Origin of the sequence: Flavobacterium sp. (genome assembly GCF_024710485.1) — a bacterium.
Lineage (GTDB): Bacteria > Bacteroidota > Bacteroidia > Flavobacteriales > Flavobacteriaceae > Flavobacterium.
The window spans coordinates 1-230,686 of the sequence record NZ_JANJUQ010000007.1 but is presented as its reverse complement, the minus strand read 5'-3'; the positions used below and the strand labels follow the sequence as shown (position 1 = coordinate 230,686).

The following is a 230,686-nucleotide window of genomic DNA, read 5'->3' as shown; positions in this document are numbered from 1 at the left end:
ATTTTTCCTGAAGCTTCAGGTTGACGAGCAATAGCATCCATTGCTGAACCACCAATTTTACCGATACCTAAACCAGCACCAATAACGATTAAACCTGCTCCTACGATAGTTGGAATTTGCATAATGTATATATATTTAATTAAACATTCAATTTATTAATACGCCAACGCGCCATCTGGCTACTCGCACAAAATGTCCGGTGGACATTTTTTAATGATGCTCGTCCCCGTGGTGATGTTCCTCATTGGCTGCACCAAAATAAAGTGCTGATAACATGGTAAAAATGTAGGCTTGTAAAGCTGCTACTAAAATTTCCAACAATGATAAGGCAAAAGCCAAAACGAAAGACAAACTGCTTCCGATCCAGTTTTTGAAGATAAACATCAAACCGATGATGCTCATCAAAACTACGTGACCTGCTACAATATTTGCATAAAGACGAATCATTAACGAGAACGGCTTAATGATAGTTCCCAATAATTCGATTGGTGCCAAAACCAATTTCATTGGCGCAGGTACACCCGGCATCCAAAAAATGTGACCCCAATAATTTTTATTAGCAGTAAAGGTAGTGATTAAATAAGTTATCAAAGCTAAACCTGCTGTGATGGCAATGTTTCCGGTTACGTTTACTCCCAGCGGTGTTAAACCAAATAGGTTCAGGAACCAAACGAAGAAGAAAATCGTTAACAAATAACTCATGTATTTTTTGTAGTTCTTTCCAATATTAGGAATAGCGATATCATCTCTGATGTAAAGAATAATTGGCTCAAAGAAACGTCCTGCTCCTTTAGCAATACCGCCGTTTTTAGCGTATGATTTTGCTAAACCGGTAAATAGGAAGAACATTATGATAGAAACCACCAACATCATAAACACGTTTTTAGTGATGGAAAAATCCAATGGTTTTTCGTTGGTTGCGTGGTGTTTCTCGTCAAGGGTTACTTCACCTTCTGCTCCGGATACTTTGTAAATTTTTCCGTGAAATAGTCGGTAGTAGTTTCCATTGCTTTCGGCAGTACTTTCACCGTGGTGAAAAGCAGAGGAAGAAAATAATTGCAAGCCGTTATCCCATAAAATTACCGGTAATGGAAAACCAATGTGGTGTTCTACTTTGGCATCATCTTCGTAAGAAAACAAATGGAAGTCATACGAATCCTGCAAGTGATGGTTGATAAACTCTTTAATCTCGGTTTTTAAATCTTTCGATTCTCCTTCATGGCTTGCTGCAGCTGTTTCGGTAGCAGCCGGATTTTGGGCAACGGCAGTTGAATCGCTTTCAGTATTTGCAACGGTAACTAATGGCAAAAATGCTACTAAAGCTGCAACTATAAAATGGAGTGGTTTTTTTGAAATCACCATATCTGATTTTATCTAAGATTTTATTTCTTCAAATTTGGCGCAAAAGTACAATTTTAATTAATATGAAAAAGTATAAGTTTTGTTTTTTTGATTGAACTATCAATTTTTATCTGATTTATTACTTATTATTTAAAATTCTGATGGTTAGAAGTGTTTCTATTGTCAAAAAACAAATAAAAATAATAAAGAAGTTGGTCTTTTCGATTGAAACTTCTCGAGTGGTTACAGCCAAAATAGGTCGGAATAAAAAATACGCCACTCCCATTTTTACAGAAGTTGTAATTAAGAAAGTATAGCCGACATAATCCAAATTTTTAGCCCTTACGAGCAACAACACACTCATAATGACCAAAGAAAAAACAAAAAAGAGCGCGTACAAAGAAGCTACTGAATAAACCCATTGCGACGATTCGGCCTCTGGCACATAATTTTCTGTCCAGAAATAATGAATGATAAAAGCAACAATCGAAAATAAAAAAAGAGGAACTAAGGTCTTTACAAACCTGCTTACATTAGGAGTTTTAGTCATTTTTATTGATTTCTTTCAGTTGGCGATTGATGTTGTAAAAGGCCACGGCAACGCCAATAATCACGAGGATTTTAACATACCAATTTTTGGGGTTGGGATATTTTTCATCGAGCCAATCTCCCAAAGTGGCAAAAAGAAAAATGATGATTCCCATTTGAATGGGAATATTAATCAGAACCAACCATTTGTTAGGCGCTTTGTTCTTCTTTGGTTGGTCCATGATGCGGAAGATTTTTTACGTTGGGTTTCATCACGCAGGAAGCGCTGAATTCGGCACCCGGTTCTACCGAAAGTTTTCCGCAAACTACTTCACCTTTTATATGGGATTTGGATTTTACGTTCAGTATTTCCAAAACTTGTATTTTTCCTTCAAAATGACCTTCTATATCAGCGTTTTTACAAATGATATCGCCTTTAACGCTGCCGGCAGGTCCAATTACTATTTTACCTTTCGATTGAAAATTGCCAATCAAATGGCCGTCTAACCGAAAGTCTGCCGGAGAATTGATGTCGCCGGTAATGGTGGTGCCTTCTACGATACGGTTGGTTTTACCCAATAAATCGGTGTATGATTTCGGACTTTTCTCAAACATGACTATCCTTTTTTACCCGGATTTCCCATCTGTGGTGCCGGCGGTAAACCAAATTCGCCGTCTTTACTCTCAATGCTGGTTGATGGTTTCACAGGAGCGTTATTCTTTTGTTTATCTTGAACTTCTTTCTTAGGCTGATCCTGAATTTGAACTGGTTTTTGTTCTTGTTGAACAACCGGTTTCTCGTAGGTTCCGTCCCAATTAGGTTGGGTTGGTGTTGCTGTTAAATTTCCGGCTAAGAACTCATCTATATTTTTCTTAATCTGAACAATCGTATAATTCTCGGCCGAGATTATAATCGGTGTTTCTTGTACCTTGTAATCTTTGTAGTCTTTCAAAATGGCAGTGATACCATCGGCTAAATCTTTGGAATTCAACCCGTGAATTACTATAAAATTATCGGTCATTGTGTAAATATCCAAAGAAACATTCAGCTTTTCTAAACCTCTTTCTTTGATAAATTTAGCGATTTTTTCACGTAATATTTTAGTGCTTTTGTCTTCAAAATCTTTGGTAGCGTACAAAATTTTCCAGTTCTTGGAATCTAAACTCGAAAGTTGTAAAGCCTGAAGCTTTGGTAAATCGACAGAAATCATTCGCTCGGCTCTTTTCCCTTCTTCGCTGTTCGGGTAGTTAAGGGCCACGAAGTTTAGTGCTTTCCGATATTCTTCTAAACCGGATAATTTCCCGATTAAATTGGCTTTCAACAATTCTAATTTCGGTACAATTTCATCACCGGTAAAACGATCGATTGCTTCGTTAATTTCGGCTAATACAGTTTTGTACTCATGATTCAGATACCTTTCATACAGGTTTTCATAAACTGATTTTGGCGAACCGCCTTCTTCCGCCAATTGACTACTCGAGTTGGCTAAAATTTGCGCATATCTGGATTCTGGGTAAAGCGATATGATGCGAGATTTCATGGCTTCTGCCTTCGTTTTATCAATCAACTCATACACCTTGTACAAATGATACATGGACGGCAAAACCAAACGTTCTTCAGGATTATTTTTTAGCAATTGCTCTAGCTTATCGGCAGACAATTGGTATTCCTTGAATTTTTCTTTGTAGATGATTCCCAATTGGTAATAAGCAAAGTTTCGCTCTTTGCTCAAACTGTCAATCAAAACGGCATCAGTTGGCACTTGTTTGATATAAAAATCGGGGGTAAAGCGTTCGTCTGTTTTGGCAATGTCTTTGGTTTCTTCAGCTAACTCTTCCTCTTTACTTTCGTTTTCTTTACCTTTCAAACTTCCGGTTGCAGCCGAGTTTCTCCAATTGTCCTGCAAGGTAACTTTTCCCCATTTTTTCTGGAATTCCTTTTGGCCAAAAGCTACTGTTGTCGGATTGTAAAAATAAAAGGAACTTTGATTGCCTTTATTTGACTTAGGAGATTCAGCACCGCCGGATTTACCATTGTCCTCTGTAACATTTCCGGAATTCCGTTCTTGATTTTCTTTGATTTGCGCTTCTTTTTCAGCCAACTTCATCGCGGCAGCTTCTTCTTTCTTGATTTTCTCAATGTACTTCTCAAAGTAAGCAACTCTTTCTTCGTTAGACATTTTATACAAAGAAATAATACTGTCATTAGTTTGAGCAATGCCTTCGTATTTGATGACATCGTCTAAGTTTTCTCGCTTCTTTTTGATAAGATTGAATTCGCGCGTTCTGGGTTTTAAATTAACCAAAGTGCTGTCGAAATACTTTCCTGCCGTGGCATATTTAGCAGAATCAAAGTAAATATCTGCCAAATTTCTGTAGTTAGAAGCGGCCAAATACGTGTCTGTTCCCTTTTTCTTGAGCGAGATATTGTAATGCTTTTTGGCCTGTGGAATATTTTGGTTTTTGTCGTAAAACAACGCTACTTGGTGATGCAATACATCCAAATACGGTCGGTTTTCACGATCTTCAATTAAATCGTTGAATTTTTTCAGAAAAGCAATCGTATCGCCTTTAATGTAATCAAACTGTCCGGCTTGTTTGGCATGCGCCTGAATCACATATTGACGCGCCGCTTTACGATTCATATCAATCACTTCTTGGTATTTGGCAAAAGCACTGTCTTTGTAGCCTAAGCTTTCATACAATTGTCCCAGAATAAAACGGTAGCGGGCTTTTTCTTCGTTGGATTTCGTGAATTCGGTAGCCAACTTAATTTTGGCTATAGCGCTGTCTTTTTGCTCCAAGTTCAGAAAGGCTTGCGCCAATGCAGCATTTGCATCAGCAAAAATTTGGTCTTTGAATTTGATTTCTTTGAGTAATTTGGTCAGGTTGTTAACGGCTATCGCATCGTTCTCCAAACGCATATTGGTTTTTTCACGCCAAATCTTTACCTCGTAAATTTTATCGCTCTTTGGATATTTGTACAACACATAGTTGAAGGCTTCCAAAGCCGGAACGAAACGTTGTTCGTAATATCTCGATTTACCTAACAACAAATGCGCTTCATCCATTTGAGGGTTTTTTTCCGACCCTTGGATGTACATCGAATGTTTTTGGATGGCTTTAGTGGCTTTTTCCTCAGCTCTCTGAAAATTGGCGTTTCGGTTATCGCCGGGTAACATTTTATCTTCGGTGATTTGCATTCTTTCGATAGGAAGCAGCTCCCAGAAGTTGTCTTTATTTTGCAGCTTTACATCTTCAATCCCTTTATCCAAAGCCAATTGACCGTTGTATAAAATGTTATACTCGGTACTTAAAGCGTGAGAGTTACGGGAAAGGAATGTGTTTTTTTTGGTAGAACAAGCTATCAAAAAAAGAAACAATCCTGTATAGAGAAGATATTTAAGCGTATTGGTTTTCAAGGCGAAACGTATTTTTAGTATAACGTCAAATTGTTATAAATTGTATAACTAACTGGTAAAAATACGTTTCTTTTTGATATGGCAAAAAAATTACACCGCAAAAAACGCTTCCAATTCTTTCAAGGTTTCCGGCGAGGTTTGAATGTCTTTCACCACTTCGCCTAAATGCAAGGCTACAATTCGGTTACAAACCTCAACCGTGTGCGCCAAATCGTGACTCGAAACCAAAATAGTTCGGTTAGGATCATCGGCTAATTCTTTGATGATTTTTTTCAAGCGATTAACGGTCGTCGGATCTAAATTGGCAAAAGGCTCGTCCAAAATAACTACTTCAGGATCACCTATTAAAGCTGCAATAATCCCGACTTTTTTCATGTTTCCTTTCGATAAATCTCGAAGGTATTTTTTGCTGTTAAGGATTTCGCCATTGAAAAACTCTTCGTGTTTGGCCAACAAGGCATCCACATCGGCTTTGTTTTGACCGCGTAAATCTCCGATGAAATAAAAATATTCTTCAGCTGTTAAGTAACCTATTAAAAAACTTTCATCTATAAACGCGGCAGTAAAAGGTTTCCAGGCTTCGCTGGTATTGACTTGAATCCCATTGGTCACAATTTTTCCGGTACTGGGTTGGATTAAGTCGAGTAACAAACTGAAAAATGTAGTTTTTCCGGCTCCGTTGTTGCCCACTAATCCGAAGCTTTGTCCTTTGGGAATTTCCAAATGTTCAATGTTTAACACGCGAACACCGTTGGTATATTTTTTTGAAAGGTTAGTAACTTGTATCATGTTTCTTGTAATTTAGTAGTTATGGATTAGTTTTTTTGTTTGTAGGCCGCAATGGTGGCGTACTTCTCAGATTTATAAATCTTTTCAATTTTGTCGAAAACATAGTTGCGGAAGGCAAAGCCTAAAATACCGGCTGCAGCCACAAAAACCAAACCTGCGTTAGGCGAAATCAAATAGTACCCAACAGTATACAATCCCATCGGTACCAACATTTTAGGCAAAGAAATCAACATGGTTTTCACGTTGAACGCTTGCTTGTCGCCGAAAGCTTGTTTGGAAGTGGTTAAGTCGATTGGTGTTTTGACAAAGGCGCCGCCCAACATCACCAAATGCGAATTCACTCCGATGTTAAAAATGGCACCGGCCACAATAATCAAATAAGTGTGCAATCCGAAATACAAATAGAAAGAGGCAATCAAGGTTGAAATTACCGTACCGATTACCATGAGCCACCATTTAGAACTGATGTATTCACGGTACTGAATATTTTGACTCATCATGAGTTGGTAATACGCACTGTCCCAACTCGGCACAAACTGCCCGAAAGTGAATAAAAATCCACCCGAAACAAAAATTCCGGCAAAAACCTTCATCCATGGATTGTCATACGCTTCTATCGATTGGGTAAAAAACAATAACCCATAAAAAATAAAGATGAAGCTCATAATCAAAGTCGTTCTCGAACGTTTGTTGCGTTTGAGTAATCGAATATCGTTTTTGAGGAAAGTCCCCAAAGTGCCGAACTGATCCAACCAGGTGAAATTTTCGGTTTTAGCTACTTCGCTTTTTTTGGCCAAACCATCGTCAAGATTCAGGCGATTCTTAAAAAAATTATAAGCGCTGTAATAAACAAGGGCAACCAAAAATACCGGAATCAAAAACCAATAATTAGTGTCATACATGTTTTGAAAGAACGGTTGACTGTAAACCGTAATATCAAAAACATGGTAATATTGAGAAGAAGCCAAAGCGGCTAAAAGTAACAATACAATGTAAAAAACGGTATTTTTACTGTTGACTAAAATATTCAAGAAATTATTAGTGTAAATCAACGCCATCAAGGCCAAATGCCATAGTATGACTTGGTATCCATAGCCTTTATACAACAAGACTGCAGTGAACGGTACAAAGAAAAAAGCGTGTAAAATATTGAAAAACGAAATGGTTGTCTTACCCAAGGAATAATGCACAATCGTGCTTCGTTTAATAGGCAGAATCAAGAGCGGTTTGATATTGGTTACCGGCATTTTTTGTAAAAAATAACGAATCACCAAATCGAACAATACATAGTAAATCATGAATTTGTTGATGGCGGCCAGTGGTTCCATTCCTTCGTCTTCCAGAATAAAGAAGACGGCGGTACCCAAAATAGCAAAACAGGCAATAAAATACAACGCTCCCAATCCCATGATAATTTTCAGCGCGAGATTGGTCCCAAAAGAAGCCGAACGGACAAAAGATTTCCATTCGAGCCTGATAAAATGTTTGAACATGTTATTTGGTTTAAGGTTTGTGAGTTAGTTTCTAAAGATAGAAAAAAGTTACAAATTAGTTGACTAATTCGTACTCAGGATAAGTCTCTTTCAAAAAAGTTTCGGCCCTTGTCGGAATTAAGACCAGCACAATATATTCAGCTAAAGCCATAATAATCAACAGAAAGCTAACCAATAGCAAAGCCCAATCATTGTAATTGTCTCCTTTAATGTGAAGAGCGATTTGAATCGGCAAATTCATCAATCCCGTGAAGGAACCATAACCAAAAATGATTTCTTTGAGCAACCATTTCTTCCCGGTTTTACGGTGATTCTTTTTATTCTTTCTGGACAACCAAAAAATCCCGACAAAAAAGGAAACGACCAAAACCACAAAAGTCATTTGAACAATAAAAACATCTTGTTGGAACAGCTTTAAAGCGTAAAAAATGATGCCTACTGCTGCTAACGTTCCTATAATTTTAGGCAAGCGGAAAAAAGTTTTGAGTTCCTTCCAAACCAATTGATTGTACTTTTTTTGCAGGGTTGCTTGGCGTTTTTCCACCACGTCCATAAACCCGAAAACACCGAATTTTTTGAATTCGATTCGCAGTGCTTCCTCAAAAGATAGTTTCGGGTTTTGCTCCCATTGTGCTTCTATAGCATTAGCCAAATGGTCGACCAACTCGGTTTGCAAATCGTAGTATTCTACATAATGCTGGCGCGTAAAAGCATAAAGCTTTTCGATTTGTTCGGCGGTGAGTTTCATGATTTCAGATAACTGATTTGTTGTCGATTAAATTTTATGAGTTCTTGTATAAAATAAGAAACATATCCAAAAAACAGGAAGCTAAAAATAGTGAGTGTTATTACTGATGGAGGCGCTTTTTCAAAAACGGGGAAGAAAAAAAGTTGCCCGAAGTAGATTAAAACTAATAGCTGAGACACTTTTTCAACTTTATAAAATTGCTTTCTAAGTTGATACTTCATATAAACCTGCTGAAAAATTGCAGCCGTAAATACCAACGCGAAAAACAAATTATTAATGGTAAAGTCTTCAGAAAAATATTGATTAACATCGAGGTTTTTAAAAACAACGTAGAACAGAACTCCGAAAATCAACATAAGGGGCTTTCCTAGAAAAAGAAGAAACTGAACTATAGTTGATAACGAAAAACTCCAGCGATGTTTATTACTTTTCAGAATATCTTTTTTATTAACCAGCATATACTGTTTGAAGGCGTTATAAAAATCAAGCTGTTCCGAAACCATTTTATCTTCTACTCCAGACGCAATATGATCTACCATTTCCTGCCGAATGTCAACATAAATAACATTGTTACTTAGAAGATAAGTGTCAATAAACAAGATTTCGTCCTTACTTAGTTTCATATTGTATCTAATTTAGGTTGTACTAAAGCTTGCATGTTTCTGATAAAATCATCCAACTCTGCCAATCGGTTCACGGTTTCGGCAGTACCTTTTTCGGTGAGTTTGTAGTATTTGCGTAGGCGATTGTCAACATTTTCAATTTCTACTTCGAGTACGCCGTCGGCTTCCAGTTTGTGTAAAGCCGGATACAGTGCGCCTTCGGTGATTTTCAATTCACCTTGCGTAATCTCTTTTACTTTTTGGGTGATTTCATACCCGTACATTCTGCCGTTTTCTTCCAAAAGCTTCATAACTATGGTAGTCAGACTGCCTTTGTACAATTGTGAATTTTTCATTGAACTGAATTTACACTAACAAATATACCTAAGTTTTTTATATACATAAAAATCTTAGGTATAAATTATTTTTTTCTCAAAAGTGATTCGTTCGCTACCTTTGTAAAAAATAAAAACTCATGTCCACTTTCTATAAACTACACATTAAAGAGGTAAAACGCGAAACGCCAAGCGCTATTTCCGTTGCTTTTACCATTCCGGCCGAATTACAATCGGCTTACCAATTTACCGCCGGGCAATACGTGAACTTAAAATTAACCCTTGACGGTCAGGAAGTTCGACGGGCTTATTCTGTATGTTCTTCGCCGAACAGCGGTGAATTGCGCATTGCTATAAAATCGGTTAAAAACGGACACTTTTCAAAGTTTGCCAACGAGCATTTGAAAGTAGGCGATCTTTTGGAAGTCGGTCAACCCGAAGGAAGATTTACTTTTGAACCTTCTTTCACCAATCAAAAAAACTATGCGGCTTTTGCGGCCGGTAGCGGGATTACACCGGTAATGTCTATATTGAAATCGGTTTTGGAAGGCGAACCCAACAGTTCATTTGTATTGGTTTACGGGAATAAAACACCGGAGGAAACCATCTTTCACGATGAATTACACGACTTACAACTGAAATATGTCGGTCGCTTTTTTGTTCATTTTGTGTACAGTCAGACTAAAGTAGACAACGAACTTTTTGGTCGTATTGACAAATCAACCGTTAACTTCGTACTGCACAACAAACACAAAGAAAAAACGTTCGATAAGTTTTATTTATGCGGTCCGGAAGAAATGATTAACTTGGTTTCTGGGGTTTTGAAAGAACACAATGTGGCCGAGAAAAACATCAAATTTGAATTGTTTTCTACGTCATCCGCAGCAGACAATTCGGCTGTTACTTCTCAAGAAGGTCACACTAAAATCACGGTTTTGGTAGATGATGAAGAAACCACTTTCGAGATGTCGCAAAAGCAAACCCTATTGGAAGCCGCTTTGAAACAGGGCATTGATGCGCCTTACTCTTGTCAGGGCGGTATTTGCAGTTCTTGTTTGGCAAGAATTACTAATGGTGCTGCTGTGATGAAAAAGAATTCGATTTTAACCGATAGTGAAGTGGCCGAAGGATTGATTTTAACTTGTCAAGCGCATCCGACTACTACTGAAATTTACGTGGATTTTGACGACGTGTAGTCTTTAAAACTCAAACAACAATCACTTTTAAATTCCAATTTTGTTTAGGCAAGATTGGAATTTATTTTTGCCACCACATCATCCACAGAAATGGTTCGCATAACGTCTTCATAGCCCTGAACTGTTTTATTTCCGTAGACTGAAGTTGGCAAAAGCGGATATTTAGTCCTGTCGGCAGTCAAACAATTTTCGTATGGCTGATTGAACGGTTTGAATCCGGCATACGGATGTGTGGCGCCCCAAAGTGTAACGACTTTAACACCCAACATAGCGGCAATATGCGCATTACCGGAATCCATAGACAGCATTACATCGAGATTGGAAATTAACTGCAACTCTTGTAAAAATTTTACTTTTCCGGCCACCACTATTACATTGTTTTTGTCAGCGGCTAAGGTATGCAGCAGTTCGGTTTCTTTCTTGCCACCGCCGAATAGTAAAATCTTGTGAGTGGTGTTATTGGCTAGTTCATCAATCACTTTTTGCATTAAATCGAGCGGATAAACCTTGCTCTCGTATTGGGCAAAAGGGGCGATTCCAATCCAATGAAGATTATTTTTCTCTCCGAAAATTTTCAAGATTTCATCCGGAAGTTTGGCTTTATCCGGAAAAACAGGATTCATCAAGTCGATGTAGAAACCTAAATTTTTGAATGTTTCTACATGGCGTTCCACCATCGATTTTACGGGTTCAAAGATTTTATTTTCAGCACGGGTTAAGGCTTTTTTTTCAGCTCTGCCCTTGTCGGTATACGCTACTTTTTTGCCGCCTAACGCAAATAGATTTCTAAGTACTATAGAGCGCAATACGTTGTGTAAATCGGCTATGGCATCAATATTTAGCTTCTTTAAATCAGCATATAATTTAAACAAACCCATAGTACCTTTGTGTCTGCCGTTAAGATCGACTGCAAAGAAACTTACATTCGGAATTTCATCGAAGAAAGGCTGGAAAAACGGACGGGAAACCACCGTGATTTTAACGCCTTGATGTTGCCGAACAAAAGCACGGAGAACAGGAACAGTCATCGCAACATCACCCATGGCAGACAATCGGATGACGGCTATATGTTGGATTTTGTCTGACAATTAAATGAGATTAACTTATCATTTCGACGAAAGAGAAATCACATAATCGATATAGCGTGATGAAATTCGTCCTACGTCGAAATGACAATAAGGGTTATTTTTTATTTTGGTATAACACCGGATTCAATTCTTCGTCGTTGTACATTTTCATTTGTTTGTATACTTTCATGTATTTGTTGCCGTTTTCAATATCGGTCAACAAGTCATTGATAGACACAAACATGTCATTTTTCTGATCCAGCAATACGTTTAACTTTTCCTGACACTTGGCTCTGTGTTCTTCACTGGCTTCAGCGCGGTTAGCTTCTTCGCTCATGTGGTAAATTTTTAAAGCTAAAATCGACAAACGGTCTATAGCCCAAGCCGGACTTTCCGTATTGATTTTGGCTCCAGGTTTTACTGATACATCTTTGTATTTCTGTAAAAAGTAACTGTCGATATATTCAACCATATCAGTACGAACTTGGTTGGAGGCATCGATTTTTCTTTTTAAATCCAAAGCCGCAATCGGGTCAATATTGGGATCGCGAATGATGTCTTCATAATGCCATTGAACGGTATCTACCCAATTTTTTGCATACAATAAATACTCTATACTTCCTTTGGCGTAAGGGTTTAAAGTAGGTTGGTAAACATCATCGATGATGTGATAATCTTTGATACTCTGTTCGAAAATTGGGAAAGCAAATTGTGAAAACATAATTCAGATTCTATTTTATTTCATAGTAATTGACCAAAAGGTCACAGGTACAAAGATAGTTTTTTATACTTTTACCTCAACAAAATTTAAGTCGTCCATGCATATTCATTACATTTCTGAGCAAAATAGTATCCTCAATCATTTCTTGGCCCAAATTCGAGATGTTGCGATTCAAAAAGACAGTATGCGATTTCGAAAAAATATAGAACGTATCGGAGAAATCATGGCTTATGAATTGAGTAAAACACTTGAATACAAAAACATTGATGTTCAAACGCCGCTAGGCATCAAACACACCACTACCATCGCCGATCATGTGGTTTTGTGTTCTATCCTTCGAGCCGGACTGGCTTTACATACCGGATTTATGAACATTTTTGACAATGCGGAAAACGGATTTGTTTCGGCTTATCGCCATCATTATGACAACGATGATAAGTTTGAAATTTTAGTAGAATACCAAGCGGCGCCATCTTTTGAAGATAAAAACCTTATCTTAATTGATCCGATGCTGGCCACCGGACAATCCATCGTGGCCGTTTTACACAAATTGCATTTGGAACAAAAACCTAAAGAAATTCACATTGCAGTAGTTATTGCAGCTCCGGAGGGAATTGCCTACTTGGAAGAAAATCTACCTGAAAATTGTCACTTGTGGGTCGCAGCTTTGGATGATCGACTGAATGAGAAAAACTACATTATTCCCGGATTGGGCGATGCCGGAGATTTGGCCTATGGCAGCAAACTATAATTGGGCAAAAAAGGCAATAAAACTCCCGACGATTAATAACAACAGTACGATTTCCTGATACATCTTGTTTTGGGAGTATTCGATATTGTTAGTAGTCATTACCGCCAGAGGGAAAAAAGTAAACAACAACATCGCATTGTTTTTTTCAGGCGAAAACAAAAAAACCACACTGCCAATTAAAAATCCGAAAACCATTTTCTTGTATGAAGCTTGTAAAATCAACGGTCTGTTGGTTAACGTAAAAATCATAGATAGCAGGAAATACAAAGAAACAACTACATAAAAAGACAAGGCTGCATTTTGGTAATTATGGGTAAAATAATCCAACTCGAAATTCATTTGGGCTTGTTTTACTATATGATTCAACCACGACTGGTCTATCAATAAAGCCAAAAATAAAAACACTACTGCTGTAGCTACCAAGGCTACAAATGGTAGGAGCCAGTTTCTATAGTCACGTGAAACATGGAAAACAATAGAAATATAGACCAATAGCACAAAAAGAATACACCAAAAATGGAATAATGAAGCGATAAAAATCCAAATAGAAGCGTCAAATATTTTCTCTTTTGGTGCTTTTAAAGTTTGAAGTGAAATTAATCTTCGCATGGCCAACAGCAAAAAGAAATTGGCAAATAACAGATTGGTATGACTAAAAACGGAAGGAAAAAGCAGCAAAAACAACAAGAAAAACAATATGGTATAACTGCTGTCTTTGGTGAGACCATTTTTCTTGACTATAAAGTTAACCAAGAAGAAGCACACCAATAAAATAATGATTAACAACGCATTAGAAGAACTTCCAGCGGCATTGACAGACTGGCTCAACAAGCTGTTTTGGTAGATAAAGAAAGTCGCGGTAAGCAAAAGAAACACCAAGACATAATTAACGATGCTCGATTTTTTAAAAATGCTTGTAATCATGAGGATATTTTATACATTTGTGGTGTAAATATAACATTTTATACAATGAAAGCATTTTTCGAAGCTATTCAGACTTTATTTGTAGACTTTCTATTCAAACCTTTCGATTGGTTACGCGATTTAGAATTGAGCAATTGGTGGTTAGCGAATATTATCAGTTGGGTTTTAATCATTGTTTGTTGCAAGTACATCGTGTACTGGTGCAAAGAGTTGAAAAAACACCAAGAAAACAACGAAGAAAACCAAGATACAACGGCTCACTCTTTCTTAAGCTAAGTCAAAGCCGATATCTTTCCTGAAATACATCTTATCAAAATGTAACTTGTTTATGTTTTGGTAAGATTTTTTTATGGCTTCTTGGTAAGTATCTCCGAAAGAAGTCACCGCTAAAACCCTTCCGCCATTGGTTACCACCTGACCATTTTCTAACTTAGTTCCGGCGTGAAACACTATCGAATCCGAAATACTTTCAATACCCGAAATAGTAAATCCTTTATCGTACTCTTCGGGATAACCGCCCGAAACTACCATAATCGTAGTAGCGCTACGCGAATCAATGATCAAGTTAACTTCATCCAGTTTTTGTTCGGCAACCGCCTGAAATAAAGTCACCAAATCCGATTGGATTCTCGGCATCACCACTTCGGTTTCCGGATCGCCCATTCTTACATTGTACTCAATTACCATGGGTTCTCCTTTGACAATAATCAAACCGATAAACACAAATCCTTTGTACTCGATACCGTCTTTTTGTAAACCGGCAACGGTAGGTTTCACAATGCGAGTTTCGATTTTTTCCATCAACACTTCATCCGCAAACGGCACCGGTGAAACAGCACCCATTCCTCCGGTATTCAATCCGGTATCGCCTTCTCCTATTCGCTTATAATCTTTGGCCGTTGGCAATAGTTTGTAATTCTTACCGTCGGTTAACACGAAACAACTCAACTCAATACCATCTAAAAATTCTTCGATAACTACTTTGGAACTCGCAGCGCCAAACTTGGCATTGACCAACATATTGCGCAATTCGGTTTGAGCTTCTTGTAAATCATTCAAAATTAAAACACCTTTACCGGCAGCTAATCCGTCGGCTTTTAATACATAAGGCGGTTGTAAAGTGGTTAAAAATTGACAGCCTTGCTCTACGGTTTCGGCGGTAAAGCTGGCATATGCAGCTGTCGGGATTTTGTGTTTGACCAAAAACTCTTTGGCAAATTCTTTACTGCCCTCAAGTTGCGCCCCTAATTTGGAAGGACCAATTACCGGAACGTGGCTGATTTGAGGATCATTTTTAAAAAAGTCATAAACCCCTTGTACCAAAGGATCTTCCGGCCCTACTACTACCATATTTATGTTTTCGCTCAGCACTAATACTTTAAGTGCTTCAAAATCTGTTGGACTTACCACAACATTAGTTGCAATGGCAGCAGTACCGGCATTTCCGGGTGCTACAAAAAGTTTTTGACAAGACGGACTTTGTAATAATTTATAGGCTAATGCATGTTCCCTTCCTCCGGAACCCAGTAGTAAAATAGTCATAATGTGTTGTTTGTAGTTGTTCCGCAAAAGTAGTTTGTTTTGATTGGAGTTTAAAGATAATCTTTTAAAAAAAATTGTGGTTTGAAGTAATTAGGGTTTGGTTTTCTTATTTTTGAAAAAAATAGATTTGATTGTTTTCTAAAATCATTCCGAAGAGTTAAAATGGACGTTTACAATACAATTTTAAAAAGGATTATTCTCCCGATAAGTGAGTTCATTTTTGGCATTCCTTTGACAAAAGAATTGAAAAAACTGGATGATTTTACCCGATTGTCTGAAACAGAAATAGCCGCATTACAACAACAAAAACTTTCGTTATTATTGAAGCATGCTGTTGGTCGTTCCGAGTATTATAAAAAGCTGAACATCAACATTGATAATAATAACCCTATCGAAAGCTTAAAAAAGTTTCCAATCTTAACAAAGCCTGTTTTAAAAAAAAATACAGAATCTATTTTAACGGAACCTAAAAAAAATCTTTTAAAAAACGGAAGCAGCGGTTCGACAGGAGAGCAAACCATTATTTATTGGAATAAAAAAGAGCAAACCATTAATAGAGCAACCCAATTATTGTGGTGGAAATGGGCAAATTATGAGCTTGGTGATAAATTGATTCAAACCGGAATTAACCCGAAAAGACTTGGATTGAAGAAATATAAAGATTTCTTTTTCAGAACAAAATATGTTCAAGCTTTCTCTCACAATGAAGTTGATGTTAAGAATGTACTGAAGGGACTAAAGGATGATAAAGATTATGTTTTGGCCGGATATGCCTCTTCCCTTTATGTGATGGCAAAAATTGCTCAAGAAAACAATATAAAAGTTAAATTTAAATCAGCTATTTCTTGGGGCGATAAACTTTTTGATTACTATAAAAAAACCATTCTAGACACTTTTGGGTGCAAAACGTATGAAACATATGGTTCGGGGGAAGGCTTTATGATTGGCGCTCAGAAAGATTTAGATTGTATGTATCTGATGGCCACTAATGTTTTTGTAGAAATAGTAGACGAAAACGGAAATGAAGTTGAAGACGGAGAAATCGGGAATGTAATTGTAACAAACCTGAATGGTTACGCAATGCCTTTAATTCGCTATAAAATAGGAGACCTTGGTATAAAAATGGCTCGGAATAATTATCCAACCCATAGAGAATTGCAATTGCCTATAATCCAAAAAATTATCGGTCGAGATACTGATATTGTAAAAACACCTTCCGGAAATTTTTTAGTAGTACATTCTTTTACCGGTATTTTTGAACATATTCCGGAAATTAAACAGTTTTGTGTCATTCAAAAGGAGTTATCAGGAATTGAAATTCAGTATATTACAGACAAAGGTTTCAATAATGATATTCTGGAAAGCATCAAAGTTCAAATACTGAAAAGTTTGAATGAACCATTTGAAATAAAATTTGAAGAGGTAAAAGAAATTAGGCCAACAAAGTCCGGAAAACCTCAATTAATTGTTTCACATTTGACAAACAAATTATGAAAATAACAATCGTTGCAGGTGCAAGGCCAAATTTTATCAAAATTGCTCCCATCATTAAAGCCATTGAGAAAAAGCAAAGTGAAGGTGTGGAAATCACGTATCGTTTGGTGCATACCGGTCAACATTACGATAAAAACCTAAGTGATACTTTTTTTGAAGAGCTCAACATTCCGCACCCGAATGCCAATTTAGAAGTAAAAAGCGGCACTCAAGCTGAGCAAACCGGGGCTATTATGGTTGCTTTTGAAAAAGAATTGCAGCAACATCCCTGTGATTTAGTATTGGTTGTTGGCGATGTCAATTCGACTATGGCTTGTGCTATTGTGGCCAAAAAAAGCAACATCAAGGTTACTCACGTGGAAGCCGGAATTCGTTCGGGCGACATGACGATGCCGGAAGAAATTAACCGCATTGTAACCGACAGCATCACCGATTACTTTTTCACTACCTCAACCACAGCTTCAGAAAACTTATTGAAATACGGTGCTAATCCTAATGATATTCATTTTGTAGGCAATGTGATGATTGACACTTTAGCCCAAAACTTAAACCGCTTTTCCGCTCCTGTATTTTGGGAAGAATTCAAATTAGAGAAGGGCAATTATATTGTTTTAACGTTGCATCGCCCGGCCAATGTAGATGAAGCGCAGTCTTTACTGAGCTTATTGCAAGGCATAGATGCTTTGGCCGGTGAGAAGAAAATAATTTTCCCGGTACATCCGCGCACCAAAGCTATTTTAGGCGATAGGTCGCTCGAACTGAAGAACACCCTAATGGTGGAACCACAAGGCTATTTGAATTTTATGTTTTTGGTGAAAAACAGCTTTGCCGTGATAACTGATTCCGGAGGTATTTCGGAGGAAACTACAGTTTTAGGCATTCCGTGTTTCACCATGCGCAACAATACTGAAAGACCTGAAACCCAAACCATCGGGACCAATACGTTGGTTGGCACTTCCATAGAAAACTTAGAAAAACTGTTCAGTGCCTTTTTAAAAAATGGCCCGAAACCGGCTGGAATACCGGAACTCTGGGACGGAAAAGCATCGGAACGCATTGTTGAAATCCTGTTGCAAAAGTAATGGAGGAAATTCTAATTATATCCAATTATTATCCACCCGAAAAAGGGGCTGCCGCGAATAGAATCGAACAATTGGCGCTGAAATTACAGCAAAACAATTACAAAGTTTCCGTTGTTTGTCCGCTAGGAAATTATCCGAAAGGCGAACTTTTTCCGGAATACCAAGGCAAATTTTCGGTAACGGAACATCGGGATAATGTCACGGTGAAAAGGCTTTGGATTTATCCGAGTGTGAGTAAAAATCTTTTGGTTCGCATACTTTCTGTATTATCTTTTTCATTGTGTTTATTTGGCTATTTATTATTTCGTAAAACGCCGAAAAAAGTGATAGTCCAATCGCCTCCTTTGTTACTATCGTTTCTGTCGGTGTTCGTTTTATCGTTTAAAAACAAAAAAATCATTCTCAATATATCCGACTTATGGCCTTTGGCTGCCATAGAACTCCAAGCGGTAAAAGCCGGTTCTTTTTCGCATAAAGTTTCTTTGTTTATGGAACGTTTCATTTACAAAAAAGCAACGGTTATTATTGGGCAATCGGAGGAAATCCTAACGCATGTTAAAACGCTCTTCCCCGAAAAAAAAGCCTTTCTGTACCGCAACTTTCCGGATCATAAAGCCAATTCGTTAGCATTGAAAACGGTGGAAAATGAACCGATAAAATTATTTTTTGCCGGACTTTTAGGTATTGCCCAGGGCGTTTTTGAACTCTGTCAGCAAATCGATTTAAACGATTTGAATATCGAATTGCATTTGTTTGGCGACGGAGCCGAAAAAACCGCTATAGAATCGCTTATTGCTGAGGGGAAAAACCCTAAAATAATATACCACGGTATGCTGGATCGGAAAGCATTGCACGAAACATTGACAAGCTATGACATTGCTTTAGTACCTTTGAAAACCCGAATTTACGGTTCCGTTCCTTCTAAGATTTTTGAATATACCTCTTTGGGATTTCCGGTGTTGTATTTTGGCGGCGGAGAAGGCGAAGCCATAGTGGCACAAAACCAATTGGGTTGGGTAGCTTCAGTGGGTAATTTTGAAGAATTGAATCGACAATTAGCTGCGATTTCCCAGCTCAGTAAATCGGATTTGGCAGCCCTAAAACAAAAGGTTTTCGAGAGATCGATTAACACTTTTGACTTGGATGCTCAAATAAAAAATTTGATTGACAAAGAGGTGTTCTAGTAAGCCTTGTCTTCTCCTTTAAAGATATTGATGACTGTTTGCAGAATGATTTTTAAGTCCATTATCATCGACCAATTTTCGATGTAAAACACATCCAATTTGATTCGGTTAATCATGTCTTCTTCGGTTTCAATTTCGCCACGGAAACCTTTTACCTGAGCCAATCCGGTAATCCCTGGTTTAACATAATGGCGTACCATGTATTTTTTGATTTTACTGGCATAAGCTTTGTTTTGCGACCAAAGATGCGGTCTCGGACCAACCACCGACATATCGCCTAAAAGCACATTGAAAAACTGTGGCAATTCATCAACACTCGTTTTACGCATGAACTTTCCTATTCGCGTAACGCGTGGATCATTTTTAGACGCTTCTTTTTCGGTATGTCCGTTCACCTGCATAGAGCGAAACTTGTAACAAAAAAATTCTTGCTCGTCCAAGCCCGGTCGTCCTTGTTTAAAAAATACCGGTCCTTTGGATTCGAGTTTGATTAAAACTGCCAGTATAGGAATCAACCAAGACAAAAGAAATACAATGACAAAGAGAGAAAAAACGATGTCAAATGCTCTTTTAATCCCTTTGATATAAGGATTATGGAGTTGGGTTTTTTGAAGTGATAAAACCGGAAACAATTCATAATAATCAATTTTCAGGTTTTTAGAAAATATTTCTTTGGTGTCGGGTATGAATTTGATTGCCTTTTTATTCTCATCGGCAAACTCCACCAAGTCTTTTAATTTCTCGTTGGAGATTTCATTCAAAGAACAATAAATTTCATCTATTTTATTGTCGATGACGAATTTCTTGATTTCTTCTACTTTTCCTTTAATTTCAGGATTTTGCTTTTTATCTGAAAAATAGCCGTAAAATCGGTAGCCGTAATCTTTTCTGTTTTCAAAAACTTCTTTTAATCGAATAGCTTCTGTCGTATAGCCTATGATAACTGCATTTCTGAAATTACTGCCGGTTACTATACGATATCTTTTTAAGTAAAAAAACAGGAAGTACTTGAATGCGACGATGATAACAAAACTAAAAATCACGAATATCGCTATGGCTCTACCACTGAAAATAGCTGTTTTGGCAAAAGGGAAAAACGCAATCACAACGAGTAAAAAAATGCTAAACTGTTTGACAAGTTTAGTGATGATTTCTACCGGTGTGGTAAATCGGAAGACCTCATAATAACGGACAATCAGCGCAATGAACAACCAAGTAACTGTTTGATACGTCAAGTAATACCACTGGTTTAGGTTTAACTCTCTGAAAAAGTATAAACTTAAAGTAGTAATCACCATCAAATCAAACAATACGCTGATGGGTCTGATGTACTTAGAATATCTTCCTGTTTGCTGTGCCGTCATTCGATACTAATGGATATATCCCTTAAAATCTTTATGCTCTTCTTTTAAAAGTTCTTCGTTTGAGAGCGATTTGAAATATTCGTAAGTCAGCTTCATTCCTTCTTCCCGCTTTACTTTGGCTTCCCAACCTAAAATTTCTTTGGCTTTGGTAGTATCGGGTTGGCGTTGTAATGGGTCGTTGATAGGCAGCGGATGGTAAACCACTTTTTGATTGGTGCCGGTTAATTTGATAATCTCATCGGCAAAATCTTTAATGCTGATTTCGTCCGGATTACCAATATTTACCGGATAAGGATAATCCGAGTGCAACAAACGGAAAATACCTTCCACCTGATCTGTAACATAGCAGAAGGAACGGGTTTGACTTCCGTCACCAAAAATGGTCAAATCTTCTCCACGCAATGCCTGACCGATAAAAGCCGGGATTACTCGACCATCGTTCAGTCGCATTCTCGGACCGTAAGTATTGAATATACGAACTATACGGGTTTCCAGTCCGTGGAAAGTATGATAGGCCATAGTTATAGATTCCTGGAAACGCTTGGCTTCATCATAAACACCTCTCGGACCGATTGTATTTACATTGCCGTAGTAATCTTCTGTTTGCGGATGAACCAATGGATCGCCATAAACTTCAGAAGTTGAAGCAATTAAAATTCTAGCCTTTTTTACTCTGGCCAAACCTAAAAGGTTATGGGTTCCTAACGAGCCTACTTTTAAGGTTTGAATAGGAATTTTTAAATAATCAATAGGACTTGCCGGGGAAGCAAAATGTAAAATATAATCTAATTTCCCGGGAACATGAACAAACTTAGTTACATCGTGGTGGTAAAACTCAAAGTTTTTGTCTTTAAAAAGATGTTCGATGTTTTTTAAATCTCCTGTGATTAAGTTATCCATTCCAATCACAAAGTATCCTTCGGCAATAAAACGGTCACACAGATGAGAGCCTAAAAAACCGGCGGCTCCGGTAATTAATATTCTTTTCATATCAGTTGGTCAGGTTTGGGTTTCTTGAGAGAAACTCCGGAATTAAAAAGACAATAGAATAAAGTGAAAAACACCACACCTCTTTGTCGCCACAAAAATGATTCGGTCAAAAATAAACTTATCATTAGAATTGCGAAAACAAAATGGACAAAATCTTTGGAATTGTATGCGTTTTTAACGTTAATCACCAACATTAATAACAATAAGATAAAACCGATAAAACCCAATTCGGCAAAATTTTGAACGTATTGATTGTGGAAGTTCTTACTTTGATAACCCTCAGTGCTGTCATTTCCCATAAATAAATTGTACCGTTGGGCTTTTTCTTGGATTTTAGGGTAAGATGCGTTGAGTCCGAATCCCGTCAAAAAAACCGCTTCTTCTCGAATTAATTCGGTAAATATTCGGAATTGGTACACTCGGAAAGCCGTTCCCGGAAAATAATCGTTAGGCGTAAATGTCGGATTGGTCCAAGCTTCTTTGATGCTGACATAATGCACACCTTGCGGTACGCCTTCGATTACATTAGCACTTAAACTCTTGTTAGTATTGGTTTGAAACTCTACCTGAAAACGATGTTTGATTCTTCCCATGGAAAAAATAAGCCCAACCAATAAACCAAAAACAAATAGGTTTCTCAATCGCAATTGGTGAGCGGATTTGGAGAAAAACAACAGGTAAATGGCACTCAATGCTACTACTACCAGTACAATGTTTTTAGAAGACAACAATAGAATGAATCCGAACAGAAAAGCGGCAAAAAAAGAATCCCACTTGGTTTTTGAGGTTTTGGTAAAGAAATAGAAAAAAGCAACTGCTACAAAAACAGAAACATGGATAGCGTTGAGTAGTTTTGGCACCAAACCGTAATCGTCTTGATTGGTACCATGGTAAAAAAACGCGCGAGTATCCTGGGTTAAAAAATAGCGTTTGGCAGCTCTGCACAAAAACACAAACGCCAACAAGAGGATTGAATAACTATAGGTTGAAATGATTTTATTTTTTTGATCAACTGTAAAGTTTTTCATCAATAAAAAACCTAAAGGAATGATGAGTAGCGATATTTCCTTTGGTAATGCTTTTAATGAGCTATCCTTATCAATAGACCAAATACAGGAAAGCGCCATTAGTACAAATAACAATATTGGGAGCAATATTGAAAACTGGAGTTTAAGATGGGATTTATTAAAACCGATAAAGGTAAAAATGAGAAAAACTCCCATAGCCACATTGTTTACAGCATACAGTAACGGTATGGTAACCAGCAATAAAAGGGTTGGAAAGAAAGAACTATTGTTTTGGTTTTCTTTTTTCAGATTTTGCCAAACAGTCTTCAAAGAGTTGTAGATATTCCCCATTTATTTTTTCCCAATTAAATTCGTTGACGATAGCGTCATAATTGTTTTGAACTAATTGCAAGTTATCATTTTTTTTGATAGTATGGAGAATATTTTTGACCTCCTGAGCGGTAGAAAAGTAGTAGCTGTTGTTGGCTAAAATGCCTTTGTTGAAATCGTTGTTGTGGGCAATCACCAAAGCTCTTGATGCCATAGCTTCTAAAAGTGACGGATTGGTTCCTCCAACCGAATGGCCATGAAAATACAAGTTTGAAAAATAACGCAAATTGTTAAGGTGTTCCAGATTGTAAATTCCGCCCAAAAACCTGATATTCGAGTGTGACTTGAATTTATTTTTAAGGTATTCCCCGTATTTCGTTTCATGTTTCCCAATGACCAATATGGGCGTTTTATCCTCGTTCATGGCCACGCCCTCCAAAACCATGTCTAAATTATTTTCAGGTTCAAAGCGCGCCATAATCATATTATATTGCTCTTTTGTCACCCCATAGTTTTTTAAGATTGATTCGTCGGGATTATCAAACGGATAAGCACCATAGGCTATGTACGTAGATGATTTTTGGTATTTGGTATCCAAAAAATTCTGAATTCCAATGGAATCAGACACCAAAAAATCACTGCTGTTAGCTGCCAGTCTTTCAGCAAATTTTAAAAACTGTTGTACCGGCTTGGAGTATTTGGTACGCTTCCACTCCAATCCATCCATATTGGTGATGATAATGGAGTTTTTGGGCAGGAGAAAATACCAAATTGAATTACTGGTATATCCCAACTGCAGTATAATGTCGAAATCTCTTTTACGAGAATCCATGATACAATTATAATCGTAGACAAACTGACCAAAAGTACCCAGCTTGTATTCGGGATCATATTGGTGAATGATGTTTACGCCGTGAAAAGATTTTTCCTGAAACGGATGATTGTGAGAATTATAGCAATACACTTCGTGTCCCTTTTGAACCAAATACACCGAAAAAAATTCAGCGAACTGTTCAAAACCGCCGTAATAATTGGGTACACCGCGGGTTCCTAGTATGGCTATTTTCATGCTGTTTTTACTACAGTTTAATGGGTATGTCATTTTTGCAAACGTAATAAATTGATTTGACTTGAACCCGAGATTCGTCTAAAAAGTTTAGCATTGTATTTTCAATTTTAATAAAACGCTTGTTGTGTAGTTTTGACGCTTGAAAATATAGATTTAATTGCTAGTTTTACGGTCTACTAAATTCCTTCTTTTTAATGAAAAAAGTCTTGTTTCTTTTTGGAACCCGTCCTGAAGCCATAAAAATGGCACCTCTTATTGCGGCGTTTTCTTGCGATGCTGATTTTGAAGTTAAGGTAGGTGTTACGGCACAACATCGCGAAATGTTGGATCAGGTTTTGTCTTTTTTTGAAATTAAGGTAGATTATGATTTAAATTTGATGAAACCCAATCAAACACTTCACGAATTGACTGCTGATTTGATTGCTAAAATTACTTCAGATATCTTATTAAAAGAACACTTTGATTTGGTTTTCGTTCAAGGCGATACCACTACCGTTTTAGCCGGTGCTTTAGCTTCTTTTTATCAAAAAATAAAAATTGTTCATATTGAAGCCGGTTTGAGAAGTGGTGATATGTTGTCCCCATTTCCTGAGGAAATGAACCGTGTTTTAACGTCACGCATTACTTCGTTTCATTTTTGCCCTACTGAAGCCGCTTCAGAAAATTTGACAAAAGAAAATATTAATGACAATGTCTTCGTGGTTGGGAATACTGTGATAGATGCTTTGCTAATGGGATTACAAAAAATAGATGCCGACAAAGAACAGGAGCTTCTTTCAAAATTTGATTTCATCGATTTTTCAAAAAAAATCATTTTGGTCACCTGCCATCGCAGAGAAAATTTTGGAAAACCTTTTGAAGAAATCTGCGAAGCTTTGTTGAACATTGCAACTTCATTTGAAAATCTGGCAGAAATTGTGTATCCGGTACATCTAAATCCGAACATAAAAGAAGTTGCTAAAAGCCAACTGATTGCCGACAATATCAAACTAATTTGGCCTTTAGATTATCCGGAACTAATTTGGATGATGAACAAAAGTAACATCATTATTACTGATTCCGGAGGCATACAAGAAGAAGCGCCAAGTTTAGGTAAACCTGTTTTAGTTTTAAGAGAAGTTACGGAAAGAATGGAAGGTGTTCATTCCGGAACAGCGGTGTTAGTAGGCTCGAATAAAGCTAAAATTATCTTAGAAACCCAAAAACTATTAGAAAATCCATCCTATTATTCACAAATTGCCACGGCTTCTAATCCTTATGGAGACGGAACCACCAGCCAAAAAATCAAAGAGATAATCAGCCGTTTTTAACAGCTCTTTTCTATTGAAAATAAAAAAAATTCAAGCTTTGTTTGGTTTTGAGCAGGTTGTTAAACCTTAAGGTGTTAACGATTCGAGAGACTATTAAAAATAGCTTCAAATTGGTCGATGTGTTTCTTTAGAGAAAATTCAGAATGCACACGTCCACACCCTTTTATTCCGAATGATTTTCTTTTATTTTCATCGCTTATCAAAACACTAAGTGCCTCTGCTAACTTTTCCGGGTTTCGAGGCTCAAATAACAACCCTGTTTCATTAGGCAATACAATCTCTGTCAAACCTCCGTGATTTGCTGCAATTACAGGCTTTTTGGAAAGCATTGCTTCAATGGCTACCATGCCGAAAGGTTCCGGCTCTGTTGACGGTACCACCGCTATATCAATAGAGTCCCAAAACTTCCAAATAGCTTCTTGAAAAGGAATGATAACCACTCTTTCCGTTAAAGCAAATTCGATTATTTTATTCTGCAATTCGATTTCAAAAATTTCTTGATTGGGCGGTGCAGAACCGATGAAAACCAATTTAATGTTAGGATACTTATGGGCAATTTTTTGAAAGGCTTCCAAAAGCAACTGTTGGCCTTTCCAACTGTTGATTCTTCCCACCAGGGCTATTACCAAGTCATCGGAACCAACTTTAAAATAATTTTTTCGGATTGAAGCAACTTCTTCCAAACTGGTATCCAGCTTTTGGGTAACATCCAAACCATTACAAATCGCATGCGATTTTTGGGCTAGTTTTTTGTTATTCTTAATCCAAAAATCCATAGTGGTTTTGGAATCATATACCGCTACATGATTGCAATCCAACGACAACAATTTCACAAATCCTTTATAGAATATGGCCGGTTGGGCAATGATTTCCTGAACATGCCAAAGGTGTTTGATGTGATGCTTTCGGGCAAAAATTAAACCTATCAATGAAGCTAGTGTATGAGAATATACAATGTCAAATCGGTGCTTTTTGTGTAATGCATTCAATATTTTTAATCCGTTTCGGTATTCTCTGAAGAAATTTAAAATCCCTTTAGGAGTGAACATCTTTCGGTAGAGTTTTAAAACCGGTGCAATGATGACTTCTATACCGTTTTTTTCAAACTCTCTTTTTAAAGGTCCGTCAAAAGGAAGAATTACGACCGACTTGTATTGCTTTTTATCCAAACCGGATATAAACATTAAAATGGTTTTATCGGAACCGTAAAGTTCGGCCGATTGGTGTATAAAGAGAATGCTTTTCATTGATGGTTTATTTTCGCCCTATAGGCAATTAAAAAGCCTATGAGTATTGATTTGGTTTCGGTTAAATTATAAAACCCTAAAAACACCCAATTGGATACAAAAAGGAAAACTCCGGTCCCTAAAAATAGTAAATTGATATTTCTGACTATGGGAAGGTCGGATTTGGATTTCCTAAAGAAATAAATAATAGTAAAAAGATAAATAAAAATACCCAGTAACCCCGATTTCAAAAAAACAATCATGAAGCCGTTGTGAAGAATTGAGATGTATCTGAGGTTCATATCACCCAACCAAACTTCTTGTTTCAAATCGATTTGAGAGCCTATTCCCTTACCGAAAATGGTTGGGATTGCACCTTCTCTGGTTACTTGACGTACCGTTAAAATATTCTCATAAGAACGATAGTTGTCATTAAAATCTTTATAATCTTCTCGGTTAATTTTCGTTTTAAAAGGCTCCATAGGCGCCACTTTGATTTTATAGAGAAATCCTTCAAATCCTTCAGCGCCTCTTCGTGGATTAGTGGAAACAACTATCAAATATCCTACTACTGAAGTAATAAGAATACTGCTGATAATGACCAAAGATTTTTTATTGATTACAAAATAACCCTTGACAGCCAGGTAGAGTATGATAAATTGTATAAAATTGGTTCGCGCCAAATACATAAACGCAGAAAAACCTACTAAAACCGTCAGTATTCTAAGTGTTTTTTTGGAATAATCAAGTTGAAAATCTTTGTGAAATAATAATATTATAAACGTATAAATTTCATAATCACTGAAATAGCCTGAATAAAATCTTAAGTCTGCGACTGTTCTGACACCTTCTATAAAAATGGCATTCAGAATAACTAAAATGTGACATCCCGCAATAAAAGCACCTGTTTTAACAATTAATCTAAAGGCATTTTGTAAATTTTTGCCACACAATTGGTAGCCTAAAAAGAATCCAATTATTGGTTTACACAGATATGTTATGTCTCTGATGACTAAGTATTTTTGATAGTCATAATTAAACGAAACTATTATCGCAATCAGTAAAATTAAAATATAAGGTATGACCAATTTAAATAGAGAAATGGAGTATTTTCTCTGAATGGTAATGATAAAGGCCAAACTCCATACCGATATGGTTGATTCAAAATTATCCAAATAAGGTACTACAATACACAGTATAAACAGGAATTGATAAAACCAATTATTGGGTATGGCTATTTTCATCAGGCTAAGGTTTTGATTACTTTAGCGGGTATTCCTCCTATAACAACATTGTCCGGATAACTTCCGTTTACCACTGCTCCGGCAGCCACCACAGAATTATTGCCAACACTGCAGCCGTCTAAAAAAGTGACTTTTGCGCCAACCCAAATATTATTCCCTAACTTGATTCCTTTTGATGTGGTACCTTGCTCTCGAATGAGTTTGGAAGCATCACCGAAATTGTGATTTTCGGAATGAAAAGAAACATAGGAACCCATAATCACATCATTGCCTATTTCAATCCCGCCCGGTGCGCCGAAATGGGTAAAATCGCCTACGGCTGAATTATTTCCCATAACCAAACCTTTTCCGAATTTTGAAAAATGACTGGTGGACAGCAATTTTGAGTAAGATCCTATTTTCACACAATCTCCCAAGACAATTTTTTCAGAAGCAAATCCGTCAAGCTCACAATAGCTCCCAATAGTAACGTTGCTGCCAAAAACTATATTGCGTGAATTCAAAATTTTTGTGTTGCATCCAATGAATACTTTTTTGCCGGTTTTTAAAAAGCCTCTGACCAACATTATCATTCGATTGTATAGCGTTACATAAATCAATCGGGTTGGGATTCGGTCGTCAATTTGGTAGCTTTTTCCGGAATTGGCCAGCATTTTTTGGAAAAATCTTTTAATCATCTAAGCGCAATTTTACTATCAGCTTCAAAAATACAATAGTTTTTAACTTGTGCGAAGAAATACATTGTTTTTAATTGTTTTATAGAAAACGAATGAAGTAATAATTTCGGTGATTATCAAAGCTACCAAAACCCCTAAAACATGGTACACCGGAGTAATCAGTACGATAATTAACAAACTTAACAGTGTTATAATCATGGTAATTTTAACATATTGTGTTTGCTTATTCGATCCTAAAACCAATTGCTTTAACGGAATGGTAATACCTTGTAGTATAGGAATAAAAATTGCGATTTTTAACAGATTGCTAAGCGTTGTGATTTCTTTCGGATTAAAATAGGACACAATTTCAACCGAGAAAATTAGGATTCCTATCATGCATAAAACAATAAAAAGCAGGTTCAGTCCGTTGTAAAGTTTCCAAAAATGAAGCGCTTCTTCTTTGCTTTTGTCTAATAAATAACATACTCTGGGATAAACAAAATTAAAGAACAGTAAAATATAGGTTTTAAAAATCACAATAATTTGGTCGATAATTTTATACTGTCCGGCCATTGCATTTCCGCCGAAAAAACTAATTAACACTATAGGAGAATACATTTGAAGCGAAACAAAAATCTGGGAAGAAAAGAGCGAGAAGTTGTCTTTAATCATTTGAATTACTGCAGCCTTTTTTACCTTCGAAAACGAGAAGGAATGGTGTGTTACAACATAAAACCACACGATTCCGTAGGCGACAATCATTCCGATTCCCCAAATCAAATTGCTGTAAACGTAATCTTCTGGTTTATGGATAAAAAGAAAAACGCCAAGTAGGTAAATTACTTTTGACAAGATGTTGAGTAGGGTTATCCACTTGAAATTTTCAACGCCTTGTAAAAACCAGGTTGGGTTAATATACTGACCTATAACCATTGACAAACTAAAAAAGAAAAGTGTTTTTTCTTCGCTGAAATAGGGAATAAACCAAAAAACCAAACTGAATAACGCGAGCATTAATACCAGTAACACCAATTTTGCAGTGTAGGTTGTGATAAAAATGCGCTCTAATTCGGCCTGGTTTTCCCTATTGACCGAAATGTCTTTTACCCCTACAATTTCGGAACCGTAATCCACAAAAACCATGATGAAAAAGGCCAAGGCCATACCTACGCCTATTTTTCCGTAGCCTTCTTCACCACAAATGGAAACAATATAAGGAATAACCAACAACGGCGTAATTAAATTAAACCCTTGCCCAAAACCGTAGGTAATTAGGTTTTTGAGATTTTTGTTTTTAAACAAATATGTCGCTATTCCTTTAAACATTCTTCACTTGAATAAATGTAAATGTAGTCAAATAAAAAATGCTACAAATTTGTTCATTCGTAGCATTTCAATAGTATTTAGCTAAACCTATTTCACTAATTTATCTATCTCCTGAGAAAGTGTCTCATGCGGATATAAAATTGGTGGTGAATTCTGATCTAGTTTAATTCGTTTTAAAGTAGATGTCTTTTTATCTAAAATTGTACTTTCTTGATTCGGATAGAAATAATAATAAATCAAAGAGTCTTTTGCCTCAAAAGATTTTTCGTAATAATTCATCTTAAACTTTTTCAATACAATTTCAGTTTGTTCTTTATTGACATCATGACCAAAATCAACTCTTAAATTGGTTGGAATTACATCATCTGGCAAACTGAAAACCACCTCTTGAGGTTTATCGCTCCCTTTGTATGGGTACCAAAGTGATTTTTCTTCTGTGAAGTTTATAGAACCATCTTCTGTGTAATAAAGATGAAAATTATCGTCTTTGATAGCTAATAATTCAAATGAAACTTTAAATTTTGTGTCAACATTTTTAACCTCTTCACTTGTGTTATCTTCTACTTTTTTCTCTTCCTTGCAAGAAAAAAAACTTACTGTTAGCAACACAAAAAGGATAAGACTTTTAGTTTTCATATTTAATGTTTTTTTGCAAATATAAAATTTATATATAAAACGTTGTTTATGTTATCAATCAATATTGACTTTTTTATCAGTAATTACCAATCCTTTTGATTTATTTTGGTCATCAAAAAGTAAAACTCCTAACTTATAGATTCCTTTTCTGAATTCAGATTTGTCAATCTCTGCTGAAAATCCTGAATTATCAATATTAAATTTACTTTTGAAGTAAGTTGTAACATCTTTTCTTGTGCTGTTTTGGATGTTTAAAATGGTATAATTATTTTGCTCATCAAACGCAAGTACATAAATCCGAGTTGTTAATGCATCTTGGTTTTCAAGATAAGCCCAACCGTTAAAGGTAATTTTATCAGCAGTGATATTAAAACTTTCAAAAGAAAAATTCATTTTGTCGCCGTTTACGGTTTTTAAAGGAAAAAATGATGTAATATCAACATTAGGTTTATAATCTTTCTTTAAAATATAATGTTTTGTCCAACAGTCATAAAAATCGCTATTCAAATCAACCACAAAGTTTGCATTCAAAAAATCGAGGGTGGCTTGTGAAGGATTATAGGTTCTTTGATGTCCATCAGCATACCAAAAAGATGTTGTTTGTTCCTTACCGCTAATCATTTCGGCTACATAATTATCTAAATTATTTTCTATTAAAATTGTTTTTTCTTCATTCTTATTAAAGAAATAAGGAAAATACCAAGCCAAACTGCTCACAACTTTTTCGTCTGACTTTTTGTTCTTCTGTATGAACAAACTCAACTCTCTGAATTGTGTTTTGTAGGTACTAGTGTAAAATCGCTTGACGATAACTACATCTATTAATGAAAAAACAATTATTAAACTAATAATACCTAATTTAACAACACTATTTCGAATGTAAAAGATTCCCATTGAAATCAAAATAATTATTGCCGGAAGTAAGTTTATAAAATAACGGGTAATTAACATGGGTAAATTGACAAAGGACAATACTAGTGGAATTAGCAGGGTAACCATTATCCATGTAATCAATATAAAAAAACTAAAATTTAGCTCATTTTTATCAGGATTTATAGTGTAGCTTTCTTCATTAGTGCTTTCAAATAATCGAACCAAACAATAAAATAATACGGTAACTACAAAGAACAAAACAATTTCTGATTGACCGAAAAACTCTTTAAACATTTGGGTATACACATCTACTCCAGGGATTGGAATCCAAATAGATGTCCTTTCTGAAGCTGCAAAAAATAATTTCAAACTTGGTAAAAAAAGAACAAGTGTTATTAATCCAGAAATAAACGAAAACAAAAAAAATTTCTTTGAGTCTGTTTTAAATGGCCTTAGAATAAAAAATAACAAAATTAAATATTCTGCAAAGAGGGCAAATAATGCAAAAAAATGAGTGTAAATCATTAAACCCGCAAAAACACCATGTAGAACAGCCGCTTTATAAGATGGCTTTTTAATAAATTTAGCCAAGTACAAAAATGATAAAGTAGTGGTTAAAAACAACATGGAATACATTCTTCCATCTTGTGAATGATACAAATGAAAATAATTTACACTTAAAAGCAAGGCACTAACAATGCCAACCTGTTTATTCATCAATTCTTTTCCAAGAAAATAAATAGATATTAATCCTCCAACACCAATCAGTGCCGAAAAACATCTCAAAACAAATGTTGTGTACCCAAAAACTGTGAATGATATCTTTACCAGAATAAAATACAGTGGCGGATGTGGCTCAGTAATCATCATCAATTGATACATCTCACGGAAACTTAAAGTAGGATTTGCTTCATTAATAGTGTGAATCTCATCCAACCAAACGCTTTGAAAATCAATATTGTAGATTCTCAATGCTGTAGCAAAAAATAAGATTGATACAAACCACTTATTATTTTTTATCCAATTTAGTAGCTTCATTTTACTTATGTTTTTTCCAAGTATATAAAATTGATACTCCGAACGGGAAACTTATGTTTTTATTGATAAATTTCGTTTCAAGATGCATAATGGCAAACAAAACATTGTTTAATAATCCGGGTTTAAAGGCTTCAAAATCACTGCCTGATCCGGCTCTTTTTTCTCCGGTTTTAAACAAATTGCTCAATTTTCTGAACGCATAAATCGGAGGAAATAAAAAAGTGTTGAAATAAGAGGAAAAAATCATCTTACCATCGTTCCCAGTTAAAAACAACTTCTTGATTTCGGGTAATTTATACCTTCTGAAATGGTGATTAATCACATCGTGATGACTCCATAAACTCATGTAAGCAGGCACTGTAATAAAAACAACACCATTCTTTTTTACTACTCTTTTCATTTCCGTCACTGCTAATTGATCGTTTTCTACGTGCTCGATAACATCAAAAGCGCAAACCAAATCGAAGGAAGTTTCGGCAAAAGGAAGTTCGGTAATGGAGCCGTTTATAATTTCAAGACCTGTTTTTTGGGAGGCAAATTCGCAACAAAATTTATCATACTCTACAGAAGTAACTTTGCCAAATTGGGATAAATACTCTGAACTTCTTCCGGGGCCGCAACCTATATTAAGAATGTTTAAATTCTTATCAGAAAGTTGCTCTTTCTGAATTAATCGTCTGATATAATTGGATATTATTCTCTCTCTAGCTACAAACCACCAGTGATTTCGCTCCAAATCGTAATATTCTTTGTAGTATTCGTGATTCATAAATCTAAGATTCCTTGCTCAAGTTACTGTCTTCTTTTCTGATTATTTTATCAATAATAAATAATGGTCTGTTTCTTACTTGGTTATATATGCGTAAAACATATTCGCCAATAATCCCTAAAGAGATTAACTGAACACCACTAAATAAAATGATAGCCAATATTGTTGCGGTAAATCCGTGCGGAACGTCATTGTAATAAAACTTTCTATAAAGATTATAAGCAAAGTAAATTAAGGAAAAAATGACCGTTAAAAATCCCAATTTAGCAATGAACCTTACGGGAAAGTCACTAAAATTAAAAATACCATTAAAGGCCAATTCAAAGAGTTTTGACCAACTGTATTTGGTTTCTCCGGCTTGTCTTTCGTCTCGGTCGTATTCATAACCAATTTGCTTGAAACCAATCCACGCCCTCATACCTCTGATATATCGGCTTTTTTCGGGCATATCGTTCAAATTATCTACTACTCTTCGGCTAATCATGGAGAAATCACCGCTATCGATAGGAATATTAAAATTAGATATTTTTTTCTGTAAGCGATAATACAAATTGTAGGCTTTCTTTTTTAGGAAGCTTTCTTTTCGATTTTTTCGGACAGCATAAATTACATCATATCCGCCAAGTAACAATGAGTAAAAATCGGTTATTAATTCTGGTGGATCTTGTAAATCACCATCAATTATCATAGCACCTCTTTTTCCTCTTACATTCGCCAATCCGGCACTAACCGCCAATTGATGACCATAATTTCTTGAAAGTAATACTCCGGTAAAACGATGGTCTTCTTTGCAAATCGTTTCTATCAATTCCGCAGTTTTGTCGCTACTCCCATCGTTAACCAAAATAACCTCACAGCTAAATTGGGTAGAAGAAATAACATTCTGAAGTCTTTGAATCAATTGATTAAAAACCTGTTCCTCATTATACAAAGGAACAATAATGGATATATCGATACTATTTTCGCTCATCTTTCAAACTAGTTTCCCAGTTGTTAATTTTCAAACTAAAAGCCTTTTTAATCTTCGTTTTATCCAACACGCTGTAACTTGGTCTTTTAGCCGGCGTGGGAAAACTAGAAGTGGGAATCGACAGTAAATTTATACTTATCTTGTTGATTTCAAATATTTTTTCAGCAAAATCATACCAAGAACACTGACCTTCATTACTAAAGTTATAAATGCCGTAGTTATCAATTGCCGGTTGTTGTTGGTTGTTTTTGATGATTTGAACCAAAGCCTCAGCCAAATCAACAGCATTAGTAGGAGTGCCAATTTGGTCGTTTACTACCGAAATGGTTTCTCTTTCCGAAGCCAAACGCAACATGGTTTTCATAAAATTATGCCCGAATGGCGAATACACCCAAGAGGTTCTAACAATATAATGCTTCTTCCAGGTTTGTTGAACGGCTACTTCGCCTTCCAATTTGGTTTTTCCGTAAACTCCGGTCGGATTGGGTTGGTCTTCTTCGGTGTAAGGTAATTTTCGGGTACCGTCAAAAACAAAATCAGTTGAAATGTGTATCAAAACGGTATTCAGTTTTTTACAAACCTCAGCTATGTTTCCGGCGCCAATAACATTAATCGAGTAGGCTTTCTCAGACTCGGTTTCCGCTTTATCAACAGCCGTGTAAGCTGCTGTATTGATACAATATTGCGGTTGGTATTGTTCGAAAATAGCGTTACAATTGGCCCTATCGGTTATGTCTAATTCAGAAGAAGAACAAAAAACAAACTGAAACTCCTTATGTTTGGGCGCTATAAATTGCAAAGCTTGTCCTAACTGACCCGAACTTCCTGTAACCAGTACTACCATACTTTTTTGGCGTTTTGCAACAAAGGTTGAATTTTATCTTTTTCGGAGATAATCATCTCTTGGGAAGGGAATCCCCAATCTATACCCACTAACGGGTCGTTATAAAGTAGGCCTCCTTCGCTTTCCTTATTATAAAAATTGTCGCATTTGTAGAAGAAAGTTGCCGTACTACTCAAAACTAAAAAACCATGAGCAAAACCGCGTGGTATAAAGAATTGCCTCTGATTCTCACCGGATAAAACAACGGATTCATACTGTCCGAACGTTGGGGAATCCGGTCTAATATCTACCGCAACATCTAACACTTCTCCTTGTAAAACCCTTACCAATTTGGCTTGGGCGTGTGCTCCGGTTTGGTAATGCAGACCACGCAAAACACCTTTGGAAGAATACGATTGGTTGTCTTGTACAAAATGAATGTGCTTCCCTATGCCATTTTGGAAAGTCTGCTCGTTAAAGCTTTCCATGAAATACCCTCGCTCATCTAAAATAATTTTAGGTTCGAGAATAAAACATCCTTCCAACTTTGTAGGTATAAAATTCATTAAATCAAACTTAACAAGTGAGTACCGTAACCGCTTTTTAACAACGGTTGGGCTAATTTTTTCAATTGTTCGGCATCAATGAAACCCATTTTGTATGCGGCTTCTTCAATGGCACCTATTTTTAATCCTTGTCTTTCTTCAATCACCTGAACAAACTGACCGGCTTGCATTAAAGAATTGAAAGTACCGGTGTCTAGCCAAGCAGTTCCCCTATCAAGAATGCTGACTTTTAATTTTCCTCTTCTAAGGTATTCTTTATTAACATCGGTGATTTCCAATTCACCACGGTGACTCGGTTTGATGTTCGAGGCTATTTCTACCACATCGTTATCGTAAAAATATATGCCCGGAACAGCGTAATTGGATTTGGGTTGTTGCGGTTTCTCTTCAATGGAAATTACATTGCCGTTTTCATCAAAGTCAACTACGCCATAACGCTCTGGATCGTGAACATGATAAGCATAAATAATGCCTCCGTCGGGGTTGTTATTGGCTAAAAGTAAATCAGATAAACCAGTACCGTAAAAAATATTGTCGCCCAGAACTAAAGCCACTTTATCATTTCCGATGAATTCTTTTCCTATAATAAATGCCTCGGCTAATCCGTTAGGATGCTCTTGTACAGCATATTCAAACCGGCAACCCAAACTGCTTCCGTCGCCCAATAATTGTTGGAACAACGGCAAATCGTGCGGTGTAGAGATGATAAGAATTTCTCTGATACCGGACCACATCAAGGTCGATAACGGATAATAAATCATCGGCTTGTCATAAATCGGCATCAATTGTTTGCTGACAGCCAAAGTCAACGGGTGCAAACGGGTTCCGGATCCACCGGCTAAAATAATTCCCTTCATAAATTATGCATTGAATTTGGCCAACTTTCTTTTGTAATAGGATCTAAAATAGTTCACTATAACAAAAAGGGAAATAAAAAGCACTGGTAAAAACAGTTTCATTTTTCCGTTTACCATTTTAGTATTTTTAACGTTAAGAGTCACACTGTTTTCTTTGATAATTTTATCCAAACTAACTAAATCCAATCGGTGTCTTCCTTGTTCATTTACCAAAACATCTTTTGTTTTTATTACTTCATCCAATTGGGAATTTTCGTTGTAATAAACCAGTTTATCGCTTTTTTGTGAGCCATTAACGGTGGTGTTAAAAGTGTTTAAAAAACCGTTGATTTGACCAATAATTGAATCATTTTCAATCATTTTTATCTTAACGTTGTTCACATACTCCTTCTGAATCAATTGGTAATAATTAGAATCATTCAAATAATCCAAGATGGGTTTTACGGTTCCTTCATTTGAGGCTAGGTCAAGTGTAGAAAACTTGATCAGGTGATACGGATAATTTTTACTGGTAACCGATTCATTGATGACTTTTTTAATGTCGCCGTCTTCCGACATCAATCGGATTAAATCAAAATTTTGGGTTTTATTCTCAACGAATTTATAAACATCGATAATAGGAGAAACTTCGATTCCTTTGAGTTTTTTGGGGTTTTTCAATCCCACTGTTTCTTTAAGGAAAACCGTATCGCCTTCTTTGATTTTTGAATTAATTAATTCTATCTTGGAGTACATGTAATCGGTAGAACCAAAGTTTGGCATAACAATCATCTGATTGTCATAAACTTTAATGCTTTTATCAAGATAAAAACCTAATCCGGCACCGGCTATGAAGAGAATTCCAACCCAAACAATATTTCTTTTGAGAAATAAAATTCCACGGAATAGGCTATTGGAAATACTTTCGAAAAAACCTCCTATCTTCCTGGAGATTTGAGATAAATCGAGCTCTTGATTATCAGTGTTTTGAGGTGTTGCACTCATGTGAATTATTTTACGTTAAAAATTTGTTCCAATATTTTGATGGTAATCAGGTAAGTAGGTTTAACTCCGGTGGTTCCCAATCCGCCAGAAGCCAAAGTACTTCCGGTTTCTAAAGGATTATCCGAAGCGTAATATGCATAACGAACCTTTACATTAGGGTTGATGCTTTTACGAATTTTGGAAGCCGACTGTATTGCTTTTTGATAATAAGCACCTTCCATTTCTAAGCCGATAGCACCCCATGTCGATTCGTGGAAAAACTTCAATAAGTCTTTGTTTTGCAAAGAAGTTCCTAAAACAGTAACCATTGGCCCGGCAAAAACAGGAATATCATTGCCTTCAAACATTTTGGCGGTCAACTCATTCTCAAACGGATAATTATCGGCCGTACCTTCATTGATGTGCGCATTCGGAATCATGATGTCGCCTTTTCCACCTTGTAAAATCCCGGCTTTACCCATAATCGAAACCGATTCTACATTCAAGAAAATCTGATTTTTTCCTTTTTTGTAAGGCTTCAACAACTCGTCTATGGTTTCGTAAGCTTGCTCACCAAATGCATAATCCATTACAATGATAACCGGCTTCTCCTTGCTTAGTTTGGCTTGAGGAAATCCAGATTTAGACCAATCGATTTTATCGGTATCAAAAAGTTGTACATCAATGTTGGTTCCCGAAGTATCCGGCAAAGAAATCATGCCTTGTTTCAGGGCGAATTCCTCTACTTTACTTCTCAAATCCTTATTGCCCGAAGCACTCAAATCCTCATAAATTTGGTATTCCGATTTGCCTTTGTATTTAGCACCTAAAACGCCTTGAGCAAAAATGGAATTCATAACCGAGTGCATATTGGCACTGATAATATGAATAGGTCGATCAAGTAAATTATTTTGGTTTAAAACTTCTTTGATGTTGTTGGCCCAAATTTCACCGTGAATGTGATGGCCTAAGCGCTCTCTTAAAATCGGACTAAACGTGATGGTTCTTTTGTTGTTATCTAATACTTCTTCAATGGCTAATTTTCCTAACCAGTAAATTACGTGTAAAAAACGATCCGGTTTTTCGGCCGTACCAAAGGCATCGTATATGTCTAAAACTTCCGCAAAAGTTCTGCCTAAAACATTAGCAGCATGGGAAATGGCTTTTTCTTTGTCGACTTGATTCAGCTTTTTGGTTTGCAAAGCAGCATGTTCTAATTTTTGCCAATCACGAGAAATTCGGCCTTCATCGTCAATCAACACTCGATCTTTGATTTTGTGTGATTCGATAAAGATGAAAGTCAAGTGTGTCAAAATATCGTAAATATCAGAGCGCCCGCGGGTAATTTCCACGTTCATTTGTTCATCGTCGATGCGGTAGCAATTTCTTCTTCTCTTGGGCGGAATAATCGGCTTAAAATGCGATTTGGAATAGCCTTCATCTGAAGTCAAGTTGATGTAACGACATTCTTCAATCCCTATCGGAAGTCGCTCAATAACATACAACAAACCGTTAAGTTCCACTTTTTCTTCGGCTATACTGCCGTAAATTTCGGGGCGAAGCGCTAATAAGGCTTCTCTTAATGTGTCTCCTGAAACACCCATTGGTTTGTAAAAACCTCTGTTAAATAAATGTCTCATGGTAATGTACAGTCGCTCGATAGCTGCCGAGGACTCTTGCGCTCTGGAGCGCGAAATGTTTTTAATTTCTTTCATTAATTTATCTTTTCTAACCCGCAAATATAGGGTTTTTGTCTTTAATTAGTCAGCGTTAAATGGATGGCTGGTTCGTAAACCTTGATTTTCCCCGAAACATCATCGGTTTGTTTGCTCCATTTACCACCCGAAAACGTGAATAAAAAATCCCTTTCCACATAATTGTACAGCATCAACGGATAATAAGTTTTTTGCATTTGGACTTCCTTAGTCACAGGATTAATCACGGTTTTTTCCTTTTTATTTTTTTCAATCATGAGTTTTTCAAAACCTACAAAAAGTCCGTTTTTAGGCATTACCAATCCAAAATCACTCAAGTCTATTTTGTTGATTTTGGTCCCGTTTTTTACTGTAACAATTAAAGGCTTTTGCAACAACTCTTCGCCCGGATAGCCGTTGGCGTCGACTTTATAAAAATGAAGTTTTACAGTCGCATCTTCTATTCTACTATCGGTGTAAACAGTTACTCTTTTGAGGTAAGGTGTTTTCTTATATTCGGCTTGGTAAGGGAAAAATTTCACGTCTATTCTCGGACCGTTATCAAAAGCTTGAGCGACGGAGTTTTCGGTTAGACCAATAACGTTTTGTTTACTTCCGATGCTGTTGGAAATGACTACTTCCTCCAAATCAAAGGCTTTCGGATTCAGGAATACTTGGTTGACCTGGGCAGCTTTTAGTGTTTTTGTTTCGTAACCCAAAGCCGAAAAAATTAAGTTTTTGGTATTAGCCACCGCTATTGAAAAAGTCCCGTCTTCTTCTGAAGTAGTCGCCACATTTTCATTTTCCACCCAAATATTGGCATACGGAATCGGTTGGCCTGAGATACTATCTTTTACTACGCCTCGAATTTGAGCAACGGCCAAAAACGGCAGAAAAATTAAAAGTAGAAAGTTTGTTTTCATCTTAATTCGTAATGGTAATATTAACGGCCGGTAACAAGTATTTATTGTGGTATTTTTTCATTAGCAGGTTTTCGTAACTGTTGGGTTTGTTCAGTAACACTTTGGATGATTTTGTCCATTGATTCTGTCTTTCTTTAAACCAAGCGTTGGCATCCTCAAACGGAGTGAGTAATAGTTCTGGCTGATAAGTAAGTCCTTGGTGTGTCTTTTTTTCACCGTTTTTGTCTTTGTAATTGTAAGTGATATAATGCTTGTTTTCCTCGATCTTCAGTTTTTCAAAAACAATGAAAAAGCCGTTCTCTGGAATCCTTACTAGTTGCTCCGACAAATCAATCAGGTTTTTTCTGCTGCCTTTTTTCACTGCTACTATCATTTCCTCGGTAAGTTTTTCTTCGCCCGGAGAACCATCGGGTTGGCAATTAACGAGGTAAATTTTTATCTTGGCGTTGTCTGTTTCTGAATCCGTTCGGAACTTAATTTCTTTAAGATACGGATAAAAAGTTCTGTCCTTTTCAGCCAAATCAAAATAGACCGCATGTATAAAATAGTTTTGATGGTATCTGAAACCTCCGGATTGGTAATATCCCAGCTCTTTTTGCTGACTCTCTTTGGGTTTGCCAAGCACAATTTCTGAAAGCGGAATGGCAATAGCAATCAACACTACCCGAGTTGTTTCATTGGCTTTTACAGTTTTTGAGGCGTAACCTAAAGCAGAAAAAAGCAAGTCTTGTTCCGGTGTTTTTACTTCCAGAATAAAAGTGCCGTCGGCTTCAGTGGTAGCGGCTAAATTACCATTGGCGAACCAAATATTCACATACGGAATAGGTTTATTATTTTCATCTACTACAACGCCTTTGGTAATTTGGGCAGAAAGTGATATTGAAAATAAAATAAAAAATAAGATTGTTTTCATCAGTTCGTTAGTATCAAATTTATGGCCGGCAAGATTACAGTATTAAACCAAGGTTTATCGTTACTATTCTCATTGACGAATATTTTGTTTCGAACCCATTTCCCTTTTGAATAACTGAAAGAGTGCTCAACTTTTGAATAATTCACAACCAAGCAGGGTGCGTAACTAATAGATTTTACAATTTCTTTCGAATCGTATGATTTGTATTCAAAGAAAAATTTGTTTTCTTCAATTATCAACCATTCCAAACCAATTACGACTCCTTTTTCGGGAAATTTTAAATTGAATTTTGAGATATCAATACTATTTTTTCTCATTCCTTTTTTGACCGTTACCATTAAATCCTCGCTAAGCAAATCATTCGTTGGAATGCTATCGTTGAATTCGAATATTCTGATCTTTAACTTCGCATTTTTAATATCGCTATCAGAATAAAAGACAATTTTTTTTAAGAACGGCGTTTTTTTATAAAGAGTATCGAATTCAAATAATTTACCGTATATCCAAGGCTTGTCTCCCGATAACTGTCGGTGGTGTATCCTTTCGGCATTGCCAATTTCGAGTTCTTTATCTTGCTTTCTCTTCGTAATTATTATTTCATCCAACTTAAATACAGCTGTTTTTAAAACAACTTTTTCTTCATTTTGGATTGAAATTATTTTGGATTGAAATCCAACGGCCGAAAAAACAAGTCTTTTCCCTTCCGAAGCGTTAATAGTAAAAAAACCATTGTCGTTAGAAGTAGTGCCGACATTTTCGTTTTCAATCCAAATATTCACATAAGGAATCGGTTGGTTGTTTTCGTCTACTACAACACCTTTAACTTGAGCGGAAAGCTGGAAAAAACACAATAGGAAAAAGAGCGATTTCATTTAATTGGATAGTTTGATTTTTAAAGCAATTTCAATATTTCCATTTCCGGCAGAACGAGGACTTCCATCGCGGTTTAATATCATAAGTGTTTTGTCTCCGGGGTAAAACCCTTTAATTGATGGCTCATATCTAAATCTTTTTTGACTTTCCTTTTCCCCTTCAATGATATAATTATATTCATATTTGTTTTGTTCCAATTTCAAATATTCGAATCCAATCATAATTCCTTCTTCCGGAATTTTAATGTTGTATTTTGCTAAGTCAACTATGTTGTTCTTCTCCCCTTTTTTAATGGATACTAAAATATCTTCTTCAACCTCATCTCCTATTGGTAAACCCTCATTATTAACATTGAAAATTCTAATCCTCAACAAAGCATTCTTCAGTTTTGAATTGGTAACAAATTCAATTGATTCTATAAAAGGATGTGCTTTTATTTTCTCATTGTATCTGATGAATTTGGCCCAAACATGAACATTATCTTGTCCGGTGTTGGTGACTCCTGAATTTAATTTTATACCTGAAAAATCGCCAATGACTATTTCCTGAGTTCCTTTTCGTTTTTCGATAACCACTTCATTTAATGCCAGTGTTTTTGGGTACAATACAACCGATTTTACATTTGTTGCCGACACAATTCTAGTCTCATAACCCAATGCCGAGAAGCAAATTCTCTTTGTTTCCGAAACCGGTAAAGTGAAGGTTCCGTCTTCTTCTGAAGTAGTGCCGATATTTTCATTTTCAACCCAAATATTCACATACGGAATCGGTTGGTTGTTTTCGTCTACAACAACGCCTTTAACTTCGTTCCGTTCGGCTTCGCGTCGGGTTACTTGGCCAATAACCAAGTTCAGATTAAAAATTAAGAGGGTAAGTAAGCCGATTCTTTTCATGCCTTTAGTTTGTTTTTAGCCCTGATGCCAAAATTGTTTGAGCTCGTAACGCCGTTACAGCGAGTTTTGGTAGCAGGAATAAGGTTTAGCAATAGCCCAAGCGGTTCGCTCCTACTTAACAAAAAAGTCGGCTATTTTGCGGTCGTTCGCTAAGCGCGGCAGTTTGTTCTGGCCGCCGAGTTTACCGATAGATTTCATGTACTCTTGGAAACCGTTTTTGGCGACTTTGGAAATCACCACCGTTCGCAACACTTTGCCATCAATTAAATCGTCGTAATAGGTATTTTGTTTGCGCATGGCTTGATCGATTTTGAGCGCAAAGTCTTCTAAATTTTCGGGTTCGTTCTCGAATTCAATCAACCATTCGTGATACGGCAATCCTTGGTTGGGTGTGATTTGCGGCGCGACGGTAAATTCGTTCACACGTACATTGGTGCCTTCCATGGCTTCCTGCAGTGCACTTTCGACTTCTTTACCAATCACGTGTTCGCCAAAGGCCGAAATGTAATGTTTAATACGACCTGAAACGATAATGCGATACGGTTGTAAACTCGTAAACTGAACGGTATCGCCGATGTTATACGCCCAAAGTCCGGCATTGGTAGAAAGCAGCAAAACGTAGTTCACGCCAAGCTCGACTTCACCGATAGTATAGCGACGTGGATTTTCGGTGAAAAATTCCTCGGCTTTGACAAATTCGTAAAAGATACCCGAGTTGAGCAACAACAACATGCCTTTTTCTTTTTGGGAATCTTGGTAAGCGAAAAAGCCTTCGGATGCCGGAAACAGTTCTATGGCATCGACTTTCCGACCGATTAAATTCTCGAATTTGGCGCGGTACGGTTCGTAATTCACGCCGCCGTATATGAACAAATTGAAATTTTTAAAAATCTCACCAACAGGTTTGTTGCCTTTTTGTTGCAGCTTTTCGAAATACATTTGCACCCAAGACGGAATCCCGGAAATCACGGTCATGTTTTCGTTGAAGGTTTCTTCAACTATCGCGTCGACCTTGGTTTCCCAATCTTCGATGCAGTTGGTTTCCCAGCTCGGCATGCGGTTTTTTTGGAGGTATTTCGGAACAAAATGTGCTACAATTCCCGAGAGTCGGCCGAGTTTGATGCCGTTTTTTTCTTCTAAAATCGGGCTGCCTTGGAGGAAAATCATTTTGCCGTTCACAAAGTCGGCTTTACCGGTTTCACGGATGTAACTCAAAATAGCATTTCGAGCGGCTTCGATATGATAAGGCATCGACTCTTTGGTGAGCGGAATGTATTTCGCACCCGAAGTTGTTCCGGATGTTTTAGCAAAATAAATGGGTTTGCCTTTCCAGAGTATATTTTCTTCACCTTTGACTACACGATCCACATAAGGGCGAAGTTGTTCGTAATCCCGAATCGGCACTTTGGCGGCAAAATCCTGAAACGTTTTGATATTGGCAAAATCGTGGTCTTTCCCGAACTGGGTGTGTTGGGCTTGTGTAATTAAATCACGGAACACTTTTTCCTGGGTTTCCAACGGTTTAGTCGCCCAAGCTTGGACTTTGTTGTGAATGTATTGTGCAAATAATTTCGCGGCGAAGGATTTAATGGACATCTTATTCGAAGGCTATAAAAATAGTTGGATCAATAGGGTAACCGTCTTTCCACAATTCGAAATGCAAATGCACGCCGGTAGATTCTTGTCCGGTCGAACCGGCTAAAGCAATTACCTCGCCTGATTTCACGTTCTCTCCTTGTTCTTTGGTGAGTGAAGCGGCGTGTTTGTAAACCGAAATGAATCCGTTATTGTGGCGAACGATGATTACATTTCCGTTGGTTGGTGTCCAATCGGCAAAAATGACGTTTCCGCTTAATACAGACTTAATAGGCGTATTCTTAGCCAAAGCGACATCTACGGCATAATGCTTTTCTTTCGGATTGAACTTTTCGGTAATCATTCCTTTGGCCGGCGGAAATAAGACCACGCCTGCTTTCGGTTTGGCCATTTCGAACAGGTTGTATTTGTCTTCGCGAGCCACTTGTTCACGAAGCAATAAATCGGCTTTGGTAGGTTGTAAATCTTCTTCGGAGATTGGCTCAAGATTAGTAGCTGTAATGGAGTCTTTACTAAATTTGGCCACATCTAAATCGCCCGTCAATATCTTTTTGATTGAAGCGATGTAAGCTTCGTTTTTTTTTAGGGCTTGTGACAAAGAATCGGATTTTAAGGCTAATTCGGTCGCGTCTTTTTTGAGTTTCGTTGAAGCATACCCAGGAATGTACTCGCGCAAAGGTGTAAAAGCGATGATATACGTAGTGACAAAAATAATCAATAACGCGCCTATGGTTGCCACTACGAATACATTCATTAGCGTCAACCGCAAAGAGAACACTTCTTCAAAAGTATCGTCATTCAGAATAACCAAACGGTTTTTCGTGAATAGTTTCTTCTTGATGATTTTACGTTTTTGTCTTTTCTCAGACATGATGAATGATTATACTACAAATATAGAAATTATATCTGCTAACGATTTCATAAACTTTGCTGTTCTTTCATTATAAATAAACGCAGCTATTGATTTATTTTCTACCTTTGTTGAATATTTAATCTAAATAGATAAATCATGAATTTTTTAATGATATTTTTAGGAGAAATCGGGATGCCTCAGATTTTGTTGATTCTTGCGATTGTTTTATTGCTTTTTGGCGGTAAAAAAATTCCGGAATTGATGAAAGGTTTAGGTAGTGGCGTTAAAGAATTTAAAAAAGCTGCCAAAGACGATTCTGCTGCTCCGGCAAAAAAAGAGGAAGAGACAAAAGAATAATTTAACAACAACTATATGACCTTTTTAACCATATTTTTAGGTACTATCGAATTCCCACAAATGATGTTGATTTTGGCGGTTGTTTTATTGCTTTTCGGCGGTAAAAAAATCCCGGAATTAATGAAAGGTTTAGGAAGCGGTGTGAAAGAATTTAAGAAAGCTGCCAAAGACGATACCGTTGCACCAACTACAACGGTAAAAGAGGAAGAAGCTAAACAATAAATTCGGGCTCCACATCTAGGTAAAAATAAAAATCCCAAATTCAATGTTAGTGAATTTAGGATTTTTTTTGTTTTTTAAAAAATCATCGTGAGTTGAATGCGTTTTCGGTCTTCGTCTACCTCAACCACTTTCACTTGCACGTGTTGGTGTAATTTGACTACTTCATTTACATCAGAAACATAACCTTCTTTTAGTTGGGAAATGTGTACCAAACCACTTTCTTTGATTCCGATGTCGACAAAACAACCAAAAGCGGTAATGTTGTTCACTATACCCGGTAAAATCATGCCGGAACGCAAATCTTTAATCGTTTTGACATTCGGGTCGAATTCGAAAATTTTGGCGGCTTTTCTCGGGTCGAGACCGGGTTTTTCGAGTTCTTTTACAATGTCTTTGATGGCTAATATTCCGATGTCGTTGGTAATGTAATTTTCGGGTTTGATTAAAGCTATTTTATCTTTTTTACCGATCAACTCGGCGGTTTTCAGACCTAAATCTTTCGCCATTTTTTCTACTACCGGATAAGCTTCGGGATGCACGGCGGAGTTATCCAACGGATTTTTGCCGTCTTTAATTCGGATGAAAGCCGCGGCTTGTTGGAACGCTTTATCACCTAAACGCGGTACTTTTTTGAGTTGTTTTCGGTCTTCGAACGGACCATTTTCTGAACGATAGGCAACAATGTTTTCCGCCATTTTTTCGCCAATTCCGGAAACGTAACTCAGCAATGACTTACTGGCGGTGTTGATGTTAATACCAACCGAATTCACGCAGCGAACCACTACGGTATCGAGTTCCTCTTTGAGTTTGGTTTGGTCTACATCATGTTGGTATTGACCAACGCCTATCGATTTCGGGTCGATTTTCACCAACTCGGCCAAAGGATCCGAAAGACGTCTTCCGATAGATACCGAACCACGAACGGTAACGTCGAAATTCGGGAATTCGTCTCGGGCAATTTTGCTGGCGGAGTAAACGGAAGCGCCGGCTTCGGAAACCACAAAAACTTGAACCGGCTTATCAAAAGTAATTTTTTTGATGAAGAATTCTGTCTCTCGACTGGCGGTTCCGTTCCCGATAGAAATGGCTTCAATGTTATAGGCGTTGACCATCGATTTGATTTTTTTCATCGCCATAGCCGTTTCATTTTGCGGCTGGTGCGGATAAATGGTTTCGTTGTAGAGCAAGTCGCCTTTTTCATCCAAACAAACCACTTTACAACCGCTGCGGTAACCCGGATCGATGGCTAAAATTCGTTTTTCTCCTAATGGCGGTGCTAACAGCAACTGGCTCAAATTACCGGCAAATACTTCGATGGCTTTGCTGTCGGCTTTGGCTTTGGCTTCTTGTAAGGTTTCGTTGGCAATGGCCGGTTCGAGCAAACGTTTGTAGCTGTCTTTTATGGCCAAACGAAGTTGCTCTGCTGTTTCTCTGTTGTTTTTAATGGTATTGTTTTCGATGAATTCGATGGCTTCTTCTTTAGAATCTAAACCTACGTTGAGTTTGACAAACCCTTCAGCTTCGGCACGCAACATGGCTAATAAACGATGTGATGGTGCTTTGGCAATAGGCTCCGACCAATCGAAATACTGAGAAAATTTTTGGGCAGCTTCCTCGTCCTTTTTAGTTTTAACGACTTTGGTTTCGACCACTGCTTTTCTTTGGAACATTCTACGAAGATTCTTTCTGATGTAGCTGTTTTCATTGATCCATTCCGCTATGATGTCGCGTGCACCTTGTAACGCTTCGTCTTCATTAGGCACTTTAGCGTTTAGATATTTAGAGGCGATAAATTCAATATCATCGGAATTTTGCGCCATGATGATTTTAGCCAGTGGTTCCAAGCCGTTTTCACGCGCTACATCGGCACGAGTTTTTTTCTTCTTTTTATAGGGCAAATACCAATCTTCTATTTCCTGTAAATCGAAGCTGTTTTCAATCTTAATTTTTAAATCCGAAGTCAATTGTCCTTGTTCTTCGATTGATTTTAAGATGCTTTCTTTACGCTTGTTGATATCGTCAAACTGTTTGGATAATTTGGCGATTTGCTCAATTACAGTTTCGTCTAAATTCCCGGTTTGGTCTTTGCGATAACGTGAAATAAATGGAATGGTGCAATCTTCAGAAAGTAATTTTAAAGTAGCTTCGATACTTTTGGGCGATGCGGAAATGTGGTTTTGAATAAATTGTATGTTGGTCATTTTTGTATTTTTGGACTAAATCAATGCAATGATAAAATATTTTTTCCTGCGAATTTTGCTGTTGGTGCTATTTTGTTTGGGCAGTATCTTTTTCTTCCTTGATTTTGAGGAGTTTTATCTTGCCTATGCTTTGAGTATTTACATGGGGTTATTTTTGTGGTCGGTTTTTTTGTTGAGTGAAAGTTATTTGTTTCACCGAAAATCGCTGACACTAAAGCGAAATTTAAACCTTTTGGTCGGTATTCCGGTTTTTGTTTTTATAGTGGGAAGCTTTATCCTTTTTTGGAAAGCTCTTCATCTTTAATCTCAATTTTTCGAAAAGCCTTTCCTATATTTTCTATGACATCCGAAATCAGCATACTTTCCTCACTTTGGGTTTCCAAGGTAATATCAGCAGCTAATCCGTGGAAGAAAACTCCCAAACAAGCGGCTTGTAAAGGTTCATAGCCTTGTGCTAAAAAAGAAGTAATCATTCCGGTTAACGCGTCGCCAGAACCGCCTTTTGCTAAGCCTGAATTTCCGGTAGTGTTTTGAAAATGTTGGTTACCGTTCGTAATGAAAGTTTGGCTGCTTTTTAAAACGATGATCAGATTCAATTCGGTTGCTTTTTGGATGGCTGTTTGTTGTCTCTCGTTGTTATGAGCGTGCTGACCAAACATGTAATCGAATTCTTTTTCGTGTGGTGTTAAGATGGAATTGGGAAGAATTTTAGAAAATAGTTTCGAATTATTGGCTAAAATGGTCAGTGCATCAGCATCTAAAACCATCGGCAATTTGGTATTTTCTAAAAGTGTAACCAATTTTCTTTCCGCCGACTTATCGATTCCTAAACCCGGGCCGATACCGAAAGCCGTAAACTTTTCCAATGAAAGGTTTCCTTCTCTAAACGCAATCATGACCTCCGGAATCGCAGCAAAAATCGCTTGACGTTCTTTTTTAGGAATGTTTAAGGTAACCAAACCTGCGCCGCTTCTTAAACAAGCTTTGGCGGCAATAATAGCTGCACCCATTTTTGATTTACTACCGGCTATGAGTAAAGCATGGCCGTGATGACCTTTATGAGCCTCCGGATTTCGCTTTTTAAAAAAAGTTTGAATAGTATGTAAATCGAGAGTCTTCATCAATCCTGAACGATGAAATGTTTGGGATCTTCTTTTTTAAATTCAGGCTGAATATTGATATGATTGATGTTAAATTGGTGAAACAACACTTGTTCTACTTCATGTAAAAGCTCGTTGAATTCGCTCATTCTAATATCTTCAGAACAATCTAAATGCGCTTCGAGGTGCAATTCTTCGTCATTAAGATGCCAAACATGGATGTGGTGTAATTTTTTAACACCCGGAATTTTATGCACTTCGCGAACCAATTCTTTAATATCTATAAAATCAGGTGTAAATAACATTAACATTTTGGTGGATTCTACTAACAATTGTACACCAACCACAATTAAATAAACCGCAATAATAATAGTCATCAAACTATCTACCCAAAACCAATCGTAAAATTTCATTAATAATCCGCCAACCAATACAGCTACCGACGCCATCATATCGGTTAACAAATGCAAATAAGCCGATTTCATATTGAGATTGTGCTCAGCATCTTTTCGTAGAAAAATAACAGAAACACCATTGACTATTATGCCTAACAAAGCCAACCAAATTACTAAACCTGACTCTATAGGATGCGGGTTTACAAATCGTTCAACAGCTCCGTAAATTAAGATTAAGGCAACAATAACTAAAGTGGAAGCATTGACAAATGCAGCTATTAATTCGGCTCTTTTATAACCGAAAGTATTGTTGATAGATGCTTTTCTTCTGGATAATTTGTGGGCAATATAACTAAAAACCAAGGAAAGTACATCAGAAAAATTGTGTAAGGCATCGGAGATTAGCGCTAAACTACCCGAGATAATTCCACCCACAATTTGAGCTATGGTAATCAATAAATTCAAAACAATGGAAATCATTAAATTACTTCCTTTGACTTCGTGTTTGTGTATGTGAATTTCGCTCATGGCTAATTATTGGTGTGGGCGTAAATTTGAAATCCTAACTGTAAATAAGCATAGCCTATCGGAAGATTAAGTGACATTAAAAACAAAGTGGTCATTATTGATTTTTTCTCTTTTTTATTTTTGAACAAAAGCCTTATCAACGATGCAGAAACTATAGTGTTCAGAAGAAAAAAAGAAATAATAAAGAACAAGCTAATAAAAATCATTCCACTAAAAGCCGTTAAATAATAAAGTATAACAATTAAGCTTCCTGTTAAAAAAGTGACTAGTGCCGTTTTCCGACCAAAATTATTATACTCTATTACGGTTTTCGGATACATAAAGTTTACTGACAAGCTATTTTATTGACCCTGTTAGCGTGTCTTCCACCTTCAAAATCAGTATTTAAAAAGGTTTCCACCATGTCAACCGCTTGTTGAATAGAAGTGTAACGTGCCGGGATACTAATAATATTAGCATCATTATGTTGACGAGCCAAAGCAGCAATTTCTTTAGTCCAACACAAAGCCGAGCGTATACCCTGGTGTTTGTTAACCGTCATATTAATCCCATTTCCAGAACCGCAAATTACGATACCGAAATCGGCTTTACCGGTTTCAACATCATTTGCTACAGGATGACCAAAATCAGGATAATCCACACTGTCAAAAGTGTCGGTTCCATGGTTTACTAATTGGTAACCATTTTGTTCTAAATAAGCTACAATCGCTTTTTTATAATCCGGTCCGGCGTGATCGTTTCCGATAGAGATTTTCATAGAGTATGTTGTGTTATGGGTTGCACAAATTTACGGAAACTATTGATTGAATGTTTACTTAATTGTAACTGATTGATTTTTAAAAAGTAAGCAAAACACTATTTTAAGATAATTATATAACTAATTGAAAATCATTAGATAAATTTCAATATAAATGTTAAAATTATACGATGTTAATAGCATTTTGCAAATCATTGATAATCAGTTAACTTTAAATTAACACCAATTGTTAACAACTTTGGATAGAAAATCAGAAGTTTTTGGCGCTTGTATTTCTTTTTTTTTAATCCAAAATTGGATTGGAAAAATCAAATTTAGTTTTGGCTTTTTTTAGAAAAATTATAAGCAAAAAAAAGTAGGTTTTCAACAATTATCAACAACTAAACTTATTAAAAAAAGTTGTGTATTTTTGACTGTTAACAACTGTTAATAAAAACTAAATTTTAATTCATTTTAAGGCTTTTAGATTATAAAGTTGTTGTTAATTTCTCTGTATAAATCGGTATAACTTTTTAAAAAAATAAAATAACTAAAAGTTATGCGTGAAATTAACAAGCTATAATAACCATCATAAATTTTAAATTTTTAAAAATTCATTTTTCTTGTTTTTAGTACTTGTTGAAAACTTCCAAGATTTATACAATTTTCAAATGATTATTTAGGTCGTTTAAAATACTCTGTACTTTTTCTATATCGTTGGGATGTACTTTTAATCGAATACCGCCGTAGGCCAAAGTCGCTAGAGGATCAATAGCTATTAAGTTTTCGTTATGGAATAAATACGGAATACCTTCGCGATCTAAAACCGATTTCAATACGGTGATTTCATGGACGAAGTTGAAAGTGGCTATGGTTACAAATTCAGTCATTTTGTACGTTTTGCTAAAGGTAGTGAATGTTAGATTTATATTAAAACTCATAACTTATAACTCATAACTTATAACTATTTCGTAATTTTCAACATTAATTAGAAATGATACAATGAGTAAGAAACCAAAAAAGTTCGGAAAGAAAACCAAAACCTTTTCCGAAAAGATTTTTAAAATACTGTCTAAAAATCCAAATAAACCATTCAATTACAAACAAATCGCTGCGATATTAGAACTCGACGATACTAAAAGTCGGAATGAAATTATTAAAGATTTAAAAGTTCTTGCAGCACAAAAACTGATTATCGAATCGGAACCCGGAAAGTATTTGGTGAAAGCCAGTAGCCAAAAATACTACGAAGGAACGATTGATATGACGTCACGCAAAACCGCCTATTTTGTTTGCGACGAGTTAGAGCACGATGTTTTTGTCCCATTTGTAAATCTGAATCACGCTTTAGATGGTGATATAGTCAAAGCCTATGTGTACGACCGAAGAAGTTCCAGAAAACCGGAGGCGGAAGTATTGGAAATTTTAGAGCGCCACAAAGAAGAATTTGTTGGCGTAATTGATATTCAGAAGAATTTTGGCTTTGTGACGACTGCCAATGCTAAAATGTACACCGATATTTTTATACCAAAAAATAAGTTAGGCGATGCCCAACATGGTGATGTTGTATTGGTTAAACTCGAAGATTGGCCGGTTAAAGCTGATTCGCCTTTTGGTTCAGTGATAAAAGTACTGGGAAAACCGGGCGAACACAACACCGAAATTCACGCGATTTTAGCCGAATATGGCTTACCATACGATTTTCCTATAGAAGTTGAAGCTTTTGCTAATAAAATAGATACTTCTATTACGCCGGAAGAAATTGCTAAACGACGCGATATGCGTAAGGTTTTAACCTTTACCATTGACCCTAAAGATGCGAAAGATTTTGATGATGCCTTGTCGTTTCAAGTCTTAGAAAACGGTAATTACGAAATTGGTGTTCATATTGCCGATGTATCGCATTACGTGAAAGAAGGTACTATTTTAGATGACGAAGCTTATAACCGAGCTACATCTGTGTATTTGGTTGACCGAGTGGTTCCGATGTTGCCTGAAGTATTGTCGAATTTCGCTTGTTCGTTGCGACCCAATGAAGAAAAATATACGTTTTCTGCTGTATTTGAATTAACACCGAAGGCCGAAGTAGTCAACCAATGGTTTGGTCGTACTGTGATTTATTCTGATCAGCGATTTGCTTATGAAGAAGCACAAAGTATTATTGAAACGCAATCTGATTTAATACCGGCTGAAGTTTCTCTAACCGGAAAATCCTATCAAGCTCCGAAGCCAATAGTAGAAGCCACCTTGAAGTTAGATGAATTAGCTAAAATTCTTCGTAGAAAACGAATGGCTGCCGGTGCGATATCCTTTGATAAAGTGGAAGTAAAATTCAACTTAAACGAAGCAGCTGAACCCGTTGGTGTATTTTTCAAAGTGTCGAAAGATGCCAATCATTTGATTGAAGAATTCATGTTGTTGGCCAACCGAAAAGTAGCGGAATTTATAGGCAAACAAAAGAAAACCTTTGTGTACCGAATTCACGATGAACCTAATGAAGATAAGTTGATGAATTTACAAACAGTAATTTCTAAATTCGGTTATACGATTAACATGAAATCGAAGCAAGATATTTCGAAATCATTGAACAATTTATTGAACGAAGTCAACGGTAAAAAAGAACAAAACTTAGTTGATACGTTAACCATCCGAAGTATGAGTAAAGCAGTGTATTCTACCGAAAATATTGGTCATTACGGATTAGCATTCGATTTCTATAGTCATTTTACTTCACCTATTCGTCGTTATCCCGATGTAATGGCACACCGATTGTTACAACATTATTTAGATGGCGGTAAAAGTGTAAACCAAGAAGATTACGAAGCTAAATGTGCACATTCCAGCGATATGGAAGCTTTAGCGGCTCAGGCTGAAAGAGATTCGGTGAAATACATGCAGGTGAAATACATGCAAGACCATAAAGATCAGGAGTTTTTAGGTGTAATTTCCGGTGTAACCGAATGGGGAATTTATGTGGAAATTATAGAAAACAAATGTGAAGGTATGGTTCGCATCCGAGAAATCAAGGAAGATTATTATGTGTTTGATGAAAAGCAATACGCTTTAGTAGGACAGGTTTCCAAAGCTTTATTACAGCTTGGAGACGAAGTATATGTCAAAGTTAAAAATGCCGATTTAGTAAAAAAACAATTGGATTTTCATTTTATAAGAAGAAACGAATAGTATGAAAAATGTAGTGTACAGTGCATTGTTTTTCAGTGCCTTATCTTTCGGACAAGTTGAAAAAAATGTGGGTGATTTTGATAAAGTTACCGCTTTCGATCAGATTGATGTTTTGTTGGTTAAAAGCAACGAAAACAAAGTCATTATTAATGGTAAAGAAGCTAGCGAAGTTGAATTGGTCAACAAAAGTGGTGAGCTTAAAATAAGAATGCCGCTGACGAAACTATTGGGCGGAGATCATATTTCAGTTACGGTTTTCTTTAAAAATATTTCAGCTGTTGAAGCCAATGAAGGTTCAAGAATTGCTTGTGGCGATCATATAAAAACGTTGACTTTTGATGTCAATGCCAAAGAAGGTTCTGAGGTTAAAATGAAGCTTGAAACCCAAAAATTTTCAGCCAGAATTGCCAATGGCTCTAAAGTTATCATTGAAGGAAATGCTGATAATCAAGATGTTTTAGTGAATTCAGGCGGTATTTTCGAAGCTCAACAATTCAAAACAAAGCAAACTACTATTACTGCCAATGCCGGTGGCGAAGCGAATATTTTTGCTACAGATATAGTAGAGGCTAAAGTCAGAGCCGGTGGCGATATTACCATTTACGGCAAACCGAAACAGATCAATCAAAAAGTCATAGCCGGCGGAACGATACAAGAAGCCAAGTAGCATTTTTTTTAGATTTTTCAAATTTAATGCTAACTTGCAGTGTCAAAATTCAAACCATGATTTTTTTAAACGATATTTTATCCGCCATACCGCTTGGTTTTTTCCTGAGTTTTATGATTGGTCCTGTATTTTTTGTTCTCCTGGAAACCAGTGTAGTCAAAGGATTCAGAGCGGCTGTGATGTTTGATTTAGGTGTGGTTTTAGCGGATATTATATTTATTCTGATTGCTTTTTTCAGTAGTTATCGTTTGATTCAAAGCATTAAAGACGATCCGGCTTTGTTTATTTTTGGTGGATTGGTTATGCTGACTTACGGTATCATTTCTTTTATAAAAAACAAGAAGGAATCTAAAAAAATTATAGATGAAATCGATCCTAAAGTATTGGCTAAAACCAATTATTTTTCCCTTTTCATCAAAGGTTTTTTTCTAAACTTTATCAATATTGGTGTCCTTGGTTTTTGGTTGGCTATCTTAATTACAATAGGTCCGCAATTAGAATTACAAGCCTCTCGAATGATTACTTTTTTTGCGACTTTGATCATTGTTTATTTCATCACCGATTTATTTAAAATAATACTAGCCAAACAATTACGAAGTAAACTGAATCCTAAAAATATCCTTTTAATCAAGAAAGTTATCAGTATTGCATTAATTATTTGTGGTGTCGTTTTACTGTCACAGGCTTGGTTCCCTAAAGAACAAAAAATAGTAAATTCTGCTATTGAAAAGTTAGAAGAACAAGAATAAATACTTGCCAAAAAATAAAAAACCTCAGATTTTATTCTGAGGTTTTTTATTTTTCTTTCAATCTATTTTCAAACAATTCTTTCTAAAAGTTAACCATAAAAAAACCTCTAAGTTTGCTTCACCAGTCGCGATGCTCGTGTCCTTTAAAATTTAGAGTCATTGTCCGGATTCAAACCCAATCTTTACTTAATTTTCCTAAAAATTAACCATAAAAAAACCTCCAAGTTTGCTTCGCTAGTCGCAATGCTCGTGTCCTTTAAGATTTAGAGTCGTTGTCCGGATTCGAACCCTTTCTTTACTTAATTTTTTCTAAAAATTAACCATAAAAAAAGCTCTCTTTTAGAGAGCTTAATTAAGAGGCATCGTCCGGATTCGAACCGGAGTATACGGTTTTGCAGACCGGTGCCTAGCCACTCGGCCACGATGCCAGTTGGACGGCAAATATACTAAAAAAGTTAAAAGGCAATAAGCAAAAGCTAAAAAGTTTTCTATTATTCCTATGTACTTCCAACTTTGGAATTTGTACTTAACTTCTGTACTCTTCCAATTCAATAGTAACTGCTTCAACATCACCGCCTATTGGTGGATTGAGTTTGGAAACTGCTAATACAATTCGGGAAACGGATGGAATTTCTTTAAAGATTCTGGTTACGATTCGCTGTGCTACATGTTCTAATAATTTTGAACGAATTGCCATTTCTTCCACAACAATCTTGTTTAAAAGAACATAATCTACTGTGTCTTTCAAGTCATCACTTACCGATGATTTTCTTAAATCGGTTTTCACTTCCAAGTCCACTCTGTAATCTGAACCAATGCGACCTTCTTCTTCCAAACAGCCGTGAAACGAAAAAGTCCTGATATTTTGTAATTTAATTGTTCCCATAGGTTAAGTTTCTGGTTTCGAGTTGTTAGTTTTAAGTTGTTTGGATGTAAACAAACTTACAATCCGTAACTTGTAACTCGTAACGTTTTTAATATCTTTGCTAAAATTACAAAAATAATGGCAACAGAAGAGAAGTCACTTAATTTCCTCGAACAAATTATTGAAGAAGATTTGAAAAACGGTTTGTCGAAAGACAAATTGCGTTTTCGTTTTCCGCCGGAACCTAACGGGTATTTACACGTTGGTCATGCCAGTGCGATTTGTTTAAACTTTGGTTTAGGAATTGATTATCAGGCGCCTGTAAATTTGCGTTTTGATGATACCAATCCCGCCAAAGAAGAGCAGGAATATGTTGATGCTATTAAAAAAGATATCGAATGGTTAGGTTATCAATGGGCTAACGAATGTTATGCTTCTGATTATTTCCAACAATTATACGATTGGGCTGTAGAGTTCATCAAGAAAGGAAAGGCCTATGTAGACAGCCAAACTTCTGAAGAAATGGCCAAACAAAAAGGGACACCAACGCAAGTCGGAACCAATTCTCCTTACCGAGATCGTTCAGTGGAAGAGAATTTAGACCTTTTTGAACGAATGAAAAATGGCGAATTTGAAGAGGGAACGCACATTTTACGTGCTAAAATCGACATGGCTTCTCCCAATATGTTGATGCGTGATCCAATTATGTATCGCATCTTAAAAAAGCACCATCACCGTACAGGAAATGATTGGTGTATTTATCCAATGTATGACTGGGCACACGGCGAAAGTGATTATTTAGAACAGATTTCTCACTCGTTTTGTACACTTGAATTTTTACCGCATCGTGAGTTATACGACTGGTTTTTAGACCAAGTGTACGATGAGGCTAAAGTACGTCCGAAACAAAGAGAATTCGCCAGAAGAAATTTATCACACACGGTGGTTTCTAAACGTAAGCTATTGCAATTGGTTGAAGAAAAGCATGTTAGTGGCTGGGATGATCCTCGAATGAGTACCATTTCCGGAATGCGTCGTCGTGGTTATCCGCCAATGGCTATCCGAAACTTTGCTAAAACCATCGGAATTGCCAAGCGTACCAATTTGATTGATGTTTCGTTATTGGAATTCTGTGTTCGCGAAGAATTAAACAAAACCGCACCCCGTGTAATGGCGGTTTTGAATCCGGTGAAATTGGTCATTACCAATTATCCTGAAGGTCAGGAAGAATGGTTAGAAGCCGAGAATAATCCGGAAGAAGAAGTGATGACCTATAGAAAAGTGCCTTTTTCTAAAGAATTATATATCGAAAGAGAAGATTTTCAGGAAGAAGCCAACAAGAAGTTTTTCCGTCTGACTTTAGGCACGGAAGTGCGTTTAAAAAATGCCTATATCATTAAAGGTGAAAGCGTTATCAAAGACGAAAACGGAAACATTACCGAAATTCATTGTACGTATGACACCGATTCTCGAAGCGGAAGCGGTACAGAAGCGTCTCAAAGAAAAGTAAAAGGAACGATTCACTGGGTTGCTATCAATCATGCTATTCCAGCCGAAGTTCGTGTATACGATCGATTGTTTACCCATGAAAGTCCGGATGGCAACAAAGAAATCGACTTTAAAGAATTTATCAATCCGAATTCATTAGAAGTGATAACTGGTTATGTGGAACCAAGTTTGCAATCGGCTAAAAATTTAGACCAATTCCAATTCCAACGTTTGGGATATTTTTGTGTGGATAAAGATTCGTCAGCCGAAAAATTGGTTTTTAATAAAACAGTTGGCTTAAGAGATACTTGGGCTAAAGTAGAAAGCAAAGAATAATTTCAGTATAGAGAATATAAATAAAAAGCCTGCATAATAGCGGGCTTTTTCTATTATTGTTAAAAATTATAGTTTTTAAAATTTATATAATTTCATCTGATTAAAATCGACCTTCATAAATTGGTTTTATTTGATTTTTAAAAATACTTAAGGTGATTTTATACAGTTAATTGTAAACTTCTTTTACAGCGCTTTAAAATCATTTTTTCTTAATTAACTGCTTTTAGACAAATTTTTCGTAACTTTAAGTCAATTAAAAATTTCAAAATTATGTCTGGAAGAAGTAGCGACAGTGTTTTGGCACTTTTAGCCGGAGCTGCCATCGGAATAGGTATCGGAATTTTGTTTGCGCCTGACAAAGGATCGAAAACTAGAGAAAAAATTAAAAACAGTTTGGACGATTTGAAAGATGAAGTAAAATCCAAATTCAACTCGGCTGAAGAAGAAGCCAAAGAAAAATTTTCTCAAACCAAAGATGAGTTAAAAGAAACCGTTGAAAACTTGTTATCAAAATCAAGTTACAAAGCAGAGGAAGCCATTATTTTTTTAGAAGAAAAATTAGCCGAACTTAAAAAACAAAACGCTAAATTACAGAAGTAATGCCTTTTGATGAAATTAAAGAAAATGTAGAAGATATTCAGCAGAACGCCAAAGCGTACGTAGAAACCAGTTTGGCCTATTATAAACTTTGGGGTTTTAAAGTAGCCATGAAGTCGACCACGTTAATGGTCAAGTTTCTGTTGATTGCCTTGTGTTTGACCATTGTTTTGTTGTTTGTTTCCATTGCTGGAGCTTTAGCCTTAGGGCAATGGTTCAACAGTTATCCGCTCGGTTTTTTGGCTATTGCAGGGTTTTATGCTATTGTTGCAGTATTGTTAACTTTAGTCAAAGACAAAATAGTAGAAGGTCCGATTTTAGAAAAATTCTCCGAAATATTTTTTAACGATTGATTATGCAGCCTAAAAAATATTCATCTTACGCCGAGATTGAGCACGATTTAGAGATTCTGAAATTGGAAAAAGAAATCTATTTCCAAAAGATGAAACTCAGCTATGAGAAAACCAAGGAAAGTGTTTTTCCTTCCGAACCGGCTCAAGGTTTTTATACGGTGTATAAAAAAGTGTTTTCCGGTGCTTTAGGGAGCATTTTAAAGATAGCATTACCGTACATAATCAGTTGGTTTATAAACAGAAAAAGAGGCGATTAAGCCTCTTTTTTTTGTTTTCCCTATGATTAATTAGTAGGTTCTGTTGGGTTTGAAGTATCAGACGGATTGTAATCGGTTGATGTGTGATCATCTTTCTTTTTGATGCGTTTAGGGGTGTTTTTCATCACTTCGCCTACTTGGTTACTGGCAGTAAAACTCGCTACCATATTATTCAACATATCGCTTCCGGCTTGAGGTGAATTCGGCAACAAAATCAAATTCGAGTTTGTGTCGGCACCAATAGCCTGCAATGTATCGTAATGTTGTGTTACTACAATTAAAGCTGAAGCTTCTTGCGAATTGATGCCTACGTTGTTCAATACTTCCACACTTTCTACCAAACCGCGTGCAATTTCTCTTCTTTGATCGGCTATACCTTGACCTTGTAAACGCTTGCTTTCAGCTTCAGCTTTAGCTTTCGCCACAATGCGAATTCTTTGGGCTTCTGATTCAAATTCGGCTGCTGTTTTTTCTCTGTCGGCAGCATTAATTCGGTTCATAGCATTTTTTACCTGCATATCCGGATCAATATCAGTCACCAAGGTGTTGATAATATCGTAACCATACGTCATCATCGCCTCATTTAATTCGCGTTTTACAGCTATAGCGATATCGTCTTTTCTTTCAAAAACATCGTCTAATTTGAGTTTTGGCACTTCGGCACGAACTACGTCAAATACATAAGCGGTGATTTGATCGTGCGGATATTCTAATTTATAGAATGCTTCGTATACTTTTTCTTGGATGACTTTAAACTGAACCGACACTTTCATTTTTACGAATACGTTGTCTTTGGTTTTGGTTTCGATGATGACATCTAATTGTTGAATTCTCAAATTCACGCGACCGGCAATTCGGTCAATTACAGGAATTTTAAGTTGCAAACCCGAGTTTCGGATGCTCAAAAATTTACCGAATCGTTCTACGACTACAGCCGTTTGTTGCTTTACAGTAAAAAAGCAAGAGAACAGAAAAAGAACACCAAATACAATTGGGATAATAATAAATTCCATAATGTTGTAAATTTTAGAGTTTAAAATAGGTTGTACGAAAATATATGTAAGTTTGTTACAAATTAACAATCAACTTTACATGAACAAAAAACTTATCGCCCTTTTGTTATTTGCCACGACATTAGGTTACGCACAATACGGGAACAGAGACGGAAACCGTATTGGAATTTCAGCCGGAATTTCTCAGACAACTTTATTTACCAATAATTTTAAAACTTCTCCAGGTATGGGTTTTGCGGGAGGACTTTCGGTTCGCGGCAACTATTACAACAATTGGAGTATGATTTACGGAATGCAATTTTTCAGCAACAACTTTTCGTTGAAATCCTCTTTAAATCAAGATATTAAGTATAATATTCAAGGCGTTCAAGTACGGGTTTTGTTCAGTTACAATGTAGTGGAAGACCATGTTTCTCTGGATTTTGGTCCGGTGTTACAAATCAACGGAAAACTCAAAGTGGATCCCACCGATGAAAACCGAATTTTAAAAGGAACTTTATTAACTGCCAATCAAATTGTAGATATTTCGCCGGTAAGCGGTAATTTTTACTTGGGTTGCTCGGCCGGAAGCCGAACGTTAAGAGCGGTGATTTTTTACGAATACGGATTTATCAATATCTTAAATAAACTCAACAAAGACGATGCTTTAAAAGCGTTGAATAATGGCGATAAATTCAAAGGGAATTTAGGAAGTATTAACGGCCAAGTCATTATCAATTTATAAAAAAAGCCCCGAATTTCGGGGCTTTTCTTTTATAATGTTGCAATCGCTTTTTCTAATCGCTTGATGGTTTCTTCTTTTCCAATCAATTCCACGATATCAAAAAGATGTGGTCCTTTGAGCGCGCCAACCAAACTCAAACGGAAGGGTTGCATTACTTTTCCCATACCAATCTCGTTTTTAGTCATCCAATCTTTCACTATGGTTTCGATGTTGACAGAGGTAAAATCGCCTATATTTTTCAATACCGATATCAATTGTTGCATCAAATGTGGCGTATCTTCTTTCCAGTTTTTAGCGGCTTTTTCATCATAAGCCGTAGGCGCTACAAAGAAATAATCGGCCAAATCCCAAAACTCCGAGACAAAGTTGGCTCGTTCTTTTATCAAAGCAGTAATCTTTGTCATTTCGACAAAGGAGAAATCACATTTCCCTAATTTTTCAATTACATCTTTCTCAAAAACCTCTGCTAAACTTGCATCACTTTGTTGTTGTAAATAGTGGTGATTGAACCATTTGTTTTTCTCAGGATCAAATTTGGCTCCGGCTTTGTGCACACGATTCAAATCGAATTTTTGCGCCAATTCTTCCAAAGAAAAGATTTCCTGGTCGGTGCCGTCATTCCAACCTAATAAGGCTAAAAAGTTAACTACTGCTTCCGGGAAAAATCCTTTTTCTCTGTAACCTGACGAAACACCTTCTTCGCTTTTCCATTCTAACGGAAATACCGGAAAGCCCATTTTATCGCCATCGCGTTTGGATAATTTTCCGTTTCCGATAGGTTTTAATATCAGCGGTAAATGTGCAAATTCAGGCGCTTCCCAACCAAAGGCTTTGTATAATAAACTGTGCAAAGGCAAACTCGGCAACCATTCTTCTCCGCGAATTACGTGTGAAGTTTCCATTAAATGGTCGTCTACAATATTGGCTAAATGGTACGTTGGCATACCATCCGACTTAAACAGTACTTTATCGTCTAACAAATTCGTTTCAAACTTCAAATCGCCGCGAATAATATCGTGTAAATGCAAAGTTTCATTTACCGGCGTTTTAAAACGAATCACATACGCTTCTCCATTAGCAATTCTTTTTTCGGTTTCTGTTGCCGAAATAACTAATGAAGTGTCTAATTTTTCACGGTTGTGCCAATTGTAAATAAAGGTTTTCCCTTCGGATTCGTGTTGTTTTCTGTGATTGTCTAAGGCTTCGGCTGTGTCAAAAGCATAGTAAGCCCAGCCTGAATTTACCAACTGATCCGCATATTGTTTGTACAAATGCTTTCTTTCGCTTTGGCGATAAGGTCCGAATTTTTCATTTTTCCCAACGGTTTCACTCGGCGCAATGCCTAACCATTCCAAAGCTTCAAAGATGTATTGCTCCGCTCCGGGAACAAAACGATTTTGGTCGGTATCTTCAATTCGCAAATAGAATACACCGTTGTGCTTTTTGGCAAATAAATAATTAAATAAGGCGGTTCTCACGCCGCCAATGTGCAATGGTCCGGTTGGACTGGGAGCAAAACGAACTCTAACTGGTCTTGACATTTTAATAAATTTTCGGCAAAGATAAACAGAAGTTGGAAGTTGGAAGTTAGAAGTTGGAAGTTTTTGATTCGTGTTACCGCTTCATTTTCAAGGCGTTTTCATTGACAAATTTTTAACGTTGGTTATTCGCCAAAAATTGTACATTTATCGGTTATAAAAAAGATTGGCTGAAAATTGGAAAAATCAACCCTTATTTATCAGAAGTTAGAAGACTTTATTCGAAAGTTTTACACCAATGAATTGCTGCGCGGCACTATATTTTTCGTCGGCATTGGTTTGCTGTATTTTATTTTCACGCTTTTTGTTGAATTTTTTTTGTGGCTGAAACCAACAGCACGAACCGTTTTGTTTGTGCTTTTTGTGGTGGTAGAATTGTTTCTGTTACTGCGATTTATCCTTTTTCCATTGTTTAAGCTATTCAAATTGCAAAAGGGAATTGATTACAACCAAGCGTCCAACATTATCGGAAATCATTTCAATGAAGTAGGCGATAAGCTAACCAACTTTTTACAATTGTCACAAGACCGAAACCAATCGGAACTCCTTTTAGCTTCGATTGAACAAAAAGCGGCTACTTTGCAACCTATACCTTTTGGCAACGCCATTAACTTAGGGAAGAATAAGAAATATTTGCCCTTGGCTGTGATTCCGATTTTATTTTTTTTGTTTTTTCTGATTTCGGGCAAAGGCGAGATTTTATCACAAAGTTTCAATCGTGTGGTAAACTTCAAACAACAATTTACACCGCCGGCACCTTTTGAAATTGTGTTAGTAAACAATAATTTGCAAACCGAGCAAAACAAAGATTTCTTAGTGAAAGTTAAAACCGTTGGTAAAGTAGTTCCGGAAAACGCTATGATTTTTATAGGCGATGAAAGTTACTTTATGGAAACTACCAAAGCCGGAGAATTCGAATTCGTTATTCCGAAACCATCCGAAGATATTGCATTTCACATTGAAGCAAATGAAGTCAGTTCGCACGATTATGAACTGAAAGTGGTTACTGTTCCGTCGATAGCCAATTTCGAAATGATTTTAAATTTCCCGAGTTATTTGAATAAAAAACCGGAGATAATCAAAGGTACCGGAAACGCCGTTATTCCTGAAGGCACCAAAGTGACTTGGCGCATGAATACCTTAGCGACGCAAAAAGTGGATTGGGTGAATGATTTTAATCGATTTACTTTTGCGAAACAAAACAATGTGTTCACGTTGTCGAAAAGCATTTTGCATAATGTGGATTATCAAATTCTGACTTCCAACAACAAAGTACAGCATTACGAAAAGTTGAATTATCAGATATCTGTCATCAAAGACCAATTTCCAACAATAACAGTAAACAATGCGCCGGATAGTTTAAAAGTCAATAAGAATTATGTTCTCGGACAAGTTTCTGACGATTACGGACTTTCTAAACTGCAAATCGTTTATTATCCTAAGGATAAACCAAACTCAGCTAAAAAAGCGCTAATAAACGTTAAGAAATACGTATACGATCAGTTTGTGTTTGCTTTCCCAAGTAATCTACCGGTGGAAGAAGGTGTTTCATATGAGTATTATTTTGAGATTTTCGATAATGATGCCATTCACAATTTCAAAAGTACCAAGTCTTCTGTATTCAGCAATCGCATCGCTACTGAAACCGAGAAGCAAGACGAAATGTTACAACAACAAAATGACAACATTAATTCGTTAGCCAAATCATTAAAAGCACAAGACAAACAATTGTCTGAAATGGAAAAGTTGCAAAAAATGGGCAAAGAGAAGGACAATTTAGATTATAAAGAACAACAAAAAGTAAACGATTTCATCCAACGTCAAAAACAACAAGATGAAATGATGAAAGAGTTTTCAGAGAAGATGAAAGACAATTTGGAGCAATTCAAAACCGACAAAAAAGACGAGAAAAAAGAGTTGTTACAAGAGCGTTTTGAGAAAACCAAAGAAGAACTGGAAAAGAACAAAAAACTCTTAGACGAATTGCAAAAGCTGAATGATAAAATTAGCAAGGAAGAGCTCTTTGAAAAAATGCAAAAGTTCCAGCAAGCCAGTAAAAATCAAACGAAGAGTTTAGAGCAGTTGGTTGAACTAACCAAGCGTTATTACGTTGAAAAGAAAGCCGAACAAATTGCCAATAAGTTAGACAAACTAGCTGAAAAGCAAGACAAGTTAGCCGATAAATCAGATGAGAATTCAGCGGAGAAGCAAGAAGATATCAAAAAAGAGTTTGATAAACTGCAGCAGGAATTGAACGAGTTAGATAAGGAAAACAAAGAGTTAAAATCTCCCATGGATTTACCTAACACTGATGAGCAGCAAAAGAGCATTGATGAAGACATGAAGAATGCTAAGGAGCAATTGCAAAAACAGCAAAAGGATAAAGCCAAGCCTAAGCAAAAAAGTGCCGCCAAGAAAATGAAACAAATGAGCCAAAAAATGGCCGAGCAAATGCAATCGGGTGATATGGAACAAATGGAAGAAGATGTGGCTATGTTGCGTCAGATTTTGGACAATCTTTTGGCTTATTCTTTTTCACAAGAAGACGTAATGAAGCAATTTAAAAATTTGAAACGCGGCGCTCCGTCTTTCAACAAAAATCTTAAAATCCAACAAGATTTGAAGCAGCAGTTTAAACATGTTGATGACAGCTTATTTGCCATGTCATTGCGCAACCCTAAGATAGCTGAAGATGTTACTAAGGAAATTGGCAACGTTCAATATAATGTTGACAGAGCTCTTGAAAACTTAGCTGAAGCTAATGTCTCCAAAGGAAATTCTCACCAACAATATGCCGTTTCTGCAGCCAATAGATTAGCGGATATGCTTAGTGATGTTCTTAATAGCATGCAAATGTCTCTTCAAATGGACGGACAAGGTCAAGGCAAACCAAAACCCGGTCAAGGACAAGGTTCCGGTATGCAACTTCCTGACATCATTAAGAAGCAAGACGGTCTTGCCGAGAAAATGAAAAAAGGTATGAAAAAAGTCGAAAAACCCGGTGAAGGTGAAGAAGGTAAAGAAGGTGAAAAGCCCGGTCAAGGTCAGCAAGGCAATAAACCCGGCAAAGGACAAAAAGGTGGCCAATCAGGTCAAGGACAAGGAAATGAAAAAGGCGGAGAACAAGGGCAAGACGGCGAAGGCGATGCCAAAGCTATTATGGAAATTTATAAAGAGCAGCAACAGTTGCGTGAAGCTTTAGCAAAGGAGTTAAAGAAACAGGGTGTTGGCGGTAATGGTCAAAGCGCCCTAGATCAAATGAAGCAAATTGAGAAGCAATTATTGAATAAAGGTTTTAATAATGAAACTTTACAGAAGGTTCTCAATCTTAAATATGAACTATTGAAACTTGAAAAAGCAGTCCAACAACAAGGCCAAGACAAAAAGCGTCAATCTGAAACCAATAAGAAAGAATTTAGTAATCAAGCGAATGCTTTGCCAACACGTCTCCAAGAATATTTGAACAGTATTGAGATTTTAAATAGACAAAGCTTACCTTTGCGCTCCAATTTTAACCAGAAGGTTCAAGAATACTTTTTCAAAAATGATTAGTTTTAATTATGAAACCGATTTTGCTTTAGACAACGAAACCGATTTTTCTATTTGGTTGTCTGAAGTCATTAGCTCCGAATTAAAGAACGAAGGTGAGATTAATTATATCTTCTGTGACGACGACTATTTGTTGGAAATAAACCAACAATACCTCGATCATGATACGCTTACGGACATTATCAGCTTTGATTATTCTGTGGGAAATGAACTACATGGCGATATTTTCATCTCAGTAGAACGTGTTCGTGATAACGCTATAGATTTTAATGTTCCTTTTGAGGATGAATTAAAGCGAGTTATGGTTCATGGCGTTTTGCATTATTGTGGTTATAAAGATAAATCTGAAACCGATGAGCTTTTAATGCGTGAGAAAGAAGAAGAAAAAATGAAAATGTTCCACGTGAAACACAATTAGAAAATGTTTTTAGAAAAATACGATACTATTGTTGTGGGTGCCGGTCATGCTGGTTGCGAAGCTGCCGCGTCAGCGGCCAATTTAGGTTGTAAAACTTTATTGGTCACAATGAGTTTGCAAAACATTGCTCAAATGTCTTGCAATCCGGCTATGGGAGGAATTGCAAAAGGTCAAATCGTTCGAGAGATTGATGCTTTGGGTGGTTACTCCGGAATTGTCTCAGACAAAACAGCCGTGCAGTTCAAAATGCTGAACAAATCCAAAGGGCCTGCCATGTGGTCGCCACGCGTTCAAAGTGATCGTATGCGATTTTCTGAAGAATGGCGTTTGATGTTGGAGAGAACACCTAATCTTGATTTCTACCAAGAAATGGTCAAAGGACTTTTGATTAAAAATAACAAGGTTGAAGGCATCGTTACATCACTTGGCATTGAGATCAAAGCCAAAACCGTTATTTTAACCAATGGTACTTTTTTGAATGGTTTGATTCATATTGGCGACAAACAATTTGGTGGTGGTAGAGCAGGAGAAAGCGCCGCTTTTGGTATTACCGAAGATTTGATTAATGTCGGTTTCCAAGCTGGTAGAATGAAAACCGGAACACCTCCCAGAGTAGATGGTCGCTCTTTAGATTATTCTAAAATGCGTGAAGAACCCGGAGATTTAGTGCCGGACAAGTTTTCATATACTGATGAGACCAATCCGTTGACGCATCAATTGCTTTGTCATATGACATATACTTCTAACGAAGTGCATAATATTTTACGCGAAGGATTTGATCGTTCGCCTATGTTTAATGGCAGAATTAAAAGTATCGGACCAAGATATTGTCCCTCTATAGAAGACAAGATTAATCGTTTCGCCGACAAGGAAAGACACCAGCTATTTGTAGAGCCGGAAGGGTGGAATACCGTAGAAGTTTATGTTAATGGATTTTCAACATCATTGCCGGAGGATATTCAGTTTAAAGCATTGCGTTCTGTGGAAGGTTTTGAAAAAGTTAAATTTTTCCGTCCTGGTTACGCGATTGAGTATGATTATTTTCCGCCAACGCAATTAAAACACACTTTAGAGACTAAGTTAGTTGATGGCTTGTATTTTGCAGGGCAAATCAATGGAACAACCGGTTATGAAGAAGCGGCGTCTCAGGGTTTAATGGCCGGAATCAATGCGGCGTTAAAAGTCAAAGATATGGAACCGATGATTCTTCGCAGAGATGAAGCTTACATTGGAGTTCTAATTGACGATTTAATTACTAAAGGAACAGAAGAGCCTTATCGTATGTTTACGTCTCGTGCAGAATACCGAACACTTTTACGTCAGGACAATGCTGATTTCAGATTAACGCCCAAATCTTATGAAATTGGATTAGCTTCTGAAAAGCGAATGCGTCGTATGGAACACAAATTCAATGAAAGTGAAAAGATGGTGAATTTCTTTAAGGAAACCAGTTTGACACACGAAGAAGCTAATCCGATTTTAGTCGAAAAAGATAGTTCTCCCATGACGCAATCGGATAAGATGTTTAAAGTTTTCTCTCGTCCGCAAATTGACTTAGAAGATATACTCAAGTTCGAAAAAGTACAGCAATACATTCAAGATAACGATTTGGATAAAGAAATTATCGAACAAGCCGAAATCCAAGTTAAGTATTCCGGGTATATCGAAAAAGAGAGAAACAATGCCGAAAAGCTAACGCGATTAGAAGATATTAAAATCCCGGAGAATTTTGATTATTATAAAATCAAATCCATGTCGATTGAAGCCAAGCAAAAATTAAGCGCTATTCGTCCGGTGACCATTTCACAAGCTTCGAGAATCAGTGGTGTTTCGCCAGCCGATATTTCGGTTCTGTTGATTTACATGGGTAGATAATTTAAAAACTAATAACCTAATCGTTTTGCGTTCCACGTGAAACTAACTTTGCCAAGCCTTACCAATAAAGAGTTTTATGAGTTTTCAAAACAATATTTTTTTTCAAAAAGTCAAAGATTATTCGGTTTCCAAAGAAATATTCGAATTGCATCACAATCCTGAATATGATCTTTTGATGACCTTTCCAAAACCAAGTTTGGAGAAATTACCGTCATATTATGAAAGCGACGATTATATTTCACATACTGACGGAAAGCGATCCTTGTTTGAAAGAGTGTATCATTTCATCAAAGGCATTGCCCTTAAGAAGAAATTGAAATTAATCAATGCACAATCAGCTAAAGGAAAATTATTAGACATAGGCGCGGGAACTGGTGACTTTTTAGTAGTGGCCAAAAATGACGGTTGGAATATTACCGGAATCGAGCCTAGCGCTAAAGCCAAAGGAATTGCAATTAATAAAGGCGTAAATTTCGCAGATAGTTTATCAGCTTTAGAAAGCCATTCTTTCGACATTATTACCATGTGGCACGTATTAGAACATGTTCCGAATTTAGAAGACTATTTAACCGAATTAAAAAGATTAATAAAACCAAGCGGAACCATAATTATAGCGGTGCCGAATTTTAAATCGTTTGACGCTAATTTTTATGGAAGACATTGGGCAGCTTATGATGTTCCAAGACACATTTGGCATTTCTCCAAAACGGCTATTGAAAAATTATTTGCAGAAAAAGGAATTCAATTAACAGCCGTTTTGCCAATGAAGTTCGATAGTTTTTACGTGAGCTTGCTGTCTGAAAAATATAAAACCGGGCGTATGAATTTCATCAGAGCTTTTTTCGTTGGTTTGAAGTCAAATCTTAACGGAAAGAAAACAAACGAGTATTCTTCGCACATTTATATCCTAAAAAACCAATAAAATCGAAATAAATTGACCTATTTTAATGAAATCGCACTCGGTTAGGCCTTAGGTTATCAAAAACAAGATACTCGTTTAAATCGCTTTATTTGAAGCCAATTTTAATAACATTAGATTATAGCATTTTTAAATTCAATAATTAAATGTTATTCTGGTTTCGGCCTTTTTTTAAGCCTAATTATTGTCTTTATTTTATATTTTTGAAACGAAAATTTAATTTATCAAAATCATAGTGAATAATAAAAATTCACTGTTACCAAAAAAAATCAATTATAAAATCATGAGTAAAAAAACAGTTATCCTTTTTGCATTGGCCATTTCATTTCTATCATGCAATAAAACTACAGAAGTAAAAGAGTTTAAAACCGCTTACATAGACACTTCTAAATTGATGGAAGAATCTACAGAAGCCAAAGACATCGCTGAAAAATACAAAGACAAATCCAAAGTAATGGGCAACCAGTTGGAAGTGGAAGTGAATCGTTTCAAGTCAGAAGCGGCTAATTTTCAAAAAAATGCACAGGCCAACGGACAAGTTTGGGCACAACAAAAAGGCGCTGAATTACAAAGAAGAGAACAAGAATTAAGCTACGCGCAACAAGCGATGTTGCAACAGTTACAAAGCGAGAGCGGAGTTGAAATGGATTCATTAGTAAGTAATTACAGAAAAGTAATCAAAGAATACGGCAAAGAAAAAGGCTATGATTACATCTATGGTACCGGAGATATTGCCTCTGTTTTATATGCTAAAGACAGTTATGATATCACCAAAGAAATCATCAAATTAGTGAATGAAAAATACAAGTCAGCCGACAAAAAAGAAGAGAAACCTGCTGATAAAAAAGAGGAAAAGAAATAGCACACTTTCCTAACCAATCTTCAAAGCGTCTTTTTTAAGACGCTTTTTTGTTGTGTATTGAAACACAATGTTTTACATTTGTATAAGATAAAACTTATAAGCCATGAAATCTGTAACTGCCGAAGCCCAATATGTATTGCAATTCATCAACCAAACCAATTGTTCCGTTTTTCTCACCGGTAAAGCCGGTACCGGCAAGACAACTTTACTTAAAGAAATCATTCAAACGACTCACAAAAACACGGTCGTTGTGGCGCCAACCGGGATAGCCGCATTGAATGCCGGCGGCGTTACGATTCATTCGATGTTCCAGTTGCCTTTCGGGTGTTTTTTACCCGATAATTCTTCGCCGCAATTCACGGATTCTTCCAAGTTTGAAAGTCGATTAACACTTCGAAGACACTTCAAAATGAGCGGCTTAAAAAAGGCCGTAATTCGGAATATGGAATTGCTGATCATCGATGAAGTCAGTATGCTTCGTGCCGATTTATTGGACGCCATGGATTTTATGATGCAAACCGTTCGTAAAAGTAACCAAGCTTTCGGCGGTGTACAAGTCTTATTCATTGGCGATTTGCTCCAGCTTCCGCCAGTGATTCGGGAAGACGAATGGCGAACATTGAGTCACTATTACAAAGGAAAATTCTTTTTTCATGCGCATGTCATCGAGAAAAATCCACCGATTTATATTGAACTATCAAAGATTTTTCGCCAATCAGATGATGCTTTTATTTCTGTCTTGAACAACCTTAGAATCAACAAGATTACTACTAATGACATTCAAGTTTTAAACCAATTTGTCCAGCCTGAATTCGATTTAAAAGCCAATAAAGGTTACATCACTTTAACTACACACAACCACAAAGCTGATACTATTAACGCTCAGTCTTTACAAGATTTACAAGGGGAAACTTTTTTCTTCAGGGCAGATGTAATTGGTGATTTTCCGGATAAAATTTTCCCGTTGGAAGAGAAACTCGAACTGAAAGTGGGCGCTCAGATTATGTTCATTAAAAACGACAGTACTCCGGAAAAGAAATTTTTCAACGGAAAAATGGGGATTATTCAAACCTTGTCGGAGCGAGAAATTTGGGTTCATTTTCCGGAAGAAAACATTACAATAGAAGTCGAAAAATACGTTTGGGAAAATATTCGTTATACCGTAAACGAAAACACTAAAGAGATAGAAGAGGAAGTTTTAGGGACATTTACCCATTATCCCATCAAATTGGCTTGGGCGATTACGGTGCACAAAAGCCAAGGATTAACCTTCGACAAAGCTGCGCTCGATGTAGCCGATGTTTTTTTGCCCGGGCAAGCCTATGTGGCCTTATCGCGTTTGCGTTCGTTAAATGGCCTCGTATTGCTTTCTCCGTTGCAAATGAATGGGATTTCCAGCGACCAAGAAGTGATGAATTACGCTTCTAACAAGGCAGAAAGCGTAACCTTAGAAAATACGTTACATAAAGAAACCAAAAATTTTATCCGTAACTACCTGATTACCGCTTTCGATTGGTCGGTATTGCTCCAAGAATGGCGCAATCATTTGTACAGCTACAACGAAAAAACGGATTTATCGCTCAAAACCCAACACAAAGATTGGGCAATTAAGCAATGGGAAACCTTGCAACAGCTAACAGATCCGTCGCATAAATTTATCGCACAACTGAACAAATTGTTTTCTGAAGAGGTTGATTTTCATTTTGTTAAAAACAGAATTTTTTCGGCTTATGATTATTTTTTCCCGGTACTCGATCAATTAACGCACGACATTCTTTGGCAACTGGAAGTAGTAATCCGAATGAAAAAAGCGAAAGCTTATTTTGAAGAATTAATCATATTGGAAGATATCCAAACCAAAACAGTGATCCGATTAATGAAAGCCAAACAATTGATAGCAACGGTAGCCAACGGCGAAACCATCTCCAAAGAAAGCCTATCTTCGGAAGCCATCAAAACCTATCGATTGACTAAAGCAGAAACTGTTCGTCAAACCTATAAAAACAGTCATCTTTCGCTGATAGACGAAGAAGAGCCATCGCGTTACACTAAGAAGAAAAAGCAAAAAGAACCGAAAAAATCTACGGTTCAGGAAACCTACGAACTTTGGTTACAACAGTATACCATCAAAGAAATTGCAGTAGTAAGAAAGTTAACCGTACAAACCATCAGCTCGCATTTGGCCAAATTAATAGAGACAGAAACCATAGCCATTTCAGCCATTTTGCCGGAAGATAAAATAGCCGCTTTAGCCCAAGCTTTCAAAGATCACAAAGAAGAATCGCTGGGCAGTTTAAAAGAAAAATACGGTGATGAATTTACCTGGGACGAATTGAAAATGTACCAAGCGGCTCGAAAAAGCGGTTTAACTTAACCACCAAACAGCTAAAACCGATGGCACAAAGTAAATGGCAATCGTACGTGCACCGTCGTAATCTTTAGCCAAGCGTTGCCCTAAAAGCAAGAAGATTAAAGTCACCGACGAAAAAATGGCGCCATACAATCCCCAAGTTTTGCCGCCGTTAACCCATAATTCTACACAGCCGACCAAAGTAAAAATGCCGGTCATCAACTCCAAAATGAGTATGATGAACAAAGCCAAAGGCACATTGTTTTTCAAAATGGTTTGGGCAAAATGACCTTTCAACCATTCAACGTTGCCTTTCCAGGCAAATACTTTATCATAAGCCGATTGTACAAAGGTAACCGCTAAAAAAAGTAAGACTAAAATAGAGGCAGTATTGTTCATAGGTTTAATTTTTATGGATTAATCGTGTTAGTTTTATAGACAAATCGGTTAAAATAATCTTCGCATTTCCATTACGCTCAATATGATAGGCAGCATCAGATAGCTCTTTGAATATTTCCGTAATATTATTTCCGGTGACGAAGGGTGCAAATTTTTCCAGTTTAAAACCTTCCACTTCCGGTTCCAAATACACCAATTTTTCGGTTTGGTAATTCAGCAATAACGCTTGACGAAACAAATCGGTGCAATACGACAAAAATTGTTTTTGACCTTCGCGACCAATAGTGGCCAACTCTTCGCTCCAGGAAATCAAATCCTGTATAGCCGCAGCATTTCCCTTAGCTCTGAACGCCGCCCGAACCCAATCTACAAACCATTTTTCAAACGGAAAATCGTTGTTGTCATTGTTTAAAATGTGAATAGCCTTGTTGTAATTACCTTGCGATAAATGGGCCACTTTCAAAGCCGAAGGTTCGTCTAAAAAATACTTTTCACGCATGGCTTTGGCAATCACGGCTTCCGGTAAAGCACCAAAGTGCAATACCTGACAACGGGAACGTATGGTTTGAATGATGTCTTCCTCGTTTTCCGAGATTAAAATGAAAAGTGTTTTATCCGGCGGTTCTTCTAAAAGTTTCAGCAGTTTGTTTGAGGCTTCGATGTTCATTTTTTCCACCATCCAAACAATCATTACTTTGTAACCGCCTTCATAAGATTTTAAGGCTAACGATTTTAAAATGTCCTGCGCATCTTCTACGCGAATCATGCCTTGCTTTTTTTCCACACCCAAATGTTTGTACCAATCAAACAAACTTCCGTAGGGATTTTTTAAAACAAAGGCACGCCAATCGGCTATAAAATCAGCACTTTTAGGTTTCGATTTTACATCTTCATTGGCTACATTCGGATAAATAAAATGCAAATCGGGATGCGATAAGGTTTGGAATTTCAAGTTACAGCTTTCGTTGCCGCCCGAGTTTTCCAAACCCGAATTCAGACACAAAACATATTGTGCATAAGCAATAGCCATAAGCAATGTGCCGCAACCTTCCGGACCAACAAACAATTGCGCATGCGGAATTCTTCCCGATGAAGCGCTTTGCATCAAATGGTTTTTGAGGTGTTCGTGACCAAGTATTTCTGAAAACTGCATAGAGCAAATATAGCGTATTTTTTTCCCTAATAGAAAATCAAATTCCTACGTGAAAGATAATGATGGTATATAATCCTTCTGAGTTACAACCGCCGATAAGTGTTTTAGTATACTATTGAAAATAAATGGCTTAAAGCTTAATAATTCCTTAAAAAACATCGATAAAAACCACAAAAAGAACGATAAAATTAAATTTTACTATATTTGCAAAGATTCAAAAACTTTACATTTTCAAATGAAAACCTTACAAGATTTTAATTTTAACGCTAAAAAAGCCATTATTCGAGTTGATTTTAACGTGCCTTTAGATGAGCATTTCAACGTAACCGATGCCAATCGAATTGAAGCCGCTAAACCAACTATCGACAAAATTTTGGCCGACGGCGGAAGTGTAATCTTGATGTCGCATTTGGGAAGACCAAAAGGAAAACAAGACCAATTTTCTCTAAGACATATAGTTTCCAAAACTTCTGAAGTTTTAGGCGTTCCTGTTCTTTTTGCGGAAGATTGTCAAGGTGAAATCGCTCAAAAAGCAGCCCAAAGTTTACAACCCGGACAAGTATTGTTATTGGAAAACCTCCGATTTTACGCAGAAGAAGAAGCCGGCGATGTCAATTTTGCCAAAGGATTAGCTTCATTGGGTGATATTTATGTAAATGATGCTTTCGGAACAGCACACAGAGCGCATGCTTCAACGACCATTATCGCTCAGTTTTTTCCAACCGATAAATGTTTCGGATTGCTTTTGGCCAAAGAAATTGATAGCTTGAACAGGGTGTTGAACAACTCGGTAAAACCGGTAACCGCTGTTTTAGGAGGTTCAAAAGTTTCTTCGAAAATCACAGTAATCGAAAATATCTTAGACAAAGTAGACCACATGATTATTGGTGGCGGAATGACGTTTACTTTCGTTAAAGCCTTAGGCGGACACATCGGAAATTCGATTTGTGAAGACGATAAACAAGAATTGGCTTTGGAAATTTTGCGCTTGGCTAAAGAAAAAAATGTGCAAATCCACATTCCGGTTGACGTAGTCGCTGCCGATGCTTTTGCCAACGATGCCAATACTCAGATAGTTGACGTTCGCGAAATTCCTGAAGGTTGGCAAGGTTTGGATGCCGGACCGAAATCTTTGGAGAATTTCAAAAAAGTCATCATGGATTCTAAAACGATTCTTTGGAACGGACCATTAGGTGTTTTTGAAATGGAAACTTTTGCTAAAGGAACCATCACGCTCGGGAACTTTATTGCAGCATCAACAGCGAACGGCGCTTTCTCTTTAGTAGGCGGAGGCGATTCGGTGGCCGCAGTAAAACAATTCGGTTTAGAAGATAAAATGAGCTATGTTTCTACCGGCGGAGGCGCCATGTTGGAAATGTTGGAAGGAAGAGTTTTACCCGGAATTGCTGCTATTTTGGACTAGCTGTTCTGTAACACAATAAAAGACAATTAATTGCGTTATTAATTTATTAATTAATAACATATAAAAATACCACAAAACAAACAAGACTCATGACTGTAAAAAAAATAACGTCTTTGGCTTTGGTTTTACTTTCTACGGCTGTATTTGCCCAAGATTCAATTATCAAAGCGCCCGTTAAAAAGACGCCGCTTACCCAACGACAGTATCTGGACTCTATAAAAGCTACTTTTGTACAAGACAATATGGCCAAATGTATCGACAGTATGTGGATGCAGGAATTGGCAAGTTTGGATTTGTACGAAGAAATGACTTTAGACATCAAAAATATCAATGTTGATGAAAAGGTAGATTACGAGTTACCAACCGAGCTTTTAAAAGAAAGATTAAAAAAGTTAGACGAGAAGTCTCCTTTTAACATAGAGTATAACGTCGGTTTAGAAAACGTAATCAAATCGTTTTTGAAAAACAGAAAGCGCTCTTTTGAAAGATTGATGGGTATTTCTCAGTTTTATTTTCCTTTGTTTGAAGAAGCTCTGGCGGCTCAAAATATCCCGTTAGAAATCAAATATTTGTCTGTAGTAGAATCAGCTTTAAACCCTAGAGCCGTTTCTCGCGTTGGCGCTACAGGATTATGGCAGTTTATGTACCAAACCGGAAAACAGTACGGTTTAAAAGTTGACACCTATGCCGATGACCGAAGAGATCCACTAAAAGCCAGTGCCGCTGCCGCACAATACATGAAAAACATGTACGCTATTTTTGGCGATTGGGATTTGGTTTTAGCGTCTTACAACACCGGTCCGGGTAACGTAGCTAAAGCGATTCGTCGTTCTGGCGGAAAGCAAAATTATTGGAATATCCGACCGTATTTACACAAAGAAACCCAAGGATACGTACCGGCTTTTTTAGCCACGATGTATATTTTTGAATACCATAAAGAACACGGTATTAAACCGGATCGATCAGTTGCCAATCATTTTACTACTGATACAGTTATGGTGAAAAGAGCATTGACGTTTAAGCAACTTTCTGATTTGTTAGACGTACCGGTTGCAGAACTACAGTTCTTGAATCCTATTTATAAAAGAGAAGAAATTCCATTCATCACCGGGGAGAAGCATTTTTTGAGATTGCCGGTAGATAAAATCGCCGTGTTTACTTCTAACGAAGATAAGATTTACGCATACGCCGATTTTGAAGCCGGCAGAAGAGAAAAACCATTCCAATCTATGGTAGCTTCCAAAGATTCTATTGGTTCTTCAGCTAAAGTTAAATACCACAAAGTGCGTCGCGGTGATAGTTTAAGCGAGATTTCCGATAGGTATGGCATTTCGATGTCGGATTTGAAAAAATGGAATCGCCTCAAAAGTAACAAAGCACCGTTAGGCAGAAGCCTAAAGATTTATGTGAACGACAATTCCGCCATCGCATCTACAAACAAAACTACCGTTAAAGATTCTACTTCAACAGCCCTAGCTTCAAATGCTAACAAAAATTTCAAGGAAGAGAAAGTGGTTAGTTACAAGGATGTGGTCAAGTATTACCGAGTAAAAAAGGGTGATAATTTAGGCGAGATATCGAACAAATACGATGTTTCTGTAGCTGAAATTAAAAAATGGAACAAGCTGAAAAGTAATAATATCGCTCTTGGTGCTAACTTAAAAATCATCAAAAATGAGCGTGTTGTTACTACAGTCAGAAAAGAAGTTAAAGCGGATAAAGTTGAAACTGCTGTAGCTTCTAATGAAAATAACATTGAGGAAAACAATACAACTTCCGATTTTTATGAAGTACAAAAAGGCGATAATCTTTTCAGTATTGCCAAAAAATTCAACGTTAGTATTGAAGACTTAAAAAAATGGAACAATCTGGAAGATTTGAATGTACAGTTAGGCGCTAAATTGGCTTTGGCCAACAAAGAAGAAGCTACTGTCGAAACCCCTAAAACAGAAATTAAAACTGTTGAACATAAAGTTAAAAAAGGCGAATACTTAGGAACCATTGCTAAAAAATACAATGTAACTGTAGCCGAAATTAAAGAATGGAACGGCTTGGAAAGCAACAACGTAAAATTAGGCGAAACCCTAATCGTTTCTAAAAAGGAAGTAGCGGTAAGTGAAGCCAAATCTGCTAAAAATGAAGATATTGCCGCTAACGAAAGAAGTGAATACAAATTGTACTATGTTAAAAAAGGCGATTCCCTGTTCAGCATCGCTAAAAAATATCCGGGCGTAACCATTTCCGACATCAAAAAATGGAACGGCATTAAAAACGAAAGTTTAAAGCCGGGTATGAAGTTGAAAATTAACAACGGTTAATCCGAAAATCTTCTCTAAATTTGGGTTTTACTTCAGTTATGAATAAAACCCTTTTTTTATGGCTTTTGGTTGCGGTTATCGGGACTTCTTGTTCGTTTAAAAAGAAGAAGCTTCCGGATGATGCTTCGGCGGCTATCAATACCATTGCGGTGATTATTGATGATCAGCTTTGGAACGGAGAAGTAGGCGATAGTATTCGTAACAAGTTTGCCTCACCAGTTTTGGGATTACCGCAAGAAGAACCACTCTTTACCATCAATCAATATCCGGTAAAACTCTTTGAAGGATTTTCGACTGACTCCCGCAACATTATCATTGTAAAAAAAGACAACGAAATCAAATTCGAAATCAAGCAAAACGAATTTTCAGCACCGCAAAATGCCGTTCACATTACCGGAAAATCTACCACCGAAATCATTGCGTTGCTGGAAGAGCATGCACCGAACATCATTCAAAAAATGCGCGATATTGAAATCGCTCAAAACCAAAAGATTTTCAAAGATTCTTTACTAGATACTAAAAAAATCCAAAAAAAATTCAATATCGATTTGCTCATTCCGTCCAAATACGAATATGTAATGCGCCGCAAGAATTTTATTTGGCTCAAAAGCGAAATTACAAGCGGAAACACCAGTATCATTATTTACCAATTGCCATGGAACAGCATCCGTAGTGGCAGCGCTGTCAACGATATCGTAAGAACCCGAGATTCCATTGGCAGAAAATATATTCACGGTTCCGTGCATGGAACACGAATGCTTACCGAAGAAGCGTATTCGCCTTATTTTTCGAAAACCACTTTGGCTGAGCGAAAAACTTATGAAACCAAAGGTACGTGGCAAATGAAAAACGATTTTATGTCGGGGCCATTTCTCAATTACACGATTTTCGACAAAGTCAACAAACGAATATTGGTGCTGGAAGGCTTTTGTTATGCACCATCCAAAGAAAAAAGAGACTTGATGTTTGAATTAGAATCCATCATTAAGTCGATTCAATTTCAAAAATAAACCGATATGAACCTACAATGGAAAATTAAGCGATTTGAAGCACTTTCTGTGCCCGAACTATACAAAGTATTACAATTGCGCTCAGAAGTCTTTGTGGTGGAGCAAAATTGCGTTTATCAAGACATAGATGGCAAAGACGAGAAAGCATTACATTTGATTGGCGAAGAAAACGGTGAAATTGTGGCTTATGCTCGCTTGTTTAAACCCAGAGATTATTTTGAAGAAGCATCCATTGGGAGAGTAGTGGTTAAAGAAACTTCCAGAAGTAAAAAACTCGGACATATTTTAATGCGCGAAGCCATTCAGGTCATTGAAACACATTTTGAGGTAACCGAAATTACCATTTCAGCGCAGTTGTACCTCAAACATTTTTATGAAAGTCACGGATTTGTCCAAATCAGCGATACTTATCTGGAAGATGACATTCCGCACATCCGAATGAAGAAATCGTAGTTATATTTTGGTAATCACCAATTCGACTCTGCGGTCGTATTCGGCGCCTTTTCCCAACGGAACCGTATTGCCGTAACCTTTGAAAGTCATCCGGTTTTTAGGTATTTTTTTGAAGACAAGGTATTTGTAAACGCTTTGCGCGCGGTTAGTGGAAAGCTGTCTTTTCTTAGTGTCTTTATCGATGGCTTCTTTTTGATACGGTGGCGTACAACAAACATGCCCTTGAATTTCAAATTGCAGATTTTTGTACTTGTGCAACAACTTGGCAATTTTATCCAATTCGGCTTTCGATTTGAACGTCAGTTTGCTGCTACCGCGCTCGAATAAAACATTGTCCAAGTATACATGATCGCCAATAATGTGGTTTTTTTGAATTGTATTGTAAAATCCCGGAATTACAATTTTGGGTAGCGGTTTCAGATTCAACACTACATCAACCCGACGGTTTTTGGAGCGTTTTTCGGGTAAATTTTCAACGATATCGTCGTCAATCAAAATTCGCCCTTTGCCCTCAATGGTGACTATAATTTTACTTTTGATGCCGCTTTCAATAAATTTATTTTGAATTTCTGCCGCTCGTTTGGTCGATAGCTTAAAGTTGTAAGCTTCTTTGCCGATGTCATCTGTGTAACCGAAAATTTGTATCGATTCGATTCGAGTAGAATCTGTTTTTTTGATAAAATCAATAACGTCTTTTGCCTGAACTTCATTCAAGGTGAATTTGTCAAATTCAAAATACACAGAATGCACTACTTCTTCCTGAGCTTGTAAAAGTCCGATAAACAGTAATGGCAGATATTGCAAGAGCTTCTTCATCTTAGATTTTTAAAATTTTATTGTATTCGGCAATGTTGTTTAACAAGCTAACAGCTCTTTTGATTTCTAAATTACTTTTAGCATAGTACTGGTACAAACCTTCTTTGTATTGGTAGCGCTTGATGATTTCGTCTAAAATCAGATTTTTGATTTCTTTCTGATTTTTATCAATCATCACCTGTTCGCTTTTTTGCAAAGCACTCAATAATTGTTGATATTCTGCCGCTATAGCCGAATCAATATTTTCCTTTTTAGCTTTCTCCAACAGCGTTTTCAAAGCCACTTCCGATTCGGTGTTAAATTCAATTTTTTCGCGTTTTAGAAATGCCTTGAAATCGGCAAAATCAGCATCGGTAATCGTTGGAATTTTATCTCCTAAAGACGGATGTTTGTAGTAGTAATATGTGGCATAGTTAAAAATTCCGTCGTTTTTCTGCAAGGCTTCGGCTATGCTGCTGGTTTTGGTTTCTGCTATTTCCACATCCGGCAAAACACCGCCGCCGTCGTAAACCGGTCGTCCTTTACGGGTTTTGAAAATATTGTAATTTTTCTCATCGGTGCGTGTGGCCTTCCCGTCTTTGTCTTTTTTGTTGTAATTCAGCGCCTGAATGCATCTGCCCGAAGGCGTGTAATAACGAGAAATAGTCACTTTTACCTGTGTGCCGTAAGTCATGTCTATCGGTCGTTGTACCAAACCTTTACCAAAACTTCGGCTGCCCACAACTACGGCACGGTCTAAATCTTGTAAAGCACCGGAAACAATTTCGGAAGCCGAAGCACTTTTTCCGTCCACAATCACCACAATCGGAATTTGTGTGTCAATCGGTTCGCGAGTGGTTTTATAAGTGTTGTTGTATTTTTCGTTTTTCGATTTTGTTGTTACAATAACTTCACCTTTGGGCACAAATAAATTGCAAATGTTTACGGCTTCGTTCAACAATCCGCCGGGATTACCTCTTAAATCTAGAATCAGCTGTTGAGCGCCGTCGGCTTTGAGTTTTTCTAAAGCCTCGCGGGTTTCAAAGGAAGCTTTTTTGTTGAATTGCGAGAGCACAATGTATCCGGTTTTGTCGTCGATTTTACCAAAAAAAGGAACGGCTTTTACTTCTACTTCATCTAAGACCAATTGTGTGGTTTGTGGTTTGCCTTGGCGCAGGTATTTGATTTCGATTTTGGTGTTTTTAGCGCCTTTGAGCAATTGAGAAGCATCGTCTTTAAAATCGGCTAAAATCACATCGCCGATTTGAATGATTTCGTCACCGGCTTTCAAACCGGCTTTATCGGCCGGAAATCCTTTATAAGGTTCTTTGATGATGAGTTTGTCTTCTTTTCGAGTAATCATAGCCCCGATACCCGTGTATTCTCCGGTATTGTTGATTTTGAATTTGATAACGTCTTGCTCGTTGAAATAATTGGTATACGGATCCAAATCGGCCAACATGCTCTTAATGGCTTTGTCCATAAGCTCCGACGGATTGGTTTCATCTACATAGTTTTGGTTGACGGTTTTAAACAGTGTGGTGAAGATTTCGATTTGCTTGGAAATTTCGAAAAAATCATCTTTAAAACTTACTCCGATAAAAAGAAAACCGGTTACAACAGCAGTAAGAATATATCTTTTTTTGAATTTGGAAAACATAATTTTAAACGTTTGTCAGGTTAACGAATTTACTAAATTACTTCTAATGAAGCGGATTCAGTTTAGGGTTAACATTTTTTTATTGTGGCAGGCTTTTGCCAAACTTTTCAAAAAGTTGTTTGGTCTTGGTTTCAATTTCCTGATACGGCAATCTGTCGGCCGTTTGGTAGAAAAACATAAAGCAATATTTTTGGTTAGTATGGGCCAGCAGTTGTGACTTATTCAATCGATAACACTCGCGCAACACTCTTTTGTAATAATTGCGGTCGACAGCTTTTTTAAAGTATTTTTTAGAAACCGAAACGCCCATTTTCAGTGGAACATCTTCTTCAAAATCGTAAGGAACATAAACCAATCGCAGCGGATATTGTGCCACAGATTTGCCTTCGGTGAAAAGTAAATCTATGATTTTTTTGCTCTTGAGTTTTTCATTTTTAGGATAGGAATTATCCATTTTACTTATCGTTGTAGATGTTGTACACAAACTTTACCTCGTTATAGTTGATGTAAATCTGCATACGGTTATTTTCTTTTTTCTTAGTGATAATGAAAATGTTGCATTTGGAAAACTTGTTGTCAATACATTCAAAAGGAACGATGTTGACTTCTTCATTATCTTCAATTTCACCGTAAGCTTTTATTTTGAACGATTGCACTTCATTGGAGTTGATGAGAATCAGATCTTTTTTGGCATCAAGTGTAATTAAAACGTTGGCCTTGACAAATTCTGACCATTCGTTCCAACTGCCGTCATTTTTTTTATCGGTAAAACTAACACTGCTGCTTTTGAATCGAATGGGTTGCGCTTCGGCTTTTGGGATGCTCCAACCCAAGGTCAACAAAAAGATTAGTATTTTCAAGTGTTTCATGGTAATCAATATTTGCGGTAAATCTACAAATTCTATTCCATAAAAAAAGCGTCTGTTAACAGACGCTTTTTATTCATTATTAACCCTATTGGGCGAAAGTGTTGTTTTCCTTTTTCACATCGGCCATTAAACCGGTTGGGTCAATGGTGATTTTTTTGATACTGCTTTTGGGTTTGGCAAGGGTAAAGCTATAGTTGGGAAATGCCCAAGCCCAATTGGTCAGTACGGTTCTGGAAATTTCCGGTGTCGGGTTTTCCTTTTCAAAGTGCATCATGCGCAACGGAATGTAAAAACTTTCTTTGCTGCCATCGGTGTATTCTACCAAAAGATCAATCGGCATCGGCATTCGTCCGATTCGTTCTAAAGTGATTTTCGTTTGAGCGGTTTCTGAGGTAACTACCTCTGAAATTCCGTAATCAATAGTATTGGTGGTTTGCGTCCAATCAGTTAAATACCAATCCAAATGGGCTCCTGAAATGCGCTCTGCTGTTCGTTTGATATCGTTTGGCGTTGGATGTTTGAATTTGAATTCCTCGTAAAAACGACGTAAGGTTTTCATTAAATTGTCTTCACCAATCAGGTAAATCAGCTGGCTCAAAAAGAGTTCTCCTTTACTGTAGGATGAAACGCTATAAGAGCGGTTTAAATCAAAGCGATCGGAATGAGTCGAAAGGGGTTGTTCTTTGCCCGATTTAACCAAGTCAAAATAGCTTTTGTAAGCACCGGCATAAGGATTCGCAGCTTTTTTTTCGGCAAAATGATTCATCACCGTATCTTCGATAAAGGAAGTAAATCCTTCGTCCATCCAACCGTGTTTGCTTTCGTTGATGGCCAAAACCTGTTGGAACCAGGAGTGTCCGAATTCGTGTGCAATCAAGCCGATAAAACCGTTGAGTTCTCCTTCGCCTAAAACTAAGGTACACATGGCGTATTCCATACCACCGTCGCCACCTTGAATTACCGAATATTGTTCATAGGGATATTTACCTACCATGGCATTAAAAAACTTGAGGATTTCGGCCGTGTAGCCTTGAGCTTTTTTCCAATTCTCGATAATTTTCGGATTGTTTTTGTACAAGAAGTGCAAGGTTACGCCTTCTTCTGTTACCAATTTATCGTGAAGGTATTCTTTATCGGCGGCCCAGGTAAAATCGTGTACGTTAGGCGCCAAGAAATGCCAAGTTAGTGTTTTTTGTTTCTTCGGAATGCTTACTGTCACGCCATCATCGGCATAACCATGACCGATTTCGTTTTTGTTTTGCAAATAACCGGTTCCGCCCAAAACATAATTTTTATCGATGGTGATTTTTACATCGTAATTGCTCCAAACACCGTGAAATTCTCTGGCTATATACGGATTGGCATGCCAACCTTCGAAGTCAAATTCAGCCATTTTCGGATACCATTGCGCCATGGAAAGTTCAACACCTTCTTTGTTGTTTCGCCCGGAACGTCTGATTTGTACCGGAACTTGTCCGTTAAAATCTAAGGTTAATAAAGTGGATTTGCCCGGTAGAAGCGGTTGGGCTAAATCGACCTCCAAAATGGTTCCGACTTCTTTAGTTGTAGCTAAAATACCGTCTTGCTTGAAGTTGGAGATTTTTAAAAACCCAATTTCGTTTGGTTTCAGCTGGGCAATTCGGCTTTTATTGATATCTTTTCCTTCTGCGTTTTTAACTTTAGTTACCATACGCCCGTCAGGATCCGGAATCGATTGGAGTCGCGCATCCATTTCGCTTCCCGGCTGAAAAGCGTTGTTGTACAAATGGTAGTAAACTCTTTTTAAAGTGTCGTTCGAGTTGTTGGTATAGAGCAATTCTTGTTTGCCGGAATACTGATAGGATTTAACATCCATTGTTACTTCCATTTTATAATCTGCCCGTTGTTGCCAATACCCTTCAGATTGCGCCACTGCATTGATGCTGAAACATAAAACAAAAGGGAAGAAGATTTTTTTCATCATGATTTTTGAAGTATAGTTTTAGAGTTTTGGTTCTTTTTTGATTTGGTTAGAAACCTCTTCTGCCATTTTTAAGGCATTGTATGCGTTGACAATTTTCCCTGAAACACATGTTTGTGAAAAAGGTATTTTCAGATTATCCTCACCAACTGTTACGTCCAAGTTCAAGGTAATTCCTGACTTCATTATGATTTCTTTTACTTGATTTGCTTTCAAGTTAGGATAATAAGAGCGAATTAAAGCCGCAACTCCGGCTACATTTGGAGAAGCCATAGAGGTTCCTTGTTCGTATTTGTATTTCTCTCCCGGTACAGTAGCGTATATCTTAACGCCCGGAGCAAAAACATCAACATTCGCAGCGCCGTAATTCGAGAAATCAGCTACTATACCTTCGCCGTAGTTGTAATTAATGGCGCCTACTTTAATGACATTGTTTACCAATTCGGTTTTTTTATCAGGAGTATCTTCCGGATAGTTAGGTTCCACATCTACATTTTTGCCGTCATTGCCTGCCGCTAAAACTATTAAAACGTCTTTACTCTCGGCATATTTCATGGCATCCCAAACCCATTCTTTCTGTGGCGAATAATCTTTACCGAAACTTCCGTTGATGACTTTAGCGCCATTATCAACAGCGTATCTTATGGCTAAAGCGATGTCTTTATCATACTCATCACCATTAGGGACAGCACGAATTGGCATAATTTCCACATTGATGGCTACACCATCGCCACCCATTTTGTTGTTTCTTTCTTGGGCAATAATTCCGGCTACGTGTGTACCGTGCGAAGAATCTTTTCGATTTTTTGAATACACAACATTGTTGCCGTATTTTTTATCTTTTATATCCTCCGGGTTATCGCCTACCGGTTTTCTTCCATTGAATTCTTTGTTCAAATTATAATTCAATTTGTCATACACATAATCTTTAAACTCCTCCAAGTTTTGGCGAAAATCATCGCCGGCATCTTCGGCATACATCAACATGATTTTTTTGCTTTTAAACAATTCATATTTCACCGAAGCAATATTGTTGAGGTCTTCTTTAGTGTAGTTTTCTTTCTTCAAATACTCACGGATGGTTTTATCGGCATCCACCAATAAATCGACTGTTTCTTTGTACGGAAACACTTCGTTGTATTCTTTTTCGTATTCCTTTTGGGCTTTCTTGTAGAGTTCGGTGCCGTCATCGCCTTTTCTTAAATAACGAACCAATTCCAAGGTTTCGTTGTTGGAATCGCCTAAGAAATTCCATCCGTGTACGTCATCAGCATAACCGTTTTTATCGTCGTCTTTTTTGTTGTTCGGGATTTCTTTTGGGTTGGTCCAGATGACCGATTTTAGATCGGGATGACTAATGTCAACACCGGAATCAATCACGCCAACGATAACTTTATTACCTTTCTTTCCCTTTATAAGTTCTGAATACGCTTTGTCTACGCTCATGCCCGGAATGGAATCTTTTTCCAAATCCAAATGGCTCCAACGTTGTTGTTGTTCTTCGGTTAAAGGTGATTTTTTAAACGATGATACTTTGGCTTCTTGAGCGGCTATTGTTAACGAGAACACTGAGAATACAGTGTAAAATATTTTTTTCATTTTAAAAACGATTTACAAGTGTAAGACCGTAAAAATAATTTCTTTTTAAGCATTAAACAGTTGGATTAACAATAATTTAGGCATCGCAAAAGAGTCTCTTTTAATGTAATCAAGCCATAAAGGCTTATCAAATTTATAAAAAGTATTGACTGTAAATGGCTTAACACTTTTGATTTTAGCGAATTTTTCAACTGTCATTTCAATGGCAAAGCCCATAAAATAAGGTAATTCAGTAGTCAATTGGCATCAAAAAAACAAAGCAATGGTACAGAGACTAAGTTCTAATGCGATTATTAGTTTGAAATAATGTTTTTGTTTCTTTTTTAGGAAAAAACTCCGAAAAACATTGTTTTTCGGAGTTTTGACAATATACATAAATTTGAATTTATCCGTTTCCGCTTCCGGCTCTTTGTTTTATGTCTTCAGCACCACCGGTTCTTCGAGGTTGCGAGTTTCCGTTTCCGAAATTATAGGTAAAAGTCAGCATAACATTTCTGGAATCACGAGAAACCGCAAACCTTTCTGTATAATTGGTAAAAGTGTTCGAAGCTTTGATGTTGTTCGTAAAAAACAGGTCGTTAACTGCTAAACGCAAAGTGGCTTTTTCGAATTTTTTCTGTACACCCAAGTTCAAGAACCACACCGGTTTTAAATCCAGGAAGGCATAAATCTGATTGCCTCTGTAGTTGGCTGAAAGTTCGCCTGAATATCCGTTTCCGAATTTAAAGTTATTGGTGGTGTTGAAATCGTAGGCAAAATTACTTTGGCTATTTAATGCAGTCCCGGAAACATTTCCGGAGAAGGAATTCAAGTTAAAATTCAACGAGTTGTTGTTGGTCCACCATTTTGTAATCTCAAACGGAACTATGGCATTCAATCCCCAAGTGGTTACGGTGTTCAAATTTTTATTGGTTTGAACCGTTTGCTGATTGTTCCCTTCTGAAGGCATAATTACTTGGGTAATGTTGTTGGCCGTTTGTGAATAGCTTAGTGTTGTATAGACTTTTTTATTTAGTACGTGTGTCAACTCGAAGGAATTTGTGGTTTGCGGACTCAAATACGGATTTCCTTCTTCGTAGGTTGTAGGATCCAAAAAGAATTTAAACGGATTCAACTGATCGTAGCTCGGTCTGGTAATTCTTCGGCTGTAATTGAACTCCAAACTGTGTTTTTCACTAATGGTGTAGCCTACAAATGCACTTGGAAAAAGTTGGGTGTAGTTGTTTTTGAAAGATTGGTCGCCTACGCGCTGTTCTCCGTCGATGTTCGTGTTTTCAACGCGTAAACCCAAATTGGTTTTCCATTTTCCGAATTCTTTAGAAGCAATTAAATACGCCGCATTGATGTTTTCTTTATAGATAAAATGATTGCTTTTGGTTTCATCCAACACCGGATTACCCGAACTCCAGTCGTAAAAAGTAAGTTCGTTATCCGATTTGACATAAGTAGATTTTAATCCGGATTCGAGTTTTACTTTGTTTTTGAAGGTCGTAGTGAAATCGGTTTTAAGCCCTATTATGTTCAAATCACCTTTGATATTTCCCTCCAAAATGTAAGGATTTTGGAATTCTGCACCGTCCAAATCATAGTAACGCGTGGTAAAGTCCTGGTCGTTTCGGTTGCCGTAATTGGCCCAATCGAAATCAGTGTTGAGTTCAGTGCCTAAAGTGTCGATTTTGACTTTATGATTTAAATTTACGGCATAATTTTTCCACTGGTTGTTGGCCTTGTTTTTAGTTTCAAAGTTTGATGCTAAAGTATTGGTGTTGTCGAGAACATCCGACACATTGCTGCCTGTTGGATTGAATTTGTTGTTCACCACGTTTGCTAAAAGACTAAAAGAGTGTTTATCGTTGACTAAATAATCAACACCGAATCGCCCGGTATGGTTTCTCAGTTGGATTTTGAGAAAATTATTTTGATCGTATGCGCCGGTAAACGTATTGTCTTCGTAAAACTTACGGTCTAATCTTAAGTCATTAAAGCCTTCGCGATACGCAAAGCCGTAGTTTCCGTGAATATTCCATTTTTCTGTGCGATGGTTCAAGGTAACATTGTTGCCGTTTTTGAAATACCTTCCGGCGCCGTTGGATAGCGAAATACTACCGTTACTGCCTTTTCTTTTACTTTTTTTCATCTTGATATTGATGATGGCAGTACCCGCTGCATCGTATTTTGATCCCGGATTGGTGATGAATTCAATCTTGTCAATGCTTTCCGCAGGAATACCTCGTAGGTAATCGGCTAAGTTGGAACCAGACATTTGTGTAGGCTTTCCGTCAATTTGAATCTGTATGCCCGATTTTCCTCTCAGACTGATATTGTCGTTGTTGTCGATGGCTACACTCGGTGCTTTTTCCAATAGTTCGAAGGCTGTACTGCCCGAAGAGCCAATGGCGCTGTCAACATTCATAATCATTTTCCCGTCTTGTCGTTCGATAAATTTTTTTGACGAAGTAATGACTACTTCTTTTAAACTTTCGGAAGAAATAGCCAATTCAATTTCGGGAATTGTATAATCGGAAGTCGCGCTGAACGATGCTCCGTTGTGAAGGGTTTTGCCGTTTTCTTCAACGGTTACGTAGTACCTTCCTGGCGAAATGTTTTCAAAAACAAATTTCCCCGTTTGGTCTGTAGCCTCAGTTTTGATTAACTGTTCGTTTTCTTTAGCATACAGAAAAACCAGAAGGTTTTCCGGGGAAATAGTGCCCGTTTTTTTCAGTTGCCCTGTAATAGTGATTTTCTGGTTTTGGGCAAAAGCTGATTGATGACCATTGAGCCAAATAAGCCCAATGAAAATTAAGATTGATTTCATGTTACTGTTCGTTTTAATTGATTGATTGTGATTGATGATGATTGTTTTGATTACATAGCTATGGACAATTTTCTATGATTTTAGTTAAGGTTTGATTCATATTTTGTAAGGCAGTTTCGCTGATGCCATCCAAGGCCACTCGACGGTTTTGATTCACTAAACTCTGAACGCTTTGGATGATATTTTTCCCTTCTTCGGTAACTTCTAAATTGGTTTTTCTTCTATCGGTTTCGTGGATATTTCTGCTCAAATAACCTAATTGAACCAAAATCTCAATGATTCGGGTTACTGAAGCGTTGTCTTTAAAAACCAAAGAGGCTATCTCTTGTTGCGGCATCCCCGGATTTTCTAAAATGGCTTTGATTACCAACCATTGGTCTACGGAGATTTTATAGCCCGAAGCTTTGAGCTGTTTTTGGGCAAACATCCGATAGGACCGAATGGCTTTGTCTATTTTATAGAAAATGATATCGTCTAACTTTTCCATATTCGAGTTGTTTAGTGAACAAAAATATAAATGATTTATCAATAATTGACATATCAAATAAAAATTAACAAAAAATTAGCAGCAATACTTTTTAAGGCGTTAATGGAATTAGGATTAGGGATGATTAAAAAAGCGCCTCACATGAAAATACTTCTTTCAATCGCACACCTTTCTCTGTCTTTTCAACTGTGATGATTGGGTTGTGTGCATCGTGTTCCAGCCATAAGAAATAGTTGTTTTGCGCCGCCGCATTTAAAAACTTTGCTTTTTCAGGCATTGTTAAAAGCGGTCGGGTGTCATAACCCATTACGTATGGTAAAGGCAAATGTCCGGCAGTTGGAATCAAATCGGCACAAAAAACGATGGTTTTATCTTGGTATTGTATGTGCGGAATCATCATTTTTTCGGTGTGACCGTCAACATAAAATATCCCGAAACCCAATTCTTTCGAAATTCCGAAATCGCCTTCCGGCCTTTTAATAAAGTTCAGTTGACCGCTTTCTTGCATCGGCAAAATATTTTCGGAAAGGAAAGAAGCTTTCTCACGCGCATTGGGTTTTGTCGCCCATTCCCAGTGGTTGTCGTTGGTCCAGAATTTGGCATTTTTGAAAGCAACTTCGTAACCGGTTTTGGCGGCATTCCAATTCACACTACCACCGCAATGGTCAAAGTGCAAATGCGTCATAAAAACATCGGTCACATCATCGCGATGAAAACCGTATCGGGCTAGAGAACCATCTAGAGTAAAATCGCCCCAAAGTGAATAATACCCGAAAAACTTCTCCGACTGTTTGTTGCCCATGCCGGTGTCAATTAAAATCAAACGGTTGCCGTCTTCAATCAGCATGCAACGGGCTGCAATATCAATCAAATTATTGGCATCTGCAGGATTGGTTTTGTTCCAAATCGTTTTCGGAACCACGCCAAACATAGCGCCGCCATCCAACTTAAAGTTTCCGGCTTCTATAGGATATATTTTCATAGGTTGAGGTTTGTGACAAATTTACAGAATAAAAAATCATTTTTTTCTATCCGTACATTAGTTATAAAAATGTTACCAATTGTAGTAGGAATAGATATTTGTGTTAAATTTGCACATTAATTTAGACAAAATCAAAATAAGATGATTAAAGTATCGGATACAGCAAGTAAAAAAATCGTCGAAATGATGCAGGAAGACGGTTTTGATGCGACCCAAGATTACGTTCGCGTGGGCGTAAAAAGTGGTGGTTGTTCGGGTTTGTCTTATGAGTTAAAATTCGACAAAGCAATAGGCGAAAATGACAAAGTTTTCGAAGACAATAATGTGAAAATAGCCGTTGAAAAAAAATCGTTCTTGTACTTAGCCGGAACCATTTTGGAATTTTCCGGAGGCTTGAACGGTAAAGGCTTTGTTTTTAATAATCCCAACGCAAGCCGAACCTGTGGTTGCGGTGAATCATTCTCATTATAGAACACTATCATGGCAAAATATACGGAAGACGACTTAAAAGTCGAACTCGAAACTAAAGAATACGAATACGGATTTTATACCGAATTAGAATCGGAGACTTTTCCTGTTGGCCTAAACGAAGACATTGTAAGAGCTATTTCTCAGAAAAAAGGCGAGCCGCAATGGATGACTGATTGGCGCATTGAAGCTTTCAGAGCTTGGCAGGAAATGACTGAACCGGAATGGGCCAATGTACATTACGAAAAACCCGATTTTCAGGCCATTTCCTATTATTCGGCACCGAAAAAAGCGGATCCTAATAAAACCTTGGACGATGTAGACCCGGAACTTTTAGCGATGTACAAAAAGCTGGGTATTTCTATCGATGAACAGAAAAAAATGAACAACATCGCCATGGACATCGTGGTCGATTCGGTTTCGGTGGCGACAACTTTTAAAAAGACCTTGGCCGAAAAAGGTATCATTTTCATGAGTATTTCCGAAGCTATTAAAGAGCATCCGGAATTGGTTCGCCAATACCTTGGAACGGTTGTGCCGCAAAAAGATAATTTTTACGCAGCACTAAACTCGGCGGTTTTCTCCGACGGTAGTTTTTGCTACATACCGAAAGGCGTTCGTTGTCCCATGGAATTGTCAACCTATTTCCGTATCAACCAAGCAGGAACCGGTCAGTTCGAAAGAACTTTAGTCATTGCCGATGAAGGCAGTTATGTTTCTTACTTAGAGGGCTGTACAGCGCCAAGTCGAGACGAAAACCAATTGCACGCAGCGGTAGTGGAATTGATTGCTTTAGACGATGCTGAAATCAAATATTCCACTGTTCAAAACTGGTATCCCGGAAACAAAGAAGGCAAAGGCGGTGTGTATAATTTTGTAACCAAAAGAGGCTTGTGCGAGAAAAATGCCAAAATCTCTTGGACGCAAGTAGAAACCGGTTCTGCCGTAACTTGGAAGTATCCGTCTTGTGTGTTAAAAGGCGATAATTCGATAGGCGAATTTTACTCGATTGCCGTAACCAATAACTTCCAACAAGCCGATACCGGAACTAAAATGATCCATTTGGGTAAAAACACCAAATCGACTATCATCTCCAAAGGAATCTCGGCCGGAAAATCACAAAACAGTTACCGAGGTTTGGTGCAAATTGGCGCTCGTGCCGAGAATGCGCGTAACTTCTCCCAATGTGACTCATTGTTGATGGGAAATAATTGTGGCGCACACACGTTTCCGTACATCGAAAGTAAAAATACTACTGCCAAAATAGAACACGAAGCCACGACTTCTAAAATCGGAGAAGATCAAGTGTTTTATTGCAACCAACGCGGGATTCCAACCGAGAAAGCGATTGCGTTAATTGTAAACGGTTTCAGTAAAGACGTCTTGAACAAACTACCCATGGAATTTGCCGTAGAAGCACAAAAATTATTGGAGATTTCACTCGAAGGTTCCGTCGGATAAAAACTTAAATGAACTTACATTCCTTAAATGGTTTTAAAATAAAAGTATAAAATGTTAAAAATTAGCAATCTACACGCTTCAGTTGAAGATAAAGACATATTAAAAGGCATTAATTTAGAAATTAAAGCCGGAGAAGTGCATGCCATTATGGGACCAAATGGTGCCGGAAAAAGCACGCTTTCTTCCATCATTGCCGGTAATGAAAATTACGAAGTATCCGAAGGCGAAATCCTCTTAGAAGGGGAAGATATCTCCGAATTGGCTCCGGAAGAAAGAGCACACAAAGGTGTTTTCTTGTCGTTCCAATATCCGGTAGAAATTCCTGGTGTTTCGGTGACTAACTTCATCAAAACAGCCATTAACGAAAAAAGAAAAGCCAACAATCAAGAGGAAATGCCGGCCAACGAAATGCTGAAACTCATCCGCGAAAAATCGGAATTGCTGGAAATGGACCGCAAGTTTTTATCACGTTCGCTAAACGAAGGTTTCTCGGGCGGTGAAAAGAAGCGTAATGAAATCTTCCAAATGGCCATGTTAGAGCCAAAATTAGCCATCCTCGACGAAACCGATTCTGGACTAGATATCGACGCTTTAAGAATTGTAGCTAACGGCGTTAATAAATTAAAAAACGAAAACAACGCGGTACTGGTTATCACGCACTACCAACGTTTGTTAGATTATATTGTACCCGATTTTGTTCACGTTTTAATGGACGGTAAAATCGTAAAAACCGGTGGCGCCGACTTAGCGTTGGAATTAGAGGAAAAAGGATACGATTGGATTAAAAATGAATTGAATTAGTTTACAGTCTCAGTCACAGTTTACAGCAACTGCGACTGGATACTGCGACTGAATACTGATAATTATGGAATTAAAAGAAAAACTCATTTCGTCTTTCATGGCTTTCGAAGAACAAATCGATGTTCATTCGGATTTGCATGATATTAGGACGGCCGCAATAAAAAACTTTGAACACAAAGGTTTCCCTACTAAAAAAGAGGAAGCTTGGAAATACACCTCGCTGAATTCGGTTTTGAAAAACGACTATTCGGTATTTCCAAAACACGAAAATGCTATTGAGTTTGCCGAAGTTAAAAAGTACTTCCTACACGAGATTGATACTTATAAAGTGATTTTTGTTGACGGTAAGTTTACTTCGTTTTTATCGGCCACAACGCATGATGGAATTGATGTTTGTTTGATGTCATCGGCTTTAAACAAACCCAAATACAAAATGGTAATTGATGAATATTTCAACAAAATCGCCAGTAAAGACGAAAGTTTGACCAGTTTGAATACGGCTTTTGCTAATGAAGGTGCTTACATCAATATTCCGAAAAGCAAAGTAGTAGAAAAACCCATCGAAATCATCTATTTTTCTACCGGAAAAGAAAATGCGTTGATGTTGCAACCCCGTAATTTGGTTATCGTAGGCGAAAATGCGCACGTGCAAATCATCGAAAGACACCAAAGCTTAAACGAAAACCCGGTACTGACGAATTCAGTAACCGAGATTTTTGCCCAAAAACGCGCTATCGTGGATTACTATAAAATCCAAAACGATTTGCAATCGGCTAACTTGATTGACAACACCTATATTTCCCAAAAGCAGGAAAGCCGAGTTTCGGTTCACACGTTTTCTTTTGGTGGTAACATCACGAGAAACAATTTGAACTTCTACCATTTTGGCGAAAGAATCGATTCTACGCTTAAAGGCATTACCATCATAGGCGACAAGCAACACGTGGATCATTACACTTTAGTGCATCACGCCAAGCCCAATTGCGAAAGCCACCAAAACTACAAAACCATCTTGGCCGATAGTGCAACAGGCGTTTTCAATGGTAAAATTTACGTGGAAAAAGAAGCGCAAAAAACCGATGCTTTCCAACAAAACAACAATATTTTGCTGGGCGACAAAGCCACAATTAACGCTAAACCGCAATTGGAAATTTTTGCCGACGACGTCAAATGTTCCCACGGTTGTACCATCGGGCAGTTAGATGAAACGGCTATGTTTTACATGCAACAACGCGGCATTCCTAAGAAAGAAGCCAAAGCATTGCTCATGTACGCCTTTTCCAATGAGGTCATCGAAAGCATCAAAATACCGGAATTAAAACAAAGAATCACCAAAATTATCGCCACGAAATTAGGCGTGAACTTAGGGTTTGATTTGTAGTTTTAACCGCAAAGTTCGCTAAGAAATACACAAAGGGCGCTAAAGTTGTTAATTACACTTTGCGCCCTTTCTCTTTTTTAACTTTGCGTTCTTTGCGTTTAAATTATTTCTTTATGGATAAAATAATATCTCTTAAAAACCCATTAAAATCAAATTCCTCACTCAACCCCATACGAACCACTACCAAGTCGTGACTCGGGAAAATAGCTACCATTTGTCCTTGGTAACCGCTGCAGTAAAACATATCTCGCGGTACATCCGGGAATTTTCCGCCGGCATTTAACCAAAATTGCGCACCGTATTGACCGTTAGAAGTATTGGTTGGCGTGGCCACGTATTTCGCCCAACTCGGGTCAAATAGTTGTGCTCCGTTCCAATTGCCTTGGTTTAAATAGAGTAATCCAAACTTGGCCCAATCGCGCGCCGAAGCCCAACCATAGGACGAACCTACAAAGTTTCCAACCATGTCAACTTCCACTAAAGCTGAGTCCATGCCAATTTTATCCAACAAACTGCTGTACCAAAAATCCAAATATTCCTGGTGTGTTTTGAATTGTTGGCGCAATATACCCGACAACAAATTCGTAGTGCCCGACGAGTAATTCCACGACGCATTCGGTTTGCCTACTAAAGGTTTGTCAATTTGCGATTGGGTCATATCTTCTGCCGTAAACAACATTTTGGTCACATCGGAAATCTTGCCGTAATCTTCATCCCATTCCAAGCCCGAATTCATGTGCAGCAAATCGTTAATCGTAATTTTAGCGCGCTCGTCGTTTTTCCAAGCGGCAATCGGAGCAGGTTTAGTAATATCGATCTTCCCTTGTTTTTGCAGTATGCCAAAGTAAGTCGCCGTCAAACTTTTGGTCATCGACCAACCTAAAATTTTAGAAGTTGCTCTAAATCCGGCACCATATTTCTCAGCCACCAAACGGCCTTTGTACAATACTACTACGGCGCGGGTTCTTTTGTTCTTTTCGCCCTCTTTGTCAAAGGCTTCTTCTACAGTTTTTTGCAATTGGAACGCATCTAATTCGGCAAAACTGGTATCTACCGGATTGCTGTTCCCATAAGGATAAGGCAAATCGCTTTGGGATAAACTTCGTTTCGGAACGTTATAAGGTTTGGTAACATCAAAATCGTCGTTGATTAACGTGGCGCCCAATCCTTCGCGGTAAATGGCTTTGCGCGCTTTTAATCCGTATACTTTTGACAAGACGCTTTTTTCATTTTCATCTATTGTATTGGTAGCCCAATCGACTTTGTCAATGTCGTTGTCACCCTGTTGTATGGTTTCCAAAGTTCGGTCATCAATAAAATATCCGGATGCCACACTCTTAGCCGAAAAACCGGTGATGATGTCCAATTGCGGATAAATTTCGATGCGCAAATAAACCAAGACAAGCAGCAATAAAACGGCAAAAACTTTCAGAAACTTTTTCATGGGAATTAATTTTGAAGCAATTTATAAAATTTGAGTCATATAAGTAATTTAAGCTTCTATTTCTTATATGTCTTATAGGGTTCAAAATCATAAAATATTAATATTTGTTTAGCAAATAACCAACTCATTTTAACTACTTTTGTATTTAGAATTTTTCTAAATAATACCATGTTAGACCTCCAAAAAATCAGAGCCGATTTCCCGATACTTTCTCAAAAAGTAAACGGTAAACCGCTCGTTTATTTTGACAACGGCGCCACCTCGCAAAAGCCACAAGTAGTGATTGATGCGATTGCCCAATATTACCAAGAAATCAATGCTAACATTCACCGCGGCGTCCATACCCTAAGTCAATTGGCTACCGATGCCTATGAAGTCTCTCGCGGTAAAATCCAAAACCATATCAACGCCAAACACGCCCATGAAGTCATTTTTACTTCCGGAACTACTCACGGTATTAACGCTGTTGCTAATGGTTTTGCCTCGCTGTTAAAAGTTGGCGATGAAGTATTGGTTTCGGCTTTGGAACACCATAGCAATATTGTGCCGTGGCAAATGCTATGCGAAAGAACCGGCGCCACGCTGAAAGTCATTCCCATGAATGAAAAAGGAGAATTGATACAGGCTGAATACGATACATTGCTTTCAGACAAAACCAAAATCGTAACCGTAAATCATATTTCAAACGCTTTGGGCACCATCAACCCTGTAAAGGAAATGATTGCCAAAGCGCACCAAGTTGGCGCTGCTGTTTTAATCGATGGCGCTCAAGCCACACCACATTTAAAACCCGATGTACAAGATTTAGACTGTGATTTCTACGTGTTTTCCGGTCATAAAATTTGCGGGCCAACCGGAACGGGAATTCTCTACGGTAAAGAAGATTGGCTTCGAAAATTGCCACCCTATCAAGGCGGCGGCGAAATGATAGCCACCGTAAGTTTCGAAAAGACCACTTATGCCGATTTGCCACACAAGTTTGAAGCAGGAACACCCAACATAGCCGGAGGTATTGTTTTGGGAACCGCAGTAGATTATTTAAACAGCATCGGATTTGACCATATCGCACAATACGAACACGAATTGTTGGTATACGCTACCGAAAAATTATCCGCCATAAACGGTTTGAAAATTTACGGAACGGCGGAACATAAAACTTCCGTAATTTCGTTTAACATCGAAGGCATACATCCCTACGACATTGGCACAATTATCGATAAGTTAGGCATAGCGGTGCGCACCGGACATCATTGCGCCCAACCTATCATGGATTATTTCAAGATTCCGGGCACGATTAGAGCGAGTTTCGCTTTTTACAACACCAAGGAAGAAATTGATGCTATGGTCGAGGCGGTTAAAAAGGCCAAAATGATGTTGAGTTAAATTTTTAGGAGCTATTTCCGGCTGTCCGCTGTATCTTTTTTAATTTGACAAATTAAAAAAGGATGCCGCTGCCATCCGGGCTAAACAACAAAACTATGAAAACAATAACCATGATTTTTTTGACACTTTTCCTATCGAAAAGCTGTACTAACGAGGCGCAAAACGATTTAACCAATACGACCCTTCAGTACACGGCCAACACCAGAGGATTTTATCAAAAAGTGGTCATTATGAATCAAAAGATAACGGTTTCTCGCGACCGAAACGGAAGCAAGTTACCGGAGGAAATCAATATCTCAGATGCTGATTGGGCTGAATTGGTAAAGGCTTTCAGTAAAATCAATTTAGAAGAGATTCCAAATTTGAAAGATCCAACGCAAAAAAGGTTTTACGACGGTGCTGCAATTGCCAACTTAAAAATCAGATACCAAGACCAAGATTATGTATCTCCTGATTTTGATCACGGTCATCCGCCGGCTGAAATCGAAAAATTAGTCAATAAAATTGTAGCTTTGGCCAAAGAGAAAGAAGAATGAGCATTAAAGAAATACAAGACGAAATCGTAGACGAATTTTCCATGTTTGACGACTGGATGCAACGCTACGAATACATCATCGAATTAGGGAAATCATTGCCTTTAATCGAAGAACAATACAAAACCGACGACAACATTATCCAAGGTTGTCAATCTAAAGTTTGGGTACATGCCGAACTAGATGGCGATAAAGTAGTTTTTACAGCCGATAGTGATGCGATTTTAACCAAAGGCATCATCGCTATTTTAATTCGGGCTTTTTCCAATCAAAAAGCATCGGCTATATTAGAAGCCAATACCGATTTTATAGACGAAATCGGACTCAAAGAACATTTATCACCCACACGAGCTAACGGCTTAGTGTCAATGATTAAAAAACTGAAAATGTATGCTTTGGCATTCAATGCAAAAAATTAAAAAACAATGGAAGAATTTAAAGACGATATCAATTTAGGCGAAAACGTAGTCAAAGTACTCAAAGGCATTTACGATCCCGAAATTCCGGTAGACATTTACGAATTAGGGTTAATCTACGACGTGATGATTAACGAAGACAATGAAGTAAAGGTTTTGATGACCTTAACCTCGCCGAACTGTCCGGTAGCCGAGACTTTACCGCGCGAAGTGGAAGAAAAAATCACCAAAATCGAAGCCGTAAAATCTTGCGAAGTGGAAATTACTTTTGATCCGCCATGGAGCAAAGATTTAATGAGTGAAGAAGCTAAATTAGAATTAGGAATGTTATAAAAAGTCATCAGTCACAGTCGCAGTTTTCAGATAACTGCGACTGTGACTGCGACTGTAAACTAAAAAGATGGACGAAATCATCAACAGAGTAGCCAACTCCGCACTCGAAGTTTTCGATTTGGAGGATTATTATCCTGTTGGCACTCGCACGCAAATTGATCTTTCGCAATGGCTGTTGGAAGGTTTTTTACTGAAAGAAAAAGATTTTCGGGAAGCCTTAAAAAATCATGATTGGTCACAATACCAAAATCATTTTGTAGCCATTTATTGTTCCACCGATGCCATTGTGCCGGCATGGGCTACCATTTTAGTTACAACTTATTTGACGCCGTTTGCTAAAAAAGTAGTTTTAGGTACTATAGCCGATTTGAATACCGCTTTGTATCAGGAAATTTTACCAACGCTGGATTATACTATGTATCAGGATAAACCGGTTATCATTAAAGGTTGTTCCAAAAAACCGGTCCCGGAAAGTGCTTACATTATGGCCGTTCAGAGACTTCAACCTTTTGCCAAAAGTATCATGTACGGCGAAGCTTGCTCGGCCGTGCCACTCTATAAAAAAGCCAAATAGAATCATTTGAAATAGCCGCGAGGAACCTTACCTTTGCGGCAAATTTTTTTAATTATGCAAAAGACAACACTTCGCTTAACCTTTGCCGCTGTATTGATGGCAAGTATTACCCAAGCTCAAGTCAGTGAAAAAGAACTATTAAAAAAGACCGAAGAAACCATTTCCAAAATCCACGAAGAAAAACCAAACGGTTGGGAGAAAAAAGGCGTGTTTACCTTTTTAGCCAACCAAGCTAGTTTTGACAATTGGTTGGCCGGTGGTCAAACTAGTATTTCCGGGAATATGGGTGTGAAATATGACTTCAATTACAAAAGCGATACTTGGACCTGGGACAATAAGTTGAATGCCAATTATGGTTTAACTAAAATTTCAGGACAGGATTTGCGCAAAACCGACGACCGATTTGAATTCAACTCTTTGTTAGGTAAAAAAGCTTCGGGCGAATGGTATTACTCGTTCTTCTTTAACTTTAAAACCCAATTTGATTCCGGTTTTGATCCGGCCAACAGTTCGGTTAAAATTTCACATTTCCTCTCGCCTACTTTTACGCAGTTTGGTCCCGGTATGATGTGGAAAAAGAGCGATAATTTAAAGATTAACGTAGCACCGGCGACTTCCAAAGTAATTATGGTGCACAAGCATTTTACTGATCTTGGACCGGCTTTTGGTGTGGCGCAAGGACAAAACTCGCGTTACGAGTTTGGAGCCGCGGTGAACGCTTATTATAAGTTCAACATTATGGAAAATGTGACGGCGGAAAATATTTTTAACTCCTACACCAACTATTTACAAGATCCGTATAATATTGATATCGATTATACCTTGAATATTGTCATGAAAGTCAATAAATATTTGACTACCAATTTTGCCTTCCAAACCATTTATGACGACAATGCCTTTTCAGGCTTTCAAACCCGTCAGGTTATTGGGGTCGGCGTGAATTACGGATTCTAATAAAAAAAACAGCATAAAAAAAGCGCCGAATTTCGGCGCTTTTTTGTTTTATCGGAAAGCCTGTTCTAAGTCGGCTAACAAATCGTCTATGTCTTCTACACCAACGCTTAAACGCACTAAGTCGTCGGTGATGCCCACTTCTTTGCGTTTGTCTTCCGGAATCGAAGCGTGTGTCATCAAAGCCGGATGATTCGCCAACGATTCTACACCGCCTAATGATTCGGCTAAAGTGAATACTTTTACCTTTTCTAAGAACGCTATAGCGTCTTCTTTTTTACCCGATTTGAAGGTAAAGGAAACCATACCGCCAAAACCACTCATTTGTTTTTTAGCAATAGCATGAAACGGATGATCCGGTAATCCGGGATAGAATACTTTGTCCACTTCAGGATGATTGGCCAAAAAGTTAGCTACTTTTTCCCCGTTTTCACAGTGTCTTTGTACACGCAAATGCAAGGTTTTGATACCGCGCAATACCAAGAAACTGTCCATTGGCCCTAAGGTTCCACCGGTAGCAAATTGTTTGAAATGTAACTCATCGCCCAATGCTTTGTCTTTGATGATTAAAGCACCGGCAATCACATCACTGTGTCCGCCCAAATATTTAGTAGCGGAATGCATCACGATATCGGCACCTAAATCTAAGGGTTTTTGCAAATACGGTGTAGCAAAAGTGTTGTCTACGGCAAATAAAATGTTGTGTTTTTTGGTGATTTTGGCAATTTCCGCAATGTCGGCCAATTTCATCAACGGATTGGTAGGGGTTTCTACCCAAACCAATTTGGTGTTTTCGTTGATTAACGACTGGAGTTTGTCTAAATCGGTCATGTCTACAAAGTGGAATTTGATGCCGCTGTTGTTGTACAAACGGGTAAATAAACGATAGGTTCCGCCGTACAAATCGTCCATCGCGATGATTTCGTCACCGGCTTTGAACATACGCAATAGGCAGTCGGTTGCTGCTAATCCTGAAGCGAAAGCCAAACCGCGTGCGCCGCCTTCGATACTGGCTAAAGCATCTTCTAAGGCTTGACGGGTTGGATTGGCGGCACGAGAATATTCGTAATCGCCTACGGGTTTCCCCGGAGAAACTTGGGCGTACGTTGAGGTTTGAAATACCGGCGGCATTACCGCTCCGGTGACTGTTTCATGGTGTTGGTTACCATGTATGACTTTGGTATTAAATTTCATTTGAGTTTCAATTAGATTACAAAGGTACTTTTTTTTCGTTTTTTAATAGCCCGGATAGGAGTGAAAATCCTTTTCCTGAAAAGGAAAAGATTGTAACGTATAGCCGGATTGGCTCCTAAATAAACTTACGGATGTTCATCATAAAACCCATGTGCAAGGCTTCGTGATAATTGTTGAATTGGATGGCTTCTTCGGTTGAGGCCAAATGAAATCCGGTTCCGGTGGTGTATTCGTTGTAACCGGTAAATTTTCCGGCAGCGTAATCGGATCGGGTTTGTTCCATCAATGAAATCAACAATCCTTTGAGTTCATCTACTTCTGCTTGTGTAGTTTGTCCGGTAGGCTTAGAGCCGTTTTTGTAAGTGTTGGTCATTTCCTCGGAAACGTTCACCGGCAAACCCGAAAGGCGATACACCAAACCCTGTTGCGCCACGATGATATGGCCTAAATTCCAAATTAAGTTATTGCTGAAACCATCGGGAATTTTGTTGAGCTGTTCCAACGAATAATTGTTGATTAGCTTCAAGTACAAGTGTCGGTTGGTTTCCCAGATTTTAAATGATGCGTCCATAATTTTTTTTGATAAAAATACGAATTTGCCAAGCCATAACCACGTATTTTTGTGGCTGGAATTGTTAAACTTTTAGCCATGCGAAAAATATATCATTTGAAGACTTGCAGCACTTGCCAACGTATATTAAAATCCTTGCCGCAGCTGGATACTTTTCAGTTACAAGACATAAAAGCTGAACCGATGACGGTTAAGCAAGTGGAAGAAATGGCGCAAATGGCGGGCAGTTATGAAGCACTTTTTAGTAAAAGAGCGACTTTGTACAAAGAAATGGGTTTGAAAGACGAAAAGTTGTCGGAAGCCGATTTTAAAAGATACATCCTGGAGCATTACACTTTTTTATCACGACCGTTAATCATTGTCGACGGCCAAATTTTTGTGGGCAACAGTCCGAAAGTAGTACAACAAGCTATCGAATTCTTATCGCATGAGTAAGCGAAATTGGGCGTTGTTAGCCGCCACTTTTGTGTCGATTATTTACGGCGTTTCGTTTACCATTGCCAAAGACGTGATGCCGACTTTCGTAAAACCCTACGGATTTATTTTACTGCGTGTTTTGGGCGCCACGGTTTTGTTTTGGTTGGTTTCTTTTTTCGGGCCGAAGGAAAAAATACAGACGGCAGATTTCCCCAGAATCATAGCAGCAGCTTTATTTGGCGTAGCGTTGAACATGCTCACTTTTTTCAAAGGGTTGAGTTATACGTCGCCTATTTCCGGTGCAGTGATTATGGTAACTACGCCGATTATCGTGTTAATTTTATCGTCGATATTGATGAAAGAGCGAATGGAATTGCGGAAGATTATTGGGATTTTCCTCGGCTTATTCGGTACGGGATTTTTAATATTGTACGGCAAATCGATGGGTAGTGCCACCAATGCGCCTTTGGGGAATTTGTTGGTTTTTATCAATGCCGTGTCCTATGGTTTTTACCTGATTATCGTAAAAAAATTGATGGATAAATACAACGCTTTCACTTTTGTAAAGTGGATTTACACCTTCGGTTTGCTGATGGTGCTTCCTTTTGGCTGGAGCGAATCCCAAGAAATTCAGTGGCAAAATTTGCCTTCGGTAATTTTATGGGAAATAGGTTTTGTAGTGGTTTTTACCACGTTTATGACCTATTTGCTCAACTTGGTTTCCATGCGCGAATTGAAGCCTACCACAGTAGCCGTTTTTATTTACTTACAACCGCTATTTGCCACGGTTTTCGCCATGAGTGTAGGCAAAGATGAACTTACTTTAGTGAAGGTTTTATCGGCCGTTTTGATATTTGTTGGGGTTTATTTGGTACTGCAGAAAAAGGAGTCTCAGTCTCATTAAACAGCCTCAGATAAAACTGCGGCTACGACTGCAAACTTTTATTTATCTTTGAGAACATTTTACAACAGTTATGATACAATCCATGACCGGTTTCGGGAAAGCTACTTTGCAATTGCCGACCAAAAAAATTACCGTTGAAATCAAATCGCTTAACAGTAAAGGTTTAGATTTAAATACGCGTATGCCTTCTGTTTTCAGAGAAATGGAGTTGGGTTTGCGCAACCAAATTTCGCAGCGATTGGAACGCGGCAAAATCGATTTTTCGCTTTATGTTGAGGTTACCGGCGAAGAAACATCTTCCAAAATTAATGTGCCGATAGTAAAAGGTTACATCAACCAAATGAAAGCGGTGATTCCGAATGCCGATGAGACCGAGTTGATGAAAATGGCCGTCAGAATGCCCGATGCCTTAAAAACCGAGCGTGATGAAATTGATGAAAACGAATGGCAGCAAATCCAAACCGTTATTGATGAAGCTTTAGCCAATATTGTACAGTTTCGCAAAGACGAAGGTGTGTCGCTTGAAAAAGAATTTTTACATCGCATTGCCAACATCATGACGTTGATGAACAATGCCGTGGCTTATGATGCCGAACGTGTGGAAACCGTTAAAACCAGATTAAGAACGGCTTTGGATGAATTAAAAGAAAATGTGGATGAAAATCGTTTTGAACAAGAATTGATTTTTTACCTCGAAAAATACGATATCACTGAGGAGAAAGTGCGTTTGGAAAACCACCTGAATTATTTCATCGAAACCTTAGCCGGAACGGAAGCCAATGGTAGAAAACTCGGCTTTATAACTCAGGAAATGGGTAGAGAAATCAACACCATGGGTTCTAAATCCAACCACGCTGAAATGCAAAAATTGGTGGTGATGATGAAAGATGAGTTGGAAAAAATTAAAGAACAGGTTTTAAACGTATTATAAAAAGCTATAAGCTATAAGCTGAAAGCTAACAGCTATTTACAATGAACAAAGGAAAATTATTAGTATTCTCGGCTCCGTCCGGCTCCGGGAAAACCACCATAGTCAGACATTTATTAGCGCAACCCGAACTCAATTTGGAATTTTCCATATCGGCAGCCACCCGAGAACCGCGTGGTGAGGAAGTTCACGGTAAAGATTATTATTTTATATCGATAGCCGATTTTAAAAAACACATCAAAGCTGAAGATTTTATCGAGTGGGAAGAAGTGTATCGCGACAATTTTTACGGGACTTTAAAAAGCGAAGTAGAACGTATTTGGGCCAAAGGCAAAAACGTAATTTTTGACATTGATGTGGCCGGCGGATTGCGAATCAAATCGAAATTTCCACAAGAAACTCTGGCTGTTTTTGTGAAGCCGCCAAGTGTGGATGAGTTGAAACGCCGCTTAAAAGAGCGTTCTACTGAGAGCGATGATAAAATCAATATGAGAATTGCCAAAGCCCACGTAGAATTGGCCACCGCTCCACAGTTTGATGTCATTATTAAGAATTATGATCTAGATGTGGCAAAGCAAGAAGCCTATGATTTAGTTAAAGCATTTGTGAAGTAAATTCGTGTGACAAGGCAAAAGGCATAAGAAAATCTCCTTATCCCTAAAATATGAAAATCGGTCTCTATTTCGGCACTTTTAACCCTATACACATAGGTCATTTAATTATCGCCAATCACATGGCGGAGCATTCCGATTTGGAGCAAATTTGGATGGTCGTTACGCCACATAATCCGTTGAAACAGAAACAAACGTTACTCGACGATTATCAGCGGTTGCATTTGGTGCGATTAGCTTCTGAGGATTATCCGAAAATCAAACCCTCCGATATCGAATTCAAATTGCCTCAGCCGAATTATACGGTGAATACGCTGGCACATTTAATGGAGAAATCACCACAACATGAGTTTTCTCTAATCATGGGGGAAGACAATTTGAAATCGCTTCACAAATGGAAAAACTACGAGTATATTTTAGAACATCACGATATTTATATTTACCCTAGGGTTTCCGAAGAGACAGAAAATCAGCAATTTAAAAATCACCCCCGAATTCACATGATTGATGCACCGATAGTGGAAATTTCTTCTACAGTCATTCGGGATAATATCAAAAACAACAAAAATATCCGACCGCTTTTACCACACAAGGTTTGGGAATATGTTGTTCATAATAACTTTTACAAAAAATAACTTAACATTGTTTTATCAGTTGTTCTTTTGAGCCTTTTGTAAATTTGTAAATCAAAACAAAAATACTATGTTAAACTTCGAATTATATAATCCTACCCAATATGTTTTCGGGAAAGGACAGACCCAAAAATTAGCCACTTTAGTTCCACAAAATGCCAAAGTGCTTTTGGCTTATGGCGGTGGCAGTATTTTTAAAAATGGTGTTTACAATCAGGTGAAATCGGCTTTGAACGGTTTTGAAGTGGTTGAATTTGGCGGAATAGAGCCTAATCCACGTTTTGAAACCTTGATGAAAGCAGTAGAGATCATCCGTGAGCAACACATTAACTTTATTTTGGCTGTTGGTGGTGGAAGCGTTATTGACGGCGTAAAATTCATCTCCGGTGCAGTAAACTACGAGGGCAATCCTATTGAAATCCTTAAAAACAGAGTTTTATTTACCGATGTGACTAAAGTGATTCCTTTCGGAACAGTGCTGACGTTACCGGCAACCGGCAGCGAGATGAATTCAGGCGCTGTTGTTACTATCGAAGCCACTCAGGAAAAACTAACTTTAGGCGGGAGTGCTTTGTTTCCTAAGTTTTCTATTTGTGACCCTGAAGTGATTGCTTCATTGCCTAAGAGACAAATTCAAAACGGTGTTGTAGACGCTTTTACCCACGTTATGGAGCAATACTTGACTTATCCGCACGACGCTTTATTGCAAGACCGATTTGCTGAAAGCATCTTGCAAACTTTAATCGAAATCGGACCTGATGTGGCTGAAAATCCAACCGATTACAAATTGGCTTCTAACTACATGTGGTGCGCCACTATGGCCTTAAACGGTTTAATCCAAAAAGGCGTACCCAGCGATTGGGCTACCCACATGATTGGTCACGAATTGACGGCTTTATACGAAATCGATCACGCCAGAACGTTGGCCATTATTGGGCCTAATTTGTACAAAGTAATGTTTGATTCCAAAAAAGAAAAATTAGCGCAGTACGGCAAAAGAGTTTGGCATATAGAAGGGAATGATGAAGTGGAAATTGCACAACAAGCGATTCAAAAAACGATAGCGTTTTTCCATACTATGGGGATGAAAACCAAGTTGTCCGAAAACACAGAAGATTACCAAAATACTGCCGATTTTATAGTAAAACGTTTTGAAGAAAGAGGATGGAAAGCTTTAGGCGAAAAACAAAATGTAACTGTAGACAAAATAAAAGCGATAGTCGAAATGAGTTATTAATAAAAAAGCCTTCATTTTGAAGGCTTTTTTATTTTCAAACGGGATACAAAATGTAAGCTAATCGCTATGACTGCATTTTTACGGATTTAGTTACCAAAGTAATAATCTTCTATATCAAAGCAGTCTGATTGACAAACGCTGAAGAACATTCCCCAACTTCTTGGTGTAAAACGTTCACCCTGAGCCCATGCAGTTTCTGTTTGTACAATTTGATTATTTTCTACTCGATAAACTTCTGCATGAGCAGCTACGCAAAAACATTCCGGTAAATCCGCTTTGTTGAAAGCGTAAACAACAGATTGAGTTCCATTTGGATAAGCATTACTTACAGGAAATTGACCGGGAACCGGGCTTCCGTTACGGGTAACAGGAATTTCATTACAGTTACCACTATACAAGTGCGTTTTTTTGATATACCAATTGCCAGAAGTGGCATATTCAATGTAAACATGTTCTAAATCAACATAAACTCTTACATCACCGGCATCATAATGCTGTCCGGCCATTAAATTGGTAGTCACACATGCATCTAAGTTTTGAAGTGCTGTTGTAGAAACTACTGAACTTGATGCGGTTTGAGAAATTCTCTGTTGGCTTGAGGTTTCGTCTTTTTCACAAGACACTATGCCAAGCGAAAGTAAAGCCATGAAACAGTAAAGTAATTTTGTTTTCATATTTGATAAATTTGGGATTACTAAAGTAAAACAGATTCTTTTAAAAGTATAAAAAAAACGATGAAATGCATAAAAAATTGTAAAAAGAAAGAAAAAAGCTTAAAAATAATATTCTTTGTGATATTGATAATGACTGATTAATTTATGAATGCGGCAATGCTGAAGGTAAATCATTTTAAATTGAGTATTTTTGAACAGAAATAATACTAGTGTCTCATGAATAATTCACCAAAATTTGCCGTTATCGGTGGCGGAAGTTGGGCTACTGCTATAGCCAAGATGCTTTGCGTAAACTTACCCGAAATAGCTTGGTATATGAGAAGCCAATCGGCAATAGACCATTTAAAAGCGGAAAAGCACAATCCTAATTACTTGAGTTCAGTTGAGTTTGATACAAAAAAATTACGCCTCACCAGCGATATAAACGAAGCCATAGCATATGCAGATTATCTCATATTTGCCATTCCGTCAGCATTCTTGAGTAAAGAGTTGGAAAAACTTAAAGTGGATTTAAAAGACAAAGTAATTTTCTCAGCCATAAAAGGAATTGTTCCCGAAACTTTTTTGATAGTTGGTGAACATTTCCACAAAAATTTTGATATACCTTATGAAAACATAGGCGTTATTACCGGACCTTGTCATGCTGAAGAAGTCGCCTTAGAAAGACTTTCCTATTTAACTATCGCATGTGCTGATGCTAAAAAAGCTAAAGTCGTAGCCAATAATTTGAGCTGTCATTTTATCAAAACTAAAATTTCCGACGATATCATAGGTACCGAATATGCAGCGATGTTGAAAAACATTTATGCGATTGCTGCCGGAATCGCGCATGGTTTGGGTTACGGCGATAATTTCCAATCCGTCATTATGAGTAACGCTATTCGCGAGATGAAGCGATTTATTAAGAAAGTCCATAAGATGAAGCGCAACATCAATAATTCAGCCTATTTAGGCGATTTGTTGGTTACCGGTTATTCTGTATTTTCCAGAAACCGTATGTTTGGCAATATGATTGGTAAAGGCTATACCGTCCAGGCGGCGCAACACGAAATGAGTATGGTAGCCGAAGGTTATTACGCTGTAAAAAGTGCTTACAAACTCAATCAAGAGTACAAAGCCAAAACACCTATCATTGATGCGGTGTATGAGGTTTTATACGAAGGCAAAGAAGCCAAAAAAGTATTCAAGAAACTTACCGAAAAATTAGATTAAGATGAGCAATCGCTGGAAATACCAGTTAAAATACGGGATGTTTTGGGGCATCTTTATGACCGTTTTCATGACGCTATTTGAAATCAAAGAAAAACCTTTAGCGGAACAGTTGGCTTCGGGAGAATTTTATGTTCGAGCCGGTGGTTTCTTAGCTATGGGTATTTTTGTTTTGGGTTATATGGGTTGGAAAGAAAAGCTAAAACGCCCGGATAAACAATAGTTATTTCACGATGACACCGTTTACAAACAAAATCGGCACTTCTTCTGTAGCGCGCTCGTTGATTATGTTTTTGCGGAAAGTGAACTTCTTATCGTATAAAGTGTTGCCGATAAAATAAGTCACCATAAACTCGTTGTTAAGTTCCAAAACACTTTTTTCCACCATTTCTATTTTTACCGCAGAAACTGATGGCACTTGCATAAATGCGTGGCGCAGGAGCGAGGTTTTTTTCATTTCCCCGTCTATCGTACCAAAAGCCTTAGAAACGACCATTACCGAGTCTAAATCGAAGTCGGAGTCGTTAATCAAATACACATACCAAACCTTTTCCATAAAGTCGTCGCTCCATTCTTGAACGGCGGCCAGGAATACGTTTTCTACTTTCGGGATGGTGATGTCTGCTTTCATGATAGACTACTTAGATGGTTAGAAGGTTAGACTTCTTAGATTTTTACGATGGCTTTTAGCCCCGATTGTAACGGCACCATGTAGAGTGGAAAGCGGGAAAATGGCTTACATAAGTGCGCAAGCCATTCCGCTCCTAAATTTATATACTCGACTTGAATTGCTCCAAGAAACGAACGTCATTTTCATAGAACATACGAATGTCGCCAATTTGGTATAACAACATAGCAATGCGCTCGATTCCCATACCGAAGGCAAAACCGTTGTATTCTTCCGGATTGATGCCGCAGTTTTTCAATACATTCGGATCAACCATACCACAACCCATGATTTCCAACCAACCCGTTCCTTTGGTAATGCGGTAATCGGTTTCGGTTTTTAATCCCCAATAAATATCAACTTCAGCACTGGGTTCGGTGAACGGGAAATAACTCGGTCTCAGACGGATTTTCGACTTACCGAACATTTCTTTGGTGAAGTATAAAAGCGTTTGTTTTAAATCGGCAAATGATACATCTTTATCTATATACAAACCTTCCACCTGGTGGAAAATACAGTGTGAACGCGAAGAAACGGCTTCGTTACGGAAAACCCTTCCCGGAGAAATCGTACGGATTGGCGGCTTGTTGTTTTCCATATAACGCACTTGTACCGATGAAGTATGTGTTCTTAACAACACATCCGGATTGGTTTGGATGAAAAACGTGTCTTGCATGTCGCGCGCCGGATGGTATTCCGGTAAGTTCAACGCAGTAAAGTTGTGCCAATCGTCTTCAATTTCCGGCCCTTCGGAAACATTGAATCCGATAGTCGAGAAAATATCAATAATTTGGTTTTTTACAATAGATATCGGATGGCGAGAACCAATGGTAATTGGCTCAGCCGGACGTGTTAAATCGCCGTAAAATCCTTTTACTTCTTCTTTGCTTTCCAGTTCCTCTTGGATGGCTTTTACTTTTTCTTCAGCCACCGTTTTCAGGGTATTGATGACTTGTCCGAAGTCTTTTTTCTGGTCATTCGGGATATTTTTGAATTCGGTAAAAAGTTCTTTTAACAAACCTTTACTTCCCAAATATTTAATTCGGAATTGTTCTAAAGCTTCTTTGTTTTTGGCATTGAACGCTTTAGCTTCTTCAATATGTTCTTTAATCTTGTCTATCATCGGTCTTTCGTTGAAGGTGCAAAAATAGCGATTTTTTTATTGAAAGTTACCAGTCTCAGTCTCAGTTTTCAGTAAATATCGGACTGATTACCGTGATTACAACCAGCGACTATTACTCAATCACTTCTCTTTCTAAAAAATAGTTTACAATCGCTTCTTTCATCAAAACAGATTGTTCGCCGGCTTTTAATGGCGGCAAGGCTTCTTTGACTTTATAATGTGGCCAACCGTCTTTGTCGAAATAGTCGAATTCGTAGTAACCGTAAGGTTCTAATAATCGGCAAATGGCGATGTGCATCAGGTTGAGTTTCTCGTCTTTTTTGAAGGTTTGGTGTACTTTTCCGAGTTCTTGCACTCCAATTAAGTATATGATGGCGTCTAAATCGAGCATTTCCCCATCAGCAAACTGATTGGAAAGGAGATGTACGACTTTTTCCCAGCGTTGTTTTAATTGTTCGTCTCTTGACATTTGAAATTACGAATTACGAATTACGAATTACGAATTTGAAACGTAAGTCGGAATTCTGATAAGATGGCAAAGATAGTTAGCTAATGGCTAAATACTGACGGTTAATTTTTAATTTCTTTTATGGCGCTTTCTTCTATCCAACCGGTGGTTTCGTCGGTGAGTTCGACTTTTTTCCAGTTGGCGATGCTTTCCAGTATGTACACTTTGGTTCCTTCGTGTAAAACGGTAGCATCGGGACTATTCACTTTCGGTTCATTTTTCAAAGCGGTAGATTCCGCGAAAATGATGGCCGGTTTTTCGTTGGTCATTCGGTTTTTCTCGTAAAAACCGGAACTTGTGGCTAAGCCAATACCTAATATCCAAACAAACATCCCGAAGAAGAAAATTCGCTTTACTACTGCTTTTTGTGAAAAGTAATACCCTGCAAAAAAGGCTAAAAATAAGAAGGCAAAAACAACAGCTATCCAAGCCCAAGTGTCGTAATAATAACTCGAGGTAAAATCGGATATCAGTTTGTGAAAGCCTACTTTCGGAATAACTTTGATGTCATCAATGGTCATTTTTCGGGCAAAATCCAAGTTGGTTTTGATTTCTTCGTCATTCGGATTGAGCAACAGTGCTTTTTCGTAATTGTAAATTGCCGGCGCAACTTGATGCAATTTATAGTAGGCATTCCCTAAATTGAAATATACTTCAGCCGATTCCTGACCGGCAGCAATGATGCTTTCGTAACTCGCTACTGCGGCTTTATAGTTCTCTTTTTGATAGTATTGATTGCCTTCTTCAAATGAAGATATTGCGGACGGTACCGGTGATTCGGCTCTTAAAACTCCGGAAAAAATTAAAAACAACAGGAATATCTTTTTCATGATCTTATCTTATTTGAGCTGTTTTTCCAAATTAGAGATGATGGCAACTGCCTTTTCATAATCTTGCTGAATGGCCGCATCTGTTGATGGTGCATATCGGGCAAATTCACAGTTTTCAGTCAAGGTTATAAATTCGGATATCGTTTCCGGTTGTGCATTTCTTTCTGTTAGAATCTCCCTTATTTTCTCCTTACTCATGTCCGAAGTTTCGATGTTCAATTTGGCCTTCAGGAAATTGTGCAGCGCCTTTTCGAGTGCGATGTAAAATGGTTCTTTTTGGCCCAAATGCTTCTTGGCTTCTGATAGATATTTCTTCGCCAGAGCATTCGACTTTCTGATTTTATTGCCAACGACATCATTATTGATAGCTTGTTTTCTGCGGCGACCTACAATGAGCAACGGAATCGCCAGAAACGGTAAAGCGACCAGCGAATAAAACAAACCGGAACCTAGGAAATCTTCTTTTTCCATCGATTTCAAGCTGGTTTTTGGTTTGATAAAAGCGAAAGATTTGGCCACTTCCACTTTGTTTTTGTTTACTTCAGTTGGGTTGGTTTTTTCACTTGAAGCCACACTCGGACCATCTAAAACGTTTATTGTTATAGGCTGAGAAGTTATGGTTTTGTAACGCCCCGAAGCCAAATCGAAATAACTGAAACTAAGCGGCTTGATTTGGTAACTGCCTTTGTATTGCGGAATGATGGTGTATTTATCCGAAATTCTTCCGGTCATTCCGGTCAAAGGGGTGGATACATTTTCCTCGTGTACCGGATCGTACATTTCCAGAGCAGTCGGCACTACCGGTTTAGGTAAAGAGAACAATTTTAAGTTGCCTTTTCCGATAACACTCAACGTTAAATCGAGAGATTCTCCGTTTTTTAAAGTGGTTTTAGAAGGATTGACTTTGAAATCAAATTGTCCGACAGCACCGGAAAAATCAACAGGTTTGCCGCTCTCCGGCAACGCTCTCACATTGATAACTTTGCTACCAGCCGAAACGCGTTTGCTGTCTTCCACCATAATGGGTTGGCCCCAGAAATTACGGCGGTTACTCGGCACTTGACAATCGATGTCGAGTGATAATGGTTCGATTTCCAGTTTACCTGATTTTTGCGGATACAGTACGGTTTTTCGCAACACTACATAGCGATAGCGTTCGCCTTTAAACATGCCTTCTTCGGCTTTGAGCTGTTTGATATCGATGTTTTGCGACCAAAAATCGTTGTATTTGGGTTTGTTCAATTCGCGCCAATTCGAAATTCCGATGCTGTAACTGAAATACAATTTGTAAACCACAGTAATCGGTTCGTTGAGGTACGGATTCGATTTCGAGATATCGGCGACTAAATAAATGTTATCATCCGCACTAACTGCCGGCGCTTCATTCGGATCTTTCGGAATTTCAACGGCATTGGTCACGTTGATTTTAACCGGTGACGTTTTATAGATTTGTCCGTTAATCTCGATAGCCGCTTGTTTGATGGTTAATTGCCCTTTTTGGGTTGGCAATAAAATATAGATATAGGACTTGTTAAAAGAACTCTTTCCGTTAATCCAAGATTGGCTAACGGATTGACTTGGCCCACCGATTACGCGAAAACCGGAAGCTTCAAAATTAGGCGCCACAAAGTTATCACCATCGGCATTCATATTGAACTCGATGCGTAGGCGTTCGTTGATGCCCAAGGTATTTTTGCTCACTTTGGCCTCAAATTGTACTTGGGCGGAAAGCGATTGCGCAATCAAAAACAGTAATAGCAATATCCTTTTCATCTTCAATAGTTTTACCAGTCTTTTTCTGCCTTTTTAGGGTTGGTTCTTACTTTTTGTTTGTTGACTTTATCCTGAACTTTTTTCTCTTCATTGTTTACGGCATCGAGTAAGTTTTGCAAACGCTGTTTGGAAACGCCGCCCGGTTGTGGTTGCGGTTTGTTGCCGTTTTGGTCTTTGTCTTTCTGATCTTTCTTTTGGTCTTTTTGATCTTTATTTTTGTCCTTATCTTGGTCTTTATCGTCCTTTTGGTCTTTGTTCTTTTTCTGGTCTTCTTTTTGGTTCTTTTTGTCTTTGCTTTTGTCGTCGTTTTTCTTCGGCGGATTGTCCTTTAAGAACTTTTTCGCCAAAGCATAATTGTAACGGGTTTCGTCATCAGACGGATTGTTGCGCAACGCATTTTTATAGGCTTCAACCGCACCGGAATAATCTTTGGCTTTCATCAAAATATTGCCAAGGTTATGGTAAATACGGTGTTTGTCGGTTTTGTTTTTGGCATTGCTCAAGGCTTTTACATAATGATATTTGGCCTCAGTAGTTTGGTTTTGGCGGTAAATCGCATTCCCTAAATTATAAGATGCAATGGCCTTTTTTTGGTTTTTAGATTCCGAGATACGGTATTCAGCTTCGGCCTCGGCGTATTTTTTTTCGGCAAAGGCTTCGTTGCCTTGAGGCAAATTTTTATCTGCTTCTTTTTGTTGGGCTTTCACCAAAAAAGAAGTCACGAGCAAACAATAAAGTAGTATCTTTTTCATGAGTCTTTCTCGTTAAACAGATTCATTTTTTTTACCCATTTTGTTTTTCTCTCTAACAAGAAAATATCCAAAAACAACAAAAAGAAGGCAAAGCCTAAGAACCATTGGAACTGCGATTTGAAGTCGGCCATTTGCGTGCTTTCAAATTCTGTTCTTTGGATGTTATCCAAAGCATTTTTTACATAATCCAAAACGTCTTTAGTTGAATTGCCGTCTACATAACCGCCGCCGGTGGCTTTGGCAATTTCTCGCAATATTTCGGTATTTCTTTTGGTGATGACCACTTCGTCATTTTGGTCGCGTTGGAACGATTCTACTACGCCGTTTCGTTTGAGCGGAATCGGTCCGCCTTTTTCGCTTCCTACGCCTATGGTAATGATTTTCATCCCAATTTTTTTGGCTTCTGCGGCAGCATCGACTGAGCCTTCGGCGTGGTCTTCTCCGTCGCTGATGATGATGAGCAGTTTGTTCGTCTTTTCTTTGTTATCCACAAACGTAGTGGCTAAGGTTATTGCTTGGTCGATGGAAGTACCTTGGGCCGAAATAATGCCGGGATTCATGCCTTGCAAAAACATTTTGGCCACGCTGTAATCGGTGGTAATCGGCAACACCGGAAACGCACTGCCCGAGTAAGCGATAATTCCGATTCGGTCGCTGCCCAAATTATTGATGATTTGCGAAACCAATTGCTTGCTTTTTTCCAATCGGCTTGGCGCTACATCTTCGGCTAACATACTTTTAGAAACGTCAATGGCAAAAACGATATCGATACCTTCGCGTTTTACGGTTTCGATTTTGGTGCCCATTTTCGGGTTGACCAAACCTATAATCAAACAAGTTAAGGCCAAAAGCACCACGACTAATTTCAAAACGGGTTTGAAAACCGACTTTTCCGGACTTAGTTTTTTGATTAACTCCAAGTCGCCAAACTCGCGTTGTTTTTTGCGCTTCCAGTATTGTACATACAAGAAAAGAAGCGTTAGTACCGGAATAACCGCTAACCAATACAAATATCCTTTTTCTTCTAACTCGTACATATTCAATTATGAATTATGAATTAAATTTCCAGCCATGATAGTCATTCGTCTTTCGTAATTTTTAATTCGTAATTATATAAAACTTCTGTAAACTGTATTGCGCAAGGCCAATTCTAACAAAAGCAACAAGCCGGCAATCCATACAAACGGTCGGAATTTTTCATCGTAATCGTAGAATCGGAGTTCTTGGATTTCGGTGGTTTCCAGTTTATTAATTTCGGCATAAATGGCTTCCAGTTTACTGTTGTTGTTGGCTCTGAAGTATTTTCCGCCGGTATTTTTAGCAATCGTTTGCAGCAAGTTTACGTCGATTTCTACCGGCATCATGCGAAATAAAAAGCCGCCGCCCGGGGCGTAAGCATAAGGGAACATCGCATCGCCGTTGGTTCCGATACCGATGGTGTAGACTTTAATGCCGAACTCTTTCGCAATTTGCGACGCCGTTTCGGGTTCGATAAAACCTGCATTGTTCACGCCGTCGGTCAATAAAATGATGACTTTGCTTTTCGCTTTGCTGTCTTTTAAGCGATTGACAGCGGTAGTCAATCCCATTCCGATTCCGGTTCCGTCTTGCAATACATTGTCGTATTTGATGCTTCTGATGGCGTCCTGAACTATTGCTTTATCACTGGTTACGGGAGTTTTAGTATAAGCTTCGGCGGCATAAACCACAATTCCGATGCGGTCATTCGGTCGGCCTTCCACGAAATTGGAAGCTACTTTTTTCAAGGCTTCCATGCGATTCGGTTTCAAATCTTTGGCCAACATACTACCGGAAACGTCAATCGCCATGACAATATCAACCCCTTTGGTCGATTTGGTTTGGCTACTGATATCCACTTTTCTTGGGCGCGCCATGGCAATGATTAATGAACTCAAGGCCAATAAGCGCAACACGAATAAGTACGGTTTTAATTTAGCGGCGATGGATTTCTCCGCTTTAAATCCTTTAACGGAACTGATTTTGAGCGTGGCAGCCGATTTTTTTCCTTTCCAAAAAACCCATGCTACCGCCACCGGAAGTAACAAAAACAACCAGAAAAACTCGGGATTTAAAAAGCTTACGTCTTTCATTATTCTGCTACTTTTAGTTCTACCGAATTCAACATACGTTCGCCTATTTTTTTGGCGTATTGGTCGTCTTCGCGCTGTAAAATGGTAATTTGCTGGATGCCGTTACTTTGCGCGAAAATCAAAATTTCGTAATACATTTTGGTCGATTTGCCGCTTACTTTGTCTACCATACTCAAGGTTCCGTAGGCTTTGCGACCGGTAATGCCTTTTTGGGTGTCGAATTCTTCGGTTTTCACCAAAATATTACTCGCACCTTGGGTTTCAAATATTTTGATGCTGCCTTCAGCAGCTTGTTCCAAATCGATTTTAGTTTCTTCCTTGAACGTTGAAGTAGACACGCCAACATAGAAGTCGTCTATCATACTGCCGTACGTGAAGATTTGCATTTCTTTGATCAAAGCCATGGCGTTTTTCGGCAATATTTTAGAGGCATCTTGACGCATCAAAACCTTTGGTGTTTCTATTTTAACGCCCGGATTTCCGTATTGGCTGTACACCCATTCGCCTTCCAATAATTCTTTGGTTGGGTGACCTAAAAGATTGTCCTTGACATAGTCAAAGCCTTTGGTAGCAATGAAAAAACCGAGTGTTCCCAAAATTAAAAATGCTGCTGAACCCGCAATAATGGCTATTTTTTTGCGTTTTTCTCTTTTCAGTTTTTCTAATCGGGCTTTTTCCTTTTGTTGTTCGTTCCACAGCGCCAATTCGTCTTCGGTTTCTACCACTTCCGGAATTGATTTGTGAATGGTGACTATGGTATTGGAAATGCGTTTTTTGTCTTCTTCAATTTCGTAATCTAGCGGTGTGACTTTGGCAAACTTTACCAAATCGGCTTGTTGGAGTACTTTTTCTAAGTTTTCAACCGTGTCGTTGGAAAGCTTTAGTTTCTTTTGTTTGGCGGCTTTGCGCAAACCTTCAATCAATTCCGAAGTAGTGCTTTCCATGGCCGGAATCTTGATTTCTTCCTCGATGTAATTGCGGACAATATCGGTCAGCTCCGAGTAGTAATCTTTAACGGCGCCTTTCTGCCAAAGCTCTTTGCTTTCCAGTTGTTGCAGTAAAGTAGTGGCTTTTTCGATAGGTGTTTTGTAAACAATAACTTCTGCTTTGGCTTTTGGTTTTCGATTTTTAAGTAAATAGAAAATTAAAAAGCCCAATCCGATGAGTCCGATAACAACCAACACATAAATCCACCAATTGCCCATCGGACTTTTCACCGTGGCGATGTCTTTGATGTCGTACATTTTTTGCTTCAAAGTATCCACTTTGACGTCGCTGATTTCAATGGCAAGGCTCTCAGAGTAAACCGTTTTCCCGTTGATGATAATCGGAATTCTCGGAATAGTGTATTTGCCGGAATCGAATTGCGTTAGCCCGTATTTTTTAATCAACTCATAACGGTCGCCTTTTTTTACGGTATCGACTTTGTATGATTCCAATACTTCCAAAGCACCAAAGAATTTACTTTCCGGAAACTTGACTTTCGAAAGCGTATCGACGTTGGTTTTCAGGGAAAGTTTGAACTCGGCGCCAATCTTGTTCTTGACGGTGTCAATAGAAGTTGTCACTTTGGGTTGAGACCAAACCGCAATCGATAATAAGCTTAAAAATAACGCTAATTTCCTTTTCATTTCTTCTTATCTCGATTTAAAATAACCCAATAGTTTAGTTACATAACTCTCGTCTACACGAGTATTTACGGTTCCTGAACCGCATTTGGAAAAAATATCTTTGAAATAATTTACTTTTTCTTGGTATTGTTTCTCGTAGCTTAAACGCGCTTTTTTCGAGCCGGTGTTCACCACTAAAATTTCCCCTGTTTCGGCATCTTCCATTTCCACCATACCAATGTTCGGCATTTTTTCTTCTCGGATGTCGTACACACGAACACCGGTGATGTCGTGTTTTTTACCGGCTATTTTTAAGGTTTTTTCGTAATCGTCTTCCACCATAAAATCGGAAATCACAAACACGATGGCTTTTTTCTTTTGTGTACTCGATAAGAATTTTAAGGCTTGCGACAAATCGGTTTTCTTGCTTTTCGGCTCAAACTCGATTAGTTCCCGAATGATGCGCAACACATGCGATTTTCCTTTTTTGGGTGGAATGTACAATTCGATTTGGTCTGAAAATAATATCAGCCCGATTTTATCGTTGTTTTGTGTCGCAGAAAATGCCATAGTAGCGGCAATTTCAGTGACAATTTCACTTTTCAGTTGGTTTTTGGTTCCAAAACTTTCCGAACCCGAGATGTCTACCATCAGCATCATCGTTAGCTCGCGTTCTTCTTCAAAAACTTTCACATACGGTTCGTTGTAGCGCGCCGTCACGTTCCAATCGATGGCGCGAATATCATCGCCAAATTGGTACTGACGCACTTCCGAAAACGTCATCCCACGGCCTTTGAAAGACGTGTGGTATTCGCCCGAAAAGATGTGATCGCTCAATCTTCGGGTTTTGATTTCGATTTTACGAACTTTTTTAAGAAGGTCTTTGGTTTCCATAATTGGGTTTCGGGTTTCGGGTTTCGGGTTTCGGGTTTCAGCTACTAACTTTGAACTCGGAACTTTACAACTCGCAACAATTAAGGCACTTCAATTTCATTTACAATTTTGTTGATGATGTCAACAGAGGTAATGTTTTCCGCTTCGGCTTCGTAGGTCACTCCGATTCTGTGGCGCAACACATCGTGTACAACGGCGCGAACATCTTCCGGAATTACGTAACCACGGCGTTTGATGAACGCATAACATTTGGCGGCAGTGGCTAAGTTGATACTTCCACGCGGTGAAGCTCCGAAACCAATCAGCGGCTTGAGGCTGTCTAATTTATATTTTTCTGGATAACGCGTAGCAAAAATGATATCCAAGATATATTTTTCAATTTTTTCATCCATGTACACTTCTCTTACGGCTTCTTGGGCGCGGAGAATTTGTGCAGTGGTTACTACTTGGTTCACTTTTTCGTAAGCACCTTTCAAATTTTGGCGAATTACCAAGCGCTCTTCGTCAATTTTAGGATAATCAATCACTGTTTTCAACATGAAACGGTCGACTTGCGCTTCAGGTAGCGGATACGTTCCTTCTTGCTCAATTGGGTTTTGAGTCGCCAAAACTAAGAACGGTTTGTCTAATTTGAAAGTGGTATCGCCAATGGTAACTTGTTTTTCCTGCATGGCTTCTAATAGTGCCGATTGTACTTTAGCTGGCGCACGGTTTATCTCATCCGCTAAGACAAAGTTGGCAAAAATGGGTCCTTTTTTAATGGAAAAGTCGTTGGCTTTTACGTTGTAAATCATCGTTCCGATAACGTCTGCCGGCAATAAATCCGGGGTAAACTGTATGCGGCTGAAGCTTCCATCAACGGCTTGTGAGAGCGTATTGATGGCTAGTGTCTTGGCTAAACCCGGAACACCTTCCAGTAAAATATGTCCTTGTCCTAAAAGACCAATGAGTAGTCTTTCTACCATATGCTTTTGACCTACGATGACTTTGTTCATTTCCATTGAAAGCAGGTCGATAAAAGCGCTTTCTCTCTCTATTTTTTCATTTATGGCTCGGATGTCGAGGGCAGTATTACTTTCTTCCATGTTTTGACTTTTTAAGTGCACCAAATATCATTAAAAATTTAACATTTCAAAAGTGTAATTTTTTTTAGTGGTTCGCTGTTAATAATTGGTTAAAAAAATAAAAGACAGCTGCCGAAACAACTGTCTTTAACTAATTTTAAGGAAGTTTAACTTTTTTATAGGGAAATGCTTCCGAGTGCTGTGACTTGGCCGTTGACAACCGTAACATTTTCAATGGTTAGCGCCGCTAGTCCGGAAGTGAGATCAGGCGTTAGAGTTACTGTATACGTTCCGTCAGGAATACCGTGTAAAACAAAAACACCGTTTTCATCTGTATTGGCAGTGACCACAACACCATTAACAGTGACAGAGGCCATAACCGGAACACCAATATTGGTTATAGTTCCCGAAATAGTTCCCGAAACAGCTTCAGAGGTAATTCTTAAAACCGGATGTAAATTAAAATTACCCGATCCTCCGGCTTGAACTACAATAGATTGGTTCACATCAAAATCAATCAAAAACGCGTAAGTGATATTCGGTAAGAGCGTCTGATTGATTTGGAGTTTTAATCCTGATTGTTGAGCGCTTGGTGTGTTGAGCGGATAGGTAACACCATCTTTAACCACAGTATTGTTGTCTCCTAAAATCAAGCGTATCTGACCGACAAATCCTGAAGGTACTTCTGCGTCAGCCAATAAAACAGTTACTCCACCGGTTAGATCCAATAAATTGTAGATTCCCGGAGTTACATTAGACAGGCTAACCCATCCGGACTCACCCGTGTCGGTTGAACTCTTGATTTTTACATCTACTACGTCTATAAACACCGCATCATAATCTCCCGGTGCATCAGTCATACTAACTTTGATTCTTGAGGTTCCACCTGAATCGTCGCTGTCGTTACACGATAGAGCAACCATTCCAACCAGAAGAAGCATCAAAAATAGGGGCGTGATTTTTTTTAGCTTTTTCATAATAAATAATTTAAAATTAGTATATTGATAACGTCAAATGAATACGTAAAGTATAACCTTAACAAACTTTAACACAACTATGAGCAAAATTTCATCCATCATAGCCGGAACCATGAATTGGGGTATTTGGGATAAAAAACTCAGTACTCCCGAGATGGAACACCTAATTCATATCTGTACAGAAAACAAGATTACCACTTTTGATCATGCTGATATTTACGGTGATTACACTACGGAATCCGATTTTGGAAAGGCATTCAAAAATACAAAAATTAATCGCAATAACATACAACTGATTTCAAAGTGTGGCATTCAACATACTCGTGGTCGCAACAATAAAATCAAACACTACGATTATTCTAAAGACTACATTATTTGGTCGGTAGAAAATTCACTCAAAAATCTGCAAACTGATTATTTAGATGTATTGTTGTTGCACCGCCCGAGTCCGTTAATGATAGCCGACGAAATTGCGGAAGCCGTTGCAAAACTAAAAGACGAAGGGAAGATACTTGATTTCGGAGTTTCTAACTTTACACCATCTCAAACGGAATTGCTCCGCCAAAAAACGGAAATCAATTACAACCAAATTCAATTCTCCGCTACGCATCACGAAGCCATGTTAGACGGCAGTCTCGATTATATGCAAATCCACCAAATTCGACCGATGAGTTGGAATCCGCTCGGAACAGTTTTCAGAGAAGACATCGAGCAAACTCGTCGTTTGAAAAAACTATTGGCACAATTGGTTGAAAAATATGGTTTGGGTTCGGATACGATTTTGTTAGCTTGGGTTTTAAAACATCCTGCCAAAGTCATTCCGGTAGCGGGAACGGTTAATATTGCCCGAATTCAAGCTTTGATGAAAGCGGTTGAACTTGAGTTAGAACGAGAAGATTGGTTTGCCATTTGGACTGAAAGTATGGGAAACAAGGTTCCTTAAAAAGTTTACAGTATCAGTCGCAGTTTTCAGATACTGCGACTGTGACTGCGACTGAAGACTGCGACTATGATTAATAAACGTTTACTTATCAAAAACCTACTCGCTCACAATGATGAGAGTAGTTTTTATGATAAAAAGCGTCAGTTGAATTTGCATACCAAAGAAGGGAAAGCCAAGTTTTTAAAACACATTTGTGCCTTATCTAATTCCAATCCTTCTAACAATTCCTATATTGTTGTAGGTGTTGAAGACCAAGACAATACTATAGTAGGTGATGATTTTTTTGACGACAGTCGGATTCAGAACTTGGTGAACGCCTATCTTGAAAATCCACCTAAGATTCAGTACGAAAACGTGCCTTTTCCGCATCTGCCTAAAGACAAAGTCGTAGGTTTAGTAACCATTAAACCCAAACACAAAACGTCTTTTTTTAAAAAAAATATCCATACCATTTTAGCCAATACGGTGTTTGTTAGGGTTGGCAGTAACTCGATGCCCACGGAAGACAAAGTGCCGTATTCGAAGCAAAACATAGAAACTGTTATTCGGATTGAAAACAACTCCAGAAACAGCATTGCGCATACTTTGGATGGCGTAATGGATTTTATGCATGTCCGCCACAGAGAATTGCAATCGCAATACAAAGTTTTTAAGGAATTGTTTGTGATTTGCTGGGCAGGGATTCCGAAAAAAATCCGAGAAACTACGTATTTGTCCCGAGTGGATATAGAGCTGATTAACGAACAAGTTAAATTGTTTTACTCGGCTCTGGATGTGGTTTCGGTTCAGTACGATGACAGCAGTTTTACTATTATTGAACATGTGCCGCTGGGCCTGAATGATAAAACCAGTTTTTATCCGCTGGAACAATTAACCATTCGATTTTTTGACAACGGCTATTACAAAATGGAAACTAAAATGCTTTTTGAGCCGCCGGAATACAACAAAAAAATGTTGCATCACATTTATAACGCCAATTTGAGCTTAATTAATAAATTGCAAAAAAATATGGCGCTGACAAAGCGTGAAGAAAATGACTTGGAAAACCTATCATCGACTTTAATGATTTGTTATTTGAACGGTTTTACAGAAGCCAAGCAAAAATTAATCGATGCCAAACCTTTTTTGAAAATTCAAAAGTCGCCTACGGTATATTTGAGTTTTAAAGAAGCGATGCGCATTTTAAGAAAAATGAAATACAATAAAATAAATGAGTAGAACATTGGTCATTGGAGACATACACGGCGGACTGAGAGCGCTGCATCAAGTGATAGAAAGAGCAAAGGTAACTACCGATGATACGCTGATTTTTTTAGGAGATTATGTTGATGGCTGGAGTCAATCGCCACAAGTGTTGGACTATTTAATCCACTTAAACCAAAAGCAAAATTGTGTTTTTATCAGAGGCAACCACGATGAATTAGTGTTGGATTGGTTAGAAGGCAATACCCAAAACTTCGACGAAAGCATGTGGTTTAAACACGGCGGAGAAGCTACAGTTTTGGCCTATGAAAAAGTATCGGAAGCCGATAAAAATAAGCACATTGCTTTCTTAAAATCGCTGCAAAACTATTACCTTGACCAACAAAGCCGATTGTTTATTCATGCCGGTTTTACTAATGTGAATGGTATACAGTACGAATATTTTCCCAAAATGTTTTATTGGGACAGGACGCTTTGGGAAATGGCTTTGGCTTTAGATGATTCGCTTACCAAAGATAATTTGATTTATCCTAAACGTTTAACGCTTTATCACGAAATTTATATTGGACACACACCGGTTACGCGCATTGGTCAAACCGTTCCGGTGCAAAAGGCCTGTGTTTGGAACGTGGATACCGGAGCGGCTTTCAAAGGACCGCTTACCATCATGGATGTCAAAACCAAACAGTTTTGGCAAAGCGAGCCGTTGCACGAATTGTATTTCAGCGAAAAAGGGCGGAATTGATTTCGTCGTAATTCTGCAATGACCTTCGTTCTAAACGGTTATATTTGCATATTAAATACCATACAATGAAAAAGCTGATTTTGATGATGGTGCTGTTGACCCTAAGTTTGGTCAATGCACAAGCTTATAAAGGCAAAGGAGACATTAAAGGACAGGTAGGTTGGAATATTCAAGACCACGGTAACGGAATACAGGTTTCGGCTGATTTTGGAATAGGCGAAAACATGTCATACGGATTTGTAGCTTCCTATTTGTTATCTGTAGACAAGCCGGGTGGCATTAAGCCTGATTTTGCGGATAGAACCGATGTGAAAGCCCGATTTAATGCTAATCTTGGTAATGTTTTTGGTTTTGATAAGCAAATGGATATTTATCCCGGCTTGCATTTGGGCACCCGAAATTTCGGAGCCCATTTAGGTTTTAGATACTTTTTTACCGATGGTTTCGGGGTTTTTGCAGAAGGCAGTGCTCCGTTAGCCCGATATGATTCAAACGTCGAAGGATTTGAAAAATACAACAATCAGTTTGTTTTTGTCCTCGGCGCTTCCTTTAATTTATAATCCATACAAAATGAGTGTAGTAACTGAAAAAAGATTAAAAGACCGCAGTGGTTCAACTTGTGAAATTAGCGGTACTAACGAAAATTTAGTGGTGTATTTGATAGAACCTAAAACCGAAGCCACACCCGAGAACTGTATTTTAATAGCCCAACCGTTGTTAGATCAAATTAAAAATCCCGAAACCATGAATCCGAATGATTGGCGTGGGTTAAGCGATAGCATGTGGAACGAGAATCTTCCGGTGCAAATAGTTTCTTGGCGCATGTTATCGCGTTTGAAGAATCATGATTTATTAGACATGATGTATTTGGACGAAGACGCGATGGAATGGGCCAAAGCCACCGGTGAAGGCGAAGACGAAGAAGGCAAAATCATTCACAAAGATTCTAACGGCAATATTTTACAAGATGGCGATTCGGTGGTTTTGATTAAAGACTTGGATGTAAAAGGCGCGAACTTTACGGCTAAACGCGGCGCTGCAGTGCACAATATCAAGTTGGTTTGGGACAATGTCGAACAAATTGAAGGCCGAGTTGAAGGCCAGCACATTGTGATTTTGACACAGTATGTGAAAAAAACGAAATAGTTCTATTCATGAACAAATTTTAAAAACACAAACTATATTTAGTGGTCATCCGGGAAAATTAGTTGAAGCTATAGTTATTGGATTCTTCAATGGTTCTAAGGTTAGCATAAAATCATCAATAAAGGAAAAACCTTTAATTACATTTACAATTGGTTTAATAACTATTGTATTGGTTTTTGGGATAGGCATTAATATTATTTACAAAATAGATAAAAGCAAAAACCCTGCAAACATCTTGCAGGGTTTTCTTTTCTCTATATTCTATTTTCTTAATCTAGAAATCAAACTTAATACCTTGTGCCAACGGCAACGCAGTACCGTAGTTGATGGTATTGGTTTGTCTTCTCATGTAGGCTTTCCATGCATCAGAACCTGATTCACGGCCACCACCGGTTTCTTTTTCACCGCCAAAAGCACCGCCAATTTCAGCACCGGAAGTTCCGATGTTTATGTTAGCAATACCGCAATCTGAACCAGCCGCTGAAAGGAATAATTCCATTTCTCTCATATTGTTAGTAAAGATAGAAGAGGATAATCCTTGTGGCACGCCGTTTTGAATCGCAATTGCTTCTTCAATAGTGCTGTATTTCATTACATATAATACCGGAGCGAAGGTTTCGTGTTGCACAATTTCGAACTCGTTTTTCGCCTCGATAATACATGGTTTTACATAACAACCGCTTTCGTAGCCTTCGCCTTCTAAAACACCGCCGTCTACTATGATTCTTCCGCCTTCCGCTTTGGCTTTCTCGATTGCGTTTAAGTAATCTTGTACTGCAGCTTTATCAATAAGCGGTCCTACGTGATTGTTAGCATCTAACGGATTTCCGATTTTTAACTGTGCATAAGCTTTTGCTAAAACATCTAAAGTTTTATCGTATACACTTTCGTGAACAATTAACCTGCGTGTTGACGTACAACGTTGACCAGCAGTTCCTACCGCTCCAAATACCGCTCCCACTAATACCATCGATAAATCGGCTTCTTTAGATACGATAATCGCATTGTTTCCACCCAATTCTAAAATGGTTTTTCCGAAACGAGAGGCTACTACTTGCGAAACATGACGACCAATTCTGGTAGAACCTGTAAACGACACTAATGGAATACGTTTGTCGTTATTGATTAAATCTCCAGACTCGTTACCAACTACTAAACAACTAATCCCTTCCGGTAAATTATTTCTTTCTAATACGGTTTGGATGATATTTTGACAAGCTACGGCACACAAAGGCGTTTTTGAACTTGGTTTCCAAATACAAACATCACCACAAACCCAAGCCAACATAGAGTTCCAAGACCAAACTGCTACCGGGAAGTTGAAAGCCGAAATGATTCCTACTACTCCAAACGGATGCCATTGCTCATACATTCGGTGCATTGGGCGCTCTGAGTGCATGGTTAAACCGTGTAACTGACGAGATAAACCAACAGCGAAATCACAGATATCAATCATTTCCTGAACCTCTCCAAGACCTTCTTGATACGACTTACCCATTTCAAAAGACACTAATTTTCCTAATGCTTCTTTATGTTTGCGTAATTCATCTCCCATTTGACGTACAATTTCTCCTCTTTTTGGAGCCGGAACCAAACGCCATGTTTTGAAAGCTTCCGATGCGGCTTGCATTGCAGTTTCGTAATCTTCTTTGGTAGAAGATTTTACTTTTGCAATTAACTCACCGGTTGCCGGGGAATACGATTCGATGATTTTTCCGTTAGAAAACCATTTTGAACCTGTTGAAGTTCCTTCGTTAACAGCTTTTATGCCTAATGTTTCCAAGGCTTCGGTCATACCGAATTGTTGTGCAATTGTTGCCATTGTATTTGTAGTTTGAGTGTTTAAAATTTTCAGCAAAAGTAATCGTTTATTTTGAATTTTAGCCCGGATGGGAACGGCATCCTTTTTAGCTTGTTTTTTTAACAAGATAAAAAGATACAGTGGACAGCTGGATTAGCTCCTGATTATTTACTTGGTGATAAATCTCGGGTCGGTATCCATTACAGTACCGCATTTATCACAGGTTCTCAGGCTTTCCGATTGGTAAAAATGATTGAAATGTTGTAAAAAATCTTTTTCGATATCGTTTAATTCGAAATAGACTTCGTAGAGTTTGTGGTTGCAGTTTTCGCAAAACCAAAGCAAGCCGTCGGGAATTTCTTTTCCCACTCTTTTGCGTTCTACCACCAAGCCAATGGAGTTTTCTGTGCGCGAGGGTGAATGCGGTACTTTAGCAGGAAGCAAAAACATATCGCCGGCGGAGAGTTTCATGGCTTTTTTTTGGCCGTCTTCTTGTATGTATACGGTAATTTCGCCTTCTAGTTGATAGAAAAGTTCTTCGGTTTCGTTGTAGTGAAAATCTTTACGGGCATTGGGACCGGCCACTATCATGACAATATAATCACCGGAATCAACATATAAGTTTTTATTGCCAACAGGTGGTTTGAGTAAATGACGGTTTTCGTCAATCCAACGGTTGAGGTTAAAGGGTTTTGCGACTGGCATAATCTAAATTTTGAGTAAAGTTAAAATAAAAAAGTCCCGAAATATCGAGACTTTTAAAAATTATTTGATTTCCTTTATGAGGTAAATGTAGACCGGGAAGTGATCGCTGTAACCTATTTCGGTCATGGTATGTCTTAGCGGATATCCTTTGTATTGGCCACTGGTTGTAATCATATAAGGCTTGTTGTAAATTCCGGCTTTCCAATATCTGAAAGAAGAATAATCCGATCTTAAGAACGGTTCTGAAATCATGATTTGGTCGAAAATATCACCGGCGTCACGGTAAAACAACGTGGCATGTCCTTTATAGTACATTTCTTCAAACGGATTGTAGATGCCTTGAGGTTTTACTTCTTCTTTTTTGCGTTTGGCTCCGATGCCTTCTTTTACACTTTTGTTGTAAGTTCCGTCGTTAAGGTCTCCCATAGTGATGATTTTAGCATCAGGGTTAATTTTGAAGATGGAATCCATGATTTGTCGGTTCAAACGTCCGGCAGCTTCACGGAAAGGAGAGCTTTTCTTTTCTCCTCCTGAGCGAGACGGCCAGTGGTTTACGATGATGTTAACTTCTTCACCATCCAAAAAACCGGTTACTAAAAGTTGGTCACGCGTGTAAACTCTGTCGTCTTTTCCGGCTTCAGCTTTGTCATCCGTTGATTCTTCATTGTCTTTTTTATCTGCCTTTCCTTCTTGGCTTCTATAAATTAATAAAGGAATATTTTTGAAGCTGGTAGGTTTGAAGTGTTTCTTTTGGTACAATAATGCTACGTCGATTCCTCTTTTGTCGGGAGAATCGAAGTGAATGATGCCGTAGTTTTTATTGATAAGAAGAGGTTCTTTGACTAAATCTTCCAAAACACCTCTGTTTTCAATTTCACATCCGCCGATAATTACCGGTGATTCTTTTTGTTGTTCGTTGGTGCCGATTTCCGAGAGTACTCGGGCTAAGTTTTTTAGTTTTTGTTTGTATTTTTTACCGGTCCAGTTTTGCGCTCCGTTAGGAAGCCATTCTTCATCGTTGTTGGAACCATTGATGGTATCGAATAAGTTTTCGAAATTGTAAAAGGCAACGGTATGAATATTATACTTTTTTGCCTGTGCATTAGCGCCGATTATTGCGAAAAAAACAAAGAAAAGCGCTATTGAATTTTTAATTCTCATAAAACGTATATTAATTTAATATCAAGTTTTTTACAAACTTTGGGCCAAAAGTAGATAATATTATTAAAAGATGTACATTTGTCGGCTGTTAAGTTTTTATTAAGACTTAGCAGGGATTAAAATTAATTTTATTTTATTTATGAAAAAACTTGTTATTAGTACCTTATTTGTGATGCAAGTGTTTTTTGTTTTTGCTCAAACTACTGCAGGAATCACAGGTAAAGTAGTAGATTCAAAAACACAAAAACCTTTACAAAATGTTGTTGCTTCTATTGAAAACACCAGTCTTACTGCTTTGACAGATGCTATGGGTGTTTTTATTTTTAAAGAAGTACCCAGCGGTAGTCAACTACTGCAAATTAAGAGCGCCGGATACAAAGACCAACTATTGTCGGTTGAAGTAGAAGCCGGAAAGGTGTTGGACTTGGGTGTTATTGTTTTTGAAGAAGACCTAACCTCGGAACAACAATTAAGTTTGATTACGATTACGGAAAATGATTTAGGAGATGACAACAGTGGTTCTGAAAGTACTTCAGGATTATTGCAAGCTTCCAGAGATATTTACCAACAAGCTGCGGCATTCAACTGGGGTCAGGCTCGTTTCAGAATCAGAGGTTTAGATAATGAGTACAGTAATACCATGATTAATGGTATTTCTATGAATAAAATCTACGACGGAAGACCGCAATGGAGCAACTGGGGCGGATTAAACGATGCTACCAGAAACCAAGAGTTTACAATGGGTTCTACGCCATCGGATTACACTTTCGGCGGAATTTTAGGTACTCAGGAAATCAATACCAGAGCTTCAATTTACAGAAAAGGATCGAGAATTTCCTTTTCAGGTACTAATACCAATTACAGCTGGAGAGCTATGGGGACTCATGCTTCCGGTATGAATAAAGATGGTTGGGCCTTTGTAGTTTCAGCTTCCAGAAGATGGGCCGAAGAAGGATACTTTGAAGGAACCAACTATGCAGCCAATTCATTGTTTGCCAGCGTTGAGAAAAAAATCAACGAAAACCACTCTATTAACTTTACTTCCATCTTTGCACAAAATAAGAGAGGTAAAAATTCTCCTAATACCGATGAGGTTACTCGTTTAAAAGGAATTGAGTACAACTCTTACTGGGGTTGGCAAGAAGGAGAAAAAAGAAACTCAAGATACAAAGAGATTGAAGAACCAATCAATATGTTGAGTCACTTTTGGAAAATTAATACCAAAACTTTCTTGAACACCAATGTAGCTTACCAAGTTGGATTTGTTGGTAACAGTCGTTTGGATTTCCAATTGGCTAACAATCCTGATCCAACCTACTACAAAAACTTACCAAGTTACTATTTGAACGATCAGACTTATTATGTGCCAACTTTCGCTTCAGATAACGTAACTATCACAGGATACACCAACCCTAGCGCTGTTCAAGCTCAGACTAACTTTGTCAACAACGGACAAATCAATTGGGATGATATTTATTTCACCAACAAAGTAGTTAACGGAGGCGAAAGAAGTGCTTACGTTTTATACGAAGATCGTGTAGAGGACAAACAATGGAGTGCTAACTCTTATTTGAATTCTGCTATTGCTGATAACATCATCATGAATGCTGGAGTGAACTTCAGAAAATTAAAATCTAGAAACTTCCAAAAGCTTATTGACCTTTTAGGGGGAACATATTTTACAGATATCGATCCTTTCTTTACCGGTGATGCTTCGCAAACCGACTTGAACAACCCGAACAGACAAGTGTTCGAGGGTGATGCTTACGGTTACAACTACAATCTGAATGCTGTCACATTTGACGGATTTACACAATTCAAATTCAACTACAAAAAAGTTGATTTCTACTTAGGACAAACCTTCTCCAGATCAGAATACCAAAGAGAAGGAAACTACAGAAACGGTATTTATGCTAACAACTCTTTCGGAAAAAGTGCTAAAGCCATTTTTGAAAACTTCGGTTTCAAAGGAGGGTTGACTTATAAAATCACCGGAAAACAGTTCTTAGACATTAATGGAGTTTACATGACTAAAGCGCCAAATTTGAGAAATACTTTCTCTAACGCTCGTTTGAACAACAATATTACTCCTGATTTGACCAGCGAGTCTATCGTAGGTTCTGACATCAGTTACATCATCAAAGCCCCAAAATTCAAAGCCAGATTAACAGGTTTCTATAATAAAATTTCTAATGCAACTCAAATCTCATTCTTCTACGGAGAGGGAATTTTTGATGCCGGTGAAGACGGAGATACCGACACTGATTCTTTCATCAGCGAAATTGTTACCGGAATCAACAAAAAGCACATCGGTGGAGAATTCGGATTTGAATACCAAATTACCTCTACCATTAAAGCTACAGGTTCTGCTTCTTACGGACAGTACACTTACGACAATAATCCTAACTTAAAAGTGAATGATGATGCATTAGCTACCAGCGCAAACCCGAACCCGGTTTTTGATTTTGGTAAAACCTACATCAAAGGATATCGTTTACCGGGTATGCCGCAACAAGCCTATTCATTTGGTTTAGAATACAGAGATCCTAAATTCTGGTGGATTGGTGCCAACATTAACTATTTGGCCGATAGCTACATCAGTATTTCAAACATCTTAAGAACAGAAAACTTTGTTGTTGATGCTAATGGTTTAGGATTTGAAGGTGCAACTGACGAATCGGTTAGAGCTGCCTTAAGACAAGAAAAATTTGATCCAATCACCTTACTTAACTTGGTTGGAGGAAAATCTTGGAGAGTTGCAGGCAACACTTTCGGTTTTTTTGCATCTATCAATAACGTTTTGGATTTTGAATACAAAACCGGTGGTTTCGAACAATCCAGAAAAGCAACGTTCCCGGATTACCAAGCGGATAACGCTAACGGAACACCTTCATTCGGACCTAAATATTTTTATGGTTACGGAAGAACTTATTTCTTAAATTTATACATCAATTTCTAATAGTATAGTACTATGAAAAATATATTCAAATCGTTTTTGGCAATAGCAACACTAAGTATTGCTGTTAGTTGTTCGGATGACACTGATATTCCTCCGTTCAAGCCGTTGATTTTCTCCGAAGATTTTCCGGAAGCAGAAATTAACTTTAACGCTACCTTTGATTTCGAAGGATGGACCAATTATGCAGAAGCAGGAACCAAACTTTGGATTGAAAGAGATTTTAACAACGATGGTTACATTCAATTCAGCTCTTTTGGTAGCGGTCAGGCGTCTAACATCGGTTGGGCTATCACTCCAGCTATCACTATCGAAGAAGGAGCCAACGCGGTATTCACATTTGCCTCAGCGTCTAACTTTGTGGACAATCCGGCTAATAAGTTAGAAGTGTTTATCTCTACAAATTATGACGGGACCAATGTTCTGGCAGCAACTTGGACGCAATTAGATGCCGTTGTGGCCGATGAGACTACCAATAATTACACCTATATTCCATCTGGCGAAATTGACTTGTCTACTTATTCAGGAACGGTTCATATTGCCTTCAAAGTAACCGGGAACGGTACAACTTTAGACGGATTATTCCAAGTAGATAAAGTAAAAGTTTACTCTAATAACTAAAAAAAGACTATGAAAAACTTAAAATTTTTAGCATTAGCATTTACAGCAGCTACCTTTGTGAGTTGTGTAAATGACGATTTTAAAGAGCCGGATTTGAGCAATGAGTGTACCACTTTAACACCAACCAAAACGGTTCAGGAAATTGCAGCATTGGCTACTACTTCCTATGTTAAATATGAAGGAGAAGACATCATTGAGGCTTACGTAACGTCTTCCGATATAGGAGGAAATTTCTACAAATCTATTTCATTAGTGTCTGTTGACGGACAACAAGGATTTAGTATTCCTGTTGACGATTACAACTTGTACACTAAATATGAACCTGGAAGAAGAGTATATGTAAACATGAAAGACCGATACATTGTAAGAGAAAACAATGCACCGGTTATTGGAAGTTTATACAATGGAGGAACTCCGGATATAACCAACGATGACGAAGTGGGAAGAATTTCTCCCGTGGAATACAAAAATGTTATTATCCGTTCTTGTGACAAAGTGAATGAGGACGAATATGTAAACAATTTAACCATCTCACAAACGCTAAATAACAACAACATCAATAAGTTGATTGAGTTAAACAATGTTCAGTTTTCCGATGCGTCTTTAAATCAAAACTATTATGATACCGATGTATTCACCATCGGTGGTGGAACCAATCACAATATAGTGGATGCGGCCGGGAATACACTAATTGTTAGGGTTAGTGAGTACGCTACTTTTGCTTCTGCACCTATTCCTTCCGGAAACGGAAAAATAAGAGGTGTTTTAACGAAGTTCGGAAGTACTTTTCAGTTTATGATCAGATCTTTGGACGATGTGCAATTAACCGGTCCAAGAATTTTGCCTTTGTTTGAGGAAACATTCAGCACTTCAGCAAGTTTTGCCAACTGGTCTAAACCTAGTGTAATTGGCAGCCAGGTATGGCAGTTGAATGCCGGTGCAGGTAATCCTGCCGGATGTGCCGATATGAATGGTTACTCAGGAAGTGCCCAAAACAACGAAGATTGGTTGATTTCTCCGGCTATCGATTTAACTTCTGCGCCTTCAGCAACCTTAACTTTCCAAACACAAAGACCGTTCTCAGGTACAAATCTTCAGGTTTTTGTTTCTACTAATTATGTAGCACCAAACCCTGCGTCTCCACCGCTACCATCAACAGCAACTTGGACACTTTTAACCGGTTACCAGTTGTCTACAAGCGGAACCACTTGGTGGAATTCAGGAAATGTATCTCTAAACGCATACATCGGAAATCCTAATGTACGTATTGCTTTCAAATACGTTTCAACTACTTCCGGTGCTTCACAATGGAGAGTTGATAATGTAAAAGTTCAATAAACTTATCCCAATAGCATTAACAAAGGTCCCGACAAATCGGGACTTTTTTATTTCATAAATTCATTACTTTTACGTACTTCAAAATAAATTCAAAATGAAAAATATCATCGTTATCATTATCAGTTTTATGACTTTACAATCTTCAGCACAAGAAGTACTTACCCCCGAAACACTATGGAAATTGGGTCGAGTTACCGCTATGGGAATTTCCAAAGACGGCAAATCTATCGTTTACAAAGTAGCTACACCTTCGGTGACAGACAACAAATCCAATTCGAAATTTTATACTATTCCTGTCAACGGCGGTAATCCTACTGAAGTAAAGGAAACCAAGGATATACTGGTTGATAAAAATGTATCGCCTAACGGTTTGTATATTCTTTCTCATCAAGAAGTAAAAACCGAAAATGTATTGGGTAAAGACATTTATTCTGATTTAGGTAAAGCCGATGCACAAGTCTATAACGGCTTGGATTACCGCCATTGGGATACTTGGAACAACGGTTCTCATAACCACGTGTTTTACGCCGAAAACAAAGAAAAGGCTAAGGCCATTGACATCATGCCTAACGAACCTTATGACAGTCCGCAAAAACCATTCGGTGGCGATGAAGATTACATTTGGTCGCCTGACAGCAAAAGCATTATTTATGTGTGTAAAAAGAAAGCCGGTACCGAATATGCCATTTCAACCAACACCGATTTATACGAGTACAATCTCGAGACTAAAACCACTAAAAATTTAACGGAAAACAATCCGGGTTACGACACGAATCCGGTTTTCTCTCCAACAGGAAATTTAACTTGGTTGCAAATGAAACGCGACGGCTATGAAGCCGATAAAAACGACATTATCGTTCGCTTTAAAGGCATCGACATGAACCTCACCGCCAATTGGGACGGCAGTGTAGACAATTTTCTTTGGAGTTCCGATGGTAAGAAAGTTTACTTTACCGCCGCTGTTGACGGTGCCAAACATTTGTTCGAAGTGAATTTTCCGGGTTTAACTAGAATAGCGGTTACGGTAAGACAAGTTACTTCAGGCGATTTTGATGTGAATGATTTAGTTGGTTTTTCAGGCGATAACATCATCGTAACGCGTACTGATATGAACCACGCGGCTGAGATTTATTCGTACAACTTCAAGAAAAAAATTTGGACACAATTAACGAAAACCAATGACGAAACTTACGCCAAACTAGCTTTGCCCAAATACGAAAGACGTTACGTAACAACAACCGATGGTAAAAAAATGTTGGTTTGGGTAATCCTGCCACCAAATTTCGATGCCACCAAAAAATACCCAACGCTTCTTTACTGCCAAGGTGGTCCGCAATCACCATTAACGCAAAGCTATTCCTTCCGTTGGAATTTTTCATTAATGGCTTCGCAAGGTTATGTAGTAGTAGCGCCAAACCGCCGCGGTATGTATGGACACGGTCAAGCTTGGAACGAACAAATCTCTAGAGACTGGGGCGGACAAGTAATGAATGATTATCTTTCGGCCATAGATGATGTAGCTAATGAAAGTTATGTTGACAGAGCGCGTTTAGGGGCTGTTGGAGCGAGTTATGGTGGTTATTCGGTATTCTATCTTGCCGGCATCCATGGCAATCGATTTAAAACCTTTATTTCGCATTGCGGGGTTTTTAATTTGGAAAGTATGTATGGCACCACCGAAGAAGTGTTCTTCAACAATTGGGATCACGGCGGTGCGTATTGGGAAAAAGACAATGCCGATGCCCAAAAAACCTATACGGAATTCAATCCTATAAAAATGGTTGACAAATGGAATACGCCTATCCTAATCATCCAAGGCGGAAAAGATTTCCGTGTACCCATCGGACAAGGCCAAGAAGCATTCCAAGCCGCGCAATTACGTGGCATCAAAAGCCGTTTCATGTATTTCCCCGAGGAAAACCACTGGGTGTTAAAACCGCAAAATGCTTTAGTATGGCAGCGCGAATTCTACAAATGGTTGCAGGAAACTTTATAGTTCAAACAAAAAACCCAACTCTAAAAGTTGGGTTTTGCTTTTTTTAATCAGAAGCGAACGGATCGGGCATTTTTGGGGTCCGTGTTCCCGCTTTTCGCGCTACATGGTAGCTAGCTTCACACGAGTGAAGCGACTGCCGAAGGAATCGGGGCTGAAGAGGAAGCCGTTTCAACTTTTGTGAAGGCAACAAAATAAAAAACCCAACATTAACGTTGGGTTTTTTTATCTATTCCGGATCGTTCATTTTAAACGTTTCCATAAACTTCGTAGTGTAATTTCCGGCTACATAATCCGGTTCTTCCATCAACTGACGGTGGAACGGAATAGTGGTTTTGATGCCTTCAATATAAAACTCATCTAATGCGCGTTTCATTTTGTTGATAGCCTCTTCACGGGTTTGTGCGGTGGTTATCAACTTGGCAATCATGGAGTCATAATTCGGCGGAATGGTATACCCTGCGTAAACGTGGGTGTCCAAACGCACGCCGTGTCCTCCCGGTGCGTGTAAAACAGTAATTTTACCCGGCGACGGACGAAAATCGTTATAAGGATCTTCTGCATTAATACGACATTCAATAGAGTGCAATTGCGGTAAGTAGTTTTTACCTGAAATTGGCACACCGGCAGCCACTAAAATCTGCTCCCGAATCAAATCGTAATCGATAACTTGTTCGGTAATCGGGTGCTCTACTTGGATACGCGTATTCATCTCCATAAAGTAGAAGTTGCGGTGTTTGTCTACCAAAAATTCTACCGTTCCGGCACCTTCATACTTGATGAATTCGGCCGCTTTAACCGCAGCTTCACCCATTTTAGTTCTTAATTCGTCAGTCATAAACGGCGACGGTGTTTCTTCTGTTAATTTTTGGTGACGGCGTTGCACAGAGCAATCTCTTTCCGATAAGTGACAAGCTTTACCGTAAGAATCACCCACCACTTGAATCTCAATATGACGCGGTTCTTCGATTAACTTTTCCATGTACATCCCATCGTTTCCAAAGGCAGCAGCAGCTTCTTGACGGGCACTTTCCCAAGCTTTCTCCAGCTCTTCTTCTTTCCAAATGGCACGCATACCTTTACCACCACCACCGGCGGTAGCTTTCATCATTACCGGATAACCAATTTCTTTGGCTACTTTTTTGGCTTGTTCAAAATCTTCCAAAATTCCGTCAGATCCAGGAACACAAGGAACTCCTGCGGCTTTCATGGTAGCTTTAGCCGTAGCTTTGTCTCCCATTTTTTCAATCATTTCCGGAGAAGCTCCGATAAATTTGATGCCGTGTTCCTGACAAATTTTAGAAAATTTAGCATTTTCCGAAAGGAAACCATAACCCGGATGAATCGCATCGGCATTGGTAATTTCTGCCGCGGCGATAATATTAGACATTTTTAAGTATGATAAATTACTTGGCGGCGGACCGATACAAACTGCTTCGTCTGCAAACTTCACGTGTAAACTTTCTGCATCGGCAGTAGAGTAAACCGCAACGGTTTTAATCCCCATCTCGCGACAAGTTCTGATTACACGAAGTGCAATTTCGCCTCTGTTGGCAATTAATATTTTTTTAAACATCTTTTTAAATTAGATAGTTAGACAATTGGATTGTTGGATTTTTAGATTAATTCATCTATTAATGATAAACTTGTGATTATTAGAAAAAACTAATAATCTGAAAATCTAATAATCTAATAATCTAAATTACGATGGGTCTACTAAGAATAAAGGTTGATCGAATTCTACCGGAGACATATCGTCTACTAAAATCTTAACGATTTTTCCGGAAACTTCCGCTTCAATTTCGTTGAATAATTTCATGGCTTCAACCACACACAATACATCACCTTTACCGATAGTGCTACCTACTTCAACAAAAGGCGCTTTATCCGGAGATGGTTTGCGGTAGAAAGTTCCAATCATTGGCGATTTGATAGTAACAAATTTTGAATTGTCTTCAGCAGATACTGCTGGAGTCGCAGGCGCTGCCGCAACCGGAGCTGCCGCTGCTACAGGAGCCGCCATAGCTTGTTGAATAGGCGCTGCTTGTTGTACATAAGTGATTTCCGGCGTATTTCCTTCTAAAGTAGTTCTGATAGTAATTTTAACATCACCTGTCTCCAATTTTACTTCGGCAACACCGGAATTGGATACGAATTTGATCAGGTTTTGAATTTCTTTTAAATCCATGATTTGTTAGTTTTAGAATTAGTTTTATTGTTTGTCATACGCCCATTTCAGGTATATAGATCCCCAAGTGAATCCTCCACCAAACGCAGCGAAAATTAAGTTATCTCCTTTTTTAAATTGTTTTTCAAAATCACTCATCAGCAAAGGCAAAGTGGCTGAAGTAGTGTTTCCGTAGCGGTGAATATTAACCAATACTTTCTCTTCATCAAGGCCCATTCTGTTGGCTGTGGCGTCGATAATTCTTTTGTTAGCTTGGTGTGCTAATAACCAATCTACGTTTTCTTTGGTTAAGTTGTTGCGTTCCATTATTTTTTCACTCACGTCGGCCATGCCGGAAACAGCATATTTGAATACTGTTTTTCCATCTTGGAAAACAAAATGTTGTCCGTTAGCTACAGTTTCGGCAGATGGCGGAAGGATGGAACCACCGGCATCAATTTTAAGGTATTCTCTTCCGATACCGTCGCTTCTTAAAAACTCATCTTGTAAGCCCAAGCCTTCATAATTAGGTTCGAATAAAACAGCGCCGCCACCATCACCAAAAATGATGCAAGTAGCTCTGTCTGTGTAGTCTATAATAGACGACATTTTATCAGCACCGATGAGTAAAACTTTTTTATAGCGACCGGATTGGATGTAAGCAGCAGCATTAGACATTCCGTATAAAAAGCTGGAACAAGCAGCTTGCAAATCGTAAGCAAAAGCATTTACGGCACCAATTTGACTGGCTACGTAAACGCCTGTTGACGCTACCGGCATATCCGGAGTAGCGGTGGCCATGATGACCAAGTCTATTTCTTCGGGATTGATATTGGCTTTGGAAATTAAATCCTGAGCGGCCTTGATGGCCAAATAAGAAGTGCCTTTTCCTTTTTCTTTCAAAAGTCTTCTTTCTTTGATACCGGTGCGAGTGGTAATCCATTCATCATTGGTATCTACCATAGTTTCCAGTACTTGATTAGAGAGTACAAATTCCGGAACATAAGCTCCAACTGCGGTAATTGCGGCTGTAATTTTGGTCATAAAAAGGGTATTTTTCCAGTCGATTTTTTTCAATCGAAAAGTTGTGGAAATTACAAAAAAAAATGATACCTAAAGGTAAATCGACAGGGATATTTGCTAAAATTAAACAAAACAAAAAACTCCCACATAGTGAGAGTTTGTTTTGTAAAAAAACCTTAATTAAGCAACAGCTACTGATTTATCAATAACTACTTGTCCTCTGTAATACATTTTACCTTCATGCCAGTAAGCTCTGTGGTATAAATGTGCTTCACCTGTTACCGGGCAAGTAGCGATTTGAGCTACAGTTGCTTTATAGTGAGTTCTTCTTTTATCTCTTCTTGTTTTCGAGGTTTTTCTCTTAGGATGTGCCATTGTACTATATTATTTATCCGTTAATAGTTGTTTTAATTTGTCCCAACGCGGGTCAATATCATCTTCTTTTTTTACTTCTTTAATTTGCTTCGCCAGTTCGCGTTCGCTCGGGTCTTTAACTTGTAATTCATTCAGTTTTTGTAATGCTTCTGTTTGTAAGGTGCCGTCTTTTACTCCGGGATGTATCCTTTTGTGAGGCACTGATAACACAATCATTTCATAAATGTATTGCGACAAATCGATTTGGTGTTCTCCATGTGGGAGTATCAACAATTCGTCGTTGTCGTTGTTGAATTCGTCACCAAATTGTACTACCAATTTAATTTTTCCTTTGATAGGCAAATCAAACGGCTCTCCGGTTAAATCACAAGGAACATTAACGGTTCCTTTGTGCTTAAAGCTGATTTCCAACATCGTAGTCTTTTTTTCAAGTACTACAGTAACGTCTATATTGCAACTTTCGAATTCATCAAAATTGTAATCGTCAAAGAACTTTTTCTCTATTTTAAACTCAAACTGATGCTTTCCTAACTTTAATCCTATGAAAGGAATTAAATATTCATTCGTACTTTTCATCTAAACAACAATTTGACCCAACATTTAGGGAGTGCAAAGATATAAAATTATTGGAATTCCAATAACCTTATCAACATTTTTTTGTTTATAACTGTTTTTCTTTTGTTTTCAAGGGATTTCGACTGATTTCAGCGTAATCTGCTCTTGAATTGTAGATGTCAATGGCGGTGTAAACAGCTTCTTTAAAGGAATTGTAGTCGGCCAAACCTTTTCCGGCAATTTCATAAGCCGTTCCGTGATCGGGAGAAGTTCTTATTTTGTTCAAACCGGCAGTATAATTAACACCATTGCCAAAAGAAAGCGTCTTGAAAGGGATTAAGCCTTGGTCGTGATAAGTTGCTACAACAGCATCATATTTTTCATATTGTCCACTGCCAAAAAAACCGTCGGCTGCAAAAGGGCCGAAAACCAAGGAGCCTTTATCAAACATTTTTTTCAGGGTTGGTCTGACAATTTCATCATCTTCTTTTCCGATGACGCCGTTATCCCCTGCGTGTGGATTCAGTGCTAAAACTGCAATTTTTGGTTTGTTAATCCCAAAATCCTGAACCAGCGATTGTTTTATGGTTTCGATTTTTTGTACAATTAATTTTTCGGTCAAGTGTTTGGCTACTTCATTTACAGGGACATGGTCGGTTAACAATCCAACTCTTAAATTGTCGTGAACCATTAACATTAAAGCGTTTCCTTCCAATTCTTGATTCAGATAATCGGTATGACCCGGAAATTTAAAATCTTCCGATTGTATGTTGTATTTGTTGATAGGAGCAGTGACTAAGACGTCTATTTGATTTTCTTTGAGGGCTTTGGTGGCTGCAGTAAAAGATTTTATAGCATATTTTCCAACGTTGTCGTCATTTTTTCCGAAGTTCAAATCAACACCTTCTCGCCATACGTTCAAGACATTAATTTTACCAATAACCAGTTGGTCTATTTTGTCTATACCATGTAGCGGTGCATTAAGTTCTAAAGTCTTTTTAATGAATGAAAGTATTTTAACGTTGGCGAAAATAACCGGGGTGCAAAGTTCCAGCATTCTGGCATCTTCAAAAGTTTTCAAAATCACTTCGCTTCCAATACCGTTTAAATCTCCGATTGAAATCCCAACAATGATATTTTCTGCTTTTTTCATAAGAAGTACTGGTTATTTATTGCTAATTTTGAAGTGCAAATTTAGTAAAATAAAACCACAATGTTTACAGGAATAATTGAAACCCTCGGAATTGTAAAAGAAATCCAAAAAGAAGGAGACAATCTTCATTTAACGATAACTTCAGAGATAACAAAAGAACTAAAAATAGACCAAAGTGTAGCTCATAATGGTGTTTGTTTAACGGTGGTAGCCATTGATAATAACGACTATACTGTCACGGCTATAAAAGAAACTATCGACAAGACAACTCTGGGAGAATGGCAGGTTGGCGATTTGGTAAACTTAGAACGTGCCATGAAGTTAGGGGATAGGCTGGATGGTCATATTGTACAAGGGCATGTGGATCAAACCGGTGTTTGTAAATCGATATCAGAGGCCAACGGGAGTTGGTACTTTTCTTTTGCATATGATAGTCAGTTAAATAATATAACTATTGAGAAGGGTTCCATAACGGTAAACGGAGTGAGTTTGACAGTAGTTAACTCACAAGCCAATGGTTTTAGTGTAGCCATTATTCCTTACACTTTTGAGCACACCAACTTTAAAACTTTCAAAGTTGGCTCAAAAATCAATTTAGAATTTGATGTTGTGGGAAAATACGTGGCAAGATTACACGCTTTAAGACAATAGTTAGATACCATTTTGAGACAAAACACAAAAAAGCATCCCGTTAAAAGGATGCTTTTTTTATATTGTGTTGGTATATTTTGTAAAAGCCTAAGGTTAATGAACATAATAACAATAGAACCAATCCACCGTCCAAAGGCAAGCCTGGCGGGGGCGGAGGTGAAGACGGAGGCGGTGGACCAGGGGCAGCAAAAACACTAATGGTCGGTAAAAAAACCGCAGTCAGAATAATTATAATTCTATTGGGGAGAATTTTCATAGTGCGTAAAAGTAAAAAAAAAATCTAATCGCCAAAATAAATTAATTATTTAATCTCTTAAGTTAATATAAATTTAAAGTGCAAAACTATCGTTTTGTTCGCTAATTGTTAAAGAAATAAGTGCATTTGCGCTTAATTATCAATTACGATTTTTTCCCACTTTTGGTTTTTTCTAACAAAAAAGACCTCTCAAGAGGTCTTTTATTTTTGTGGTCCCACTTGGGCTCGAACCAAGGACCACCTGATTATGAGTCAGGTGCTCTAACCAACTGAGCTATAGGACCGGCTAGGAGGTTGCAATATTACTACTATTTTTTTTTCGTTGCAACTATTTTTAAGGGATTTCTTGGCAGAGCTCTACCAATACTCCGTTTGTTCCCTTTGGGTGTAAGAAGGCAACCAATTTATTGTCGGCTCCTTTTTTCGGGGTTTCGTTTAAAACTACAAACCCTTCTTTTTTTAAACGGTCTATTTCTGAAACGATGTTTTCTACATCAAAAGCAATATGGTGTATGCCTTCGCCTTTTTTCTCTAAAAATTTAGCAATGGGACTTTCCGGATTCGTAGCTTCTAAAAGTTCTATTTTATTTGGACCATTCATAAAAAAGGAAGTTTTTACGCCTTCGCTGGCTACTTCTTCTTCTTTGTAAGGCGGATTGCCAAATAATTTCTCAAATAATAAGTTGGAGGTTTCCAAACTTTTTACGGCTATACCAATGTGTTCTATTTTTCTCATTTTTTTTAAGTTGCTGAGCTGCTTAGTGCCTTAATTATTTCAAAGTTCAAAGATAAGCATTTCGTTTCTTAGCCCTGATAGAAGCGGCATCCTTTTTATTGTTTGAGAGACGATCTTCTGACTGCGTTTGGTGATAACAATAAAAAGATAGAGCGGATAGCAGGAAAAAGCTTCTCAGAAAACTTAGTAACTTAGTCTCTTATTGCGCTTCGTTCCATACAATTCGCACTTCGTAGTCGGGTCAGCAACTTTGTAACTTAAAAGTTGTATTTTTGCGGCATGGAAACGAACAGACAGAAAAAAATAGGAAGTGTATTGCAAAAGGATTTAGTAGATATCCTGCAAGGCGAAGTGCGTAAAAACGGGATTACCAATTTAGTGATTTCGGTTTCTAAAGTGAGTGTAACCACCGATTTATCCATTGCCAAAGTCTATTTGAGTGTTTTTCCACAGGACAAAGCTGCCGAGTTACTCGAAGCCGTTAAAACCAACGCACCTTTAATAAAGCATGATTTGGCGCAAAGGGTTAAGCTGCAATTGCGCAAAGTGCCGAATTTGGTTTTTTACATCGATGATTCTTTGGATTATATCGAAAAGATAGACAACGCCTTGGCCGGAAAAGAAAATCCTATTGAAAACCGTGAGCTTTTAGACAAACGCAAGAAATTTTAATCGCCACTTGAATTTCCCGCTTTACATAGCCAAACGTTATCTCTTTAGTAAGAGCAAGAACAATGCTATCAACATCATTACCGGGATAGCAGCCGTTGGCATAGTAGTTGGCGCCATGGCTTTATTCGTTGTTTTATCCGTTTTTAGTGGATTGCGCGAATTCAGTTTGTCTTTTTCCAACGATTTTGACCCGGATTTAAAAGGAACCGCTGTTACCGGAAAATTTTTCTCTTTAACTTCCCAACAAGAACAAAATCTTACTCAAATTCCCGGCATAGCTTCTTATAGTAAGGTGTTGGAAGAGCGCGTTTTATTCTTTTTTGACGGGAAAGAACAAGTTACTTATCTCAAAGGTGTTGATAAAAAGTTTACCCAAACCAATGTCGTAGCGCAAAACCTAGTGAACGGAAAATGGTTAAAACCCAATACCATTGAAGTAGTGATTGGCTACGGAATTTCCGAAAAATTATCTCTCGGTCTTTATGATTTCAACAATCCTTTTGAGGTTTATGTGCCGCGAAAAGGCAAAGGCGTTATCGAAAGCGAAGCCGAAGCCTTTAACAAAGCCCGATTGATTCCGGTAGGGATTTATGCCATTAGTGAAGATTTAGATCAGAAATATGTGTTTTGCGATTTGACTTTGGCGCAAGAACTGTTGGAATTACAGCCCAATCAAGTTTCCGGCTTGGAAATCAAACTTCAGCCAAATGCCGATGAAGCTGCTGTTATGAAGCAGGTTTCGGATTTGTTTCAAAACAAGATACAAATCAGAAACCGAGCCCAGCAAAACGCCACACTTTATAAAATGTTGAATACCGAAAACATAGCCGTGTATCTCATTTTTACTTTGGTGATTATTATTGCTTTGTTCAACTTAATCGGCGCTTTGATTATGATGATATTGGATAAGAAGAGTAACCTCAAAACCTTACATAGTTTAGGCTCCGACATTAAAGACTTGAAAAAGATATTCCTTTTGCAAGGCAGCTTGTTAAGTGTTTTTGGCGGATTGATTGGATTAGTCTTAGGAATGGTAATAGTGATAATCCAACAGCAATTCAAATGGGTTATGATTACCGAATCTTTGGCGTATCCGGTGGTTTTCAGTCTTCAAAATGTGGCGATAGTTTTTGCTACTATCGTAACGCTGGGCGTAGTATCCAGTTGGATAGCCAGTAGTCGGGTTAGTAAAAAGCTATTGGATTAAACAAACTGATAGTTGGCATAAGCCTCACGAATTTCCTCAAAAACTTGCAACAAAGCATTGTGGTCATCGGTGGTGACTAAACGTTGCTTGAAGTCTTTAAACCCATGAATTCCTTTGAAATAATTGGTATAATGGCGGCGCATTTCTACAATCCCTAAACGTTCGCCTTTCCATTCCATAGACCAAATCAAATGGTTTCTGGCGGCCTCGATTCGGTCAGCCATGCTAGGTTGTGGCAAGTGTTCACCGGTATTAAAGTAGTGTTTGATTTCGTTAAAAATCCAAGGATAGCCAATAGCGGCGCGACCAATCATAATACCGTCTATGCCGTATTTGTTTTTGTATTCCAAGGCTTTTTCGGGGGAATCGATATCGCCGTTGCCGAAGATAGGCATGGTAATGCGCGGATTGTTTTTTACTCGGGCAATGTGTGACCAATCGGAATGGCCTTTGTACATCTGCGCTCGGGTGCGTGCGTGAATGGTCAAAGCTTGTACGCCAATATCCTGCAGTCTTTCGGCTACTTCATCGATGTTGATGGAGTTTTCGTCCCAACCCAAACGCGTTTTTACGGTTACGGGCAATGAAGTGCCTTTAATCACGGCTTTGGTCAAGCGTACCATCAAATCAACATCTTTCAATACGCCGGCACCGGCACCTTTGCAAACCACTTTTTTTACCGGACAACCAAAATTAATATCCACTAAATCCGGTTGGACGGCATCGACAATTCTGGACGACATCTCCATCGCTTCTTCATCGCCACCAAAAATTTGAATCCCAACCGGGCGTTCATAGTCGAAAATATCCAATTTCATTCGGCTTTTCACAGCATCGCGAATCAGTCCTTCCGAAGAGATGAATTCCGAGTACATTAAGTCGGCGCCATGTAATTTACACAAGCGACGAAAAGGCGGATCGCTAACGTCTTCCATAGGTGCAAGAAGCAGCGGGAAATCAGGTAATTGGATGTTGCCTATTTTGGGCATGGTTGCGTTTTTTTTTTGCAAAAATACTAAAGATTGTTGAATGATGATGGGCGATTTTAGATTTAAGAATTTCGTTTGTAGGTGAACAATCGTTAATCTGCAATATGCAATCCAAAACTTTGCCCTATATTTGCCGATTAAATGACTGCTGTAAAAGGGATAGCGGTGGTTTGCGTGAGGGATTAAAGTGAAAATCCTTTTGCTTTTGAAAAAAGCAAAAGATTGCAACGGAAAGCCCGACCCCTTTCGACAGGATCAAGACAGGCCAAGGGGTCACGCCCTAATTAAATTGACAAAGAAAGAAAATGACATGCGAAGCACGGCATGTTTTCGAATAAAAAACATTCATTTTATATGAAACATATTAGAAATTTTTGCATTATTGCCCACATTGACCACGGAAAAAGTACGTTGGCCGACCGATTGTTGAGTGCTACTCAAACCGTTTCGGCTCGAGAGGAAAAAGCGCAGTTGTTGGACAACATGGACTTGGAGCGCGAGCGTGGGATTACCATTAAGAGTCACGCCATTCAAATGGAGTACAAATACAAAGGCGAAGATTATATCTTGAACCTGATTGATACGCCGGGACACGTGGATTTTTCGTATGAAGTTTCCCGTTCGATTGCGGCTTGTGAAGGCGCTTTGTTGATTGTAGATGCCGCGCAAAGTATACAGGCACAAACCATTTCCAACTTGTATTTGGCTTTGGAAAACGATTTAGAGATTATTCCGGTGTTGAACAAAGTGGATTTGCCGAGTGCCAATCCGGAAGAAGTGAGCGACGATATTATTGATTTGTTGGGTTGTAAGTTGGAAGATATTATCCACGCTTCGGGGAAAACCGGATTTGGTGTGGAGAATATTTTATCGGCCATTATTGAAAAAATCCCGGCGCCTAAAGGCAGCAAAGACGAACCGTTACAGGCCTTGATTTTTGACAGCGTTTACAATCCGTTTCGTGGGATTGAAGTTATTTTCCGAGTGAAAAACGGAGAAATTCGCAAGGGTCAAAAAATTAAGTTTATGGCCACGGGCAACGAATATTTTGCCGATGAGGTTGGAACATTAAAACTCAACCAAGTGCCGAAAGAAGTGATTTCTACCGGTGATGTTGGGTATTTGATTTCGGGGATTAAAGAAGCGAAAGAAGTAAAAGTAGGAGATACCATTACCGATGCCAAAATACCAACTACGAATATGATTGTTGGTTTTGAAGATGTAAAACCGATGGTTTTTGCCGGGATTTATCCAGTAGATACGGAAGATTATGAAGATTTGCGTTCTTCTATGGAAAAATTGCAATTGAATGATGCTTCTTTGGTGTTTGCGCCTGAGAGCTCGGCTGCTTTGGGATTTGGTTTCCGTTGCGGATTCTTGGGCATGTTGCACTTGGAGATTATTCAGGAGCGATTGGAGCGTGAATTCGACATGACGGTAATCACTACGGTACCGAACGTTTCGTATTTGGCCTATACTAAAAAAGAACCTGACACTCCAATTGTGGTGAACAACCCGTCTGATTTGCCGGAACCGTCTAAATTAGACCGCGTAGAAGAGCCGTTTATCAAAGCCACGATTATTACCAAAGCCGATTTTGTGGGTAACGTAATGAGTTTGTGTATTGAAAAACGCGGTATCATTACCAACCAAACCTATTTAACTACCGAGCGAGTAGAGTTGAACTTCGATATGCCGTTGGCAGAAATTGTATTTGATTTTTACGACCGATTGAAAACGGTTTCCAAAGGATATGCTTCGTTTGATTACTCTCCGATAGGTATGAGAGCTTCTAAATTGGTGAAATTAGACGTGTTATTGAACGGAAATTCAGTAGATGCCTTGTCGGCTTTGATTCACGAAGACAACGCGTACAACATTGGTAAAAAGATGTGTGAAAAGCTCCGTGAATTGATTCCGAGACAACAGTTTGATATTCCTATTCAGGCCGCTATCGGAGCCAAAATCATCGCCCGTGAAACCATCAAAGCGTTGCGTAAAGACGTTACTGCCAAGTGTTACGGAGGTGATATTTCCCGTAAGCGTAAACTCTTGGAAAAACAGAAAAAAGGGAAAAAGAGAATGCGTCAGGTAGGTAATGTGGAGATTCCGCAAGAAGCATTTATGGCGGTATTGAAGTTGAATGATTAAAATTAGGTGCTAAGGTTCTGAGGCGCTGATGCACTAAGGAATTACATTATAATAGAAACCTGATTGTGAAAGCAATCGGGTTTTTTTATTGGAATAAACCTTAGAACCTTAGTATCTTTGCACTTTAGAACCTTATAGAGATGTTAGAAGATAAAACACCCCAACGCACACCGCTTTCTCAATTGGGAGAGTTTGGATTGATTAGCCATTTGACCAAGAATTTCGACGTAAAACAAGCTTCTACTTTAAAAAGTATAGGCGATGATGCTGCCGTTTTAGATTTTAAAGGGAAAAAGACTGTTGTTTCTACTGATTTGTTGATTGAAGGCGTTCATTTCGATTTGAGTTATATGCCTTTAAAGCATTTGGGTTATAAAGCTGTGGTGGTGAATTTGTCTGATATCGCAGCTATGAATGCCAGACCTACTCAGATAACGGTTTCGATTGCGGTTTCTAACCGATTTCCGTTGGAAGCTTTAGAAGAACTTTTTGAAGGGATTGCCATGGCGGCCAAGATTTATAAAGTAGATGTGATTGGCGGCGATACAACTTCTTCTCAAAAAGGGATGATTATTTCGATAACCGCTTTGGGCGAAGCTAACGAAAAAGATTTGGTGTATCGCAATGGCGCTAAGGAAAATGATTTGTTGGTGGTTACCGGCGATTTGGGTTCGGCGTATATGGGATTGCAGGTTTTAGAACGTGAGAAGCAAGTGTTTCAAGTGAATCCGAACAACCAGCCTGATTTGGACAATTATACCTATTTGATTGAGCGACAGCTCAAACCTGAGGCGCGTACGGATATTAGAGAATTGTTGGAAAAATTGGAAGTAAAACCCACGGCCATGATTGATGTTTCGGACGGTTTGTCTTCGGAAATCATTCATATTTGTAAGCAAAGTAAAGTGGGCTGTAACTTATTTGAAGAAAAAATTCCGATAGATCCTCAGTTTATCAATGTTTGCGAAGAGTTTAATATCGATTCTACCACTGTAGCGATTAATGGTGGCGAAGATTACGAATTGCTGTTTACCATTGCCTTAGAAGATTTTGATAAAATCAAAGCCAATCCGAATTTTACCGTGATTGGGCACATGACACAGGAAAGCGAGGGCGTACATTTGGTGACCAGAGCCAACACTAAAATTCCGTTGAAAGCTCGTGGTTGGGACGCTATAAGTCAATAAAAAAGCGATACCCTTGAGTATCGCTTTTCCCCCTAAGTCTTGTAAATTAAACGGTAGTTATTGAAGTTTGGGCCTACTCGTTTGATTCTACAAATACTAACCCTGAAATCATTTGGCTAAGTTAAGTATTGTAGTGAAGAGGTTAATTACGGTTTCCCGCATATTTTGCTATGGTTTCCCGCATAATCGTTAAATGACACCTTTATTTTTGGCTTCACGGATTAAATCCACGTCGGTTCCGCCCGGGACTTCCAAGATTTCACGAATGTTGAGTTTTCTTTTCTCTATGGCGCTTAGTGAAAGTGGAATGTAAGTTGGCAAATCTTTTGTTTTTACGCCTTTAGAAAGGTGGAAAAGGATTTGTTTGTCGAATACATCCAATTCGATGTTGTTATATTGGGCTTGGCCAACCAATTTGATTACGGTTTGGCTGTAATAGCTTTCGTTGTTGATGATTTTATCGAAGGCGAACAACAATTCGTCGAAGGTCAAGTCGTTTTTAATGATTAAACCGCTTGGGTTGATGTTTTTGATAATATTGTTGATTTTCAGCAGTTCGGTGTGCATAGTTAGCAAGATAACTTTACATTCTTGCATTTCAGACTTCATCAGCATGGCTAAATCTTCTCCTGAATAGATGCCTTTTTCTGCATATTCAGGCATACTGATATCGAAAAATGCAATGTCAAACTTTTTGGAACCGTCAACAATGTTTTCGTAACCCGACTTGCAGTTGTTGGCTTGAGTAACTTCGAATTCGAAGCCATTTTGGCTGTATTTATTGATGGCATTTTTGTAGGCCTCAATAATAAATGGATGGTCGTCTACAATTAAAATTTGGATAGGGGTTTTCATGCTTGTGGTATTGTGGTGGGTTGTTTTGTTTCTATAGGTATGGTAATGACTATTTTGGTTCCTTCGTCTTTTTTCGAGGTAATATCGATAATTCCTTTACAATCGTGTGTTCTTGAAATCATGTTTTGCATACCAATGCCTTTGCTCTTTTTGTTGACATCGAAACCGATACCGTCATCTTTAATTTTCAAATATACATTTTCTTCGTCACCTTTGATTTCTACATAGATGTTTTTTGCATTGGCATATTTGTTAATGTTTTGCAATCCTTCTTGTAAAATTCGGTACAAATTGATTTTGATGGCGTTCCCGATTTTGTCCCAGTTAACGTTGTTGTCTATGGTATAATTGACTTCAGCCGGAAAGGCATTCTTTTGTTCTTCTAATAAATTATGAACGATGGAAACAAAGTTGTTGATTAGTACTTGTTTTTCTCGGTTTAGGTCGTGAGAGATTTCGCGAATGTCTTGTTCTATCGTTTTTAGCTCGTTTAAGAGTTCAAAACGTTTTTGGACGGCTTCATCATCAGTACTCGAGTTTAAGCTGTCCAGATTAAGGCGCAATCCGAACATTCGGCCGAGTACACCATCGTGTAAGTCTTGTGCCAAGCGTTTTTTCTCTTTGCTGCGACTTTCATCAATAATAGCCTGCTGTGACATCATGAGGTTGTAGATGTCTTCATTGGCTTTTTGTTGGGCTTGTTTGTAGAGTAATTCTCGGGTTCTGGCGCGTTGTGCCCTTACTACAAACAATAAAACTACCAAAATAAAGGTAACCACAAAAACGTAGAGTAAGTTGCGGTTTTTTTCGGCTAGGCCTTGGTTTTCTTGTTTTATTTCGTCGGTTTCGAGTTGGAGACGCGCGAATCTGTCTTTAGAGTTTCTTTCAGCTATTTGAAGACTATCACTAATACGAATATATTCTCTTGAATAAGTTGGAGATCTTTTAACATCAACAATTGATGCTTGCTTTAAAGCTAGAACAATATTTGTTGGAATTTTAGATTTTTTTGCTGTGTTAAGAGCATAGTTTGAGTATTCTATAGATTTTGATATGTCATTTTCTCGCTGATAATATTCAGAGAGATGAATATAACTTCCAACAATTGCTGTTGAGTTATTAATTTCTTTTCTGATTTTTAATGCTTCAAAAAGTAAACCTGAAATACCGCTTAACTCTTTATTTTGTAGCTTGCAATAAGCTAAATTATCAATAAGATTTGAATATAATAAAGGGTCTTCATCTATAATCAATTTGTTTTTCAGTGCTTCATTAAAAAAGTATATCCCTTTAGAAAAATCTCTTGATTTTAGATAAAGGTAGCCTATATTATTTTGACAGACGGTTTTAAAATATGTTCTGTCTTCTGGGGATGGCAAGTCTTCAATTGCCTCTAGGGCCTTATTAAAGTAAAAGATTCCTTTTTCGTACTCTTTTAATTCAGTTGCTACAAGACCGAGTTGATCTAGTGAGCCATATATTTTATTATAAATTTTTGTTTCAAGAAAAAGAGAGTGAGCTTTTTTTAAAGATAATTCAGCTCCAAGATAATCTCCAATTGAGTATTGAGCGATTCCTTTATTCATTAAAATGTTAGCATAATTAGGCTTATCGTTTAATTTGCTATAAATTTTTTCAGCTTTTAAATAAAAAAAATAAGAACTATCAATTTTTTGAGTTTTGAAATAAAAATTACCTCTAGACCTATAGGCCATTCCCAAGTTTAGAGTGTCGTTGGATGTGGATGATAGTTTTAATAATAGTTTTGAAGATTCGTCAAGTTTATCTAACCTATTGTTTTTGTAAAATTCTACTATAATGTCATAAAGTAATTTTCTGTTTTCTAAATCATTTTTTTGAGATTTTAAAATCTCAAAAGATTTAACTAGGTTTAGTTCATTGTTTTTATCATTGAGATTTTTTTTTGATAAATACAAATTGAAATATGTTTTTGCTGAGTCTCTTTTTTTATTAATACTGGGTGTCTTCTCATTTTTAGAGCAAGAGAAGAAAATTAGAATGATAGGTAATAAGTATATATATTTCAAGACAGTTAAATTGCTTGGTATAAAAATACAAAAAAGGCTGTCAAATTAATGACAGCCTTAATATATATTTTTATATTTTTTATGATGGATCTTGACTTCTTCCTCCAATAGTTCTTGTTGGGTCTTGACTTCTTCCTCCAATTTCAGAATCAATTGTTAATGATGGATCTTGACTTCTTCCTCCAATAGTTCTTGTTGGGTCTTGACTTCTTCCTCCAATTTCTAAAGCTACAGAAGGATCTTGGCTTCTTCCCCCAATCTCAGTTGGAGTAGTAAAAGATGTAACCACAAGCATTAAAGCTAATAGGCCAAAAGTAGTTGCTAATTTTTTCATAATTTGAGACTTTTTATTGTTAATGTTTTTGTTTCTACTTAATGTTAGTGTTAATGCATTTGATTTGATGCTGTGACACTTTCATGGAGTAAAACTAAAAAGGAAGTCTCTGCGAAGCCCTATACATATTGGTGTTTATGGTAGAATGACCTCGTTTGTGAGTGAATGATAGTCAAATTTGGGTGGATGATTTTTTGGTTTTTAGGTAAAATGACCCTATTTGTTCTTTTTTTGAAGAAATAGCAGTTCCTAAAAACAAAACGAAATGTACTCTGAATAACTTTTAGAGTTCATTAGAAAAGATAGTGATAAAGTAGTGATTAGTTTTTCAATGGGATTCCAATAGACAAAGTAGTGCCTTGGTTTACTTTTGAGTTGATATTCAATTTTCCGTTTAGAGCTTTGACCCGGGATTTAATATTTTTTAGACCGATACCTTTTTTAGGGTTGCTGGGTGGTATGCCTATCCCATCATCTGTAACGGTAAGACATAATTTGTCTCCATCCAAGAAAAAGCGGATGTAAGCTTTTTGAGCTTCTGAATGTTTGTTGATATTTTGGCAAGACTCTTGTAGAATTCGGTATAAGTTCATTTTCTGAACATCGGTAGTATTTTCCCAATTTACAGCAGGGTCAACAACCAACTCAAAAGCCACTCTACTAATTTGGTTAAGTTCTAATATTAAATCCGTTACTAGTTTTTCAAAACTGTCATCACCTATCACTGTTTTTTGGTTCAAATTGTGCGTAAGATTCCTAATCTCGTTTTCTATGGTTTTGATTTCCTCTATATGAGGCAAACAATGTGCTATGGTGGCGGGGTCTCTTTTGAAAGAAAGAATGGATAGATTTAGACGTGTACTGGTTAGTTTATTCATTACACCGTCATGCAATTCCATAGCAATCCGTTTTTTCTCTTGTTGTCTGGCTTCGTCTTCTTTTGTTTTTTGAACCAACATCAATTGGTAGATTTCTTCATTGGCTTTTTGTTGGGTGTTCCTTAAGACAAGTTCTTTTTGTTTCAAACGTTGTCTTGCGATGACAAAAATTAATAATGCAATAAATAATACTGCAACAGTTATAATTAGAAATAAGGTACGTTGTTTTAAAGCCGTTTCTCTTTGTTGATTGATTTCTTCTGTTTCGAATTGCATTTGTGCAAATTTATCTCTAAAGTTTCGCTCTTTGAGTTGAAGACTGTCACTAACTGCAATATATTTCAATGCATTTTTTGATACGTTATTTCTATCAATTTTAATTAATTGGGATAAGCTTAGTAATATATCCGTTGGGTTTTTATAATCTTCGGATATTTTAACCGCTTTTTTAGCATAGTAAATAGCTTTTGTGCTATCTCCTTTTATAGAATATAATTTTGATATATTCAGGAGGTTATAGTTGTAACCATTCATACTATTTGTAGATGAAAGTATCGAATCGGCATCCATTAATAATTCTAAAACTTTAATATTTTTTCTTGATTCGATCTCGTTTAATGCAAATAATGATTCAGCAATTGCATACTCATTTGGGAATTTATCTTTATTTTTTTTTGATGATATAATTTTCATTAAGTATTCTGCCGCATTTTGGTGTTTTTTTAAATTTATGTATTCGTGGGATACATTGTTGTATATAGTATATTTTTGGCTTTCACTTAAGCTGTTTTTTTCGGCTTTTAAATAATATTGAATTGCTTTTAAATGTAATTTAAGTCCGGATAAGTTATTTGCAATAATATTAAAGCAGAAGTATTTAATCCTTTTGTCATTTTTTGTTTCATAGCTTTTTAGAAGTTCGAAAGCAGTTTTATTACTTCCAAGATAATCACAAGCGTAAGATTGAGTTAATAAGATGTCAAGTGTAACTCTATTTGTGTAATTTTTATTTTTTAGTGAGTTGAATATCTTTTTTGCTGTAAATAAATGTTCAATCGCCTTCTCGTTTTCTGATATTGACATATAATAAAGCCCTAGGCATCTATTTGCATAGCCTAATCCAGATGAATCGTTTACTTTTTCTGATTTTTTTAAAATAAGATCGGCTGTCTTTTTTAATAATTTAGTTTGGTTAAAAAGATGACATTTAAATGAAATATTATAAAGATTTTTTATCGTCAAACTATCATTCCTCCTCAAATCAATAAAAGACAAGGCTTTGTCATTGTATTGCACACGCTTTTTAAAATCTAAACTGTCATTTTCTGCTAAGGCCAAGTATTTTTGGACAGAATCGTTGGTAGGATTGCTTTCGGGTTGGGTTTCCATTTGGGAACAACCGAAGAGTATCGTAATAATGGTTAAGAAAACAATAGATTTATTCATAAAGGCAATGTAGTAAAAATTGAAAAAGAATAGTACTTATCTTATCCTTTAAACGGAATCTGCAATTGGGTTTTCAGTTTTTGGATGGTTTCCTTTAACAATGTTAAGTTAGCAACGACCTTTTCACTAGCGGTTTGATTGTTGTAAGAGATTGTAATTTCTACTTCCTGTTTTGGAATTTTATCTTTTTTCTTCTTCTTGCTCTCCGGGATTATTATGCTTTCCAGTATTTTCTCGTAATGCTCTTCTAAATCATTTACTTGGTCAAAATAATAGATGGTTACTTCTTCCCCGATTATGATTTTAAGGTGGCAGCATGGCTTGGTTGAAGCGCTTTGTCCCAACATTGCTAACGGACACAACCATATAAAGTAAAACCAAGCTTGTTTCATAAACCTCACATAAAGCAAACAGCCCCGCTTTCAGTCGTCCAAACAGAAAAGCTAAGGGCTGTTTTTGGTTCGTTTTGTTAGTCTCCCGATTAATAACTAACCTAAAATAAACGGGACAAATTTCAGTTAATTTTTTACCTTACCAAATACCACTTTGGATCCGGTATTCATTCCCAAAAGCTAGTTTTGAGTATGATTTTTTATCAATGTAAAAGTATAACGGGAAAATTAGATTTTAGTATACAAAAAGTGTACATTTTTTAAAAAATATACCAATTGTTCGGTTTCAAATAAATCCTTGTTTACGTGCTTCCCGCAAAATGTCTTCATCATTCCCCTTTTCTATATCGAAAAATTCTTTGATAAGCGCTTTTCGTTTATCAACAGCACTCTTGGATAAATGCAAGTATTCCGGCAGGTTTTTAGTTTTAATGCCTCTATTTAAGAGTAAAATAATTTGACGATTGTAAAAATCCAACAACTTTACCTTTTCTTCTAATTGTTTGTTCAAGTGTTTAATGGTACTGCTGTGGTATTGTTTTCCCTGTAATACAGTGTGAAATGCTTCTGTAAAATCGAAGGCATCAAAATCACTTTTGACCAAAAAACCGTCCGGATCGTGATTCTTTAAGATATTAAACAACAATAGTGATTCCGAATGTGTGGTCAACATCATAATCTTGCTGTCCGGTAAATGCTTTTTGACAAGGGGAATCAAATCACCTCCGTTTTGAATCCCTTTTTCAGGATAAGCCGGCATAGTGTAATCGATAGTAACCAAGTCAAAACGATCTGTGGTGGTCGTTATAAGTTCGTAAGCACTTTCACAACACAAAGCCTGCTTGGTCTTTATTTCATAGCCATGTGGATTGAAAGATAAAATAGATTTGTAGCCCTCAATGATGAGTTTGTGGTCGTCAATCATTAATACGTTTACTTCCATTTTGATTTGATTTTTAGTAAACGTAATACTTTTCTGTTATATTTCCAAATAATTTCCGCCGGCTATTCTGTTGATAATCAAATCAACGTTGTCTTTATAAGACTTAGAGAACGGTAATTTAGTGGTTGAGTTTTTAATATAACAAACAGTATTTCCGGTATGAATTCGGGAAACCTGACTCACATTGATAATGTAGCTATTGTGGATTCGTAAAAATTGCGATTCCGGTAAAACGGTTTCAAAATGCTTCAAAGTCTTGAAGGCTGTTATCATTTCGCCGTTGTTCAAATGAATGTCGGTCGAGTTGTTATCTGCTTCAAAATATAAGATGTCTTCCGAGTCGATATAACGGTAATCGCCATAAGATTTAATGCAGATGATTAGTGATTGTGGTTGCTGAACCGTAACTGTACTGTCTGTTGTGGCCGGAATGGTTTTGATTTCCACATCATGTTCCTCGGTTTGCAGTTCTTCAGTCAGTGTTTCGTCTAACACTTCAAAAGTAGCGGCCGGATTTTTGACTTCCATATGCGGCAAATCTGATTTAATGGCGCGGTCAAACTTTAGGATGGCTTTTCTGAAATCGTTGATGTCTAATGGCTTCAACAAATAGTCGACTACTTCATATTTCAAAGCGTCGTAAGCCAGCTCTTTTTTGGAAGTGGTAACAATGATTTTCGGAACAACACTCAAATAGCGATAGAGTTCATTAATCAGCGCTAAGGACAAATTACTTTTCTTATCGGAAGGATCGATTTCCAGAAAAACCAATCGAGGTTGGTGCTCCAAAATCAAATTCACACCATCGTCATAGTTATTGGCAGAGGCCACGAACGATAGGTTGCGAAAACGTTCAGCAATAGCTTGGGTTTTCACGACATCGTCTTGACTGTCATCAATAATGATATAAGTATGGCTCATTAACGCTTATCCGTTGATTTTGGGACAGCATTTTCTGATTAAATTAACAGGTAGTTTTGGGGAAACTTTGTTGTTAAACTAAATATGTATCTTAAAAATAAAACACGAAAATAAAACCGACCAAAAGTGCCGATTTTCGTTGTAACGAAATTATAGGTTCAATTTTGGAGAATTTCAAATTGTTGACAGAATCGCCGAATCTGTTAATATGTGAATTTTATTCAAGTATAATTCTTACAAAAATAAAAATTCCAAATTCTTCTGAAATCTCAGATTGGAATTTGGAATTTTAGTATTGGAATTTATTTGATGTTACATCTTCATCAACCAATTTCTCATCGAAACTTCGTTATTGATGAGCGTTCTTAATTCGGCAATTTTTACGCGATCTTGTTGCATAGAATCGCGGTGGCGAATGGTTACGGTTTCGTCTTCCAAAGTTTGGTGATCCACTGTAATACAGAATGGTGTTCCTAAGGCATCTTGTCTTCTGTAACGACGGCCAACGGCATCTTTTTCGTCATAGGCTACATTGAAATCCCATTTCAAATCGTCGATGATTTTTTTGGCGACTTCCGGTAAACCGTCTTTTTTCACCAAAGGTAAAACGGCCGCTTTGGTTGGCGCTAAAACAGAAGGTAAACGCAATACAGTTCTGGTAGAACCATCTTCTAACGTTTCTTCTTTTAAAGCAGTAGCAAAAACAGCCAAGAACATACGGTCTAAACCAACCGAAGTTTCCACTACATAAGGCACGTAATTCGAATTGGTCTCGGTATCAAAATATTGTAATTTTTTACCCGAATATTGTTCGTGTGCTTTCAAATCAAAATCAGTTCTCGAGTGAATACCTTCTAATTCTTTGAAACCAAAAGGGAAGTTGAACTCAATATCCGCTGCCGCATTGGCGTAGTGTGCCAATTTTTCGTGGTCGTGGAAACGGTAGTTTTCCTTGCCTAATCCTAAGGATAAGTGCCAGTTTAAACGTGTCGTTTTCCAATACTCATACCATTTCATTTCTTCGCCCGGTTTTACGAAGAATTGCATTTCCATTTGCTCAAATTCACGCATACGGAAGATAAACTGACGGGCTACAATTTCGTTACGGAAGGCTTTACCGGTTTGGGCAATCCCGAAAGGAATTTTCATTCTACCGGTTTTTTGCACGTTTAAGAAATTCACAAAAATCCCTTGAGCCGTTTCCGGACGCAAGTACAAATCCATCGCATTTTCGGCTGAAGCGCCAAGTTTGGTGCCAAACATCAAGTTGAATTGCTTCACATCAGTCCAATTTCTGGAACCGGTTTCCGGATCGGCAATTTCCAATTCTTCGATTAAGGCTTTTACATCTTCCAAATCTCCGGCGCCTAACGAACGGCCCATTCTCTCCAGAATTTCACGCTCTTTGGCCAAGTATTCCATCACACGCGGATTGGTGGTTTTGTATTGCTCTTCATCGAAAGCATCACCAAATCGCTCGCGGGCTTTTTCAATTTCTTTTTTGGCTTTCAGGTTTAATTTTTCGGCATAATCCTCAATTAAAACGTCCGCTCTGTATCTTTTTTTAGAGTCTTTGTTGTCAATGAGCGGATCATTGAACGCGTCCACATGACCAGAAGCTTTCCAAGTGGTAGGATGCATTAAAATGGCGGCGTCTAAACCGACAATGTTCTCATGCATTTGCACCATGGCTTTCCACCAGTATTCTCTAATGTTCTTTTTTAATTCGACTCCGTTTTGAGCGTAATCGTACACTGCGCTCAAACCATCGTAAATTTCGCTCGACGGAAAAATAAAGCCGTACTCTTTAGCGTGCGAAACTACATTCTTAAATAAATCTTCTTGTTTTGCCATAATGCTGCAAAAATATAAAAAGCGCGGATAAAAAAAGGGTTTAAAACCAATTAGAATTGAAAAAATGTATAATTTTATGTAAGAAAATTACTTTTTTATGTGGAATCACCTACTCAATTTATTTTTTCCGAAGTCGTGCGCAGGTTGTCACACCATTTTGTTAAACGATGAAAACGTGATTTGTACGCAATGCCGCCACGAAATTCCGCTTACACATCATCTTACAATGACTGAAAACGAAGTCTTTCAACGATTTTATGGTCGTATTCCGTTAGAGTTTGGCGCCGCGCTGTTTTATTTTCATAAAAAAGGCATTGTACAGGAAATGATGCACCAACTTAAATACAAAGGCAACCAAGAAGTCGGAACGGTAGTGGGCGAATGGTTTGCGGCCGAATTACAAAAAGTACCGATACTGCAAACAGTCGATTACATTATTCCGGTTCCGTTGCACAAAAGACGATTTCGGGAACGCGGCTACAATCAGGTAACCACTTTTGGGCTGGCTTTGTCAAACAATTTGAATATTCCCTACAGCGAAACCCTTTTGCAACGAAAATTATATACTAAAACCCAAACGAAAAAGTCGCTCTTGGGCAGATCCGATTTGAGTCAGACGCTATTCGATATAGAATTTTCGGAGCAATATGCGGGAAAACATTTCCTGTTGATAGACGATGTGATGACTACCGGTGCAACCTTGGAAGCTTGCAGTAAAGCACTACTTAAAATCCCCGAAGCCAAAATCAGTATTGCCTGCATGGCTATGGCGCACAGTTAATTGTTAAGTTTCCTGCAAAAGATTTCATTCGCACTAAATATAATTGTTATTTTGTGCTTTGAAAAAACGATTTATGCTTAAAACGCACTTTAAATATCTTGCTTTATTATTGGTCTTTTTAACCATCGGTTGCGCCAAGCGCGGATCAATAACCGGCGGCGATAAAGACACTATTGCACCGGTTTTGAAATCGAGTTTACCGAAGAATTTTTCCACCAATTTTAACGGGAAGCAAATCAAATTGGTTTTCGACGAATATGTCAAGTTGAAAAACGCCAATAAACAGCTGATTATTTCGCCACCTATGAAAAGTCAGCCGGAGATTTTACCTTACACAGCCAGTAAAACAATAACGATTAACATCAAAGACACTTTACAACCGAACACAACTTACAGCTTTAATTTCGGTCAAAGTATAGAAGACAATAACGAATCCAATCCGTATTCCCAATTCAAATACATTTTTTCAACCGGTCCTTATATTGATTCATTGCAGTTGAAAGTAAAAGTCAAAGACGCTTTGGAGCTGAAAACCGACAATTTTGTTTCGGTGATGTTGTACGAGGTTAATGAAAAGTTCAACGATTCCACCATTTACAAAGAAACGCCGCGCTATGTAACCAATACGTTAGACAGTTTAGAAATGGTGACTTTGGAAAATATCAAAGCCGGAAAATACTTGTTGATTGCCTTAAAAGACAACGGCAATAACAAATTTGACCCGAAATCAGATAAAATAGGGTTTCAAAAACGACACATTACTATTCCGAATGATACGCTTTTTGAAGTAGAATTGTTCAAAGAAAATTTGCCGTTTAAAGCCCTAAAGCCAACTCAGGTAACCAATAAGAAATGGGTTATGGGTTATGAAGGCAAAGCCAAAGGAGCAAAAGTAACGGTTAAAAACGGTAACGAGATTCTTCCGACTGTGGTTACGCAAATGCCCAAAAAAGATTCACTTCAGATTTGGATGAAACCGGTTAAGGCGGATTCACTTCAAGTACTTGTTGAAAAAGATAATTTTAAAGCCGATTTCTACGTCAAAGGAAAAAGCTCCAAAACCGATTCGTTACAAGTTAATGCTGTATTTACGAGTAATTTACCCATGCGCGAGCGTTATGCCTTGAACAGTAGTACACCTTTGGTAAAATTCGACAAAACCAAAATCAGCATCAAAAACAAAGATTCTTTGTCCGTAGATTTTACTACTGAATACGACGATTTCCAACAAAAATTATATCTCGATTTCAAAAAAGAACCTTTGGAAAGCTATAAAATACAACTGATGCCGGGTGCAATGGTTGATTTTTATGATACTGTCAATGATACGCTCAATTTTAAGGCTACGACTAAAAACTTATCTGACTACGGGAATTTGAGGTTGCTTTTGGAAAATGTCAAACGATTTCCAATTATCATTGAGTTAACAGATAAAGACGGAAAAGTAAAATACACCGAATACTCCGAAGGCAACAACACCATCAATTTTGACGCTATTGAACCGGCCAAATACGTGCTGCGAATCATTTATGACGACAACAAAAACAAGGTTTGGGATACCGGTAGTTTTATCGAAAAGCGCCAAACCGAAGAAGTCATTTATTTCCCCAAAGAAATTGATGTTCGTGCCAACTGGGATGTGGAACAGCCGTTTAACCTGAAATAGCTGCTGTTTACAAAAGCCTAAACTGATCTTTGTCCTCCAGAAAAGCCAATTTACTTCTTGTTTCGAGTAGTTTTTCCTTGTCTAATTCGACTATAAAAACACCGTCGGTTTCTTGTGGTTCCAAGAGATAATTCCCCAGAAAGTCAACGGCTTGGGAATGACCAACGTATTCCAACTCATTTTCGTCCATTCCAATTCGGTTTACGCCTATGGCATAACTCATGTTTTCCACAGCTCGGGCTTTGAGTAAAATATCCCAAGCATTGATGCGCGGTTTCGGCCAATTGGCAACATAAAGCAACACATCGTAACCTTCTACATTTCGTGCATACACCGGAAAGCGCAAGTCGTAGCAAATGAGCGGACAAATTCGGAATCCTTTGTATTCTATAATCAATTTTTCTTTCCCGGCAGTATAAACTTTGTCCTCTCCGGCTAAGGTAAACAAATGCCTTTTGTCGTAAATTTTAAGTTCCCCGTTCGGGTACACAAAAACCAAACGATTGTAATACTTTCCGTTTTCTTCAATGACCAAACTCCCGGTAATGGCGCAGTCTTTGGCTTTCGCTAAGTGTTGCAGCCAAGCTATGGTTTCGCCGGTCATTGTTTCCGCCACGGCTTTCGGATTCATGGTAAAGCCGGAGGCAAACATTTCGGGCAACACTATCAAATCAACCTCTTCCATAAAGCCCGTGATTTTTTGGGCCAAATGACTGCGGTTTTCTATTGGGTTTTCCCAAATGAGGTTGGTTTGGACTAGAGCGATTTTCATGGTTTTAGTTTTAAAATCCTACCAGCGTTAAAACGCTGGTAGGGTTAATCTATTTGATGGTGATTTCGTCAATAAAGATAAAAGCGTCGCCATTGTAGGGATAGCCTAAATGCCATTCGGGCAGTTTGCCGTAATTGTAGGCTTTCACTTTTACGTATCGAGCATTAGTTGCTTTTGGTAAGGTGATGCCGAAATCCTTGATTTGATTGTCATCGGTTTTCGGGTCTATGTCGTTGTCAACAGTCGCCACTAAAGTAAAGTTGGTATTGTCTGAGGAAACGTAGTATTCCACTTTGGTCGGCATCAAAATCCAAGAACGTTGGTCTTGTAAAAAGGTACTGTGAAAATCACTTACTTTTTGTTCTTTTTGCAAATCGATAACGGCCTCAAAATCCTGCGTTTGGTAGCCTTGCCAATCGCCTTTGCGCCAGTTGGTAGTACCATTAATACCATCGAGTAAGCCTTCCGGACCGCCGGCATGGTATTGCGGATTGTAAGTCGATTTTAAATCGATAGTATAATTGTTGGGTTTTTTGAAGAAATTACCCGAAATAACTTGGCTTCTAAAAGGCACCTTGTCAATCATTTCAGCAAATCTTACTTCTACGGTAGCCGTTTCTTTCAGGGTAAGTTTTTCTCCTTGGTATTGTTTAAAAGGCACTCCTTTTTCATTGTTGTAAACAATTCTATAGGAATAACTACCCAAATGATCCGGATGCGGATGATCAAAGTCGATGGCTAAAGAATCTTTAAACGACTTGCTTTTCGCTAAAATAATAGGAACGGGTACAATACTCGGACTGCTTAATGGTTTAATCCAATTAGATTTTGTTTGAGTAATTCCGAGCCTTGATTTGTTTGAAGTCTCTGTAAGCATTTCTGATGTTCCGTCTTCAAAATTGATTTTCACATTGTTGAAAAGAGGTTTGGCTTCATCCCATTTGGGCATTCCCGGCGTAACTGAATACATTCCCATGGAACTCAACACATACCAAGCGCTCATTTGTCCGCAATCTTCATTGCCAATCAAGCCGTCGGGTGTATTTTTATAGAATTCGTTTAAGATGTAATGTACTTTTTCTTTAGTTTTTTCAGGTTTCCCGATGTAATTGTACAAATACGCCATATGGTGACTCGGCTCATTCCCGTGCGCATATTGACCAATTAATCCGGTGACATCCACTTGTTCTCGACCGGTAGTTTTGCTTTCACTGTTGAACATTTCGTCGAGTTTTTTTTCAAAAGCCAGATTTCCGCCATACGCTTCTATCATACCCGGAATATCTTGAGGCACAAAAAAGGAATACTGCCAACTGTTGCCTTCGGTGAAATTGTTATTGATTTCCCTCGGGTCGAAAGGTTTGTCCCAGCCGCCGTTTTTCTTCGGACGCATAAAACCTGTCGTCCAATCGAAGACATTCTTCCAGCTTTGTGAACGTTTCATGAAGTAATCGTAGTCGTCTTTTTTGTTCAATATCTTAGCCATTTGGGCGATACACCAATCGTCGTAAGCATACTCCAAGGTTTTGGAAACACTTTCGTGTTCGTCATCCATCGAGATAAAGCCTTGTCTCTTGTATGCGTCTAAACCTAAATGGTCTAACATGGCAGAATGTTTCGCCGCCTGAAACGCCAATTCGTAATCGAAACCTTTGATGCCTTTGGCCATAGCGTCTGCCATCACGGAAACAGAATGATAGCCAATCATGCAATCGGTTTCATTGGAAGCCAATTCCCAAACGGGTAATCTTCCGCCTTGTTCGTATTGTTTTAAAAAGGTATTGATAAAATCTACCGTGCGTTTCTTTTCGATTAATGTGTATAACGGATGTGCGCCTCGGAAGGTATCCCAAAGCGAGAAGACCGAGTAATAATCAAATCCTTCGGCTTTATGGATTTTATTATCCCTGCCGCGGTATTTGCCGTCGATGTCTTGAGCAATATTCGGTTGGACCATGGTATGATATAAAGCCGTGTAGAAAATGCTCAGTTTGTCTTTATTCGTTTCGGTGATTTGGATTTTAGCCAATTGTTGGTCCCAAAGTTTTTCGGCGTCTTCTTTCACCTTGTTAAAATTCCAACCCGGGATTTCGCTCATATTCAATTTGGCGCCTTCGTAACCTGTTGGTGACAAAGCGACTTTCACCCAAATTTTATCGCCTTTGCTGACTTTTTTGGAAAAACTCAACGCTAATTGTGTACCTGAAAACACTTTGTCGGTTGCTGAAGCTTGTGCCGCACTATTGCTTCTGATTTTGTTGATTTGCATCGGTTGGCTGAATTCAATGCGGGCAAAAACATATTGGTCTTTCGCCCAAGCCTCGCTTCTTCGCAGGATTTCGATGGTTTTAGCGTTCACAATGCGCACTTCACCTTGCAACAATTTATCGCGGTGGTTTAAGTCTAAGATGATATTGGCATTTCCCGAGGAATTGAACGTATATTGATGAAAACCAACACGAGTCGATGCCGTCAAAGCCACATCGATATTGTGTTTGTCGAGTTTCACGGAATAGAATCCGGCACTGGCTTTTTCGTTAGCATGAGCGAAAGTGGAACTGTAATCTTTTGGACTCAACATCGGTTCGCCCATCGTTGGCATTAGCATGATGTCGCCGTAATCGCTACAGCCGGTGCCGTTGAGGTGCGTGTGTGAAAAGCCATAAATGATGGTATCATCGTAATGATAACCGGAACAACCGTCCCAACTGCCGTCAATTCTTGTATCAGGTGATAATTGTACCATTCCGAAAGGCACAGTGGCACCGGGATAAGTATGGCCATGACCGCCGGTGCCAATCATTGGGTTAACGTGTTGGTGTAAATTTTGTCCTAAAACGGAGAGTGAAAACAATAAAAATAAGCTTGAGAATCGAAGTGCCATAGTATGTTTGTTGGTAATATCAAAGATAGCAAATGCTTTTGTTAAAATTTGAGTTCGATGAAAACCGGCAAATGGTCGGAAGGGTATTTCAAGTCTTTTGAATCGCTCAAAATGGCATATTTCTCTACGCTAAACGAATTGTTTTTTGATAGAAAAATGTAATCGATGCGTTTGGTTACGGCTTCTTGGTGGCGGAAGCCATTAAAAGTACCGGTTGGCCCGAATGGTTTGGTTTTGGAAATATCCTGACTGTCGTTCATTTCCTTTTTCAGGTTGATGATGCGGTCTTCGTTAGGTTCGGTATTGAAATCGCCCATGAAAAACACCGGATAGTTTTTAGTATTCAATGCTTTGATTTTTGACAGAATCAAAAGAATGGAATTGGTTCTTGCTAATTCGCCCATGTGATCTAAATGTGTATTGAAAACCCAGAACGTTTGCTTGGTTTTACGGTCTTTGAACAATCCGTAAGTGCAAACCCGATTGAGTGCGGCGTCCCAACCTTTGGAGATTTTATCGGGAGTTTCCGATAGCCAAAAAGTGTTTTCTTGCAGTATTTGGAAGCGGTCTTTTTGGTAAAAGATGTTGGACGATTCGCCTTTGCCTTCTCCGTCACGACCAATACCGATGTAGTTATAGTTAGGCAATAAAGTTTGTATATCGGTTACTTGGTGTGGTAAAGCTTCTTGTATGCCGAAGATGTCCGGTTCGTAAAAAGACACTTGTGAAGCCCAATACGCTTTGCGATTTGGCCAAGCATTTTCGCCGTCGGAAGCTACGTCGAGGCGAATATTGTAGGTCATTAAACTTAGTTTTTGTGCTGAAACAGTAGTAAACAGTGAAGTCAGCAACAGTAAGTAGGTGAAATACGTTTTCATGAGTGTAGTTGTATGACTCAAATATACGTCTTTTTTAGCAGGGTTTGCGTGAGCGATTGGAGCAAGTACCGTGTACTGCGGAAAGCGCGGCCTGTAAGGACACGCCATAAAAAAACGCATCCAAATCAATGAATGCGTTTTGCCCTTCGACTACGCTTAGGGTGATAATTTTGATTTGAATTACTTCAAACTGGCTTTTAAGTACTCGCGGTTCATGCGGGCGATGTTTTCTAAGGAAATACCTTTAGGACATTCTACTTCACAAGCACCGGTGTTGGTACAGTTTCCGAATCCTTCTTCGTCCATTTGGCGTACCATGTTTAATACTCTTTGCGTAGCTTCTACTTTCCCTTGCGGTAACAAAGCGTATTGTGATACTTTGGCACCTACGAATAGCATAGCTGAACCGTTTTTACAAGTGGCCACACAAGCACCGCAACCGATACAAGCAGCGGCTTCAAAAGCGCGGTCTGCATCGTGTTTGGGTACCGGAATTGCGTTGGCATCGATGGTTCTACCCGAAGTGTTTACGGATACGAAACCTCCGGCTTGTTGGATTCTGTCGAACGCACTGCGGTCTACTACTAAATCTTTAACTACCGGGAAAGCTTTACTTCTCCAAGGCTCGATGTAAATGGTATCGCCGTCGTTGAATTTACGCATGTGTAACTGACAAGTGGTTGTTCCTGTATCCGGACCGTGAGCACGACCGTTGATGTACAAAGAACACATCCCGCAGATTCCTTCGCGACAATCGTGGTCGAAAGCTACCGGTTCTTTTTTCTCGTTGATTAATTGCTCGTTCAATTGGTCTAACATTTCCAAAAATGAACTGGCAGTAGAAACATTATCTAATTTATAAGTTTCTATTTGACCTTTGGCTTTAGCGTTTTTTTGACGCCAAATTTTAAGGGTTATATTGATGTTTTTTGCTGCAGACATAATGTAATTATTTGTAGTTTCTAGCGGCTATTTTAATAAACTCGTATTTCAATTCTTCTTTGTGAAGCATTTCTTTGCTGATGTCGTAGCCCATGTATTCCCAAGCGCTTACAAAAGCAAAGTTGTCGTCGTCACGAAGCGTTTCTCCTTCGGCATCTTGGTATTCTTCACGGAAGTGACCGCCACAAGATTCATTTCGTTGTAAAGCGTCCATAGCCATTAGTTGCCCTAAATCCATGAAGTCGGCCACGCGAAGGGCTTTTTCCAATTCAGGGTTTAACTCGTCGGCACTACCCGGAACGTAAACGTCTTTGTAGAATTCGTCTTTTAAAGCGGCGATTTCTGTAATGGCTTCTTTTAAGCCTTTTTCGTTACGTGCCATACCTACTTTATTCCACATGATTAAACCTAAACGTTTGTGGAAATGATCTACCGATTTGGTTCCGTTGTTGCCAATGAACTTGTTGATAGCCTCTTTAACGCTGTTTTCGGCCTCAATGAATTCATGAGAATCGGTTGAAATTTTTCCGGTTCTGATTTCATCCGCTAAGTAGTTAGAAACGGTGTACGGCAATACAAAGTAACCATCGGCTAATCCTTGCATTAAAGCAGAAGCCCCTAAGCGGTTAGCACCGTGATCCGAGAAGTTGGCTTCACCGGCCACGAAACAACCCGGAATAGTAGATTGTAAGTTATAATCTACCCAAACACCACCCATGGTGTAGTGAACGGCAGGGTAAATTTTCATCGGGGTTTCATATGGATTCTCATCGGTGATTTTTTCATACATCGCGAAAAGGTTTCCGTATTTTTCTTCCAACCATTTTTTACCCAATTGGGTCACTTCCTCAGCAGAAGGATTGTGGTTTCCTTGGGCATAGGCCGCTTGTCTACCTTTGTTTTGGATCTCGGTAGAGAAATCTAAGTAAACCCCTTCGTTGGTGTCGTTGGCTTCAATTCCGAAACCTTCGTCACAACGCTCTTTAGCCGCTCTTGAGGCTACGTCACGCGGCACTAAGTTACCAAAGGCAGGATATCTTCTTTCTAAGAAATAATCTCTGTCTTCTTCTTTTAATTGGGTTGGCTTTAATTTGCCTGCTCGGATGGCTTCGGCATCTTCTTTTTTCTTCGGTACCCAAATTCTACCTGAGTTACGCAACGATTCCGACATCAAAGTCAGTTTCGATTGGTTTACGCCGTGAACCGGAATACAAGTTGGGTGAATCTGTACAAAACAAGGGTTGGAAAATAAAGCACCTCTTTTGTGTACTTTCCAAGCAGCGGTTACGTTACTTCCCATAGCGTTAGTGGATAAGAAGTATACGTTTCCGTATCCTCCGGAAGCTATGATTACGGCATGAGCCGAATGTCTTTCTAATTCTCCGGTGATTAAATTACGAGCGATGATACCGCGGGCTTTTCCGTCCACTTTTACCAAGTCTAACATTTCGTGACGGTTGAACATTTGAACGCGTCCTAATCCGATTTGACGAGATAAAGCAGAATAAGCACCTAGCAACAATTGTTGTCCGGTTTGACCTGCCGCATAAAACGTACGTTGTACTTGTGTTCCGCCAAAAGAACGGTTATCTAACATTCCGCCGTATTCACGAGCAAAAGGAACACCTTGTGCTACACATTGGTCGATGATATTGGCTGAAACTTCTGCCAAGCGGTGAACGTTTGCTTCACGAGCCCTGTAATCTCCACCTTTGATGGTATCGTAGAATAAACGGTAAGTACTGTCGCCGTCATTTTGATAGTTTTTCGCAGCGTTAATTCCTCCTTGAGCAGCAATCGAGTGTGCTCTTCTTGGAGAATCCTGGAAACAAAATGCCTTTACGTTGTATCCCATTTCTCCTAAAGAAGCGGCAGCAGAAGCACCGGCTAATCCGGTTCCTACTACAATAACATCAATTTTAGGGCGGTTATTCGGGGCGACTAATTTTAAGTGATTTTTATGGTTGGTCCATTTTTCAGCTATTGGACCTTCTGGTATTTTAGAATCTAACTTCATGATGTATACTGATGTTGATTATTTTAGAAAAAAGTGAATGTAAACCGGAATAGCCGCAAACAATAGTGGTACTACGATGGCAAATGCTTTTCCAAAGCCTTTGATGGCAGGCATGTATTTAGGATTGTTCAAGCCAAGTGATTGAAATGCACTTTGAAAGCCGTGCAATAGGTGGAATGCCAACACAAACATCGCTAAAACATAAGCAATGGTAGCGATTAAGCCGAATTTCGGGTCTTTGAAAAAGGCTACTGTGATTTTGTGTAAATCTTTGTATCCTTCACCCATTTTAACATTGGCTTGTTTGTTGTAGAACTCCGTTCTGTTTCTGATTTCTAATCCGGTTTGCGCTAATTGAGCTGAATCCGCCGGGAAGAATTTACCAGTGTCAGTAGTTACATAATAGTCCATTTTTTGTCCCATTTGCTCTACAGTGATGGTTTGTAAAGGCATTTTCTCATCGAAATGCATCTTCGCCCAAAAGTTCACCATGTGTGTTACGATAAATACCAAAATCAAAGTTCCTAAAACTGCCATGTTTCTGGATGAGAAACTACTGTTTTTAGAAGGGTTGTTTTTGGCATAGCCTATCGGACGGGCTTTAGCGTTTTGATAGGTTAATAAAAAACCGTCTACCGCATGGAAAAGAATAGAAATGTAAGTTAGGTAAGAAAGAATTTTTACTGCCGGATTAGTGGTCATGAACAACGCATACTTGTTAAATGCTGATGCATCGCTAAAAATTAATTGAAGATTTCCTGCTAGGTGACCCGCTAAAAACAAGCATAAAAATAAACCTGTAAGAGCCATCCAGTATTTTTTTGCAATGGACGACTTTAAAAGTGCAGATTTTGCCATAATGTTGTGTATAATTGTTTAAAAAATTCACACAAAAATAAGGCTATTTGCATATAACTACAACCTTTTCGCTGTAATTTATAATGAATTTAAAGTGAGTTTAACAGTTGTTGATTTTCAACCGTTTAAAAGGCTTTTTAAGGTTCGAAAACTTAAACAAAACTAGCGTACATAGCTCGGAATTAGGCCTCGTAAGCCCATATCTACCACATTTTCCCCAATGGAAGGCTCAAATTTGCCGTCGGCGTTAATTTCGTGCCATTCAAAACTATTGTTTACAGAAAGCGACAAGGTTACAATTACATCTTGGGTTTCGTTGCCGCTAATTACTAAGTTGTTGGCAAATTTTCCGGTCACCACGCAAGTATTTAAATTTCTCGGAATAGGTGACGTGGCTTCTATCGGATTCGGAACAGTAGTTGAACCCGCCGGAGCTTGTCCGGAAGCCGAATAAGGCTGATTGTTCAAAGCAAAAGCCCAATAACCTTGTGATTTATTAGCATTAACCGGGAAAATATTATTGCCGATATTGAACTCGGTGATGTAAGTGTTGAACCCAACAAAACTGGCCAAAGTTCCGGCGTAATCTACATTTTGATGCCGAATGTTAATCTGATAATTCTGATAAGACAAAGACACTCTAAGCCATTCATAGTTACCGGCCGCAACATCTCGTAATGGGATTTTTAAAAATACTTCATCTTCGCCCACAATTTTAGAGCGACTGAAATCGATAGCCGAAGCACCGCCGATATTGGTTTCGGGTGCATGGTAAATGATGGTTCCGGTGCCTAATTGGGTGTTGGCATTCGAAGCCAATTCTATGTAATGGGATGAAATGGCGTTGAAAATCGGAGATTGAGCGGCATTTCCGGGCGCAACAACCGATGGCTGCCCTAAATTATTCAAACGAACCTGATTTTCGTCAAATTTGAATTTGATGATCAACATCGGTTCTTCGGTAGTATCGCTACTACACGAGGAGAACGGTAGTCCGGCGATTAGGAAGAGTAAAATAACAATTACTTTGTTCATGATTTTTTGATTTTTTTCCGCTTCGCTCCAAACAAGTCGGAATAGCCTCGGACGATTTTGATTGATGATGTTAAGACGATGTTAATGTGTTTTTGTTACATCTTCATCTATAACGAGAATATAGTCGGCTTTATTGTGTTCTTCTGCCGGAATTTTTTCTAAATCACTTTGTTCGATAGTTGCAATGGTTAAAATTTGAACTTCCGGAGCATATTTTTTCAAATACCAACAAATGCCTTCAAAGTTATCAGTATGATAAGTGCCATTGTAATGGATGAAAATCGAATTTTCTTTTAGATTCTTTTGTATAAAATAAGCCATAGTAGCGTCTTTACTGGCTTGGGCTTTCGGCATATTCGGACTCGCATGATCGCCCATCATTTTCATCATGTTCACATAACCCGGTAAGTTTTCATCGTAGGGCATCGGCAAAGGCGCCATCCAAGATTTCTCTTCATCAGTTAAGGTTTCCAGGACTTCAAATCCTTTTTTAGACACCATTGATGCGAATCTTCTGGGAATATTCGTAGCGATAAAAGATAGCTTTTTTTCTTTGGCAAAATCTACCAAAGGTTTGTAATCCGTTTTATAGTTGGGCCAAAGACGTGCTGTGGTGTCCAATTGTTTTTGGTTAATTTCACCTTTCAGATATTGATCTAATTGCTTTTGGTTGTCGGCTTCTATCATTTCGGCGCCTAACACCAAAGGCTTTTTCTTGGCCAAATCTTTGGTCAATTCCAATTGCAACCAATGTACTACGGAATTGTTATGGTATTCCCCAAACAAAACTACTTGTGCTTTTTCGGCAGCTTTTATTAGTTTGCCGTAATCTGCTTTTTTCCCTTTTTTATCAAAAAGTTGGTAAGCTTTTTTGTCTTGAGCTACCGAAGTTAGGCCACAAATGACAGCTATCAATAACACTAATTTTCTCATCGGGTGATTTTTGTTTAAAAATATTCATTAATCTCAGAATAAAAAAACCTAAGCTAAAAAGAATATTTTTGTAGTTCATTTTATTTATGAAAACTCAAAAAGATCATACGGCTTTTTTAGCGTATTTGCGTCAGTTTGCAGGTGACAATATCCTGCAATCAGAGCCTGAATTGGATGAAATTGTCGATAGATTTTCGGTAGTAACTTTAAAAAAGAACCAACTTTTAGTGGCTGAAAACCAGGTTTGTCCCTATTTTTGCTATGTGGAAAGCGGGATTTTACAACACGCCATTGTAGTCGAAGCCGAAGAGAAAACAACCTATTTGGCCTTGCGGAATTCGGTTACTTCATCGCTCAACAGTTTTCTTAATAAGATTCCGTCACGAAAAAACATCAAAGCTTTGGTCGATTGCCAACTTTGGGTAATCGATTTGGAAAACTTCAAGGATTTGTTGATGAATAACAAAGCGTTTCATCAATTTTATTACAATTTAATCGAAAGACAAATCATGTTGATTGATGATTATCGCATTGATTTACTTACGCTAACACCGGAAGAACGCTATAAAAAACTCCTCGCCACCGAACCCAAACTCTTGCAAGAAGTGCCACTTCACTATTTGGCTTCTTTCCTCGGAATTTCTACCCGCCACATGAGCCGCATTAGAAAAAATATCGGTTAACCAAAAATAACGCCATTTGGCTACTAATCGCTTTTGACTATTGTGTAATTTTGATGAAAATCAATTTTCAAATTTTCAAATCAATTAATTTTCAAATCAGATTATGAAATACCATCAAATAGACCGCGCTTTGTTTGTCAAAAACAGAGCCAAATTCACCGCACAAATGAAACCCAACAGTGTAGCGGTTTTTAATTCTAACGATATTTATCCGGTTTCGGCCGACAGTACTTTGCCTTTTGCACAACACCGCGATATTTTTTACTTATCGGGCGTTGACCAAGAAGAAAGTGTTTTATTGCTTTTTCCCGATGCGCCATTCGAGCACTTGAAAGAAGTGTTGTTTTTGCGCGAAACCAACGAACACATAGCGATTTGGGAAGGCGAGAAGCTAACCAAAGAAAGAGCGTTCGAAGTTTCGGGGATTAAAACCGTGATATGGTTACAGGATTTCCACAAAACTCTGAAAGAAGTGATGGCCTATGCCGAAACGATGTATATCAATACTAACGAGCATTACCGTGCCGTTATTGAAACTGAAACCCGAGAAGCACGTTTTGTGAAATGGTGGAAAGAAAATTATCCGGCGCACAAAGTAGAGAAATCGAATCCGATTTTGCAACGTTTGCGTTCTGTAAAAGAAAGCGAAGAATTGGATTTGATTCAGAAAGCTTGTGACATCACCGAAAAAGGATTCCGCAGGGTTTTGAATTTTGTGAAACCGAATGTAATGGAATATGAAGTGGAAGCTGAATTTGCTCATGAATTCTTGAGAAATCGCTCTAAAGGTTTTGCTTACACGCCTATCATCGCATCAGGAAATAATGCCAATGTGTTGCATTATATCGAAAACAACCAACAATGCAAGGCCGGCGATTTATTGCTGTTAGACGTTGGTGCCGAATACGCGAATTACTCTAGCGATATGACGAGAACGATTCCGGTTTCGGGTAAATTCACCGACCGACAAAAAGCGGTTTACAACGCGGTTTTACGTGTGAAAGACGAAGCCACCAAAATGTTGGTTCCCGGCAATTATTGGAAACAATACCATGTAGAAGTTGGTAAAATCATGACTTCCGAATTGTTAGGTTTAGGCCTAATTGACAAAGCCGATGTACAAAACGAAAATCCCGATTGGCCGGCGTATAAAAAATACTTCATGCACGGAACGTCACACCACATGGGCTTGGACACTCACGATTACGGTTTGTTATACGAACCAATGCAAGCCAATATGGTGTTCACGGTTGAACCCGGCATTTACATTCCGGCAGAAGGTTTCGGAATTCGTATAGAAGACGATGTAGTGATTCAAGAAAAAGGAGAGCCTTTTAACTTAATGAGAAATATCCCGATTACCGTGGAAGAAATCGAGAGTTTGATGAATGCCTAATTGAGGGGAAAGGGAAAAGAAATAAGGGAAAAGACGGCTCGCAGTTGCGGGTCGTTTTTGTTTACCATATAAGTCATATAAGATTATTTAAGTTTTCTCATATGAAACTTCTATGTCTTATATGGTTAAAAAACTATTTTTGTAACGATGAAAACCATTACATACAAAAACACCAAAATCTCTTTCACCGACCAAGGTAAAGGCACGGCAGTAGTGTTATTGCACGGTTTTTTGGAAAACCAAACCATGTGGAATGCCTTTGTGCCCGAACTTTCTAAAAAGCACCGCGTGATTACCGTTGATTTACTCGGTCATGGACAAACGGAATGTTTGGGTTATGTCCACGCCATGGAAGACCAAGCGGATATGCTGTATGCTTTGTTGTTGCATTTAAAAATTCGCAAAGTGGTTTTGGTTGGCCATTCAATGGGCGGTTATGTGGCTTTGGCTTTCGCCGAATTGTATCCAGATTATATGAAAGGATTGTTTTTGTTGAACTCGACATCCAGAGCCGACAGCGATGAACGAAAAGCAAACCGAGATCGGGCGATTGCTGCGGTGAAGCAAAATTACACGGCTTTTGTCCGCATGTCGATAGCCAATTTGTTTGCAGAAGAAAACCGCGAACGTTTGGCTGATGTTATCGAAAAGGTAAAAGAACAAGCCTTGAAAACACCGTTGCAAGGTATAGTCGCGGCTTTAGAAGGCATGAAAATACGCAAAGACCGCGAAGTGATTCTGCATTTTGCACCTTATCCGATGCAGTTGGTTTTGGGTAAAAAAGACGGCGTGCTTTTATACGAAGACAACATCGATCAGATTGAAGAGACAAGAGTTGAGCTTACCACTTTTCCCGACGGTCACATGAGCCACATTGAGAACGAGGCGGCATTAATGAAAGTGATGCTTGGATTTTTAAAGAAAGTGTAAATTTTCTTAGTAATCTTATCCATTAAAAGTTAATTCACTTTTTCCTCAAATGCAATGTCTTGATTAAAAATGGTTTGCAATATAATTACTATTTCTTCCAAATAAGCGTCCATTATTTCGGTATTTATAACCGTATTGGCTTCCTTTTCCGGTTTGAAAGTAAACGGTAAAAAGCCTGCATTCAGGTTTTTGAAGGAAATGATTCCGGCTTCCATTTCCAGGCCTTTGGTTTCTTGTTCAAACATGAAGGCATAAGCCAAAATTTGGATGATTTTATCGTTTTTGATGTCTTCGGTTAAGCCTTTCCAGTCTTTTAAAGTGACATTTTTTTGTTCGACTTTCCCCGTTTTGTAATCGATGATTCGGATTTTGCCGTTGCGCAGTTCAATACGGTCTACATTTCCTTTAATCAACACCGGAACCGGCAAACGATAGTCTTCTAAAAGGCGTTCATAGGTTTGTTCTAAGGCGATGATTTGCACTTGATCACCAACTTCCAAAGCTTCTTTTTCCAGTTTCAAAAAATTGAATACATTTCGTTTGGCCACTTCAAACGCCAAGAGGTTTCGGCCTTTTTTGATTTCGCCTTCTTTGTATACTTCTTTAAACTGACGCAACACTTCCGCATCGATTTTTTGAAAACAACTTTCAATATCGGCTGTGGTTAAGAGTCGCCCGATAAATGGTTTGTACAATGCTTCTAAAGTGCCGTGAATGATTGTTCCTAAAGTATTCACCGCAATATTTTCCTCTACTTCGTCGGTTTCGGATATGCGCAAAACCCTTTGCAGATAGAACTGTATCGGATTACGGATGTATGTGGTTAAAGAAGAAGGTGAAAAGCCATTGGTTGCAATTTCTTGTAAACGAGTTATGACATTATCGGTTTTCGGCACCACCATCGGTTGGTAAGCGATTGTCGGCACATCAGGATTGAAATACTGAAAAGTCAGGTTGTGATTCGGTTGTTTTTCGACTTCCAATTGCGTAATGAATCGACTTTTTTCACCGGCGTCAAATCCTTCGCTATCGGCGTTGTACAACAAGTAGATGTTTTTGGCGCGTTGCAACAAATGATAGAAATGGTAAGTATAAATGGCGTCTTTTTCTTTGTAAGTCGGCAAACCGTATTCTCTTTTAACATCATAAGGAATAAACGAATTGGTGCTTTTTCCGGCCGGAAATTTTCCTTCATTAACCGAGGTAATAATCACGGTTTCAAAATCGAGCACACGGCTTTCCAGTACACCCATAATTTGTAAACCACTCAGCGGTTCGCCTTCAAAGGAAACCTCGGCCACATCGATGACTTGTTTATAAATGGCTTGCAGCGTTTTAATGTCGTCGATGTTTGGATGGTTTTCGAAATAGGTAATCATCTTATTGATGACTTTGAACACCGAGTACACAAAGGCGTTGGTGATTTTTTCTTCTTCGTTGTCGTAGCTTAAATGGGCTTTGATTTGGACTAATATCTGAGATAAATTCTTCAATACTGTTACAGAAGGTGTATTCCATTTTCGGAACAACATCTCAAAAAGCACATTGGGTTCGGCTTGTAATTCTGTTAGTTTTTTATGCGTGATGAAGGTGTAATTGTTTTTGTTGATTTTGTTCACCAGTGCATTGGCGTTCGCATAGGGTTCAATGAGCGGATGCGTTAAAATATCGAGCACATCTTTGTAATACATCACATAACTCTCGCTGTTACGAGATAGGGCATTGGAATGTAGTTTGAACAATTTGGCTATTAACAGTTGTGCCGGATTGTTTTTGCTTGAAAAACCCATGGTGATGTTGAGTGCAGTCACCGACTCCGGTAATGCGTGTAACACAGGCAAAAGCAGGTTTTCTTCGCCAAGAACGACCGCTACATTTTGAAGATTAGCATTGTTTTCGACAGCATATTTTTCGATAATGCTACCCGTAATTTTAGCTTGACCAATAGATTTTGAGGTCGCAATAACCTGAATGTTTTTGGCTTCGGTAAAATCGTTGACAATCCATTCGTACGGATGGGTTTTATAGTGAATCCACTCCGATTTGAATTTTCTTTGAAACAAACCTGCGTCGTGAAAAGTATCGTGCAGCAAGGTTTCGTCTATGTCCCAATATATTTTGGCGGTTTCTAAGGCCAAGAGATGTTGTATGATTTTTTCTTCGGCTTGATTCAGGGCATTGAAACCCGCAAAGAGGAACTGCTTGTTGTTATTTTCTGAAAAGTGATTTAAATTTTGAACCGCTTCACGGTAAATTAAGCCTTGATAACCCACGCCTTTATCCAGTAAATAGGCATATAATGCATGATAATATTCCGGTAGTTTTTTCCAGAATAAAAGGTAATTGTCGATCAGGTCAGTTCGTTTTTCAACAGAAACGGCCCAATGTTCAATCTCCTTGATGTTTTCGAGGTATTTTAAAATCTTGTCGGGTTCGAGAAGGTAGCGATCAATTTCATTAAAGTCTTGCAACAAGGTTTTGGCCCAGTTGGCAAAGGATTCGAAAGATTCTTGTTGGTCTTTTTCTGTCTCCGAAAGGTAAACATTATAAAACTCGAAAAGCAGTTCAACACTGTCTATGGAACGTATTCCGGCTATGTCTTGGATAAAGTCTTCTATGCTGATGATGTTTGGCGCGAAGATGTTATCGGAAACCGATTTTTTTAATTCGGCTAACAAAAAGACTTTGGCTCTTTTGTTGGGTAAAATCACCACTAAGTCCAATAGTGTATTGGAATGGGATTTTAAAATTTCCTGAGCCAGTTTATGAAGAAAAGTTGGTTTTGACATAGTATAAAAATAAAAAAACGCCCCGAATTTCGGAGCGTTTTTCTGAGATATTTTAGGAGGAAATTATTTTACTAATTTCACTTCAACTCTTCTGTTGTTAGCTTTACCAGCTTTAGTTTTGTTAGTATCGATTGGTTTTGACTCACCGAAACCAGCTGAAGTCAATCTAGAAGCAGCGATACCATTTTCAATTAGATAATTTTTCACTGCAGCAGCTCTGTTTTCAGATAAAGTTTGGTTAGCAGCATCTTTACCATCACTGTCAGTGTGTCCTTCGATTGAGAAGTTAGCTGTTGGGTATTCTTTTAAGATTGCAGTGATTGCTTGTAATACCGGGTAAGTTTGTTGTTGGAATGAAGCTTTACCGCTATCGAATAAGATAGTTTTAGCGTAATCATTCAATCTTTTAATAGCTTCCTCGGTTACTTCAGGACAACCGTTGTTGGCTACAGTACCAGCTACATCCGGACATCTGTCGTCTTTGTCTAATACTTTGTCACCATCTCTATCCGGCCATGGACATCCACCGTTTTCTTTAGGACCTTTAACGTCTTTACATTTATCTTCTTTGTCTTGAACACCATCACCGTCAGTATCAGGACATCCGCCGAAAGCTTTTAAACCAGCAACTTCCGGACAAGCGTCAACATTGTCAGCAACACCGTCACCGTCTGTATCAGGACAACCGTTAAATTCTGCAGGACCAGCTATATCAGGACAAGAGTCTTTGCTGTTTTCAATTCCGTCGCCGTCAGTATCAGGACAACCTTTGAATTGAGGTAAACCAGCCTCTTCAGGACAAGCGTCATCTTTATCATAAATTCCGTCACCATCTTTGTCAGATCCACCAAATTTGAAAGTAAGACCTGCAAAGTGTTGCATGTGAGATGGCATATCAGTACGTAAATCTTCAAAAGAGTGTTTGTAAGTAGCACGGTAAGATAAACCTACAGTTTCTGTAAACCAATAAGTTAATCCTAAACCAGCGTTAACAGTACCAGCACTGCTTTCATCGCCTAACCAAGTATAACCTCCACCAACGTGTAATGACGGATCGATAGTTTTTGATTTAAGTAAGCTCATTAAGCTATAATTAATTACCCCATCAACTGCATAGTAGTTGATATCCCCCGGATTAGTTACCGTGTATGGTCCGTTATTAACTCTTGGATTAACAAATTTTGAAATTCTGTTAAGAGATCCAGTAATACCGAAAGAGAAGTTACCGCCTACGTGTTTAGACACGTTCACGAAAGATACAGATGGTAAGATATTCCAATTGTCACGAGCATTGAAAAACTGTGAGAATTGATCTTCCAATTTAGATGCAGCACTTACTCTAGTGTCTACAGCGTTAACACCAAAGGAAATTGCCCATGGGTTGTTGCTGTCTTGAGCTTGTGAGCTAAAACCAGCTAACAATAGCATAGCAACGAATAATTTGTTAAGATGTTTCATACTTAATTTGATTAAATTATAAAAATTATAATAGGGCAAAAGTAATACCTATTACCCTAATATCAAAATCTTATGGTTAAAATATGACCATTTAAATAATATTGAGTGATTTACCAACCTCAGTAAATGCAGCAATTGCCTTATCAAGATGTTCTTGGGTATGTGCTGCTGATAGTTGTACTCGGATTCTCGCTTTGTCTTTGGGAACAACAGGATAAAAGAAGCCAATCACATAAATGCCTTTTTTGAGCAATTCATCGGCCATTACCTGTGATAATTTGGCATCGTAAAGCATTACGGGAACTATAGCAGAATCTCCGTCGATGATATCAAAGCCGGCTTTTTTCATCCCTTCTTTAAAGTAATTTGTATTCCACTCCAATTTATCTCTCAGCGTGGTGTCTTTTTCTAACAATTCGAAAACTTTGATTGAAGCACCAACAATGGCCGGTGCCAATGAATTTGAGAATAGGTATGGTCTTGAACGCTGGCGTAAAATTTCGATGATTTCTTTCTTGGCTGTAGTATAGCCGCCCATTGCGCCGCCCAACGCTTTTCCGAGCGTTCCGGTAATGATGTCTACTCTGCCCATAACACCTTTGGCTTCCATAGTTCCTTTACCGGTGGCACCGATGAAACCGGCGGCATGACATTCGTCAACCATTACCAAAGCATCGTATTTGTCTGCCAAGTCACAGATTTTGTCTAGCGGAGCAACCAATCCATCCATAGAGAACACACCATCGGTAACAATGAGTTTGAAACGATGTCCGGCTTCAGCGGCTTTTTTCAATTGGTTTTCCAAATCTTCCATGTTGGAATTTTCGTAGCGGTAACGAGCCGCTTTACACAAACGCACACCGTCAATAATGGAAGCGTGGTTCAAACTGTCGGAGATGATACAATCTTCTTCGCCTAGTAGAGGTTCGAAAACACCACCGTTGGCATCAAAAGCCGCGGCGTATAAAATGGTGTCTTCGGTACCGTAAAACTCGGCTATCTTTTTCTCTAAAGTTTTGTGAATGTCTTGCGTACCGCAAATGAAACGAACCGATGACATTCCGAAACCATGGGAATCCAAAGCGTCTTTGGCTGCTTGTATTACTTCCGGATGGGATGATAATCCTAAATAATTGTTAGCACAAAAATTCAAGACCGTTTCTCCATTAACCGTAATTTCGGCTCCTTGTGGTGAAGTGATGATTCTTTCTCTTTTAAAAATACCGTTTTGTTCTATGGTATTTAATTCGTTTTGTAGGTATTGTTGAATTTTTCCGTACATGATTGGAATTTAAATTTAATATTGTTTGATGTTGATGTTACAAATTTACTACTTCTAAGCGTTCTCCAATGTAAACCAAAGCTTTTTTAGTCACTTTAAAGCCCATTTTTTCTATAGCATTTTGGTAATTTTCTAATTGTGTGGTGTATTTGGTTTGGTGCGCACCGGTTTTGTAATCTAATAAGTAAATTTCTTTGTTGGGATTGATAACCATTCGATCAGGTTTAACCAAATGGCCTTCTTTTTGAATGATAGTTTGTTCGTTCAAAATTGTATTGCCGGACGCAAAATAAGGCAACAAGTCTTGATGTGTGACTACTTGCTCCAAAGTTTGTGCGATGGTTTCCTTTTGCGAAGTGATGATTAATCCGTTTTCAATGGCTTTGGTGAGCGCCAGGTCGATGTCGTCCGAAGTGTTGACAAAAGACAAGATTTCGTGTAAAATGTTCCCGAATTCAATGGCTTTTTGTTGTTGGGTATTCCACATCAAACTTTCTTTTTGGGCAATTTTGATATTTTTCGGATTCAAGGTAGCCGATAATTGCGGAATCACTTCTGTATCTGAGGTCGATGTTTCGGTTTCAGACAGTTTGTCGGCTTGACCAAAAGCGTAGTCGAGTTGGTTTTCATCGAATGATTCCCCTATGAATTTGATGAAGAATGTCGCCATGTTGTTCGGATATTCTCCCGAAGTTTTGCTTCGCGTTTGCATGCCCGAAATAATGTACAACTGTTCTTCGGCACGTGTTAAGGCCACATACAATACATTGATGTTGTCCAACAACTCTTCTTGTTTTTTTTGTTGGTAAAGAGTATTTGCTTCTTCGCCGTAACTGCTTACTTTACTGCTTTTGTCTACCAAAACTTTCGGCAAACCAATGGTTTCGGCATCGGCATTCAACCACATCTTTTCCCTCGGCCCTTTGCTGTAATCTTCTTCGGCAAACGGAAAAATCACCACCGGAAATTCGAGTCCTTTCGATTTGTGAATGGTCATAATCCGAACCGCATCATTGCCTTCAGGCGACGGAATGCTGAGTTTCTCCGAATTCGTATCCCAATAAGTGAGAAAATCCGAAATACCGGCTTGCTTTTTCAAGTCGTGTTCCAATATCAAATCGAGGAAAAACTGTATGTAAGCATTGCGTTTGTGGGTTGGAATGACTTTAGCAATAATGATTTCCGTGGCTTCATAAAGCGATTTTTTGCGGATGTTTTCAAATGAAAAATCGAGATGAAAACGGTGCAACCATTGTTGGAAAGCCGATTCGCTTTTTTGTTCCATACCTTGCGCAATGAAATCGTGAATTGGCAATTGCTCTTGTAGCGAAGCCAAATAGTACAAAAAGTTGGCTTTGGCCATCAGATCGCTGTTGTTTTTCAAGTAGCGCAAAATGTGAATCACGCCTTGTACTTCGGATGAAGCGCCTAACAACAAACTTTCCGAAGACAAAATCGGTATCCCATTTTCGGTCAGGTAATTGGCAATTTCGGTCCCGTGGGCTTTTTTTCGGGTTAAGATGGCAATGTCTTTGTAGCGAAACCCCTTTTGGGTGACTTTTTCAATGGTGTCCAATGTAGCAGTCAAGTACAATTCGTTTTTTTCCAAACTCTCGTCGTCATCCCAATTTTCTTTGTCCACTTTCGGAACAAAGGAAATATTTACATAACCGCCGGTTTTGGCATTGAATTCCTGATGGCTGTGGTTGAGGTATAAGTTTTTGTAATCTTCGTGGGTAAACTCGCCCGCCAAAAAGCGAAAAAAACGGTTGTTAAAATCGATGATTTGTGAATAACTACGGTAATTCGTGCCCAAAGAAAACAGCGCTTTATCCGGATTGACAAACGGATTGTTGTTTTTGCTGAGTTCGATAAATTGTTCCGCTTTTCCGCCGCGCCAACGGTAAATGGATTGCTTCGGATCGCCAACGATCATTAACGAACCGCGTTCACCGTTTAAATCTTCGCTCGACAAGGCATTGTCTATCAGCGGAATTAAATTGTGCCATTGCATTTCGGAAGTGTCCTGGAATTCATCGATAAAGAAATGGCGGTATTTTTCGCCCAAACGCTCGTAAATAAAAGGCGCGGGTTGGTTCTGAATTTGTTCGTAAATGAGTTTGTTGAACTCGGCTATCGAAAGGATATTTTGTTCTTTCTGGATTTTGTCCAATTCATTACTCACCGTATTTAGCAACGAAAGCGGCGTAATGTTTTTCAGAAAGGCTTCGTAGAAATTTTTCTTTTCGAATGTGGCATAAATCGACGATAGCATCTCGAGCAAATCGGGTATGATGCTTTCGATGACAGCTCTGTCAGCAGCTGTTTTGTTGATGGCAATATCCTCAAATTGATGGAATGTTTTGTTTTTAGGATTGAAATTTTTTTCTGCAATACTTTTTAAATGATTCGGAAAAGATTCCCTGGAAAATGATTTGAGGTCAATTCCTTTATTGTCAATCAGCAGCAAAGCTTCTGTAGCCAATTCGACGGTTTTGGCTTCCATGGCAGCGCAAAGTTCCGTCAGTTTGTTTTTGATAGCTACGAATTCTGCTATGGTTTTATTCTGAAAATGGGTAATCTCCTGACGGTTGTTTTCGTTCAGAATTAATTTTCCGGTTTCCATAATTTCCCTTGAAATGTCCCACGATTTGTCGTCGTCGGTTTTTTCCATCGTAAAATCGACCAACAAATTGGTGAGTGTTTCGTCATTTCCGGCTTCAGCTATGATGGCGTCAACGGCTTCGGTCAGCAAATTTTCGGTGTCTAACGATACTTCGAAGGTAATGGGCAGATTCAAATCGTGGGCAAAAGCACGAATCACTTTGTGGGTGAATTTGTCTATGGTCGAAATGTCAAAAGCCGCATAATTGTGGATGAGGTTTTTGATGATGCTTTTGGCCTTCTCAGTAATCGTGGCCAACGACAAACCGGTTTCCTTGTGAATATCTTGCATCAATAGCAACGCTTTGTTGGAAGGGTTTTCTTTGGCAAATTCAGAAAGACTTTCCACCACACGGCTTTTCATTTCGTGTACCGCTTTGTTGGTAAACGTAATGGCGAGTATGTTGCGGTAGGCATCGGGTTTTTGGGACAAGAGAATAATTTTTAAATACTCTTTCACCAAAGTATAGGTTTTGCCCGATCCGGCAGAAGCGTCGTATATGGAGAAAGCTGGTTTTTGCATTAATTATGGTTTACGGTTTTAAACTTTAAAATGGATTGTTTGACATATTTGTAAACGAATACTATGAGGCTAAATTCAATCGCTTTAACCGGAATAGAGAGTAAAAATTCCCACCAAGTAAATCCGATGTTGTTGTATATAGTCCAAGAACTTGGGAGATAGTCTCTGTGAAGAGAAGTCACTATAATGACAAATCGCTCAAAAGTTAAGATAAAAGGGATAACTATCAGTATCCTGAAAAACAAAAACTTCTTTATAATATTGAATCTAATCAGTTGGGTTATAATCAGCCAAAACAAGGGTTGAAACCAAATTCCAAAAGAATATTCTCCGGTTAACCGCCCAAGGAATTGCGTTTTTTCATCTTCAGTCATTATCATAGCATAATCAAGCGTTACGGCTAAAAACCAAATAACCGCAAACAAAATCCCCAAGAATACAAAGGTTTTGCAGGCGTCTTTGTCAAATTCTGTGAGCAAGTCTTTTTTGTACTTGAATAATTTTAGAGTAAAGAATAAAACAGAATACCAACCGAAGCCTAAAATTAAATCGATCCGGATAAAATTTAAGATGAAATCAAAATCTATCATTGGCCTTTTTCGATTAAATAGACAAAGTTCAGCTTCGGCTCTTCACCGTAATATTCCACCTCAAATTCATCGACTTTTACCGCGCCGATTTTAGCTATGGCTTTTTGGGAACGAATGTTGCAAGCGCCAATGTGAAAATACACTTTGTCGACAAACTGAAAAGCATAATCGAGCATTATTTTTTTAAGCGCTTTGTTGTATCCTTTGCCCCAAAATTTCCGTCCGATAAAAGTATAGCCTATTAAAACCGATTTTTCACTTTCGTTATAATCGTAAAACCGGCTGCTGCCCACGATTTCTCCGGTGGCTGTATCCCGAATTAAAAATGCGCCTCGCGATAACAATGCGCCTTCAAAAAAGTTTTGAAATACTTCGCGTTGGTAACGCAATTTATTAGGATGTTGTTCCCAAACCAACGGATCGGATGCCACGGCGTACAAATCTTCGAAATCGTCTTTTTTTAGCAGGAAAAGTGCGATAAGTTCGTTTTGCAGATGTTGTGGTTGCCAGTTTAATGTCATGGTTAGTAGTTGGTTTTATAGCCCCGATTGCAATGGAAATCCTTTTTGACTTGCCGAGGGTTTTGGCCCTTGGGAAGTTAAAAAGATTGTAATGGAAAGCGGGAAACAGCTCCTGATAAAATATCGATTTTAATTATTTGTTAATTGGTAAATAGTATTTTATCTTCCGAAGATAAATGTATAAATTTGAATTCATTTTAGTACTAACTTAAATTAAAAATATCATGGCTTTTGAATTACCGAAATTACCCTATGCATACGATGCATTAGAACCACATATTGATGCCAGAACGATGGAAATCCATCATTCCAAACACCACAATGCGTATGTGACCAACTTGAATGCGGCGATTGCCGGAACCGATATGGAAGGAAAAACCATTGAAAACATATTGATCAATTTAGACATGACCAATATGGCGGTTCGCAATAATGGAGGCGGTCACTATAATCACAATTTGTTTTGGAGAATCATGTCGCCAAACGGTGGCGGAAAACCAACCGGTGAGTTGGCTGAAGCTATTGATGCTGCTTTTGGTTCTTTTGAAGAATTTAAAGCGCAGTTTGCCAAAGCTGGGGCAACTCGATTTGGTTCCGGCTGGGCTTGGTTGTGTGTACACAAAGGCGGAAAGTTGGAAGTGTGTTCTACGCCAAACCAAGACAATCCGCTAATGCCGGATACAGCTTGTGGCGGTTTCCCGATTTTAGGAATGGATGTTTGGGAACATGCTTATTATTTGCATTATCAAAACCGTCGTCCGGATTATATTGAAGCTTTTTTTAATGTTATCAATTGGACAGAGGTAGCCCGTTTGTACGCTACGGAAAAATAAAATCAAAATAATTTTTTTGATGTTTCAGAAGCCGATTTCGTTGGTAAAGCGAAATCGGTTTTTTATTGGAAACGGGTTAAAAAATAAACAGGCGGAATTGCTTCCACCTGTTTGCCCCAAATCTACCATAAACTTAACCTACACTAAATACTATGGTAACGCAAATCTAATAACATCCTAATTAATATTGTACTTTTTTTACAAAATTATATTGGGATGATAGGCAAATGAGAGTAAAAACTGCTTTTTTGATGATTTTCAGACGGTTGTAAAATAAAAAAGGTGAAGAAAAACTTCACCCTTTTTGCCCCAAATCTACCATAAACTTAACCTACTAATGCTATGGTGATTCAAAAGTATGAGAGTTTATAAGTGTTAAAAAATATAATCGCTAAACGGCAAGGAAAATCGTTGAAAATTTTCAGCTGATTTTGAGAGTAGTAGAAAATAAAAAAGGTGAAAATTTCTTTTCACCCTTTTTGCCCCAAATCTACCATAAACTTAACCTACTAATGCTATGGTAAGGTCAAATGTAAGCGGATTAATATTTTTGGAACAAAAAATTCAGACGAACTGCATCAAAAATCGTTTAATGACAAAAAATGTTAAAATTTTAGTAAGCACGAGCATCTTTGCCCTCATAAAAATTCATAAACGCTCTGTTAACCACACGGTTACCGCCTGGAGTCGGATAATCGCCGGTGAAATACCAATCGCCTAAATTTTTCGGACAAGCCAAGTGTAAGTTGGCTACAGTTTGGAAAATAATCTTTATTTCAGCTTTAATATCTTCCGGATGTAATAGTTCCGCTATCTTGTTTGAAATTTCCGTGTCGGTGAAAGGCTTATAGATTTCAGTGACAAAGTTCACGACTTCGGCATCTTTTAGTTTTTCCTGTGCTTTGCATTTTTGGTAAACTTCTTCTACTATATGGTATTGATTTCTCTCTTTGAGTAATTCAATGGCGGCTTGAAAAGCAATTAAACCTTCCAGTTTGGCCATATCAATTCCGTAACAATCCGGATAGCGAATTTGCGGAGCCGATGAAACCACGACTATTCGTTTCGGATTCAAACGGTCCATCATTCGGAGGATACTTTTTTTCAAAGTAGTGCCGCGAACGATACTATCATCAATAATCACCAAGTTATCGTTGGGTTTGATTACGCCGTAAGTGACATCGTAAACGTGCGCTACCAAATCGTCTCTGCTGCTGTCTTCGGTGATGAAAGTTCGTAGTTTAGCGTCTTTAATGGCGATTTTTTCCGTTCGAATTTTAACCGATAGAATTTCCTCCAACTTTTCCTTGGTTAATGTTTTGCGATTGTCTAATATAAATTGGTTTTTTCTGTGGTTCAGAAAATCGTTAGCCGCTTCAATCATCCCGTAAAAGGAAGTTTCGGCTGTGTTTGGTATGAAAGAGAAGACAGTATTGTCAGTATCATTTTCAATGGCTTCTAAAACGGCCGGCAAAATTAATTTTCCTAATTCTTTTCTTTCCTGATAAATTTCGGCATCACTACCGCGTGAGAAATAAATACGCTCAAAAGAACACGCTTTTTTGATACTTGGTGTGATGATTTCTTGTTGCGATACGGTTCCGTTTTTTTTGATGATTAAAGCATTGCCCGGAAGTAATTCCTGCACTTTTTCGAAAGGCACATTGAAGGTGGTTTGAATCACCGGTCTTTCCGAAGCTACGACTACAATTTCATCATCTTCATAAAAATAAGCCGGGCGAATTCCGGCCGGATCGCGAAACACAAAACTGTCGCCGTGACCCAACAATCCGGCCATGGCATAACCACCATCCCAACCTTTAGAGGCGCGTTTTAAGATTTTAGCGACGTCGAGTTTTTCGGCAATTACCGGAGAAGCTTCTCTTTTGGATAAGCCGTTGTTTTTGCATTCTTGGTACAAATCGGTTACTTCATCGTCGAGGAAATGACCAATTTTTTCCATTACCGTTACGGTATCAGCTAATTCTTTCGGGTGCTGCCCCAATTCGACCAAACTGTTGAACAATTCGGTTACATTAGTCATATTGAAATTTCCGGCAACTATCAGATTTCGATGCATCCAATTGTTTTGACGTAAGAATGGGTGTACACTTTCGATGCTGTTTTTACCAAAAGTACCGTAGCGAACGTGTCCTAAAAACAGTTCACCTATGTATGGCAAGTTTTCTTTCTGTAAATCAACGTTGTCTTGGTATTCCGGATGTTGCTCTAATGCTTCGTTGATGCGATCATTGATTTGGTCAAAGATATCTTGTATGGGTTGTGCTTTGTTCGAGCGCACTCTACTGATGTAACGTTCACCCGGTTCTATATCGAATTTAATAGAGGCAAAACCGGCACCGTCTTGACCGCGGTTGTGTTGCTTTTCCATCAGCAAATACATTTTCTGAATCCCATAAAAAGCAGAACCGTATTTTTCTTTGTAAAAGGCTAACGGTTTTTTTAATCGTAAAAGGGCAATTCCACATTCGTGTTTAATGGCGTCGCTCATAGTGTGTTGTGTTGTTGTTTAGTTGTATGTTATGGTATTTTAAAACAAAAATGCCTCGAAATTTCGAGGCATAAAGTTATTGTAAATCTATTTCAAATTGTGTTAAAGCTCTGAATTGTTTCAAGCGCTCGTTCACTTCTTCTTTGGTTAGTTCGAGCATTCTTTCGGTTCCGAATTTCTCCACACAGAAAGACGCTAAGTTAGAGCCTTGAATGATAGCGGTTTTCATCGTTTCGAAAGAGATGTCACCTTGTTGCGTGATAAAGCCTGCAAAACCACCGGCAAAAGTATCACCGGCACCGGTTGGATCAAATACATCCGCCAAAGGTAAAGCTGGAGCAAAGAAAATGTGTTCGTTGTGGAAAATTAACGCACCGTGTTCTCCTTTTTTAATCACTACGTATTTTGGTCCCATAGTGTGGATTTTAGCCGCTGCTTTTACCAACGAGTATTCTCCTGATAACTGACGTGCTTCTTCATCATTAATGGTAATCACGTCAACACGTTTAATAACGTCTAACAATTCCGGTAAGGCACAATCCATCCAGAAGTTCATAGTATCTAAAACCACCAATTTAGGTTTTTGGCTCATTTGGTTTAAAACGCCGGTTTGAACAATAGGGTGTAAGTTCCCCAACATCACCACATCGGCATCTTTAAAATGATTGGGAACAATCGGATTGAAATCGGCCAATACATTTAACTCGGTGGCTAATGTATCTCTCGAATTCATATCGTTGTGGTATTTACCGCTCCAGAAAAACGTTTTGCCCTCTTTTACGATTTCTAAACCTGAAATGTCAATGTTTCTGGCCGTTAGTAAATCTAAATATTCTTGAGGAAAATCGCCGCCAACTACTGATACGATAGCTGATTGCAAATTGAAGTGCGAAGCAGACAATCCGATAAAAGTACCGGCGCCGCCAAGGATTTTATCTGTTTTCCCGAAAGGGGTTTCAATAGCATCAAAAGCTACTGTTCCAACTATAAGTAATTTGTTCATTCTTAGGGTTTCAAATTAAAGGCGCAAAGATACGGTTTTCCTTTAAAAGTTTAAAATGGTTTGAAGTTTAAAAAAGTTTCCCTTCTTCTCTTTCATAAAAAGCATCCACAGAGAGTTTTTCTAAACCTGAAGCATACACTGCCAACTCGTCACAGCGTTCGTTTTGCGGATGGTTGTTGTGGCACTTGATCCATTTAAAATCGACTTGGTGCTTGCGGTAAATTTTGAGGAATCGCATCCATAAATCCGGATTTTTTTTGCCTTTAAATCCGATTTTTTCCCATCCGAAAACCCATTTTTTTTCTACGGCATCGACCACATATTTGGAATCGGAAACCACTAGGACTTTCATGTTAGGTTGTTTTAATTTTTCCAAACCAACAATCACAGCCAATAATTCCATTCGGTTATTAGTTGTATGGCGGAAACCTTCATAGAATTCTTTGCGATAAGGTGTGCCAACCATTTCCATGACTACGCCATAACCACCGTTTCCGGGATTTCCTTTGGCAGCGCCGTCGGTGTAGATGTGGACTTGATGTGACATTTAGGCTTCTTAGATAGGTTAGACTTTATTAAATCGCTTAGATTGATTATACTTTTAGACTACTTGTTTTTTCTAAGAAGTCTAAGATAGTCTAATTAACTAACAATCTTTTTATGGTTTTAGGAAAATAATCGTGTTCCAATTCATGTATTTTGGTAGCAATTTCCTCCGGAGTTTGGCATTCTTCAATGTTGACAGATGTTTGAAAAATAAATTCACCTTCGTCATAATGCTCGTTGACATAATGAATGGTGATGCCGGTTTCTTTCTCCTTGTTCTCCAAAACCGCTTTGTGGACGTGCATTCCGTACATGCCTTTGCCGCCGTATTTAGGCAAAAGTGCCGGATGAACATTGATGATTTTATTAGGAAATTCAGCAATAATGTGTTCCGGAAATTTCAATAAAAATCCCGCTAAGACAATTAAATCCGGTTGTATCGATTGCAGTTTTTGTAAAACCAAGTTGCTTTCTAAGTCTTTTTTGCTGAAAACAAAAGAGGCAATGTTGTGGTTTTTGGCTTTTTCCAATACTTTGGCCTGCGGATTATTGGTAAACACACCGGCTACAGCAATCAGCGTACTGTTTTTAAAATGCTGAATGATATTCTCAACATTGGATCCGTTTCCCGAGGCGAACAGCACAATTTTTTTCATTTGTTTAGCAAAAAAATTAGAGTACAAAAAAAAGAATAAATACGCTATTTTGCGGCATAAGAATGTAAGATTTTGAAATTATTTTTTTACTTTCGTAGTTATATTTAGTAACAAAAAGGTTGTTATAAAATAAAGTTTTTTATTTTTGCCAACAATTTAAATTAAAAATCTAGAAATTATGTCAGACATTGCATCAAGAGTTAAAGCGATTATTGTAGACAAATTAGGCGTTGACGAAAACGAAGTTGTAACTGAAGCTAGCTTCACCAATGATTTAGGCGCTGATTCATTAGACACTGTTGAGTTGATCATGGAATTCGAAAAAGAATTTGATATTCAAATCCCGGACGATCAAGCTGAAAACATTGCTACTGTAGGTCAAGCTATCTCTTACATCGAAGAAGCTAAAAAATAATAAATAAATCACCCGTGAAGAATCTTCATTTTTCGCGGGTTTTTATTATTTTTACTGAAAAAGATTAAACTTGATTGATATTCAATCTTAAAAATATTGAAATACCCCTGTCTCTTTAATGATTAATTTGAAGAAAACAAGGGTATTATTTGTTTAAATACAATTCTAAAAAACACATTATGGCATTAAAGCGAGTTGTGGTAACAGGTTTAGGTGCGTTGACACCCATAGGGAATTCCATTGAAGAATATTGGGATGCTTTGGTAAATGGAAAAAGCGGTGCGGCACCCATCACCTATTATGATACCGAAAAACACAAAACAAAGTTTGCCTGCGAAGTAAAAAACTTCAATGTTGAAAATTATATCGACAGAAAAGAAGCTCGCAGAATGGATAAATTTGCACAGTATGCCATTGCTGCCAGCGAAGAAGCTATTAAAGACGCCGGAATTACTAAAGACAACGTGAACAAACATCGCGTTGGCGTGATTTGGGGTGCCGGAATTGGCGGATTGGAAACTTTCCAAGAAGAGGTAATGAGTTATGCGGCCGGAGACGGAACGCCAAGATTCAACCCTTTCTTTATCCCGAAAATGATTGCTGATATTGCTCCAGCTCACATTTCTATGAGAAATGGTTTTATGGGACCTAATTATACCACGGTTTCTGCTTGTGCATCCTCGGCCAACGCTTTAATCGATGCTTTCAACTACATCCGTTTAGGGATGTGTGATGTAATCATCTCAGGTGGTTCTGAAGCAGCGGTTACCATAGCCGGTATGGGCGGATTCAACTCTATGCAAGCCCTATCTACCAGAAACGACAGTCCTGAAACGGCTTCAAGACCTTTTGATGCCACACGCGACGGTTTTGTTTTAGGAGAAGGTGCCGGGGCTTTAGTTTTAGAAGAATACGAGCACGCGAAAGCTCGTGGTGCTAAAATATATTGTGAAATCGGTGGCGGCGGAATGTCTTCAGACGCCTACCATTTGACTGCTCCGCATCCGGATGGTATTGGGGTTATTGCCGTTATGGAAAACACCTTGCGCGACGCCGGAATGACACCGGAACAAGTTGACCACATCAATACTCACGGAACTTCAACGCCTTTGGGTGATGTGGCTGAATTGAAAGCGATTAGTGCTGTTTTCGGGAACCATGCTAAAAACATCAACATCAATTCAACCAAATCGATGACCGGACACTTACTTGGTGCAGCCGGTGCTATTGAGGCGATTGCTTCTATTTTAGCTATGAAACATGGTATAGTCCCGCCAACCATCAACCACAAGGTTGTAGATGAGAATATTGATCCGTCTTTGAACTTGACGTTGAACAAAGCCCAAAAAAGAGAAGTTAATGTAGCCATGAGCAATACCTTCGGTTTCGGAGGGCACAATGCTTGTGTGTTATTCAAAAAAATACAAGACTAAGTTTAGGATGAAAATTCTAAAAAATATATTCAAAAATTCCCGTTCATCATCTGAGGACGGGATTTTTTTTACTGAAATTGAAAATGTTATCGGATTCAAACCGCAATCCATTCAGTACTATCAAAAAGCCTTTACCCATCGGTCCACCAACCGCACCGATTTAAAAGGCAACCCCATGAATTATGAGCGTTTGGAGTTTTTAGGCGATGCGATGTTGAGTGCTGTTATTGCTGCCTATCTCTACAACGAAGCGCCCGCCGGTGACGAAGGTTATCTAACCAAAATGCGCTCTAAAATTGTGAGTCGAGAACACTTAAACGAGTTGGGAAGAGATTTGAATCTCATTCGGTTTGTAGAAAGTAAAGTGCCGACACAACATTTTGGTGAAAACATACACGGCAATATTTTTGAAGCTTTGATTGGTGCTATTTTCCTAGATAAAGGCTATGATTTTTGTCAAAAATTTATTCAAAAGAGTGTCATTGTACCTTACGTTGATATTGCGAAATTGGAGGGAAAGGTCATTAGTTACAAAAGTCTTTTAATCGAATGGTGTCAGAAAGAGAAAAAGTCTTTTCATTACGATGTTTTTGACGATAACGGTAACGACGGCCAGAAATACTTCGGAGTTAAATTGAGTATCGATAATAAAGTTGTTGCCAAAGCCAGAGCAACTTCTAAAAAGAAAGCAGAGGAAAAAGCGTCTCAAAGGGCTTATTTTGCGTTTCAGGAAAAAATTAACAAAAAATAATGCGGATTCTTAAAAAGCTATAACGTTTTCGTTCATAAAATAACGTTAACACAAACTTTACTTGCTGAAAATCTGTCGCAGATACACTATATTTACAATTTAAATTGCAATCTTTATGTATGTTCACAAATTGCATATTGCAGAGTTTGACAAGATAGATTATCAGTTAATTGCTATCCATTCGCCGTTAGAGGATTATCGATTGGCTTATTTTATCAACAAGCATTTACCTGTCAACCTCAAAAAATGCCACAACAACATACAGATTAGTAATAAAGAAGGCGAAACTCAGTTTACCCGATTTATTTTTGAAGACCATCAAGACATAGCTTGGAGTTTGATTCAAAACCAAAACGATGCTGTGGTTACTGCAGAGCCAAGTAATCTCGGATTGTTTGCCGACAGCAGTAACGATTTTGCCCCAAAAATTTATTTGATTCCCGAGTTTAAAAAAGTAGATTATTTTTTAAAAATCGAAAACGATGAAGCGCCTATCGATGTGCCGAAAATCATCAATTGCCTAAAAAAAATAGACAAAGTCAGCACCGTTTATACTGTTGATATTGAGAATATAAAATCAAAAAACAATTTAATTTTTTAAGTATAATGCCAACAAGAAAGAAGACTAAAATTGTAGCCACCTTAGGGCCTGCATGCAGTTCGAAAGAAGTAATTAAGAAGATGATTGATGCCGGAGTGAACGTATTTCGTATCAATTTTTCCCATGCCGATTATACCGACGTAAAAGAAAGAATAGATATCATTCGCGAATTAAACGATGAATACGGTTACACCACCGCCATTTTAGCCGATTTGCAAGGTCCGAAACTCCGCGTAGGTGTGATGAAGGAAGATGTAGTAGTAAATCCGGGCGATATCATTACGTTTCAAACTGCCGAAGATGTTCCGGGTACCAAAGAGCGCGTATACATGAACTATTTGTCTTTTCCTCAAGATGTTAATCCGGGAGAGCGCATTTTGTTGGACGACGGGAAGTTAATCTTTGAAGCCCTCGAAACGAATGGGACTACAGAAGTAGTTTGTAAAGTTATTCAAGGCGGACCGTTAAAATCTAAAAAAGGAGTCAATTTGCCGCAAACCAAGGTATCATTACCGGCCTTAACCAAAAAAGACATCAAAGATGCGTTGTTTGCCATCAGTGAAAAAGTGGATTGGATTGCGCTTTCCTTCGTGAGAACTCCTAAAGATTTGGAAGAATTACAGGATTTGATTGCCCAAAATTCTGAACACAAAATACCGATTGTAGCCAAAATTGAAAAACCGGAAGCCGTAGAAAACATCGACAAGATTGTAGCTTTTTGTGACGGATTAATGGTAGCTCGCGGTGACCTTGGGGTAGAAATTCCGGCTCACGAAGTACCGTTGATTCAAAAGAAATTGATTCACCGAGCTAAAACTGCTCGTATTCCGGTAATCGTTGCTACGCAAATGATGGAAACCATGATTACCAGTTTAACGCCAACACGTGCTGAGGTAAACGACGTAGCCAACTCGGTTATGGACGGTGCTGATGCTGTAATGTTGTCGGGAGAAACTTCAGTCGGAAATTATCCGGTAGAAGTGATTGAAAAAATGACACAAATTATCGAAGCGGTAGAAGATTCGCCGTTAATTGTAGTGCCACAAAATCCGCCTCACGTTAGAACGAAGCGTTTCATCACTAAATCGATTTGTTACCACGCGGCGACTATGGCAAACGACATCAAAGCTAAAGCCATTTCCACATTAACCAATAGCGGTTACACAGCGTTCCAAATTTCAGCATGGCGTCCGAAAGCACATGTTTTAGTGTACACTTCCAATAAGCGAATTTTAACACAACTGAATTTGCTTTGGGGTGTAAATGCCTTCTATTACGATAAGTTTGTCAGTACCGATGATACAGTTGAAGATATCAATCAGATGGCTAAACACAGAGGTTACGTGAAAAAAGGCGATATGTTAATCAATTTAGCTGCAATGCCGGTGGCCGATAAAGGAATGGTAAATACCCTTAGAGTTTCCGAAATAGAATAAATTTAGTATTTTAGCCACAGACATCTTTAAAAAGAAATAAAATGAATTCAAACAATCCGTTTTTTAAAACCAAATCATTCACCGAAAACAATGAAACGGTGCACGAAGCCGTAGTGATTGATTACAACAACACTATGACTGTTTCAGGAACCATCAACAAGAGTTTCCTGATGTTGATTCTTTTAATTGCCAGTGCTTCCATCACTTGGATGATGACGTTAAGCGGACAAAACCCTATAGTTTTAACTATTGGTGGTGCTATCGTTGGGACAATATTGGTATTGATTGCCGTTTTTAAACCGCAATATTCTACTTTTTTGGCCCCAGGTTACGCCATTTTCGAAGGATTATTTATTGGTGGTCTTTCGGCAATCTTTGAGGTAATGTATCCCGGAATTGTAATCCAAGCCGTGAGTTGTACTTTTGTTACTTTCATGGTGTGTTTTGGGTTGTATAAATACGGAGTAGTGAAAGTTAATGACAAATTCAGATCGGTTGTAGTAGCCGCTACTTTAGCTATCGCTACTTACTATTTGATTTCTTGGTTGTTGTCGTTATTCACTAGTTTTACGCCAATTCACCATGGTAATTCCATGATCAGCATTGGTATCAGTGCGTTTGTAATTGTAATTGCAGCTTTGAATTTGTTCTTAGATTTCGACCAAATTGAAAAAGGCGCTCAAGAAAGAATGCCGAAATACATGGAATGGTACGGCGCTATGGGCTTAATGATTACCTTAGTTTGGTTGTATATTGAGTTCTTAAGATTGTTATCTAAATTGTCAAGTAGAGATTAATTTTCTAAAGTTATAACAAATGAAAGCTGACCTTTGGGTCGGTTTTTTTATAGGATTAAAATTCAAATTTCAACTGAACTACCACGGTTTTCTTAACTTCCGTATTGAGATTATTCAACGAAATCCCCAACAACCGAACCGATTCTTTCATCCGTTCCTGAAATAAAAGCTCTTTGGCTGTTTCGAGGAGCAATCCTTTATCGGAAATAAAGTAAGGCAAGGTTTTGCTCCGCGTTTGAGTCGTAAAATCGCTGTATTTGATTTTAAGGGTTACCGTTTTTCCGGAAATGTTGTGCTTTTTGAGTCGGTTTTCCAGTTCGGCCGCTATGCGTTCTAACTTCTCTACCATAAAAATCTCTGATGTCAGGTTCTCGTTAAAGGTATGTTCCGCAGCCACCGATTTGGCAATGCGATTGGGTTTTACGGCACTGTTGTGAATGCCGCGAACAATATTATAAAAATGCAAACCGCTTTTGCTGAAATGTTCTTCCAAAAATTCCTTCGACTTCAATTTTAAATCTTTCCCGGTAAAAATGCCCAAATGGTACATTCTCTCGGTGGTAACTTTGCCTATGCCGTAAAATTTTTTGATGTCGAGGTTTTCCAAAAAAGCTTCTACTTCTTCCGGATTCACAGTTTTTTGTCCGTTGGGTTTGTTGTAATCGCTGGCAATTTTGGCCACAAATTTATTGACTGATATTCCGGCAGAAGCTGTCAAACCGACTTCTTCAAAAATACGTTGCCTGATTTCCTGCGCAATTAAAGTCGCGCTCGGATTGCCTTTTTTATTCTGAGTTACATCCAAATAAGCTTCATCTAACGATAGCGGCTCGACCAAGTCGGTGTATTCGTGAAAGATTTTGCGAATCTTTTTGGAGATTTCTTTGTAACGGTCAAATCGAGGGCGAACAAAAATCAAATCCGGACAATTGCGCTTGGCTTGAATGCCGCTCATGGCCGAACGAACACCAAATTTACGCGCTTCATAACTTGCCGCGGAAACCACACCACGTACTTCGCTGCCGCCAACGGCTAAAGGTTTGCCTTTGAGCTCGGGATTGTCCATTTGTTCCACCGAAGCGTAAAAAGCATCCATATCGATGTGTATGATTTTTCGATAAGTTACCTCGGCTTCCATTTTACTTGTCTTTTACCGGAAAGAAAAAAGCGGTCGGACGTTTTTTGAAATAAGCCCAAGTAGCGCTGAATAACAGTTTTAACTCCGAAAGCGGAATATTGCGGGAACGGAACGCCAATCCCAGCGACAACGAAAAACTAACAATAAAGTTCACAAAACCAATCAAGCCAATCCCGATTATGCCCCAAACTATCGTAGGCCAATCCACAAAGAAATCGGCGCCGTACAAACCTAAAGCAAAGTTTCCGGCGGCAAAAGTAATGTGGCGTATGTCGAGATTCAGTCCGAGAAAAATCCCCAACGAAGCCGTACTGCCCAAAAACACGCCAAACCAACCGTTAGAAACCACACCGGGCCAGTGATTTTCAAACCATTTGGCAATCGCATTGGTCTTGACAATCCCTAAATTTTGTTTTAAAACCGGATGTTCTTTGATGCGATAGTAAACTTGATTGTGTTTGTTTCTATTAGACACATTCCCCGAAATAATGCCGGAGAGAAACAAAAACACGCCGGCTATGGCTGCATGGAACAAAGCTGCCGAATGCACCGGAGACAAATCATATAATAGTTTCGACGATTTTTCAAAGGCGATATTGTAGTCCAATAAATAATCAATCAGCCAAATGCCTAACATCGCCACAGGAAAAGCCATAAAAACATTGCCCACAAAGGCAATAAATTGCGAACGAAACAAACGGGCAAAAAGTTGGGCAAACGATCCGTGTTTGTTTTCCGAATTATTTTGCTTTTTCATACCGCTTTCCAGTGCTTTGGTTAAGGTAGCAGCAGTCATAGCCGGTTGTTTCGTAGCCAAAGTGTAACCCATCAAATAAATGGCGATAAAACCCAGCGAATAATTCAAACTGTAATAAAAAGCGTGACCAAAAGCACTGGTTTCTATTTTGGAAAACAATATTTTAATGATACACAAAATCCCAACGATGAATCCGCCGCCAACAGCTGCTTTGAACATCGAAAAATATTCAGAGCGACTTTCGGTTATGTAATGTTCTCCGGTTTTGGCCGTATGTTGCGTGATTTCATAGGAGATTAATTGGGTACTTTCGTTGATTAACTGGCGTACATTGTTCTTTTGACAGTTGTATTTAATCAGTCGGAGCAACAACAAAATAGAATTGTTTTTTTTGTCGGATGGTTTGTTAACGACTAAAGTAGAAATCAGCACTTTCATCCGGTGCAACTGCTGTCGGATGCGGAGCAAACTCTGATTCACTTTCAATGAAATGCCGAATTTAGAGCTGTTGCCGAAAGCTTTATCTACATATTCCTCGCATTGTTTGTGCAGTATTATCAGTTGCTTGTAGTTTAAATCTTCTGAAACGATATAATGTGGTTCAGTATTTCTGATTTTGGCCAAAATACTGTTCAATTCGTTTTCGAAAGCTACAAAAGGACTTTCCAAATCGTCGTACTCGGGTACCATTTTAATCACATCGGTTTCCATGGCTCGGCCGCTCATTCGTTGTGAAATCAAACCCATCGCATTCATCACTTCTGATAAAACGGATTGTTCGGCCACCGATTCGTAAATAGTTTCTACAGCGATAATATCAAACAGTTGCTGTAATTCTTCAAAAGGAATTCGGGCAATCCAAATCGGATCAGAACTTTTAAAGAATACTTGGTTCAACACAAATTCCAAAGTGTCTTTTTCAGGTTGGAAAGGCAAAATTTTAGCAAAAAGGCGTTTTTTGACTTCGTAACTGAAATCGGAATCCCTTAAAATTCCGGTATCCGAAAGCATTCGGCCGAATTTTCTTTTCGAAAGTGCTTCGGCCAAATACAGTTGCAACTGTGCGATCATATCCGGATTAGCCTCCAAATAATCCAAGAGTGATTTTATCGAAACAACACTTTCTTTTTTAGGATCATTGGGACGGAAAAACTGTACCAAATCCACTAAAAACAACAAACGATCGTTGGATTGGTAACCATTTGAGTCAAAGTAGCGTCGAAATAAATCGGCTAAGCTTGTAATGGGTGTTTTATGGCGGTACAATTTCATTCCCAAAAATTTTGGCGATTAAGATTCTCGTAAAAATACAATTTTCAAGGTATATATTTCTTAACTTGCTCCTAAATATGACTCAAAAAATGATTGAAATAGAACGCAAATTTTTAGTCCTTTCAAACGATTTTATTAATGAATCCTTTTCACAAAAGCGCATTGTACAAGGCTATTTGAGTTCCACACCCGAGAGAACGGTTCGCGTTAGAATTAAAGGCGATAAAGGTTATCTGACCATAAAAGGCAAAAGCAGCGCTAACGGTACAACGCGTTTGGAATGGGAAAGGGAAATCAGCCTAATGGATGCCGAAACCTTGCTAACCATTTGCGAAAGCGGAATTATTGATAAAGTTCGTTACGAAGTTACAGTCGGACGTCACGTGTATGAAGTCGATATTTTTTCGGGCGAAAACCACGGATTGGTCATGGCCGAGATTGAACTTGAATCCGAATTTGAATCTTTTGAAAAACCGACTTGGTTAGGAAAGGAAGTGACTAACGATGAACGCTACTACAACGCTTATTTGAGTAAAAATCCGTTTTCACGTTGGTAGTTATTTAGGTGCTTCAACCACTTCGATTTTAACAATAACAACACCTGAGTTTTTATTACTGGCAATATCCATAAAAGCTCTTTTGGTCAAATCAATATCACGGACTTTGGAAAACGGTCCGCGATCTGTAATCTCAACGATAACTGATTTTCCGTTGGCTTCGTTAGTGACTTTAACCAAAGTGCCAAAAGGTAATTTTTTGTGAGCAGCGGTATATTTATTGTTGTCAAAGCGTTTACCGCTCGCTGTTCTTCTGCCGTTGAATTTATGGTGATAATAAGAAGCGTGAGCGTTTTTTTTGTAGACTTTAAGTTTTGAGTTAGGATCAATTTGCAGCGTGTCGGTCTCTTTCACAACCGGAATTTCTTTTACTGCAACAGTATCAGTTTTTGGCGTAGTAGCTGATTTTGTTTTGTCTTTATTGTCTTTGATTTCTTTTGTTTCCTTAGCTTCTTTACTGTCTTTGGCAGGAGTGGTTTTCTCCTTGTTTTTTTCCTGCGGTTTTTCTTTTTGCTGCGGATTTCCGGACGAAAACGCCAACAAAGTAAAAGAGCTAACCAAGACTAATAAAAATGAGGTTATTTTGGTATTCATAAAGCATCGTTTAGTTGATAAATCGGTTTTTGCAAAAACCGTACCTGATAAAAAAAGTCCTTTTCAGGACTTTAGTTATTTTTAGAACCACAATTTCCATGGGATTCGACTCAAAATAAGTAACAAACCAATACCGAAAAACACAGCAATTGATTTGAATTTGGCTGTTCCGGTTTCCGCTTTTTTGTGTTTTGACCAACCGATAGTAATCAAAACTATGGCAATGATGTTAATTAATGGATGTTCCAAGGAGGTTAATCTGGCATCGGCATCTTTCATTTCGCCCAATAAAGCGTGACCAAGCGGAGACAAGAAATAAAGAATTAAGCCAACTAACAATTGTATGTGAGCTCCGATTAATCCAAACATAGCAATTTTTCGGTCTTTGGCAGTAAATTCTTTTTTAGAAGACATCCCCATAAAAGAGTTAACAACAGCGAAAACCAACAATAATAAAGCTAAATAAGCCCAGCCTGAGTGGAATTTTTGAATGAAATCGTACATAGTTTTTTGTTTTAGAAAAACAAATATAGACAAAAGACATAAAAAAACCTCACTAATTAGCGAGGTTTTAGGTTCTGTTTACCCTATTTGTTTTTCAAAAAGTGCTTCAGTAAGAATTCGGTTGAGTTGTCGTGGTTTTTCACCGTTCCCGAATGGATTTCGTCTAAGATGGAGTTGGCCAACTGTTTCCCCAATTCAACGCCCCATTGGTCATAACTGAAAATGTTCCAAATTACGCCTTGCACAAAAATTTTGTGTTCGTATAATGCGATTAATGAACCTAATGATTTTGGCGTTAGTTTGTCTATTAAAATGGTATTTGTTGGTTTGTTTCCGGTGAAGATTTTGAATGGCAGAAGATAAGCTGCTTTAGCTCCGGTGATGTTTTGCTTTTCAAATTCAGCTTTAACCTGACTTTCGGTTTTCCCGTTAAGCAAAGCTTCCGTTTGAGCGAAGAAGTTCGACATCAATTTATCGTGATGGTCTTCATTGCCATACAACGGTTTGACAAAGCCGATAAAATCGGTCGGAATTAATTTCGTGCCTTGATGAATTAATTGGAAAAAGGCGTGTTGTGAGTTGGTTCCGGGTTCGCCCCAAATAATAGTTCCGGTTTGGTAATTGACCGATTTACCGTCTCGACCTACACTTTTTCCATTGCTTTCCATGATGCCTTGTTGCAAGTATGGCGCTAATTTTTGCAGGTATTGGGTGTACGGAATCAAGGCCTCGCTTTCGGCGCCGAAAAAGTTGTTGTACCAAATGGTTAATAGTGCTAAAATAACCGGTATGTTTTGGTCGAAAGACTCATTTTTGAAATGATTGTCCATGTCGTGAGCACCAGCTAACAGTTCGTCAAAATGTTCAAATCCAACGGCTAAACTAATGGATAATCCAACGGCACTCCAAAGCGAAAAACGTCCGCCAACCCAATCCCACATAGGGAAAATATTGTCGGGATTAATACCGAATTCGGTTACTTTTTGAATGTTAGTGGAAACCGCTACGAAATGTTTGGCCACGTCTTCTTGTGAAGCCCACTGCAAGAACCAAGCTCGAATGGTCTCCGCATTCGATAAGGTTTCTTGCGTAGTAAACGTTTTGGAAGCAATAACAAAAAGCGTTGTTTCCGGATTGATTTTTTTGATGATTTCGTTCACGTGATCGCCATCAACATTGGATACAAAATGAACGTTCAAATGGTTTTTGTAGAATTGCAAGGCTTCCACTACCATAGCCGGACCCAGATCGGAACCACCGATTCCAATGTTCACTACATCGGTGAAGGGTTTTCCTGTAAATCCTTTTCTTTGTCCCGAAATCACTTCATTGGAGAACGCTTTAATTTTATTTTTTACAGCAAAAACTTCCGGCATTACGTTTTGTCCGTCAACCAACACCACTTGATTTTCAGGCGCACGTAAAGCTGTATGCAAAACCGCTCTGTCTTCGGTTTGATTGATGGCGTCGCCCTTAAAATATTGATTGATGGCTTCTTGAAGTTGCACTTCTTTAGCCAAATCCAGTAATAAGTTGATGGTATCTTGGTTGAGTATGTTTTTAGAATAATCGACTAAAAAATCCTGCCATTGTATATGAAATTTTGCAGCTCTTTGACTATCGTTGGCAAACATTTCTTTTAGAGAAACATGTTTGATTTGCGCATGATGTTGGGTGAGTTTTTCCCAAGCTTGCGTAACCGTTGGATTGATTTGTGCTAATGCCATTTTTTTACATTTGAAGCACAAATTTACAAATATAGATTGGTAAAAAAAGACAACACTTTTTACGCTAACGTTGTAGTGAGTAAAAAAAAATGAAATTATCTTCTGAATTTCAATTCGGCGGTGCTGTCCAATACTTTTTTGAGCGGTTTGATTTGCTCGAGGAATTGCTTTTTGTATTTGGCATCCATCGGTGTTGAGGTTGGTAAACTCAAACGCAAAGCATCCACTTGTACACCGTTTTTCCAGAAGCGATAACACACGTGTGGTCCGGTAGCCAAACCGGTGCTGCCCACTTTCCCGATAATTTGGCCTTGGGTGACTCTTTGTCCGCGTTTTACCAAAATTTTGGACATGTGTAAGTATTGCGTCGAATAGGTTCGGTCGTGTTTTACTTTAACAAAATTTCCGTTTCCGGTAGTATAACCGGCTTGTTCTACAACACCGGCAGCGGTAGACATGATAGGCGTTCCGGTTGGTGCCGCATAATCGGTTCCGTTATGGGCTTTCCATCTTTTTTGAACCGGATGGAATCGGCTTTTAGAGTAGCGCGAGGTGATGTTAACGAACTTCAGCGGTGCTTTCAGGAAAAAGTTTTTGAGCGTTTTTCCTTCTTCGTCATAGTATTGTTGCTTTTTAGAACTACCATCGGGAGAGAACGGGAAAGCATAGATTTTTTTGCCTTTGTACTCAAAGAATGAAGCTTTTAAACTGTCGACGCCATCATAAACTGTGTCGTTGATGTAACGTTCGGTAAAGGTTAAGCCGAATTTATCGCCTTTTTGAAGTTTGAAGAAGTCGATTGACCAAGCATAGATTTTAGCAATTTTAGCAGCCAAAGCCGGATCTACTTTTTCGTTGGCCAAGGTTTCGGACAAGGAACCGTTCAAAGCACCCGCTATGGTTCGGGTTTTAAAGGTTAACGGTCGCGTTTTTTTATAGGCCGTAACCGAATCTCTTAAATCAATCACATAGTAATTTATCTTATCCGGTTGGTAGATGAAATACTGGATTTTATGGGTTTTGTTTTTGCTTCTCAAGATGGTGTAAGGGTTTCCTATTCTGATGGATCTTACATCAAAAGTATCTTTCACTTGGGCAACAATATCATATACTTGTTTGCCGTTGAGGTTTTGTTTTTGAATTAAACTTCCGAAAGTATCACCTGATTTCACCGTGTCATTTTCCACATTAAAATCATGTAGGTTGAAGCCAAAATCGATTAGTTTCGGTTTTGGTTTTTCCATAACAAGCGCTTCCTCTTTTGATTGATCACAAGATACAGCAAAAGAAGTGAGCGCAAGAATTGCGATGATGATTCGAAAGATTTTTAACTTCATATTACAATCCTTCTCCCCAGTTTTTTAATTCTTCTTCAGACCATAATTCCGGGAAAAAGATGCGGCGTTGGTATTTAGGATGCATGTATTTTTTCCAATCGCTTCCGCCGGTAGCTTCTCCGGAACCTTGACCGCTTTCGATGTATTTTTTAGCCGCATTCAAATGTCCCATAACCCAAGTGATATTCACAGTGTAATCGTAATGGCGCATGGCTTTTACCAGTTCAGGGTTTTGTTGGTCTTCTGCCGGAAGTTGTTTGAATTTTTGCCAAATGTTGATGGTATTGTATTCTTCCATATAACGAAGGAATTCCTCGCGGTATTTTCTTTCGAATTCTAAAATCAGATATGACTTTTCGCCGGTTTGGTAATCTTTTCCGGCGGCTTGCCAATACAAGTGTTCGAACGCATGCGAATAAGGCGTGTTTCTGTCGATGGTAGCTCGGAATCGATAATCGATTAAGTTGATTAAATCGGTGGAAGAGAACTCTATTAAGCGATATTGTGCACTTTGAAAACCACTGGCCGGTGTAAGCGTGTTGCGGAATTTCATGTATTGTGCTACTTCCATTCCGTCACCCATGATGTCGAAAGAAGTGGTCAGCATGTCGAAATAGCGACTGATTCTTCGTAGTTTTTCAGTAAAAAATGCCGTTTCGGGCTTTTCAGTATGACACAATTGGTTGATTTCCCACAGAATCATTTTGAACAACAATTCGTTGACTTGATGGTACATGATAAATACCATTTCGTCCGGTAAAACCGTTCTTTGGGTTTGCAAATTCAGCAAGGCATCGGTTTGGATATAATCCCAATAGGTTATCGGTTTGGCCCAAAGCAATCCTTCTAAATGCGTTTCGGTTTTTTGATTTATGGCCTCAAATTTATTTTCTAAATCGGAGAGAACTTGGTCGTAGTTTGTTGTTTTGTTGTTCATTATTTTTTCAATTTCACCATAAACGGATTTTTAAGTCCTTTAAAGCCGTCTAAATCTGCTTTTAAAGAACCTACGGCCAAGCTGGCTTTGATTCGCAATGGTATTTTATTTTCATCGTCGGAGATCCAAACGGTGAGACTTTCTTCTTCTTTAAAAACCCTACCGGATTGTACCAGTGGTCTAAATATCATAGTTGAAGCGGTTCCAAATTTAGTTTTTAATTCTTCTCTGCCCAAAAACTTTAGTTTGAATTTATAGACTTCATCATCGAAAAACATGTCTACAACCACAGATTCTCCGGGTTTTAATTTGTCTATATTCGGATGATTTCTAAGGAAATAGAAGGTAGAAACGATATCTTGTACGTTCTCTGTTACCGAAAAAGTTTTTTCAGTATTGTTTTTATAATTTTTGACTAAAACTTTGTTCGTGGCTTGATTGAAGAATCCTTCTTGGTTTTTGGTGTAACCGCCTTCGTCAATTTTTCGAACAAATTGATAGGGTTTGTTAGTTACTTTATCGAAGTAGCTTTCATAATTGTCATCTACTTTAAAGAAAAAACGCGACATGCCTACGGTATATCCTTTTCCTACAGCATGGTATACCTTTTTGTTTTCACGAACGGCTTCTTTAAGTTCGAGTGTGGCATAACCGGCGTTGATAAAGCCATAGTGGATTCGAAATTTAAACCACTCCCCGGTATCATAAGCTTCCGGTTTTTGAGTATTGAAACTTACAGTGATAAAAAGCAATAATAAGAATAAGTATTTTTTCATTTCGAATTGATTTTTATACTGCGATTACAATATCTGTTCCAAAAGTATTAAAACAAAAAAACCCAATCAAATTAATGACTGAGTTTTTATGCTATTAACCAACCAAAAAACTATAAATTATGAAAATTTATCCAAAATGCGAGGGAACCACCCCTCTATTTTTGTTCTGCAAAGATAGCCTAAGATGTTGCGAAATTACAAGTAAAAAGTCAACTTTAACAGTAATTTAATAAAATACGGTCTTTTTTAGGTCTGATTTTTAAATTATATTTAACAAATTGAAAGTTTTACAACGTTCCTCGTAACATTTGCTCTCTTTCAATAGATTCAAATAACGCTTTGAAGTTTCCGGCACCAAAACCTCTTGCGCCCATTCTTTGAATGATTTCAAAGAACAAAGTTGGACGGTCTTCTACCGGACGGGTAAAGATTTGCAATAAGTAACCTTCATCGTCCGCATCAATCATGATGCCTAATTTTTGCAGTTCGTTGATGTCTTCTTTGAACTTGTTCATGTGGTCTTTTAATCTCTCCGGGATAGCATCGTAATAGGCTTGTGGCGGAGTAGTAAGGAATTCGATTCCACGCGCTCTCATTTCGGCTACGGTTTTGATAATGTCGTCGGTCGCTACTGCAATGTGTTGTACTCCGGCACCTTCGTAAAAGTCTAAGTATTCTTCAATTTGCGATTTTTTCTTGCCTTCCGCCGGTTCGTTGATAGGAAATTTGATTCTTCCGTTACCGTTGCTCATTACTTTCGACATCAAAGCGGAATATTCTGTAGTGATTTGTTTGTCGTCGAACGAAAGGAAGTTTACAAATCCCATAACGTCTTCGTACCATTTTACCCATGTATTCATTTCGTTCCAGCCTACGTTGCCAACCATATGGTCTACATATTTCAAACCAACCGGTGTCGGATTGTAGTCGGATTTCCATTCTTGGTAGCCCGGTAAAAAGATACCATTGTAATTTTTACGCTCTACAAACATGTGTACGGTTTCGCCGTAAGTGTAAATTCCGGCGCGTACTACTTCACCGTGTTCGTCTTTTTCAACGGTTGGTTCCATGTATACTTTAGCACCTCTTTTGGTAGTTTCTGCAAAGGCAGCTCGGGCATCTTCTACCCAAAGGGCAATAATCTTTACACCGTCGCCGTGTTTTTTTACATGTTCACCAATAGGAGAATCGCTGTTCAAAGCAGTGGTTAAAACCAAACGAATTTTATCTTGCTTCAAAACATAGGAAGCTCTGTCTCGCATACCGGTTTCTAATCCGGCATAAGCCAACGATTGGAAACCGAAAGCCGTTTTATAGAAATGGGCGGCTTGCTTGGCATTTCCGACATAAAATTCTACGTAATCTGTACCTAATAACGGAAGGAAATCTTGTGCTCCTTCAAATATTTTTTCTAAACCGTATTCTACGGATTTGATTTCTTGTGACATAATTCTTGTATTTAAAAGAGGTAAAGTGAAGTACCCAAAGTTGTGTTTAAATTTTATTTTTAGCCCCGATAGTAGTGGAAATCCTCGAAGAGATTGCAACGGATAGCGGGAAATAGCTCCTTCCTTCGACTGCGCTTAGGATGACATTTATTCCAACCAAGATTGATAGTATTTATCATCGGCTATTTTCATGGCTTCTTCCGTTACCATTAAGGGTTTGAAAGTATCTACCATTACGGCCAATTCCTGAGTATCTTTTTTACCGATACTTCTCTCAGCAGCTCCGGGATGCGGACCGTGCGGAATACCGGCCGGGTGAAGTGAAATGTGTCCGGCTTCGATATCGTTTCGGCTCATAAAATCACCGTCAACATAGTATAATACTTCGTCAGAGTCGATGTTGCTGTGGTTATAAGGTGCCGGGATAGCTTCGGGATGGTAATCGTACAAACGCGGTACAAAGGAGCAAACCACGAAAGCATCGGTTTCGAAAGTTTGATGCACCGGAGGCGGTTGGTGTATTCTTCCAGTTAACGGTTCAAAATCGTGAATGGAAAAAGCGTACGGATAGTTGTAGCCGTCATATCCGATGACATCAAACGGATGTGTAGCATAAACCATATCGAAAATCTCGTCTTTTTTCTTCACTTTGATGACAAATTCGCCTTTTTCGTCATAAGTTTCCAGTTCGTATGGGCGACGAATATCACGCTCACAGAAAGGAGAATGCTCTAACAATTGTCCGAACCAGTTTCTATAACGTTTCGGAGTATAAATAGGGCGATGTGATTCTACAATGAATAAGCGATTGTCTTCGGTGTCAAAATCCATTTTGTAAATGATGCCACGGGGAATAATCAAATAATCACCGTATTTGAAATCGATATTCCCTAACATGGTTCTCAATTTCCCGGAACCTTTGTGGATGAAAATCATCTCGTCGGAATCGGTGTTTTTATAAAAATAATCGGTAGTCGATTGTTTCGGTGCAGCCAAAACGATGTGACAATCCGAATTGGTTAAGACGATTTTACGGCTTTCCAAAAAATCGTTTTCAGGATTTACTTGAAAGCCTCGCAGGCGATAAGATTGAATGTTATTCGCTTTGGCAATTTTGGGTGCCACGCTGTATTGGTTTCTGATTTCTTTAACTTGCGTCGGACGGTGTTCGTGATAGGAGTTGGTCGACATTCCGTCAAAACCTACTGTCCCGAACAACTGCTCGTAATACAAATCGCCATTAGGTTTGCGAAAAATGATGTGTCTTTTGTGAGGGATATTTCCCAATTTATGATATAACGGCATAACTGTAATGTTTTAATTAAACAATGTTAAAATGTAACAATGGGTTTATTGTTACATTGTGTAATTGATACATTGCTTCAAATCACTCAGGATTTCTCTTGATGAGGAATTTTAAATACGCTAATAAACCTTGCCACGTGACAGTCATAGTTCAAAAACTAATTGTTTTTTAAATTTTTACCGACAATGATTCCCATGCCAAAGGCAGCTATTATGGCTAAAAGTATGATCATAAAATGATTTTTTACTATACAAATATCTAAAAAAAAAATCCAAATTCTTTTTTGAATTTGGATTTCTTTTATCAAAGTTGATTAAGGTTGGACTTTTTCTTACTGTAAAGGAAGTAAACACTTATTCCGATGATTCCCCAAACGATGAACGCAATCCAAGTTTCTTTTCGCACAAAGTACATCAAGAACAAATTGAAACCTACTCCCAGAGTTCCTACTAAGTATACGGCCGGAGTTTTATAAGGTCTTTCCAATTCCGGTTTTTTCACTCTTAAAATCATTACCGCTACACAAACCATGGCAAAGGCTAATAAAGTTCCCATAGAACACATTTCGCTTACCTTGTTGATTGGTGTTAAAGCCGCCACAATTGAAATGATACCACCTACTAATATTGTGCTTTTGTGCGGAGTTTTAAAAGTTGGGTGTAAAGTTTTGAAGAAGTTAGGCAACAAACCGTCTTTGGCCATTCCTAAGAAGATTCTGGTTTGTCCCAACATCATTACCAACATTACGCTGGTCAATCCTGCAGTAGCAGCAAGTGTAATGATGAACACCGCCCAAGTGATTCCGTTTTCACTGAAAGCAGAAGCCACAGGAGCTGATTTGTCCAATTGGTCATAAGGCACCATACCTGTTAACACTAATGAAACCAAGATGTACAATACAGTACAGATGACTAGTGAAGCTACAATAGCAAACGGCACGTCTTTCTTAGGGTTAATGGCTTCACCGGCTTGGGTAGAAACCGCATCAAAACCAATGTAAGCAAAAAAGACAATAGTAGCGGCGGTTAAAACACCCCCGAAACCGAAGCTTACTTTTTCTACGCCATCAATCAAAATGGTTTTTTCAGCTGGGATAAAGGGTTGCCAGTTAGCAGTATCGATGTAAAAAGCACCTGCTATAATTACAAATAAAACAACGGCTACCTTAATGATTACAATGATATTATTGGTTTTTGCCGCTTCTTTAATTCCTTTTACTAAGATGTAAGTTACAATCCAAGTGATTAAAAAAGCCGGTAAATTGAAGGCAAAACTTGGTGCAGCTTGGCCTAATTCGGCGTATTTTTCGGTTGCGGTTGTTAAATCGTTGCAGAGCCAAATTGGGAAATCTATCCCAAAAAGATGCAACAGTTTAACAAAATAACCACTCCATGCCACGGCTACGGTAGTTGCGCCCATCATGTATTCCAGGATCAAGTTCCATCCGATGAACCAGGCAAAAAGTTCACCTACAGTGCCATAAGCATAAGCATAAGCAGAGCCTTCAACGGGAAGTACTGAGGCAAATTCAGCATAACAAAGGGAAGCAAATAAACAGCCAATACCTGCAATTACAAAAGACAAAGCCAAGGCTGGCCCGGCATAATCATGAGCGGCAATACCGGTTAAAGTGAAAATTCCACCACCGATGATGGCTCCGATACCTAATGAGGTTAATCCCCACTTTGTCAATATTCTTTTTAAATCATTTTTTTTCATATCTGCTTCAAAAGCAGATACCGGTTTTACTCTCCAAATTGACATAAATTGTTGGTTTAGTTAATAGATTTCAAATATAGTTTTTCTGTTTTAAAAAACACAAAAATATATTTTTCATCGCAATTAGGTTTTAGAACCAAAATCCAATACTGATAAAAGTGTAGCCCCGACTCAATTCGGGCGACCAGGTATACTTAACTTCAACCGGCCCGATAACCGACTCTAAAGCATAGCCAACCGCGTAACCGTTATAGGTTGGTCTTGACAGCCAATTGCCGGTTCGAAACAAATCGTCGGCTACATTAGCATAATTGGCAGCAAAATTGAAGTGGTTTTTTTTGTAGAATTCGTAATCAATGGTGAAACAAGACTTGATGTAACTGTCGGCAGACAAACTCAAAAAATCATAACCGTAAAAGTGTTTGAAGTTGTTGATAGTATTAAAACCATAACCTCCTAAAACAAAATCAAAAAAGTGAACGCTTTCATCGCCAATGGTGAATCCAAGCTCTGACTGTACTTTAAGAGTTACTTTTTTATAAAAAGATTTCACTACGCCGATTTCTCCTTTAGCTATGGAGAAGCGATTGAACTCTCGGGTGTAATCCGTCGAATAAATGAAAGACTGAATGTCTCCCGACAGAAACCACCCTTTCTTAGGGAACAATTTATTGTCGAAAGAGTCATACTTCATATAACCAAATAAACTGGTGTACCAACTTTTTTCAAAAACGGGGTTTACGGTTCCCAGATTGTCAGATTTAATTTTGAGACGTTTCAATTCCACTCCGGCTCCGATGAGGAATTTTTGAATAAATACCGTTTGCATATAAGCCTGATTGGTAAAATCCGAAAAGTCGATATTAATGCTGTTCAAGCCCAATTGGTCCAAAATAGCACCGTCGCGAAAATCGGTTACTACATTTCGGTTAAATTTATTATATCTCGATTTTATCCCAAAGCTCCAGTAAAAGCCGTTATCTATGTAATAATCTAAGTTATAGCGAATGTTATCGCCTAATCCCAAATCCAAAGAAACCACATCGTTTTTGAAGAGCGATTTTTTCTGCGTGATGTTGGTTAACAAGGCACTTTTGTACAAACCGTCGTAGTGCAAACCGAATTTTAAAAATGTTTTGGTGTTGTTTTCGCTCAGGTTTAATTTCAACTCATCTGCACCTTGGTAAGGTTCGATGGTGTAACTAATCCGACTGAAGTTTTGCGTAGCATTAATGTTGTTAATGCCTGTTTTTAAATCGTCATAACTGATTTTTTTGCCATTCTTGAATCGCAGCTTTCCTAAAATAAAAGCGCGGGTATAATTTTCCAAGCGATTAAGGCTAATACTTTTGATGAATAGTGAGTCGCTTTTAACCGGATGTTGGTTCAATGCATATTTTTCCTCCGGATTGGCCAGCTTTTTAATTTTATCAATTTCTAACATCGCAGCTATTTCCCCTTTTTGGATAATTTCTTTCCCTTCGTTGAAAGAGATTACACCGTAATTAGAAATGTCGGGTTTGATGTAAATATCCGTAATCTTCTTTTTCTCGTTCATGCTTTTAATCATGTCCAAGTTGGTAATTTGTACCAAAATTCGGGTAGCGTCTTTTAAAGCGTCTCGGTCTTTCAAATCATCCTGAACGTCAACACCAATTATAATGTCGGCGCCCATTTTTCGGACTTCTTCAGCCGGATAATTATTCACTACACCACCGTCAATCAACACTCTTCCGTCTATTTCAACCGGTGAAAATAAAGAGGGAAAAGCCGAGCTGGCCAATAACGCTTGTGCCAAATAGCCTTCTTTTAAAATAATCCCTTCGCCGGTTTCTATGTCGGTGGCTACACATAAAAACGGAATGGGTAATCTGTCGAATTCACGAATGTGGCGGACTTTATGCGTTAATTTTGACAACAAATTGTAGTTATACATGCCTTTGGAAAGCGCGATGGGAATTCCGATTTTGAATTTGTGAAAAGGCAAAGTCAATGCATACATTTCGTCATTTCGCTTTTCGTAAAAGCTTTTGGAAGAACGCGGAATGTAATCTTGTAGTAATTCGTCGAAATCTGTATGGTAAAAAATGGAATCGATTTGCGTAGCACTGTAACCGGAAGCATACAATCCACCAACCACTGCGCCCATACTGGTTCCGCCTATGTAATCGATTTTAACGCCGGCTTCTTCCAATACTTTCAATACACCTATATGGGCAAATCCCTTAGCACCGCCGCCACTCAAAACCAAACCAATTTTAGGTCTTTTGGTTTGTGTTGAATCTTGTGCCACACCGACTTGAAGAAAAAAGAGTCCAAGAAGCAGCAGTGTAATTTTTTTCATAAACAGAGGTTAGGATTTCCCGATGTTGTAAAATTCGGAAATTTTTTTGGCTTTTGAGGCACCAATAACCTCAGAAATTTCTTTTTCTGTAGCCGATTGCAATCTTTTAACACTTTTGAAATGTTTTAGTAAAGCCAACATGGTTTTTTCGCCTATACCCGGAATGGTTTCCATAGAAGTTTGTAAGGCCGATTTGCTGCGCTTGTCGCGATGGTGCGTAATCCCAAAACGGTGAGCTTCGTTGCGCAAATGTTGGATAATTTTCAAGGTTTCCGATTTTTTATCTAAGTATAACGGTACCGAATCGCCGGGATAAAACAGCTCTTCCAGTCGTTTGGCAATGCCGATAATGGCAATTTTTCCGCGTAAACCCAATTCGTCTAAGCTTTTCAATGCCGATGACAATTGGCCTTTGCCACCGTCAATGATGATGAGTTGCGGCAACGGTTGGTTTTCGTCTAGTAAGCGTTTGTATCGGCGATACACCACTTCTTCCATAGAGGCAAAATCGTTCGGACCTTCCACGGTTTTGATGTTGAAATGACGGTAGTCTTTCTTGCTTGGCTTCCCGTCTTTAAACACCACACAAGCTGAGACCGGATTGGTTCCCTGAATATTCGAGTTGTCAAAACATTCAATATGACGCGGTTCTGTGGGTAATCGCAGGTCATTTTGCATTTGCGCCATAATGCGGTTGGTATGGCGTTCGGGATCTACAATTTGCAGCTGCTTTAATTGCTCCAAACGTTGGTATTTGGCGTTGCGTTGCGAGAGTTCGAGGATTTGTTTTTTGTCGCCGAGTTGCGGTACGGTGACTTTTATTTTATCGCCGAAATCGAGTTCGAATGGCAGGATAATTTCTTTAGAAGTTAAGTGAAAACGCTCTCGCAATTCAACCACAGCCAATTCTAATAACTCTTCATCGCTTTCGTCGAGTTTCTTTTTAATTTCCATCGTGTGTGAACGGATAATGGCGCCGTGTGCAATTTGAAGGAAGTTCACATATGCCATCGATTCATCCGAAACGATAGAAAAAACATCCACATTGGAAATTTTCGGATTTAAAATGGTCGAACGCGATTGGTAGTTTTCGAGCACTTCAATCTTTTCTTTGATTTTTTGAGCGGCTTCAAACTTCATATCGGCCGCCAATTCCAGCATCAATTTTTTAAAATCGCGCAAACTGTCTTTAAAATTGCCTTTCAGAATTTCGCGTATAGCATCTACTTGTTTTTGGTAATGTTCCAACGATTCGTAGCCTTCACACGGGCCTTTGCAGTTGCCGATATGATATTCCAAGCAAACCTTGTATTTCCCAGATTGTATGTTGGCTTTGGATAAATCGTAATTGCAAGTCCGCAACGGATATAATTCTTTGATCATATCCAAAATTGTATTGACCGTCTTAAAATTGGTATACGGACCAAAATATTCCGAACCGTCTTTGACCATTCTTCGCGTTGGAAATATTCGGGAGAAAGGTTCTTTTTTGATGCAAATCCAAGGATAGGTTTTGTCGTCTTTAAGCAACACATTATAGCGCGGTTGCAGTTTTTTGATGAGGTTGTTTTCTAACAACAGTGCATCGGCTTCGGAAGCGACAACGATGTGCTTGATTTCCACAATTTTCCGAACCAACACATTGGTCTTGGCATTGTCGTGTATTTTATGAAAATAGGAGGAAACCCTTTTTTTGAGGTTTTTGGCCTTGCCGACGTATAAAATTTTACCGGCCGCATCGTAATACTGATAAACGCCCGGGCTATCGGGCAAGGTTTGCAATTGCAATTCAATAGAAGGCGTTTCCATAACAACAAAGTTAACGGAAATTGCCTGAAAAGCAAGAACTGTTAAGCCTAACATTTATCATGTTTTTTCCGCATGCAAAGACTTAGTTTTGACAAAATTTTTAGGGATGAAATACTGGAAAAAACTCACCAACAACGAGAGAAAAGATAGAATTGAAAAGGCTTTGCAAGATAACGTCAATTTTTCCAAAGACACTTCTTTGGGATATCCGGCGTCTAAATTAGACAGCAGAGTGTTTAACGATGATGCGCCTTTTTTGAAAGACGCGCCCATTTTGCAAACCTATGTAGCCAATCCTAACAATATTGGTTGTCATACTTTCGGTACTTCCGAAAAAGCTTTTAATGGTACTCAGGAAATCGAGCGGGAAGTGCTGAATGTAATTGCAGTGGATATTTTTAAAGCCGAACCGAATACGTTTGATGGTTATATTTCGCCCGGCGGCACCGAAGCCAATATCCAAGCGATTTGGATGTTTCGCAATTATTACAAGAATAATTATGATGCCAAAGCCGATGAAATTGCGATAGTAGCTTCAGAAGATACGCATTATTCGATTCCGAAAGCCTCGAATTTGCTGCAGTTGGATTGGTTGAAAATTCCGGTTGATTTTGATACACGCACCATTGATGTCATCCAATTGGAACAAATCATCCTAAAGGCCCAAAGCAACGGGAAGAAATATTTCATTACGGTTTCCAACATGGGAACTACCATGTTTGGTTCGGTAGACAATCCGGAAGACTATATTACTGTTTTTGAAAAGCACAACTTGCATTATAAACTCCACATAGACGGAGCATACGGCGGATTTGTTTATCCGTTCAGTAATCAGCAATCAGTGATTAATTTTAGTAACCCAAAAATCAGTTCCATCACCATAGACGCACACAAAATGTTGCAAGCGCCTTACGGAACGGGTGTTTTTATTTGCCGAAAAGGCTACATCGAAAACGTATTGACCAAAGAAGCCGAATACGTGGAAGGCATGGATTTAACCCTTTGCGGTAGTCGAAGCGGCGCCAATGCCGTAGCGGTTTGGATGATTTTGTTTACTTACGGACCCAACGGTTGGTTTGAAAAAGTGAGCGTGTTACAAATGCGAACCCAGTTTTTGTGCAACCAATTGGATGCTATGAACATACAGTATTTCCGCGAACCGTTCATGAATATAGTAACGATTAAAGCGGAGTATATTCCGTTGGTCATAGCCGAGAAATACGATTTGGTGCCACAACAACACGATGAAAATAACCAATGGTACAAAATTGTGCTCATGGATCACGTAGAAGTAGAACATTTGACTACTTTTATAGAAGATTTGATGGCTACTAACTATGTTTAAAAAAGACTTACGCAAAAAGTACAAAGCACTAAGACAAACACTTTCCGAAGCACAAATTGAAGATCAAAGTTTAGCGATTGCCAATCGGTTATTGCAATTAGACGTTTGGGACAACACTTATTTTCATTTGTTTCTGACTATCGAAGAGCAAAAGGAAGTAGACACCGAGTTTGTTTTGCAAATTTTAGCCGGAAAAGACAAAGAGATTGTAGTGGCTAAAAGCGATTTTGATACTTTGGCAATGACCCATTTTTTGCTGACGGACAATACCAAATTTAAGAAAAACGACTACAATATTTACGAGCCAGTAGACGGCATAGAAGTGCCGCCAAGCAAACTGGATGTGGTGTTTGTACCTTTATTGGCTTATGACAGTAACGGAAATCGAGTAGGTTACGGCAAAGGTTTTTACGATAAATTTTTGTCGCAATGCAAAGAAGATGTCGTCAAAATAGGATTGTCGTTTTTTGAGCCTGAAGAAACTATAACCGATGTATCGCCTAACGATATCCGATTAGATTATTGCGTAACGCCCGAAACTATTCATAAGTTCCCAACGACGTTTTCTTAGCAAAGGCTTTTTTGTTAAAGACAATCAATATCCCGACACCCGTGGAAATAGCCATATCAGCTATATTGAAAATGGCGTTGAAAAATTTAAATGGTTCGCCGCCCCAAATAGGCAACCATTCCGGGAAAGTACCTTCATAAATCGGGAAATACAACATGTCGACTACTTTTCCGTGAAATAAGGTACCGTAAGGTTGTTCCGGTGAGAAAGTAGCGATGTGATAACGAGTGCTTTCGTCAAATATAACACCATAGAATACTGAATCGATAATGTTTCCGGCCGCTCCGGCAAAGATGAGTGCAATGGCCACCATCAAATATCTGGAACTGTGTTTGGTGCTGGAGTCATACAACCAGTAACCTATACCGCAGATGGCTAAAATTCGGAAAGTAGTGAGCATTAATTTTCCATATTCGCCCGGAATTTTAGTTCCCCAAGCCATTCCTTCGTTTTCAATGAGCAATATTTTAAACCAACTGGTAACATCTATTTGGCTGGCTTCTCCGTAAAAGAAATTGGTTTTAATGTAAATCTTAACAAATTGGTCAACCAATAAGATAATGGCAATGATTAAAATAGAGTTTCTTAACGACATTCTTAGGGTTTTAATGGCGCAAAAATAGCAATATTATTACATAAAAAGCAGAATAATTTTTTTCTTAGTCAACTCATCCAATACATTTTAGCGCAGTCCGCTCAAGATTGTTTAATTTTACCTTGAAAAGCAACCCAAATGCTTTTTTTTCATCCTGAAAATAATTAAGACCAATACAATAAACGATATGAAAAAAATTTATTCTTTTTTATTCCTCTTTGCAGCCCTTTCAATGGTGTCATGTGACAAAGAAGATGATACAGATTTGGTTAGATTTGCTGTGCCTACGTTAAAATCATTAGCCGATATCAGAAGCAGCGTTTCGGTAACTTCAGCCCAACCAACGCAATCAAACGGGAAAATTTATGTAGCCGAACAGTATTTGTTTTACATCGCTCTGGAATCCGGAGTGCATGTTTTTGATAACTCTAATCCGGCTTCTCCGCAAAACATCGCTTTTATCAATCTGGCGGGTGTACACGATATTGCAGTTAAGGGAAATTATCTGTTTGCCGACAATTTTGTCGATTTGTTGGTGTTTGACATTAGCAACATTCAAAACATATCTTTGGTGCGAACGGTGCCGAATTCGATTGTTTTTTTTCCGCAGTACCCCGAAGATGCGGAGTTTTATGATTATACCGTAAATCCGAATCAGGATGAAATTATCACGGGATTTACCATTGAAATGAAACCGAGACCGCAAGGGCAAGAAGTGGTATTCGCCAATGATGCCTTAGCCGGTTTTGAAAGCTCTAATAGTGGAAACATTGGTGTTGGGGGTTCTTATGCGCGTTTTCAAATTAATAACAATGCTTTGTATACCATTGATTCGTATAAATTGAATGTGTTTAATATAGCCAATCCCGCAGCTGCTTTTTTCGACAAAGAAGTCTACATGACGCAATGGTTTGGTGGCGGTGAATTCGAAACGCTGTTTATTCAGAAAGACATTTTGTTTGTGGGTTCAACGACCGGAATGTACACGGTAGATGCTGAAGACGAGTTCAATCCGTATTTTGTCTCCGGGTTTTCCCATGCTACGGCTTGCGATCCGGTAGTGGTTTTTGGGAATACCGCTTACATCACGGTTCGCGGGGGTTCAAGTTGCGGCGCTATTCAAGATCAAATTAATGTAATCGATGTGACCAACATTGCCAATCCGACTTTGTTATCGACGTATTTATTGAATGAACCTTACGGTTTAGGGATTAAAAACGGCGTGTTGTATGTAGGTTGCGGTACTAATGGTTTGAAGATTTTTAACGCGGCCAACAGTGCCGGTTTGGTTCTGGCTAACAGTTATGCCAATAATGTAAAAGATGTGATTCCGCTCGACAGCCATTTGATTACCGTGGGTGATAATACTATAACGCAATACAGCTACGGACCGAATTTTACATTAACCTTACTCAGTCAGATAACCCTATAAAAAAAGCCCCGAATCTCGGGGCTTTTTTATAATACGATGGTTTGATTTATCGTTGTAAATTTTTGGCTTCGATACTCATGGTAGCATGAGGTACAATTTTCAAGCGCTCTTTGGAAATCAATTTTCCGGTTACTTTACAAACACCGTAGGTTTTATTTTCTACACGGAATAAAGCATTTTTCAAATCGCGGATGAATTTTTCCTGACGAATGGCCAATTGTGAGTTCGCTTCTTTCGACATGGTTTCACTGCCTTCTTCAAACGCTTTGAACGTTGGCGATGTATCATCGGTACCGTTATTCAAATCGTTCATATAAGCACTTTTTATCAAGTCTAAATCGGCTTTTGCTTTTTCAATCTTTGCTAAAATAATTTCTTTGAACTCTGCCAAATCAGCGTCTGAGTATCTTAATTTTTCTTCTACCATAATCGTTACGTAATTATTTAGAAATTAATATTCTTGTTTTTATCTCATCAAATTCTATTTCAGAACCTTCGGTAATCTCATTCTCTAAAACTAAACTCTCGGTTAGTGTCTCCGATTTGATATAGTTTTCATTTTCTTTAATCGCTTGCGCTAAAATCGGATGGTCTTGCAATTGTACTTTAATTTTATCAGTTACTTCAAAGCCGCTGTCCTTTCTGATGTTTTGGATGCGGTTGACCAATTCTCTCGCAATACCTTCGTTTTTCAACGCATCGGTTAGGGTAATGTCTAAGGCCACAGTGATACCGTTTGCATTGGCCACCAACCAACCCGGAATATCTTGAGACGAAATCTCAACATCTTCTAATGATAAAGTTATACTTTTTCCTGAAATTACAAGTGTTAGCTCGCCTTTAGTATCCAATTCGTTAATTTGTTCCTGAGTAAAACTTTGTATCTCTTTGGAAATCAAGCCCATGTCTTTTCCGAAACGGGGACCTAAAGCCTTGAAATTCGGTTTAATTTGCTTCACTAATACGCCTGAAGCATCGTCTAAAAGTTCGATTTCTTTGACGTTTACTTCGGCTTTTATCAGGTCGGAAACCGCTTCAATTTCAGCACGCTGAGTCTCGTCAAGTATTGGAATCATTACCTTTTGCAACGGTTGACGCACTTTAATCATTTCCTTTTTGCGGAGCGATAAAACCAAGGACGAAACCGTTTGGGCTTTCAGCATTTTGCTCTCTAACGATTTATCAACAAAGTTTTCAACCATCACCGGGAATTTTGCCAAATGTACCGATTCAAATTCCTCTGTATGTGTTGCCTGCGTTAAGTCTCTGTAAAGTTGGTCCATGAAAAATGGTGCAATTGGAGCCGATAATTTAGCCACAGTTACCAAACAAGTGTATAAGGTTTGATAGGCGGCAATTTTATCTGTACCGTATTCGCCTTTCCAGAATCTGCGGCGGCACAAACGCACGTACCAGTTACTCAGGTTTTCTTGTACAAAATCGGATATCGCACGAGCAGCTTTGGTTGGTTCGTAATCGGCGTATGCTTCGTCAACGGTTTGGATTAAGGTGTGTAATTCCGATAAAATCCAACGGTCAATTTCCGGTCTTTCGTTCAACGGTACTTCAGCTTCGGCATATTTAAATCCGTCGATATTGGCATATAAACTGAAGAAAGAGTAGGTATTGTAAAGTGTTCCGAAGAATTTACGGCGTACTTCTGCCACGCCTTCGATGTCAAATTTTAAGTTGTCCCACGGATTGGCATTCGATATCATGTACCAACGCGTAGCATCGGGACCGTATTCTTTTAAAGTTTCAAACGGATCTACGGCATTGCCCAAACGTTTCGACATTTTTTGTCCGTTTTTGTCCAATACCAAGCCGTTTGACACCACATTTTTATAAGCAATTTTATCAAAAACCAAAGTTCCAATGGCGTGAAGCGTATAGAACCAACCGCGGGTTTGGTCGACACCTTCTGCGATAAAATCGGCAGGAAAGGCTTTGTTATCGTCGATTAGGTCACGGTTTTCAAATGGATAATGCCATTGGGCATAAGGCATAGCGCCCGAGTCGAACCATACGTCAATCAAATCGGCTTCGCGTTTCATCGGTTGGCCCGATGGCGATACCAAGATGATATTATCAACCACATTTTTATGCAAATCGACTAAGTCGTAATTGGCTTCGCTCATATCGCCGATGGTGAATCCTTTATATGGATTTTCGGTTTGGAAACCGACGGCGATGGATTTTTCGATTTCAGTATACAATTCTTCTACTGAACCGATCAGCATTTCTTCGGTGCCGTCTTCGCTTCTCCAAATAGGCAATGGAATACCCCAATATCTGGAACGCGATAAGTTCCAATCGTTGGCATTCTTCAACCAGTTTCCGAAACGACCTTCTCCGGTAGCTTTAGGCTTCCAATTGATGGTATCGTTAAGGTCAAACATGCGGTCTTTGATTTCGGTTACTTTGATGAACCAAGAATCCAACGGATAGTATAAAATAGGTTTGTCCGTTCTCCAACAATGCGGATAACTGTGTACGTATTTTTCAACCTTAAAGGCTTTGTTTTGCTCTTTCAGCAAGATGGCAATTTCTACATCTACTGATTTTTCAGGTGCTTCGCCTTCGTTATAGTATTCATTTTTGACATATTTTCCGGCGAACTCACCCATTTGGGCTACAAATTTCCCTTGCAAATCTACTAAAGGAACAGGATTGCCGTTTTCGTCTAACACCAACATAGGCGGTACTTCCGGCGTGGCTTCTTTGGCCACTTTGGCATCATCTGCACCGAAAGTCGGCGCGGTGTGTACAATTCCGGTTCCGTCTTCGGTAGTGACGAAATCGCCCGAAATTACGCGGAAAGCATTTTCCGGATTTTGATACGGCAAAGTGTACGGCAGTAATTGTTCGTAGCGGATGCCTACTAAATCAGCGCCTTTGGCTTCGGCTAAAATTTGGTATGGAATCTTTTTATCTTCTGATTTGTAATTCGCAAAATCAGCTTCTGTTTCCGCAACAAAATATTTACCGCCGAATTGTTTTCCGACTAAATTTTTAGCCAGAATCACATTTACCGGTTCAAAAGTGTATTGGTTGAACGTTTTGACCAAAACGTAGTCAATTTTTGGTCCAACGGTTAATGCGGTGTTGCTTGGTAAAGTCCATGGCGTGGTTGTCCAAGCCAAAATATGAATATCACCGAAGCCTTGTAAAAAGTTCGGTAAGGTTTCTAATTTTGTTTTGAATTGCGCTACTATCGTCGTATCGGTTACATCGCGATAAGAACCCGGCTGATTTACTTCGTGCGAAGACAACCCGGTTCCCGCTTTGGGCGAGTACGGTTGAATGGTGTAGCCTTTGTAGAGTAAGTCTTTGTTGTAAATTTGTTTGAGCAACCACCAAACCGTTTCCATGTATTTGGATTTGTAGGTCACATACGGATCTTCCATATCTACCCAATAGCCCATTTTTTCGGTTAGGTCGTTCCAAACATCGGTGTAGCGCATCACGGTTCTTTTACATGCTTCGTTGTATTCGGTCACCGAGATGGTTTTGCCGATGTCTTCTTTGGTGATGCCTAATTCCTTTTCGGTACCTAATTCAACCGGCAAACCGTGCGTATCCCAGCCGGCTTTGCGTTTGACTTGGAAACCTTTCTGAGTTTTGTAACGACAAAAAATATCCTTGATGGCGCGCGCCATTACGTGGTGAATTCCCGGTAAGCCATTGGCCGACGGCGGACCTTCAAAAAACACATAAGGAGTAGCACCTTCACGGGATGTGACACTCTGTTCAAAGATGTTATTTTTTTTCCAAAATGCAAGAACTTCTGAGGCTACCGTTGGCAGGTCAAGTCCTTTGTATTCAGTAAACTTAGTACTCATTTTTATCGTTTTCTTAAATCAGTTTGCGAAAGTAATAAATAGTTGTGAGTTATGGGTTATGAGACAGGAGTTTTTGCGTTAGCGATTGCAACGGAAATCCTTTTTTTGGTGATTTTCCATTGAATAAGTGGATGGTCTTTAAAAAAGATTGCAGTGGAAAGCGCGGCCCGGAGGGAAACGCCCATAAAATTTTAAGCGAAAACCTCTTTTAAAACTTCCAGCGATTTGGGTTTTTTGAAGCCAACCAGATGAAAAGTATAGTAATCCAATAGTATTTTGAGCAAAAGTTGTCGTTCGCTACCGTTGAAGACTTTTTGCGAGCTGTCGAATTTTAAGTCGATTAGTTTTTTGAACAAACGGGTTTCGTTTTCCGATAAGCAGCCCAAAGTTAAAAATGGAGAAAAATAGCCTTCTTTCACTTCAAAAAAGGGATAATCTATTTCGGAAGTATCAGGATAAAAGCCCATGAATTTGGTGATTTCCAGCAACAATATTAGGTGGAAATTAGACGTTTCTTCATGCGTATCGAGCCAAAGTAAGGCCGTTTCCAAAAAGGTGAACAAGCGGTCGTTTTTTTCTTCTTCGTGTATGCTGTGGTGGAGCATTTCGGAGAGAAAAATAACTATAGTGCTTTTAATGATGTCGGTGTTGATAGTTTGGAAAGCGTGCGCCAGTTTGATTTCTTTGAAATGCTCTAAAGTGCCTTTGTTTTTGTGATTGGCTTCGATTTCGAGTAGCGTTAACGGCTGAAAGTAGGCGATTTTTTGGTTCGATTTTTTGGCTGAGAAAGCATTCGGCACAAAATAGCTTTTTAAACCATCACTTTGCGTTAAGCATTTAACAATCAGGCTTTTTTCCTGATATTTTAGCGAAGAAATGACAATGGCTTTAGTTTTGACTAGCATTTTTAATTCTATTTTCCCTGACAGAAACTAATGCAAAAGTAATCAGGATTAATTGTAGCGGCATCATGTAGCGCGAACAATTAACCGGGCCTGTTGCCAAAACATAGTAAATAATAAAAACCAGAAAAAAGTACTCTGAGAAACTTCTTCCTTTTTTGGAGTAAAACTTGAAAAAGTACATCCATTTAAAAATTAATACCAGCAGGATTGGAATCAGTAGTAAATAGATAAAAAGCAACGACTTATCTTTAAACAGCGAAAAAATGGATTTGTTGCCGTTTACAACTTCCAAAAAGCCTTGATTTCCATCTTCTTGGCCAACGAAAGTCATTAAATCAAACCTTCCGGGGTCGAATATACCTCTAACACCGGTTCCTAAATGGTATAAGGTGTATGGAAAAAAATGGGTAGAAATTTCTTCTAAAGCTATTTTTCGGAGGGCATGGTCTTTTTGTAGTGGATTTTCTGTTTTTATTGATTGAGTAACTTGTGAAAGCCAATCGTCTGCCTCTTTTTTAGATTGGTTGTAGGCTTTAAAGTAGTACAAATTATAATGAATAAGGTTAGTGTTTTCCATTGATGAAAAGTGTCTATAACCAAATCTGTTTAGGTTATAATTGGAATAAAGCAACACTGTAATAATTGGTAATAAAACCCAAAAGTTAAATCGTTTTACCTTAAAATAGTAAAACAACATTACAACGAAGTTTACAAATACAAAGGGATAGAAAACAGGTTTTGTAAATGCTAATAGTAGGATTATGAGTTGCGCATATTTGATGGTTTTCCAGCTGAAATGTACGGTGTACAGGTAAAACAGTAAGGTTACCAAAAACAGCACAACCAATTCAGACATTATCAGTTGTGAATAAATAAAAACTGAAGGCGTTAAAACGATTAAAATTAAAGCAGATTGTTTTTTAATCTTGTAAAAATCAAGGATTTTAAAGAATAAGTGAAAGGTAAAACACAGCAGTATAGATTGGAAAAAAATGATAATGTAAGGACTCAGTGTAATTGTTAATGATAAAAAAAGAGGATAAATCAAAGGTCTTTTGCTGATTACCGGATCATTTACAGAGAAGTAATTGCCTTCTAACAGGTACTTGGCAACTTCAACGTACTCATGAGAATCGCTCAGATAGAAATTGCCACTCATTACCCTGAATACAAGTATAACTAAGTAGAAAAAAAGTAATGATACTACTGTTTTATCTGCCCATAAAGAATTATCTTTTCTTCTCTTCATGATATTCTTCTTCTGTATTGATGGCCCAAATGTTTTCTTTGGAGGTAATGCCTTTTTTGATGTTTTGAACAGCTTGCATTGCTGTTAGCATAGAATGGTCTTGATTGTTGTATTTATGCATTCCGTTTCGGCCAACCAAAAATAAATTAGGGATGGTGTCTGTAAATGCTTTAACCTTGAAAAATTCAGAGTAAGCGCCAAAATAAGCGGGGTATGTTTTGGGTACTTTTATGGCAACGGCATCTAAAACGTTTTTCTGAGATTCTATAAAACCCAATTTGACTAATTCCTGAGTAGCCAAGTCTATTAGTTGTTTGTCTTCGAGTTCCCAAATGCCATCACTTTCATTACAAAAGTATTCTAATCCCAGCCAAGTGGTATTGGCCTCTTTAACCAAGTATGGACTCCAATTGTTGAATACTTGTATTCTTCCGACTTTCACATAGTTTTCCTGAATATAAATCCAATTGTCGTCGAGTTTAATTTTTGTCTCGTTTAACAAAATCCCGATGGTTATAAAATCCCTGTAAATCAGGTTATCAGCGATATATTTAGTTTCAGATAGGATTTCGAATGAAAAAGCATTAAACAAATCTTTTACAGGCATAGTTGAAATGCAGTAGTCAAATTCGATGGTTTCTGCCTTTTCATTTTTGGTTGTTATTACCGCAGAAGTTAAATTTCCATTGCCATTAAGTTGAATAACCCTACTGTTTTTGTAAAGAACACCGCCTTTTTGTTCTATCAGCCCCGCTACCTTTGTCCATAGTTGACCCGGCCCGTATTTAGGATATAAAAAATATTCAATTAATGAAGTTTCTGTATTTTTTTGGTTTATATCCTTTTTTCTGAAAGGTTTTTTTATAATGTCAACGATTGTCTTTGTGATAGAAAGGCCTTTGATTCTTTGTGCTCCCCATTCAGAACTGATTTCTTTACACGAGATGCCCCAAACTTTTTCGGTGTAGTCTTTAAAAAACGTTTTATACAAGCGATTTCCAAATCTGTTTATAAAAAAATCCTCGAGTGATTTTTCATTCTTGATAGGAAATAATACACTTTTAAGATAACTCAGAATTATTAAAGTAACATTTTTAAATCCCAATTGTCGGATTGTTTGAAAACTCAATCTAATGGGATAGTCATAAAAACATTTTTGGTAGAAAATCCTAGAGATTCTCTTTCTTACCAGGAAAACATCCTCTAAATCATCTTTGTTTTGATTGATCTTAATTGTGGAATGTTGATTTTGATAGGAGATTTGTATGGTGTTATCAGCGGAATGAATAGGAAGGATCTCTTGCCACCATTGCATTACGACATCTGATTTTGAAAAAAACCTATGGCCGCCTATATCAATACGGTTTCCGTTGTGATTTTCTGTTCTGGAAATTCCGCCCCATAAATCGGTCGCTTCTACTACAACAGGTTGAATGTCTGTGTGTTTTAACAACTCGTAAGCTGCCGTTAGGCCGGCGGGTCCGCCACCAATAATTAATGCTTTCTTCAAAATAATTTATCTGATTATCATTACTTTTTTTACAGTGGTTTCCGCTGCATCTTCGGCGGCGATGAAAATCATGTAAACGCCGGAAGCCACTTTGTATTTGCCGAAAGCAGTTGTATCCCATTCGATGGTACCACCGGTTGAAGTGGTTTCGTAAACCAAATTGCCCTCGATATCGGTGATTTTGATATTAGCTCCGGAAGTTAATCCGGCCACTTTAACGGTTCCAACAAATTCCGGGCGTACCGGATTAGGATAGACATAAACGTCTTTTAAACTATCGGCCGGTTTGGTTGCGGTGCCTTGAAACGACACCATACCTTTATCCGTTGCAAAGAAAATTTCTCCGGTTTCGGCATTGATGTCAATGTCGTTAATCACGTTGCTGGGTAAAGGCGAATTGTCTTTAGTAAAATGATAAATAGTTTCTTGTCCGTTTGGAGAAAAAAGAAAAGCCCCGGAATCGGCGGTACCAATCCATTTTTCGTTGGAGCCGTTGACTTCAATGTCGGTGATGAATTGCTCGAATAAAAGTTCTTGGGCCAAACCGTCTTCTAAAATGATAATAGCGTTGGCTCGCATTTGCTCTGTGCCATTATAACTTCCGGTGCTGGATAATACCCTAAGTCCTTTGTTGGTGCCAATCCAAACTTGGTTTCGATTGTCGATTGCAATGGCTCTAACGTCTTTGGAAGGTAGGTTTCCGTTGTCAGGACCTTCTGTGATTTTTTTGAATTCGTTTACAGACTCATTAAAGGCAATCACACCGTCGAGATAAGAAGCTATCCATTTGGTTCCAGATCTATCGATAACAATTTTGTTGAAATTGGCTTCGCCGAAGTTGTCTAAGATGTTTTCCATATTATACGACTGCCATTGTCCGCTTGATCGGAGTACTTTCAAGCCGTTTTTGATTCGGCTGTTGGTTACCCAAAGATTTCCGTTTCGGTCAAAAGCAGTGCCGTTAATCCTTACACTGGTATCTGCGCCGGTTCCTAATGATTCTAAACCGCTATTGTTGTGGTCCCACAAAACGGTGGGAATATCATTTTCCAATTTCAGTAATCCTTTGTGAAAAGAACTAATGAATACTTGGGACTCGTTATTAGGATTTACAGTGATTTTAGATAAATCATTGGCCCCGAACACCTCAGAAAAGGGAATGAAAGACCAGCCGGTTTCGCCTTTTTTACTGATGCCTTCTTCATTTAAAGGAAACGGATTGTAAAAGATGTCGTATTCACCATAAACCGCCCATAAATTGGCAGATGCACTTTTAATGGCTATAATGTTATTTTTTGCAGGGCCGTCTGGCATGATGAATTCGAGGTTGGCGGGAGCGCTTAAAGGAGCAGTTAAAATTCCGTTTTCGTCTGTGCCTATGTATATGATATCATTGATAACTGTAGCAGCGGTAAATGTTACAGGTGTTGTGGTTATTTGATTGCTTTGTATATGGGCAACTGTATTGAGAGCTGTATTAAAAATATAAACATGGTCCGATGAGGTCGCAATAGTATATTGGTTTGTGGCTCTGAAATCTCTGGAAGCCTGATTGGGTGAAGCCAATTCTTCAAAGTAAAAACCATTGTATTTATAAATTTTATTGTTGGCATTATAGCCTATTAGCTGGTTGTTGAAATTGACAAGGCCATACCAAAAACCACCATCATAAAGGCTCCATTGCGCAAAATCAACTAAATTAGGGTTTGACAGATTAGCTTTGCGAATACCATACAGTTGTGATACGGCGTATATTTCACCGTTAAAAACAGTAGTTTGATAAATTTTGATTTCCTGACCGTTGGGACCGATGAAATAAGTGTCGCCAAATTCGAGCGTTGCTAATTTATATTGTACTACGCCAAAGTCACAGGAAATGTATAAAACACCCTCATGTTCGGTAAAATGATTGACTTTTTTGATGTTGGCCGGAATATTTTTGTTGATGATGTCTACTACGTTTAGCATGCTTCCGTCGATGTCGTTGATGACAATCAGCAACCCATTTTCGTAACCTACTATTGTTTTTTGGAATGCGTCGCTATGATATAGTGCAGAGATTGTTTGTCCGGATAATCCATCTATAGTGTTGATGGTTTGGATGTCGTTAGATACTATGTTCTTTGTAAAAAGAGCGTTTTCAGAAGCCACATAAACTTTGGTTGCTGATTCGGATAGGTCTTTGATTTGGTTATATGAAAAATAGCCTTTCCAATTTTGGTTTTGTTGTGACCAATTCCATTGGAATGCGAAGAGCAAAAAGTAAAAAAGGCATTTCTTCATGGGATAGCAATTTGACACAAATATAGTATAAACGTAAAAAATATTGCTTTGGTATTTCAATTCAATAAAAAAGCCTCCGTTTCCGGAGGCACTTTTTGTTTTTTGGTTGGTTTTATTTGGTCTATACAACGCCTTGGGCTAGCATGGCATCGGCTACTTTTACGAAACCGGCAATGTTAGCGCCTTTAACGTAATCCACATATCCTGTTTCGTCTTTACCGTATTTAACACAAGCGGTGTGAATGTTTGCCATGATTTCTTTTAATCGTTGGTCTACTTCCTCGGCGGTCCAACTCAGACGCAATGAGTTTTGAGACATCTCCAAACCTGAAGTGGCAACACCACCGGCATTAGAAGCTTTCCCGGGAGCAAACAAAATTTTGGCATTCAAGAATACTTCAATCGCTTCCGGAGTAGAAGGCATGTTGGCGCCCTCGGCTACACAGATGCATCCGTTGGCTACTAAAGTTTTGGCTTCTTCACCATTTAACTCGTTTTGGGTAGCGCAAGGTAAAGCGATGTCGCATTTTACTTCCCAAGGACGTTTTCCGGCTACAAATGTTGCATTTGGATATTTTTTCAAATAGTCAGAGATTCTTCCGTAGTTTACATTTTTGATTTCCATGATGTAGGCCAATTTCTCAGCGTTGATACCGTCAGCATCGTAAATGTATCCCGAAGAATCCGAAGCCGTAACTACTTTGCCTCCCAATTGAGTTGCTTTTTCGATGGCATACTGAGCTACATTTCCGGAACCTGAGACAACTACTGTTTTTCCTGAGAAACTGTCACCTTTGGTGGCTAACATGTTTTGAGCGAAGTAAACATCGCCGTATCCTGTTGCTTCCGGACGGATTAATGAACCTCCGAAAGTGATTCCTTTTCCGGTAAGTACTCCGGTAAATTCATTTCTCAATTTTTTGTATTGACCAAACATGTAGCCAACTTCTCTTCCGCCTACGCCAATATCACCAGCGGGAACGTCGGTGTCAGCGCCGATATGTTTGGCTAATTCGGTCATGAAGGCTTGACAGAATTTCATGATTTCGTTGTCTGACTTTCCTTTCGGATCAAAATCCGAACCTCCTTTTCCACCACCCATTGGCAATGTGGTTAAACTGTTTTTGAAGGTTTGTTCGAAAGCTAAAAACTTTAAAATACTTAAGTTTACAGAGGGGTGGAATCGAATTCCTCCTTTGTAAGGTCCGATGGCAGAATTCATTTGGATTCTGTAGCCGCGATTTACCTGGGTATTTCCGGCATCATCAATCCAACAAACGCGGAACATGATTACCCTTTCAGGCTCGACCATTCTTTCCAAAAGCATTTTGTTTTGGTATTTTTTGTTTTGTTCAATAAAAGGAATTACGGTTTCCGCAACTTCCTTGACTGCTTGCATGAATTCAGGTTCGTGCCCATTTCTTTGGGTTACTAATTGAATAAACTCGTTGATACTTTGTGACATAAAATATACTGTTTAATTTTAAAAAAGAGTTTTTTGAAAACTCCGACAAATATACGTTTTATTGAAAAAAAGGGGGTGATTATTTGAAAATTCTCAAGGCTCTCGGACTTGTTTTTGATGTGTCTGAATCGAATTACTATTAAATACTGATGTTAATTTTTTTGCTTTTTTCTTATATAAACCAACAAATTTTTATTTTATTTTATAAGTGAATGATGTTTTTATATATTTGTCGAGAATTGAACTTATTAGTATGCAAATGCCCAAAAAAATCATTGTAACTGTTCTCTTACTGTTTGCATTTTCAAAAAACGCGGTAGCCCAATTTGGGTTTTCACACGAGGTTGGGGTTATAGTTGGTCCTGTTGCTTTTCAGTCAGATTACGGTGAGCGGCGTAATTTTGCTACCAATGCCGGAAATACTGGTTACGGTATAGGATTGATACATTACTTGAATTTTTCTTATCGCGCTGAGTGTAATTGTTATACACCCGAGACATATTTTAATGACCATTTTAAATTGAGAAGTGAGCTATCGTATAATAAAACGGAACTACAGCATTTTGGTCGTTGGGTTGATCCAGACAAAACTTCGTTGTTTGCTAATCAATTAAGAGCAATGAGAGGGAGTACTTCGGTAACTAACGTTGGAATGCAATTAGAATATTTTCCTTTGAGTATCAGAGATTTTTCCTCAACTATCGGGGCTTGGGCACCATTCATCAGTTTGGGAGGCCAATTTAGTTTTTATGACCCGGAAGCTTATTCTTTGCTTGGAGACGGAACCTTGGATGATTTTTTAACAACACCGATTAAATATTTCGGAGGCACTACAAATCAAGGTGGTACGGTATGGTCCATTGTAGGAAGTGTTGGAACAAGATATAAGTTAACCGAGCTCTCTGACTTAATGGTTGATTTGCGATTTCAATACTATTTTTCCAATTGGGTTGACGGTTTGAATCCCGATCCTAAGGTTTACCTTGAAAACAGGGCAAACGATTGGAATGTTTGGTTTAATGTGGGTTACATCTATTATTTGCAGTAGGTCTTTATTAATCCTCTGCCGCTTCTTTGTAGTCAGGATATAAAAACTTGTTGTAGGGAAATCTTGTGATGTGAATTTCTCTTACAGCTTCGTATACTTTTTCCCTGAATTCCTCGAAATTTTCTTTATTAGTTGCTGAAATGAAAAGCGCATTTTTTTCTCCTACGTTGTGCATCCAAGTGGTTTTCCATTCTTCTAAAGTATAGTGCTTGGTGGTTTTTTCTGTAATCAAATCATCGGCTTCAATTTGCAAATGCTTGTAAGCGTCAATTTTATTGAAAACCATGATGGTTGGTTTATCGTTGCTTTTAATGTCTTGTAATATCTGATTTACTGAAGTAATATGTTCTTCAAAATCAGGATGCGAAATGTCTACAACGTGCAATAATAAGTCGGCTTCTCGAACTTCATCCAAAGTACTTTTGAAAGATTCGATTAGTTGTGTCGGTAGTTTTCGAATGAATCCAACAGTATCCGATAAAAGAAAGGGTAAATTTTTGATTACTACTTTGCGAACTGTTGTGTCGAGTGTTGCAAATAATTTGTTTTCTACAAAAACTTCACTTTTACTGATGACATTCATTAAAGTAGATTTGCCCACATTGGTGTAACCAACTAAGGCCACTCTAACCATGGCACCGCGATTACTTCTTTGTACTGCCATTTGTTTGTCGATAGTTCTGATTTTTTCTTTGAGTAAAGCAATTCTATCCCGAACAATACGACGGTCAGTTTCAATCTCGGTTTCACCCGGACCTCTCAAACCAATTCCTCCTTTTTGGCGTTCTAAGTGTGTCCACATACCTGACAACCTTGGTAGTAAATATTGGCATTGTGCTAACTCCACTTGGGTTCTGGCGTATGAAGTTTCGGCTCTTTGCGCAAAAATGTCCAAAATCAGATTGGTTCTGTCCAGAATTTTACAATCTAAAATTTTGGAAAGGTTTTTTTGTTGAGAAGGAGATAATTCGTCATCAAAAATGACGGTAGAAATATTGTTTTCTTTGATAAAAACATTGATTTCCTCAATTTTACCTGTTCCGAGAAATGTTTTAGGATTAGGTTTTTCAAGTTTTTGAGAAAATCGCTTGATAACTTCTCCACCCGCAGTGAAGGTTAAGAATTCCAGTTCATCAAGATATTCTTTTAGCTTCTCTTCGTTTTGGTTTTGGGTAACTATTCCTACCAAAACAGTGCGTTCAAAATTTATAATTTCTTTTTCTAACATTGTCTAGGATTGAGAAGCAAAAGTAATGATATCAATCTAAACTTTAGGCATATTTATTTTACGAAAAAATAACGATATGTTTAATATTATTTCAAAAAAAATATATTTGGCATTTTTTTGATAATTTTTACTAAATTTGGAACTCAAAATTCTAAAAAAAACTCAATTAAACAACTAAAATTTTCATTTCATGAAAAAAACTACATTACTAATTTTGTTGATGTTCTTTTCTGTTATTGGTTATGCTCAAATGGCAGTGGAAGGATTCGAATCAACTACCGGTCCGGATGCACTTCCTTCCACTAACTGGACTTTAGGAACCGGAAACTGGGCTGTTTTTGACAATGGTGTCGGAGTAGGTCAGCGATGGGGAATCAA

Annotated in this window: 210 protein-coding genes and 2 tRNA genes (1 of these 212 cut by a window edge); 77 read left to right on the top strand and 135 right to left on the bottom strand. The window is 38.3% G+C overall.

Annotation, left to right across the window (positions count from 1 at the left end):
* From atpE to Q0M21_RS02080, 11 genes are all read right to left on the bottom strand, one after another.
* A protein-coding gene (gene atpE / locus Q0M21_RS02130) for an ATP synthase F0 subunit C (RefSeq protein ID WP_008255642.1) crosses the window boundary here: on the bottom strand, positions 1-122 show its 5' portion. The gene continues 70 nt to the left of window position 1, outside the view; only the first 122 of its 192 coding nucleotides appear in the window; the start codon lies at positions 120-122; its stop codon lies off the left edge, out of view.
* Between the two features lie 88 nt (positions 123-210).
* On the bottom strand, positions 211-1,362 hold the full coding sequence (gene atpB / locus Q0M21_RS02125) for a F0F1 ATP synthase subunit A (RefSeq protein ID WP_295334049.1): 1,152 nt from the start codon (positions 1,360-1,362) through the stop codon (positions 211-213).
* A 118-nt stretch (positions 1,363-1,480) separates the two neighbouring features.
* Entirely contained in the window at positions 1,481-1,891 is a 411-nt protein-coding gene (locus tag Q0M21_RS02120) for a hypothetical protein (RefSeq protein ID WP_295334040.1), read from the bottom strand.
* Entirely contained in the window at positions 1,884-2,111 is a 228-nt protein-coding gene (locus tag Q0M21_RS02115; RefSeq protein WP_295334038.1) for an AtpZ/AtpI family protein, read from the bottom strand. Before Q0M21_RS02115 ends, Q0M21_RS02120 begins: the two co-directional genes overlap by 8 nt.
* On the bottom strand, positions 2,080-2,484 hold the full coding sequence (locus Q0M21_RS02110; protein ID WP_295334035.1) for a polymer-forming cytoskeletal protein: 405 nt from the start codon (positions 2,482-2,484) through the stop codon (positions 2,080-2,082). Before Q0M21_RS02110 ends, Q0M21_RS02115 begins: the two co-directional genes overlap by 32 nt.
* A gap of 2 nt (positions 2,485-2,486) precedes the next feature.
* Positions 2,487-5,291 carry a gliding motility protein gene (locus tag Q0M21_RS02105; RefSeq protein ID WP_295334032.1) on the bottom strand — a complete coding sequence of 935 codons (2,805 nt, stop codon included), beginning with the start codon at positions 5,289-5,291 and terminating at the stop codon, positions 2,487-2,489.
* 90 nt (positions 5,292-5,381) lie between these two features.
* Positions 5,382-6,080 (bottom strand): ABC transporter ATP-binding protein, encoded by a 699-nt coding sequence (locus Q0M21_RS02100; RefSeq protein WP_295334029.1) that lies wholly within the window; start codon positions 6,078-6,080, stop codon positions 5,382-5,384.
* A gap of 26 nt (positions 6,081-6,106) precedes the next feature.
* A complete protein-coding gene (locus tag Q0M21_RS02095) occupies positions 6,107-7,573 on the bottom strand; it encodes a DUF5687 family protein (RefSeq protein WP_295334026.1) in 1,467 nt (488 codons plus the stop codon).
* A gap of 55 nt (positions 7,574-7,628) precedes the next feature.
* Positions 7,629-8,321 carry a hypothetical protein gene (locus Q0M21_RS02090; protein WP_295334023.1) on the bottom strand — a complete coding sequence of 231 codons (693 nt, stop codon included), beginning with the start codon at positions 8,319-8,321 and terminating at the stop codon, positions 7,629-7,631.
* Positions 8,318-8,944: a hypothetical protein gene (locus tag Q0M21_RS02085; RefSeq protein ID WP_295334020.1), complete on the bottom strand. Its 627-nt coding sequence runs from the start codon at positions 8,942-8,944 to the stop codon at positions 8,318-8,320. Before Q0M21_RS02085 ends, Q0M21_RS02090 begins: the two co-directional genes overlap by 4 nt.
* Positions 8,941-9,279 (bottom strand): PadR family transcriptional regulator, encoded by a 339-nt coding sequence (locus Q0M21_RS02080; protein WP_295334017.1) that lies wholly within the window; start codon positions 9,277-9,279, stop codon positions 8,941-8,943. The genes Q0M21_RS02085 and Q0M21_RS02080 overlap by 4 nt, the downstream gene beginning before the upstream one ends.
* A 119-nt stretch (positions 9,280-9,398) precedes the next feature.
* On the opposite strand from Q0M21_RS02080, the gene Q0M21_RS02075 reads away from it, so the two are divergent.
* Positions 9,399-10,454 carry a ferredoxin--NADP reductase gene (locus Q0M21_RS02075; RefSeq protein WP_295334014.1) on the top strand — a complete coding sequence of 352 codons (1,056 nt, stop codon included), beginning with the start codon at positions 9,399-9,401 and terminating at the stop codon, positions 10,452-10,454.
* A gap of 44 nt (positions 10,455-10,498) precedes the next feature.
* Here the strand turns inward: Q0M21_RS02075 and Q0M21_RS02070 are convergent, their stop codons facing one another.
* Both Q0M21_RS02070 and Q0M21_RS02065 read right to left on the bottom strand, forming a co-directional pair.
* Complete coding sequence (locus Q0M21_RS02070) at positions 10,499-11,497, bottom strand: glycosyltransferase family 9 protein (RefSeq protein ID WP_295334128.1); 999 nt, start codon at positions 11,495-11,497, stop codon at positions 10,499-10,501.
* A gap of 139 nt (positions 11,498-11,636) precedes the next feature.
* Positions 11,637-12,242 carry a DUF4254 domain-containing protein gene (locus tag Q0M21_RS02065; protein ID WP_295334012.1) on the bottom strand — a complete coding sequence of 202 codons (606 nt, stop codon included), beginning with the start codon at positions 12,240-12,242 and terminating at the stop codon, positions 11,637-11,639.
* A 97-nt stretch (positions 12,243-12,339) separates the two neighbouring features.
* Here Q0M21_RS02065 and upp point away from each other — a divergent pair, with 97 nt between their 5' ends.
* Entirely contained in the window at positions 12,340-12,993 is a 654-nt protein-coding gene (upp, locus tag Q0M21_RS02060) for a uracil phosphoribosyltransferase (RefSeq protein ID WP_295334009.1), read from the top strand.
* Here upp and Q0M21_RS02055 read toward each other — a convergent pair.
* The gene (locus Q0M21_RS02055) at positions 12,988-13,917 is read right to left on the bottom strand and encodes a DUF6427 family protein (RefSeq protein WP_295334006.1); all 930 of its coding nucleotides are present in this window, start codon (positions 13,915-13,917) and stop codon (positions 12,988-12,990) included. The genes upp and Q0M21_RS02055 overlap by 6 nt on opposite strands.
* A 45-nt stretch (positions 13,918-13,962) precedes the next feature.
* Here Q0M21_RS02055 and Q0M21_RS02050 point away from each other — a divergent pair, with 45 nt between their 5' ends.
* Positions 13,963-14,193: a uracil phosphoribosyltransferase gene (locus Q0M21_RS02050; RefSeq protein ID WP_295334003.1), complete on the top strand. Its 231-nt coding sequence runs from the start codon at positions 13,963-13,965 to the stop codon at positions 14,191-14,193.
* Here the strand turns inward: Q0M21_RS02050 and purD are convergent.
* Positions 14,185-15,459, bottom strand: a complete 1,275-nt coding sequence (gene purD, locus Q0M21_RS02045; RefSeq protein WP_295334000.1) for a phosphoribosylamine--glycine ligase — start codon at positions 15,457-15,459, stop codon at positions 14,185-14,187. The genes Q0M21_RS02050 and purD overlap by 9 nt on opposite strands.
* 162 nt (positions 15,460-15,621) lie before the next feature.
* Between purD and Q0M21_RS02040 the strand changes: the two genes are divergently transcribed.
* From Q0M21_RS02040 to Q0M21_RS02030, 3 genes are read left to right on the top strand one after another with little or no spacing between them, the layout of a single operon-like run.
* Entirely contained in the window at positions 15,622-16,953 is a 1,332-nt protein-coding gene (locus tag Q0M21_RS02040; protein WP_295333997.1) for a hypothetical protein, read from the top strand.
* On the top strand, positions 16,950-18,035 hold the full coding sequence (wecB, locus tag Q0M21_RS02035; protein WP_295333994.1) for a non-hydrolyzing UDP-N-acetylglucosamine 2-epimerase: 1,086 nt from the start codon (positions 16,950-16,952) through the stop codon (positions 18,033-18,035). Before Q0M21_RS02040 ends, wecB (Q0M21_RS02035) begins: the two co-directional genes overlap by 4 nt.
* A complete protein-coding gene (locus Q0M21_RS02030; protein WP_295333992.1) occupies positions 18,035-19,219 on the top strand; it encodes a glycosyltransferase family 4 protein in 1,185 nt (394 codons plus the stop codon). Before wecB (Q0M21_RS02035) ends, Q0M21_RS02030 begins: the two co-directional genes overlap by 1 nt.
* On the opposite strand, the gene Q0M21_RS02025 is transcribed toward Q0M21_RS02030, so the two are convergent.
* From Q0M21_RS02025 to Q0M21_RS02010, 4 genes are read right to left on the bottom strand one after another with little or no spacing between them, the layout of a single operon-like run.
* Positions 19,216-20,583 carry an undecaprenyl-phosphate glucose phosphotransferase gene (locus Q0M21_RS02025; protein WP_295333990.1) on the bottom strand — a complete coding sequence of 456 codons (1,368 nt, stop codon included), beginning with the start codon at positions 20,581-20,583 and terminating at the stop codon, positions 19,216-19,218. The two genes, Q0M21_RS02030 and Q0M21_RS02025, sit on opposite strands and share 4 nt — an antisense overlap.
* A 6-nt stretch (positions 20,584-20,589) precedes the next feature.
* Positions 20,590-21,573, bottom strand: coding sequence for a UDP-glucuronic acid decarboxylase family protein (locus Q0M21_RS02020; protein ID WP_295333987.1), 984 nt, complete (start codon positions 21,571-21,573; stop codon positions 20,590-20,592).
* Entirely contained in the window at positions 21,570-22,931 is a 1,362-nt protein-coding gene (locus Q0M21_RS02015) for an O-antigen ligase (RefSeq protein ID WP_295333986.1), read from the bottom strand. The genes Q0M21_RS02020 and Q0M21_RS02015 overlap by 4 nt, the downstream gene beginning before the upstream one ends.
* The gene (locus tag Q0M21_RS02010; RefSeq protein ID WP_367273703.1) at positions 22,864-24,012 is read right to left on the bottom strand and encodes a DUF1972 domain-containing protein; all 1,149 of its coding nucleotides are present in this window, start codon (positions 24,010-24,012) and stop codon (positions 22,864-22,866) included. Before Q0M21_RS02010 ends, Q0M21_RS02015 begins: the two co-directional genes overlap by 68 nt.
* 161 nt (positions 24,013-24,173) lie before the next feature.
* On the opposite strand from Q0M21_RS02010, the gene wecB (Q0M21_RS02005) reads away from it, so the two are divergent.
* Positions 24,174-25,289, top strand: coding sequence for a non-hydrolyzing UDP-N-acetylglucosamine 2-epimerase (gene wecB, locus Q0M21_RS02005; protein ID WP_295333983.1), 1,116 nt, complete (start codon positions 24,174-24,176; stop codon positions 25,287-25,289).
* A 74-nt stretch (positions 25,290-25,363) separates the two neighbouring features.
* On the opposite strand, the gene Q0M21_RS02000 is transcribed toward wecB (Q0M21_RS02005), so the two are convergent.
* The 19 genes from Q0M21_RS02000 to Q0M21_RS01910 form a co-directional block, all read right to left on the bottom strand.
* Positions 25,364-26,536, bottom strand: coding sequence for a glycosyltransferase family 4 protein (locus Q0M21_RS02000; protein ID WP_295333980.1), 1,173 nt, complete (start codon positions 26,534-26,536; stop codon positions 25,364-25,366).
* On the bottom strand, positions 26,533-27,759 hold the full coding sequence (locus tag Q0M21_RS01995; RefSeq protein ID WP_295333977.1) for a hypothetical protein: 1,227 nt from the start codon (positions 27,757-27,759) through the stop codon (positions 26,533-26,535). Before Q0M21_RS01995 ends, Q0M21_RS02000 begins: the two co-directional genes overlap by 4 nt.
* A complete protein-coding gene (locus Q0M21_RS01990) occupies positions 27,759-28,436 on the bottom strand; it encodes an acyltransferase (protein WP_295333974.1) in 678 nt (225 codons plus the stop codon). Before Q0M21_RS01990 ends, Q0M21_RS01995 begins: the two co-directional genes overlap by 1 nt.
* 42 nt (positions 28,437-28,478) lie before the next feature.
* Positions 28,479-29,744: an oligosaccharide flippase family protein gene (locus Q0M21_RS01985; RefSeq protein WP_295333971.1), complete on the bottom strand. Its 1,266-nt coding sequence runs from the start codon at positions 29,742-29,744 to the stop codon at positions 28,479-28,481.
* A gap of 87 nt (positions 29,745-29,831) precedes the next feature.
* Entirely contained in the window at positions 29,832-30,380 is a 549-nt protein-coding gene (locus Q0M21_RS01980; RefSeq protein ID WP_295333968.1) for a hypothetical protein, read from the bottom strand.
* Between the two features lie 54 nt (positions 30,381-30,434).
* Complete coding sequence (locus Q0M21_RS01975) at positions 30,435-32,291, bottom strand: glycosyltransferase family 39 protein (protein WP_295333965.1); 1,857 nt, start codon at positions 32,289-32,291, stop codon at positions 30,435-30,437.
* Between the two features lies 1 nt (position 32,292).
* On the bottom strand, positions 32,293-33,060 hold the full coding sequence (locus tag Q0M21_RS01970; protein WP_295333963.1) for a bifunctional 2-polyprenyl-6-hydroxyphenol methylase/3-demethylubiquinol 3-O-methyltransferase UbiG: 768 nt from the start codon (positions 33,058-33,060) through the stop codon (positions 32,293-32,295).
* 4 nt (positions 33,061-33,064) lie between these two features.
* A complete protein-coding gene (locus Q0M21_RS01965; protein ID WP_295333961.1) occupies positions 33,065-34,030 on the bottom strand; it encodes a glycosyltransferase family 2 protein in 966 nt (321 codons plus the stop codon).
* Positions 34,017-34,874: a dTDP-4-dehydrorhamnose reductase gene (gene rfbD / locus Q0M21_RS01960; protein ID WP_295333958.1), complete on the bottom strand. Its 858-nt coding sequence runs from the start codon at positions 34,872-34,874 to the stop codon at positions 34,017-34,019. Before rfbD ends, Q0M21_RS01965 begins: the two co-directional genes overlap by 14 nt.
* Positions 34,868-35,419, bottom strand: coding sequence for a dTDP-4-dehydrorhamnose 3,5-epimerase (rfbC, locus tag Q0M21_RS01955; protein ID WP_295333954.1), 552 nt, complete (start codon positions 35,417-35,419; stop codon positions 34,868-34,870). The genes rfbD and rfbC overlap by 7 nt, the downstream gene beginning before the upstream one ends.
* A complete protein-coding gene (gene rfbA, locus Q0M21_RS01950; protein WP_295333951.1) occupies positions 35,419-36,276 on the bottom strand; it encodes a glucose-1-phosphate thymidylyltransferase RfbA in 858 nt (285 codons plus the stop codon). The genes rfbC and rfbA overlap by 1 nt, the downstream gene beginning before the upstream one ends.
* Before the next feature lie 3 nt (positions 36,277-36,279).
* Positions 36,280-37,260, bottom strand: a complete 981-nt coding sequence (locus tag Q0M21_RS01945) for a hypothetical protein (RefSeq protein WP_295333948.1) — start codon at positions 37,258-37,260, stop codon at positions 36,280-36,282.
* 5 nt (positions 37,261-37,265) lie between these two features.
* Entirely contained in the window at positions 37,266-38,954 is a 1,689-nt protein-coding gene (locus tag Q0M21_RS01940) for a hypothetical protein (RefSeq protein ID WP_295333945.1), read from the bottom strand.
* 41 nt (positions 38,955-38,995) lie between these two features.
* Complete coding sequence (locus Q0M21_RS01935; protein ID WP_295333942.1) at positions 38,996-39,856, bottom strand: carboxypeptidase-like regulatory domain-containing protein; 861 nt, start codon at positions 39,854-39,856, stop codon at positions 38,996-38,998.
* A 1-nt stretch (position 39,857) separates the two neighbouring features.
* Positions 39,858-40,769: a carboxypeptidase-like regulatory domain-containing protein gene (locus Q0M21_RS01930; RefSeq protein WP_295333939.1), complete on the bottom strand. Its 912-nt coding sequence runs from the start codon at positions 40,767-40,769 to the stop codon at positions 39,858-39,860.
* Positions 40,769-41,641, bottom strand: a complete 873-nt coding sequence (locus tag Q0M21_RS01925) for a carboxypeptidase-like regulatory domain-containing protein (protein ID WP_295333936.1) — start codon at positions 41,639-41,641, stop codon at positions 40,769-40,771. Before Q0M21_RS01925 ends, Q0M21_RS01930 begins: the two co-directional genes overlap by 1 nt.
* Entirely contained in the window at positions 41,642-42,535 is an 894-nt protein-coding gene (locus Q0M21_RS01920) for a carboxypeptidase-like regulatory domain-containing protein (protein ID WP_295333934.1), read from the bottom strand. It lies immediately after the preceding gene.
* Positions 42,536-42,646: 111 nt separating this feature from the next.
* Entirely contained in the window at positions 42,647-44,131 is a 1,485-nt protein-coding gene (locus Q0M21_RS01915) for a GH3 auxin-responsive promoter family protein (protein ID WP_295333931.1), read from the bottom strand.
* Position 44,132: 1 nt separating this feature from the next.
* Positions 44,133-45,002 carry a M23 family metallopeptidase gene (locus tag Q0M21_RS01910; protein ID WP_295333928.1) on the bottom strand — a complete coding sequence of 290 codons (870 nt, stop codon included), beginning with the start codon at positions 45,000-45,002 and terminating at the stop codon, positions 44,133-44,135.
* 138 nt (positions 45,003-45,140) lie between these two features.
* On the opposite strand from Q0M21_RS01910, the gene tatA reads away from it, so the two are divergent.
* A complete protein-coding gene (tatA, locus tag Q0M21_RS01905) occupies positions 45,141-45,341 on the top strand; it encodes a twin-arginine translocase TatA/TatE family subunit (RefSeq protein ID WP_295333925.1) in 201 nt (66 codons plus the stop codon).
* 15 nt (positions 45,342-45,356) lie between these two features.
* Positions 45,357-45,563, top strand: coding sequence for a twin-arginine translocase TatA/TatE family subunit (locus tag Q0M21_RS01900; RefSeq protein ID WP_295333922.1), 207 nt, complete (start codon positions 45,357-45,359; stop codon positions 45,561-45,563).
* Between the two features lie 74 nt (positions 45,564-45,637).
* On the opposite strand, the gene Q0M21_RS01895 is transcribed toward Q0M21_RS01900, so the two are convergent.
* From Q0M21_RS01895 to Q0M21_RS01875, 5 genes are all read right to left on the bottom strand, one after another.
* Positions 45,638-47,764: a Tex family protein gene (locus Q0M21_RS01895; RefSeq protein ID WP_295333919.1), complete on the bottom strand. Its 2,127-nt coding sequence runs from the start codon at positions 47,762-47,764 to the stop codon at positions 45,638-45,640.
* Between the two features lie 272 nt (positions 47,765-48,036).
* Positions 48,037-48,885, bottom strand: coding sequence for an NAD(P)H-hydrate dehydratase (locus Q0M21_RS01890; RefSeq protein WP_295334122.1), 849 nt, complete (start codon positions 48,883-48,885; stop codon positions 48,037-48,039).
* On the bottom strand, positions 48,885-49,787 hold the full coding sequence (locus Q0M21_RS01885; RefSeq protein ID WP_295333915.1) for a cation diffusion facilitator family transporter: 903 nt from the start codon (positions 49,785-49,787) through the stop codon (positions 48,885-48,887). The genes Q0M21_RS01890 and Q0M21_RS01885 overlap by 1 nt, the downstream gene beginning before the upstream one ends.
* Positions 49,788-50,112: 325 nt before the next feature.
* Positions 50,113-50,544: a ribose 5-phosphate isomerase B gene (rpiB, locus tag Q0M21_RS01880; protein WP_295333913.1), complete on the bottom strand. Its 432-nt coding sequence runs from the start codon at positions 50,542-50,544 to the stop codon at positions 50,113-50,115.
* Positions 50,545-51,179: 635 nt separating this feature from the next.
* Positions 51,180-51,413, bottom strand: a complete 234-nt coding sequence (locus tag Q0M21_RS01875) for a DUF2007 domain-containing protein (RefSeq protein ID WP_295333911.1) — start codon at positions 51,411-51,413, stop codon at positions 51,180-51,182.
* Between the two features lie 112 nt (positions 51,414-51,525).
* Here Q0M21_RS01875 and rnr point away from each other — a divergent pair, with 112 nt between their 5' ends.
* Genes rnr through Q0M21_RS01860 form a run of 3 tightly spaced genes read left to right on the top strand, consistent with a single transcriptional unit; the run spans position 51,526 to position 55,122 of the window.
* Complete coding sequence (gene rnr / locus Q0M21_RS01870; protein WP_295333908.1) at positions 51,526-53,706, top strand: ribonuclease R; 2,181 nt, start codon at positions 51,526-51,528, stop codon at positions 53,704-53,706.
* A gap of 1 nt (position 53,707) precedes the next feature.
* A complete protein-coding gene (locus Q0M21_RS01865) occupies positions 53,708-54,373 on the top strand; it encodes a head GIN domain-containing protein (RefSeq protein ID WP_295333905.1) in 666 nt (221 codons plus the stop codon).
* 56 nt (positions 54,374-54,429) lie between these two features.
* A complete protein-coding gene (locus Q0M21_RS01860) occupies positions 54,430-55,122 on the top strand; it encodes a LysE family transporter (RefSeq protein WP_295333902.1) in 693 nt (230 codons plus the stop codon).
* 357 nt (positions 55,123-55,479) lie between these two features.
* Here Q0M21_RS01860 and Q0M21_RS01855 read toward each other — a convergent pair.
* A tRNA-Cys gene (locus Q0M21_RS01855) sits at positions 55,480-55,550 on the bottom strand.
* Positions 55,551-55,648: 98 nt separating this feature from the next.
* Positions 55,649-56,008, bottom strand: coding sequence for a dihydroneopterin aldolase (gene folB, locus Q0M21_RS01850; protein WP_295333899.1), 360 nt, complete (start codon positions 56,006-56,008; stop codon positions 55,649-55,651).
* Positions 56,009-56,125: 117 nt separating this feature from the next.
* Here folB and Q0M21_RS01845 point away from each other — a divergent pair, with 117 nt between their 5' ends.
* The 4 genes from Q0M21_RS01845 to Q0M21_RS01830 all read left to right on the top strand — a co-directional run bounded on the left by Q0M21_RS01845 (position 56,126) and on the right by Q0M21_RS01830 (position 59,018).
* Positions 56,126-57,811 carry a glutamine--tRNA ligase/YqeY domain fusion protein gene (locus Q0M21_RS01845; RefSeq protein WP_295333894.1) on the top strand — a complete coding sequence of 562 codons (1,686 nt, stop codon included), beginning with the start codon at positions 56,126-56,128 and terminating at the stop codon, positions 57,809-57,811.
* Between the two features lie 270 nt (positions 57,812-58,081).
* Positions 58,082-58,411, top strand: coding sequence for a YtxH domain-containing protein (locus Q0M21_RS01840; RefSeq protein ID WP_295333891.1), 330 nt, complete (start codon positions 58,082-58,084; stop codon positions 58,409-58,411).
* Positions 58,411-58,761 carry a competence protein gene (locus tag Q0M21_RS01835; RefSeq protein WP_295333888.1) on the top strand — a complete coding sequence of 117 codons (351 nt, stop codon included), beginning with the start codon at positions 58,411-58,413 and terminating at the stop codon, positions 58,759-58,761. Before Q0M21_RS01840 ends, Q0M21_RS01835 begins: the two co-directional genes overlap by 1 nt.
* A 2-nt stretch (positions 58,762-58,763) precedes the next feature.
* Positions 58,764-59,018, top strand: coding sequence for a DUF6327 family protein (locus Q0M21_RS01830; protein ID WP_295333885.1), 255 nt, complete (start codon positions 58,764-58,766; stop codon positions 59,016-59,018).
* Between the two features lie 26 nt (positions 59,019-59,044).
* On the opposite strand, the gene Q0M21_RS01825 is transcribed toward Q0M21_RS01830, so the two are convergent.
* Positions 59,045-60,031 carry an SPFH domain-containing protein gene (locus Q0M21_RS01825; RefSeq protein ID WP_295333882.1) on the bottom strand — a complete coding sequence of 329 codons (987 nt, stop codon included), beginning with the start codon at positions 60,029-60,031 and terminating at the stop codon, positions 59,045-59,047.
* Between the two features lie 79 nt (positions 60,032-60,110).
* Here Q0M21_RS01825 and Q0M21_RS01820 point away from each other — a divergent pair, with 79 nt between their 5' ends.
* The gene (locus tag Q0M21_RS01820) at positions 60,111-60,755 is read left to right on the top strand and encodes a PorT family protein (protein WP_295333879.1); all 645 of its coding nucleotides are present in this window, start codon (positions 60,111-60,113) and stop codon (positions 60,753-60,755) included.
* Between the two features lie 29 nt (positions 60,756-60,784).
* Here the strand turns inward: Q0M21_RS01820 and gltX are convergent, their stop codons facing one another.
* Positions 60,785-62,296, bottom strand: coding sequence for a glutamate--tRNA ligase (gltX, locus tag Q0M21_RS01815; RefSeq protein WP_295333876.1), 1,512 nt, complete (start codon positions 62,294-62,296; stop codon positions 60,785-60,787).
* A gap of 174 nt (positions 62,297-62,470) precedes the next feature.
* Here gltX and Q0M21_RS01810 point away from each other — a divergent pair, with 174 nt between their 5' ends.
* The 6 genes from Q0M21_RS01810 to Q0M21_RS01785 all read left to right on the top strand — a co-directional run bounded on the left by Q0M21_RS01810 (position 62,471) and on the right by Q0M21_RS01785 (position 72,290).
* Positions 62,471-65,845: a DUF4175 family protein gene (locus Q0M21_RS01810; protein WP_295333873.1), complete on the top strand. Its 3,375-nt coding sequence runs from the start codon at positions 62,471-62,473 to the stop codon at positions 65,843-65,845.
* Entirely contained in the window at positions 65,838-66,260 is a 423-nt protein-coding gene (gene ybeY / locus Q0M21_RS01805; RefSeq protein ID WP_295333871.1) for an rRNA maturation RNase YbeY, read from the top strand. Before Q0M21_RS01810 ends, ybeY begins: the two co-directional genes overlap by 8 nt.
* A gap of 3 nt (positions 66,261-66,263) precedes the next feature.
* Complete coding sequence (gene mnmG, locus Q0M21_RS01800; RefSeq protein ID WP_295333869.1) at positions 66,264-68,135, top strand: tRNA uridine-5-carboxymethylaminomethyl(34) synthesis enzyme MnmG; 1,872 nt, start codon at positions 66,264-66,266, stop codon at positions 68,133-68,135.
* 76 nt (positions 68,136-68,211) lie between these two features.
* Positions 68,212-69,057, top strand: a complete 846-nt coding sequence (locus Q0M21_RS01795; protein WP_295333867.1) for a class I SAM-dependent methyltransferase — start codon at positions 68,212-68,214, stop codon at positions 69,055-69,057.
* Between the two features lie 280 nt (positions 69,058-69,337).
* Positions 69,338-69,916: an OmpH family outer membrane protein gene (locus Q0M21_RS01790; protein ID WP_295333864.1), complete on the top strand. Its 579-nt coding sequence runs from the start codon at positions 69,338-69,340 to the stop codon at positions 69,914-69,916.
* Positions 69,917-70,019: 103 nt separating this feature from the next.
* Positions 70,020-72,290: a helix-turn-helix domain-containing protein gene (locus Q0M21_RS01785; RefSeq protein WP_295333861.1), complete on the top strand. Its 2,271-nt coding sequence runs from the start codon at positions 70,020-70,022 to the stop codon at positions 72,288-72,290.
* On the opposite strand, the gene Q0M21_RS01780 is transcribed toward Q0M21_RS01785, so the two are convergent.
* Positions 72,282-72,665, bottom strand: coding sequence for a DoxX family protein (locus Q0M21_RS01780; protein WP_295333859.1), 384 nt, complete (start codon positions 72,663-72,665; stop codon positions 72,282-72,284). The genes Q0M21_RS01785 and Q0M21_RS01780 overlap by 9 nt on opposite strands.
* A gap of 4 nt (positions 72,666-72,669) precedes the next feature.
* Entirely contained in the window at positions 72,670-73,818 is a 1,149-nt protein-coding gene (locus tag Q0M21_RS01775) for a DNA polymerase III subunit delta' (RefSeq protein WP_295333857.1), read from the bottom strand.
* Positions 73,819-74,053: 235 nt separating this feature from the next.
* Between Q0M21_RS01775 and pgk the strand changes: the two genes are divergently transcribed.
* From pgk to Q0M21_RS01755, 4 genes are all read left to right on the top strand, one after another.
* The gene (gene pgk / locus Q0M21_RS01770) at positions 74,054-75,241 is read left to right on the top strand and encodes a phosphoglycerate kinase (protein WP_295333855.1); all 1,188 of its coding nucleotides are present in this window, start codon (positions 74,054-74,056) and stop codon (positions 75,239-75,241) included.
* Between the two features lie 89 nt (positions 75,242-75,330).
* Positions 75,331-77,559 carry a LysM peptidoglycan-binding domain-containing protein gene (locus tag Q0M21_RS01765; RefSeq protein WP_295333852.1) on the top strand — a complete coding sequence of 743 codons (2,229 nt, stop codon included), beginning with the start codon at positions 75,331-75,333 and terminating at the stop codon, positions 77,557-77,559.
* A 38-nt stretch (positions 77,560-77,597) separates the two neighbouring features.
* The gene (locus Q0M21_RS01760) at positions 77,598-78,569 is read left to right on the top strand and encodes a DUF4837 family protein (protein ID WP_295333850.1); all 972 of its coding nucleotides are present in this window, start codon (positions 77,598-77,600) and stop codon (positions 78,567-78,569) included.
* A gap of 6 nt (positions 78,570-78,575) precedes the next feature.
* The gene (locus tag Q0M21_RS01755; protein ID WP_295333847.1) at positions 78,576-79,022 is read left to right on the top strand and encodes a GNAT family N-acetyltransferase; all 447 of its coding nucleotides are present in this window, start codon (positions 78,576-78,578) and stop codon (positions 79,020-79,022) included.
* Here Q0M21_RS01755 and Q0M21_RS01750 read toward each other — a convergent pair whose 3' ends face one another.
* The 10 genes from Q0M21_RS01750 to Q0M21_RS01705 all read right to left on the bottom strand — a co-directional run bounded on the left by Q0M21_RS01750 (position 79,023) and on the right by Q0M21_RS01705 (position 90,189).
* The gene (locus tag Q0M21_RS01750) at positions 79,023-79,838 is read right to left on the bottom strand and encodes an OmpA family protein (RefSeq protein WP_295333844.1); all 816 of its coding nucleotides are present in this window, start codon (positions 79,836-79,838) and stop codon (positions 79,023-79,025) included.
* Between the two features lies 1 nt (position 79,839).
* The gene (locus Q0M21_RS01745; RefSeq protein ID WP_295333842.1) at positions 79,840-81,477 is read right to left on the bottom strand and encodes a S41 family peptidase; all 1,638 of its coding nucleotides are present in this window, start codon (positions 81,475-81,477) and stop codon (positions 79,840-79,842) included.
* A 79-nt stretch (positions 81,478-81,556) separates the two neighbouring features.
* Positions 81,557-81,931, bottom strand: coding sequence for a ribonuclease P protein component (rnpA, locus tag Q0M21_RS01740; protein ID WP_295333840.1), 375 nt, complete (start codon positions 81,929-81,931; stop codon positions 81,557-81,559).
* Position 81,932: 1 nt separating this feature from the next.
* Entirely contained in the window at positions 81,933-82,346 is a 414-nt protein-coding gene (locus tag Q0M21_RS01735; protein ID WP_295333837.1) for a hypothetical protein, read from the bottom strand.
* 85 nt (positions 82,347-82,431) lie between these two features.
* Positions 82,432-84,306 (bottom strand): M1 family metallopeptidase, encoded by a 1,875-nt coding sequence (locus tag Q0M21_RS01730; RefSeq protein WP_295334119.1) that lies wholly within the window; start codon positions 84,304-84,306, stop codon positions 82,432-82,434.
* A 21-nt stretch (positions 84,307-84,327) separates the two neighbouring features.
* On the bottom strand, positions 84,328-85,905 hold the full coding sequence (locus Q0M21_RS01725) for a S8 family peptidase (RefSeq protein ID WP_295333834.1): 1,578 nt from the start codon (positions 85,903-85,905) through the stop codon (positions 84,328-84,330).
* Between the two features lie 45 nt (positions 85,906-85,950).
* On the bottom strand, positions 85,951-86,121 hold the full coding sequence (locus Q0M21_RS01720) for a hypothetical protein (protein WP_295333831.1): 171 nt from the start codon (positions 86,119-86,121) through the stop codon (positions 85,951-85,953).
* 169 nt (positions 86,122-86,290) lie between these two features.
* Positions 86,291-88,720 carry an outer membrane beta-barrel family protein gene (locus Q0M21_RS01715; protein WP_295333827.1) on the bottom strand — a complete coding sequence of 810 codons (2,430 nt, stop codon included), beginning with the start codon at positions 88,718-88,720 and terminating at the stop codon, positions 86,291-86,293.
* Positions 88,721-88,778: 58 nt separating this feature from the next.
* Positions 88,779-89,207 (bottom strand): MarR family transcriptional regulator, encoded by a 429-nt coding sequence (locus Q0M21_RS01710; protein WP_295333823.1) that lies wholly within the window; start codon positions 89,205-89,207, stop codon positions 88,779-88,781.
* Between the two features lie 124 nt (positions 89,208-89,331).
* Complete coding sequence (locus tag Q0M21_RS01705; protein ID WP_295333820.1) at positions 89,332-90,189, bottom strand: MBL fold metallo-hydrolase; 858 nt, start codon at positions 90,187-90,189, stop codon at positions 89,332-89,334.
* Positions 90,190-90,330: 141 nt separating this feature from the next.
* On the opposite strand from Q0M21_RS01705, the gene Q0M21_RS01700 reads away from it, so the two are divergent.
* The 4 genes from Q0M21_RS01700 (at position 90,331) to sufD (ending at position 94,300) form a co-directional block, all read left to right on the top strand.
* A complete protein-coding gene (locus tag Q0M21_RS01700) occupies positions 90,331-90,660 on the top strand; it encodes an iron-sulfur cluster assembly accessory protein (RefSeq protein ID WP_295333817.1) in 330 nt (109 codons plus the stop codon).
* Positions 90,661-90,669: 9 nt separating this feature from the next.
* Positions 90,670-92,118 (top strand): Fe-S cluster assembly protein SufB, encoded by a 1,449-nt coding sequence (sufB, locus tag Q0M21_RS01695; RefSeq protein ID WP_295333814.1) that lies wholly within the window; start codon positions 90,670-90,672, stop codon positions 92,116-92,118.
* Between the two features lie 51 nt (positions 92,119-92,169).
* Positions 92,170-92,919 carry a Fe-S cluster assembly ATPase SufC gene (gene sufC / locus Q0M21_RS01690; RefSeq protein ID WP_295333811.1) on the top strand — a complete coding sequence of 250 codons (750 nt, stop codon included), beginning with the start codon at positions 92,170-92,172 and terminating at the stop codon, positions 92,917-92,919.
* Between the two features lie 64 nt (positions 92,920-92,983).
* Complete coding sequence (sufD, locus tag Q0M21_RS01685) at positions 92,984-94,300, top strand: Fe-S cluster assembly protein SufD (protein WP_295333808.1); 1,317 nt, start codon at positions 92,984-92,986, stop codon at positions 94,298-94,300.
* Positions 94,301-94,403: 103 nt separating this feature from the next.
* On the opposite strand, the gene Q0M21_RS01680 is transcribed toward sufD, so the two are convergent.
* On the bottom strand, positions 94,404-95,744 hold the full coding sequence (locus Q0M21_RS01680; protein WP_295333805.1) for a serine hydrolase: 1,341 nt from the start codon (positions 95,742-95,744) through the stop codon (positions 94,404-94,406).
* A 168-nt stretch (positions 95,745-95,912) separates the two neighbouring features.
* Here Q0M21_RS01680 and Q0M21_RS01675 point away from each other — a divergent pair, with 168 nt between their 5' ends.
* The 6 genes from Q0M21_RS01675 to Q0M21_RS01650 all read left to right on the top strand — a co-directional run bounded on the left by Q0M21_RS01675 (position 95,913) and on the right by Q0M21_RS01650 (position 99,937).
* On the top strand, positions 95,913-97,127 hold the full coding sequence (locus tag Q0M21_RS01675) for an aminotransferase class V-fold PLP-dependent enzyme (RefSeq protein ID WP_295333802.1): 1,215 nt from the start codon (positions 95,913-95,915) through the stop codon (positions 97,125-97,127).
* Between the two features lie 95 nt (positions 97,128-97,222).
* Positions 97,223-97,663, top strand: coding sequence for a hypothetical protein (locus tag Q0M21_RS01670; RefSeq protein ID WP_295333798.1), 441 nt, complete (start codon positions 97,223-97,225; stop codon positions 97,661-97,663).
* A complete protein-coding gene (locus Q0M21_RS01665) occupies positions 97,660-98,079 on the top strand; it encodes a SufE family protein (protein WP_295333796.1) in 420 nt (139 codons plus the stop codon). Before Q0M21_RS01670 ends, Q0M21_RS01665 begins: the two co-directional genes overlap by 4 nt.
* 6 nt (positions 98,080-98,085) lie before the next feature.
* Positions 98,086-98,409: an SUF system Fe-S cluster assembly protein gene (locus Q0M21_RS01660; RefSeq protein WP_171221308.1), complete on the top strand. Its 324-nt coding sequence runs from the start codon at positions 98,086-98,088 to the stop codon at positions 98,407-98,409.
* A gap of 67 nt (positions 98,410-98,476) precedes the next feature.
* On the top strand, positions 98,477-98,983 hold the full coding sequence (locus Q0M21_RS01655; RefSeq protein WP_295333792.1) for a DUF2480 family protein: 507 nt from the start codon (positions 98,477-98,479) through the stop codon (positions 98,981-98,983).
* Positions 98,984-99,037: 54 nt separating this feature from the next.
* Entirely contained in the window at positions 99,038-99,937 is a 900-nt protein-coding gene (locus Q0M21_RS01650; RefSeq protein WP_295333790.1) for a DUF3078 domain-containing protein, read from the top strand.
* A gap of 48 nt (positions 99,938-99,985) precedes the next feature.
* Here Q0M21_RS01650 and Q0M21_RS01645 read toward each other — a convergent pair whose 3' ends face one another.
* A complete protein-coding gene (locus tag Q0M21_RS01645; protein ID WP_295333788.1) occupies positions 99,986-101,128 on the bottom strand; it encodes a cystathionine gamma-synthase in 1,143 nt (380 codons plus the stop codon).
* A gap of 115 nt (positions 101,129-101,243) precedes the next feature.
* Positions 101,244-101,699: a DinB family protein gene (locus Q0M21_RS01640; RefSeq protein WP_295333785.1), complete on the bottom strand. Its 456-nt coding sequence runs from the start codon at positions 101,697-101,699 to the stop codon at positions 101,244-101,246.
* 78 nt (positions 101,700-101,777) lie between these two features.
* Between Q0M21_RS01640 and Q0M21_RS01635 the strand changes: the two genes are divergently transcribed.
* The 6 genes from Q0M21_RS01635 to Q0M21_RS01610 all read left to right on the top strand — a co-directional run bounded on the left by Q0M21_RS01635 (position 101,778) and on the right by Q0M21_RS01610 (position 106,428).
* Positions 101,778-102,134, top strand: coding sequence for an arsenate reductase family protein (locus Q0M21_RS01635; RefSeq protein ID WP_295333782.1), 357 nt, complete (start codon positions 101,778-101,780; stop codon positions 102,132-102,134).
* The gene (locus Q0M21_RS01630) at positions 102,127-103,020 is read left to right on the top strand and encodes a DMT family transporter (RefSeq protein WP_295333779.1); all 894 of its coding nucleotides are present in this window, start codon (positions 102,127-102,129) and stop codon (positions 103,018-103,020) included. The genes Q0M21_RS01635 and Q0M21_RS01630 overlap by 8 nt, the downstream gene beginning before the upstream one ends.
* A 70-nt stretch (positions 103,021-103,090) precedes the next feature.
* Complete coding sequence (locus tag Q0M21_RS01625; RefSeq protein ID WP_295333777.1) at positions 103,091-103,951, top strand: YicC/YloC family endoribonuclease; 861 nt, start codon at positions 103,091-103,093, stop codon at positions 103,949-103,951.
* 41 nt (positions 103,952-103,992) lie between these two features.
* Complete coding sequence (gmk, locus tag Q0M21_RS01620) at positions 103,993-104,562, top strand: guanylate kinase (protein WP_295333774.1); 570 nt, start codon at positions 103,993-103,995, stop codon at positions 104,560-104,562.
* A 50-nt stretch (positions 104,563-104,612) separates the two neighbouring features.
* Positions 104,613-105,194, top strand: a complete 582-nt coding sequence (gene nadD / locus Q0M21_RS01615) for a nicotinate (nicotinamide) nucleotide adenylyltransferase (RefSeq protein ID WP_295333771.1) — start codon at positions 104,613-104,615, stop codon at positions 105,192-105,194.
* Positions 105,195-105,261: 67 nt separating this feature from the next.
* The gene (locus Q0M21_RS01610) at positions 105,262-106,428 is read left to right on the top strand and encodes an iron-containing alcohol dehydrogenase (RefSeq protein ID WP_295333768.1); all 1,167 of its coding nucleotides are present in this window, start codon (positions 105,262-105,264) and stop codon (positions 106,426-106,428) included.
* 86 nt (positions 106,429-106,514) lie between these two features.
* Here Q0M21_RS01610 and Q0M21_RS01605 read toward each other — a convergent pair whose 3' ends face one another.
* The gene (locus Q0M21_RS01605; protein WP_295333765.1) at positions 106,515-107,102 is read right to left on the bottom strand and encodes a hypothetical protein; all 588 of its coding nucleotides are present in this window, start codon (positions 107,100-107,102) and stop codon (positions 106,515-106,517) included.
* 216 nt (positions 107,103-107,318) lie between these two features.
* On the opposite strand from Q0M21_RS01605, the gene Q0M21_RS01600 reads away from it, so the two are divergent.
* Positions 107,319-108,314, top strand: coding sequence for an NAD(P)H-dependent glycerol-3-phosphate dehydrogenase (locus tag Q0M21_RS01600; RefSeq protein WP_295333763.1), 996 nt, complete (start codon positions 107,319-107,321; stop codon positions 108,312-108,314).
* A 1-nt stretch (position 108,315) separates the two neighbouring features.
* Positions 108,316-108,534, top strand: a complete 219-nt coding sequence (locus tag Q0M21_RS01595) for a hypothetical protein (protein WP_295333761.1) — start codon at positions 108,316-108,318, stop codon at positions 108,532-108,534.
* On the opposite strand, the gene Q0M21_RS01590 is transcribed toward Q0M21_RS01595, so the two are convergent.
* The 12 genes from Q0M21_RS01590 to Q0M21_RS01535 all read right to left on the bottom strand — a co-directional run bounded on the left by Q0M21_RS01590 (position 108,535) and on the right by Q0M21_RS01535 (position 120,620).
* The gene (locus Q0M21_RS01590) at positions 108,535-108,942 is read right to left on the bottom strand and encodes a hypothetical protein (RefSeq protein ID WP_295333759.1); all 408 of its coding nucleotides are present in this window, start codon (positions 108,940-108,942) and stop codon (positions 108,535-108,537) included.
* Positions 108,943-109,081: 139 nt separating this feature from the next.
* A complete protein-coding gene (locus Q0M21_RS01585) occupies positions 109,082-110,101 on the bottom strand; it encodes a phenylalanine--tRNA ligase subunit alpha (protein WP_290871765.1) in 1,020 nt (339 codons plus the stop codon).
* Positions 110,102-110,213: 112 nt separating this feature from the next.
* Positions 110,214-110,570, bottom strand: coding sequence for a hypothetical protein (locus Q0M21_RS01580; RefSeq protein WP_290871767.1), 357 nt, complete (start codon positions 110,568-110,570; stop codon positions 110,214-110,216).
* A gap of 101 nt (positions 110,571-110,671) precedes the next feature.
* Entirely contained in the window at positions 110,672-111,439 is a 768-nt protein-coding gene (locus Q0M21_RS01575) for a tetratricopeptide repeat protein (protein ID WP_295333752.1), read from the bottom strand.
* Positions 111,440-111,448: 9 nt separating this feature from the next.
* Positions 111,449-113,212, bottom strand: a complete 1,764-nt coding sequence (locus tag Q0M21_RS01570) for a BatD family protein (RefSeq protein ID WP_295333749.1) — start codon at positions 113,210-113,212, stop codon at positions 111,449-111,451.
* Positions 113,213-113,223: 11 nt separating this feature from the next.
* Positions 113,224-113,964, bottom strand: coding sequence for a tetratricopeptide repeat protein (locus tag Q0M21_RS01565; RefSeq protein ID WP_295333746.1), 741 nt, complete (start codon positions 113,962-113,964; stop codon positions 113,224-113,226).
* Positions 113,961-115,001, bottom strand: a complete 1,041-nt coding sequence (locus tag Q0M21_RS01560) for a VWA domain-containing protein (protein ID WP_295333743.1) — start codon at positions 114,999-115,001, stop codon at positions 113,961-113,963. Before Q0M21_RS01560 ends, Q0M21_RS01565 begins: the two co-directional genes overlap by 4 nt.
* A gap of 72 nt (positions 115,002-115,073) precedes the next feature.
* Entirely contained in the window at positions 115,074-116,075 is a 1,002-nt protein-coding gene (locus tag Q0M21_RS01555) for a VWA domain-containing protein (RefSeq protein ID WP_295333740.1), read from the bottom strand.
* Positions 116,075-117,706, bottom strand: coding sequence for a hypothetical protein (locus Q0M21_RS01550; RefSeq protein ID WP_295333738.1), 1,632 nt, complete (start codon positions 117,704-117,706; stop codon positions 116,075-116,077). The genes Q0M21_RS01555 and Q0M21_RS01550 overlap by 1 nt, the downstream gene beginning before the upstream one ends.
* A gap of 6 nt (positions 117,707-117,712) precedes the next feature.
* Positions 117,713-118,579, bottom strand: a complete 867-nt coding sequence (locus tag Q0M21_RS01545; protein WP_295333735.1) for a DUF58 domain-containing protein — start codon at positions 118,577-118,579, stop codon at positions 117,713-117,715.
* An 80-nt stretch (positions 118,580-118,659) separates the two neighbouring features.
* Positions 118,660-119,664: a MoxR family ATPase gene (locus Q0M21_RS01540; RefSeq protein WP_295333732.1), complete on the bottom strand. Its 1,005-nt coding sequence runs from the start codon at positions 119,662-119,664 to the stop codon at positions 118,660-118,662.
* A gap of 155 nt (positions 119,665-119,819) precedes the next feature.
* Complete coding sequence (locus Q0M21_RS01535; protein ID WP_295333729.1) at positions 119,820-120,620, bottom strand: DUF4382 domain-containing protein; 801 nt, start codon at positions 120,618-120,620, stop codon at positions 119,820-119,822.
* Positions 120,621-120,699: 79 nt separating this feature from the next.
* On the opposite strand from Q0M21_RS01535, the gene Q0M21_RS01530 reads away from it, so the two are divergent.
* From Q0M21_RS01530 to Q0M21_RS01510, 5 genes are all read left to right on the top strand, one after another.
* On the top strand, positions 120,700-121,563 hold the full coding sequence (locus Q0M21_RS01530; RefSeq protein ID WP_295333726.1) for an aldo/keto reductase family oxidoreductase: 864 nt from the start codon (positions 120,700-120,702) through the stop codon (positions 121,561-121,563).
* A gap of 66 nt (positions 121,564-121,629) precedes the next feature.
* Positions 121,630-122,781 (top strand): ATP-binding protein, encoded by a 1,152-nt coding sequence (locus tag Q0M21_RS01525; protein WP_295333724.1) that lies wholly within the window; start codon positions 121,630-121,632, stop codon positions 122,779-122,781.
* A complete protein-coding gene (locus tag Q0M21_RS01520; RefSeq protein ID WP_295333723.1) occupies positions 122,774-123,511 on the top strand; it encodes a metallophosphoesterase family protein in 738 nt (245 codons plus the stop codon). Before Q0M21_RS01525 ends, Q0M21_RS01520 begins: the two co-directional genes overlap by 8 nt.
* A gap of 65 nt (positions 123,512-123,576) precedes the next feature.
* On the top strand, positions 123,577-124,071 hold the full coding sequence (locus Q0M21_RS01515) for a DUF6646 family protein (protein ID WP_295333721.1): 495 nt from the start codon (positions 123,577-123,579) through the stop codon (positions 124,069-124,071).
* Positions 124,072-124,081: 10 nt separating this feature from the next.
* Positions 124,082-124,657, top strand: coding sequence for an alkylphosphonate utilization protein (locus tag Q0M21_RS01510; protein ID WP_295333719.1), 576 nt, complete (start codon positions 124,082-124,084; stop codon positions 124,655-124,657).
* Between the two features lie 274 nt (positions 124,658-124,931).
* On the opposite strand, the gene Q0M21_RS01505 is transcribed toward Q0M21_RS01510, so the two are convergent.
* From Q0M21_RS01505 to Q0M21_RS01495, 3 genes are all read right to left on the bottom strand, one after another.
* Positions 124,932-126,479, bottom strand: a complete 1,548-nt coding sequence (locus Q0M21_RS01505) for an aldehyde dehydrogenase family protein (protein ID WP_295333717.1) — start codon at positions 126,477-126,479, stop codon at positions 124,932-124,934.
* 147 nt (positions 126,480-126,626) lie between these two features.
* The gene (locus tag Q0M21_RS01500; RefSeq protein ID WP_295333714.1) at positions 126,627-127,163 is read right to left on the bottom strand and encodes a 3-hydroxyanthranilate 3,4-dioxygenase; all 537 of its coding nucleotides are present in this window, start codon (positions 127,161-127,163) and stop codon (positions 126,627-126,629) included.
* A gap of 60 nt (positions 127,164-127,223) precedes the next feature.
* Positions 127,224-128,324: an endonuclease/exonuclease/phosphatase family protein gene (locus Q0M21_RS01495; protein WP_295333711.1), complete on the bottom strand. Its 1,101-nt coding sequence runs from the start codon at positions 128,322-128,324 to the stop codon at positions 127,224-127,226.
* Positions 128,325-128,463: 139 nt separating this feature from the next.
* Here Q0M21_RS01495 and Q0M21_RS01490 point away from each other — a divergent pair, with 139 nt between their 5' ends.
* From Q0M21_RS01490 to Q0M21_RS01475, 4 genes are all read left to right on the top strand, one after another.
* The gene (locus Q0M21_RS01490; RefSeq protein ID WP_295333708.1) at positions 128,464-131,283 is read left to right on the top strand and encodes a carboxypeptidase-like regulatory domain-containing protein; all 2,820 of its coding nucleotides are present in this window, start codon (positions 128,464-128,466) and stop codon (positions 131,281-131,283) included.
* 12 nt (positions 131,284-131,295) lie between these two features.
* Positions 131,296-131,901 (top strand): DUF5017 domain-containing protein, encoded by a 606-nt coding sequence (locus Q0M21_RS01485; RefSeq protein ID WP_295333705.1) that lies wholly within the window; start codon positions 131,296-131,298, stop codon positions 131,899-131,901.
* 9 nt (positions 131,902-131,910) lie between these two features.
* The gene (locus Q0M21_RS01480; protein WP_295333702.1) at positions 131,911-133,239 is read left to right on the top strand and encodes a DUF5689 domain-containing protein; all 1,329 of its coding nucleotides are present in this window, start codon (positions 131,911-131,913) and stop codon (positions 133,237-133,239) included.
* 94 nt (positions 133,240-133,333) lie between these two features.
* Complete coding sequence (locus Q0M21_RS01475; protein WP_295333699.1) at positions 133,334-135,235, top strand: S9 family peptidase; 1,902 nt, start codon at positions 133,334-133,336, stop codon at positions 135,233-135,235.
* Positions 135,236-135,461: 226 nt separating this feature from the next.
* On the opposite strand, the gene accC is transcribed toward Q0M21_RS01475, so the two are convergent.
* The 6 genes from accC to pdxA form a co-directional block, all read right to left on the bottom strand.
* Positions 135,462-136,808: an acetyl-CoA carboxylase biotin carboxylase subunit gene (gene accC, locus Q0M21_RS01470; RefSeq protein WP_295333695.1), complete on the bottom strand. Its 1,347-nt coding sequence runs from the start codon at positions 136,806-136,808 to the stop codon at positions 135,462-135,464.
* A gap of 126 nt (positions 136,809-136,934) precedes the next feature.
* Complete coding sequence (gene accB, locus Q0M21_RS01465; protein ID WP_295333690.1) at positions 136,935-137,420, bottom strand: acetyl-CoA carboxylase biotin carboxyl carrier protein; 486 nt, start codon at positions 137,418-137,420, stop codon at positions 136,935-136,937.
* Positions 137,421-137,444: 24 nt separating this feature from the next.
* Positions 137,445-138,443 (bottom strand): beta-ketoacyl-ACP synthase III, encoded by a 999-nt coding sequence (locus Q0M21_RS01460; RefSeq protein WP_295333688.1) that lies wholly within the window; start codon positions 138,441-138,443, stop codon positions 137,445-137,447.
* 159 nt (positions 138,444-138,602) lie between these two features.
* Positions 138,603-138,797 (bottom strand): 50S ribosomal protein L32, encoded by a 195-nt coding sequence (gene rpmF / locus Q0M21_RS01455; protein WP_073308476.1) that lies wholly within the window; start codon positions 138,795-138,797, stop codon positions 138,603-138,605.
* Between the two features lie 9 nt (positions 138,798-138,806).
* Positions 138,807-139,373, bottom strand: coding sequence for a DUF177 domain-containing protein (locus tag Q0M21_RS01450; protein ID WP_295333684.1), 567 nt, complete (start codon positions 139,371-139,373; stop codon positions 138,807-138,809).
* Between the two features lie 85 nt (positions 139,374-139,458).
* The gene (pdxA, locus tag Q0M21_RS01445) at positions 139,459-140,505 is read right to left on the bottom strand and encodes a 4-hydroxythreonine-4-phosphate dehydrogenase PdxA (RefSeq protein ID WP_295333682.1); all 1,047 of its coding nucleotides are present in this window, start codon (positions 140,503-140,505) and stop codon (positions 139,459-139,461) included.
* 60 nt (positions 140,506-140,565) lie between these two features.
* On the opposite strand from pdxA, the gene Q0M21_RS01440 reads away from it, so the two are divergent.
* Positions 140,566-141,156 carry a riboflavin synthase gene (locus Q0M21_RS01440; protein ID WP_295333679.1) on the top strand — a complete coding sequence of 197 codons (591 nt, stop codon included), beginning with the start codon at positions 140,566-140,568 and terminating at the stop codon, positions 141,154-141,156.
* A gap of 466 nt (positions 141,157-141,622) precedes the next feature.
* On the opposite strand, the gene Q0M21_RS01435 is transcribed toward Q0M21_RS01440, so the two are convergent.
* Positions 141,623-141,696 (bottom strand) — tRNA-Ile (locus tag Q0M21_RS01435).
* A 50-nt stretch (positions 141,697-141,746) separates the two neighbouring features.
* Entirely contained in the window at positions 141,747-142,148 is a 402-nt protein-coding gene (gene mce / locus Q0M21_RS01430; protein ID WP_295333676.1) for a methylmalonyl-CoA epimerase, read from the bottom strand.
* 279 nt (positions 142,149-142,427) lie between these two features.
* Here mce and rbfA point away from each other — a divergent pair, with 279 nt between their 5' ends.
* Both rbfA and Q0M21_RS01420 read left to right on the top strand, forming a co-directional pair.
* On the top strand, positions 142,428-142,820 hold the full coding sequence (rbfA, locus tag Q0M21_RS01425; RefSeq protein WP_290877280.1) for a 30S ribosome-binding factor RbfA: 393 nt from the start codon (positions 142,428-142,430) through the stop codon (positions 142,818-142,820).
* A gap of 7 nt (positions 142,821-142,827) precedes the next feature.
* Positions 142,828-144,027 carry an FtsX-like permease family protein gene (locus Q0M21_RS01420; protein WP_295333673.1) on the top strand — a complete coding sequence of 400 codons (1,200 nt, stop codon included), beginning with the start codon at positions 142,828-142,830 and terminating at the stop codon, positions 144,025-144,027.
* On the opposite strand, the gene dusB is transcribed toward Q0M21_RS01420, so the two are convergent.
* Positions 144,024-145,016, bottom strand: a complete 993-nt coding sequence (gene dusB, locus Q0M21_RS01415; protein ID WP_295333670.1) for a tRNA dihydrouridine synthase DusB — start codon at positions 145,014-145,016, stop codon at positions 144,024-144,026. The two genes, Q0M21_RS01420 and dusB, sit on opposite strands and share 4 nt — an antisense overlap.
* Before the next feature lie 354 nt (positions 145,017-145,370).
* Here dusB and lepA point away from each other — a divergent pair, with 354 nt between their 5' ends.
* A complete protein-coding gene (gene lepA / locus Q0M21_RS01410; protein WP_295333667.1) occupies positions 145,371-147,167 on the top strand; it encodes a translation elongation factor 4 in 1,797 nt (598 codons plus the stop codon).
* 140 nt (positions 147,168-147,307) lie between these two features.
* Positions 147,308-148,354: a thiamine-phosphate kinase gene (gene thiL / locus Q0M21_RS01405; RefSeq protein ID WP_295333665.1), complete on the top strand. Its 1,047-nt coding sequence runs from the start codon at positions 147,308-147,310 to the stop codon at positions 148,352-148,354.
* 189 nt (positions 148,355-148,543) lie between these two features.
* Here thiL and Q0M21_RS01400 read toward each other — a convergent pair whose 3' ends face one another.
* The 8 genes from Q0M21_RS01400 to Q0M21_RS01365 all read right to left on the bottom strand — a co-directional run bounded on the left by Q0M21_RS01400 (position 148,544) and on the right by Q0M21_RS01365 (position 158,025).
* Positions 148,544-149,209 carry a response regulator gene (locus Q0M21_RS01400; protein ID WP_295333662.1) on the bottom strand — a complete coding sequence of 222 codons (666 nt, stop codon included), beginning with the start codon at positions 149,207-149,209 and terminating at the stop codon, positions 148,544-148,546.
* Positions 149,206-151,257, bottom strand: a complete 2,052-nt coding sequence (locus tag Q0M21_RS01395) for a sensor histidine kinase (protein ID WP_295333659.1) — start codon at positions 151,255-151,257, stop codon at positions 149,206-149,208. Before Q0M21_RS01395 ends, Q0M21_RS01400 begins: the two co-directional genes overlap by 4 nt.
* Positions 151,258-151,336: 79 nt before the next feature.
* Positions 151,337-151,591, bottom strand: a complete 255-nt coding sequence (locus Q0M21_RS01390; RefSeq protein ID WP_295333655.1) for a hypothetical protein — start codon at positions 151,589-151,591, stop codon at positions 151,337-151,339.
* A 320-nt stretch (positions 151,592-151,911) separates the two neighbouring features.
* Positions 151,912-153,915: a sensor histidine kinase gene (locus tag Q0M21_RS01385; protein ID WP_295333653.1), complete on the bottom strand. Its 2,004-nt coding sequence runs from the start codon at positions 153,913-153,915 to the stop codon at positions 151,912-151,914.
* Between the two features lie 41 nt (positions 153,916-153,956).
* Positions 153,957-154,307 carry a hypothetical protein gene (locus Q0M21_RS01380; RefSeq protein WP_295333651.1) on the bottom strand — a complete coding sequence of 117 codons (351 nt, stop codon included), beginning with the start codon at positions 154,305-154,307 and terminating at the stop codon, positions 153,957-153,959.
* Between the two features lie 286 nt (positions 154,308-154,593).
* Entirely contained in the window at positions 154,594-155,250 is a 657-nt protein-coding gene (locus tag Q0M21_RS01375; protein WP_295333649.1) for a response regulator transcription factor, read from the bottom strand.
* Positions 155,251-155,286: 36 nt separating this feature from the next.
* Entirely contained in the window at positions 155,287-156,171 is an 885-nt protein-coding gene (locus Q0M21_RS01370; RefSeq protein WP_295333647.1) for a LytTR family DNA-binding domain-containing protein, read from the bottom strand.
* 312 nt (positions 156,172-156,483) lie between these two features.
* Positions 156,484-158,025, bottom strand: a complete 1,542-nt coding sequence (locus Q0M21_RS01365) for a glycine--tRNA ligase (protein ID WP_295333644.1) — start codon at positions 158,023-158,025, stop codon at positions 156,484-156,486.
* A gap of 97 nt (positions 158,026-158,122) precedes the next feature.
* Here Q0M21_RS01365 and Q0M21_RS01360 point away from each other — a divergent pair, with 97 nt between their 5' ends.
* Positions 158,123-158,806, top strand: coding sequence for a ComF family protein (locus Q0M21_RS01360; protein WP_295333641.1), 684 nt, complete (start codon positions 158,123-158,125; stop codon positions 158,804-158,806).
* 73 nt (positions 158,807-158,879) lie between these two features.
* A complete protein-coding gene (locus Q0M21_RS01355; protein WP_295333638.1) occupies positions 158,880-160,472 on the top strand; it encodes an Ig-like domain-containing protein in 1,593 nt (530 codons plus the stop codon).
* A gap of 7 nt (positions 160,473-160,479) precedes the next feature.
* On the opposite strand, the gene Q0M21_RS01350 is transcribed toward Q0M21_RS01355, so the two are convergent.
* The 8 genes from Q0M21_RS01350 to Q0M21_RS01315 form a co-directional block, all read right to left on the bottom strand.
* A complete protein-coding gene (locus tag Q0M21_RS01350; RefSeq protein WP_295333636.1) occupies positions 160,480-161,244 on the bottom strand; it encodes a nitrilase family protein in 765 nt (254 codons plus the stop codon).
* A 49-nt stretch (positions 161,245-161,293) separates the two neighbouring features.
* A complete protein-coding gene (locus Q0M21_RS01345) occupies positions 161,294-164,128 on the bottom strand; it encodes a GH92 family glycosyl hydrolase (protein ID WP_295333634.1) in 2,835 nt (944 codons plus the stop codon).
* Between the two features lie 41 nt (positions 164,129-164,169).
* A complete protein-coding gene (locus Q0M21_RS01340; RefSeq protein WP_295333631.1) occupies positions 164,170-165,006 on the bottom strand; it encodes an endonuclease/exonuclease/phosphatase family protein in 837 nt (278 codons plus the stop codon).
* A gap of 180 nt (positions 165,007-165,186) precedes the next feature.
* Positions 165,187-165,948 carry a succinate dehydrogenase/fumarate reductase iron-sulfur subunit gene (locus tag Q0M21_RS01335; protein ID WP_290876353.1) on the bottom strand — a complete coding sequence of 254 codons (762 nt, stop codon included), beginning with the start codon at positions 165,946-165,948 and terminating at the stop codon, positions 165,187-165,189.
* Positions 165,949-165,955: 7 nt separating this feature from the next.
* Positions 165,956-167,965 carry a fumarate reductase/succinate dehydrogenase flavoprotein subunit gene (locus Q0M21_RS01330; RefSeq protein ID WP_295333626.1) on the bottom strand — a complete coding sequence of 670 codons (2,010 nt, stop codon included), beginning with the start codon at positions 167,963-167,965 and terminating at the stop codon, positions 165,956-165,958.
* 18 nt (positions 167,966-167,983) lie between these two features.
* On the bottom strand, positions 167,984-168,823 hold the full coding sequence (locus tag Q0M21_RS01325) for a succinate dehydrogenase cytochrome b subunit (RefSeq protein ID WP_295333623.1): 840 nt from the start codon (positions 168,821-168,823) through the stop codon (positions 167,984-167,986).
* Between the two features lie 162 nt (positions 168,824-168,985).
* Positions 168,986-169,858 (bottom strand): hypothetical protein, encoded by an 873-nt coding sequence (locus Q0M21_RS01320; RefSeq protein ID WP_295333622.1) that lies wholly within the window; start codon positions 169,856-169,858, stop codon positions 168,986-168,988.
* Positions 169,859-169,939: 81 nt separating this feature from the next.
* Positions 169,940-170,791 (bottom strand): ChaN family lipoprotein, encoded by an 852-nt coding sequence (locus tag Q0M21_RS01315; RefSeq protein ID WP_295333620.1) that lies wholly within the window; start codon positions 170,789-170,791, stop codon positions 169,940-169,942.
* Between the two features lie 86 nt (positions 170,792-170,877).
* On the opposite strand from Q0M21_RS01315, the gene Q0M21_RS01310 reads away from it, so the two are divergent.
* From Q0M21_RS01310 to Q0M21_RS01300, 3 genes are all read left to right on the top strand, one after another.
* On the top strand, positions 170,878-171,474 hold the full coding sequence (locus tag Q0M21_RS01310) for a Crp/Fnr family transcriptional regulator (protein WP_295333617.1): 597 nt from the start codon (positions 170,878-170,880) through the stop codon (positions 171,472-171,474).
* Positions 171,475-171,577: 103 nt separating this feature from the next.
* Positions 171,578-172,870, top strand: coding sequence for an aminopeptidase P family protein (locus Q0M21_RS01305; RefSeq protein ID WP_295333614.1), 1,293 nt, complete (start codon positions 171,578-171,580; stop codon positions 172,868-172,870).
* A 147-nt stretch (positions 172,871-173,017) separates the two neighbouring features.
* Complete coding sequence (locus Q0M21_RS01300; protein ID WP_295333612.1) at positions 173,018-173,800, top strand: alpha/beta fold hydrolase; 783 nt, start codon at positions 173,018-173,020, stop codon at positions 173,798-173,800.
* Positions 173,801-173,829: 29 nt separating this feature from the next.
* Here Q0M21_RS01300 and Q0M21_RS01295 read toward each other — a convergent pair whose 3' ends face one another.
* From Q0M21_RS01295 to Q0M21_RS01270, 6 genes are all read right to left on the bottom strand, one after another.
* Positions 173,830-176,589, bottom strand: a complete 2,760-nt coding sequence (locus Q0M21_RS01295; protein WP_295333610.1) for a PD-(D/E)XK nuclease family protein — start codon at positions 176,587-176,589, stop codon at positions 173,830-173,832.
* Between the two features lie 63 nt (positions 176,590-176,652).
* Positions 176,653-178,047: an OmpA family protein gene (locus Q0M21_RS01290; RefSeq protein ID WP_295333607.1), complete on the bottom strand. Its 1,395-nt coding sequence runs from the start codon at positions 178,045-178,047 to the stop codon at positions 176,653-176,655.
* 91 nt (positions 178,048-178,138) lie between these two features.
* Positions 178,139-179,329 (bottom strand): glycine C-acetyltransferase, encoded by a 1,191-nt coding sequence (gene kbl, locus Q0M21_RS01285; protein WP_295333576.1) that lies wholly within the window; start codon positions 179,327-179,329, stop codon positions 178,139-178,141.
* Between the two features lie 37 nt (positions 179,330-179,366).
* Positions 179,367-182,516: an exodeoxyribonuclease V subunit beta gene (locus Q0M21_RS01280; RefSeq protein WP_295333574.1), complete on the bottom strand. Its 3,150-nt coding sequence runs from the start codon at positions 182,514-182,516 to the stop codon at positions 179,367-179,369.
* Positions 182,516-183,106: a hypothetical protein gene (locus Q0M21_RS01275; RefSeq protein ID WP_295333571.1), complete on the bottom strand. Its 591-nt coding sequence runs from the start codon at positions 183,104-183,106 to the stop codon at positions 182,516-182,518. The genes Q0M21_RS01280 and Q0M21_RS01275 overlap by 1 nt, the downstream gene beginning before the upstream one ends.
* A complete protein-coding gene (locus Q0M21_RS01270) occupies positions 183,103-183,627 on the bottom strand; it encodes a GNAT family N-acetyltransferase (RefSeq protein ID WP_295333569.1) in 525 nt (174 codons plus the stop codon). The genes Q0M21_RS01275 and Q0M21_RS01270 overlap by 4 nt, the downstream gene beginning before the upstream one ends.
* Positions 183,628-183,851: 224 nt before the next feature.
* Here Q0M21_RS01270 and Q0M21_RS01265 point away from each other — a divergent pair, with 224 nt between their 5' ends.
* The gene (locus Q0M21_RS01265) at positions 183,852-184,460 is read left to right on the top strand and encodes a superoxide dismutase (RefSeq protein WP_295333567.1); all 609 of its coding nucleotides are present in this window, start codon (positions 183,852-183,854) and stop codon (positions 184,458-184,460) included.
* A gap of 613 nt (positions 184,461-185,073) precedes the next feature.
* Here Q0M21_RS01265 and Q0M21_RS01260 read toward each other — a convergent pair.
* From Q0M21_RS01260 to purN, 4 genes are all read right to left on the bottom strand, one after another.
* A complete protein-coding gene (locus Q0M21_RS01260) occupies positions 185,074-186,972 on the bottom strand; it encodes an amidophosphoribosyltransferase (RefSeq protein WP_295333564.1) in 1,899 nt (632 codons plus the stop codon).
* Between the two features lie 76 nt (positions 186,973-187,048).
* Entirely contained in the window at positions 187,049-187,975 is a 927-nt protein-coding gene (locus Q0M21_RS01255; RefSeq protein WP_295333562.1) for a PfkB family carbohydrate kinase, read from the bottom strand.
* A 67-nt stretch (positions 187,976-188,042) separates the two neighbouring features.
* Positions 188,043-188,522: a ribonuclease HI gene (gene rnhA / locus Q0M21_RS01250; RefSeq protein ID WP_295333559.1), complete on the bottom strand. Its 480-nt coding sequence runs from the start codon at positions 188,520-188,522 to the stop codon at positions 188,043-188,045.
* A 91-nt stretch (positions 188,523-188,613) separates the two neighbouring features.
* Positions 188,614-189,177, bottom strand: a complete 564-nt coding sequence (gene purN, locus Q0M21_RS01245; protein WP_295333557.1) for a phosphoribosylglycinamide formyltransferase — start codon at positions 189,175-189,177, stop codon at positions 188,614-188,616.
* Positions 189,178-189,355: 178 nt separating this feature from the next.
* Here purN and Q0M21_RS01240 point away from each other — a divergent pair, with 178 nt between their 5' ends.
* The 6 genes from Q0M21_RS01240 to Q0M21_RS01215 all read left to right on the top strand — a co-directional run bounded on the left by Q0M21_RS01240 (position 189,356) and on the right by Q0M21_RS01215 (position 194,610).
* The gene (locus Q0M21_RS01240; protein ID WP_007137004.1) at positions 189,356-189,592 is read left to right on the top strand and encodes an acyl carrier protein; all 237 of its coding nucleotides are present in this window, start codon (positions 189,356-189,358) and stop codon (positions 189,590-189,592) included.
* A 179-nt stretch (positions 189,593-189,771) separates the two neighbouring features.
* The gene (fabF, locus tag Q0M21_RS01235) at positions 189,772-191,025 is read left to right on the top strand and encodes a beta-ketoacyl-ACP synthase II (protein ID WP_295333554.1); all 1,254 of its coding nucleotides are present in this window, start codon (positions 189,772-189,774) and stop codon (positions 191,023-191,025) included.
* A gap of 7 nt (positions 191,026-191,032) precedes the next feature.
* Complete coding sequence (gene rnc, locus Q0M21_RS01230) at positions 191,033-191,776, top strand: ribonuclease III (protein ID WP_295333551.1); 744 nt, start codon at positions 191,033-191,035, stop codon at positions 191,774-191,776.
* A gap of 115 nt (positions 191,777-191,891) precedes the next feature.
* Entirely contained in the window at positions 191,892-192,377 is a 486-nt protein-coding gene (locus tag Q0M21_RS01225) for an IPExxxVDY family protein (RefSeq protein ID WP_295333549.1), read from the top strand.
* A 5-nt stretch (positions 192,378-192,382) separates the two neighbouring features.
* Positions 192,383-193,813, top strand: a complete 1,431-nt coding sequence (gene pyk / locus Q0M21_RS01220; RefSeq protein ID WP_295333547.1) for a pyruvate kinase — start codon at positions 192,383-192,385, stop codon at positions 193,811-193,813.
* Positions 193,814-193,854: 41 nt separating this feature from the next.
* Positions 193,855-194,610 (top strand): Bax inhibitor-1/YccA family protein, encoded by a 756-nt coding sequence (locus tag Q0M21_RS01215; protein ID WP_295333545.1) that lies wholly within the window; start codon positions 193,855-193,857, stop codon positions 194,608-194,610.
* Between the two features lie 55 nt (positions 194,611-194,665).
* Here the strand turns inward: Q0M21_RS01215 and dinB are convergent, their stop codons facing one another.
* Together dinB and Q0M21_RS01205 are read right to left on the bottom strand one after the other, a co-directional pair.
* Positions 194,666-195,748 (bottom strand): DNA polymerase IV, encoded by a 1,083-nt coding sequence (gene dinB, locus Q0M21_RS01210; RefSeq protein ID WP_295333543.1) that lies wholly within the window; start codon positions 195,746-195,748, stop codon positions 194,666-194,668.
* 1 nt (position 195,749) lies between these two features.
* Positions 195,750-197,777 carry a recombinase gene (locus Q0M21_RS01205; protein WP_295333540.1) on the bottom strand — a complete coding sequence of 676 codons (2,028 nt, stop codon included), beginning with the start codon at positions 197,775-197,777 and terminating at the stop codon, positions 195,750-195,752.
* Between the two features lie 89 nt (positions 197,778-197,866).
* On the opposite strand from Q0M21_RS01205, the gene Q0M21_RS01200 reads away from it, so the two are divergent.
* Positions 197,867-198,334 carry a CYTH domain-containing protein gene (locus Q0M21_RS01200; RefSeq protein WP_295333538.1) on the top strand — a complete coding sequence of 156 codons (468 nt, stop codon included), beginning with the start codon at positions 197,867-197,869 and terminating at the stop codon, positions 198,332-198,334.
* Here Q0M21_RS01200 and Q0M21_RS12340 read toward each other — a convergent pair whose 3' ends face one another.
* The 11 genes from Q0M21_RS12340 to uvrC all read right to left on the bottom strand — a co-directional run bounded on the left by Q0M21_RS12340 (position 198,335) and on the right by uvrC (position 212,835).
* On the bottom strand, positions 198,335-198,928 hold the full coding sequence (locus Q0M21_RS12340) for a septal ring lytic transglycosylase RlpA family protein (protein ID WP_367273702.1): 594 nt from the start codon (positions 198,926-198,928) through the stop codon (positions 198,335-198,337).
* Positions 198,929-199,009: 81 nt separating this feature from the next.
* On the bottom strand, positions 199,010-199,432 hold the full coding sequence (locus Q0M21_RS01190; RefSeq protein ID WP_295333536.1) for a hypothetical protein: 423 nt from the start codon (positions 199,430-199,432) through the stop codon (positions 199,010-199,012).
* Positions 199,433-199,515: 83 nt separating this feature from the next.
* Positions 199,516-201,159 carry a glucose-6-phosphate isomerase gene (gene pgi, locus Q0M21_RS01185; protein WP_295333534.1) on the bottom strand — a complete coding sequence of 548 codons (1,644 nt, stop codon included), beginning with the start codon at positions 201,157-201,159 and terminating at the stop codon, positions 199,516-199,518.
* 95 nt (positions 201,160-201,254) lie between these two features.
* The gene (locus Q0M21_RS01180; RefSeq protein WP_295333532.1) at positions 201,255-202,496 is read right to left on the bottom strand and encodes a peptidoglycan DD-metalloendopeptidase family protein; all 1,242 of its coding nucleotides are present in this window, start codon (positions 202,494-202,496) and stop codon (positions 201,255-201,257) included.
* Position 202,497: 1 nt separating this feature from the next.
* The gene (locus Q0M21_RS01175) at positions 202,498-203,433 is read right to left on the bottom strand and encodes a tryptophan 2,3-dioxygenase family protein (RefSeq protein WP_295333530.1); all 936 of its coding nucleotides are present in this window, start codon (positions 203,431-203,433) and stop codon (positions 202,498-202,500) included.
* Positions 203,433-204,209, bottom strand: a complete 777-nt coding sequence (locus tag Q0M21_RS01170; protein WP_295333527.1) for a DUF3108 domain-containing protein — start codon at positions 204,207-204,209, stop codon at positions 203,433-203,435. Before Q0M21_RS01170 ends, Q0M21_RS01175 begins: the two co-directional genes overlap by 1 nt.
* Positions 204,210-204,496: 287 nt before the next feature.
* Positions 204,497-205,657: a 4-hydroxyphenylpyruvate dioxygenase gene (gene hppD, locus Q0M21_RS01165; RefSeq protein WP_295333525.1), complete on the bottom strand. Its 1,161-nt coding sequence runs from the start codon at positions 205,655-205,657 to the stop codon at positions 204,497-204,499.
* Positions 205,658-205,804: 147 nt separating this feature from the next.
* Positions 205,805-206,962 (bottom strand): homogentisate 1,2-dioxygenase, encoded by a 1,158-nt coding sequence (locus Q0M21_RS01160; RefSeq protein ID WP_295333523.1) that lies wholly within the window; start codon positions 206,960-206,962, stop codon positions 205,805-205,807.
* Positions 206,963-207,266: 304 nt separating this feature from the next.
* Entirely contained in the window at positions 207,267-208,727 is a 1,461-nt protein-coding gene (locus Q0M21_RS01155; protein WP_295333520.1) for an APC family permease, read from the bottom strand.
* An 85-nt stretch (positions 208,728-208,812) separates the two neighbouring features.
* Positions 208,813-211,026: a patatin-like phospholipase family protein gene (locus Q0M21_RS01150; protein ID WP_295333517.1), complete on the bottom strand. Its 2,214-nt coding sequence runs from the start codon at positions 211,024-211,026 to the stop codon at positions 208,813-208,815.
* A gap of 9 nt (positions 211,027-211,035) precedes the next feature.
* A complete protein-coding gene (gene uvrC / locus Q0M21_RS01145; protein ID WP_295333514.1) occupies positions 211,036-212,835 on the bottom strand; it encodes an excinuclease ABC subunit UvrC in 1,800 nt (599 codons plus the stop codon).
* A gap of 106 nt (positions 212,836-212,941) precedes the next feature.
* On the opposite strand from uvrC, the gene Q0M21_RS01140 reads away from it, so the two are divergent.
* Positions 212,942-214,180: a pyridoxal-dependent decarboxylase gene (locus Q0M21_RS01140; protein WP_295333511.1), complete on the top strand. Its 1,239-nt coding sequence runs from the start codon at positions 212,942-212,944 to the stop codon at positions 214,178-214,180.
* Positions 214,173-214,751, top strand: coding sequence for a 5-formyltetrahydrofolate cyclo-ligase (locus Q0M21_RS01135; protein WP_295333508.1), 579 nt, complete (start codon positions 214,173-214,175; stop codon positions 214,749-214,751). The genes Q0M21_RS01140 and Q0M21_RS01135 overlap by 8 nt, the downstream gene beginning before the upstream one ends.
* Here the strand turns inward: Q0M21_RS01135 and Q0M21_RS01130 are convergent.
* Positions 214,720-215,346 carry a lipoprotein signal peptidase gene (locus Q0M21_RS01130; RefSeq protein ID WP_295333505.1) on the bottom strand — a complete coding sequence of 209 codons (627 nt, stop codon included), beginning with the start codon at positions 215,344-215,346 and terminating at the stop codon, positions 214,720-214,722. The genes Q0M21_RS01135 and Q0M21_RS01130 overlap by 32 nt on opposite strands.
* A gap of 187 nt (positions 215,347-215,533) precedes the next feature.
* On the opposite strand from Q0M21_RS01130, the gene Q0M21_RS01125 reads away from it, so the two are divergent.
* Complete coding sequence (locus Q0M21_RS01125; RefSeq protein ID WP_295333502.1) at positions 215,534-216,778, top strand: hypothetical protein; 1,245 nt, start codon at positions 215,534-215,536, stop codon at positions 216,776-216,778.
* A gap of 46 nt (positions 216,779-216,824) precedes the next feature.
* Here Q0M21_RS01125 and Q0M21_RS01120 read toward each other — a convergent pair whose 3' ends face one another.
* The 7 genes from Q0M21_RS01120 to gdhA form a co-directional block, all read right to left on the bottom strand.
* A complete protein-coding gene (locus Q0M21_RS01120) occupies positions 216,825-217,205 on the bottom strand; it encodes a TraR/DksA C4-type zinc finger protein (protein WP_121312043.1) in 381 nt (126 codons plus the stop codon).
* Between the two features lie 13 nt (positions 217,206-217,218).
* Positions 217,219-220,620, bottom strand: a complete 3,402-nt coding sequence (gene ileS / locus Q0M21_RS01115) for an isoleucine--tRNA ligase (RefSeq protein WP_295333498.1) — start codon at positions 220,618-220,620, stop codon at positions 217,219-217,221.
* A gap of 191 nt (positions 220,621-220,811) precedes the next feature.
* Positions 220,812-221,525 carry a DNA repair protein RecO gene (gene recO / locus Q0M21_RS01110; RefSeq protein ID WP_295333496.1) on the bottom strand — a complete coding sequence of 238 codons (714 nt, stop codon included), beginning with the start codon at positions 221,523-221,525 and terminating at the stop codon, positions 220,812-220,814.
* A complete protein-coding gene (locus Q0M21_RS01105) occupies positions 221,509-222,774 on the bottom strand; it encodes a hypothetical protein (protein WP_295333494.1) in 1,266 nt (421 codons plus the stop codon). The genes recO and Q0M21_RS01105 overlap by 17 nt, the downstream gene beginning before the upstream one ends.
* Entirely contained in the window at positions 222,755-224,284 is a 1,530-nt protein-coding gene (locus Q0M21_RS01100; RefSeq protein WP_295333491.1) for an NAD(P)/FAD-dependent oxidoreductase, read from the bottom strand. Before Q0M21_RS01100 ends, Q0M21_RS01105 begins: the two co-directional genes overlap by 20 nt.
* Positions 224,285-224,290: 6 nt before the next feature.
* The gene (locus Q0M21_RS01095) at positions 224,291-226,567 is read right to left on the bottom strand and encodes a two-component regulator propeller domain-containing protein (RefSeq protein ID WP_295333489.1); all 2,277 of its coding nucleotides are present in this window, start codon (positions 226,565-226,567) and stop codon (positions 224,291-224,293) included.
* A gap of 121 nt (positions 226,568-226,688) precedes the next feature.
* Positions 226,689-228,032, bottom strand: a complete 1,344-nt coding sequence (gdhA, locus tag Q0M21_RS01090) for an NADP-specific glutamate dehydrogenase (protein WP_295333486.1) — start codon at positions 228,030-228,032, stop codon at positions 226,689-226,691.
* 259 nt (positions 228,033-228,291) lie between these two features.
* Between gdhA and Q0M21_RS01085 the strand changes: the two genes are divergently transcribed.
* A complete protein-coding gene (locus Q0M21_RS01085; RefSeq protein ID WP_295333484.1) occupies positions 228,292-229,080 on the top strand; it encodes a glutamate dehydrogenase in 789 nt (262 codons plus the stop codon).
* A 7-nt stretch (positions 229,081-229,087) separates the two neighbouring features.
* Here Q0M21_RS01085 and hflX read toward each other — a convergent pair whose 3' ends face one another.
* Positions 229,088-230,308: a GTPase HflX gene (gene hflX, locus Q0M21_RS01080; protein ID WP_295333482.1), complete on the bottom strand. Its 1,221-nt coding sequence runs from the start codon at positions 230,306-230,308 to the stop codon at positions 229,088-229,090.
* Between the two features lie 190 nt (positions 230,309-230,498).
* Between hflX and Q0M21_RS01075 the strand changes: the two genes are divergently transcribed.
* On the top strand, positions 230,499-230,686 hold a 188-nt coding region (locus Q0M21_RS01075), incomplete at its 3' end, for a hypothetical protein (protein WP_295333480.1).

What these genes read in the sequence shown, in the direction of transcription:
- atpB (WP_295334049.1), bottom strand. Translation starts at nt 1,362, where the DNA reads ATGGTGATTTCAAAAAAACCACTCCATTTTATAGTTGCAGCTTTAGTA.
- ybeY (WP_295333871.1), top strand. Translation starts at nt 65,838, where the DNA reads ATGATTAGTTTTAATTATGAAACCGATTTTGCTTTAGACAACGAAACC.
- Q0M21_RS01600 (WP_295333763.1), top strand. Translation starts at nt 107,319, where the DNA reads ATGAATAATTCACCAAAATTTGCCGTTATCGGTGGCGGAAGTTGGGCT.
- Q0M21_RS01745 (WP_295333842.1), bottom strand. Translation starts at nt 81,477, where the DNA reads ATGTTTTCCAAATTCAAAAAAAGATATATTCTTACTGCTGTTGTAACC.
- recO (WP_295333496.1), bottom strand. Translation starts at nt 221,525, where the DNA reads ATGCTAGTCAAAACTAAAGCCATTGTCATTTCTTCGCTAAAATATCAG.
- dusB (WP_295333670.1), bottom strand. Translation starts at nt 145,016, where the DNA reads ATGCCCAAAATAGGCAACATCCAATTACCTGATTTCCCGCTGCTTCTT.
- Q0M21_RS02050 (WP_295334003.1), top strand. Translation starts at nt 13,963, where the DNA reads ATGAAAGCATTTTTCGAAGCTATTCAGACTTTATTTGTAGACTTTCTA.
- Q0M21_RS01640 (WP_295333785.1), bottom strand. Translation starts at nt 101,699, where the DNA reads ATGGACGCATCATTTAAAATCTGGGAAACCAACCGACACTTGTACTTG.
- Q0M21_RS01105 (WP_295333494.1), bottom strand. Translation starts at nt 222,774, where the DNA reads ATGAAGAGAAGAAAAGATAATTCTTTATGGGCAGATAAAACAGTAGTA.
- Q0M21_RS01175 (WP_295333530.1), bottom strand. Translation starts at nt 203,433, where the DNA reads ATGAACAACAAAACAACAAACTACGACCAAGTTCTCTCCGATTTAGAA.
- Q0M21_RS01630 (WP_295333779.1), top strand. Translation starts at nt 102,127, where the DNA reads ATGAGTAAGCGAAATTGGGCGTTGTTAGCCGCCACTTTTGTGTCGATT.
- Q0M21_RS01680 (WP_295333805.1), bottom strand. Translation starts at nt 95,744, where the DNA reads ATGAAAAAGTTTCTGAAAGTTTTTGCCGTTTTATTGCTGCTTGTCTTG.
- Q0M21_RS01095 (WP_295333489.1), bottom strand. Translation starts at nt 226,567, where the DNA reads ATGAAGAAATGCCTTTTTTACTTTTTGCTCTTCGCATTCCAATGGAAT.
- Q0M21_RS01625 (WP_295333777.1), top strand. Translation starts at nt 103,091, where the DNA reads ATGATACAATCCATGACCGGTTTCGGGAAAGCTACTTTGCAATTGCCG.
- Q0M21_RS01655 (WP_295333792.1), top strand. Translation starts at nt 98,477, where the DNA reads ATGGACGAAATCATCAACAGAGTAGCCAACTCCGCACTCGAAGTTTTC.
- Q0M21_RS01910 (WP_295333928.1), bottom strand. Translation starts at nt 45,002, where the DNA reads ATGTCTGAGAAAAGACAAAAACGTAAAATCATCAAGAAGAAACTATTC.
- Q0M21_RS02020 (WP_295333987.1), bottom strand. Translation starts at nt 21,573, where the DNA reads ATGAAAAGAATATTAATTACCGGAGCCGCCGGTTTTTTAGGCTCTCAT.
- rnc (WP_295333551.1), top strand. Translation starts at nt 191,033, where the DNA reads ATGAAAATTCTAAAAAATATATTCAAAAATTCCCGTTCATCATCTGAG.
- Q0M21_RS01340 (WP_295333631.1), bottom strand. Translation starts at nt 165,006, where the DNA reads ATGAAAACGTATTTCACCTACTTACTGTTGCTGACTTCACTGTTTACT.
- Q0M21_RS01530 (WP_295333726.1), top strand. Translation starts at nt 120,700, where the DNA reads ATGAGCAAAATTTCATCCATCATAGCCGGAACCATGAATTGGGGTATT.
- Q0M21_RS01120 (WP_121312043.1), bottom strand. Translation starts at nt 217,205, where the DNA reads ATGGTAGAAGAAAAATTAAGATACTCAGACGCTGATTTGGCAGAGTTC.
- rpiB (WP_295333913.1), bottom strand. Translation starts at nt 50,544, where the DNA reads ATGAAAATCTCTATCGGAAACGATCACGCCGGACCGGATTATAAAAAA.
- Q0M21_RS01635 (WP_295333782.1), top strand. Translation starts at nt 101,778, where the DNA reads ATGCGAAAAATATATCATTTGAAGACTTGCAGCACTTGCCAACGTATA.
- Q0M21_RS01595 (WP_295333761.1), top strand. Translation starts at nt 108,316, where the DNA reads ATGAGCAATCGCTGGAAATACCAGTTAAAATACGGGATGTTTTGGGGC.
- rnr (WP_295333908.1), top strand. Translation starts at nt 51,526, where the DNA reads ATGAGTAAGAAACCAAAAAAGTTCGGAAAGAAAACCAAAACCTTTTCC.
- Q0M21_RS01495 (WP_295333711.1), bottom strand. Translation starts at nt 128,324, where the DNA reads ATGAGAATTAAAAATTCAATAGCGCTTTTCTTTGTTTTTTTCGCAATA.
- Q0M21_RS01215 (WP_295333545.1), top strand. Translation starts at nt 193,855, where the DNA reads ATGAATTCAAACAATCCGTTTTTTAAAACCAAATCATTCACCGAAAAC.
- rbfA (WP_290877280.1), top strand. Translation starts at nt 142,428, where the DNA reads ATGGAAACGAACAGACAGAAAAAAATAGGAAGTGTATTGCAAAAGGAT.
- Q0M21_RS01965 (WP_295333961.1), bottom strand. Translation starts at nt 34,030, where the DNA reads ATGAGCGAAAATAGTATCGATATATCCATTATTGTTCCTTTGTATAAT.
- Q0M21_RS01565 (WP_295333746.1), bottom strand. Translation starts at nt 113,964, where the DNA reads ATGAAAAAGATACTACTTTATTGTTTGCTCGTGACTTCTTTTTTGGTG.
- thiL (WP_295333665.1), top strand. Translation starts at nt 147,308, where the DNA reads ATGTTAGAAGATAAAACACCCCAACGCACACCGCTTTCTCAATTGGGA.
- Q0M21_RS01980 (WP_295333968.1), bottom strand. Translation starts at nt 30,380, where the DNA reads ATGAAAACTAAAAGTCTTATCCTTTTTGTGTTGCTAACAGTAAGTTTT.
- Q0M21_RS01660 (WP_171221308.1), top strand. Translation starts at nt 98,086, where the DNA reads ATGGAAGAATTTAAAGACGATATCAATTTAGGCGAAAACGTAGTCAAA.
- mnmG (WP_295333869.1), top strand. Translation starts at nt 66,264, where the DNA reads ATGTTTTTAGAAAAATACGATACTATTGTTGTGGGTGCCGGTCATGCT.
- Q0M21_RS01305 (WP_295333614.1), top strand. Translation starts at nt 171,578, where the DNA reads ATGAAATACCATCAAATAGACCGCGCTTTGTTTGTCAAAAACAGAGCC.
- Q0M21_RS01645 (WP_295333788.1), bottom strand. Translation starts at nt 101,128, where the DNA reads ATGAAATTTAATACCAAAGTCATACATGGTAACCAACACCATGAAACA.
- accB (WP_295333690.1), bottom strand. Translation starts at nt 137,420, where the DNA reads ATGGATTTAAAAGAAATTCAAAACCTGATCAAATTCGTATCCAATTCC.
- Q0M21_RS01505 (WP_295333717.1), bottom strand. Translation starts at nt 126,479, where the DNA reads ATGGCAACAATTGCACAACAATTCGGTATGACCGAAGCCTTGGAAACA.
- Q0M21_RS02120 (WP_295334040.1), bottom strand. Translation starts at nt 1,891, where the DNA reads ATGACTAAAACTCCTAATGTAAGCAGGTTTGTAAAGACCTTAGTTCCT.
- Q0M21_RS01675 (WP_295333802.1), top strand. Translation starts at nt 95,913, where the DNA reads ATGTTAGACCTCCAAAAAATCAGAGCCGATTTCCCGATACTTTCTCAA.
- Q0M21_RS01520 (WP_295333723.1), top strand. Translation starts at nt 122,774, where the DNA reads ATGAGTAGAACATTGGTCATTGGAGACATACACGGCGGACTGAGAGCG.
- Q0M21_RS01650 (WP_295333790.1), top strand. Translation starts at nt 99,038, where the DNA reads ATGCAAAAGACAACACTTCGCTTAACCTTTGCCGCTGTATTGATGGCA.
- Q0M21_RS01895 (WP_295333919.1), bottom strand. Translation starts at nt 47,764, where the DNA reads ATGACCAACATACAATTTATTCAAAACCACATTTCCGCATCGCCCAAA.
- Q0M21_RS01875 (WP_295333911.1), bottom strand. Translation starts at nt 51,413, where the DNA reads ATGACTGAATTTGTAACCATAGCCACTTTCAACTTCGTCCATGAAATC.
- Q0M21_RS01840 (WP_295333891.1), top strand. Translation starts at nt 58,082, where the DNA reads ATGTCTGGAAGAAGTAGCGACAGTGTTTTGGCACTTTTAGCCGGAGCT.
- Q0M21_RS01275 (WP_295333571.1), bottom strand. Translation starts at nt 183,106, where the DNA reads ATGATAGATTTTGATTTCATCTTAAATTTTATCCGGATCGATTTAATT.
- gdhA (WP_295333486.1), bottom strand. Translation starts at nt 228,032, where the DNA reads ATGTCACAAAGTATCAACGAGTTTATTCAATTAGTAACCCAAAGAAAT.
- Q0M21_RS01205 (WP_295333540.1), bottom strand. Translation starts at nt 197,777, where the DNA reads ATGAAATTGTACCGCCATAAAACACCCATTACAAGCTTAGCCGATTTA.
- wecB (WP_295333994.1), top strand. Translation starts at nt 16,950, where the DNA reads ATGAAAATAACAATCGTTGCAGGTGCAAGGCCAAATTTTATCAAAATT.
- Q0M21_RS01860 (WP_295333902.1), top strand. Translation starts at nt 54,430, where the DNA reads ATGATTTTTTTAAACGATATTTTATCCGCCATACCGCTTGGTTTTTTC.
- Q0M21_RS02070 (WP_295334128.1), bottom strand. Translation starts at nt 11,497, where the DNA reads ATGGGTGATGTTGCGATGACTGTTCCTGTTCTCCGTGCTTTTGTTCGG.
- gmk (WP_295333774.1), top strand. Translation starts at nt 103,993, where the DNA reads ATGAACAAAGGAAAATTATTAGTATTCTCGGCTCCGTCCGGCTCCGGG.
- Q0M21_RS01270 (WP_295333569.1), bottom strand. Translation starts at nt 183,627, where the DNA reads ATGACATTAAACTGGCAACCACAACATCTGCAAAACGAACTTATCGCA.
- Q0M21_RS01785 (WP_295333861.1), top strand. Translation starts at nt 70,020, where the DNA reads ATGAAATCTGTAACTGCCGAAGCCCAATATGTATTGCAATTCATCAAC.
- Q0M21_RS01375 (WP_295333649.1), bottom strand. Translation starts at nt 155,250, where the DNA reads ATGGAAGTAAACGTATTAATGATTGACGACCACAAACTCATCATTGAG.
- rnhA (WP_295333559.1), bottom strand. Translation starts at nt 188,522, where the DNA reads ATGTCACATCAAGTCCACATCTACACCGACGGCGCTGCCAAAGGAAAT.
- Q0M21_RS01925 (WP_295333936.1), bottom strand. Translation starts at nt 41,641, where the DNA reads ATGAAATCGCTCTTTTTCCTATTGTGTTTTTTCCAGCTTTCCGCTCAA.
- Q0M21_RS01310 (WP_295333617.1), top strand. Translation starts at nt 170,878, where the DNA reads ATGAAAACTCAAAAAGATCATACGGCTTTTTTAGCGTATTTGCGTCAG.
- Q0M21_RS01525 (WP_295333724.1), top strand. Translation starts at nt 121,630, where the DNA reads ATGATTAATAAACGTTTACTTATCAAAAACCTACTCGCTCACAATGAT.
- Q0M21_RS01725 (WP_295333834.1), bottom strand. Translation starts at nt 85,905, where the DNA reads ATGAAAAAAATATTTTACACTGTATTCTCAGTGTTCTCGTTAACAATA.
- Q0M21_RS02065 (WP_295334012.1), bottom strand. Translation starts at nt 12,242, where the DNA reads ATGTTTTCACAATTTGCTTTCCCAATTTTCGAACAGAGTATCAAAGAT.
- kbl (WP_295333576.1), bottom strand. Translation starts at nt 179,329, where the DNA reads ATGTACGGAAAAATTCAACAATACCTACAAAACGAATTAAATACCATA.
- Q0M21_RS01360 (WP_295333641.1), top strand. Translation starts at nt 158,123, where the DNA reads ATGTGGAATCACCTACTCAATTTATTTTTTCCGAAGTCGTGCGCAGGT.
- rfbD (WP_295333958.1), bottom strand. Translation starts at nt 34,874, where the DNA reads ATGGTAGTACTGGTTACAGGAAGTTCGGGTCAGTTAGGACAAGCTTTG.
- Q0M21_RS02080 (WP_295334017.1), bottom strand. Translation starts at nt 9,279, where the DNA reads ATGAAAAATTCACAATTGTACAAAGGCAGTCTGACTACCATAGTTATG.
- Q0M21_RS01330 (WP_295333626.1), bottom strand. Translation starts at nt 167,965, where the DNA reads ATGAAGTTAGATTCTAAAATACCAGAAGGTCCAATAGCTGAAAAATGG.
- Q0M21_RS01845 (WP_295333894.1), top strand. Translation starts at nt 56,126, where the DNA reads ATGGCAACAGAAGAGAAGTCACTTAATTTCCTCGAACAAATTATTGAA.
- Q0M21_RS01265 (WP_295333567.1), top strand. Translation starts at nt 183,852, where the DNA reads ATGGCTTTTGAATTACCGAAATTACCCTATGCATACGATGCATTAGAA.
- Q0M21_RS01735 (WP_295333837.1), bottom strand. Translation starts at nt 82,346, where the DNA reads ATGAAACACTTGAAAATACTAATCTTTTTGTTGACCTTGGGTTGGAGC.
- Q0M21_RS01540 (WP_295333732.1), bottom strand. Translation starts at nt 119,664, where the DNA reads ATGGAAGAAAGTAATACTGCCCTCGACATCCGAGCCATAAATGAAAAA.
- purN (WP_295333557.1), bottom strand. Translation starts at nt 189,177, where the DNA reads ATGAAAAAAATTGTGCTGTTCGCCTCGGGAAACGGATCCAATGTTGAG.
- Q0M21_RS01345 (WP_295333634.1), bottom strand. Translation starts at nt 164,128, where the DNA reads ATGGCACTTCGATTCTCAAGCTTATTTTTATTGTTTTCACTCTCCGTT.
- Q0M21_RS01325 (WP_295333623.1), bottom strand. Translation starts at nt 168,823, where the DNA reads ATGGCAAAATCTGCACTTTTAAAGTCGTCCATTGCAAAAAAATACTGG.
- gltX (WP_295333876.1), bottom strand. Translation starts at nt 62,296, where the DNA reads ATGTCAAGACCAGTTAGAGTTCGTTTTGCTCCCAGTCCAACCGGACCA.
- Q0M21_RS01200 (WP_295333538.1), top strand. Translation starts at nt 197,867, where the DNA reads ATGATTGAAATAGAACGCAAATTTTTAGTCCTTTCAAACGATTTTATT.
- Q0M21_RS02110 (WP_295334035.1), bottom strand. Translation starts at nt 2,484, where the DNA reads ATGTTTGAGAAAAGTCCGAAATCATACACCGATTTATTGGGTAAAACC.
- Q0M21_RS01510 (WP_295333719.1), top strand. Translation starts at nt 124,082, where the DNA reads ATGAGTGTAGTAACTGAAAAAAGATTAAAAGACCGCAGTGGTTCAACT.
- wecB (WP_295333983.1), top strand. Translation starts at nt 24,174, where the DNA reads ATGAAAAAAGTCTTGTTTCTTTTTGGAACCCGTCCTGAAGCCATAAAA.
- Q0M21_RS01760 (WP_295333850.1), top strand. Translation starts at nt 77,598, where the DNA reads ATGAATAAAACCCTTTTTTTATGGCTTTTGGTTGCGGTTATCGGGACT.
- rfbC (WP_295333954.1), bottom strand. Translation starts at nt 35,419, where the DNA reads ATGAATTTTATACCTACAAAGTTGGAAGGATGTTTTATTCTCGAACCT.
- mce (WP_295333676.1), bottom strand. Translation starts at nt 142,148, where the DNA reads ATGAGAAAAATAGAACACATTGGTATAGCCGTAAAAAGTTTGGAAACC.
- Q0M21_RS01820 (WP_295333879.1), top strand. Translation starts at nt 60,111, where the DNA reads ATGAACAAAAAACTTATCGCCCTTTTGTTATTTGCCACGACATTAGGT.
- Q0M21_RS02055 (WP_295334006.1), bottom strand. Translation starts at nt 13,917, where the DNA reads ATGATTACAAGCATTTTTAAAAAATCGAGCATCGTTAATTATGTCTTG.
- Q0M21_RS01190 (WP_295333536.1), bottom strand. Translation starts at nt 199,432, where the DNA reads ATGTACGATTTCATTCAAAAATTCCACTCAGGCTGGGCTTATTTAGCT.
- Q0M21_RS01775 (WP_295333857.1), bottom strand. Translation starts at nt 73,818, where the DNA reads ATGCAGTTTTCAGAAATACTTGGTCACGAACACCTCAAAAACCATTTG.
- ileS (WP_295333498.1), bottom strand. Translation starts at nt 220,620, where the DNA reads ATGAGTACTAAGTTTACTGAATACAAAGGACTTGACCTGCCAACGGTA.
- Q0M21_RS01865 (WP_295333905.1), top strand. Translation starts at nt 53,708, where the DNA reads ATGAAAAATGTAGTGTACAGTGCATTGTTTTTCAGTGCCTTATCTTTC.
- Q0M21_RS01225 (WP_295333549.1), top strand. Translation starts at nt 191,892, where the DNA reads ATGTATGTTCACAAATTGCATATTGCAGAGTTTGACAAGATAGATTAT.
- Q0M21_RS01825 (WP_295333882.1), bottom strand. Translation starts at nt 60,031, where the DNA reads ATGGAATTTATTATTATCCCAATTGTATTTGGTGTTCTTTTTCTGTTC.
- Q0M21_RS01890 (WP_295334122.1), bottom strand. Translation starts at nt 48,885, where the DNA reads ATGAAGACTCTCGATTTACATACTATTCAAACTTTTTTTAAAAAGCGA.
- Q0M21_RS02010 (WP_367273703.1), bottom strand. Translation starts at nt 24,012, where the DNA reads ATGACATACCCATTAAACTGTAGTAAAAACAGCATGAAAATAGCCATA.
- Q0M21_RS01665 (WP_295333796.1), top strand. Translation starts at nt 97,660, where the DNA reads ATGAGCATTAAAGAAATACAAGACGAAATCGTAGACGAATTTTCCATG.
- Q0M21_RS02040 (WP_295333997.1), top strand. Translation starts at nt 15,622, where the DNA reads ATGGACGTTTACAATACAATTTTAAAAAGGATTATTCTCCCGATAAGT.
- Q0M21_RS01705 (WP_295333820.1), bottom strand. Translation starts at nt 90,189, where the DNA reads ATGAAAATATATCCTATAGAAGCCGGAAACTTTAAGTTGGATGGCGGC.
- Q0M21_RS01355 (WP_295333638.1), top strand. Translation starts at nt 158,880, where the DNA reads ATGCTTAAAACGCACTTTAAATATCTTGCTTTATTATTGGTCTTTTTA.
- Q0M21_RS01780 (WP_295333859.1), bottom strand. Translation starts at nt 72,665, where the DNA reads ATGAACAATACTGCCTCTATTTTAGTCTTACTTTTTTTAGCGGTTACC.
- fabF (WP_295333554.1), top strand. Translation starts at nt 189,772, where the DNA reads ATGGCATTAAAGCGAGTTGTGGTAACAGGTTTAGGTGCGTTGACACCC.
- Q0M21_RS01400 (WP_295333662.1), bottom strand. Translation starts at nt 149,209, where the DNA reads ATGAAAACCCCTATCCAAATTTTAATTGTAGACGACCATCCATTTATT.
- Q0M21_RS01320 (WP_295333622.1), bottom strand. Translation starts at nt 169,858, where the DNA reads ATGAACAAAGTAATTGTTATTTTACTCTTCCTAATCGCCGGACTACCG.
- Q0M21_RS01990 (WP_295333974.1), bottom strand. Translation starts at nt 28,436, where the DNA reads ATGATTAAAAGATTTTTCCAAAAAATGCTGGCCAATTCCGGAAAAAGC.
- Q0M21_RS02000 (WP_295333980.1), bottom strand. Translation starts at nt 26,536, where the DNA reads ATGAAAAGCATTCTCTTTATACACCAATCGGCCGAACTTTACGGTTCC.
- Q0M21_RS01365 (WP_295333644.1), bottom strand. Translation starts at nt 158,025, where the DNA reads ATGGCAAAACAAGAAGATTTATTTAAGAATGTAGTTTCGCACGCTAAA.
- rfbA (WP_295333951.1), bottom strand. Translation starts at nt 36,276, where the DNA reads ATGAAGGGAATTATTTTAGCCGGTGGATCCGGAACCCGTTTGCACCCG.
- sufD (WP_295333808.1), top strand. Translation starts at nt 92,984, where the DNA reads ATGGAATTAAAAGAAAAACTCATTTCGTCTTTCATGGCTTTCGAAGAA.
- Q0M21_RS01670 (WP_295333798.1), top strand. Translation starts at nt 97,223, where the DNA reads ATGAAAACAATAACCATGATTTTTTTGACACTTTTCCTATCGAAAAGC.
- Q0M21_RS01140 (WP_295333511.1), top strand. Translation starts at nt 212,942, where the DNA reads ATGAAATACTGGAAAAAACTCACCAACAACGAGAGAAAAGATAGAATT.
- lepA (WP_295333667.1), top strand. Translation starts at nt 145,371, where the DNA reads ATGAAACATATTAGAAATTTTTGCATTATTGCCCACATTGACCACGGA.
- Q0M21_RS02090 (WP_295334023.1), bottom strand. Translation starts at nt 8,321, where the DNA reads ATGAAACTCACCGCCGAACAAATCGAAAAGCTTTATGCTTTTACGCGC.
- Q0M21_RS02030 (WP_295333992.1), top strand. Translation starts at nt 18,035, where the DNA reads ATGGAGGAAATTCTAATTATATCCAATTATTATCCACCCGAAAAAGGG.
- Q0M21_RS01795 (WP_295333867.1), top strand. Translation starts at nt 68,212, where the DNA reads ATGAGTTTTCAAAACAATATTTTTTTTCAAAAAGTCAAAGATTATTCG.
- pgi (WP_295333534.1), bottom strand. Translation starts at nt 201,159, where the DNA reads ATGGCATTAGCACAAATCAATCCAACGGTTACGCAAGCTTGGGAAAAA.
- Q0M21_RS01610 (WP_295333768.1), top strand. Translation starts at nt 105,262, where the DNA reads ATGTTAAACTTCGAATTATATAATCCTACCCAATATGTTTTCGGGAAA.
- Q0M21_RS01300 (WP_295333612.1), top strand. Translation starts at nt 173,018, where the DNA reads ATGAAAACCATTACATACAAAAACACCAAAATCTCTTTCACCGACCAA.
- Q0M21_RS01575 (WP_295333752.1), bottom strand. Translation starts at nt 111,439, where the DNA reads ATGAAAAAGATATTCCTGTTGTTTTTAATTTTTTCCGGAGTTTTAAGA.
- rpmF (WP_073308476.1), bottom strand. Translation starts at nt 138,797, where the DNA reads ATGGCACATCCTAAGAGAAAAACCTCGAAAACAAGAAGAGATAAAAGA.
- Q0M21_RS01555 (WP_295333740.1), bottom strand. Translation starts at nt 116,075, where the DNA reads ATGAAAGACGTAAGCTTTTTAAATCCCGAGTTTTTCTGGTTGTTTTTG.
- Q0M21_RS01900 (WP_295333922.1), top strand. Translation starts at nt 45,357, where the DNA reads ATGACCTTTTTAACCATATTTTTAGGTACTATCGAATTCCCACAAATG.
- Q0M21_RS01170 (WP_295333527.1), bottom strand. Translation starts at nt 204,209, where the DNA reads ATGAAAAAATACTTATTCTTATTATTGCTTTTTATCACTGTAAGTTTC.
- Q0M21_RS01730 (WP_295334119.1), bottom strand. Translation starts at nt 84,306, where the DNA reads ATGAAAAAAATCTTCTTCCCTTTTGTTTTATGTTTCAGCATCAATGCA.
- Q0M21_RS01130 (WP_295333505.1), bottom strand. Translation starts at nt 215,346, where the DNA reads ATGTCGTTAAGAAACTCTATTTTAATCATTGCCATTATCTTATTGGTT.
- Q0M21_RS01350 (WP_295333636.1), bottom strand. Translation starts at nt 161,244, where the DNA reads ATGAAAATCGCTCTAGTCCAAACCAACCTCATTTGGGAAAACCCAATA.
- Q0M21_RS01335 (WP_290876353.1), bottom strand. Translation starts at nt 165,948, where the DNA reads ATGTCTGCAGCAAAAAACATCAATATAACCCTTAAAATTTGGCGTCAA.
- Q0M21_RS01935 (WP_295333942.1), bottom strand. Translation starts at nt 39,856, where the DNA reads ATGAAAACAAACTTTCTACTTTTAATTTTTCTGCCGTTTTTGGCCGTT.
- Q0M21_RS01500 (WP_295333714.1), bottom strand. Translation starts at nt 127,163, where the DNA reads ATGCCAGTCGCAAAACCCTTTAACCTCAACCGTTGGATTGACGAAAAC.
- purD (WP_295334000.1), bottom strand. Translation starts at nt 15,459, where the DNA reads ATGACTATTTTACTACTGGGTTCCGGAGGAAGGGAACATGCATTAGCC.
- Q0M21_RS01570 (WP_295333749.1), bottom strand. Translation starts at nt 113,212, where the DNA reads ATGAAAAGGATATTGCTATTACTGTTTTTGATTGCGCAATCGCTTTCC.
- Q0M21_RS01715 (WP_295333827.1), bottom strand. Translation starts at nt 88,720, where the DNA reads ATGAAATCAATCTTAATTTTCATTGGGCTTATTTGGCTCAATGGTCAT.
- Q0M21_RS01750 (WP_295333844.1), bottom strand. Translation starts at nt 79,838, where the DNA reads ATGAAGAAGCTCTTGCAATATCTGCCATTACTGTTTATCGGACTTTTA.
- Q0M21_RS01920 (WP_295333934.1), bottom strand. Translation starts at nt 42,535, where the DNA reads ATGAAAAGAATCGGCTTACTTACCCTCTTAATTTTTAATCTGAACTTG.
- sufC (WP_295333811.1), top strand. Translation starts at nt 92,170, where the DNA reads ATGTTAAAAATTAGCAATCTACACGCTTCAGTTGAAGATAAAGACATA.
- Q0M21_RS01490 (WP_295333708.1), top strand. Translation starts at nt 128,464, where the DNA reads ATGAAAAAACTTGTTATTAGTACCTTATTTGTGATGCAAGTGTTTTTT.
- Q0M21_RS02085 (WP_295334020.1), bottom strand. Translation starts at nt 8,944, where the DNA reads ATGAAACTAAGTAAGGACGAAATCTTGTTTATTGACACTTATCTTCTA.
- Q0M21_RS01700 (WP_295333817.1), top strand. Translation starts at nt 90,331, where the DNA reads ATGATTAAAGTATCGGATACAGCAAGTAAAAAAATCGTCGAAATGATG.
- Q0M21_RS01790 (WP_295333864.1), top strand. Translation starts at nt 69,338, where the DNA reads ATGAGTAAAAAAACAGTTATCCTTTTTGCATTGGCCATTTCATTTCTA.
- Q0M21_RS01975 (WP_295333965.1), bottom strand. Translation starts at nt 32,291, where the DNA reads ATGAAGCTACTAAATTGGATAAAAAATAATAAGTGGTTTGTATCAATC.
- Q0M21_RS01475 (WP_295333699.1), top strand. Translation starts at nt 133,334, where the DNA reads ATGAAAAATATCATCGTTATCATTATCAGTTTTATGACTTTACAATCT.
- Q0M21_RS01930 (WP_295333939.1), bottom strand. Translation starts at nt 40,769, where the DNA reads ATGAAAACAATCTTATTTTTTATTTTATTTTCAATATCACTTTCTGCC.
- Q0M21_RS01550 (WP_295333738.1), bottom strand. Translation starts at nt 117,706, where the DNA reads ATGAAAAGGAAATTAGCGTTATTTTTAAGCTTATTATCGATTGCGGTT.
- Q0M21_RS01945 (WP_295333948.1), bottom strand. Translation starts at nt 37,260, where the DNA reads ATGAGTGCAACACCTCAAAACACTGATAATCAAGAGCTCGATTTATCT.
- Q0M21_RS02095 (WP_295334026.1), bottom strand. Translation starts at nt 7,573, where the DNA reads ATGTTCAAACATTTTATCAGGCTCGAATGGAAATCTTTTGTCCGTTCG.
- Q0M21_RS01915 (WP_295333931.1), bottom strand. Translation starts at nt 44,131, where the DNA reads ATGTCCATTAAATCCTTCGCCGCGAAATTATTTGCACAATACATTCAC.
- Q0M21_RS01135 (WP_295333508.1), top strand. Translation starts at nt 214,173, where the DNA reads ATGTTTAAAAAAGACTTACGCAAAAAGTACAAAGCACTAAGACAAACA.
- Q0M21_RS01480 (WP_295333702.1), top strand. Translation starts at nt 131,911, where the DNA reads ATGAAAAACTTAAAATTTTTAGCATTAGCATTTACAGCAGCTACCTTT.
- Q0M21_RS02015 (WP_295333986.1), bottom strand. Translation starts at nt 22,931, where the DNA reads ATGGGGAATATCTACAACTCTTTGAAGACTGTTTGGCAAAATCTGAAA.
- Q0M21_RS01535 (WP_295333729.1), bottom strand. Translation starts at nt 120,620, where the DNA reads ATGAAAAAGCTAAAAAAAATCACGCCCCTATTTTTGATGCTTCTTCTG.
- Q0M21_RS01460 (WP_295333688.1), bottom strand. Translation starts at nt 138,443, where the DNA reads ATGACCAAAATTACAGCCGCAATTACCGCAGTTGGAGCTTATGTTCCG.
- sufB (WP_295333814.1), top strand. Translation starts at nt 90,670, where the DNA reads ATGGCAAAATATACGGAAGACGACTTAAAAGTCGAACTCGAAACTAAA.
- Q0M21_RS01160 (WP_295333523.1), bottom strand. Translation starts at nt 206,962, where the DNA reads ATGCCGTTATATCATAAATTGGGAAATATCCCTCACAAAAGACACATC.
- Q0M21_RS01995 (WP_295333977.1), bottom strand. Translation starts at nt 27,759, where the DNA reads ATGAAAATAGCCATACCCAATAATTGGTTTTATCAATTCCTGTTTATA.
- uvrC (WP_295333514.1), bottom strand. Translation starts at nt 212,835, where the DNA reads ATGGAAACGCCTTCTATTGAATTGCAATTGCAAACCTTGCCCGATAGC.
- Q0M21_RS01240 (WP_007137004.1), top strand. Translation starts at nt 189,356, where the DNA reads ATGTCAGACATTGCATCAAGAGTTAAAGCGATTATTGTAGACAAATTA.
- Q0M21_RS01450 (WP_295333684.1), bottom strand. Translation starts at nt 139,373, where the DNA reads ATGAAAAGTACGAATGAATATTTAATTCCTTTCATAGGATTAAAGTTA.
- Q0M21_RS01485 (WP_295333705.1), top strand. Translation starts at nt 131,296, where the DNA reads ATGAAAAATATATTCAAATCGTTTTTGGCAATAGCAACACTAAGTATT.
- dinB (WP_295333543.1), bottom strand. Translation starts at nt 195,748, where the DNA reads ATGGAAGCCGAGGTAACTTATCGAAAAATCATACACATCGATATGGAT.
- accC (WP_295333695.1), bottom strand. Translation starts at nt 136,808, where the DNA reads ATGTTTAAAAAAATATTAATTGCCAACAGAGGCGAAATTGCACTTCGT.
- Q0M21_RS02025 (WP_295333990.1), bottom strand. Translation starts at nt 20,583, where the DNA reads ATGACGGCACAGCAAACAGGAAGATATTCTAAGTACATCAGACCCATC.
- Q0M21_RS01885 (WP_295333915.1), bottom strand. Translation starts at nt 49,787, where the DNA reads ATGAGCGAAATTCACATACACAAACACGAAGTCAAAGGAAGTAATTTA.
- Q0M21_RS01710 (WP_295333823.1), bottom strand. Translation starts at nt 89,207, where the DNA reads ATGGAAAAGTTAGACGATATCATTTTCTATAAAATAGACAAAGCCATT.
- Q0M21_RS02075 (WP_295334014.1), top strand. Translation starts at nt 9,399, where the DNA reads ATGTCCACTTTCTATAAACTACACATTAAAGAGGTAAAACGCGAAACG.
- Q0M21_RS01605 (WP_295333765.1), bottom strand. Translation starts at nt 107,102, where the DNA reads ATGAAAACAAAATTACTTTACTGTTTCATGGCTTTACTTTCGCTTGGC.
- Q0M21_RS01765 (WP_295333852.1), top strand. Translation starts at nt 75,331, where the DNA reads ATGACTGTAAAAAAAATAACGTCTTTGGCTTTGGTTTTACTTTCTACG.
- Q0M21_RS01085 (WP_295333484.1), top strand. Translation starts at nt 228,292, where the DNA reads ATGCCCAAAAAAATCATTGTAACTGTTCTCTTACTGTTTGCATTTTCA.
- Q0M21_RS01985 (WP_295333971.1), bottom strand. Translation starts at nt 29,744, where the DNA reads ATGTTTAAAGGAATAGCGACATATTTGTTTAAAAACAAAAATCTCAAA.
- pyk (WP_295333547.1), top strand. Translation starts at nt 192,383, where the DNA reads ATGCCAACAAGAAAGAAGACTAAAATTGTAGCCACCTTAGGGCCTGCA.
- Q0M21_RS01755 (WP_295333847.1), top strand. Translation starts at nt 78,576, where the DNA reads ATGAACCTACAATGGAAAATTAAGCGATTTGAAGCACTTTCTGTGCCC.
- Q0M21_RS01290 (WP_295333607.1), bottom strand. Translation starts at nt 178,047, where the DNA reads ATGAAACATCTTAACAAATTATTCGTTGCTATGCTATTGTTAGCTGGT.
- folB (WP_295333899.1), bottom strand. Translation starts at nt 56,008, where the DNA reads ATGGGAACAATTAAATTACAAAATATCAGGACTTTTTCGTTTCACGGC.
- hflX (WP_295333482.1), bottom strand. Translation starts at nt 230,308, where the DNA reads ATGTTAGAAAAAGAAATTATAAATTTTGAACGCACTGTTTTGGTAGGA.
- Q0M21_RS01380 (WP_295333651.1), bottom strand. Translation starts at nt 154,307, where the DNA reads ATGAAACAAGCTTGGTTTTACTTTATATGGTTGTGTCCGTTAGCAATG.
- Q0M21_RS01590 (WP_295333759.1), bottom strand. Translation starts at nt 108,942, where the DNA reads ATGAAAGCAGACATCACCATCCCGAAAGTAGAAAACGTATTCCTGGCC.
- Q0M21_RS01560 (WP_295333743.1), bottom strand. Translation starts at nt 115,001, where the DNA reads ATGTACGAGTTAGAAGAAAAAGGATATTTGTATTGGTTAGCGGTTATT.
- rnpA (WP_295333840.1), bottom strand. Translation starts at nt 81,931, where the DNA reads ATGGATAATTCCTATCCTAAAAATGAAAAACTCAAGAGCAAAAAAATC.
- Q0M21_RS01835 (WP_295333888.1), top strand. Translation starts at nt 58,411, where the DNA reads ATGCCTTTTGATGAAATTAAAGAAAATGTAGAAGATATTCAGCAGAAC.
- hppD (WP_295333525.1), bottom strand. Translation starts at nt 205,657, where the DNA reads ATGTCACAAGAAATCAAATCCGTAGAATACGGTTTAGAAAAAATATTT.
- Q0M21_RS01585 (WP_290871765.1), bottom strand. Translation starts at nt 110,101, where the DNA reads ATGATAGACAAGATTAAAGAACATATTGAAGAAGCTAAAGCGTTCAAT.
- Q0M21_RS01180 (WP_295333532.1), bottom strand. Translation starts at nt 202,496, where the DNA reads ATGAAGTTAAAAATCTTTCGAATCATCATCGCAATTCTTGCGCTCACT.
- Q0M21_RS01370 (WP_295333647.1), bottom strand. Translation starts at nt 156,171, where the DNA reads ATGAGCCATACTTATATCATTATTGATGACAGTCAAGACGATGTCGTG.
- Q0M21_RS01580 (WP_290871767.1), bottom strand. Translation starts at nt 110,570, where the DNA reads ATGTCAAGAGACGAACAATTAAAACAACGCTGGGAAAAAGTCGTACAT.
- Q0M21_RS01720 (WP_295333831.1), bottom strand. Translation starts at nt 86,121, where the DNA reads ATGGGCTTTGCCATTGAAATGACAGTTGAAAAATTCGCTAAAATCAAA.
- pgk (WP_295333855.1), top strand. Translation starts at nt 74,054, where the DNA reads ATGAAAACCTTACAAGATTTTAATTTTAACGCTAAAAAAGCCATTATT.
- Q0M21_RS01970 (WP_295333963.1), bottom strand. Translation starts at nt 33,060, where the DNA reads ATGAATCACGAATACTACAAAGAATATTACGATTTGGAGCGAAATCAC.
- upp (WP_295334009.1), top strand. Translation starts at nt 12,340, where the DNA reads ATGCATATTCATTACATTTCTGAGCAAAATAGTATCCTCAATCATTTC.
- Q0M21_RS01260 (WP_295333564.1), bottom strand. Translation starts at nt 186,972, where the DNA reads ATGAGCGACGCCATTAAACACGAATGTGGAATTGCCCTTTTACGATTA.
- Q0M21_RS01125 (WP_295333502.1), top strand. Translation starts at nt 215,534, where the DNA reads ATGAAAAAAATTTATTCTTTTTTATTCCTCTTTGCAGCCCTTTCAATG.
- Q0M21_RS01515 (WP_295333721.1), top strand. Translation starts at nt 123,577, where the DNA reads ATGAAAAAGCTGATTTTGATGATGGTGCTGTTGACCCTAAGTTTGGTC.
- Q0M21_RS02115 (WP_295334038.1), bottom strand. Translation starts at nt 2,111, where the DNA reads ATGGACCAACCAAAGAAGAACAAAGCGCCTAACAAATGGTTGGTTCTG.
- Q0M21_RS01440 (WP_295333679.1), top strand. Translation starts at nt 140,566, where the DNA reads ATGTTTACAGGAATAATTGAAACCCTCGGAATTGTAAAAGAAATCCAA.
- Q0M21_RS01280 (WP_295333574.1), bottom strand. Translation starts at nt 182,516, where the DNA reads ATGCAAAAACCAGCTTTCTCCATATACGACGCTTCTGCCGGATCGGGC.
- tatA (WP_295333925.1), top strand. Translation starts at nt 45,141, where the DNA reads ATGAATTTTTTAATGATATTTTTAGGAGAAATCGGGATGCCTCAGATT.
- Q0M21_RS01390 (WP_295333655.1), bottom strand. Translation starts at nt 151,591, where the DNA reads ATGAAAAAATTAGCAACTACTTTTGGCCTATTAGCTTTAATGCTTGTG.
- Q0M21_RS02100 (WP_295334029.1), bottom strand. Translation starts at nt 6,080, where the DNA reads ATGATACAAGTTACTAACCTTTCAAAAAAATATACCAACGGTGTTCGC.
- Q0M21_RS01315 (WP_295333620.1), bottom strand. Translation starts at nt 170,791, where the DNA reads ATGAGAAAATTAGTGTTATTGATAGCTGTCATTTGTGGCCTAACTTCG.
- Q0M21_RS01295 (WP_295333610.1), bottom strand. Translation starts at nt 176,589, where the DNA reads ATGTCAAAACCAACTTTTCTTCATAAACTGGCTCAGGAAATTTTAAAA.
- Q0M21_RS01150 (WP_295333517.1), bottom strand. Translation starts at nt 211,026, where the DNA reads ATGAAAAAAATTACACTGCTGCTTCTTGGACTCTTTTTTCTTCAAGTC.
- Q0M21_RS12340 (WP_367273702.1), bottom strand. Translation starts at nt 198,928, where the DNA reads ATGAATACCAAAATAACCTCATTTTTATTAGTCTTGGTTAGCTCTTTT.
- nadD (WP_295333771.1), top strand. Translation starts at nt 104,613, where the DNA reads ATGAAAATCGGTCTCTATTTCGGCACTTTTAACCCTATACACATAGGT.
- Q0M21_RS01385 (WP_295333653.1), bottom strand. Translation starts at nt 153,915, where the DNA reads ATGAATAAATCTATTGTTTTCTTAACCATTATTACGATACTCTTCGGT.
- Q0M21_RS01255 (WP_295333562.1), bottom strand. Translation starts at nt 187,975, where the DNA reads ATGAACAAATTACTTATAGTTGGAACAGTAGCTTTTGATGCTATTGAA.
- Q0M21_RS01155 (WP_295333520.1), bottom strand. Translation starts at nt 208,727, where the DNA reads ATGTCAATTTGGAGAGTAAAACCGGTATCTGCTTTTGAAGCAGATATG.
- Q0M21_RS01940 (WP_295333945.1), bottom strand. Translation starts at nt 38,954, where the DNA reads ATGAAAGAAATTAAAAACATTTCGCGCTCCAGAGCGCAAGAGTCCTCG.
- Q0M21_RS01830 (WP_295333885.1), top strand. Translation starts at nt 58,764, where the DNA reads ATGCAGCCTAAAAAATATTCATCTTACGCCGAGATTGAGCACGATTTA.
- Q0M21_RS01545 (WP_295333735.1), bottom strand. Translation starts at nt 118,579, where the DNA reads ATGGAAACCAAAGACCTTCTTAAAAAAGTTCGTAAAATCGAAATCAAA.
- pdxA (WP_295333682.1), bottom strand. Translation starts at nt 140,505, where the DNA reads ATGAAAAAAGCAGAAAATATCATTGTTGGGATTTCAATCGGAGATTTA.